The following is a 230,686-nucleotide window of genomic DNA, read 5'->3' on the forward strand; positions in this document are numbered from 1 at the left end:
CCACGCCTGCCACCTGCCGGCTGAAACGCTTCACGCCATGCGGTGCGGCATGTAGCGACGCCAGCCAGGTGAATTGCTCGGCGCCGTCCATGACCGCAACCGCCGTCGCCGCTTGCGCGCTCAGGGCAATACCGTCATCGACACCGCGCAACAGTTCGCGCAACGCCGCCTGCTGCTGCGCCAGCCAGGCCTCCAGCCCATCGGCTTCGGGCAGCGCCAGCACGGCGAAAGCCTCGCGCGGCAGGGCGTTGCGCGCCGAGCCGCCATGCAGCGATACCAACCGGTAAGGCATGACGCCGGCCAGGTCGTGCAACACGCCGACCAGCAGCTTGATCGCGTTGCCGCGTTCCTCGTGGATATCGACGCCGGAATGCCCGCCGCGCAGCCCATTCAACGCGATCCGGCGCACCGTCCAACCGGCCGGCAGCGGTTCGGGCTCGCCGTCGCGGCGCACATCGACATCGAGCCCGCCGGCACAGCCAAGATAGAACTCGCCCCAGGCCTCGGTATCCAGGTTGAGCATCAGCGATGCATCGAGCAAGCCCGGCGCCAGACCACGGGCACCGCCCATGCCGGCTTCCTCGTCGATGGTCAGCAGCGCTTCCAGCGGCCCGTGGCGTAGCGTTTCATCTTCCATCGCGGCCAGGATCAGCGCCACGCCGATGCCGTTGTCGGCGCCCAGCGTCGTCTTCTCCGCAATCAGCCAGCCATCGCGCAGCACCGGCTTGATCGCATCGCGGGAGAAATCGTGATCGCTGTCGGCGTTCTTCTGGCAGACCATGTCCAGGTGTGCCTGCAGGACCACCGTCGGCGCGTTCTCACAGCCGGGCGTCGCCGGCTTTTTCAGGATCAGGTTGCCGGCGCCATCGACCCGCGCGGTCAGCGACCTTTCCCGCGCCCAGGCCAGCAGCTTGTCGCGCAGTGCCGCCTCCTGCTTCGAGGCGCGCGGTGTCGCGCAGAGCAAGGCGAAATGGCGCCACACGGCAGCGGGATCGAGTCCGGCAATCAAATCGGCAGTCATGGTCTATCCGGCAGAAAAGGCGGCAGCTTACCGAAAGCCTGCGCCGGCGTCATTCGCTCGGGCGTCGCCGCCCTTGCCCGCCGCCGGACGGCAGCGCACCGGCGCACCAGGCCATGGCCATGATCACCACCAGGGTCAGCGCATTCGCCGGAATCTGCAGGTTGAAATCGACCCAGCTGTGAATGATCAGCGCCACCATCGCCATCAGTGAACCGAAAGCAATGCCGCGCGGCAGGCTGGATCGGCGCTTGACCAGCACCCGCACCCCGGCGGCCAGCGTCAGCGCAACGAAAGCCCCGAGCAGCCCCAGCCCCGGCAGGCCGAAATCGGCGGCAATCTCGACGTAATCGTTGTGGGCGTGGTCGAAATACCCCTCACGCGGCGTCCGGTAGCGCAGGTAAGTCCCGTAGAAACTCCCCGCCCCGGTGCCCAGCACCGGGAAATCCTGCACCATGTCCATCGCATGCCGGGCCGCACTCAAGCGCAATTCGACCGACTCCTCGCGCCCCTCGCCCTCAATGGTCATCGAGGTTTCCTGAACCCGGCTGACCACCTTCTCCAGACCCACCCAGGTGCCGATCACCACCACGTCGATGATGATCAGGCTGGCGATCAGCGCCACCGCCTTCGGCGCCGTCTTGCGCGACAACACGATATACAAGAGGCCAACCACGATCAGCGCGGCAAAGAAACCGCCGTTGCCCATCCGCGACCGCGTCAGCACCAGGGCAATGACCATGATCACCAGCATCAAGCGCAACAGCATCTTCGGGCTGAGCATGAAATCGATGGCCCCGCGCATGCGGCTGCGCCAGTGGCGGCTGCCGCTGCTGTCATCGCCCAGGCGGGCCAGCATCAGACCGATGCCTACCGACAGGCATAACTCCATGTAACCCGCCATGTGGTTGTGATACACGAAACTTCCCCGAACGCGGTCATGAATCACCTCAGAGAAAAACAGCGTGTAATTGGCGCCAAATGAAAACAGCAGCGCACCGATGATCGCCTGGAACACACCGCTGCCGACAATGACCAGCGCCAGCAGGTCAAGGCGACGATGGCTGCGTATCGTCAGCAGGGCCACCACGAAAACCGCCCAGTAAGCAAAGGACAGCGCCGCGAAGAACTGCGTCTGGTAGGGATCCAGCGTGAACCGCGGCGGCCCGACGCCGTCCCAGACCGCCAACGCCTCCGGCGACAGCGCACCGATCACCCCGGCCGGCCACGGAAAAATCTGTATCCAAGGAATCAGCACGAACAGGCCCAGCAGCACGATCGGCCAGCGCAAGGGCCGCAAACGCTCGGCCATCGCCGCCGCATGATTGCGCCAGGCAAACAAGGCACCGCCCAGCAAGAGCACCGCCCAGACAATCACGATACCGGCAGCAAAAGTCCGGTTACTGCCCAGCGGCAAGGGAATCCAGCACAACAGGCCAAGCAGCCCGTAAAAAACCCATTGATCGCGGACGGAATCGGAGGAACGGTAAGACGCGGCAGGAGATTCAGGCATCGGCGACAGTGCAATGGGAAAGGCAGCTAGTGTAGTAAGCCGATGGAATACAGACAAGGGATTTTCAGCGCCCGTCGGGCCCGCCACCGATATTCGCCAGGGATGAGCAAGCCTTGTCAGAGACATCATTTTCTTCGCAAGCACCACGCGCAAAGACAACAAAAAGAGTGTTGCTTTTTCATTTTATTTGATTATCATGGCACTCGATTCGCGTTCTGCGCGTTTTAGTAAATAAAGCGACAGTGATTGCAGAAATGCGCCAAGAATTACCCCATCCCGGGGCAATACCCGCCATCAACTTGGCATTTTCAATCGTTAAAGGAGTAGCAACATGGCAATTCAAGAGCTTAGCAAGACCGAAATCGAAGCAGTTTCCGGCGGCATCCTGGATCTGGGTGGCCTGCTTGGTGGCGTTCTGAACCCGGTTCTCGGCCTGGTTGGCGGCCTGCTGACCCCGGTTGTCGGCCTGGTTCAGGGTCTGGTTGGCACCGTGACCGGCCTGCTGGGCGGTCTGCTCGGCGGTCTGCTGGGTAATTCCTGCCGCTAAGACGCCAGGAAAACGGGGCGGGCCCCTGAACACGACCTCCTCCCGCCCCGTCAGCCCGCGTTTCTGATCCGCCAGACCTGGGCTGATCAAAACCGGGTTCAGTTTCCCCCACGCGCCCCTCGCGCAGGCCGGCCCTCATCAAACAGGGCAGTCTTTCCCTCAAAGCAGAAGTTGCAGCATGGCCTCGCAGCCCCTATTCAGACAAGCGGCCCTTGAGGCCCAGAAGCCGAAATCCTTCGGCGACATCCTGCTCATCCGCCCTCTCAGTTACCGGATACTGAGCATCGTCGCGGCAATCTGCGCCCTGTCGATCGTGCTGTTATTCACCTTTGGCAGCTATACCAAGCGCAGCAGCGTAAGCGGACACCTGGTCCCGAACGGCGGTCTGCTACGCGTTTATGCAGCGCAAGCCGGCATCATCCAGGAAAAGCGGGTGAGCGAAGGACAGCGCGTCCGTGCCGGCGAAATACTTTTCCTGCTATCGAGCGAGCGGCAAAGCAGCACCCTGGAATCAGTACAGGCCAGCATCAGCGAGCAACTGGGATCGCGCCAGGAATCCCTGGAAAGGGAACTGGAGCGGACGAGCCGCCTGCAACAGGAAGAACAGGATGGGCTGCGGCGCCAGATCCAGGCCCTCCAGGCGGAACTTGAAAAAGTCGACAGCCTGCTCGACGGCCAACGGGCGCGTGTCGGACTGGCCGACGAAACCAGCCGCCGTTACCAGTCCCTGCTTGAACAGGATTACATCTCGCGCGAGCAACAGCAACAAAAGCACGAGGAATGGCTCGATCAGCAAGCACGACTGAAGAGCATCGAGCGCGAGCAGATTGCCCTGCGTCGCGAGTTGGCCATGCGCCAGGAAAATCTTGGTGCACTGCGCCTCAAGCAGCAGAACCAGCTGGCCCAGATCGAACGCTACATCTCCAGCACCAGCCAGGAATTGAGCGAGAACGAGGGACGCCGAATGATCGCCATTACCGCCCCGGTCGACGGAGTAGCCACTGCGGTCGTAGGCGAACTGGGCCAGATGGCCGATGCCCGGCGCCCGCTGTTGAGCGTGGTCCCAGCCGACAGCCGCCTCGAAGCACAGCTCTATGCGCCAAGTCGGGCCGTCGGTTTCGTCAAGCCGGGGGCCTCGGTACGTCTGCGTTACCAGGCCTACCCATATCAGAAATTCGGCCACGCCGAGGGCCAGGTCGTTTCAGTCGCGAGAACAGCACTACCGGCTGGCGAAATTTCCGCCCTGCTCCCTGCCGGCGTTGAAAACCAGACCCACGAACCGCTGTACCTGATTACCGTAGCCCTGACCGCGCAAACCATCCGGGCTTACGGCGAAGAACACCCGCTGCAGGCCGGCATGCTGCTGGAAGCCGATGTGCTGCAGGAAACGCGCCGCCTCTATGAATGGGTGCTGGAACCCCTGTTCAGCCTGACCGGAAAACTCTGACCGGTATTCAACGACCATTAGCCCCAGGCCAGCAATGTCCTTTCTAGAAAACCTATCCTTCGGCCTGCGCCGCAAGCTGCCGCAAATCCTGCAAACGGAGGCCACCGAATGCGGCCTGGCCAGCATCGCCATGGTTGCTGGCTATCACGGCCTGCGCACCGACCTGGCCACGCTCCGCCGCCTGTTCCTGGTCTCGATCAAGGGCAGCACGCTGGGACACCTGATGCAGATGGCGCAGTCGCTGAACCTCGCCACCCGCCCGATCAAGCTCGACCTGGAAGATCTGCCGCAACTGCGCCTGCCCTGCATCCTGCACTGGAACTTCAATCACTTTGTCGTACTCAAGGAGGTCGACCGCAACACGGTGACCATTCACGACCCGGCCTTTGGCGTGCGCAAGCTGAAGCTCGACGAGGTTTCCGGTCAGTTCACCGGCGTCGCGCTGGAGTTGTGGCCGAATACCGAGTTCAAGGCCGTCACCTTGAAGCAACGGGTCAGGCTGCGCCAGTTGATGGGGCACGTCACCGGCCTCTACCGCTCGCTCGGCCAGATCCTGTTGCTTGCCGTCTCGCTCGAAGTCTTTGCCCTGGTCAGCCCGTTTTTCCTCCAGTGGGTCATCGATAACGTCGTCGTCTCCGGCGACCGGAATCTCCTGAGTACGCTGGCCATCGGATTCGGTTTGCTGATGCTGATGCAACAGGGCATTTCGGCACTGCGCTCGTGGGTCATCATGCATATGTCGACGACCCTGAACATCCAGTGGCGGGCGAATGTGTTCACCCATTTGCTGCGTCTGCCGGTCGAGTATTTCGAGAAACGCCACCTGGGCGATGTCGTCTCCCGTTTCAGTTCGATCGATGTCATCCAGAAAACGCTGACCACCGCTTTTGTCGAAGGCATTCTCGATGGTGCGATGACCATCGTGACCTTGATCGTGATGTTCATCTACAGCCCGCCGCTGGCGTGGATCGCGGTCGGCGCCATGGTGCTCTACGGCATAGTCCGCTGGCTCTGGTACCGACCGTTGCGCAACGCCACCGAAGAACAGATCATCCATGCAGCCAAGCAACAGAGCCATTTTCTCGAAACCGTACGCGGTGTTCGCAGCATCAAGCTGTTTCAGCGCCAGGAGGAAAGACGCTCGACCTGGCTGAGCCTGCTCGTCGACCAGATCAATGCCGATCTGCGCAACCAGAAACTGCAGATTTTCTATCGCCTGGCCAACGGCCTGCTGTTCGGTGTGGAACGCATCCTCGTCATCTGGCTCGGCGCCAAGCTCATTCTTGACGGGCACTTTACCGTCGGCGCACTGATGGCGTTCAGCGCCTACAAGGATCAGTTCGACTCACGCGTCAGCGCCCTGATCGACAAGCTGGTCGAAATCAAGATGCTGCAACTGCAGGGCGAACGTCTGGCCGATATCGTCTTCGCGACCCCGGAAAGCCATGCCGAAAAATCGATTTCAACGCCCGGAAGCCACGGCACGCCGGAAGCCTCCATCGAGCTGAAGGCGCTTCGCTACCGCTACGCCGATGGCGAACCGTGGGTACTCGACGGCATCGACCTGACCGTACATCCGGGCGAATCGATCGCCATCATCGGCCCCTCGGGCTGTGGCAAATCCACCCTGATCAGCACCATGCTCGGCATCCGGACTCCGACCGAAGGCGATGTCCTGATCGGTGGCAGCAGCGTCAATCAGGTCGGTATCGGCGCCCTGCGCGAGATGGTCGGTACCGTTCTTCAGGATGACGTCCTGTTTGCCGGGTCGATCGCCGACAACATCAGCTTCTTCGACCATCATCCCGAGCCCGACCGCATCGAGGAATGTGCAAAGCTTGCCGCCATTCACGACGAGATCATGGAAATGCCGATGGGTTACAACACCCTGATCGGCGACATGGGCACCGCGCTTTCCGGTGGTCAGAAGCAGCGCGTCCTGCTGGCGCGGGCCATGTACAAACGGCCGAGCATCCTGTTCCTCGACGAGGCGACCAGCCACCTCGATATTTCCTGCGAAAAACGGGTCAACACCGCAATCAAGGGACTGAACATCACCCGCATCATCGTCGCCCATCGTCCGGAAACCATTGCCAGCGCAGACCGGGTGGTCATTCTCGACCAGGGGCGGATCATCCGCGACATCCCAGCCAGCGAGCTCGATCTCGAGCGTATCGCCCGAGGTGGGCAATGGTAGGAAAAACTGCATGGCGGATCGGCTGCCTGTTTGGCTGCCTGCTGCTTGCGTGCTCCGGGCTTGCCCGCGCCAATCCCCCTGACCTGCTCCTGACCGAAAGCCGCCTGCCACCCTCCGCACTGCCTCTGCTTGATGATGACACGCCCATCATCTGCGCATTCGACGAACCCAAGGGCAGCCTGCAACTGCACGAGGCCATCGAACGCGCCCTGTGCCAGAGTCCGCAGAGCCGGGCTGCCTGGGCACAGGCGAAAATCCAGGCAGCCCAGCTCGGGGTTGCCAGATCCGCCTATCTGCCGAACCTGAGCGCCAACTTCGGCTATCTGGCCCAGACGACCAGCAATACCTACGAAAAACCCTACGATGTGCTGGACGCCAAAACCCAGCCACGCACCCGCACCGCCAGTCTCAAACTCAGCTGGACCATTGCCGACACCGGCTTGCGCCGGGCGAATGTGGAGCAGGCAGCGGCCTTGCTGGATGCGGCCAACGCCAGCCACGATCAGACAATTCAGCGCACCTTGCTGGAAACGGCACAGCGCTATTTCGATGTACAAACCGCACAGGCCGTACTCCGTGCCAGCGAAGAAGCCGAAAACTCCGCCCGGAAAAACCTGGAGGCAACGACTGCCAAACATGCCGCCGGTGCCGGCGCGCTGACCGACAAGCTGCAAGCTGCCGTCGCCCTGTCGGATGCCCGGCTCAAACGGGTCAGCGCTCAGGGCGAACTGGAGAATGCCACCGGCAGCCTGGCCACGGCCATTGGTCTGTCCCCGAAGACCCGCCTGCTCCTGCCGGAAAGGACCCAGAAACTGCCCGAAACCGGCATCGGCACCAGTATCGACGACCTGTTCGAGGAAGCCGGCAGCCATCACCCCGCGCTGCAAGCCGCCCGCGCCGAACTGAACGCCGCCCGGGCCCGGGTTCGGGCCGTTCGTGCCGAAGGCAGGCCGGTGCTCGGATTTTCTGCCGAGGCCAGCGAACGCCGGCAGGACAAGCACATTCCCATTTCCGGCTATCCAGCCACCGGTGCAGTCTTTCGCGACAACGTCGTCGGCATGCAGTTGAGCATTCCGCTATTCGAGGGCTTTGGCCGCGGCTACAAGGTTCGTGCCGCCAACAGTCAGGTTGAACAACTGCAGGCCGAGCTGGAAAAGATGGAGCAACAGGTCATGCTCGACGTCTGGAAAAGCTACCAGGCACTCAATACCCGGAAAGCCCATATCGAAGCCGCCCAGACCCTGCTCGACAGCGCGCGTCGTTCCTATGAAGTCGCCGAAGGACGATTTCGCGCCGGCGTCGGCAACATCCTCGAACTGCTGAGCGCCCAGAGTGCCGTAGCCAATGCCGAGCAGCGCCGCATCGAGGCGCTTTCCGGCTGGCTCAGCGCCCGCCTGCAACTGGCGGCAAGTACCGGCAAACTCGGCATGTGGGCGATACGCTAAGCGTTTGCCGGGGCGAATGCCTGATCGACGCAGATACGATTCCGGCCGGTCCGCTTGGCCTCGTACATCGCTGCATCGGCGCGCCGGAGAATGCCATCAACAGTCTCGCCATGGGCCCCTGAGAACAAGCTCAGGCCAATACTCGGCGTGCTGTCGTACTCATGACGGCCCAGTTGATAGCTCACCCCCAGATTGCGCAGTACCTTGTTGGCCACGGTCATGGCGTCTTTCATGGCCATGGCGGCATCCGCCGACAACTGCGGCAGCATGATGACGAACTCGTCACCGCCGAGACGGGCCGCCGTGTCCATTTTCCGGACAGCGCCCGACAAGCGGCGAGCCACCTCGATCAGCAGCATGTCGCCGTGATCATGGCCCAGGGTGTCGTTGAGCGTCTTGAAACGATCCATATCGATGAACATCAGCGCCCCCAGCGTCGCATTGCGGCGATTCTGCTCGATCGCCTGGACCAGGCGATCAATCAGCAAGCGGCGATTGGGGAGGCCGGTCAAGGTATCGAACAGGGCCAGACGGCGATACTCTTCCTCGATCCGCTTTTTCTCCGAGATATCCTGCAACGCCCCGACCATGCGCAAGGGGGAGCCATCGGCCGCACGCTCGACGACTTTGCCACGTGCCTGGACCCAGACATCCCAGCCATCGACGTGACGGACACGGTACTCGGCAAAAAACTGCTGATCGTTGACCAGGCATTCGTGCAGCAGGCGTTCGACCTCGGGCCGGTCATCCGGATTGATCATGGCCAGCACCTCGGCCACCGGGTGATTGGCCGTTTCCTCGCCCAGACCGAACAAGCGGCACCAGGCAGCGTTATGCCGAACGATCGGCTCCTGGACGGCCCAGTCCCAGATACCTTCGCCGGTCGCATCCATGACATGGCGCAAGCGCTCTTCGCTCTCGCGAAGTTTCAACTCAGCCTGCTTGCGCGCCTCGACATTGCGATAGGTGCCAATGATCATCTCGGCACCGCTGAACTTGCCGTGGATATTGAACCAGGTCCACGTCCCGCCGAGGCGCCGCAGGCGAACATCGATTTCGAACGCCGGCTTGAGACCGGACAAATAGTCGCGACTGGCTTCGCTTACGGCAGGTACATCATCGGGGTGGCAAACCTCCCGCCAATCCTTGAACTCGAGCGCCTTGACCTGCCCATCGACAGTCAAGGGCTGGCTCCAGGCAGAAGCAATTCTTACCCCGCCATCCAGATTCCATGACCACAGCCCCTGGTCGGCCCCGGCCAGGGCCAGCGACAACAAACGCTGCAAACGGACCCGGTGCAGGATGTTGGCGATTCTGAGACGAACCAGATTCGGCTTGAACGGCTTGGTGATGTAATCGTCCGCCCCGAGTTCCAGGGCACTGCATTCGTTGGTCAGATCATCCATGGCCGTCAGGAAGATGACCGGCGTCCCCTCGAAGGATGGCAGTTCCTTGAGCCGTTTCAAGGTCTCGAAGCCATCCATGTCCGGCATCATCAGATCAAGCATGACGAGATCGAACTGACGCTGACGAAAGGCATCAAGCGCCGCCTGCCCCGATTCAACGGGAACGATCTCGTAATCGATCCCCAAGGTCAGTTCGAGCAACTGAAGAATGGCCGGCGTGTCATCCACCGCCAGTATCGACGCCTTCGCTTCATCCAGCAGATGTGACTCAAGTCGCATGACACACCTCAAAACGAACTATTCGTTCAAATATGATACCTCGCTTCATCGATAGTGATACGCAAAATTCCAGGCATGCAAACGCTCAACCGCCACACAAACAAACCGAAAAACAGAAAATAAATCATTTTTACAACAACTTAAACAAACAACGGCCAAATATTTCGCTGCCAAAGCGATCGAGCGCAGCGGTAGAACGAGCCGCCATGAATGCAAAAACAACGCAAAACGCGAAATGAAAATGCTTGGTTAATTTGATTTTATCGTATAATTTGATACAACAGCTTGCATAAGCCCCCCTGCCCATCCAGGGCACATCAAATTCGGTGCGAGGAATCAAGTCATGTCACAAACCAACCCTATCGCCCAGGTGGTCTCGCTGAACGGCAGCGCATTTGCCATCACGAAAAATGGATCCAGCCGGCAACTCAAGGCCGGTGACAGGCTTCTCCCCGGCGAAACAGTCGTCACCGGCGCCAACGCCGATATCGTTCTGGCCGCGAACGACGGCCGCGAGATCCGGCTTGGCAACAGTCAGACCGTCGTCTTCGATAATGAGGTCGCCGGCACCAGTTCGCCGGACGATAGCGCCATACGCACCGGCAGCGACGGCTTCCGCCAGATCACCCAGGCCCTGGCCAGCAATGCACCGCTCGACGAACTGCTGGACGAAGAAGCACCGGCCGCAGGGCAAGCAGGCGCCACCAGCGAAGGCGGTCACAGCTTCATCGAATTCGCACGCATCCTGGAGGAAATCGGCGGCGCGGCAACGGCCTACAATTTCGGAACGGGCGACCGATCCGGCCTCGCGCTCTCGGATGAGGCAGTGCTCTCAGCTGGAAACTTGCTTCCGGACGACAACACACCGCCCAACGGCGGCGCTGCTCCCCGGGTCATCATTGTTGAAGATGCCAACAACGACGGCTTCATCAACCGCGCCGAAGCCAATGGCAATGCCGATGTAAGAGTCGAGTTCAATCGCGACCTGGTCGATGTCGGCGATACCGTACGCGTCTCGGACGGCACGATCGTCCGCGATATCGTGATCAACGCCGGCGACAAGGCCAATGGCTACATCACCACCGATTTTCCCATCCCGCCGCATGGCAGCGTGCTGGTCGTCGACGCTTACCTGATCGACCCGGCCGGCAATGCCTCGGAACGCGGCAGCGCAGCGGCAAAGATCGACACCAGCAACCTGCAGGGACTGGTCGTCACCATCACCGAGGACATCAATGGCGATGGCTACATCAACAAGGCGGAATTGCAGGGCAAGGTCGACGTTGAATTCACCCTGCCGCCGGAAGCGATTGCCGGCGATCTGCTGACCATCTGGGCGACCGGGCATTCGACGATCACCATCGAACTGACCCAGGCCCATATCGACGCAGGCCGCGTGGAAATCGAACTCGATCCGCCCGGCAATGGCAGCAAGCTCGAAGTTCGCGCTCAGGTCAGCGACCCGGCCGGAAATCTGTCCAATGAGGCCAGCGCTGCCGCCATCATCGAAACCAGCGACATCGGTGCGCCACGCGTCACCCTGCTGGACGACCTCAATCGCGACGGCTACATCAATGCGGCCGAGCTTCAAGGCGACATCGATGCCCGCATCGGCCTGCCATCCGGCGCCCGCGCCGGAGAATGGCTGTTCGTCAGCGTCAATGGCAACGCCCGCCTGCCGATCCTGCTGACCCAGCAGGATATCCGCAACGGTCACGTCGATATCGGTGGCATTCCAAATCCAGGCGACGGCCAAACCGTCACGGTCACCGCCTTCATCCGTGACCTGGCCGGCAACACCAGCCCCACCGGCGAAGCTTCGGCCATCATCGACACCACCGTGTTCAGCGGCCTGAGCGTTGCCATCACCGAAGACCGCAATGGCGATGGTTTCATCAACCGGGAAGAACTGCGCGACAACGACATCGATGTCCGGGTAACGCTTCCTGCCGGTGCAGCCGTCGGGGATTCGCTGACGGTGTCCGGCAGCGGCAATGTCGACCAGGTGTTCACGCTGACCGCAGCCGACATCGCCGCCGGTCACCTCGACGTCAAATTCAACCCCACGGCGGACGACACGACCTTTGTCACAACCGCCACGATCCGCGACATTGCGGGCAATTCCGCCGGACCGGCCGAAGCCAGCGCCCGCCTGATGCTGGGCGAACCGGGAGCGCCCCAGGTCTTCATCCTTGAGGACAGGAACAGTGACGGCTGGATCAACGCCGCCGAATTGCAGGGAAAGATCGACGTCAGCATCACCCTCCCCCCGACCATCCGCGCCGGCGATCAACTGCTGATCACCGTCAACAGTCAGGTGCTCGCCCCCATCGTCATGACCCAGAGCGACGTGATTCGTGGCAGCGTGGCATTTGAGTTCGACAACCCGGGTGAAGGTCAGAGAATCGACGTCTCCGCACAGGTCCGCGACCCGGCCGGCAATCTTGGCAAGGTCGGACATGCCGGCGCCACCATCGACACCCTGGCGCCCAACGGAGGCAATGCCCCGCTGGTCGAAATCACCGAGGATGCAAACGGTGACGGCCGGATCAGCGCTGCCGAACTGAACGGCGAAGTGGACGTTCAGGTTCGCTTCGATGGCGACAAGGTGGATATCGGCGACATCGTTGTCGTCACTTCCGGCCAACTGACCCGGGAAATCCAGATCACCGCCGCCGACAAGCAAGCCGGCTTCGTCACCACCCATTTCCCGCCCCAGGCGCACGGCACCACGATTACCGTCGAGGCCGAAATCCGCGATCCGGCCGGTAACACGACGCCACGCGGCGAAGCGCAAGCGCTTTTCTGGACCAACCTGATCATTGTCGATGCCGAAGTCAGTGTCTCGGAAGAAGGCTTGCGCCACGGCATTCCGGACCGCGAGGGCAATCCGCACGACAACACCGATGAACCGACTGCCAGTGGCACCATCGGCATCGTCAACGGCAACGCCGCGCTATCCCTGTGCCTTGCCCCGCCGAGCCAGGCGCTCTATTCCGGTGGCGTCCAGATTGTCTGGTCGGGGGCGGGAACCGAAGACTCCCCGCTCGTCGGTCGTGCCGGCGCACTCGGTCCGGAAGTCATCTGCGCCAGAATCGACAGCCAGGGAAATTATGAAGTCCGCCTGCTGAAACCCATCGATCACCCAAGCGGCAACGGTGAAAACATCGAAAGCCTGCAATTCACGATCCGGGCAAACGACGGCAGCCAGCAAACCGAAGCCAGCCTGACGGTGCACATCGAGGACGACGCGCCATTGGCCAACAACCAGGCGATCCGGATCGGCGATGGCGACGGTGTCGATACCAACCTGATGATCATGCTCGACCTCTCCGCCAGCATGAATCAGCGCACCGGCGTCAAGGACCTGGACGGCCAGGAATTGAGCCGACTGGATCTGGCCAAGATCGCCATCCGCGACCTGCTCGACCGCTACGACGCGCTGGGCGACGTCAAGGTTCGTCTGGTGGTCTTCGGCAACGACGGACATGCACTGGGCGAACGCTGGCTGACCATCGACGAGGCACGCCTGCTGCTCGCCGGCCTGGAAGCCGGGAATGAAGCTTCGAACTACGACGCCGCCCTGGCCACAGCCCAGCTGGCGTTTGCCAGCGACGGCAAAATCGCCGGCGGGCAGAATGTCTCGTATTTCTTCTCCGATGGCGAACCGACCATCGACAGCAGCGGACATCCCTTCAACTATCCGGGACAGTTCGACCCCTTCCTCGGCGACGGCATCGACCGGGACGAGGAATGCGCCTGGCGCCAGTTCCTCAACGACAACGACATGACCTCGCAGGCCATCGGTGTCGGCCCACGTTCCATCATCATCCCCAACCAGCTCAACCCGATTGCCTGGGACGGTCAGGCAGAATCCGACCTGAACGGCTACTGGATTGGCGATTTCAACGAAATGGCCTGCGTCTTCGCGGCGACAGTCAGCGGCCCGACCACGCTCAGCGGCAGCCTGGGAGGCTTCGGTGCGGACGGCGGGCATGTCGCCGCGCTCGCCATCGGCGGTTACCTCTTTGCCTATGACGCGCAGGCCAACACCATCGCCGTCAGCGGCACTTCGGCGACGGTCAGCGGCTATCAATTCGACCCGGTCGCCCGGACACTGACCGTGCAGACCACCGCCGGCGAAACCATCCGCATCGGCCTTTGCGATGGCAGCTATCAATACCACGTCGCCGAAGCGCCGCCTCGCGGCAGCACGACCCAGGTCGAATTCATCCTGGTCGACAACGATGGCGACCAGGCCACCGGCTCGTTGCAGTTCATCGGCACCGGCACACCATCGACCGTCAATGTCGCCCCGGTCACCGGCATCGAAACCAGCAACAACCTGCTCGGCATCATCGGGCTCGATGCCCTCGACCTGATCGATCTGGGAACACGCACGCGGTTCACCGCCGTCGATGCCAACAACAATATCGCCAAGCTGGAAATCTCCTACCGCTCGCTGATCAACCTCGGCCCCTACTACCTGAAGGCCTCGCATGCGCTGGCCGACGAACTGGGGCTGAATCTCACGATCATCAACAATCCGGGTCTGCTCGGTCTGATCCTGCCCAGTTCGACCCTGGTCATCACGGCCAAGGATGGCGGCACCATCGACAACCTGGCATTGAACGAGCTTCTCGGCACCGTGCATTACGAGCAGTCGCTGCTCGACGTCAGCGTTCTCAGCGCCACCAGCATCACCGCAACCGACAGCAATGGACTGAGCAGCACCAGCAGCGTCGGCTCGCTGGCAGAAGTCGGTCTGCTCAGCACCCCGGATCAGAACGGACGGATCATCGAAGGCTCGTCACAGGACGACACGCTGACCGCCACCCAGGAAGGCAGCCGCCTCTACGGCCATGACGGCAACGATGTGCTCATCGGCAGCGATGGCAGCGACCTGTTGCGAGGCGGCGCCGGTGACGACGCACTTCACGCTGGCAACGGCAACGATCTGTTGATCGGCGGCAAGGGCAACGACCTGCTCTGGGGCGGCGATGGCAGCGATGTTTTCCGCTGGGAATTCGGTGATCAGGGCACGGTAGACACACCCGCCATCGACCGGATCATGGATTTCAACCTGCACGCCCCGGTTGGTGCTGGCGGCGACATCATCGATCTGCGGGATCTGCTGCAAGGCGAGTACCACGACGGTTTCGCGCCCGGCAATCTGACGCAATACCTGCATTTCGAAACCACCGCCAGCGGCACGACCATCCATATCAACCCACTCGGCAATGGGGCCGCGGTCACGCAGCAAATCGTCATCGAGGGTGTCGATTTCAGTGAAGGTGGTCAATTCACCGGTAATAGCCAAATCATCCAGAACTTGCTCCAGCAGGGAAAACTGCTGGTCGATTAAGCCATCTTCACAAGGGAGAAACAGCATGGACAAAGTACTGATCTGCACCACCGGCCAGGACATCCGCGACCTTCGCGATCGCATGGGGATGAAACAGTCCGACTTCTGGAAACGCATTCTGGTCACCCAGTCCGGGGGATCACGCTATGAAACGGGGCGAACCATTCCCAAACAGGTCTTGCTGCTGATCCATCTTGCCTACGGCGAGACCAAGGGCGCCGAACGCCTGCTCAAGGAACTGCGTAACGGGAAATCCGTGGAAACCCTGCAGAACATTTCTGGCAAGCCGCGCATCCGTCGCGCCAAACCGTCTGCTTCGCTGCACATGGGAGCCGCCTGAATCATGAAAATGGCCATCCTCCCTTTCCTCATCGGCAGCCTGTTTGCCAGCGTCGCGCAGGCTCAGGAAGCCGGTACGCAACAAGTGCACGACGCCCTGCGCGAGATTGCCCAGCAAGCGGTGCTGAAGAGCCCGGAAGTGACGACCAAGTGGCGTAACTACAAGGCGGCCGACGAGGAAATCGGGGTGGCACGCGGTGGCTATTTTCCGCGGGTAGACCTGACTGCGGGCGCTGGCCGCGAGAGTCTGAAGACGCCGCCGACGAATACCAAGGACAACTACACCCGCCAGGGCTACGCGCTGACCCTGAACCAGATGGTGTTCGACGGGTTTGCCACGCGCAGCGAGGTTCGCAAACTCGACAAGGCGCGTCTGGTCCGTTACTACGAATTGCTCGAAGCCTCCGAGAACGTCGCCCTGGAAGCCAGCCGCGCCTATCTCGATGTGCTGCGCTACCGTTTCCTGGTCGATCTCGCCGAAGACAACTACATCCGCCACAAGGCCACGCACGAGCAACTGAAGGTGCGTACGGCATCGGGCGTCGGGCGTCGCGTCGATCTGGAGCAAGCCGGCAGCCGTCTGGCCCTGGCCGAAGTCAATCTGACCACCGAAACCGCCAACCTGCACGACGTGTCGGCACGCTATCAGCGTCTGGTCGGCAACATGCCGCCCGACGTGATCGTTCCGCCCAGCCTGGTCGGCAGCGCCCTGCCGGCCAGCCCGAAGGCGGCACTGGACATCCTGCACCGGCGTAACCCGACGCTGCACGCGGCGATCGAGAATATCGAAGCCGCCCAGCACGACATCGCCGCCAAGCGTTCGGCTTACTCGCCCCGCGTCGATCTGCGGGCGCGCACCGAGAGCACCAACAACTATCAGGGCGTCAGCGGCGACCGCGATTACAACGTGGCCGAGGTGGTGTTCAGCTGGAATCTGTTCAACGGCGGTTCGGACCGGGCACGTGAGCGTCAGTACATGGAGCGCAAGCACCTGGCGGTGGAAATGCGCGAAAAGGCCTGCCGCGATACGCGTCAGACGCTGCTGATCGCCTATAACGACGTACTGCGCTTGAAAGAACAGGCCAGCTATCTGGCAATTCAGGTGGCCTTGCTGGAAAAGACGCGCGACGCTTATCGCGACCAGTTCAACGTCGGTCAGCGCACGCTGCTCGACTTGCTGGATACCGAGAACGAATTGCTGTCGGCGCGGCGCGCCTCGGTCAACGCCGATACCGACCTGACGCTGGCCTACCTGCGTACCTACGCCGGCATGGGTTCGCTGCTGGAATTCATGGGGCTGCAGAAACTGGACACCCATACGCCGACCGCTGCCGAACTGGCCGAAGTCGATGCAGCCTCGCTGTGTCCGGCCGATGCCGTCACCCAGCAAGCCTCGGCGCGTGAGGCGCTCGATGCCAAGGCGCGGGAGATGATGGTCGTACCGCGAGCGCCCATGGTCATGCAAGCCTCGTCAGGCCCGGTCGGCGACATCGAAAGCCGGGTACGCTCGTGGGCGGAAGCCTGGTCGGCGAAGAACTACTCGGCCTATGCCGCGTTCTATGCACCGACCTTCACGCCGGACGGCGGCCTGTCCCGCGAGGACTGGGACCAATTGCGCCGTGCCCGCATTCTGCCTAGAGAAGCGATCACGATAGGCATCGAAGCCATGAGGGTAAAAATGCAGGGCGAAGATCGCGCAATCGCGGAATTCGAACAGACCTACCGCTCGAACATCTACAACGACCGGGTCTTCAAGACGCTGGAGATGATCAAGGTCGACGACAGATGGCTGATCACCCGTGAAAGCTCTCGCCCCTGCGCCGGCAATACCGTTGGTGGATGCAGTGTCAGCGGGGGGACAGCGCCTCGCGCAGGGCATCGATAAATCTGGGCAAACGATCAGCCAGAGGCAGCAAGGCCAGTTCGGCTGCTGCCCGGTCGCCTTGCTTGAGGGCCTTATCCAGTTCGGTCACCAATTGGTGGATGGGTAAGGCCCCGATACTTCCTGCCGCGCCTTTGAGCTTGTGGGCAACTTTCTCGGCAGCGAGCAGATCATTTTTCTCGATCAATTCCGCGAGTGTCTGCGCATCGGTCGCGTGATCGGCAACACACATTGCGAGAACCTTCCGGTAGCCGGCCAGCTTCCCACGCACCAATCGTAGGCCAGTCTCCAGATCGAGATCGGCGATTCCGGCAAGTCTTGCCCGCAACTCGCCATCGTCATCGACGACGGTTTCGGATGCCTGCTCTTCTGGCGCGGTGGCTCCCGCCTCGACAAATTCCCCCGTCACCGGCAACCATTTGAGCAAAGTGGCATAGAGCATGTCCGGATCAACCGGCTTGGCGACATGATCGTTCATGCCGGCAAGCATCGCGGCCAGGCGATCCTCATCGAAGGCGTTGGCGGTCATGGCCAGAATGGGGATGTCCTGCCAGCCGGCCAGGGCGCGAATTGCCCGGGTCGCTTCGAGACCATCGAGATTCGGCATCTGAATATCCATCAGCACCAGGTCGTAGCGCTGTTTACGCGCAAGCTCCAAGGCCTCGACACCGTCCTCGGCAACATCGACCGCCAGATTGACCGCGTGCAACAGCTCAAGTGCGACTTCGCGGTTCACCGGATGATCCTCGGCCAGCAGCAAGCGGGCGCGCTGGTGCCGGGATCGCAGTTGGAACTCGGCGTCTGCGACCTGCATTGGTGTCGCCGGCAAGACGCCGTGGCCGCGCTGCAAACGGGCGGTGAACCAGAAAGTGCTTCCCTGGCCGGCCACGCTTTCTGCCCCGGCGGATCCGCCCATCATCTCGGCCAGTCGGCGGGTGATCGACAACCCCAGTCCGGTGCCGCCATATTGCCGTGTGGTTGACGCATCGGCCTGGGTGAAGGACTGGAACAATCCGGCCAGCTTTTCCGGGGCAATGCCAATCCCGGTATCGCTGACCGAAAAGCGGACAAACAACGCATCACCATTTTCTTCCAGCAGTTCAGCAGCAAGCGTTACATGACCTTGCGCCGTGAACTTCAGGGCGTTGCTGGCGTAATTGAGCAAGCATTGGCGAAGCCGCATGACATCACCGCGCAGCCAGACCGGCACGGCATCGGGATCGACACGGATTTCCAGCCCCCGCTCCCTGGCTGCATCGGCGATCATCGAGTGCACATGGTCAAGTACCGCGGGCAACGCGAAGTCACTATGTTCCAGCTGCAACTTGCCCGCTTCGATCTTGGAGATGTCCAGGATGTCGTTGATGATCGATAGCAGATGTTTGCCGGCAGCGTCGATTTTTCCCAGTCGTTCAACCTGCTCGGGGCTGGCATCACCGCGCAGCAGATGCGTCAGACCGATAATGGCATTCATCGGCGTCCGGATTTCGTGCGACATGTTGGCGAGAAAACTGCTCTTCGCCTGATTGGCAGCTTCCGCCACACTTTTCGCCGCAGCCAGTTCAGCCGTGCGCGTGGCGACCTGCTCCTCAAGATGCTTGCGATAGGTGTTCAGCTCGGCTTCCGCCAGCAGGTGCTCGTCAATTTCACGCTGCAATGCTGCGTGCTGCTTGCCCAGCGTCGTGCGCATGGCATCGAAATCATGGACGAGTTCGCCCATGACATCCTGGCCGGCCACCGGCAAAGGCGTGTCGTACTTTCCCTGGGCGAGCTCCGATGCAGCCAGTGCCAGCCGTCGCAAGGGGCGATGGATCAGGGCCTCAACCATGAGCGCGATGGTCACGATCGCCAGCACCAGCAAGGCCATCATCGCCAATCCGGAATTGATGACTTCGGCACGCTGTTCGGCCAGATAGGAGGACAGGTCAACATGCGCCTCCATGATTGCCAGCGGGCGGCCACCAAATTTCAATTCCACCTTGAGGGATCGGACATCCGCTTGTTGCGTCGAGATCGCTGGCGCATCCCCGGTTAACAAGGGATAGAGTTGCCGCGCCCGGGTATCGATCAGGGAAATGAATAACCAATCGGGATTCTTGGCCATCAAAGCGTCGAGGTTCTCGTTGATGATGTCGAGTTGCTGCCCCATCACCATCGGCACAAGGGTTTCGGCCATACTCTCCAGATGGCGTTGCATGGACTGGAGGTGATCCCGTTCGATGCGCTCGAGCGAACGCGGCAGCCAATAGGCCTGGATGCTTACCCCGGCAAGGCCAAGCGCAAACAACAGCGGCAGGATCAACTTCCAGCGTAGCGACATCAGACCTCAATGACCCAGATAATTATCCAGCTTCAAAGCCTTCAGGACCTGATAATCCTCGACGTGAGCCGGTACCGCCTCACGCATGGGGATCTCGGCGAGCAGTGCGCGTCCCTGCGGCTCGGCAGACATTTCCAGGAAAGCCCGCTGCACTTTCATGCGTACATCGGCAGGAACCCGTGGGTGCCCGGCAATCGGATGTGAAGGCACCTCGCGCGTCTGATGCAAGACCTTCAAGCTGCCCCGGATACGCTCACTTTCCTCGGCAAACGCTTTTTGCACGGAGCCCCCAGCATCGGCCAGACCGTTGACCACATGCAGGAACACCGAACTGTGAGACTTGGCGATCAGCGGACGGGTCTTGACTCCAAAATCCCGGTCGAGTTCGGCGCGCAACAGCAGACTCGCGCCCAACGCGGACATCGAGGGCACCGCCAGCGTCTTGTCTTGCAGATCCTCGACGCGTTGTACCGGGCTGTCCTTGCGCACCACCAGAATCCCGCGCAGCGGCGCGCCATCGCGAATCAAGGGGTGATAGCCGGGCTGCCGGTCAATCAGCGGCATCATGTACGGATTGACGTAAATGAAGTCGTAGCGCCCATTCTTCGCATCACTATCGTACTCGCTGACAGACAAGGAAGTGACCAGCTCGAAGCGCAGCCCGGTACGTCGCTGTAATTCATCAATGATGGGCTGCCAGATACCGAACAACTTGCGCCGCTCGAACTGTGGGGCCACGGAAAAAGTGTAACTCTGTTCGCCAGCCGGAGTCGCAACAGCAGCAAAAGGTATCAGGCCAAACAGGCTGGTCAGACAGATCAGCAGGAGTTTTTTCATGGAAGGTCGCCAGAGAGCCACGCGCCCATTATCCACGCTTTACCCAGCGAACTGAGCATTGGTTTTTTGTGGCTGGACGGGAAACTGGCTACTCAACTTGGTCAGCGCACCAGATACGGTGCCCCGCACGAGAGATCGAAGGTGCTCACGTCGGCTACGCTGAGCTGTATCCCCAGCAAGGAAAGCACCGGATTCAGGATCGCATCCAGCAGCGAAAAAACCGGCGCCAACACCGAAAGAATCGCCGACAGTACGTCGCCGAGCGGCAACGTCAGACCCAGCAGCACCACATCGAGATCAAGATTCGACAGCAGCTGGGCAAACAGGCCGGTGGTCGACAGCCCGGATACCCGCTGCGTATTCTCGGCATTGAACGGCCCGGTAAACACCAGCGTATCGCCGCCACTGGGCACATCGACCACGGCGCTGGCACGCACCTGCAGCAGCCCCAGCACATTGAGAATCGTGGCCGGGGTGACGCTCGCCGATGCGGCACGATTCGTCATCGCATCCGGATTCACATCGCCGACATACAGCCGGGCGGCGCTCGACGCTGCCCCGACCGTCACTTCGCTATCTTCGCGGGGCCAACGACAATCGATCGCCTCGACCCATGCTTCCCCTGCCCCGACTTCGAGATAGATCGGCAAACGCAGCAGGCCGCCGAGCACCTCGCCCACCAGCAGATCGAGCTTCACCCGCCATTGCGCGTTGTGCGCCGTCGTGCGCCAGGCACCCGAGGCATCCAGCCCGGCCGGCCCGACAGCGATCGACGGCTTTTCCAGCATGGTGAGTGCCAGATTCAGATCGACCAGGCCGGGCAGACTGACCCCCACGATCGGAAGATTGAGGAAGTGATCGCCGTTCGCCACCTGGGCGCTCAGGGTCAGCAATTGCAGCAGGTTGAGATCGACGCCGGCCGCCTGATGGCCCGACACCAACCCCAGATCGATCAGGTCGCCCAATTTCAGCCGCAGCGCCGGATCGACCTGCAGGGCCAGCACATTGAGCGTATCGACCACCGTCGCATCCAGGCCAAGCAGGCTCTTTTGCTGCAAAGCCTGAGCACTCAGGTCGAGCAATTCGCGCACCGAAAGATCGGCATCGAGCAGGCCTTCGACCGTACCGATGCTGGCGTGTGCCTTGACCAGGTCGAGCAGGCTGACTGCTGTTCCGAGCAGGCCTTCGTAGGCAATCGCGCTCAGATTCAGCGAGGTGTTGAGCAAGCCACCAAGAATGGCGTTGAGCAGGACCGACATCTCGGTATTGACCGTCGCCACCGAAGCGGACACGCTGATGCCGGCGATATCCTGCCGCACTGCCGTGGCCGTGGCCGACATTTCCCGGCTGCCGAGGGCAAAGAAATACGGCTGCTGTTCGCTGACCGTGACTTGCACGGCATTCCAGAGTGCCGACGCCCCCCCCGGGAAAAACTCCCTGGCGCTGGTGTCGTAATACCCGGGAATGGCAATCAGCGAGCGACCCTTGCTACCGGGTAGCACATAGTCGTTGCCGGCCGCAGCATCGAGCGCAATCGCCTGGGCGCTCGACGGATCGTTGACCGCAGAAAGTGCAGCAGTGTCGGCCACCGTCTGCAGGTAGCGGCGCTCATGAAAGAGACTGCCCAGATCGACAGCCAGCAAAGCAGCACCGATCGCCAGGGACATGGCGACGGCAGCCATGACCAGAATGGCACCGCGCTGCGCAGCTGAGTTCATCCGGTTCGGCCTGGCTTATTTTGTCGTGACTGCCGGCATGGACGAGCCCGCACCACCCGAATTGCCCGAAGTATCGGGCATCGGCCGGTTGAACGCGTCGAGGTAGCGCTGCTGCGCCCGGGCGGCGACCTCACCCTGCATTGGTCGAGGCTCACCCGCCACGGCACCCGAACGCTGCAAGTCCAGTATCGACTGCGTTGCCTGGCCAATGGCCGGCGGCGGTTCTGCGGGCGAACTGGCCGGCCGGGCGTCATCGGCCCAGGCGGCAAATCCGCACAGCAGCAGGCTAAGCGGCGCGAGACACCTGATATCCATTGCGTTTCTCCTGTAATGCCTTGTTGGCCAGGCAGGCCTTGATGTAGCCCTGCATCAATTCGAACGACAAGGGCTTGTGAAACACCGTGATTTCCGGCGGCAGGCCACCGCGCGCATCGATTTCGTGCGCCTCCATCCCGCTCACAACCACGATGTTGAGCGACGAAAGCGCGTTATCAGCCCGCAGCACCTTGATGATCTCGAACCCGTCCACGCCCGAAATACGCAGGTCGGTCACCAGCAAATCGGGCGGCGCACGGCCAATTTCCACCAGGGCTTCAAATACGCTCTTCACAAAAACGAAGCGCACCGGCAAGCCCCAGGCTTCCATGGTCAGCCGGTACAGGTGCAGCATGTCTTCATCGTCTTCGAGCACCAGCACCGTGAAGCGGTTGTCCTGGGGAACGATCTCGGCGACCGGCTGCACCTCGGGCACCACAGCGTCCTCGCCCAGCCGCTCCTTGACCAGGGCCTGAACCGAACTCAGCGGCACACGCCGGTGCCCACCATCGGTTTTCCAGGCCTTGAGCACGCCCGCTTCAACCCACAATTGCACCGTACGCAGCGAGACATTCAGCATTTCCGCTGCCTCACGCGTTGTGCAATACACCTCACCACTGGGTACCGTCGTCTGTTTTCTCTTCATCTTGCTATCCGTTCCTTTTCCCTTATCAGAAAAGCCCTATTGAACTGCCCGACGGCCGGACAAACCGGCCGATTCCTCACGCAACTGAGCGCGCTGGGCATCCGTCATGCCCAAACGCTCCATCATTTTTTCTGCCAGCCCGGCCTCCCCAAGCAACAGGTAAAGCATGGCCAGATTGGCGCCCGCCTGCGCATTGCCGGCGTCCAGTTCAAAGGCCTTGGCCAGATTCGTTCTCGCAGGACCATAGCGCCCGGCCTGCATCTGCACATAACCCAGATCGTTCAAAATCCGGGTATCGATCGGCGCCAGGCGGTTGGCCTGGATCAGCAGCCGTTCGCCGGCCTCATGCTGGCCCTTGCTGACGGCAATCAGGCCCAGGCCATGCAGTGCCCGGGGCATGGGATTTTTCCCGGTCAGCCGCTCGTAAATGACCGCCGCTTCATCGAGCGAACCGGTCTGGCGCAAGGCATCGGCCCGTAGCAGCTGGGCTTGCCGGTTATCGGGCCATTTCTGGTCGAAAGCATCCAGATGCGCCAGGGCCGCGTAATGCATCCGGCGTTGCTGCAAGCCCTCGATCAACTGCAGGTAGAGCGCCGGATCGTTCATATCCTGCCGCAAGACCTGGCCGTCCTCGGCCACGGCGGCTGGCGCACCGGCACCTTGAGCCGCTGCCGACAACGGCAGGCCAAGCATCAAGGCCAGCCCTGCCGACAAGAATCGTACACGCCATGCCACCATCACGACATTCCTCCAAGCGCCTTGAACACGGCCACGAATCCCGGCCCCGCCGTCACCAGCATGAGGGCCGGCAACAGGAAGACCACCATCACCACGACCATTCTCGTGGCGAGCTTGCCGACGTACTCCTGCGCTTCGAACCGCCTGCGCTCGGTCAGACGCTGGGAAAACTTCCGCAGGGGTTCCTGAACCGCCGCCCCGTAATAATCGGTGTGGGTAATCAGGGCGACCAGTTCGGTCAAATCCTCGACATCCATCTGCCGCGCCATGAGCTGCAGCGCTTCCGTTCGGCTGCGTCCGCTGCGGATCGCGCTGGCGACCACGGCAAGCTCGCTGGAAAGCACCGGCAACCCGAGTTTGGGATTTTCCGCAAACAGATTGATGGCCTGCTCGAAACTCACCCCGACGCTGTGCATCATGCGCAGGAAATCAATGAACACGGGCAATTCGGCTTCCAGCTGACGATGCCGGCGATGGGCAAGAAAGCGCAGGACAAAGCGCGGCAGCAGGTAGGCCACGATCCCCGCCGCAACCATGCGCAAGGCGCCGTTGCCACTGTCGGACAGACTCGTGTAAGTCGCAGCCACCACCAGCACGAGCACCAGAAATACCCAACGAGCCGTCTGGAAGGCCATCGCCGGCTTCGTGCCGCGAATCCCGATCTTGGTCAGCAAGCGGCGTTCTTCGCCTTCGTCGTCGCCGGCCGCTGCCACCGGCAGCCGCCCGGAAATCCGCAACATGAACCGTTCAAGTTCGTTGAAGCGTTCGGGCACACCGGCGTCGGCGACCGCCGCGCCCGGATCGAGCATCCGGTTGATCGCCTCAAAACGCCGCTTCTGCTCCAGCTTGCGCAAGGCGTTCTGCAGGCTGGCAAACAGCAGGCTGCCGGCGCCGATCACGCCCAAGGCAACGCTGGCGGCGACCAGCCAGGGAAGTTGATCGATCATGATCGCAACCTCGCCATCCGGAACAGGAGAAGCATCCCGATGATCTGCAGGGCAAACGCGACCAGAAGCAGCTTGCGCCCCGTCGGATCGGTCCACATGCCCAGCAGGTAGCCCGGATTGCTGATCATGGTCATCGCCGCCACCACCACCGGCAGGGCGCTGAGAATCCAGGCACTCGCCCGCGTCTCGGCGGTCATCGCCTTCAGTTCCTGTTGCGAACGCAGGCGCTCCCGCATCGTCGTGGACAGACGCTCAAGTACGGCGTGAGCGTTCCCGCCGTAACGCATGCCCAGATGGAACACCGAAGCGACGAAACCGAGTTCCTTGATGCCATAGATTTCGGCAATCTGGCTCAATGCATCCTCAATGGACTGCCCGGCCTGGGTACGCAACACCACTTGCCGGCAGATCGACTGCAGCGGATCCTCGCACTCCTCGGTGGCATTGCGAAATGCCAGTTCAAGACCGCAGCCCACGCTCAGGATGCGCGAAATGCTCTCGAGAAAACTGGGCAGCTGATCGACCAGTTGATCCCGGAAGCGCTCAGCCCGAAAACGCAGGAACAGCCAGACCAGCACCGGATAAACGACCAGCAGCACGGTCAGCGCATAGACAAAACCAAGAAACAGTTCGGCAAACAGCACCAGCGGCAACGCCGGCGCCGCCAGGGAAAAATACATCCTGCGTGTACTTTGCAGACCCGCGCGCTGCAGCAGGCGATCCAGGAAATCGGGCGTCCACACCGATGGCGCTTCCTGAGGCGGCGCGACCAGACGATCGCTCTGCCGGCTCAGCACCTCGTTCAGGCGCTGGATACCGGCAAGATTGCGCTTCCTGCGCCCAGCCTCGCGGATGAACAGCATGCCGGCAAGCAGCATCAAGGTGCTCGCCAGGAGGATCGCGAATAGCGCCTCAGTCACCGGCACTCCTTCCGATACCCTGTCCCAGCTTGGCGAGCTTGCGCGACTGCGGCTGGCAGGGTCGGGAAAACACGCCATCGCGGCCGTTCGGCCCCGGATCGAAGCGATAGAGTTCCTGCATCGCCACCACATCGTCCTGCATGCCGGTAATCTCGCTGATCGACATGACGCGCCGGGCGCCGCTGGGGAGTCTGGCCAACTGGACGATCAGATCCACGGCCCCGGCAATCTGCCGCCGGAGATTGAATTCGCTGCCCTGCCAACCGCCGAAATGCAGCAGCATTTCCAGGCGGTGCATGCACTCGCGCGGCGAGTTGGTGTGGATCGTGGACATCGAACCGTCGTGGCCGGTGTTCATCGCCTGCAACATGTCGACCGCCTCCCCGCCCCGGACTTCGCCGACGATGATGCGATCCGGGCGCATGCGCAGACTGTTGCGCAGGAGGTCGCGGGGCGTCACCTCGGCGACGTTCTCCAGACCGCCGGGACGCGACTCAAGACGGACCACATGCTCATGCAGCAACTGCAGCTCGGCGGCATCCTCGATGGTGATCACGCGCTCGCCGTCGGGAATGAACTGGGCCAGCATGTTCAGGAACGAGGTTTTGCCCGAACCGGTACCGCCGCTGATCAGGATGTTGCAACGCATGCGCGTAGCCTGCGCGAGAAAGTCGAGCATCTCCTGATTGAGCGTGCCGTAAGCGAGCATGTCCGAAGCCTGCAAGGGCTTGGCGCGGAACTTGCGGATCGACAGCACCGGGCCGTTGAGCGAAACCGGCGGAATGATCACGTTCAGGCGCCCGCCATTGGGCAGGCGGGCATCGACCATCGGACTGCCTTCGTCAACACGCCGTCCCAGCGGCGCGATCATCCGCTGGATGATGCGCATCAGGTGACGGTTGTCGATGAAACGCACCCGGCTGCGCTGGAGCAGCCCGTTTTTCTCGATGAAAACTTCCTTGTAGCCATTGACCAGGATATCGGCCACGGCATCGTCGTCCATGAGTTCCTGCAACGGCCCCAGGCCGGTCAGTTCGTCGGTCAGTTCCTTGACGATGGCCTGGATGTCGCTCATGTTCAGCGGCGCCCGGTGATTGGCCACGAAATCTTCGACTTCCTGCTGGACAAAACGCTGCGTCACATGCGCCGGCCAACTGGCAAAGTCCACGCTCAGGTCTTCAATGCGCTCGACCAGGCGCTGGTGAATCACCCCCTTGATGTCCTGGAACTCGTCGGACTGGCGGAAATCCCCCTTGGGGTCGGAACCGAGCGTGAAATCGAAATCCATGATGGCTCCTAGTACCCCACCCACGACTGGAGCTTCTGCAGCCAGGCCGGACGATCACCCTCTCTGGCGATTGCACCGCCCTCGCCGCCTGCCTGCTGCCGCGCCAGCTTGCGCAGCACCTGCACATAAGGGTCGCCCGGCGCCAGATCGAGCAGCAAGCGCCCCTGATTGGCGCAGTCGATGAACTTGTCCGGCCGCGCCGGAAGCTCCAGCAAGAGACGCAGGCCCAGGTGTTGCGCCAACTGTTCGGGTTTGAGTTCGATCCGGCTGTCCACCTTGCCGGCGACCAGCCCGATGCGTTCCGTATTCACCCCGCGATCACGGAAATTGGACAGCATCAGCCGGGCCGAAAAAGTCGACGCCACGGTCTGTTCGCTGATCAGCAAGGTCTGGTCGCTGACCCCGAGCGCGTAGAGCAGCAGATCGGTACCGGCAAAGCCGCCCAGATCGACCACCACCACCTTGAAGTAGGACTTCAACAGGCTGAGCAGGGTCATCGCATCGGCCGGCGCGATGTCGCGCAGCTCGGCGAGGTTCTGGGGCAACGTCAGCAGCGCCAGGCCGCTCTTGTGATGGGCAAACGCCGTACTGAGCAAGGCCTGATCGAGACGGCGCAGACTGCGCACCGCATCGCAGAAGTTGAAATTGACCCGGGTATCGAGATAGAGGGCGGCATCCCCCGAGGGATAACCGAAATCGAGCAGCAACACCCGTTCGTCGGGCATGATTTCCTGCTTGAGCAACAGCGCGAGATGCGCTGCCGCCGTCGTGGTGCCGACACCGGGCCGCGCCCCCAGCAGGCTGATCATCTTGCCCGAGGATTGCGACGGCGAACCGGGCGTGCGCTCCATCACCAGTTTGAGCGAACGGATGATGTTTTCGGTCGGCGAAGCCAGTTCCACGAAGTCGCGCGCCCCCGAACGCATGGCTTCGACAATCAGTTCCGAATCCGAACGCGGCGCAAACCCGACGATCCACAGCCTGGGATAAACCGATAGCAGCTTGCCGGCCAGGGCCGAGGCATCCTGCAGACGTTCCCGGCTGTAATCGATGAAGACGACGCTGGCCCCCATGGAACCGACCAGCTGTATCAGGACATCGCTGTTCCAGTGCAACCACACCGATACGCCAACTCCCTTGACCGCCTCGCTCAGTTGATTGAAGCGGCCTTCGTCCTCAGTCACCACGATGAAACGCGTTTCCATGCTCCGACTCCGATTACTGGGACAAGCCGGTGATGCTGCGGTTGAAATCGTCATCCGACATCAACCAGCTTTCCATCAGACCGGTACCTTGTTTGGCAAAGGCGGCGCCAGGCAGCTCGCCGAGTTCGGTACCCGCCGCCAACGGGCGAACCAGGCGGGGCGTGACGATGAACACCAGCTCCTTGTCTTCCCGGGCAAGGCTCACGCTCTTGAAGAAGGCGCCAAGCAGGGGCACATCCCCCAGGCCGGGCACCTTGTTGATGTTGCGCATGAGATTCTGGCTGACCAGCCCGCCAATGACGAAGCTCTCGCCGTTGCCCAACTCGACGCTGGTGGAAGCCCGGCGCGTCGTCAGGCTGGGAACCGAAACTCCATTGATCGTGATCCCGTTCTCGAAATCGAGATCGCTGACTTCCGGCGTCACAGTCAGGGCAATGCGGTTACTGGCCAGTACGGTCGGCGAGACCTGCAGGCGAATGCCATAGGGTTTGTACTGGATCGTCGTCTGCCCCAGCGCCTGCGGAACCGGCACGGGGAACTCGCCGCCGGCCAGGAAATCGGCATCCCGCCCGCTTTGCGCGACCAGCGTCGGTTGCGCCAGGGTGCGGGCAAAACCGTTGCCTTCGAGCAGGCTCACCACCCCCAGGAGATTGTTCTTCGACGAGCCGATCAGCAGATTCAAGGCCTGGGAAACCGGCAGGCTGGCCTCGGCGGTAATCGCACCATTGCTCAATTGCGCCTTGCTCAGGCTACCCGGCGCATAGGCGCCAAAACTGAAGCCCGACTTGTTCGACAGGAAGCTCATGCCGGCCCGGTTCATGACCTTGCGGCTGAACTCCACCACCCGCACATCGATCTGCACTTCACCGCCCAGATCGACGGTACTGCGATCAAGCAGGGGCGCCGCATCCTTGCCGGCGCTCAGGTGACGTGCACCTTCACGGGCAGCGACAAGCGTGGCGACATCCGGAGCGCTGCCGCTCAGTATCCGCAGATCGCCGGCCGCCTTGAGCGCCAGACCACCTTCGCTCCCGTCGCCGACGGTCGGCACGCTGACCAGGATGCGCCGCTCTTCGGCCTTGGCCTGACCGCGCAACCAGATCAACAGGCTGGTGATGCCGGGCTCCTTGCCCTGAACGATGAACTGCCGGGGCGAAATCACCCGGATTGCCGCCACCGCTTCGTTACCGACCGCCACCCGGGCAATCGACTGGCGCATGTCGACGACTTCCTGCCCGCCCGCATCGACGCGCAGCAGATCGGCAGCCGACGTATCCGCCCAGACGGCGCCGCTGGCCGCAAGCAGGCTGGCCAGCATCACATTGCGCACCACCTGGCATCCCTTGATCCAGCGCCGCATCATTGCCTTGCTCCCTGAAAATGCACCGTGGTTTCGTTCAATCCATGCATGACCCGAACGGTCGAGCCGGCCGGCTTCGCACCTGGCGCCTGGCTGCCAGCCTGGGCACCGGGACGAGCGGCAGGGGTCGTCGTCCCCAGATCCTTGAGCCGGAAGGTCGTCATGACCGGCGCTTCGCCAGCCACCTGATCCGCAGGCGCACCGGGTTTCTGACGCGGATGCAGGGCCAGCAGCAGACGCCCGGCCTCGGCGGCCAGCGCCAGTTTTTCCACATCGCCTACCGGAATGGCGAGCACTGCCGTACGCGCCGTCTCGATCTTGCTTGCCCCCTTTTTGCCAGCCTCGGCGGCTTCCTGGCTGCCGAAGGCCACCACGCGCAGGCCGGGGAGCAACAGGCGGGCATGGGAATCGGCGATTTCCTCGTTGTTTCGCCGGAAGGTCGCGAACACATCGACACGATCCCCCGGGTGAATTCGATTGCCGACGGCAACCACCTCATCGACCTTGATCGCCACGGCACGTTCGCCGGGCTGCAGTTCATGGATCGCGGCCACCGGCGTCGGTGGCATGATGCGCTCGCTCAGCAGGGCTTCACCCGCTGCGATATCGACCGGCGTCACCGTGCCGACGAGGCGTGTCACATCGTCGAAGCTGCCGGCCGGTCGTTCCGGAAAATTCATCACGCGCAGATTTTCGGCAGTCAGGCGGGCACCCGCATCGATACGCGAGGCGGCAACCACCACCGCGTAGGTTTTGGCTGCCTCCGGCATCATTTGCTTGCTGATGGTCCAGGCATAGACTGCCAGACCGATGGCCGCCGCCACCAGCATGATCCCGACGAGTCGTTGTGTTTTCCCCACCGTCTTTCTCCCCTGCCGGCCCCTGGCCGGTCAATACACTGCATCCAGTTGAACCTTGGCCCGTCCTTCCAGGCGCTCGGGCAGCACGATCCCCATGGCCGGCAAACCCGGCACCAGCGGATTCGCGGTATAGTCGTAACTGATCAGGACATCGACGCACATGTAAGGCGTCCCGGTGCAAGCTGCAGCCGTCACTTGCGGCGCGGGCGCCCTGGCGCCCAGCCAGGCCAGACTTTCCGCCGCGACGGTTTCCGCCAGCGCCATGCGCTCGGGCAAGCCCCCCACATCCCGCACCGCCGCCCGCGCGCCCTCGTTGGCCGACTGAACCAGCGAGTGCTTGATGGCGAACACCAGGCCATAAGCCACCATGGCGTACATGAGCATGAAGAACAGGACGAAGACGAGCGCGAACTCGATCACCACCGCCCCGCCCTGACGACGCCCCGCCCCCGTCATGCAAATCTCCCCTTGATCGCCGGCAACCATTCCGGATGTCCCAGCCAGACGACAGCCACGAAGGCAAGCGCCAGGCAGGCACCGTAAGGAACACGCATCGCCAGCCGATCGCTGAGCCAGTCGCCGCCGGCCAGTCGCCGCCAGGCCCGGGGAAATCCGCGGATGGCGACAGCCGCGACACCGGCGATCAATGAGCCGATCACGAATACGCTGGCCAGAATTTCGAAGCCCCCCAGCCAACCGATCACCGCCAGAAACTTGACATCACCAGCCCCCATCCAGCCCGCAAGATAGAACGGGACAAAACAGGCCAGCGCCAAGGCCAGCGCCAGCACCCCTTCGAGCAGCGCATGCCCGAACGGCAGGACGCCACGCCCCACCAGGACCACCACCCCGAGCGCCAGACCGGCCAGCAACCAGACATTGGGCAGCTTGCGACGACGCACGTCGCTTGCCGCCAGGGTCGCTGCCCAGAAGGTCAACATCACCTGAACCACCATGCTTGATTCAGCCAGCCGCCGATCCGTCGCGATCAGCGAACCGGCAAGCGATCAGGGCAAGGCGTTCTTGATGGTCTCGAAAACATCCTTGAGCTTGTCGCCCAAGTCCGTGATCGAAAGAATGATCGCAACGGCGATCAGCGCGGCAATCAAGCCATACTCAACCGCCGTTGCCCCTTCTTCATCGCGCAAAAAGCGCAGGAAAGCCTGTTTCATTGCCGCCCTCTCTTTCAAAAATGCTAGATTAATTCGTTTTATTCATTATGCACCAGCACAGACGAAAGTCAATGCCGACAGCAATTCTGGACCGCCTCAAGAAGCGCCAGCGGACTGAATGGCTTGACGATGTACTGGTCCGCTCCGGCACGTTCTCCGGCCTCGATATCAGCCACCTGCCCCTTGGCGGTCAGCAGGAAAACCTTGGTGGCGGCGGTCAGTGGATCAAGCTTGATCGCCTGACAAAGTTGCAGGCCGTCGATACCGCCAGGCAGCATGATGTCGAGGATGACCAGATCAGGCTTGAAACTACGGATTTCGGTCAGCGCATCGAGCGCATGCTCCAATTCGCGGATTTCTGCACCCAAAGGATCGAGCGCAAGCCGGATCAGAAAGCGCAGATCGCTTTCGTCATCGACAATCAGGATGCGCGGCGTACTCGCTGACAAGCTCATTGCACTTCCCTGGCAACCGGAAGCCACAGAATCACGGTCGTACCCTCGCCCGGCTCGCTTTGCACCTCGACCTCACCGGCGAAGAACCGCATGTATTCCTTGACCAGCGCCATCCCCAGACCGGTTCCCTGAATGCCGGGATGACTGTTGGCACGGTAGAAGCGGTCGAAGATCCGGGCGGATTGTTCGGGCGTCATGCCTATCCCCTCATCGGTGACCGCGATCCCCACGAACGCCTGCTCATTGGCCGTCTTTTCCCGATACGAGACGATCACCTGGCCACCCGCCGGAGAGTATTTCACCGCATTGCTCAGGACGTTGATGATGCACTGCTGCAACTTGTCGCTATCGACACTGACCTTCTGCTGCAGCTTCGGCCAATCCATGACCAGACGATGCGTGGCCTCCGGAAAATGCTGGGAGGCAATGGCGTTGAGCAACACGGGAGTCACGTCCTGGACGCTCATCTTGAAGTTCTTGCCGCCCCGCGCCTCAATCCGCGACAGGTCGAGCAGTTCATTGACCAGATTGATGAGGTTCTTGGTCTGGCGGTGAATCCGCGTCAGCAGATCCTTTTGCATGGCCGGCTCGAACTCGCGCGACAAAAGCATTTCCGAGAAACCGAAAATGCTCGACATCGGGGTGCGCAGCTCATGCGCAGCCGTGGACAGGAAATCGCTCTTCATCTGATCGACCTCGCTCTCGCTAGTCACGTCGCGCAAATAGATGACATGGCCCCGCGCCCCCTCGCCGGGCAGGGCGCGGCTCTGCCAGCGGATGACAACCTTGCGCGGCAGCTTCAGTTCGAACATCCCGTCCGACTGCATCCCTTCATCGACAAACACCGGCCGGCGATCCCCGCGCTCTTCCAGTTGCCGTTCGAGCAGGTAAAGCTCGTGCCCGACGCAGGCAGACTCCGGCAAACCGGTCATGGTGACAAAGGCCGGATTGACGAAACTCACGGCCCCCTTGGGATCGACAAAGACAAAACCATCCGGCCCGAGATCGAGAATCGCATCGCGGATGCCGTTGCTGCGGGCCAGTTCGGCTTCGGCCGCCTTCCGGGCTTCGATGTCGGCCAGTACGCCCGCCAGAACCGTCTTGCCTTCAACGCGGGTGGTACGCACGCCAGCGGAAAACCAGCGGAACCAGCCGTCAGCGCCGCGAATGCGTAGCTCGCAGTTCAGACTTGCCTCGGGATTGCTCTTGATCTCCTGGAGGTAGCGGAAGAAGGTCAAGCGGTCCTCTTCCTCAAGGTAATCCTGCAGTCGTTCACCTAGCGACTGGGCCACCGGATGCCCGGTCAATTCCTCCCAGGCCGCATTGATCATGACGAGGCGCCCGTCCGGGTCCGCCCGGAATATCACTTGCGTCACGCCTTCAAGGACGGCGCGGTAAGCCTCCTTGCTGCTCACCAGCGCCTGTTCGGCCTCACGACGGGCAGTGATATCGGTCAGCGCGCCGATCATGCGCACCACCTCACCGCCCGGGTCGCGAATCGCCACCCCGCTCTGCTGCACCCAGCGGTAATTGCCGTCGGCGTGCCGCAGCCGATGCTCGGCGGCAAACAGGTTCGACTGACCGCCCATATGCGCCTCCAGCATCCGCGTGACCATGCCCAGATCATCCGGATGCACGCGCTGCAGCCAGGGCAAGCCATGAATGGCGGTATCGTCCTCGGCAAAACCCAGCAGGCTCTTCCAGCGCGGCGAGTAATAGGTGATGCCGGCGCTCACGCGCCAATCCCAGACGCCGATATCGCAACCCTGCAGCGCCACCTTCAGCCGTTCTTCGCTTTCGGACAACTGGCGCCGGTCTTCGCGCCAGACACTCAACACCCGGTCCAGCGTCATACCCAGGGCGCCAACCGCATCCGGCCCGCGCACCCCGCAACGAGCGCCACCATCGCCCTCCGCGAACCGCTCCAGGGCACGCGCCACGCGGCGTAGCCGAAAACGCGTGAAGGCAAACTGGAAGACCAGCAGGAAGAACAGGATTCCGATCAGGAACACCGACAGCGACCCCCCCCAGAAACTCACCGGCACGGCGTTAGCGGGTGACTCAGCAAATACACCGGTGCTTATCACCGCGCCTAGTACAGCCAACACCCCCTGTTTTGCATTTTTGTGGCTCATTATCATTTCCGTGCATTTATGCTTCGCTAATTTTGCACCCAACGATGTAAATCTGCCAATACTGCACTGCCTGCTTGAGGACTTTTCGCGAAAATTATTCCAGATACGCCACAGTCATACCCGCCCAGGCCGCTAATCCTCAGCCACGCTCAACTGATTGCGCCCCGCTCGCTTGGCGGAATACATGGCGTTATCCGCCCGCCGCAGGATCGCCTCGACATCCTCGCCATCTGCTGAACCGAACAGGCACAGCCCGATACTGGGCGTGCTTTCGTAGCGATGCTCCTTGAGTGCGTAGGGTTCGCCCAAGGCACCGAGTATCTTCTCGCCGACCCGCCGCGCATCCATGCTCGCCGCCTCGCGATCCGACGGCAGATCGGCCAGGATGACGACAAACTCGTCGCCGCCCAGCCGCGCTACGGTATCCATGCCGCGCACCGTTGCCTGGAGCCTGCGCCCGACCTCGACCAGCAGCATGTCGCCGTAGTCATGGCCCAGCGTGTCGTTCAGCGCCTTGAAACGATCCATGTCGATGAACATCAACGCCCCCAGCGAGCCATGGCGCCGGTTGCCCGAAATCGCCTGGTGCATGCGGTCGATCAGCAGCCGTCGGTTTGGCAGTCCGGTCAAGGCATCGAAAAGCGCCAAGCGCCGGAACTCCTCCTCGATCATTTTCTTCTGCGAAATGTCCTGCAAGGCGCCCACCATCCGGCTCGCCCGACCGTCCGCCATGCGCTCGACCACCTGACCATGCAAGGCCACCCACAGCGCATGCCCATCCTGATGCCGGATGCGGAATTCGAGCGCCCAGGGATCATCGCCGGCCATCAGCGCTGCGCGCTTCCCCTCAAGCTCGGCAACATCTTCGGCGAGCACCAGGCCGGCAAGCTGCGCCAGCCCAACCGTGTCCGTCAGCGGCAAACCCAGCATGCGCAAAAAAGAGGAATTGGTGTGCAACACCGGCACACCGGCCGACCACTCCCAGATGCCCTCGCCCGTTGCATTCATCACGTTGCAATAGCGCGTCTCGCTCTGACGCAACTGAAGTTCCGCCAGTTTTCGGTCGTCGATGTTGCGGTAAGCCCCCATCAGCACCCCGTCCCCGGTGCGCTTTCCGCGCACGCTGAACCAGTGCCATTGGCCGTCCACGCAACGCAACCTGACATCGGCATCGAAGGCCGGACTGGTGCCGGCGAGGTAGTCTTCCAGCACCGTGTTCATCAACGGCGCGTCGTCGGGATGAGTAACCGGCGCCCAACCCGCGAATGCATTTCCCTTGGTCTGCCCGTCCTCGCTCAGCGCCAGCGACCAGTTCGACGCGACCCGAAGCTCGCCCTGCTCGTACAACCAGGCCCACAATCCTTGCTCAGCGCCGGAGAGCGCCAGCGTCAACATTCGCTGCAAGCGAACACGGTGCAGCAAGTTGCCAATCCGGAGGCGGACAAGATTGGGCTTGAATGGTTTGGTGATGTAATCGTCGGCGCCCAGTTCCAGCGCGCTGCATTCGCTGGCCAGATCGTCCATGGCCGTGAGAAAGACCACCGGGGTTCCGGCAAAGCCGGGCAAAGCCTGAAGCTGGCGCAAGGTCTCGAAGCCGTCCATGTCCGGCATCATTAAATCCAGCAGAACCAGATCGAATCGACGTGCCGAAAAAGCCGAAATGGCCGCCTGCCCCGATTCGACCGTAACCACGTCGTAGTCGCCTCCGAGCGAGATGGTCAGCAGATCAAGAATCGCCGGCGTATCGTCAACCGCGAGCAAAGAGGCCCGCTGTCCTTCCAGCAACAATCCATCCAACGGCATGATGCATCACTCTTGGTTGATCACCTGCCTATGATAACGGAATCAGTGCCGCGCCAGCGCCATTGCCAAGGCATCGGACACCTGACCGAACAGCCCCGAGACCGCCTCGCCATACACCGCCGGGATGAATTCCATGGCCAGCACCAGGCCAGCGCCCTGCATCAGCAGCGCCGGCACGACGACACGGAGAAAACGACCGCTCGAAGCAGGACGACGCGGCAGCGTGCGACCGGGAACCACATACAAAGGCGCGGGAGAGAGGGTGTGCTTGTTCATGATCTTTCCTTGCAACTGTTGGAAAGACCATCCTTGGAGCGCTCCGCCTGACCTGGCGGATTGTCTCGGCAGATGGCCGAGATCTAGGGCAACCCCGCTATCTGAATGAATTCAGACCGGAGGCTTTGCGTCCCTGTGTCGCCACAGGTTTGCCGTTGATCACGAGCGCACTCTAGCTATCCCGAGTACAACCGTCAACTATTGCTCCAATAGTCAAATCAAATCGACCGAACCACCCGCACACCCGGCAGCTCCGCCTTGATCGCCGCTGCCAGCGCCGTTCTCGCCGGGGCGTCGCCGTGCACCAGGCGGACTTCGGCGGGATGGTGGCGCATGCGTTTGAGGAAGCGGACCAGGTCGCCCTGGTCGGCGTGCGCCGAATAACCGCCCAGCGTATGCACGGCGGCGCGGATGTCGTAGCGCTTGCCGTCGAGTTCCACATAACCGCCACGCGGGCCGTATTTCTGGATGGCGGCGCCCGGCGTGCCTGCCGCCTGGTAACCGACGAACACCACATCGTGGCGTGCGTCGCCGAGCATGGCCTTGAGGTAATTCACCACCCGGCCGCCGGTGCACATGCCGCCGGCGGCGATCACCAGCGCCGGCCGAGCCGTGCGCGTCAGGTAATCGACCGTGGCCAGATGCTCGGCATGCGTGTCGACCGTATACAACTGCTCGAACGCCAGCGGATGCCGGCCATGCGCCACGCGCCGGCGCGCCTCGGCGTCCCACAGGTGGCGCAGCTTGCGGTACGACTCGGTCAAACGCGCCGCCAGCGGCGAATCGACGATCACCTCCAGCGACGACCAGTCAAAGCCATCGGCACTATCGCGTGCGGCAATGATCGCCTCCAGGTCGTACAGCAGCTCCTGCGTCCGGCCGATGCTGAAGGCCGGCACCAGCACCGTGCCGCGATTGCGCAACGCCCGCTCGACCAGCAAACGCAACTGCCGGCGTCGATCCGAGCGCCCGGCATGCAGGCGGTCGCCGTAGGTACTCTCCAGCACCACCACATCGCCCCGCCACGGTGCCCGCGGCGCCGGCAGCAAGGCCGTGTAGGGCGCGCCCAGATCCCCGGAAAACACCACCCGCCACTCGCCATCCGGCGAAGACGGCGCCAGGCCGTCGTGCAACTGCACCTCGACATACGCCGAACCCAGGATATGCCCGGCCGGCTGCAGCTTCACCCGCCAACCCGGCGCCAGCGCATGCCAGGTCTTGTACGGCAAAACCACCATCTGCCGCTCGATCTGCCCCAGCACCCGGGCAATCAACTGGCGATCACTGGTCGCGCCAACGGCCAGCGCATCCTCCAGCATCAACGGCAACAGCATCGCCGACGCCTCGCTGCACAGGATGGGGCCACGAAACCCGGCCGCCAGCAAATAGGGAATGCGCCCCACATGATCGATATGCACATGGGTGACCACCAGCGCCATCACCCCGCCCACCGGAAAATCGATTTCCGGCGAACGCGCCGACGCCCCGTCGGCAGACAACTCCGCGCCCTGGAACAAACCGCAATCGACCAGCAAGGCACGCCCGTCCGCCAGCCGAAGCTCGTGGCAGGAACCGGTCACACCATCGGCGGCACCGTGATGAAGGATGGAAAAGTCGCGCACGCAGCAATGCTATACGCAATCAACATAATTGACAAACGCATGAATCAGGCGCTGAGCGGCGTGAAATAGGGGTCTGACCCCATTTTTCCCGTCTAATCGTGTTAGCGGAAAGCGACGGGGGGCTGTGCTAGACTTCTGTCAAGAAATTGCAGGAGGCAGTTGCCATGACGAAGCAAACCCAATCAATTCTGGACGAAGCGGTGAAGCTCCCTGCGGCGGAGAAACTGGTCTTGGTCGAAGGGATTCTGACTTCGCTTTCCACCCTTGACGAAGACTGGAACAAGGCATGGAGCCTGGAAGCCGCAGCTCGTATGGCTGAGTTCAATGCAGGCAAAGTTGAAGCTATCGATGCCGATGATGTTTTCGCGGAACTAGAAGCCAGCCTTCGGTGAAGTTACGCTTCCTCCCCTTGGATCGAGTCGAATTGCGGGCCGCAACCGCCTACTACAAGGCGATTAACCCTGAACTGGCAGTCACCTTCAAAAACGAAGCCTTGGATGTTCGCAAGCTGATTGAACAGCATCCGGAGGCTTGGCACCCCGTTGAGCTTCCGTATCGGCAGTGCCGCTTCCATCGATTCCCCTACGCCTTTATCTACGAGGTGCTGGAAACCGAAATCATTGTTGTGGCGGTGCCGCACTTGATGCAGAAGCCCGGCTACTGGCATGACCGTCTCGGTCTTTAACCGACACCCGGTATGACGCCCGCAGCGAAATCGAAATGCCAGAAAAATAGGCAAGAAATAGGGATCTGACCCCATTTACCCCGCACCTTGGACTTTAGCGCTTCGCCTCGAACTGCCAGGCATGCGCCACGATGGTTGCCAGGTCGGCGTACTGCGGCTGCCAGCCCAGTTTCTCCCTGGCTTGGCGCGAATCGGCCACCAGCCGGGCCGGGTCGCCCTCGCGGCGCGGCGCATCGACCACCTTGATCTCGCGCCCGGTCACCTGACGCGCCGTATCGATCACCTGCTGCACCGAAAAACCATTGCCGTTGCCCAGGTTGAACGACTGGCTCGCGCCGCCCTTCAGCAAGGACTGCACCGCCAGCCAGTGCGCCTCGCACAGGTCGGCGATATGGATGTAATCGCGGATGCATGTACCGTCCGGCGTGTCGTAATCGCGCCCGAACACCGAAATATGCGGCCGACGGCCTGAAGCCGCCTGCAACACCAGCGGAATCAGGTGCGTTTCCGGATCGTGCCGCTCCCCCAGCAGCCCCGAAGGGTCCGCCCCGGCAGCGTTGAAATAGCGCAGACAGACCGATTTCAAGCCATAGGCCATGTCGTAATCCGCCAGCGCCTGCTCGATCATCAGCTTGGTCCGGCCATAAGGATTGATCGGCTGTTGCGGATGCGCCTCGTCGATCGGCGAATACGCCGGCTCGCCAAAAGTCGCCGCCGTCGACGAAAAGATGAACTTATCCACCCCGAAGGTACGCATTGCATCCAGCAGGTTCAAGGTATTGACCACGTTGTTCTGGTAATACCGGGCCGGCTGCTGCATCGACTCGCCCACCTGGATGAAGGACGCAAAATGCATCACCGCATCGAAATGCCGGCGCCGGAACAAGGCATCGAGCAATTGCCGGTCGGCAATGTCACCATGCACGAACTCGCCGGCCAGCACCGCATCGCGATGACCGCTGGAAAGATTGTCCAGGGTCGTCACCCCGCAACCGAGCTCGCCCAGGCGCTTGACCATGTGCGAACCGATATAGCCCGCGCCACCAACAACCAGAATATTCGGCAATGCCATCAAATGCTCCGTCAAATGAGGTCTTGAAATAGAGGTCTGACCCCTTTTCTCTTCCAACCTCATCAATTTACCTCACCCCCGCGCATCACCCCAGCGGTACGGGCTGGCGTCTTCGCCCAGGTAGTGGGCGACGCCGTCGCGGCCGACGCAGTATTGGGGGGAGACGATCATTTCCTTCATCGTCTGGGCGTCGCCGATACGCGTGTATTCGAACACGATGCAGCGCTCGATGCGCGTGCCCGAGCGGATGTGGCTGCCGTGGCCGATCCAGGCCGGGCCGATGATCGACACTCCGGGATCGATGCGCACGTTGGAACCGATGTAGATCGGCCCGACCAGCTTCGAGCTCTCCCAGGCAATCGACGTATTCAGGCCGACCCAGACGCCCGGCTGTACTTCCTTGCCCGGCATCTCCATCTGCGCCACCTCGCCGCGCAACACGCGCTGCGAGACTTCCCAGTAATCGTTCAGGCGGCCGATGTCGATCCAGTTGAAGAAACGCTTCTGCGCATAGAACGGCAAGCCCTTCTCCACCAGCATCGGGAACAGCTCGCTGCCGATGTCGAACGGCACGCCCTGCGGAATCAGGTCCAGCACTTCCGGCTCGAAAATATAGATGCCGGTACTCGCCAGGCGCGATTTCGCCTCTTCCGGCTTCGGCTTTTCCTGGAAGGACAGCACCCTGCCCTCGTCATCCGTCACCACCACGCCGTAGTTCTGCACCTGATCGAGCGGCACCTCCAGCGTCACCACGCTGACCAGCGCCCCCTTGCTCTTGTGCTCGGCCAGCGCCGCGCCGAGATCGATATCGACAATCGCATCGCCGCAGACCACCACCGTCGTCTCGTCGAAGAAACCGCCGAAATCCTGGATCTTGCGCATGCCGCCCGCCGACCCCATGGCCTTGGGCACGATCTCGCCATGCTCACGCGCGCCCTCGAAGGAATAACCGAGATTCACATCCCAGCGCCGGCCGTCGCCGAAGTAGTTTTCGATCTTGTAATGGTTGAACGCCACATTGATCATGATGTCGCGCACCCCGTAGCGGGCCAGGTGCTCGATCAGGTACTCCAGTACCGGCTTGCCCAGGATGGGCACCATCGGCTTCGGCACGAACTTGGTCAGCGGACGCACGCGCGTGCCCTGGCCGGCGGCCAGAATCATTCCCTTTGCCATCGAATTTCCCCTTGGAGATAAGGATCGCCTGCCGGACGGCCCCGGCGGCAACCGTCAATATGCGTTCTTGTTGATGAAACCCTTGAAAACCGTCAGGAAGATGATCTTGATATCCAGCCACAAAGACCAGTTCTGCACGTAATCAAGATCATACTTCACGCGCATTTCCATCTTGTCCAGCGTCTCGGTCTCGCCGCGCCAGCCGCTGATCTGCGCCCAGCCCGTGATCCCCGGCTTGACCTTGTGGCGCAGCATGTAACCCCGGATCAGCCGGCGATACTGCTCGTTGTGCGCCACCGCATGCGGTCGCGGCCCGACCACCGACATCTGCCCCTGCAGCACGTTGAAGAACTGCGGTAACTCATCGAGGGAAGTCCGCCGCAGGAAAGCCCCGAACGGCGTGATCCGCATGTCGCCCTTCTGCGCCTGGATGACCTTGTCGCCATCCTCGCACACCGTCATGCTGCGGAACTTCCACACCTCGACCACAGCGCCGTTCAAACCGTAACGACGCTGCTTGAACAACACCGGCCCCGGCGAAGTCAGCTTCACGCCCGCCGCGATTACCGCCATCGGCAGCGCGATGATCAGCAGGATCAAGCTCGCCACCACGATATCCTCCAGCCGCTTCAACCAGCCATCCACCCCGTAGAACGGGCTTTCATGCAGGCTCAGCACCGGAATGCCGTCCAGGCTGCTCATCTTGCCGTGCAGCAGGTCGAAAACGAAGAAATTGGGCACCAGATACACCGACGCCGTCGTATCGCTCAGCGCATTCACCAACTCGACGATGCGGTTTTCCGCCTTCATCGGCAGGGTGATGTAGATGTAATCCACCTTGCCCTCGCGCGCCAGCGCCACCAGCTCCTCGAAACGGCCCACGCCTTCCGTATCCTCGGCGGCATGCTTGCAATCGCGCTTGGCCAGGCGGTCGTCGTAATAACCGATGAAGCGCATCCCCAGCCAGGGCGTCTGCTCGACCTTGTCGACCACCTGCTTGCCCAGCTTGGTCTTGCCGGCAATCGCCAGCGTCCGGGTATTGCGCCCGTTGGTGCGCAGGCCGTTCAAGACCATGCGCAGAATCACCCGAACCGCCGCCAGCAACAAGGGCGCCAGCGCGAACCAGGTCAGCACCGCCATCCGCGAATAATCCGCCGAAGTCTTGCCCAGGAAAGCGATGAACACCAATGCCACGGCGGTCCAGCACCAGGTCACCAGCGTTGCCGTCACGGCCTCATGAACCGGCACCAGGCGCCAGGAAGAATACAGATGCTTGGCCCCGCCAATCATCAGGAACAGCATCACGCCCCAGACACCGGCCTGCGCATACTTTGCCGAAAACTCCAGGCCACGCGTCAGCTCAAGCGCCAGCACCAGAGAGAACAGGATCACCGAAGCATCAAGCACCCGGTGGAAGAAACCGATTTTCGAACTATGGGGCCGAACCAACCCGCCAGACATCGCAGCCATGATAGAAACCAATCAACGCAACAGTGACAATGTGATCACATTACGATGATGCCATGATGACAAAAATAGTCATATATGACGTAGATCATAGCCAATCAAGCCATGCGCATAAGACCCAGGCGAGTCACCAACACCCCCAGCATCGCCCCGCCCGCATCCAGGCCGACATCGAGCCAGCCGCCCTCGCGGCCCGGCACCAGAAACTGCATCGCCTCGGTCGCCGCGCCAAGCAAAATCAGGCCACCGATCAGCCGCCACGCCGCCAGATCGCGCCGCGCCACCGCCAAGGCAGCGCCCAGCAAGGCAAACATCAGGAAATGCACGTAATCCGAAAGCCCGCGCCCCTCGGCCTCGGGAAGCACCCAGCCCAGCCAGTCCAGCCAGCCATGCACCCAGGCCGTTACCTGCAACTGCAGCACATTGCGCCACTCGCCCGGCATCGCCACCGCCGCCAGCACCAGAGCAAACGCCAGCACCAGCCCGGCCCGGTAACGCGCCGCGTGCAGCCAGTGCGCCAGCAAGGCGCCGAAGGCCACCAGCCACAGCACCCACAAGGCCAGCAAAGCCGGCGATACCCAGGCACGCTCCACCAGCCAGGACAGCCGTAACTCACTCACGGAAAACGTACCGGGCACCCGCAGCAAACGCGCCATCAACTGCAGCTCGCTGGTTTCCGGCACCAGCAGGATCACCGAATCCACCGCCCCGGCCTGCGTCCCGGCACCGATGAACGCCGCCCGCTCATGCCCCTTGCCCAGCGCATCGACCATACGCACCGACAACATCGCCCGATGCCAGGCTTTCTCGCCCTCACCCACAGCGTCCAGCGCCACCTCAGCCTGCACCCGCACCGCCAGCGCCCCATCCGCCATCGGCAAAGCCCAGGCCAGACCGCGCGTTTTATCGATATCCGCCGCAGAGAGGGCAAAGCCATCAGGCAAAGGCGTCAACACCGGCTCACCGAGCCGGCGCAAGCCCTCATCCGCCAGCGTCGGCATCACCGATGCCAGGGTGGAATAACGCACCTCGGGCAAATTCAGCAGCAAGGTCGCGGCCATTGCCGCCACCAGTAAAACCCAGGAAAAAAAGTCCCTCACCCAACCCCGCCCATCTTGTCCAACGCCACCACAAAAAAACCGCAGCATGCCCGACGACACGATGCGGTTATGTGAGGTTACAGATCCCCGGCCTCCTGGCCAGGCAAACTCAAGCCTTTATCAGCAAGTGCTCCAGATGGTGTTTCTTCAGACGTTCGTGTAATTCCTTTTGAACGTAGGCGGCAATCGATTTCTTGCTCTGCTGCAGCGAGTCGATTTCGGATTTGGTCAATTGATTGGAAGCCAACAAGGTACTGCGCTTCGTTGGCGGTGAGTGCTTCGGGCTCGATGCCGAATGTTGCTGTGAATTCTTCATCAAACCGCTCCTTGATCAACCTGACAAACTTCTTTTCTGGCACCAGCGCCGGGTTGCGCCCCGCGTTCACCAGAACCACCACATCCCTGACCACACCACCTTGGACCTGAATATAGTTCGATAATTCTGCCAGAGTTCCACCCAGATTGGTCACATCATCGACCAACACATATTCGGCGCCCGGCGTTACCTTGCCGAAGAACTGTGCTCTCGCTGCCATCCGCTCCATGGGATCAGCCCCCGTGTGATAGACACGATCGGATTGCACGATCCCTGTATCGACATCACCTTCCAGAAGCGTCGCACACACAGCCGCCAGCGTTTGCGGAATCGCGTTATCGCCAGTAGCTTCCTGCGCATGGGGAGAAACGTAAACCAACGCGGGCTTCAATCTCTCACGCAGCCCGCTGACCCAGGTAACCGCCAAATCCACCACCAGCTCCAGCGCGGCATCCTTGTCGCCGGCCTTGGCCTTTTGATACGCATAGTGAGACTTCAGCGGTGCATCATCCCGCCATAAATGCGCAGCGGACAGAGAAAGCGGAAAGCCCTTGGAACGGATCATCGATTTACCGCCCGTACCGATCCTCAAACCTTACGATGTCATCCTCGCCCAGGTAAGACCCGCTCTGCACCTCGATCATCTCCAGCGGCAGCTTGCCGGGGTTTTCCAGGCGGTGCGTGGTGCCCAGCGGGATGTAGGTCGATTCGTTCTCCGACACCAGGAAAGTCTCGTCGCCCTTGGTCACCCGCGCCGTGCCGGAAACCACGATCCAGTGCTCGGCGCGGTGGTGGTGCATCTGCAGCGACAGCACGCCACCCGGATTGACCACGATGCGCTTGACCTGGAAGCGCGAACCGAAATCGATGCTGTCGTACCAGCCCCAGGGCCGATGAACCTTGCGGTGGGCATTGGTTTCCGAACGCCCCGCCGCCTTCAACTGGCCGACCACATCCTTCACCTTCTGGATCTGATTGCGGTCCGCCACCAGGATGGCGTCGTCGGTTTCCACCACGACCACATCCTGCAGCCCCACCGTTGCCACCAGCCGGCTGCTCGACATCACCAGCGAATTCGCGGTATCGACCGCCAGCACATCGCCCTTGAAGACGTTGCCGGCTTCGTCCTTGTCACCGATCTCCCACAGCGCGCTCCAGGCGCCGACATCCGACCAGCGCGCAGCCAGCGGCACCACCGCCACCTCGCCGGTATTCTTGCCGGCGGCCGTCAGCGGCTCCATCACCGCATAGTCGATGGACTCCGACGGGCAAGCCGCAAACGCTGCCTTGTCCGGCCGCACAAAATCCATGTCCTGCTGCCGACCAGCAAACGCCGCTTCGCACGCCGCCAGAATGTCCGGCCGGCACTGCGCCATCTTGGCCAGCCACACCGACGCCTTGATCACGAAAATGCCGCCATTCCACAGATACTGGCCGCTATCCAGATAGCGCTGCGCCGTCGCCTGATCCGGCTTTTCGACAAACTGCTCGACCAGGCTCGCGCCCTCGCCCAGCGAATCGCCCACGCGGATATAGCCATAACCCGTTTCCGGCGCCGTCGGGCAAATGCCGAAAGTCACCAGCTTGCCCGCATCCGCCAGCGGCAAGGCCAGCGCCACCGCCGCCCGGAAAGCCGCTTCATCCTGGATCACGTGATCGGCCGGCATGATCACCAGCACCGGATCGTCACCGCCCGCCCGCGCCAGCAAAGCGCCCAGCGTCAAAGCCGGCGCTGTATTGCGCCCGCAGGGTTCCAGCAACATCCCGCCATGCCGCACGCCAATCTGGCGCAACTGCTCGGCCATCAGAAAACGGTATTCCTCGTTGCCGATCAAAATCGGCGCCGCCAACCCGGCCCCCGCCAGCGGCAAACCCTTCAGCCGCTGCACCGTGGCCTGCAGCATCGAACTCTCACCCGCCAGACTCAGCAACTGCTTGGGAAACTGCTCACGAGAAAGCGGCCACATCCGGGTACCCGAACCGCCGCACAGGATCAAAGGTTGAACGTTCATTTTTTTGTAACTCTCAATCAATAAAAACACTTGTGAAACGAGGGCTTGCGCAAGCTCAATACCAGGGGCGACACATTAGCTTTACGTCGCAACACCTGTTCATAGCTACCAATCCTTCCCCCCGTTTGCCGGTAGATCAGCAACGCTTGCTGGTCCAACAAAGACATGAAAGACCACCAATGGTCAGATCGCCTCATGTAGACGGGAATAGATGGATCGATCCAGCCAGCAAACCAAGCCAACCTCTCGGCAAACAACTTCAAACTGGTAACGGTATGCCTTGGCCGACGCGGAATGAAGCCCCGCTTACCAAACAAATCGAACTCAGGTACGGCCCATATCGAATCATGATGACCAATCCGGTTGCGCACATCACGCAGTTGCCCCATTAGTGCAACAGTTCGCTCACGAAAATCCTTGGTGCCGTAATCATCAGGGGCAACACAGGGTGCATTGGGAAAAACCGAAGACAGTACCGCACCTTGCAAATCTGCCGGATGCGACTTGTGCCCGAGACTGTTGATCAACTGCTCCCAAAACCCGAAAGGCAATGCCGCGACAACATCGTCAGGCAGCACATTGCCCTTGCGCCGTCTGATTTTATCTGCGGCGCGCTGCACATCCTGCTGCATGTAAGTCGGCATCTTGTGAGCAGCCGGAAGTGGTTTTGCAACCGGACTTCGATGCGCTGCCGGATTCGGCCGGGTCAACATCCATGTATCGCAGCCGAAATAGACTGAGAAGGCACGATGCAGTGCATTACGAAGCGCCACCTCGAAATCCCCGAGTATTGGCAACAACCCCGCAGAAACACACTGACACCATGCATAACAACCCAACAGCTCGCGATCAGACTCCGCCCTGAAAAAGCGCCTTACTGCATCAACACGAGGTTCCGCCAAGTGGTCAAGCATGATTCAGTCGCTTGTAATTCCGTCATTGATCATTACAATAGAGGGCCTTGAGACAAGGGTTTTCCAGGCAACTGGTCGTGCCCTCGTGATACGAGTCAAAGCCCCGCCCCGTGCGGGGCTTTGGCTTTCTGGAGGGCCCCGCCTCAACGTACGCTCCTCTGAATCAACTCCGCCACCCAGCGCAAATACGGCTGAACATACGCATGCGCAGGCTGCTCATGCGCCGCATCTTCAGCCGGGCTGAGCCAGCGCCAGGCGCCGTGCTGGGCCAGATAAGCCGCCTGCGGCCCATCCACCGCCTGCAGCTTGCCCGGCAAGGCCAGTTTCAAGACCACCGACTCGGCAGCATCCAGCACCAGACAATGCGGCAAATTCACGTAATGCGTCGGCGTGTTCGCGCAAAACGCGCTATCCGGGTAGAAATGGTCCCACACGCCCATCAACCGCGCCCGGCCCGCCCAGGCCTGCGCAGTAGCATCATCCACGCCCAGTTCAACCGCCGCCACCCGCGCCAGCGCAGCCTGCAAAGGCTCGCCCTTGCGAATCCGCCCGCCCGGCGTAAACCAGCAATGCCGCGCCGGCGCATTCTCGCGCCAGCCGGTCAACACCCGGCCATCGACATCCACCACCACCCAGTCCACCGACACCAGCGGCAGAGCCTGCATGGCGTTGTGGAATTCTGTTTGCGTCGGGACAATCATGCCGGCCTCACACTCACGAAGCAGCCTTGCCGGCCAGCTTCAACAGTTCCGCCTCGAACCGGCGCAACACTGCGTCCTTGTCCAGGTTTTCTTCTGCATAACGCCGCGCGGCAACACCAAAATTAGCACGCTGTTCGGCATCGTCCGCCAAGGCAGCAATCGCATTGGCGAACACCTCCGCCTGTTCCGGCGGCACAACCCGACCACAGCCTTCCACCACCCGCGCCACCTCGGTACCCGGATGCGCCGTAACCACCACCGGGCGGCCACTCGCCAGCATGCCGGTCAATTTGGACGGCATCACCAGATCAGCCGCATCCGCCCGCTGGGGAAGCAAATGAATGTCGGCACATGTGAGCAGATCACCCAGGCGCTCCAGCGGCTGCAAATCCAGGAAGGTCACATTCGGCAAACCCGCACAACGCGCCTCCAGATCAGCCCGCCCCGCACCATTGCCGCAAAAAACAAAGCGTAGCTTGGGGCTACTCACCAGCAAACGCGCCGCATCGGCCAAAATCTCCAGCCCCTGCTTGTTCCCCATATTGCCGGAATACAGCGCCACCACATCGTCGGCCGCAAAACCCAACTCAGCCCGGTAGCCACCACCCGCCAAGCGGGGATGAATGGAAGAAATATCCACCCAATTGGGAAACATCACCGCCCGATCCGCCCGAACCCCCTTGCTCAAGGCACGGTCCAGCATACGACCGGAGATGGTCGACACCACATCAAAACGCTTGAAGATGAAACGCTCAACGGCCAAGACAAAACGCTTGATCCGCTCCCCCTTGAGCAAGCCGAGATCAAAGGCCGCATCCACCTCGTAATCCTGCACATGCAACCAGACCGGCGCCCCGCTCAAACGAGCAGTCAACCACGCACCGGGCGCACAAAAGAAAGCCGGGGCCACCACCCACACCACATCCGGGCGCCAGAAGACCTGACGCAACATCACCGGCAATGAAGAAAGCGCAAAAGACCCCAGATGGATCAATCGCTTCAAGCCAGAAGGACGAACCGGCACCCAGAGCGGACAACGGCATACATCTACACCAGCAACCAACTCACGCCGAAATGCACTGGATGAGTAACTAGAAATTACTTTCCACTCTGGATAATAGGGCGGAGCTGTAACCACGCTAACCCTATGGCCGGCACGCGCAAGCCATATAGCCATTTCGCCACTGTATTTTCCGATCCCAGTAAGCTCTGGATAAAAATTAAGTGTATAAATTGTGATATTCAAGTCAGCCCTTCTAAACTAATGAAAAGACCCAACATAGCTAAAATCAAATCCCACCTCAGGAATTTCGCCAATAAAACGATCTCGCAAATAAACCGAATTACCATCTAAATATAAACCAACGCCGTGATGAATCTGAAAATCAAAACCATAATTGCGGCCATTATTAGAATATTGAACATCTTCGGCTAACAAACAATCATTTTTTGAAAAAAAATTACCAGAAAAACTACCACCCAAACGTCCCGAATACAGCGGCCCACAATCCCAAACAACGATGTTATTTAAAAACAAAAACGATTCATGATCTTCAAACCTAGTTTGCTTAAGCTGCCCAGAATAACCACAGAAATAGAAAAAATTATTAACTAACAAATTATTTCTTCCATAATGCAAATGGAAACATCCATTTGCAGCTTCCGAAATAAAGTTATTATCGATAATAATATCTGAGGCACCTTGATCTGCATATATACCCCAAGCACCAGGACCGTAACCATCTGAAGCTGAGACTCTATATATATAGTTACCCACAACCTGGGTCCCGGGTGAAGGCCCCAGAAGGTAGATTGCTGCCAAATCGCTTAAAAGACCGCCACCAACACCCTCAAGCGAATTACGTATAATAATATTACCCTTTGCCAAACTCGATCCATAACCCCAACGCCAACCAACTGAAATACCTGTGTATGAAGTATCATTAATCCTGTTGTTAAAAACAACATTATAACCAGACTGACCAATCCAAATAGCAACGGCACCGTGGTAACGAAGTCCAATATTAAAAATATTGTTATCGTAAATTAAATTACTTTGTGTGTAATCTGCATCACTAGCAACATCATGATACCAACCAATCTTAATTGCCCCCCCATCTCCGCTGGAAAAAACATTACCCTCAACCTTAGAGCCAACAACACCTTTTTTGAACCATACGCCATAAGCACCGTAATTCTCAAATACGCAGTTGCTAATAGCTAAGCTCTCTACATGCGAAGCCTCAATTACAGCAGGAAGACCAACTGCAGCTTGTGGCTCATCATAAAGCCCTCTGCTCACCCCCCTAGTGTAGCCAAAAAATATACCATCAATACCAACATTATTAAGCTTATTTCCTGCACTACCTTCAAACACAATTAATCTGTCAACCAGCGGAACAATAACTTCTAAATCACGCTCAACCTCACCAATTCTTGGTACATAGAACAAATCTTTGCTGAATTCATCAAAATAAAATTCACCAGGAGCATCCAAAAAAGCGAAAGAATTCTCCAAATAAACTAACTGTCTCTTCCCAAAATGCAAAAATGGCCAGCGGGCCGCATTACCTAAAATAACCCTGCCATCACTGGGTAGAAACTGCCTCACTCTATTTATAGATATTTCCCAAGAGTGCCGAGCAAATAAATCAATTTTTTCTTCAAAAAAATTTAACTTAGCCAGGAATTGTGCAGCATCAGAATCCAAATACAACTCACTTCTTCTCAATGCGCTATTTTTATCAATGTTTTTTGGATAAGCCTGTACCAATAATTCATTTCCGTAATTAGGGTATCTTGCTCGTACAGCCGGAGCTCCATTGACATAGATTCGCTCAACTTCATCAATGCCGCTCAAACCACTTATTTTAAATAACCCCTCTCGAACCAATTCAAACCCACTTTTTCGAAGCCCCCCAATAAAACGAGGAGCCGCACCTGCCTGTGCTCGAATCTTGAATCCAGCCCACCCTCCAATCAACTGCTCATTTACCACAAATTCCTTATCAAAATAAAAATCCCCTTGACCGACATTGACGACAACCTCCTCATTGGAGGCTACCAACTCGTTTGCTCTATATTTTTCAATAGCAGACCGAATCCCAAAAACCGATGCTAAAGGGCCACTATTTGTACCTAAAATATGAGTACTATGGAGCCCATCATAACAATCACACCCATCTTCTTGTATATAAAAATCCACTGCAACTGAAATATTTGAATAAAAAACCCCAACGACCAACAACAATCTCAATAAATACGGTCTAACGTAGCTCAGAATAAACATTCAATGTTTCCTTTGCGCACTTAGCCCAAGAAAATCTTTCGCTATTTCCCAAGCCAGCATTTACGTAAAATGAACGAAATTTATCTTTATAGAGCTCCATAACCATATCGTGAAAATAATCAACATCAAGACTCTCTCCGAGAAGAGCTGCCCCACCGGCAATTTCTGGGATAGATGACTTATTAAGTGCTACCACAGGGCAACCAGCCTTCATTGCCTCAACAACCGGAATACCAAATCCCTCGTATGATGAAGGGTATATCAGGCACAACGCTTTGTTATATAACAAGTTTAAATCATGAACATTAACATACCCCAGAGCCCTAAATCGACCACCAATTTTACTATTCAAGTAATCAAGCTCAGAACTATTTAATTTTCCACCACCGACTATACAAAGAGCCAACCCAGGGATAGTCGAAACAAGGTCTACAGCGAATTTAAAATTTTTGTATCCACCACGTGCACCAACAAATAATGCGTAGTTATCGTACTCCGTATCACCTAGCTTATAGTAATCATCACTCACTCCGTTATAAACCACTGAGATTCGATCTTCGGAAACATCAGGCAAGAAATGTAATAAATCATGCTTCGTATTCTCAGATATACAAATTATTCGATCTGAAGCGCGAATTGCCCTATTTTTTTGAAATGAATGAACAAGAGCTTTTATTCCTCCGACTTGAATTTCATAAATAAAATCATGAACAGTAGTTACAACAGAAACATTCGAAATTGATGGAAGACGATAATAAGTCGAATGAAATACAGAAACACCAAGCAAATTATCGACAGGACATAAACGATATCTTTCGCCAACTCTTGGATAACACTCAATTGAGTTAGGAAAAGAAAATTCTGAACTATAATTTAAGAACTTATAGTCCAATCCGCTTGACTGGTAGTTTTTCATCAACTCGGAGAAATAGACTCCAATCCCTCCTCTCCCAAACCAAGAGTATATTATTCCATCAATAACTAGCATCAATTAGACCCTTTTACATCTTTTAAACAAGAAAGCACCACCACCATAAATACCAACGCCCAAAATATATAAAAATTAACATCGGGTATTGAAATCAACATCGATCCAAAAATAGAACCAAAGAAAGCAAATATTGGAGCATGCACCAAATTTGTTGAAGAAACGCGGCACTTTAACAACGGCTTTACAATCAAATCAAAAATGAACGCCATGTAAAAAAACAAACCATAAAAACCAATCGTCGCCAATATAGTCAACAACGCACTAGAGGACCTATGATTACCAAAGCCAACTCCGAATCCGTATGTATCGAACAGCAATTCCCAAGAGCGATTATTGACACCTACTCGTATTGCTGTTGAAGTCGAGTCCAATTTATTGAAAATATACTTATCAAACAGGTATCCAAAATCCCCAGAAACCAAAACTCCATACACAGGAATTATTAATATAATCAATAGCAAAGAATAGACAACTGCATGATGCTTTTTACTTAAGTACAACCAAATCAAAGCACCCGTAATAAACGAGACAACAGCTGAGCCAGAAAGGGAATAAATAATTAGAGGAGCCACACATATAACAGACAATAACTTACCTAGATTCTTTTTTGAAAACAAATACCAAAAAACTCCAGATATCACAGCACCAAAATACGAAGGCTCTGGAAATGCGCCGCTCAATCGTACAAATCCAAAATCTAACTCTTGACCAGCAAGCAGTGCAAAACCTGAATTATTAACAAAAAAATCTCTCGGGTACCAAACCCCTGCAAGAGCACCGGATAACTCCCACCAACCTATTAGAACAATAAAAAACACAAGCAAATTTATCGAAGTATTGGATACACTAATCAACTCTTTTCTTGCAACAAAGCAAATATAAACAGTTACAAAATTCAACATCAAATAAATAGCTTGATAAATACCAAACCACCCACCATCCAAAGGCATGCCAGTACTAATCAGCCAGATATCCATTCCTTGATCTGGCGGAAAAACATATAAATCCGAGAAAAATAACGGAGCAATTACAATAGACAAAAAACAATAGACTAATAAAAATTTTGCATAATTCATCCAAGCAGGTATTAAACCAATCCCCACCATAATCACATTAAAAAAACGTGCTATAAAAACAATCTGCGAAACAACAAATACAGAAACTCCCTTTTCTCCAAAGTTAACAAACGCGGAGGCATAAAAGCCAGCCGCGACCAGCATCGCAATAAAATAAAATCTTCGATCAAATAAAACACCAGTTAGCAAAATAACCAACCAGACAGCACCTATATAAGTAAGTTCCATTACATCTCTTCACAAAGTACTTTATTGTAAATGTTATTATATTTTCCTAACCAAGCATCAACGTCGAAATACCCATCAGAGCTCTTCAAACAGTTAGTTCGAACGGACTCCAATAAGGCAGGCTGGCTAACCGCATCACAAACTACACGAACGAGATCGTTATCAATTCTAGGGTCAAATAGAAACCCATTAACGCCGCTATTTATCATTTCAGGTATTCCTCCCATTACAGAGCCAATAACGGGTACGCCGCATCGAAATGCTTCAGGAACAACCATGCCTAGTGGCTCATTCCACAAGGAAGGAACCACTAGGAGATCAATTCTTTTATAAAATTCACTTGGTCTTAACTGACCAAGAAAAAAAACCGAGGGACCTGCTTTCAACTTCAGATATTTTTCGTATTCACTATCGCCGATCCCTGCAATATGCAATTCGACGTTGCCGATGTTTGACTTGATAGAAGAAAAGCTATCTATAAGAAACTCTATCCCTTTCTCTCTTGACAAAGCACCAATAAAACCAATTCTCAGAGCACCATTTCTGTCTTCCTTGCCGCCAGCATTAATCAAATAATTTTGGCTACGAACATTATGAATAGCAGTAGCAATTTTTACGTTTTTGAAATAACCATATTTCAAATGCTCATCTAGTACAAAACGACTAACACCAATTACCGCATCAACCGACTCAGAATATTTTTTACTTCTTATTCTTAAAACTTTGCACGCTAAGCATTGCTTTTTGCAAGGTGAATTCTTGTTGTACATGGTATTTTTTGGGCACAAATTATAATAATCATGTAGCACCTGCACTATTGGAACACCCTCTTTTGATTTTATTTTTTCCAAAACGAGGGACGACCACCCAGCAAGATTATGAGAGCTTAATAAGTCAGGTTTCTCAGAGGCAACGATCTTCTGTAAATTGTCTGCCATTCTCGTGTTGAATGCATCTTTGCAATGCCATAAAAACCGTTTAATTTTTGGTTTTTTTTCCTTAGAGTAGCCCCAATAATAATTATCAATACCAACTCTTAATACTCTAATACCATTGACACTCTCTTCCAAAATACCGGGATTATCTCCTGTAGCAACAACCACCACATCATGACCAAATTTACTCATTCCCTCAACCAAGGCCTGCAAAGTCACTTCTGCGCCACCTAATATATTTGGTGCATAAAAGCTATTTACATACATTATTTTCATAACTTTTTATTAACCTTCAAAAACCAATAAGTTAAGTCAATAATTAATCGACCAAGCAACCATTGCAAATGCATAACTAAACATCGGCAACATTCTTATAAAAAAACGCCTAACTTGAGAAAAAAATACTTTTTTGTACATATAGTAATATGCCTGCACGAAACTCAAGTGAAACGCCGCGACCAAACCCCAACAGAGAATCTCAATATTTTTTAAAAAAATCCCAATCAACACAGAAATCGTCACCACAATTGAACTAAATATTCCACAGTGAAATAAAAGATCAGCTTTATTCATTGCTTGATAGAAGCTTCCACTTGTGGACAAAACAACCTGAACCGGTATAGAAATTGCTAAAATTTTTATAATTGGAATAACTTCACTCCAATTACTACCAAGTAAAATTGAAACCATTAAATCAGCTAAAATATAAACAAGGAATCCGGCAATTACACCAAGCAACGAAAGTTTAAAGGTAAAATCCTGATGAATCTCCTCTACTTTATGATAGTCACCAGCGTACTTTCTAAGCACCGGCTGAATAGCTGGTGTCATAGCAAAAGTAAGTAACAACAAGGGATATCTCATTAATTGATAAGCCTTATCGTAGACCCCTAAGGCAGATGCCCCCATGTATTTGCCGACCAGAATGTTGTCGAGGTTTCGTGAGAAATAATTTATGAAGTTGAAGCCGTGCTGATAGCTAGAGAAACCTAACAGCGGCTTGATTGCAGAAAACTTCCTTCCGGGCAGCGGTCTGCCGATTTCTGTTTTTCCCGAGAAGTACCAGATGACCAAAAATTGTGTCGCGGCACTGAAGGCTCCTTTAGCAGCTAAAGCGTGTAAAGGGTCGATGAGTTGGGCGAGGATGATAGTGGCTGCTGTGCTCAATGTTTCGGCAAGCAGACCTCCATTGGCGATGCTGAAAAAAGCTTGCTCTCTCAGTAGTAAAGCATTTGGGACAATACAGGTGGAAAAAAATAGCAGACTGATTGCGATATAGGGTACGACTTCATCTACGCGCGGAAGTTGATAAAACATCAAGAATAGCGGTCCAAGCGCAGCGAACAAAATGGCCAGTAGCAGGCCAATTATTATTGTCAAACCAAAGAGCCCGTCGCGGTCTTCTGCATCCATTTGCTGCAAATTGATGATGGCTGGGCCCAAGCCAGCTTCTGCCATTAGCTGGAAAAAAACGAAAAAAACCATGATAGCAGCGACCGTGCCGAATATTTCGGGGGTGAATATTCGAGCAAGTATCATCATCGAAAGCAAGTTAACCACGTAGACAGCATAGCGGCCAAGCATGCTTTTGTAGATTGCTTTGTATAAATGTGATTTTTTTATCAACTTAGTAAATTCTTACTTTGTGGTTACTAACCAAAATTCAGTTAATAATTTTAGACCATTTTTTTTCTATTACTTCATCACCAAATAAGCTCTCTATCAATTCCTTCACGGCGATATCAAGGGGCGGGTGCGGTTTCAATCTGCGCTCCAATAATTCGGAAAGACCCTGAATGTCCTTTTCGACATACAACTGTGGCAAGTCAAGATTACGACAAGCCCATTCAAAAAAAGGAGTTGAAACAGTGTAAAGAGGTACTCCAATACTAAGAGCGTAAAAAAAGGTGCCACTTACAATTACATTTTTATCATTATGCGTTATTACAATTCCAAGTGATTTTTTAGCAATATCAAGCACTTCCTCGTCACTAATATACCTTGGGATAATTTCAATATCCTTCATAGCAGACAATCGGCAAAGATAATCGACATACGCTTTGTCTGGCGCGCTTCCTGCAATGACAACTCTGACGTTGGGCGAAATCACATTGACAAGCGTCTCGATCTTCTTATAGGGCAGTATCCGACCAAAGATTAGAAAGTAATTTCTTGGATGTTCTGATTTTTTGTTATTTCTAACTGTTACTGGAAACTTATAAAGGGGGTGTGGTATGTATGTTCTATTTGTTGTTTCATTGTGCCCGGAGTGAGTAATTACATGATCAAAAGCTTTCTCAGCAATGTCGATGATGCGGCCTGCCCAAAGACCAGTCTGGGTTGATGAATTATGTGGGTAATTGTTATGTCTAACAAAAATTGATTTTCGTGACATTACTTTTATCAAAATAATTTTAAATATAAATCTTGCTATACCAAGAGCCGAAATTCGACCTTTTTCATTAACAATACAGTTCTCAATCCAATTTGCCACTATGAAATCGTAGCAACGCGGCTTATATGACAAAGGACTAGTCAACCACTCTCGAATGCTTGGCACTTTAGAAACGACCCCAAGCCGTGAAAGAATCTCTACAGTTCTTTCAGTGTATGCGTTATCAGGGTTCTCGAACGGAATGTACCCAATTTTGGATTCTCGTATCATTAATCTTATTCAGTATATTAATAATAATTTTCAGCAGATAGTAAGCAATGCAACCGGGTTTCTCATAAGCAATAGCGCGTTCATAAATCACGCCACCGCATGTACTGTCCTACTGGATTCAGCTTAAGCCAACAACGCCAGCGACATTATTTTTTATTAGCTTATTACCTTTCCGAACTTACCGAAATATCGTAGCCATGCTTCTTCAACAACGCATGCCGCCTGGCCGCTTCCAGATCATGCGCGACCATTTCCTCGCACATTTCCTGCACGGTGATTTCCGGTACCCAGCCGAGTTTCGCCTTGGCTTTGCTCGGGTCGCCAAGTAGCGTTTCCACTTCGGCCGGGCGGAAGTAGCGCGGGTCGATCTTGACGATGATGTCGCCGACCTTGAGCGCGGGGGCCAGAATTTCGCCATTTCGCGCTTCGATGGCGGCGACGATGCCGACTTCGTCCACGCCCTGCCCTTCAAAACGCAGGGTCACGCCCAGGTGTTCGGCGCTCCAGCTGATGAACTGGCGTACGCTGTATTGCACGCCGGTGGCGATGACGAAATCTTCCGGCTTGTCCTGTTGCAGCATCATCCATTGCATGCGCACGTAGTCCTTGGCGTGGCCCCAGTCGCGCAGCGAATCGATGTTGCCCATGTACAGGCAGCTTTCCAGCCCCTGGGCGATGTTGGCGAGGCCGCGGGTGATCTTGCGGGTGACGAAGGTTTCGCCACGGCGCGGGCTTTCATGGTTGAACAGGATGCCGTTGCAGGCGTAGAGGCCGTAGGCTTCGCGGTAGTTGACGGTGATCCAGTAGGCGTACATCTTGGCGACGGCATACGGGCTGCGCGGGTAGAAGGGCGTGGTTTCCTTTTGCGGGATTTCCTGGACCAGGCCGTAGAGTTCGGAGGTGGAAGCCTGGTAGAAGCGGGTTTTCTTTTCCAGGCCAAGGAAGCGGATGGCTTCGAGCAGGCGCAGGGTGCCAATGGCGTCGACATCGGCGGTGTATTCCGGGGCTTCGAAGCTGACGGCCACGTGCGATTGGGCGCCGAGGTTGTAGACCTCGTCCGGTTGCACTTCCTGCAGGATGCGGGTGAGGTTGGAGGTGTCGGAGAGATCGCCGTAGTGGAGCTTGAAGCGGGCGTTGTCGATGTGCGGGTCTTCGTAGATGTGATCGACGCGCTGGGTGTTGAACAAGGAGGCGCGGCGCTTGATGCCGTGCACTTCGTAACCCTTTTCGAGCAGGAATTCGGCAAGGTAGGAGCCGTCCTGGCCGGTAACGCCGGTGATGAGGGCGGTTTTTTTGGTTTGGGTGGTCATTGTTGTTTTTCCTTGGGACTGGGTTATTTCAATTTTTGGGTTTCAGTGGTGAGTTGCTTTATGCCCGCGTGGGCGAGCAAGGATTTCATTTGCAGGATCGCCATCGCATTCAGTTGGCTGAGCCGCTCCTGAACGTCGACGCCTTGATGTATCAACATGGCATTGATGCTCTCAAGGTTGGAGAGCACAACCAGTTGCTCAATGCTTGCAGCATCTCTCATGTTTCCGGCTTGTTCCGGGTTCGCTGCTCGCCATTGGGCTGCCGTCATACCAAACAAGGCCATGTTGAGCCTATCGGCTTCTGAGGCATAGACCGTGGTGATCTGTGATTTCGTGAGCTGTGCGGGAATCAGGTGAGCCTTGATGGCATCTGTATGGATTCTGTAGTTGACCTTGGAAAGCGTGCGCTGGAAATTCCACTCCAACGATGCGGCACGCGCTTCCTGGTCTTTGAGACGCTGGAATTCCCTGATCAGATAGAGCTTGAATTCGGGGCTGATCCACATTCCGAATTCAAAGGCGATATCTTTGTGGGCATACGTTCCGCCGTAGCGCCCCGGTGCCGCATAAATACCGATGGCGCCAGTCTGCTCTACCCATTCACGGGCGCTGATCTTGTAACTGTTCAGGCCAGCCTGGCTTTTAATTATGGCGAATTCGCCATAATTAAACCCGGGGTTGTAGATGCCTTCCCAAATCCCGAGGAACTCGATGGTGTTGCGGTTGCGCAGCCAGTCCGAAACAAAAAAGTCACCATCCTTGGCTTTGATCATGTCGGTCAGACAGATGTAGTCCTGATCCTCGCGGGTCGCAATGGTGACATCAGTACCCTGTACCGAAATCGTGCGACGCTTGACAGGTTTAGCCACCCCGACTCTCCCTCTGGTAATCCACATAGGCCTGCTGCAGGCCTTGCTTGAGGTCTATGGTGGCTTTCCAGCCGAGCTTTTCCAGGCGGCTGCTGTCCATGAGCTTGCGGAAGGTGCCGTCGGGCTTGCTGGTGTCGAATTCGATTTCGCCCTGATAGCCGACAACTTCGGCCACGGTGTAGGCGGCTTCCTTGATCGTCAGGTCGCTGCCGTAGCCAACGTTGATGTGGCTGAGCATGGGCTGGGTGTTGGCGTCGTAGGTGGGCTTGTCCAGGTTCATGACGAAGATGCTGGCGGCGGCCATGTCGTCGACGTGGAGGAATTCGCGGTACGGGGTGCCGGTGCCCCACAGGGTGACTTTGCCGCTTTGCATCATGGCGCGGATGTCGGCGGGGATTTCGCCGTATTTGGCTTCGTCGGCGGCAATACCGGCGCTGTCGCCGGCCTGGGCGAGCTTGCACAGGTGGAGCTTGCGGATCATCGCCGGCAGCACATGGCTGTTGGCGAGGTGGTAGTTGTCGCCGGGGCCGTAGAGGTTGGTCGGCATGACGCTGCGGTAGTCGCGGCCGTACTGGCGGTTGTAGCTTTCGCAGAGTTTGATGCCGGCGATCTTGGCGATGGCGTAGGGTTCGTTGGTGGCTTCGAGCACGCCGGTGAGCAAGGCGTCTTCGCGCATGGGCTGCGGTACGGCCTTGGGGTAGATGCAGCTGGAGCCGAGGAAGAGCAGTTGTTGCACGTCGTTGGCGTGCGCGGCCTGGATGATGTTGGCTTCGATCATCAGGTTTTCGTAGATGAACTGCGCCGGGTAGGTGTTGTTGGCGTAGATGCCGCCGACCTTGGCAGCGGCGAGGTAGACCTGTTCGGGCTTTTCGGCGGCGAAGAAGGCGTTGACGGCAGCCTGGTTGGTCAGGTCAAGCTCGGCGTGGGTGCGGGTGACGATGTTCTCGCACCCGGCGGCCTTGAGCTGGCGGACGATGGCAGAGCCAACCATGCCACGGTGGCCGGCGACGTAGATTTTTGCTTGTTTGTTCATGTTGTTTCAGTCTCCCCCGAACAGGTCGCGGGTGTAGACCTTGGCCGCCACATCGGCCAGGTCATCGGTGTTGCGGTTGGCAATGATGATGTCGGCTTCCTGCTTGAAGCTGGCGAGGTCCTTGACCACCCGAGAACGGAAGAACTCGCTCTCGACAAGGTTCGGTTCGTAGATGATGACTTCGATGCCCTTGGCCTTGAGCCGCTTCATGATCCCCTGGATGCTCGACGCCCGGAAGTTGTCCGAGCCGGCTTTCATCACCAGTCGATAGACGCCGACCACCTTGGGGTTCTTGCGGATGATGTCGCTGGCGATGAAGTCCTTGCGCGTCGTGTTCGATTCGACAATCGCGTGGATCAGGTTCTGAGGCACTTCGCGGTAATTGGCCAGCAGTTGCTTGGTGTCCTTGGGCAGGCAGTAGCCCCCGTAGCCGAAGCTCGGGTTGTTGTAGTGGCTGCCGATGCGCGGATCGAGGCAGACGCCTTCGATGATCTGCCGGGTGTCCAGCCCGTGCGTGGCGGCGTAGGTGTCGAGCTCGTTGAAGTAGGCCACGCGCATCGCCAGGTAGGTATTGGAGAACAGCTTCACCGCTTCGGCTTCGGTGCTGTCGGTGTAAAGCACCGGGATGTCCTGCTTGATCGCGCCTTGCTGGAGCAAGCCGGCAAAGGTCCGGGCGCGTTCGCTCTTGTCGCCAACGATGATGCGCGACGGGTGCAGGTTGTCGTACAGCGCCCTGCCCTCGCGCAGGAATTCCGGCGAGAAGATCAGATTCACCGGCTTGCCGGTGGCAATCCCGAAGGCTTCGCGCACCTTGGCGGTGTAACCCACCGGAACCGTCGATTTGATGACCATCGTCGCTTCCGGATTGATCGCCAGCACATCGCGGATGACGGCTTCAACCGAGCCGGTGTTGAAGTAGTTGGTTTCCGGGTCGTAGTCCGTCGGCGTGGCGATGATGACGAAATCGGCGCCGGCAAAGGCTTCGCGCTTGTCCAGCGTGGCTTTCAGATTCAGCGGCTTGTTCGCCAGGTAGTCCTCGATTTCCGCATCAACAATCGGCGATTGCCGGCGATTGAGCATCTCGACCTTCTCGGGAAGGATGTCGAGCGCAATGACTTCGTTATGCTGCGCCAGGAGGATGGCGTTGGAGAGTCCGACGTAGCCGGTTCCGGCAATGGCGATTTTCATGTTCTTCAGGTAGTTCCTTGTTGCTTTGGATGGTATCCCCCTGTTTTTGGGGCTCCACGAAATTCGATTGCTTGCTGGCCTTTGAGTTGTTTCAGCCACCGTTCGATATTTTTTACCGACGTGTTCATCTTCGCCGCCAGCATGGGAGCCCGCAATCCAGGCTCTTTCTGAATATGGGTGAGCAAGAGGCTTACACCCCCATTTACTCCCTCAGTTATTCCCTCAGTTACTCCCTCAAGCTCAAACACCGCCCACACCCCGCCCTGGGCTTCTTCGATGCTGAAGCGCACTTCCGGGTATTCGGCCATTGCCCGGCGAATGCGGACGAAGCCGCTGCCGTATTTTTCGATGACGTTAATGAGGTAGAAGCCTTCAGCCACGAGTTTGTTGCGCAGGCTGGAGCGGTAGCTGTCTTGCTGGATTTCGGCGACGGTAAGGCCGCCGTAGAAGGTGCCGGGGCTGAAGATGCTGATCTTGTTGTCGAAAATCTTGATCTGGATGTCGTTGGGGTCGGTGTAGCTGCGATGTACGACGGCATTGATCAGTGCTTCGCGGATGGCGGGCAACGGGTAGGCAAAGCGTTCCTTGCGTTGCACGCTGCCGTCGAATTCAAAGGCAACGGCAATGTGGGAGACGATGAACTTCATCGACTGTTCGACGACTTCAAACAGGGTGTCGGTGAACTGGCGGTCGTCGATGATGGTGCTGGGGGTTTTGAAGCGGCCGATGTGGATGTTGTGGCGCAGCGGTTCCTGGGCAAAGAGCAGTACCGCCGCCCAGGTGGGCTGGCCGTTCTTGAGGTAGTTGAGTTTTTGCAGGGCGCACATTGCGTCGCCCTCTTCCAGCGTAAAGCGTCCGTGCTGATTGACGAGGCGGATGAAGCGCTCGATTTTCGCGGTGGAGAGTTGGACGAAGGTATAACCCGGGGCTTCGTAGGCGTCCCAGGAGAGTTGCAGGGATTGCAGGTAGAGGTCGGCTATTTCGCCAGCACTGAGCGGGTGGTTTGAGCTGGCGACGCGCTTGTAGTAACGACCTTTTGTAGAAACAGGCTTGACCGGGAATTCCTGGATGTCGATTTCGACAACTTGCTTGCCATCGACCTGGTGCAGCGCGATGTCCGGAATCAGTGACGGACTGGTGGCTGACTTGATCTGCACCAGCCATTCGTTGAGCGTTTCTTTGCCAACGGTGGTGCCGATGATTTTTCCTGCATCCGATACGCCAACCAGCACCTTTCCACCCCGCGCATTGGCGAACGCGACCAGCGACTCGATGGTCGCTTTGTCGAACGAGGCCTTGAACTCAAGGCGCTGCGTTTCGCCAACAGGAAGCTGGGACAGGAAATTGGTCATCGCATGTTTCATGTAAATCACCAACATCGGTTCCGACGATAGCGATTTTCATGTTCTTGGCAAACCTGAAACATATATGCCAATACCTACAACACTCCCCCCTGGAATGACGGTTTTACAAGGCTGGCGGCCTGATTTTGCCAGCTTTGCCCACGATGATGAAGAAATATTTTGCAGTGCAACACGTGTGCATACCGGGGTATGCGATTTGGCATAGAAACAGTGTTTCGGGAGCGGGTTGCGCTTATATCCGTTCGGCGCTCACGGCAACATAGCAGTCAGCACCTGATTGGTGGCTTGAATCAGATCGTTCACGAACTCTTGCTCATCCCAAGGCTCTGCCATGAGATATGACTGCTATACGAGGCTAGGAGCCTGATTTTGCCAGCATTGCTCGCGATGACGCTACAAATCCGGCGCCTGTGATAAATTACCCAACGAATTTGTTTTTTATTGGGTAACCATGCTGATAACGCCGCTTTATCGCCCGCAAGAACTGGCTTTTCTCACCCAGTACGCCGAGTTGAAGGAGCGTAGCCTGCAGGCCGGCCCCCTGTTGCCGGGAACGCCGGGCACACTTTATCTGCGCCGGGGCTCCGGTAGCGGTTACTGGTATCGCGTTTACTATTCTGTCCCTGGCAAACAATCGGAAACTTTGGTTTGCCGGGAGGATGACACGGCTGGCCGAGATGCGATGCAGGACAGGATCGATTTCGCCAGCTGGTCTGCCAAGCAGGTATCGGCTTTGCGCAAGCTGGGGTTTCAGGTTGCCGACAAGGCTGTCGCGCGCGTATTGGTTGAACTGCACAAGCTTGGCGCCTTCGAGGCTGGCTTGGTGCTTGTCGGAACACTGGCTTATATGGCCTGGCTCAACGAGTTTGGTGCGATTGCGGTCAGTGCACGCACGCAGGATATCGATCTTGCCCGTCGGCAGACACTCAAGCTGGCTGCACCGCTTGAGTTTCTGAAAACCCTCCAGGCGACCGGGCTGCCATTTGCCGAGGTTCCCGGTTTTCCTTCTACGCAGTCTTCGACATCGGTCAAGTTGCCGGGGGTGCAAGGTTTGCGGGTGGACATTCTGGCGCCGGGCGCGCCTTTGGGCCACATCATCCAGATTCCCGAGTTGTCCTGGGCGGCTCAAGCCATTCCGCATTACGACTACCTGCTCGCCGACCCGGTACCGGCGACGCTGCTGGCCGGCGGGCATTGCATTCCCCTTCACCTGCCGGAAGCCTCCCGACTGGTCTGGCACAAACTGTACGCCGCCGCCAATCGCCGAGGATTCCCCGAGAAGGCTGCCAAAGACAGGTTGCAGGCGGCAACGCTGGCGGCCGTTTTGGCTGAAACCGAGCCAGAAAACCTGACTAGCGCCTTCGATGCCGCGCCAGAAGAAGTCAAACGGGCCGCAGCCTTGCAGTCGGGCGCACTGGAAAAGCTGCTGGCCCGACACGAAGCTTGTCATGCGCTGATCCGCGAATGCGTTAAGCGTTAATGGGTATCTGTGCTGGCCGCAACGGCCATCCATCACCGTCTGTTAATATTCTGATTTTCAAGTTACCGAGTCCGCCATGCTGATCGCCAACCCCGCCGAAAGCCCCCTGGTCAATGAAGTGAAGCTGATGCTGGAGACTCTGCCCTTCGATGGCGCGCGAGTTCTGGAGCTGGGTTGCGGCCGGGCGGAAAAGACGCGCTTGCTGGCGGAAACGGGCCGGGTGCGCGAGATCGTGGCGACGGAAGTTGATGTGATCCAGCACACGAAGAATCTGCAGACGGCCGATCTGCCGATGGTGCGTTTCGCGCATGGCGGCGCGGAGGCGATTCCGGCGGCGGATGCGAGCGTGGATATCGTGCTGATGTTCAAGTCGCTGCACCACGTGCCGGTGCCGCTGATGGATCAGGCGCTGACGGAAATCGCCCGCGTGTTGCGCCCCGGCGGCGTGGCGTGGATTTCGGAGCCGGTGTACGCGGGCGACCTGAACGAGGTGTTCCGCCTCTTCCACGACGAGAAGACGGTGCGCGAGGAAGCTTTCGCGGCCGTCTGCCGCGCCGTCGAACGCGGCCCGCTGCGCCTGCAGCAGCAGTTGTTCTTCAACACGCGCAGTTTCTTCACGGACTTTGCCGAGTTCGATGCCCGGATGATCCGCGTCACCCACAACGACCACAAACTCTCGCCGGCGCTTTACGCAGCGGTGCGCGAACGCTTCGATTCGTTCATGACACCGACCGGGGCAACTTTCATCAATCCGCAGCGGGTGGACTTGCTGATCAAGGGCTGATTTGACGAAGAAGCGGATTAACCGAACTTGGTCGCTTTTGGTGAACCGTAGCTTTTAAGCTACAATTTTTCTCCATGATCGAACTTCTCCGCTATCAACGCGACGACGGCCGTGAGCCGTTCTCGGAATGGCTGACCGGGTTACGTGACAAGATCGCACAGGCCCGCATTCGTGTTCGCCTGCGCCAAGTAGAGGCGGGAAACTTTGGCGACTGCGAACCAGTCGGAGAAGGTGTGATTGAGTTGCGCATTCACCTTGGTGCCGGGTATCGGGTGTATTGCGGGCGACATGGAAAAAACCGTCGTATTGCTACTTTGTGGCGGCGACAAAGGTAACCAGGTGGCAGATATAAAACGCGCAAAGGAAATGTGGTCCGAATGGAAACGGAGGCAGGTATGAGCAAACTCAATGGTGCTGTATCTCATCACGAGGCGGAAGTTGCTGAATTGCAAGCTGACCGCGAGTTGGCCATTGCATACCTGAAAGTAGCAATGGAATCGCTGGACAATCCTGATGATAGAGCTGCCGGCCTGCTTGCGCTGCGTACCGTAGCAGAAGCATACGGCGGTCTAGGTGCTGTAGCTGCTGAAGCCGGGATCAGTCGCGAATCCCTTTATCGTGCCCTGTCGCCCAAAGGCAATCCCACGCTGAAAACATTGCTCGCAGTTTTAAAGACGGTAGGACTTCGTCTTTCAGTCGAGTCTGAAGATCACGTGCATGCTTAATCTCTATGCGCTGACCAGGCAAGCTGGATTTCACAGCTGATGGAAAAAAGCAAAAAAAGGCTGTAGACAGGCTTCCCAGAACGACATACAATGCGCGCCTTCTTGCAGCGGCGGCTGTAGCTCAGTTGGTAGAGTCCCGGATTGTGATTCCGGTTGTCGTGGGTTCGAGCCCCATCAGTCGCCCCAGAATATTTTGCTAAAACCCCCGTGCCGCAAGGCTTTCGGGGGTTTTTGCTTTTATGCCTTCGGAATTCGCCGGAGGCAAAAACAGGCGTTTTTTCGGACTGAGTGTCCCCGTTTTGTCCCCGTTTTTCCCGATAATTCCCGCCGCGTCCCGTTGGTGCTGTCCCCGTTTTGTCCCCGCCCAGCGCCGACCCTGCCGTTATATACAAACGTTGCACGTATATATAACACCTTGAAAACAAATATTAATTCCTGAATTTTCCTTGCTTTTCTCTGCTGGTTTGAGATAATGATCGCGTACGGAATGACCTGGGTAGTCCCAGGCCTCCGCCACCCTGGAAGCAGCCGGCACATCGACACAACGCCGGCAGGGGCTACCGAAACGCATGCAGTTTGCCGAGCGCAGACTGACCGCCAAGCGGGGTAAGACGTGACGGGGTTAAACGGCAGCTGGAAACAGCGGATGGAGGAAGGTAAGCCAGGGCTAGCGCCTGGTGCTGAGCGTGTCTCTCTCAGGAGAGGCCCATGCTATCGTTCACGCTATCTGCAGACGACATCGCTGCGCAGTATCTGCACCAGGCGACAAAGACGTTTTATAACGCACGCCCAAAGCTCTACGCCGCGGGGTTTCCTCGCCCGCTTGACCTGGGCTGCCCATCCGAGCCCCTCTGGCTGCGGCAGGACGTTGAGAATTGGCTAGCTAACCGGCCGCGCCGCAACGACCACCTCGCTGCACCACCTCCGCCGCCGACTCAAGACCAGCCCACCAAACGCGGCCGCGGCCGCCCGCGCAAGAACGGCGGTGCAGCATGAGCGCCCGCGACTACTCGCCGCTCGCGCGCCAGCTGCTGCCGCGCGCGCTGAAGCTCGCACGCGACTTTCACATCGAGATTGAGAACGAGGACGCGCTGGGCGAACTGGAATGCTTAATTCTTGAACGCGCGCATGAGTACAACGCGGGGCGCGGCGCGCAACTCAGCACGTTTCTACTCAGCGTTTTCAAATGGCGGCTCCAGGAGGCATACGGCAGCCCAGGCAAGCACCCGTGCCTGTCGTTTGACCAAGCGATCAAGCTCAACGACAACGGTATCGCAAACGACGGCTTGATGTGCGAAGCCGTCGCCTTTGCCGAGCGCCTTGCAGATCCGTCCGCCGCTCGCATTCGCCGGCCGGTACCAGCAGACAAAAATGCCCAGCTGAACGCGCTGCCGCTTGAGTTGCGAAAAATCGCGACCGCTCTTGTCGAGCACGACTTTGACCGCGATGCAGCTGCTAAAGCGCTGGGCGTCGGCGAGCGCCAAATTCGCCGCGCCTGCGCTCAGATTGTTGAACTGATGAAAACCGGCAGCTTGCCCAGCCAGCACGCACTCGCCTTGCCCGCTGGCGAGCTCGGCAAAGTCAATCCGTTCAAGACACGCCCGCCGCGCCGCCAAGCATCCGCCGCGCCGGCCGCCGAGCAACCGGCACTGTTCTGAGGAGAGGGTGATGAAAGAACTGCTTCAGCAGCTACTTGCCCGGCCGATCGCATTCCATCCGGCGCTCGCCCGCGCCGCCGGTGGCGCCGCTGCCGGTCTTTTTCTCAGTCAGCTTTTCTACTGGTGCGACAAAGGAGGCCACCCGGACGGCTGGATCTACAAAGACGCGGACGAGTGGGAGCGCGAGACGTGTTTGACTCGCGCCGAACAGCGCACCGCGCGCAACATACTGCGCGGGAAGGGGTTGATCGAAGAGAGTGACGTGCGCAAGCTGAAAATCAACCAATTCGGCAGCACGCTCGCATACAGAATTAATTGGGCCAACCTCGAAGCCGCGCTGATCGCGGCGCAGCCAGGTAAAAAGGACGCGGCATGACAAGTCCTCACTCCCTGTCCTGCAGGATGCTGCGCGCGGCAGGCAAACTCGATATGAAGCACCTCCCGCCGCCGCGACACTCAGAGAGCCTCGTCGACTATCTAGTGCGCGCCGGTGTCGCGCTGACGCCAGAAACAGCCTCCGAGGGGTTACTAGTAGCCGCTGGGCTTCAGGCGCTGCGCGATGAGGTTTTAAAAGAGATTTAACGATCATCGCCCCATCAAACCGCCGGCCACGGCGGTTTTTTTTACGCCCGCCACACCATGCACCACACCATGCACCACACCATGCACCACACCATGCACCACACCGTGTCCCACACCGTGTGCCACACCGTGTGGTGTAACGTAAGTCATTGATTTTCTACAGTGTGCAAAAACAGCAATCCGGGTGTTTTTGCTAAGTCATTGATTTTCTACAATGTACAAAATCGACAATCCGGAGTTGAGGAATCAACCACCCGGCGATGCAAAAACAACCACTCTCTCTACATAGATTACAAACAGAGAGTACACAGAGACTACTCTGCATGCAGACTACTCTGCATGCGCTCGCCGGGCTTCGCCCGCCTCCGCCGGCGCCCAGTGTGTGTCGCCTTGCTCAATTCACCGCCGCCAGGCGGCAGCGCGGGTTATCCCCAGATTCTGTGGACAACCGGGTGACCCACCCAGGCAAACCCCTTGCTTTTCCAGCGCCGGCGGTTGTTTGCACAAAAAACAGGCAACTCTCCACACCCCGACCGGCCTTTGCTCTGTGCGGAGCCCGGCCTAACTCGCCTGGCGGCTCGCCGTCCCCGGCGGGGCGTGGATAGCTGCGCATGACCGCGACCTCCGATAACTCATGTCAGTCGAAAACCGGAGGTTAAAAATGTCATTCACTACAGCCCAGGCGCTGCAAGACGCCCGCGCAAACGCAAAAATCACGCTAGCGCTCGCCCTGGCCGGCGCAGTCGCCGGCGCAGGGGTAGCCCCTGCCATTCACTTCAAAACGCTGCCAGAGCCCGCGCAAGCGGTCCTGACGGCAAATTACATCGCACAGCACAACCTCTCCCGCCTACCCCCCGCAATCGTGCCGAACGCCTGGCTGCTAACCAGGGCGCATGCGCAGCGCAACGCGCCCGGGCTCGCCGCTCGGCTCGACGAGCTCCCCGCCGCAATGGCCACCGGCGCCGGCGTCGGCGCCCTGGGCCTGCCGCTGATGCTGGCCGGCCTGCTGGCGCTCATCCGACGGCGCCGCAAGCCAGATCCGTACGCGCAAAAGCGCAGCCCGCTGGCGGATGCCCAGCGCCGCCGATAACCCGTACACCTCAATCAAAAGGAGATTCAAAAATGTCAGCATTCAAGATTGGCGGCCTGGTCGGTGCCGGCCTCGGCAAATTGATCGCCCTGCCCGCCCTTGCGCTCGAGGCCCTTGGCTTCAACGCCCTCGCTCTACCCATTCGCCTGGCGGTCTACGTCGTCATCGCTGCGCTTCTCGCCGCCGGCTCGCGCGATTTTCTGGGTACAACGCTTTACCTCTCTGTCATGATCGTCGCGCTCAGCGAGTATTTCCGCTGGCGCATCCACCAAGCCGCTGAAAACACCGGGCACGTGCGCGGCAATCAGCTTGTCAGCGCCGACACAGTCAAGCAGATGGTAGCCCGCGAAAAATCGCGTTTTTCAATCGGCGGCGTGCCATTCCCGGAGCGCTTCGAGACCAGGCACATGCTCCTTGCAGGCAGTACCGGCGTCGGGAAAACGAAGGTCTTGCTTGGTATTCTCAAGCCCTTGCGCGAAACGTCCGCCCGCGCGCTCTGTGTCGACATCGGCGGGAACCTCGTCTCGAAATTTTATCGCGAAGGCGACATCGTACTAAACCCTCTCGACGCTCGCAGCGTGCCTTGGAGCCCCCTGGCTGAAGTGCGCGGGCCGGAAGATTACCCGCTGATCGCGAAGGCGATCATCCCAGACGGCGAAGGCAGCGCGGCAGAGTGGCAGCTGTACGCGCAACGAATCCTTGCTGCTGTGCTGCAGCGCGTGCATGAAGCCGGCGGGACGAATTCGGACATCGTTCACATGCTTACAGGCATGCCGTTGAGTGAGCTGCGCGAAGCGCTCGCCGGCCTACCGGTGACCGGCATGCTCGCCGACGAAAACTCGAAAATGATGGGCTCAGTCATGGCGATCTGCGCGACGTACGCGACGCCCCTGGCGATGCTTGATAAAAACGCCGGGGCTGACGCGTTCAGCGTGACAGAGTGGGTTGAGCGCGAGGGCTCGACAAGCTGGCTATTCTGCAATTTTACCGACCGCAGCATTTCTCAACTCAAGCCCATCATCACCGCAGTTTTTTCGCTGGCAATCTCCGCTTTGCTGTCGCTGAAAGAAGATCCGGACCGCCGTATTGCGTTCGTGATGGACGAATTTGACAGCTTGGGGCGCATCCAAGGCATCGACTCACTCCTCACCCGCGGCCGGCGCTTCGGCGGCTTCGCGATCGTCGTGATTCAGTCCATTTCGCAGATGTTCACTCACTACGGCCGCGACGTGACGAACACGCTCTGTAGCTGTCTCGGCAGTCAGGTTGTGCTCCGACTCCCGGACCCCGCGACAGCGGAGTGGGCCAGCCAGCTTTTTGGCGACGAACAACGAATCGAAGCGCAGCATTCGGAAAATTCGCGCGAGTTTGGCACTGAGCGCGGCGACGCTACGAGCTACCAACTTCGCACAGACAAAGTAGTTCTGCCGTCAGAGCTGCAACAGCTTCCAGATTTGACTGCCCTCTTGAATATCGTGGGCGATATCCCTCCCTGCGCTGTCCGGATCGAGCCGATCAACCCGCAGGCAGTAGCACCGGAATTCATCCGCAAAACCGCGTAACCCAACCACCCAGCCCGGCACCCGCCGGGCTACTTCAGGAGCGAACAAATGGACAACGCATACGCTGAACAAATTAAAAAACTGACGCCGCGCGAGGTTGCAGCTCTAGAAAAAGCCGCGCGCATAATCAATAAGACGGCCGGCACGCCATGGACAGAAACAGAATTAAACGAAGCTTTTGACAACTGCCAAGGCAGTCTCAGCATTGATCGAGTAGTCATAAAATTAGGCGGGGTGGGCGGCGACACTTACAAGCTGGCAACGACAACCGCTTTTGAGCATCTCGTAACCAACCACGCCGCGACGCTCGATGCTGATTATTTGCGCAAGCTCGTCCGTAAACAGGGTAGTGCTATAGCTTGCACAATGCCACTACTCGACGCGCTGCGTCACGACGTAGAGCTTGGAGATTGGATCAGCGAGAACATTGTAGAGAGCCCATTGCAGGCAAACGAGTGGCTTGATTTTTGCGGCGCAGGCGCAGAAACGATCGGAGAAATCGACGGCTCGCCTGTTTGGTTCAACCGCCGCGCCGGGATCTATTGCTACGCGCTCGCTGCTGGCCTTGGCACTGTTGAAGTGTGGCTGACCGCGCCGCATTACCCCCCGGGCTGGTAGCCCCGAAACAACCCACCCAGCCCGGCACCCGCCGGGCTACTTCAGGAGCGAACAACAAAATGGATAACTCAAAAATCAGACAAGAAGTCGAGCGCGATTACCCGCAGGCTTCTCGTACAACTTTCGCCGAACTCGTTTCAGCGCACGCCGCCGGCCTCGAAATGAGTTACTTGCACCACTTGTTTGAGCGCAGGGGCGCGGCAGAAGGAGGCTCCGGTCCGACGCTGAGAAGTGCAATCAAGGCCGGCGAGACAATCGCGAGCTGGGTTGCTAGCCACGTCGTCTTTACGACTCTACCGCTCAGGGAATGGATGGAGTTTTGCGAGGCTGATCCAGAGGCCATCGGCAAAATCAACGGCCAGCCGGTGTTGTTCAACCGCGCCGCGGGCATTTATTGCTACTCAGCTGGACCGGCCGCAACAACGCTACTCGAGCTTCGCCTCACATACCCGCACTCGCCGCCGGGCTGGTAATGCCACGGCCCCAGCCCGGCACCCGCCGGGCTTTTTTTCGCCACGTCCAGCCGCTCTCATAACAGTCACGACCAACCCTCAAGGAGCTACATCATGAAAAAGATTTTCGCAGCAATCACCCTGTCCGCCGCCGCCATCGCAACCGCCCAGGCGTCGCCGCTCGACACCCCGGAAGCCGCCGTGCTCGCCGCTGTGCTGACGTTTCACAACCACGGCGCTGACCTCTCACACATCTGCACCAACGCGACCCGCGGCGCGACTGAACTCGCGGTAATCGGCACGCATCGCGACGGCCAGCCGGCGACGATCCTCATCACTCGCGTCGGCGAAAATTTCGACATCTCGCCGATCCTCGGCGCAGTCGATTTCCCCGCCGCTGAGTGCCGCGACCCGCAAAACAAAATCATCGAGCCGGCGCAGTGATGAGCCAGCGCAAAACACGCGCCCGGCGTACGCCAGTCGACGAGCCGTACGCCGAATATTTCGCGTCGTGCTACGCCGCCCGGCTGGCGCTCGTCGCGGCGCTGGCGGCGCGATACAAAACGGACGAGCAGGGCGCGGTCAACATCATCAAGTCTGCTGCCGAGCTTGCATATTTCCCCGGCCGTCACGACGTGGAACACGTCGCCGCAGCAATCGGGGCAACGCGCGATCAACTCGACGCCGCCCTCGTTGATCTGGGCATCCTGCCGCCCATCCCGCCACCGGCAACAGCAGTGCATTAAGCACTCAAGCCCTCAACCACAACCCGGCGAAACCAGCCGGGTTTTTTACGTCAGCAATCATCACAAATCGCACGCACAAGCGCAAAGCTTGGGCGGCAAAACCCGCTGCAATCTACAAGCAACTGCCAAACCGATTCAGGGACACACCTGCCTTATCTGCCGGCTGCCGCCGACAGATGTAAAAACCCGCGCGCGCTCAATAACCACGGGCTTTTCAGCCCTTCGCGCCACGGCTGCCGCGTGGCAGCCACCCCGGCGGCAGGCCTAGCAAATACGGGCTTTTTCTGGCTGCCGGGTATCCATGTCCAGCGCAGCCCATAACTGCATACCAGCTACCCGAAAAACAGGAGCGAAGCATGCAGCAAAAACGAATCACGATCCGGCTCTCCGAAGCCGAATACAAAACCGTGCAGACCCGCGCAGCAGCAGCCGGCGCGAGCATCGCAGAAACCGTCCGAGCGCTTGCCGTCGGCGGCGGAACTGGCGGACAAAACGAGGCGTTTATCGAGGCATTTACCGCGCTCGCTGCGCGTCTCGAATCACTCGAAACCGCACCGCCGACAACGGCGGGCAGCGAGCAATTCGGCGAAATCATTGCCGGCCTGCGACAGCAAGAAAAAGCAATTCTTGCGCTCGCTACTGCCGTCGAAAAACTCCAAAACGCGCAGGGCTACGGCACCGCCAGCCGCTCAGTTAACGACCCGCGCAGCGACGAAGCCTGGGCGCGCACTGGCGCAGTAAAAACGCCGCCGCCGACGCCATCAGCACCGATCAAACCCGTCCCTGGGCGCCCGGACTGGTCCGCCTGGCTGCAGTCGCAACCGTTCGCATTCGAGGGTGAAACCGCCACCGCCCGGATGCTCAGAGTGAGAAAAATTTACGAGCAACAGTACGGCCCGGTTTGAAGACCAAGCCTGCTCATAACCCACACGTTCAACCCTCGCAGGAGCAATGACATGGCACGCAAATCAATCGAAGCAATGCAGCAAAAACGCGCCGCGTTGGCGCAGCAAATCAAGCAGCTCGACGCCGCAATCGCCGCAGAAAGGGAAAAACAAAATGCCGCAAAAACGAAAGCACTCGTCGCCGCGCTCGAAGCGCGCGGCTTGCTCGAAACGCCCCTCGACGAATTGCTCAAGCGGCTGGGTGAAACGCAAGAACACGCAGCGCGAGAACAACCGGAAGCCCGGCAGATTCCGGAATTGGTAAGCGGCGAAACCGGCGGCATCGACACCGCCGCGCTGTGACAAAAACCGCCCGGCCAGCCGCCGGGCGAATCCCGGAACCCGGAGAAAAACAGATGCTTTCAAGCAAGGGCATTAAAGCCGGCAGCGACGCCGCAAGCTACTACGACAACCTCGCCAAAGAGGATTACTACACCGCCGGCGGCGAACCGCCCGGCCGCTGGATCGGCAGCGGCGCAGAACGCCTCGAACTCGCCGGCCACGTCCAAAAAGGCGAACTCGGTGCCGCAATGCAAGGCTTCCACCCGCGCACCGGCGAAGCGCTGACCGCCCGCGTCGGCGATGCACACAAACCCGGCGAAGACCTGACCTTTTCCGCCCCAAAATCCGTTTCAATCGCCTGGGCGGCTGGCGACGAGGCGACGAGAAAAGCAATCAGCGAAGCGCAGCAGCGCGCAGTCGAATCAGCGATAAAACACGCCGAGCAGTCCGGCGCTTTCCGCACGCAGCACGGCCACAACGGCATCGACAAACAGGAATACACCGGCGGCCTCGTTGTTGCGACGTTTGAGCACTCAACCAGCCGCAACGGCGACCCCCAGTTGCACACGCACGCCATCGCTTTAAACATCAGCGACAGCGGCCGGAATATCGATTTTGATGGCAAACAAAAAATGGCCCTGGGCGCCGCTTACCGCGCCGAGCTCGCAACAGAATTGCAAAAGCTGGGTTTCCAGATCGAGCGCGATAAATCAAGTTTCCGAATCGCCGACATCCCGAAAGACCTCGAAAGAGATTTTTCAACCCGCCGCCAGGAAATCGAAAAAGAACTCAGGCAGCACGGCATGTCCGGCGGCAAAGCAAGCGCGGCCGCCACGCTCGCAACCCGCGAAAACAAAGGCGAAGTCGACCGCGAAAAACTCTTCGCCCAAGCGCAGCTGACAGCAGAAAAATACGGCATCACGCCCGACAAAATCAACGACCTGCGCCAGTCGTCACAGCAACACGAGCCGCGCGAAATGCCGACGCACGCCGACCTCGCAAGCGAGATCACGCGGCAGGCATCCACACTTACGCCCCAGCAGCTCGAAGCGCAGGTCTACCAAGCCGCCCAGGGCGTCACTGACATCGCCGGCGCACGCGAATACCTCGATCAACTCAAGCAATCCGGCGAGCTGATCGAGCTCAGAGACAACGACGGCAACACCCGCTACACCTCGCGCGAAATGTACGAAATCGAGCAGCGAATCGCCGAGCGCGCTGGCGCAATGTCGCGCGAACACACGCACGACGTGCGCGCAGAAACCGTGCAATCAGTCCTCGACGAATTCTCAGCAAAAGCCCAAGCCGCCGGCCGGGGCAACGGCTTGAGCGAAGAGCAGACCGCCGCATTGAAGCACGTCACCGGCAGCGAGCGCCTGGCGATCATTGAAGGCACCGCCGGCGCAGGTAAGTCGTACATACTCGACGCAGCGCGCGAAGCGTGGCAGCGCGAGGGCTATCAGATCCACGGCTGCGCACTCGCCGGCAAGGCGGCGGAAGGCCTCGAAGAGTCGTCAAACATCAAGAGCGCGACAATCCACTCGACGCTCGCCCAGCTCGACGGCGGCTCGCTGCAGCTCAACAGTAAAAGCATCGTCGTTGTCGACGAGGCCGGCATGTGCGACAGCCGCTTGATGTCGCGCTTGCAAGATCATGTCGACCAGGGCGGAGCGAAGCTAGTCCTCGTCGGGGACACCAAACAGCTCCAGCCGATCGACGCCGGCGGCGCAATGCGCGCTCAGCGCGACGCCGCCGGGCGCTGGGCAGAAATGAACGAGATCCGGCGCCAGGGCGACGACGCGGAGAAAGCGATGGTGCACGACGCGAAAGCGGGCCGCACAGACAAAGTCGTTGAATACCTCGACAGCAAAGGCCGCTTGCACGAGCACGAAACCCGCGCCGACGTTGCCAAGGCCATGGCCGCAGCAACCATCGACGATCTCAAAAACGGCAAAACCTCGCTGGCGCTGGCTGAATCGCGCGCCGAAGTGCACAACATCAATCAGATTGCCCGCGAAAACGCCAAAGCCGCCGGCATCGTGACCGGCGAAGACAAATCGTTCCAGGCGGAACGCGGCGCGCGCGAATTCGCGCCGGGCGACCGGGTTATTTTCCTGAAGAACGACAAAGAGCTGGGCGTCAAAAATGGCACGACCGGCAGCGTTGAAAAAGCCGACGATGGCCGCATTGTCGTCAAGCTCGACGGCAAAGAGACCCGCGTCGACGTGCAACAAGATAAGTACAACTACCTCGACCATGGTTATGCGATGACCGTGCACAAGTCGCAGGGCGTGACAGTTGATCGAGCGCATTACGCGCCTGGCGGCATGACGCACCGCGAAATGAGCTACGTCGCGCTCAGCCGCCAGCGCGAAACCGTGCAGATGCACATCACCAGCGATCAACGCGCCGAGCTCGCTAAAAACCTGGGCAAATCCCAAGCAAAAGACACGTCAGCAGCTTACGACAAAGTCCAACCGCACCAGGGCGAAATCGACCGCGCAGCCGCCCGAATCGAGAAAGCGCAGGCGCGCATCACAGAGCTCGAAGCCAAGGCCTCGGCGATGTCCGCGCCTACACATAACCCCCACGACCAATCCAATATCAAGGAGCAACAACATGACAGATACGCAAACGCAGCAAGTCAACGCGATGTCTCAATTCCCGGACGCGGGGCCGACAGCGCTAATGCGCTACCTGCCCGATCCGTACCGCCCGTCTCCGTCCACGAGCTGCGAAACTTGTCCAGCAGCGACGTTTTTTCAGGCACTCGACGGCTCGATGAAGTGCCATTGCTCAGTAATGAGTGTAATCAGCTGGCAATCCGGCGAACTGAACCCGATCGTGGAATGCGATGGTCGAGAGATGGCCTTGATGCAAGCCCAGCTCAGAGCAGAGCGAGCGGTGCAGCGGCAAGAACGACAGGCGCAGTACCAAGCGGAGAAAGAAGCCAGGGCGGCACAGCGAGCAGCGAACAAGGCGGCTCGCGAAGAGGAGAAGGCAGCGAAAGCCGCGCAGCGAGCAGCGGACAAAGCCGCCCGCGAAGCGGAGAAAGAAGCCAAGGCGGCGCAGCGAGCAGCAGAGAAGGCGGCTCGCGAAGCAGCGAAAAGCAGCTAGCAAAGATCGAGCGGCAGCTGGCTGATGCGCGCTCAGACATGAGCGCCGCCAAAGCCAGCCTCGCCGCCGCCCAGGCGAAGCAGGCAGCAGCAATCGAAAAAGCCAAAGAGCCCCGCCCGCCGGCCGAACCGGTCCGCATGACCCCAGCGACGAAAGAGGCTAACGTAATCCGCGACGGCGAGCTCGCCCGCCGCGCACTGGAAGCCCACCGCGCCGGCGACAAACTGCCGCGCGGCAAGGAGCTCGAAACAGCGATCAAGCGCGGCGATATCAAACCAACGAAAGACAGCGAGGGCCGACAGTATTTTGAGAACAAGAAAACCGGCGCGGTCTATGCAAAATCGCTCAACCGGTCCGCCACATCAACGACAAGCCGCAACTTGAATCACCTGGGCCTCACGTCAACAAAATACGTCGACACAGGCAACGGCATCATCAAGTCCGGCGGCACACTGACCAGCGAGCTTGCCGGAAAACTGCGCGACATGAACCGCAAAAACCTTGAAAAAGGCAACGCTATCGAGAAATTCGGCGCAAAAACGACGGATAACGCGCTCAAGAAGATGGAAAACTGGCAAAAAGCAGGGGCTATCGAATCGCTGACCGCCAAAATCCAAATGAAACTGGAACAAAGGGCAGCGATCAAGGCCGCAACGAAAGACCTTGAAGCCAAGGCCAAGGCCGGCGAAGCCCCTAAACAGGCGAAATCGCCGGAAAAAACGGAGCAGCGCAGCAACACGCGCGACGAAAAATCCCGCGACTCAGAAAACACCAACGATCGCCCGTCGGATGAAATCGGCCGCCAGGCGCTCGAAAAAGCCGAGCAACTGGCCCAGCGCGCAGCCCCCGAACCCGAAAAATCCGCCGGCCAGGAAGCAAGCAAAACAGCCGAGCGCGATACCGGCTACAGCCGCTGACCCGCACCAATCCGAATCCGATTCGGATTCCGAATCGGAAACCTCCAACCCCAACCCGCCGCCCCGTAAGCCTTGCCCCGCAAGGCTTCCCGGACCTCGGCGGGTTTTTTCATGCCCGCGAATCCGATTCGGATTCCGATTCGGAAATCACTTTCCGAAATCGACAAGCGAAAAGCCGCCGACCAGGCACAGCGCCGGCGCGATGACCGGGCGTGCATATAACTCCATAGCAGTACGGATTTTTCAACTATCACCAGGAGCACAAAATGAACAAGCACGAACGCGCCGCCGCATTCGCCAAAAAGGCTTTCCCCCTGCTCGTCGCCATGGCAATCGGCGTCCTTGCCGGCGCAACGATTGTGAACGAGCGCTATCAACTCTGGCAATTGAGCGACGATTACACCGTCCGGCTGCCGCCAGGCGAGACGCCGGACAACATCTGCAAGCAACTCGCAGCCGCGAACGCACGGGCCGGACAAGCGCTCAACAAATACCGCGAAGCGCTCGAACAGCTACAAGCGACGCGCGATAAAGAACCCGAGGCGCTCGATCACTTCTCCGTGCTCCTGCGGCTCAACGCTATGCGTGATGCACTGATGGACGGCGGCGAATCCCGCCCGGCGGCGAAATGATCCTGCGCCTCCTTCTGCACGGCATCGCTGTCGTGCTTTTGCTCATGCTCGCCGGCCATTTTCTCGGGGCCAACGTCATCGACACCGTCGTCGGACACATCACCGACGGCTTCCACGAGCTCGCCGAACTCGCCAAAAACCTCGCGGCGAACGGCACGGCCGGCGGGCTCATCGACCGCATCCGCGACTTTTTTGGAGGACTCTCAAATGCAAACGGCTGAACTCTTCGAGCTTCGCTCGCCCTCGCTAGCGGTGCTGCTGCAAGCTGAAACAACCATCGGCCAGGCCCGCACGCCTCGCCAGATCGCGGCGGCTGCGCAGGAACTGCACGGCCGCGCGCCTGACGCTGACGTGATCCTCGCAGCCTGGCGGCAGTCCCTGCGCTTGCCGCTCGAAGAGCAGCGCGAGGTCATCGAACGCCTCGACGACATGCTCGCCTGACGCTGGCGCGCCGGAGGCGCAAGACCCCCGGCCACTGGCCGGGCCGGCGTGCCCGACGCTGCATATAACAAGCAGATCAACCACCAGGAGCAACCCATGAAAACAGCAATCCTCGTCCTCCTCGCCGCGCTCGCCAGCGCGGCATGCACAACGACTCAGCCGCGCAACGAGTTTGACCAAGCACGCTACGCCGGCAAACAAGCGCAGAGCGCCGGCAAAGCCGTCGAAATGCACGTCGTCAGCGTGCGGCCGGTTGAAATCAAGCCCGACGCCACGAACGCCCGCCAAGCCACCGGCGCGGCGGTCGGCGGCGCCCTGGGCGGGCTTGTAGGCAACCAAGTCGCCCGCGGCAAGCACGCGGGCACGGCCATCGGGGGCCTGCTCGGCGCCGCCGGCGGCGCGCTTCTCAGCGAGCGCGGCGCAGTGCCTGGCCAAGAAATCGTGCTGCGCGACCCGCGCAATAACAGCCTACTCGTCGTCGTGCAAGCCGGTACCGAAGTCCGCCCCGGCGAAACGGCTTACGTCATCAACCACGGCGGCACGCATCGCGTGACGCGCAAGTAAGGAGACTTACATGCTCAAAAAATCCATCGCCGCCCTGGCGCTCGCCGCCGGCATCGCTACCTCGCCCGCTCACGCCGGCGGCGCCACTGGCGGCGCGACTGAAGTCACGCAGATCCTGAACAACCTCGAACTGCTCTTCGCAAACCTCACGCTCGCCGAAGACCTCATCGTCCAAGCAGACCACTACGTGACGCTGCTGCAACAGTACGAAACGATGAGACAAAACCTCGAAAACATGGACGCCGGCACGATCGCTAGCACCATCGGCATCGCAATCGACACCGCTGGTATCGAGGGCGGCGGCAGTGTCGGCGAGACAATCGCAAAGGTCCGCCGCCTCGTCGACGCGGCGAAAGCGCTCAAGCGCTCGACAGAGCGCATGACTGACGTGTATCAGCAGCTCGACGGCGCGAGCACGCGCATGCAGATGACGCCCGATGAATTCATCAATGCGGCACTCAAGGGCGCGCACGACAACCGCGAGTATTTTCAAGCCCAGGCGGATGAGGCAAACCGCGTCGCGGACCAGCTGCAGCACGACGCGCAGGCCTTCCAGGCGATCGCCGCGCAGATCCCCAGCGCCCGCGGCAACCTGCAGGCGCTTGGCCAGCTGACGCAGTCCTCAGTGATGGCCGGCAAAGTTGCCGCCGAAACAAAGGCGACACTCGCGCAGATGCTCGCGCTTCAGGCGCATCAAGCAGTGCGCACTGAGGATGACACCGCAGCAGTCAAGCGACAGCAAGAGATTGACCGGCGGCGCATCGAGCGCGCGTTCACGATCAAGTAACCCCCCCCAGCCCGGTCCGCCGGGCTTTTTCATGACGACCAGCGCCGCAGATAACCCCTACATCAACAAACAGGAGCACCCCGTGAACCGAGCGACAAAGATCTACATCGCCACCGCCGCGCGGACATACCCCGAGCGCCGCCGGCTTGCTCGCGCAATCCGCGAATACCTCGCCGCTGGCACTGTCGCCGGCGGCCCTGGGCGCCGCTACATCGGCCCGCGCTCGCTGCCGCTTCGCGTCCGCTTCGCACGCGCCGCCCGCCTGGCCGTGTTTTCGTTGCTTCGCGAGCGAGGGGCTTATCTGATCACCATCGCCGCGGTGATGGCTATTTACGCAACGAGGGGCTGACATGTGGGACGTAATCATCGAAACAATCGCAGTGATGAGCGCTGCGATTTACGCGCAGTCTGACCAGGCGATTCAAAACGTCTGCATGCTCGCTTGGGGCCAGATTTTTGGCTATATCGCCGGCCTGGTCATTGGTTTCGGGCTGATCAAGAGCTTGTTTGACGAAGATCTTTATCAGTCGATCACACGGCTCGCCGGCATCATCTTGCAACTTGTGGTGCTCGCTTATTTCATCCAGCCCGTCGCCGGCGGTTGCCGCGTCGTCGCAGTCAAAAACGACGCCCTGGCGCTCGGCGCAGCTGTAACTAGCATCGTCGCGCCCACTTTTGCCGGGGATGCCGGCGCACTCACTCGCACAGCCACCGCGCGCACTCAGCAAATATTAGGCGAGTTTCTCGACAGAACCGCTGCGGCTTCTGAGCGCAAGGACAGCACCGCAGCCCGCCGCGCCGTTCAATCATCTACCGCCGCCTCGCCGGCGCCATGAAAGGGGTAATCGTGATCAAGAAAAATGCAAAATACATTTTCCCGCTGCTGCTCTTGCCCGCCAGTGCAAACGCCCATGCATTTGTGCAGCCGATCGTTGATGCGTTGACCGCGCTGGGGAACTGGCTAGTCATTTACATGGGCGTCGGCCTCGTGCTAACCGTCGGCGCGCTGATGACTGTCGCTGTCACAGTCGTGCCGATCCTCGCTGACGTGACGCTCGTCGTGTGCGCGCTCCTGATGCCAATCTGCCTGGCTTTTTGGCCGATCAATAAATCGTGGACGATGAATGCAATCGGCACCGGGCTTAGCGCCGTCCTCATCAAAGCTGTTGTCGGATTTTTCCTCGAAATCGTGCTGGGCTCAGGCGGGGCGCTGGCCGGCGCAGTTAGCGCGACGCAGACAAAAATGCTGGCCGCTTGGGCAGCAGATCGCGAGCCGGAATTTACTCTTGTTCTCGGCGCGATGCTCGGGATTACTGTTGTAATGACCGTCATGCTGCTTGTGATCATGCAGCTACCGGGCATCGTTCGAGGGATTTTTGGCGGGTTTTCACCTTCCGTCGACCTCGGCCGTGCCGCTGCTGCAGCCAAAAAAGTCATTCCCGGCAAGTGACCCCGGGGCTGCCGGCAAGCCGGCACCGCGTGCTGCCGGGGTAGCCCTCCGGGCTATCCCTGCGGGACAGGCCCCTTTGCCCGCTGCCCCTTGCGCGGTCCCCGCGCTCATAGGGGCAAGCCCCTTCCCGGCCTGCGGCCGGTCAATCAGTCGCCCGGCGAGCCGGGCTTTTGTTTGCCGGAAGCCGCTTCGATTGCGCGCCACTGCTTTTGAGACCGTCTTAAGCGCATGCAGGGCCCCATTTCCGCCGACCTGTACCACGGGGGCCGCGTCAGGCAAGGGCCGGCGCTTTGCGCCTGAAATCCTCACCCGTTCGTTTTTTTGCTGGTAACCCGCCGCAAAAAAGCCGCTGCGGCTTCCGGTTTCACCCTTGCCAGCCGCTTAAACCCCCGTAGTCCTGGACGGCATGGGGCACTGCAAGCAAGACGGATCACAAAAGGAGTAATCACATGCGCAATTTTCAGCAACCGGCAAACAACATCAAAAGCAACGTAGGGGATGCAGCAATCCAGATCACTTGTAACAGCAAGGAGATCACTGCCGAAACGATTGATGGCGTGACGTACTACACCACCGAGCGCCGAGGCGTGATCTACACCGCCAACGCGACCACCGGCGGCAGCTGGTGGGTGTCGAGCCACCGCAAGGCCCTGGGCCGCTTCCATGTCGGCGGCGGGCGCTATTACGACAACCTCGACGCCCTGGCGATCGGCTGCAAGGCATTTGCCGGCCTGCCGATCCTGCTCAGTCTCAACGCGCTGAGCAATGACCGAGCCGCAGCATAACTGCGTAGTTCCGAATTCTTAAACCAACCGAAGGAGTTTCAAAATGACTACTACCTATGCCGTCGAAATCGCCGCCGACACCACGGAAGCTGAGCAGTTCTCGGCTTGGCTCAACGCTCAAGGACATACCGCCACGGTTGGGCGCAGTACCGGCAACTACATTAATGGCGAATGGACCAGCAGCAGCGCCGAAGCATCTGAAATTATGAGGCGCCTTTGGGATGCCTACTGCAATCAGTAAAACAATATTGCCCCGCTCAAGGCTTCCTACCTAGGGGGTTGCCATGAAATACCTCGCCGTCCTCGTCTACACCGCCGTCCTGGCTGTCGAAATGTGGGGCGGCGACATCCAACCGCCACCGGAACCGCCGGTAGCACGTAAAGAAATTTGGGAGATTTGAAATGCAAAAGGCAATGTTCTCTAGCCGCGCAAACGCCACGCTCAACGCTCTTCGCGCTGGCGAGACTGTCACCGACCGTGAAGCATCGTCGCTCCGCGATGAGCTGACCAGCATCCTCGCAGACATTCACAAAAAGCTGTTCACAACAGAGCACGCCGAGGCTGTCTCTCAGCAGCAATTGACCAGCGAAGTCGTCGAATTACTCGAGAAGTGGCACTTTGCAGACCGCGCGACTGCTCCTGCAGTCGAGTGGAAAAAAACCGAACGCTTCCCTGGCTGGCCACCTGAAGAAACGGCGCAAGTCGGCGAAGTTCAGTTGCGACTGCAGTACTCAGACACTTCCGGAAATGGCCGCTGCTATTGGTCCGCTGAAGCGAATTTTGGCCGCGGCGACGTAGTCACTGCCGCCTGGGCTTTTGACCGCGACCGAGCTGCAGCAGCTGCCGAAGAGGCTGCGGCGGGCGGGCCAGAAGGGTTCCGCGCGCGGGTAATTGCCAATGTGACAGAGCTCATCGCACAACACCGACGCGAGCTTGCAGAGTTGTACGAAACCTTGCGCAGCGCGGCCGGCGAGGAAAACGACGAGTACCGCCGCGGCGTCGCCGCCGGCCTTGCTGAATAAAGGAGCTTGAAGATGGAAAACCCCGCAAAAATCAATCCGGAAGCAACTGAATACACGCGCGGCAAAGACGGGCTCTATGCCTGCTGCGACACGCTCGCAGAACCGGCCCCACCGAAGGGCTTAGGGCTGCGCTGGCGGCGTACGACGCGGCCTTGCACCAGCCCGACGATGGGAACGCCGGCCTGGGACGCATACTGCGCCGGAGAGGAGGTCTGGGAGCCCTATTTCGTACTCGTCAGAACGGGAGCTTGAACATGTGGCAAAAAATCAAATCCGGCTTTGCCTACGGCGTCGGCGGCGCGATCGGCTGGCGCCTGGGCAACTGGCTTGCAAGCCTGCTCGTGAAGCTGTTTTTGTGGGCGCTGGCGCTGATCGGCCTGGGCGTGACGGCGCATTTGAGCTACTGATCGTTTCCATAAGCAAAAAGCCCCGGATTCCGGGGCTTTAGAGGTGCATTCATTCAGCAATATAAGCAGATGCAGTAGCTTTTAAGCGATCAGCGAAATTGTAGATTTCATCCAGATCAGCGATTGCAACCTTTTCTTCTTCTTTGCCGTTCATTAACCCAAGCACCAGGCGCTGCGGGTTGTTGAAGCGCAGCCGGCAGATAGGTTTGCGATTGTTGTCATCAAAAAGAACGGCGCAATAGCTTTGCGCATCCCGCATGACAACTCGCTTGGAAGGAACAAGTTCGCGCAGTATCGCGCGAACAATATGGAAGCCTTCGATCTCTTCCAGGGTGGTTTCGATGGCGGGCCCCTGCGTTTCGGCTTCTTGCGCCACGGGCGTATCGATCGGGCTTTGCGCTGCCGGGGCAGCGGCTGGCATCTCAGGAGACATAGCCTCCCGCAAGCGATCATTGATGCGGGAACTGATCAATTGCTGAAATGCGCGCTTGGTAATCTGCGTGAACTGTTCTTTGAGCGCAGGGGTGAAGCGCTTTCCAGGCAGCAGATCCGCCGAAACTAGCTTCACAAAGTCTTCAGACGGGTTGGCCATCCACTCTGCCAGTAGATTCCGAATGGCTCGCGTGTACTTCAGATCGTTGGCTGTCGTCAGAATTGAATCGACATCAAACGCCACCTTCGCAAACTTTTTCAGTTCTTCGACTTCCTGATCCTTGAAGTCCAGCATGTTGAACTCAAGGAACGGCTTTTCGTCCATCTTGTTCGGCTGATCCAAATCCGTGAAGAAGCGATAAGTCAGACCGTTGGTCAAGACCCCAAACCTGGCGTCGGTGACATGGAAGTAGCGAAACAGTTGGCCCGCGTGATTGTTGCTCAAGTCACCGCCGCACTTCTTGCATTCAAAAAGAATAATCGGCTTCCCGTCTTTCAGGATCGCGTAATCAACTTTCTCGCCCTTCTTGGTGCCAACGTCAGCTACCAGTTCCGGCGTCACTTCGGTGGGATCAAAGACGTTGTAACCGAGCAGCTGGATAAACGGCATGATCATCGCCGTTTTTGTCGCCTCTTCGGTTTGGATCAGGTCTTTGTTGCTTTCGATTCTGGAGGCAAGCGCCCGCAATTGATCAATGAAGTCCATAGCCATAATTACCCTCCTAGTTATTCATCCATGATACAACAGCCGCATCGTCAATGGCGGCCTCGCCGAGGAATTGGAAGGAAACCAGCGCTACGCGAGCGCCCGCCACGCGCCAAGCGCGAGGGCATCGAAAAAACCAAAATTTGTGGGTAGTCGCGCTCGTTGGGCTAAGCGTGACGGCGCATTTGAGCTATTAGCCAGGGCGAATTGGCGCGCAATCAATATCGAACGCATTCCTGTTTTCGTGTCTGCGAATAAGGCCTTTTGACAATGCAGACAGCGTGTCCCTGCGCGAAAAGTCGAATGAAATTGGGATTTCCTTGACTCCGCGCTCAATCAGCCATCTTGTTCTGTGTCGCCCACCTGAAATAACAAGGGCGGGCGACCCAAAAAACCCACGGCCAAATTCGATGTGGCCGAGCGCCGGCATGAACAGCGGCCGCCCATTATCATCAAAATCAAACCAGGCGCCCCGCTCGATAGCCACCGGGCCGGGCAGATAAAGACTATCCCGGCGCCACATTTTTTCAAGCTTGCCTACGTCCAACCACGCCAAATCGGGCAACGCCGCCTCTAATACAAAAACTCGTTCCATCACTCGCCCCAGCTTTTTCGCCAAATCCTCAGCCCGCCGACGGGAATGCCGCGCGGGTAATGACGTCGACGGAGCCAGACGCAACCGGCCGAAGCTCAGCCAGAATTTGTGGATAGCGAATTTCTTTGAACTTCTCGGAGGTTATTGAGTAACCCGGCACAGCTCCCCTGAAGTCAATTCCGAAATCGCGCGTCACTTTTCGGCCGTGCCCTTTTTTGGCCAATTTAACCACCCGCTCTATTAAGCGCAGCGCATGCTTCTGTCCGTTATCTGGATTTCTTGCGATCTCTTCAATGAAGTGACGGGCAACTAAAACGCCGAGTTTTGCTTGCTCCACACCCTGTGAATTTTGCTTCTCAGCGAGGACCGCGAGATTTTCAATCCGACTTACAAAAACATCGAAGGGGTGCATTACAAGAAAATCGACGTTGTCCACAGTCACGCGAGTCGCCCGCTCGCGAACGTCGCCGGAGTTAAGGCCAACAAGCTTGTGAAGAACATCCACGTTCACGTACTCAAGCTTAGAAACAGGAATTTTTACTTGGCCAACCAAAGAAGAAATGACCTTCAGAGAGGTGTACTCCGGGGTGCTGGCCACGCTCTTTGCAATAGCGGCTAAATCGGCCCGGCCTCCCAGAAAGTCAGCATCATCGCTGATGGCACCAACTTGAAATTCTTCAGGCAGCTGTATGCCATAGTACGATACCCAGAAGGCTAACGATTGGCCTCCTACAAGAACTGCTTCAGGGGTAACGCTTTTAAGAATTTTTGTCAGCAGCTCTTTAGGGATGCTGACCTCTACTTCGGCAGTCAATGCGCTAGAAGCTAAGGACGCGATGCTGAACTATTGCCGACTTGGCAAGTGCAGGAGAGATAAAAAACATGCTCTCTTGAGAGCGCTGACCAGACTCAACCAATGCGCGCGAACGCGCCTGCTGCTCCCGCTTGGCAGCAGCGAGCGCTTTGTCTTCGTGAGCAAGCTTGGAAGCCGAGAGTTTCATGGTCTATTAACTACGCTATGTACGTACTAAATGTACCATCGGATTGATCAAATTTGCAACTCCGCACGATAGATTGATAAGCGCCGGCAGTGCAGGTCTCACCCCAGCTTCTTCGCCAGATCCTCGGCGCGCGGATGGTAATACCGCGCTAACATCCTCGTGTCTTTGTGCCCCGTCACTTTCATGAGCTCATGCATCTGCAGCTTTTCCGCCAGCCTGCTGGTCGCTTCGTGTCGCAGATCATGGAACGTCAGGCCCTCAAGAAACCCTTCCGCCGGCTCTGTGCTGGCCTTCTCGCAGTCAGCCAGATACAGCCGCCGGCCCCGCGCGACAGCGCGCGTAAACGACTGCTTGAGCGCGCTCGCCGTCGTCGGGAAAACCTTGCCGCGCGGCAGCTGCTGGACACCGGCAGCCGGCGCGAGAAGCGCGACAGCGGCACGCGAAAGCGGCACCGTCCGCGACGTGCCGTTTTTTGTGTCCGGCAAATGCGCAATCCGTTTTTTCAGATCCACGTTTTTCCAGTCCAGCGCCAGTATTTCGCCCTGGCGCATGGCCGTCTCGACCGCCCAGCGCACAATTTTCGGCGTCTGTTCGTTGCGGCGGTCTTTGTCTTTTGTCTTAACCGCGTCGCCTGGCTCATCCAGCGCGGCGAGTAGATAATCCCACTCAGCCGGCGACAGCCGGCGCTCGCGGGCATTTTCAACCTTTGGCTTTTTGATCTTCGCGACGGGGTTTTCGACTTCGATCCCCCATTCTTTCCGCGCAGTCTCAAAAAGATGCGACAGCAGCGCGAGCAGCTTTGTCACTGACGACGCCGCCAGCCCCCGCGCCGTTTCCGCGTCACGAAGCGCGGCGATATCTGCGCCCCGAATCGTCGCCAACATACGAGCCGCCAGCGGATTCTCTCGCAGCGCTTTGATCCTGTACTTTTCTTGCGCGGCGCCTTTTTTGCCTGGCGTCACTTCGCGCTCATAGCGAGCCAACGCATCACTCAGCGTCGTGTTTTCCGCCTCGCTGCGCGAGACAAACACCCCGCGATCAATCTGATTCTCAACATCCCGGGCCCAGGCCTCCGCATCGCCCTTTCGTTCGAACGTTTTTGACTGCACCGGCAGACCCCGCCGCCGCACTTTCGCTTGCCACCAGCCGCTTGCGCGTTGTTCAAATGTCGCCATCTCGCCGCCCTCGAAATAAATCTGAGTGTCCCCGTTTTGTCCCCGAAATTGATTTTTCGGAGACACAAAACGCCGCAAAGCGCCATTATATAACGGTTTCAAGCCGCCTAGAATTTTGGATTGTGATTCCGGTTGTCGTGGGTTCGAGCCCCATCAGTCGCCCCAGAATTCAAAGCCCCGTACAACTCGCGTTGTGCGGGGTTTTTCATTTCCGGCGTACTGCCCCCCGTACTGCCTTTTCCTGTCTGACAATGCAGCTTGCCGGCCTGTCGTTGCGGCTGGCTCGCCGTGTTATGATTGCCAGCTTTATTTTTCGGCGCCTTAAGCACAAGGAATTTTCATGGAAGCAACTACCGCACAAGCCAACGAACTCGAACGTCGCATTGATCTCTCCATCGCTATTGCCGATGTCGAGAAGGAAATGGAACCCCGCCTGCGCCGCATGGGCCGCAATATGAAGGTGCCGGGTTTCCGCCCGGGCAAGGTGCCGTTTGCGATGATCAAGCAGCAGTATGGCGACCAGGCGCGTCACGAAGTGCTGTCGGAGCAGCTGGATCGCGCTTTCGGCGAGGCCGTGACCGCCCAGAAGCTGCACGTTGCCGGTTACCCGCGTCTCGAGCCGAAGGCTTCCGAGAGCACCACGCACATGGAATTCACGGCGGTTTTCGAGGTGTATCCGGAATTCGTTCCGGGTGATCTGTCGTCGGCCGAGATCGAGCGTCCGACGCTGGAAATCAGCGCCGCTGAAGTGGACAAGACCCTGGACATCCTGCGCAAGCAGCGCGTCCGTTACGACAGCGCCGACCGTGGCGCGGCCAAGGAAGACCGCGTGGTGATCGACTTCACCGGCAAGAAGGATGGCGTTGCCTTCCAGGGCGGTTCGGCCACCGATTACCCGTTCGTGCTCGGCCAGGGCATGATGCTGCCGGATTTCGAGAACGCCGTTGAAGGCGCCAAGGCTGGCGAGAGCAAGACCTTCGACCTGACCTTCCCGGAGGATTACCACGCCAAGGATCTGGCCGGTCAGACCGTCCAGTTCGAAATCACCGTCAAGCAGGTTCAGGCCCCGCGTCTGCCGGATGTCGATGCCGATTTCGCCAAGATGATGGGTGTGGTCGATGGCGACGTGGAAAAGATGCGCGCCGAAGTCGAAGCCAACCTGAAGCGTGAAGTGAAGCGCCGCATCGAAGCCAAGGTCAAGGACCAGGTCATGGAAGCCCTGATCAAGGCCAACCCGATTGCCATCCCGGCCTCGCTGGTCGATATGGAAATCCAGCGCCTGATGCAATCTGCCCGCCAGGATATGGAACAGCGTGGCATGAAGGTCAAGGACATGCCGCTGCAGCCGGAATGGTTTGCCGAGCAGGCAAAGCGCCGCGTGACGCTTGGCCTGATCCTTGCTGAGGTGGTGAAGACGGAAAACCTTCAGGCATCGCCGGAACAGGTTCGCGGCTTGGTCGAAGACATGGCCGCCAGCTACGAGCAGCCGGAAGAAGTGATCCGCTGGTATTACGCCCAACCGCAGCGCCTGAGCGATGTCGAGGGTGTGGCGATCGAAGCCAACGTGGTTGAGTGGGTGCTGGGCAAGGCCAAGGTGACCGACAAGGCCGCCGTGTTTGATGAACTGATGAACCAGCAGCAGTAAGCCGGTTTTTCGTCAGGAATCCGACAAGCGTATTGAATGCAACAACAAAGGGCCAACATGATTATCGACAACGCAAGCAACTGGGATCCGCAGGCTCTGGGCCTGGTCCCGATGGTGGTGGAACAGAGCGGACGCGGCGAACGCGCGTACGACATCTATTCGCGCCTGTTGAAGGAGCGGGTGATTTTTCTTGTTGGCCCGGTCAACGATGCCAGCGCCAACCTGGTGGTTGCCCAGTTGCTGTTCCTTGAGGCCGAGAATCCGGACAAGGACATCTATTTCTACATCAACTCCCCCGGCGGTTCGGTGACTGCCGGGATGTCGATCTACGACACCATGCAGTTCATCAAGCCGAATGTGTCGACGCTGTGTATCGGCCAGGCGGCTTCGATGGGTGCCTTCCTTTTGTGCGCAGGCACCAAAGGGAAGCGTTTCGCGCTACCGAATTCGCGTGTGATGATCCACCAGCCGCTGGGCGGCTTCCAGGGCCAGGCGTCGGATTTCGCGATCCATGCCAAGGAAATCCTGTCGATCAAGGACAAGCTCAACCGGATCATGGCCGAGCATACCGGCCAGCCGCTGGAGCGCCTGGAGAAGGACACCGACCGCGACAATTTCATGTCCTCGACCGAGGCCATGGAATATGGTTTGATTGACAAGGTGCTGACCCGCCGCGAAGCGGCTTGATCGAGGAGAATCGGATGTCGAAGGACGGCCAGGAAAAGCTGCTGTATTGCTCGTTTTGCGGCAAGAGCCAGCATGAAGTCAAAAAGCTGATCGCCGGCCCGTCGGTGTTCATCTGCGACGAGTGCATCGCCCTGTGCAATGACATCGTCCGCGACGAACTGCCGGAAGAAGCGGCCAAGGCCGGTCGTTCCGACCTGCCGACGCCGCGCGAAATCAGCGCCATCCTCGACCAGTACGTGATCGGCCAGGAGGTTGCCAAGCGCATCCTGGCGGTTGCGGTGTACAACCATTACAAGCGCCTGCGCCACACGTCCAAGAATACCGGCGACGTGGAGCTGGCCAAGAGCAACATCCTGCTGATCGGCCCGACCGGCTCCGGCAAGACCCTGCTCGCCCAGACGCTGGCACGCATGCTCAACGTGCCCTTCGTGATGGCCGATGCCACCACGCTGACCGAAGCCGGCTATGTCGGCGAGGACGTCGAGAACATCATCCAGAAGCTGCTGCAGAAGTGCGACTACGATGTCGAGAAGGCCCAGCAGGGCATCGTCTACATCGACGAAATCGACAAGATTTCGCGCAAGTCAGACAACCCGTCGATCACCCGCGATGTGTCGGGCGAAGGCGTGCAGCAGGCGCTGCTCAAGCTGATCGAAGGCACCACCGCCTCGATTCCGCCGCAGGGCGGGCGCAAGCATCCGAACCAGGACTTCGTCCAGGTCGATACCACCAACATCCTGTTCATCTGCGGCGGCGCCTTTGCCGGCCTGGAAAAGGTCATCCGCAACCGCTCGGAACGCGGCGGCATCGGCTTCGGTGCCGAGGTCAAGAGCAAGGACGACGGCAAGGAAGTCGGCAAGATCCTGCTCGATACCGAGCCCGAGGATCTGATCAAGTTCGGCCTGATTCCGGAACTGATCGGCCGCCTGCCGGTGGTCGCCACGCTGCAGGAGCTGGAAGAGGATGCCCTCGTCCAGATTCTGACCGAACCCAAGAACGCCCTGGTCAAGCAGTACCAGAAGCTGTTCGGCATGGAAGAAGTCGAGCTCGAAATCCGCCCGTCCGCCCTCTCCGCCATCGCCAAGAAGGCGCTGGAGCGCAAGACCGGCGCGCGCGGCCTGCGCTCGATCATGGAACACGCCCTGCTCGACGTGATGTACGAACTCCCGGGCATGGAGAATGTCGAAAAGGTCGTGATCGACGAGAACATGATTACCGGCGATACCCCGCCGTTGCTGATCTACGCCGACCAGCCCAAGGTCTCCGGCTCGAACTGAGCCGGGGGTTCTTGAAATCCGGTTTTTCGCCCCCAGCTAGGGGGCACATACCTATTTCAAAGGCAGACTGATGTCGAACCCCAACACGCTCCCGGAAACCCTCGAATTGCCGCTGCTGCCGCTGCGCGATGTGGTGGTGTTTCCGCACATGGTCATTCCTCTCTTCGTCGGCCGCCCCAAGTCGATCAAGGCCCTCGAAATGGCCATGGAGACCAGCAAGCAGATCATGCTGGTGGCCCAGAAGTCGGCTGCCAAGGACGAGCCGGAAGCCGATGATCTGTACCGCATCGGCTGCATGGCCAACATCCTGCAGATGCTCAAGCTGCCCGACGGCACCGTCAAGGTGCTGGTCGAAGGCACGCAACGCGCCCGCATCGAGGCCATCGACGTGCAGTCGGCGGTGTTCATGGCAACCGCCGCCCCGCTGGCCCAGACCGGTGCCGAGGATCACGAGATCGAGGCGATGCGCCGCGCCGTGGTCGCCCAGTTCGACCAGTTCGTCAAACTGAACAAGAAGATTCCGCCGGAAGTGCTGTCGTCGATCACCGGCATCGAGGACGCCGGCCGCCTGGCCGACACCATCGCCGCCCACCTGCCGCTCAAGATCGAGCAGAAGCAGGAAGTGCTGGAGATGGACAACGTCCGCGAACGCATCGAGCGCCTGCTCTCGCAGCTGGAAGCGGAAATCGACATCCTGCAGGTGGAAAAGCGCATCCGTGGCCGCGTCAAGCGCCAGATGGAGAAGAGCCAGCGCGAGTATTACCTGAACGAACAGGTCAAGGCGATCCAAAAGGAACTTGGCGAAGGTGAAGAAGGCGCCGACCTGGAAGAGCTGGACAAGAAGATTGCCGCTGCCGGCATGAGCAAGGAAGGTCTGGCTAAGGCGCAGGGCGAGCTGAAGAAGCTGCGCCTGATGTCGCCGATGTCGGCCGAGGCCACCGTCGTGCGCAATTTCATCGAAACGCTGATCGGCCTGCCGTGGCGCAAGAAGACGCGCATCAGCAAGGATCTGCGCGCCGCCGAGAAGATTCTCGACAGCGACCATTTCGGCCTGGAGAAGGTCAAGGAACGCATCGTCGAGTATCTTGCCGTGCAACAGCGCGTGGACAAGGTCAAGGCGCCGATCCTGTGCCTGGTCGGCCCCCCGGGTGTCGGCAAGACCTCGCTCGGCCAGTCGATCGCCAAGGCGACCAACCGCAAGTTCGTGCGCATGGCGCTCGGCGGCGTCCGTGACGAAGCCGAAATCCGCGGCCACCGCCGTACCTACATCGGCTCGATGCCGGGCAAAATCCTGACCAGCCTGACCAAGGTCGGCGTGCGCAATCCGCTGTTCCTGCTCGACGAAGTCGACAAGCTCGGCCAGGATTTCCGTGGCGATCCGTCGTCAGCGCTGCTCGAAGTGCTCGATCCGGAACAGAACAACACCTTCCAGGATCATTACGTCGAGGTCGATTTCGATCTTTCCGACGTGATGTTCGTGGCCACCGCGAACACGCTGAACATCCCTGCCCCGCTGCTCGACCGGATGGAAGTCATCCGCCTGTCCGGCTATACCGAGGACGAGAAGGTCAACATCGCGATGCGCTACCTGCTGCCGAAGCAGATGAAGAACAACGGCGTCAAGAAGACCGAACTGGTCGTCGCCGAGAGCGCGATTCGCGACATCGTCCGCTACTACACCCGGGAAGCCGGCGTGCGGGCGCTGGAGCGCGAAATCTCGAAGATCTGCCGCAAGGTCGTCAAGACGCTGGTGCTCAAGGCCCGCGAAAGCAAGATGACGGTCAATTCGCGCAACCTCGACAAGTACCTGGGCGTGCGCCGCTACAGCTTCGGCATGGCGGAAAAGGAAAACCAGGTCGGCCAGGTCACCGGTCTGGCGTGGACCGAGGTCGGCGGCGAGCTGCTGACCATCGAATGCGCCAACATGCCGGGCAAGGGCAACATCGTGCGTACCGGCTCGCTGGGCGACGTGATGAAGGAATCGGTCGAAGCCGCCCGCTCGGTCGTGCGTGCCCGTGCCCGCCGCCTGGGGATCAAGGACGAAGTCTTCGAGAAGACCGACATCCACATCCACGTTCCTGAGGGCGCTACGCCCAAGGACGGCCCGTCGGCAGGTATCGCCATGACCACCGCCCTGGTTTCGTCCTACACGGGCATTCCTGTGCGTTGCGACGTGTGCATGACCGGCGAGATCACCCTGCGCGGTGAGGTGCTGGCCATCGGCGGTCTCAAGGAGAAGCTGCTGGCTGCCGTGCGCGGCGGTCTGAAGACGGCGCTGATCCCGGAAGAGAACGTCAAGGATCTGACCGAAATGCCGGAAAATCTCAAGAATCGCATCGAGATCGTGCCGGTGAAATGGATCGATCAGGTCCTCGAACGGGCCCTGGAAAGCGTCCCGGAGCCCCTGCCGGAGCTTGCCCCGAGCGCGCCTGAACTGGCAACGCAAAACGAGGAATCGGTGAAAAACACGCTGCTTACCCATTGATTTCAAAGGCGCGGATGCTGTTGTCTTGCCAACGGCATCCGCAAGCAGCCTGGAGAGCCGCCGAAATCGGCTCAAAATCCGCTTGACACAAGGATTTCGGGGGCGCTATAAATCGCCCCTCACCAGATTTTTCACCACTCCAAACCTATCTCAGGGGACTTACATGAACAAGACTGAACTGATCGATCAGATCGCCACCTCGGCTGACATTTCCAAGGCTGCTGCCGGCCGCGCGCTGGACGCTGCTGTTGAAGCCATCAAGGGTGCCCTCAAGGCTGGCGACAGCGTTAACCTGATCGGTTTCGGCACCTTCTACGTCGGCGAGCGCGCTGCCCGCACCGGTCGCAACCCGCGCACCGGCAAGACCCTGGAAATCAAGGCTGCCAAGTCTCCGAAATTCCGCGCCGGCAAGGGCCTCAAGGACGCCGTTAACTGATATAATGCCGCTCCTTCTGCGCTGGCCGCAGATGGGTGCTTAGCTCAGTTGGTAGAGCGTCGCCCTTACAAGGCGAATGTCGGCGGTTCGACCCCGTCAGCACCCACCAAATTCCAAAACCCCGCTCCGGCGGGGTTTTTTATTTCCCCTATTTTCCCGAAACCCCTTGCAATCTCTGGCAAGGCCCGTATAATGCGCGGCTCTGACAGCGCGCCCGTAGCTCAGTTGGATAGAGTATCTGGCTACGAACCAGAGGGTCGGGCGTTCGAATCGCTCCGGGCGCGCCATTCAGAAACCGGAACTTCCTTTTGGGATTTTCCTTGCTTGTACAGACAGCGCGCCCGTAGCTCAGTTGGATAGAGTATCTGGCTACGAACCAGAGGGTCGGGCGTTCGAATCGCTCCGGGCGCGCCAGTCGATCTCAGGCAGAAGAAAGCACCTTGCGGTGCTTTTTTTTCGTCCGCAAATTCTGCTCCCCTGCCCTAGCCTTCTTCCGCCGCCCTGAACATGGCCGGTGCCAGATCGTATTTCTGCAGCAGCCGGTAGAACTCGGTACGGTTGCGTTCGGCGATCCGCGCGGCGTCGGCGACGTTGCCCTGGGTCAGCTTGAGCAGGCGGACCAGGTAGTCGCGTTCGAAGCGTTGCTTGGCTTCGTTGTAGCTCAGGGCATCCATGGCCGGGGCGCGCAGCGCGCGCTGGACCAGCGAGGCCGGAATCAGCGGCGTCGAGGTCAGGGCGCAGCATTGTTCGACGACGTTGAAGAGTTGCCGGACGTTGCCCGGCCAGCCGGCGGTGGCCAGGGCTTCCAGCGCATCCGGAGCAAAGCCGCTGATCGGCTTGCCGTACTTGGCGCCGAGCTGACGCAGGAAGTGGGCAGCAAGCAGCGGGATGTCTTCACGACGCGCGTCCAGCCTGGGCAGGGTCAGCGAGACGACGTCGAGCCGGTAATAGAGGTCTTCACGGAACTGCCCCTGGGCCATGGCGGCCTCCAGGTCGCGATGGGTGGCCGACAGCAGGCGGATATCCACGGCTTCCGAACGGGTGGCGCCCAGCGGGCGGACGGCACGTTCCTGCAGCACGCGCAGCAGCTTGACCTGGAGCGACAGCGGCATGTCGCCGATTTCATCGAGAAAGAGTGTGCCGCCGTTGGCGGCCTGGATCAGGCCGTTGCGGGCGGCAGCGGCACCGGTGAAGGCGCCGCGAACGTGGCCGAACAGTTCGGATTCGAGCAGTTGTTCGGGAATGGCCCCGCAATTGATGGCGATGAAGGGGCCGCCGGCACGCTGGCTGGCCCGGTGAATGGCGCGCGCCAGCACTTCCTTGCCGGTGCCGCTTTCACCGCGAATCAGGATGCTGGCGTCGGACAGGGCGAGCATGCGGGCGTCGGCCAGCAGCTCGGCCATGCAGGTGCTGCGATGGATCACGCCTTCGCACCAGCTGGCGTCGGCCTGCTCGCCGCCCGGCCGGTCGTCGCCGGCCGAGATGAGCAGCGCCTGATCGATGCGGGCCATCAGGGTCTGGCTGTCGAAGGGTTTGGTCAGGTAGCCGAAAACGCCGCGCGAGGTGGCGGCAACGGCGTCGGGAATGGTGCCGTGGGCGGTGAGCAGGATCACCGGCAGGCTGGGCCGGGTGTGATGCAGTTCCTCGAACAGCGACATGCCGTCACGTCCAGGCAGGCGGATGTCGCTGATGACCAGACGTGGGGTGTCGACGGCGATACAGGCCAGCCCCTGTTCGGCCGAAACCGCCTGGGTGACGCGAAAGCCCCGGGCCTGCAGGCGCATGGTCAGCAGACGGCGGATGTCTTCGTCGTCATCGATGATCAGGATGTGGGCGACGTTGGCGTTCAGGGCTTTCATGGGCGCACTCCCGGCCGGGCTGCACTGGGCAGGCTGCGTTCGATTTCGGCGAGGCGGTCGATCTTTTCCTGCAGTTCCTGGACCTTGCGCTGACTGTCCTTGAGTTGCGCGCCCTGGCGCTCGATCTGGCTTTCCAGGCGCTGCCGTTCGGCCAGATGCTCGGCGAGCAGCCGGGCCAGCGGATGCAGCGCCTGGGCGGCCTCGTCGTTCGCCTTGAGCAGGTGGTCGAGCACCGCCTGCGCCTTGGCCAGATCGCCGTTGCCGGTTTTGCTCTGGGCCAGCAGCAGGGCCAGCCGGATCTGGGCATCTGCATTGCCCGGCTGGGCGGCAAGCTGGCCCCGGGTGCGGGCCAGTTCGAGGCTATCGAGCCCGGCCAAGGTGCGCTGGAAGGCCAGCGCGCCTTGCGCCCCGCCGGCTGGCGGCGTGACGGCACAGGCGCCGAGCAGCAGGCTGATCAGCGATAGAAAGCACAATTGCCTAACGGGCATGGTTCAACTCCACTCGGAAATGGGCGCCGGTTTCGCCCGGCAGGAGATCGACGCGCCCGCCCATGGCGCCGACCAGCTCGCGCACAATCGACAGACCGACACCGCTGCCCTGACGCGGGACGGGCGCCTGACGTCGGCCCTGGACGAAGGGTTCGAAAATTCGCCGGAGATCTTCGGGGGCAATACCGGGGCCTTGGTCGATACAGTCGATCTGCCAGCCCGTGGGTGTCGATACGGCGCACAGGCGGATCGTTGCCCCGTCCGGGCTGAAGTCGATGGCATTGGCCAGCAGGTTGTCGAGGATTACCGCCAGCTTGCCGGCATCCAGCCTGGCCATGCCCTCCCCGGCCTCAACAACGATGCGCACTTGCCGCGCCTGGGCGGCAAGTGCGTGACGCCCGGCAGCGTCGGCCAGCAATTGACCGGGACTGACCTGGGCGACATCCAGCTGGCGCGCTTCGTAGGCAGCGGCGTTGAGCATCAGCAGGCTTTCGATCTGGCGTTGCAGGCTGCCGACCTTGTGGTCGAGGATATCGACCACTTCACGCTGGGTCGCCGACAAGGGCCCGGGAACCTCTTCGGCGAGCAGCGCGACGCCTTCCTTGAGGGCAGCCAGCGGGGTCTTCAGTTCGTGCGATACGTGGCGCAGCTTGCGTTCGCGGTCGGCCTCCAGTTCAGCCAGACGCTGGCGCAGGTCGTCGAGCTTCTGGCCAAGCCGGCGCAGGTCGGCCGGTCCTTCGACGACGACTTGTTCCCTGAAGTCCTTGCCGCCGAGCCGGCCTATCGCTGTTTCCAGCTGACGGACCGGGCGGATCAGCCACCAGGTCATCAGCAGCGCGGCAATCAGCGCGCCTCCCAGCGCCAACAATAGTCGCTGCTGCAGTTGCCCGCGCTGGCGCTCCAGTTCGTCGAGCAGACGCGCATTGCTGGCTTCGATCCAGCGCTGGCTGCGGCGGCGGATGTCCTCGTTCAAGGCGCCCAGCTCGGCCAGCAAGGGCTGTAACTCCTCGGCGGATTGCCCCTGTGCCAATCCGTCATGCAGTTGCCCGGCAAGCTGGCGCCAGGCCATCGCCGATTCGCTCAGTTCAGGCAGATCGATCTGCCCGAGTAGCGCCAGCGATTGCGCATGATGCTCGTCAAAACGTTCGCGCAAGACCGGATCGCCGAGCACCAGATACTGGCGGGCGCTGCGCTCCATGTCGACGGTACGCTCGGCCAGCGCCTGGACGACGGCGGTCAGCTTGAGCGCGTGCTGGTTGCTCTCCCGACTCTGGCCGACCAAGCCCTCCAGCAGCCACCAGCCATGGGCGGCGACACCGCCGAGCAAGCTAACGATCAACAGGACACCGGCCAGCATGCCGTGGCGAAATGACAGGGACACCGAGACTCCAGAGTCAATGACAATGAAATTAATCAAACGCAATAACAACGACAAATCATCTGCTTAAGCGATCTGTCGCCAACGAACGACATTCTACGCCGGCTTGCCAGGCGGGTCTGCGCGGCCCGGCCAAATAAGTGTCGGGTATTGGCGACAGAAGTCGCTGAAATACGCACCGAGCCATTCTCAGTTCATTGTTTATTAATGTCTTTTCATTTGTGGCACGCATATCGCTATGTCTTGCCGGCGTCAATCTCGACCCTGCCTATAGGAGAATCCATGTTCATGAAAACCAGCCCGCCGATCACTCGTGCGGAGCAGAACCCGCAGCGAACCACCCGCCCCGTTCTCGGCAACGGCACCCCACCCCAGAGCATCAACGCAGTCCAGGCAGCAACCCCCACAGCGCCACCGCAGAGTGGCCAGGAAGTATCTCCGTCGAACGCAGTACAAAACGATAAAACCACCGAGAAGGACAGCGGTGCCCGATTGATCGTCGGCCCGGATGTCAAACTCAAGGGCGCCGAAATCCTGGATTGCGACATGCTGGTTGTCGAGGGCCGGGTCGAGGCAACGATGGACAGCCGCGTCATCCGCATTGCGGACAAGGGCGCGTTTTCCGGCAAGGTGAGCATCGATGTGGCCGAGATTCACGGCAGCTTCGACGGCGAACTGACCGCCCGTTCGCAATTGATCATCCACGCCACCGGGCGGGTCAGCGGCAAGATCCGTTACGGCAAGCTGGTGATCGCCGAAGGTGGCGAACTGTGCGGCGACATCAACGCCCTGGCAGCAGAAAAGAACCACCCTCCCATCCTGAGCGCTTTGTCCGCCTGAGCGCAAAGGCTGGTCATTTTAGGGGAAGCCCCGTAGACTGCGGGCCTTCCCCGTTTTTTTTGTCACAGGCGAGACCATGGCTCAATACGTAATGTCGATGCTGCGCGTCAGCAAGATCGTTCCTCCCAAACGGCAGATCATCAAGGACATTTCCCTTTCCTTCTTCCCCGGCGCCAAGATCGGCCTGCTCGGCCTGAACGGCGCGGGCAAATCGACCGTGCTCAAGATCATGGCCGGTGTGGACAAGGAATACGACGGCGAGGTCCAGCACCTGGCCGGCGTGTCGATTGGCTACCTGCCGCAGGAACCGCAACTCGACGCCGACAAGACCGTGCGCGAGGAAGTCGAATCGGCGCTCGGCGAAGTCATGCAGGCACAGGCCAAGCTCGACGAGGTCTATGCCGCCTACGCCGACCCGGAAGCCGACTTCGACAAGCTGGCCGAAGAACAGGCCCGCCTGGAAGCGATCATCGCCACCGCCGGCTCGGATACCGAACACCAGATGGAAATCGCCGCCGACGCGCTGCGTCTGCCGCCCTGGGACGCCAGGATCGGCGTCCTGTCCGGCGGTGAAAAGCGCCGCGTGGCGCTGGCCAAGCTGCTGCTCTCGAAGCCCGACATGCTGCTGCTCGACGAGCCGACCAACCACCTCGACGCCGAATCGGTCGAATGGCTGGAGCAGTTCCTGGTGCGTTTCCCGGGCACCGTGGTCGCCGTCACCCACGACCGCTACTTCCTCGACAACGCCGCCGAGTGGATTCTCGAACTCGACCGCGGCCACGGCATTCCGTGGAAGGGCAATTACTCGTCCTGGCTGGAGCAGAAGGAAGCCCGCCTGGAAACCGAAAACAAGCAGGTCGACGCCCACATGAAGGCGATGAAGCAGGAACTGGAATGGGTGCGCAGCAATCCGAAGGCGCGCCAGGCCAAGTCCAAGGCCCGTCTGGCCCGCTTCGAGGAAATGTCCAGCCACGAGTACCAGAAGCGCAACGAGACCCAGGAAATTTTCATTCCGGTCGGCGAGCGCCTGGGCGATCAGGTCATCGAATTCAACAACGTCAGCAAGTGCTTCGGCGACAAGTTGCTGATGGACAACGTCAGCTTCACCATCCCGCCCGGCGCCATCGTCGGCATCATCGGCCCGAACGGTGCCGGTAAATCGACGCTGTTCAAGATGATCACCGGTCAGCAACAGCCGGATTCGGGCGAAGTGAAGATCGGTCAGACGGTCAAGCTGGCCTACGTCGACCAGTCGCGCGACTGCCTCGACGGTTCGAAGACGGTGTTCGACGAACTGGCCCAGGGCAGCGACATCCTGCAGATCGGCAAGTTCGAAATGCCCAGCCGCGCCTACATCGGCCGCTTCAACTTCAAGGGCGGCGATCAGGGCAAGCTGGTCGGCAACCTGTCCGGCGGCGAGCGCGGTCGTCTGCACCTAGCCAAGACGCTGATGTCCGGCGGCAACGTCCTGCTGCTCGACGAACCGTCCAACGACCTCGACGTGGAAACCCTGCGCGCGCTGGAAGACGCCCTGCTCGAATTCCCCGGCTGCGCCATGGTCATCTCCCACGACCGCTGGTTCCTCGACCGGATTTGTACCCACATCCTGGCCGCCGAAGGCGATTCGCAATGGACCTTCTTCCCGGGCAACTACCAGGAATACGAAGAGGACAAGCGCCGCCGTCTGGGCGAAGAAGGCGCCAAGCCCAAGCGTATCCGCTACAAGCCGATCACGCGCTAAGCGCAATCTGCAAAACAGAACGGGCGCCATTTCGGCGCCCGTCTTTCATTTTCCTGCCCCGCTTTTCGCGGAACAGCGAAACTCAGTGCTTGAGGCTGGCGGAGAAAACCGCCTTGCTTCTTTCAGATAACTGGAATTCAGCGAAGGCCCGTTCGATCTCGGCGCTGTTGCTGCCGGCGGACTGGTCTTCGAAACAGATGCCGATGCTCTTGCCGTTGGCGGCCAGCGTCTGGAAAGCATAACGCCAGCGCTGCGCTTCGGCCAATCGCTCGCGCAACTGGGCTTCATTGGAAATCGAGATACCTGCCTTTTTCAGGGAATCCAGAAATTGCTCGAAGGATTCGTTGCTCAGACTGCCCATTCGTGTCTCCGTGAGATTACGGTGCATCTACACCATGATTGCAATAACGACGCCATCGCCATTCGGTTGACACGAAAGTGATAGAAGTTTGAATGCGATAATTGCGCCCATGAAAAAACAGAACCCGCCCGCCACGATCCCGGAAATCCGCCCCGGGCAGTCGATCGAACTGCTCAAGGAACTGCATATCCTGACGCGCGACGGCAAGCTCAACCAGGACAGCCGGCGCAAGCTCAAGCAGGTCTACCATCTCGCCCAGTTCATCGAGCCCCTGCTCGATGGCATGGAAACCCTGGTCGATCATGGTGCCGGCAAGTCTTACCTCGGCTTCATCCTCTACGATCTCTATATCAAGACCCGTGCCAGCGGAGAGGTCGTCGGCATCGAAACGCGTGCCGAACTGGTCGACAAATCGCGCGAACTGGCCGCCCGGCTGGACTTCCCGCGCATGCGCTTCCTCGCCTGCACGGTCGAGGAATCGATGACCTCGGACGCGCTGCCGGCCGTCGTCGATGTCGTTACCGCCCTGCATGCCTGCAATACGGCGACCGATGACGCCATTCGTTTCGCTTTGACACGACAGGCCAAACACATCGTGCTGGTGCCCTGCTGCCAGGCCGAAGTCGCGGCAACGATGCGCGCCCGCAAGGCCGAATCGCTGGCGCAGACGCCGCTGGCCGAACTGTGGCGGCACCCGATCCACACCCGCGAACTGGGTAGCCACCTGACCAATGTGCTGCGCTGCCTGTTGCTGGAATCCCACGGCTACGACGTCACCGTCACCGAACTGGTCGGCTGGGAACATTCGATGAAGAACGAGTTGATCATCGCCAGCCAGCGCGGCAAGCCGCGCCGCAACGCCCGCGAGCGTGCCGAGGCGATCCTGCGCGAGTTCAATATCGAGGAACTTGCCCCCCGTTTTACCTACTAAGGCGCCATGACGCGAATCCAGCACCCCCTAGAACTCCTGGCTCCGGCCAAAAACGCCGATTTCGGCATCGAAGCCATCAAGCATGGCGCCGATGCCGTGTACATCGGCGGACCGGCTTTTGGCGCCCGTTACGGCGCCGGTAACGATGTCGCCGAAATCCGACGCCTGTGCGATTTCGCCCACCGTTTCCGGGCCAAGGTCTTCGTTGCGCTGAACACCATCCTGCACGACGACGAGCTCGAAGACAGCCGGCAACTGGCCTGGCAGTTGTACGAGGCCGGCGTCGACGCGCTGATCATCCAGGACATGGGCCTGCTCGAACTGGATCTGCCGCCGATCCAGCTCCACGCCAGCACCCAGACCGACATCCGCAACCCGGCCAAGGCCAGGTTCCTGGAAGATGCCGGCTTCTCGCAGATCGTCCTGGCGCGCGAAATGAGCATCGCCGAAGTCCGCCAGGTGGCCGACGCGACGACGCTGGCGCTCGAGTACTTTGTCCATGGCGCGCTCTGTGTCGCTTATTCCGGACAGTGCTTCATCAGCCACGCCCACACCGGCCGCAGCGCCAATCGCGGCGAGTGTTCGCAGGCCTGCCGGCTGCCGTACACGCTGGTCGACGACAAGGGCAAGACGATCACCGAGAACCAGCACCTGCTGTCGATGAAGGACAACAACCAGTCCGACAACCTGCGCGCGCTGGTCGAGGCCGGCGTCTCCTCGTTCAAGATTGAGGGCCGCTTGAAGGACCTGTCCTACGTCAAGAACATCACCGCCCATTACCGCACGCTGCTCGATGAAATCATCGCCGCCGACCCGCGCTACGTGCGCGCTGCCAGCGGCCATTCGACCTTCACCTTCACGCCGCAGCCGGAAAAGACCTTCAACCGCGGCTATACCGATTATTTTGCCAACGACCGCCAGGACGACATCGGCGCTTTCGATTCGCCGGCCTTCGTCGGCGAGCCGATTGGCGAGGTGGCAGAGATCGGCGACGGCTGGCTCACGGTCAACACCGGCGAAACCTTCCACAACGGCGACGGCGTCTGCTTCCACGACGCCCACGGCGATGTGCAGGGAATGCGCATCAACCGGGTCGACGGCAAGAAGCTCTTCCCGATGGACATCCCGGCCGATTTGAGCGAAGGCACGACCCTGTTCCGCAACCGCGATCAGGAATTCGAGCGCGCGCTGGAAAAGGATTCGGCCGACCGGCGCGTCGCCATCAAGGCGGTTTTCGCCGAGCAGGCCGACGCTTTCGTGCTGACACTGAGCGACGAAGACCAGGTCAGCGTAGCCGTCACCTTGCCCCGCGACGAGCGGATCGGCCGCGAACTGGCGCAGAACCCGGAGGCGACGCTGGCCAAGCTCAAGGAAAATCTCGGCAAGTTCGGCAACACGATGTTCGTCGCCGAAGCCGTCGAGCTGCAACTGAGCCAGGCCTGGTTCCTGCCGGTCGGCGTGATCAACGCGCTGCGCCGCGAAGCGGCCGAAAAACTCGAAGCCGCCCGCATTGCCAGCCATCCGCGCCCACCGCGCGCGGCGCCGGCAGCCAACCCCGTGCCCTATCCGCAGGACGAACTGACCTATCTCGGCAACGTCTTCAACAGCAAGGCCCGCGCCTTCTACGAGAAGCACGGCGTTCGGCTGATCGACGAGGCCTACGAGGCCGGCAACGAAAAGGGCATGGTCTCGCTGATGATCACCCGCCACTGCCTGCGCTATAGTTTCAACCTCTGTCCGAAGGAGGTGAAGCACTTGAAGCCGGACCCGATGACGCTGATCAACGGTAACGAAAAGCTGATCCTCAAGTTCGACTGCAAGGCCTGCGAAATGCACGTGATCGGCAAGATGAAGAAAGGCGTCACCCTCAACCTCGGCAGCATCCGCCCGACCGCCAGCTGCGGATGAAACCGACGCCCTGCCCTTCGTGCCGGCAGCCGATGGAAAAGCGGCGCTTCGAGCGCATGCACCACGGCGAAGTCATCATCGACCTGTGCTTTCACTGCCACGGCATCTGGTTCGACGAATTCGAAAGCGTGCAGATCACCCCGGGCGGCATCATCGAACTGTTCCGCCTGATCCACGAACACCGCGACCAGCAACGCCTGCCCTTGCGTGACGTGCTGCACTGCCCGCGCTGCGACGAACGCCTGCTGCACGGTCTGGACCGCTCCAAGCACGGCGGTCAGTTCAACTACCATCGCTGCCTGCAGAAGCATGGACGGTTCACGCCTTTTGCGCAGTTGATGATCGAAAAGGGTTTCGTCCGCCAGTTGAGCGACAGCGAGATCGACGAACTGGCGCGCAAGGTCGGCACCGTGCGCTGCACCGGCTGCGGCGCCCCGGTGAACATCCGTGAAGACTACGCCTGCCGGCATTGCCGCGCCCCCATCGCCATCCTTGACCCGGATGCGGTGGATAAGGCCCTGTCCCGCTTCGACCATGCCGAAACCCGGCGCACCACCCGCGACGTGGAAATGCTCGGCGACGCGATCATCCTCGCCGAGCGGGAAAAATCGCGCTACGAACGCGAGCAGCGCCTGCAGCGCAACCAGATGGATGTCGGCGATGTGATCATCTCCGGCGTCGAGATGCTCTGGCGGGTACTGCGCCGTTAACGCAAAAGCGGGCCAGATGGCCCGCTTGCTGTCGTGGCATATGAAGTTACTGAACGCGAATCTCGACGCGCCGGCTTTCTTCGGCCGAGCCACCGCCCAGCGTGGATTCCGGTTTGCGCAGTTTGATGCGCTGGATGTCGATATGGCCGGCCAGCAGCACATCGCGCACAGCCAGGGCGCGTTGCTTGGCCAGTTCGGCGTTCATTGCCGGATCGCCGGATTCATCGTGGAAGCCGGACAGCAGCACGATGGCTTGCGGATTGGCAGCCAGTGCCTCAGCCGTGGGGACCACGACCATGAAATCGGCTGCCGCGACCTCGGCCGAGCCGACGGCGAAATAGACTTTGGCCAGGGCTTCGCCGACCGGCGCGATATCGCTTTCTTCGGCAACGGCAACGGCCGCCACCGGGGCGGCAGATTGTCCGGCCTTCCAGATACCGAGGCCGGCGACCAGTGCGATGACGCCGAAGATCACGCCGGCGAGAACACCGAAGACTACACCTTGAGTTTCGTTTTCGTCTTGAGACATGCTGATTGACCTCGTTCAGGAAGGATGGAAAAAAATCTTCACGGCATTTTAACCAGCTTGTGCGCTCAACAGTGTTTCGGGTGACAACTGGATCGATTGCTCACCGCTGGCCAGCCAGATCGTGCCTTCCTGGATGGTGCAGGAGAGTTTCATCGTTCGTTCGGCCAAGCGGCCCAGGGCCTGGGTTTCTTCGGCGTTCAGGCGCAGCACGGTGAGATTGGAAAAGCGCGTCAGCAACGGTGCCGTCTGCTGCCACCAGACATCGACGGCACGCGCCCCGTAAGCCAGCACGATGGCCCGGTCGGCCTTGTTGCAGCCTTTGCGGATGCGGCTTTCGTCGGGTTGGCCGAGTTCGATCCAGGTTCGCAGCACGCCGGACGGATCGACTTCCTGCAGCGCGCAATCGTCGTCGCTGGACAGCCCCTTGCTGAAAGCGAGGTCCGGCCCGGCGAACATGGCGAAGGCAAGAATGCGGGCCATCATCCGGTCATCGGTCTCCGAGGGATGACGGGCGACCGTCAGCGCGTACTCGGCGAAATGTCCGCGATCGAGATCGGATACCTGCAATTCGGCCTTGAAGACCGTCGATTTGAGCGCCATGACCTGCCCCGGAAAAAGGCGCGATTATCCCATGACGACGCCGGCAAAGCAGACTACGATAAGTGCTCCAACCTGACCGGAGACGCCGCCATGAAAACCTCCCGTATCGCCCTCAGTCTGCTCGCCGCTTGCATTGCCTCGACCGCCGCAGCCGCCGACGTGCCCAAGCGCAAGTCGGGGCTTTGGGAAATCCGTACGCAGATGTCCGGAATGCCTGCCGGCATGCCCGGCCAGGGACCGATGCAGATGTGCATCGACCAGAACAGCGACAATGTGATGAACGATGCTTCCGGCCCCGGCGGCAAGCCGGATTGCCCGGTCATGCAGATCAAGCCGGGCGCCGGCAAGATGACCATACACATGGTCTGCCGGGATGGGGGCACAACGGCGACAACCGATGCCGAGATCACCGGCGACTTCAATCGCAGTTACCGCAGCGACATGGTCACCCGCTTCAATCCGCCGCGGGACGGCATGAAAGAAATGAAGATGGTCCAGGAGGCGCGCTGGCTTGGCCCCTGCCAACCGGGCCAGAAAGCCGGCGACATGATCATGCCCGGAATGGGCAAGTACAACATGCAGGAGATGATGAAAAATCCGCAGATGCGCGAACTGATGAAAGGCCAGCAAGCCCCCCGCTGAAACGGCAAAGCATGGTGATCCAGGCCGTCGACCGCAAACGCTGCGCCAGTTGCGAGCGCTGGACCGGTCCGCGTCAGGGCGGCGACAGCCCGGATATTGTGTGCGTCGAGTCGGAAACGGTAACAGGACTTTGCAACGGCGGTGGCTGGCACGGCGCCGAACGCCGTGCCCGCTCGGCCTGCGGTCACTGGCTGCGCTGGCTGGCACTGGCCCGAGGAGCGGAGACAGACCCTGCGCCACCCGGGAAAAACGGGTAGCATTCGGCCTTTCCAGAAAATCGCCGGAAACGCCAAGCCATTGATTCCTATGGTGCCCAGGAAGGGAATCCACCGTCAGTGAATCGACGTAAGCAGCAAGCTACTGATTTTCCGATGTTTTCCCAACCCCGGAAAAAAATAAAAAACTGACTATGCATCAGTTTGTGCCCCACCTGTGGCACGCATTAGATTATACGCCTAAACGTAACTTTGCTACTTGCAAGGTAGCACGACAAAAACAGTAACAGTCACTTCACGTCTACCATCAAATTCCCACCGTCCATAGCCCAACCAGACAGACTATGCTAGTACAATAACGCCCACTGCCTAGCATCACTCTTTTCGCATACTTGCATGCGTCCTAGTATGTTCATTGCCGCAAGCAATTCGCATCAACCGCTTTTTTGGGGGGGGTAACTTATGACCAGAAAAAATGCCATTCACAACCTCATAAACGAAGCCGCGCTGGAGTTGCTTGAGTTTATTAAGGACTGCGAATCAGACCACAAAGAGCATGGTTACTGGGTCCCTGCTGCGAAGATCAAAGACGACCTCGATCTAAATTTCGTTGCTGTTCCTCAAAGTGGCAGACAGCACGGTCCGAAAGGCTGGGTATTTGCCACACTTGCACGGATATTGGAGGACAAATCGCTGATCGAACACAAAAAGATAGGAAACCGTGCTTTTTATCGATCAATTCGCAAATAAAAAGGAGATAGGTGAATGAAGAACATTCAATGTTCAAATTGCAGCCAAGAAATTTCAAGGAAAGCACCGACTTGCCCAAAATGCGGACATCCAAACAAGGTTGCCCACCATGTATCCAGCTGGCAAGTATTATTCACTTTAGGGATGTGCTTCGTTGTTATATGGTGGCTAGCAACTTCTGACTCCCCCCCCGTCAGCGGAGGCGCTAACTCTGCAAATACACCTGACCCCAAGTCTGTAGCATTATCCAATATTGAACTAAAAAACTTACGCTGGAGCAAAGAGGGTTTCGGCAACGTTATGCAGTTGTCAGTCACGCTCATCAACAAAGGGCAACGTGATGTCAAAGATATTGAGCTAAAGTGCGAGCACTTTTCAAACAGTGGGACTCGCATTGACAGCAACAAGCGAATCATTTATGAGATCATTCCCGCAGGTAAGTCAAAAACAATAAAAGAATTCGGCATGGGATTCATTCACAACCAAGCAACAAAAACCGGTTGTCATATTTCAGACTTGGTGCTGATGTAAGTTGTGGTGGTCACGGTAGTTTAGACAGACGACCACGCCGCTTCACGCTGGACCGCCTTCTACCTTTGGCAGATACCGGGGGCGAGTGGTCCCCTTTCCGCTCTCATACTCGGTATGTTTGCTATCCGCATCACACTGCAAGAGCGTGAAATGCAATGGACACGTATCGACCGTAATACCCGACCCCCGGAAAATTCCGGGGGTAGTGGGCTGAGTCGGTGCGTTTCCATCGCGTCAGCGTGAGCACATGAGTGCAGGTGAATGTGCAACGCGCACGCAAGACTGCCAGAAAGCGTAACTGGGCCTCTAAAATCAATTTTTCCGGGTCAAGTAGCATCTTCCCTTCACCCGCACCACAAAATCGATTATAGGGGCATTTCTGGGGCTTATTCCATTTCACTATCGGTCTGCGCTGGTTTGATAGCTTTTTGGTCTTGGTTCTGACTTTCAAAAAAAAGATTGTTCCCCCCAAGGAACATTCTTTTTTCTATGGCTTTGGGTTTCCGGTTCCCTCCATGTTGCCCTTGACCTTGCCCGTGGTCTTGGTCTTGGTCTGGCGACCAGGACGACCGGCCAAATCCTCTATATTTTTGTTTTAATCGTTTTTTGGTACTGGTTGGGGTCTTTGGTTGTCTTTTGGGTTTGGATTGGTATTTGAGGGGGTTTTGTTTGATTTTTGTGGTATTGGTTAGGGATAGTTTGGGTCTTGGTTTTGGGATTTGATTTAGTGATTTTTTATTGAGTAAAAAGCAAAGACAAAGAGAAAAGCCGCGCACGCACGCGCACGCGTAGGTAATACATATACGTAGTATATGTATTACCCAAAGGGCACAAAAAAAGTTCACATAAAGGGAACTCGCATTACTCACAAGTGAACTATTGTTGATGCTCCGGAAAATCCAAAGGTATCACCAAAACCAATTAAAAATGCTTCGCATATTTGAAAATATCATATAGCGCATCTGTCAGCGTCTTAAAAAAAATGGTACAAAAGAAAAAGCCCAGACATTTTCTAGAATGTCCAGGCTATGGAGAGTGCAACACATGATGAAACATATATTAACGCACTCTTCAAAAAAATCAACTCCATTTTTTTGAAAAGGCGATATATGTCTGAACATGAAAAAACACGTGCCAAATTGGGAACCGGCGAAATTGAAGGAAGCGCAATCGTCATTCGTGAAAAGTCGCATACGATAGCGTACAAACAGTATTTCATTACGAATAGTGAAAACACTATGCTGATTGAAAGAACTACACGTTCAAAGCACTATTCTGACGCCTTTATATTTAACGTCATGGCGTGTAGTCTTGATCCAGTCTCTGGACTGTGTTTAATGCGACAAGTTGATATTGTGCAAAAAACTGGAATCATGAAAAGCAAAGTATCAGAATCGATTGCAAGACTTTCGAAACCAATTGAGCCACCCGCTAATCCTCAAAAGAATGCGGACGGCTTGTGGCCAGCAACACTCCCTGAGCTTGTCAGAAAGTTCGAAAAGAATGGACTTCGCGGCTACGTGCTGAATCCCGCCGTCGTCGTTATTGGTAATCATCGACGGGCTGAAAAATTGTGGATCGAAGCAGAACAGCAAGCAATTAATAAAGCAAGCAAAGCAGCGCAAGCTGCCATTCAAGCCGCCAGCGAATCCAGCGCATTGGCCGAAGAATTGGACGGTATAGTTTCTGAAAGAGATATTGATTTTCTCTGAGTCGACTACGGTAATACCCAAAAAGCCCGCAATCGCGGGCTTTTTGCTTTCTTAAATGGCCGCTGCGCGTGTTCCTCGGTACGTGCCTCCCTGCGTCACACGCTGACGCGTCTGCGGCTCATTACCCCCTGCAAGCAGGGCGTAATAACCCGCCGCCGCTCTTCAGCGCTGACAGCATCCAAAGAAAATTGGAACCCTCAAAAATGGAAGGGGGCAGCGTCAGAGCTGCCCCCGCGATGTCTATCTGTGCAAGCTCTTGCGTCCTTTAAAACCTTGAAAAGCAAGGCGCTCGCCGCTGGGCAACCACCGTGGGAATTTACAAACCCATTCCCCCGGCGTTTCGCCGGAGCTTTTCTTATCCATCGCTGTTCAATAGTTCGCTTCGCCCGTCCTCACCCGATCCCCACCGGCTAGCCGGTGGCGCGTGCGGCTTCCGGGCGGCTATTGACAGAATATCCAGTGCGAATATACCCGCCGGAACTTTCCGGCTGATTTGGTTACATTCTGATACAAAATTTTTCCAGAGACAAAAACAGGACATTTTGAAACATTAAAACCCTATTCAAATATAGAAAATCACGGTGTTTTAAGTCCAGAGAAAAAAACCAAAACATGGATTCTGCCGTTCAATTTTCAAGAAAGTAACTTTCGCTGGAAAAAAATACATGTATTCTGAAAGTGTCAGTTTCGACAAACCATGATTTTGGAGTTACAGAAATGAACAAAGATGAATTTAACGAATTGAGCAAAAGCGAACAGATCAGCTTTATTGATAACTATCCTGCGCTGCGAGTACGCAGTGCTGGCGTAGGTTTGGGCGGCGCTGGTGGAGTCTTTCATTACTTCGAAGATTTTGCAGTTGTCGAGTTATACACACGTGACAGCAGGCATCTCAAAGCAATCAAAATCACTGACGCTGACATTTCAATCAGCGAAGCACAAGATGATGAAGAACTTGATTATTCGTATGGTTCTGAAAATCTTGCGCAAGCATATATAGCAGCAGCAGAACAATTCCTTAACTAAGCTCCAACACCACCCCCGGATTTTTCCGGGGGTCACAAAACGGCGACCACCCTACGACATCCGCGATATGAAGGAGAAATGAGATGCTCAGCTTTGAAAAACTTTTGAAAACACAAAAAGCAACAAAGCAAGCAAGCGCATTGTTTCAAAAATTCTCGGATGATGAAAGTGCTGTAGAAATAGCAGAAGAGATCCAACAGCGAATTGAAGCACAAAAAAAATCAGTTAGTTTCGAACATATTTCAAAACGATTCGCTGATTTCAATAGAAACGAACTTGTGTTTTGCGTGCTTGAAATCACGAAATCGCGTCAGTTTTTCTTTTTGCTCGATAAATTTTCAGGAAATGAAATCGTAATTTATTTCGCTGAAGCAAAAAAATTCAAATCAATTTGCGATTTTGCTGACATCCAACCTGGCTTTCGCGTCCGAATTCTTCGGCAAATTGACACATATATTATTCATTACGACTTTGAAAATGACGGAGAATGGTTGCTGAATAACTGTGAAATCTCGAAAGAGATTGCAGAATTTGCAAAGCGTTTCCCAGAAGTTCCAAAGAGAAAGTCAATTAAAAAAGACGATGACGAACGTTCGCACGATCAAAACTACCCGACTTTAAGCCTAAACTCCAAATGAATGGAGAAAAAAATGTCTAATTTTCAACCCAAACTTGCAGAAGAATATGTATTAATCAAGAAAATTCGGGAGCAAATTAGTGCTGTAAATCTGAAAGTTTCCGAAAGAACGGCAACCGAATACCGCAAGACTTTCCAAAAACTTCAAGAAAAAGGCGTCCATTTTTCAGAAGCAAGCAGCAAAAACACGTTCTATAAAAATCGTGCGGCTACGCTTTTTTCGCTTGCGGAAGGAGCAAAATTCCTGATGAATCAGCGCGACAAATGTGAAAAAGGAACAGAATATCACGCAGAAATTGTCCAAAAACTTGCGGAAATTTCCAAATTTTTTGATGATTTCCCGGCAAATTCCGATCCAGAATCTAATGAAAATGGATCAAAAATCACATGGGAAGATGTTAAATCCAGCAAAAAAATGGAATCTCATTCGAAGAAAAACGGACTCGGCAAGCTCGTGAAAATCGAAAACTGGGAGCAAAAACTGTTCGAAAAATGCTCCACGAAACACCAAAATGCACTCGCTGTTTCGCTGCTTTCTGGATGCCGTCCTGCCGAAATCGAGGCGGGCGTTTTGGTCAAAAATGACGAATCCGGCAACCTCGTTTTGCAAATCAAGGGAGCAAAACTCAGTGAAATCCGGGGCCAAGAAATCCGCGAACTGTCCATTTCAAGGGAACATTTCGCCGCCAAGTTTTTGCTTGGGCAGCTAGACAGAGCCTCGGAAATCACGGTTTCCAGCAACGCGAAAGCCTTCAGCGATGCTGTAAGGCAAGCAGGCAAACGTGCATTTCCCCGCCTGCGGGTAGGTGTATCGCCTTACAGCATCCGCCACGCTGTAGCCAGCAGCCTGAAGGCTTCGGGCGTTGATGCTGACGCAGTTGCAATGACGTTGGGACACGCTGCAACCGCTTCGCAGTCAGCGTATGGCCGCGCTCACCACGGCACCGCTGGTGCCTGTGGTTTGGCTATCGTTGGCGTCTCGGCATCACGTGCTGTGCGCAACACGATCAAGCCGCCGCCACCCGCCAAGGCATCGCGCTTTGCAGCGCCAGGAATGCGATAAACGCTAACGCGTCTATCGCGGTGGTTTTTCGCTAACGCGAATCGTGATCAAAAAATCGCTGATCCCGACCAACCCCCATCTTCTTCAAGATGCTGGCGCATCTGGAAGAAGATGGAAGCAGGAATACGCAAGAACCTATCCCAGTTTAGCTTCCTCCAGAAACCCCGCCTAGCTTCTTCCAGAACGGGCTACCGGCTTCTGACAGAACTTATCTTCCTTACGCCTCGGCGTGAAGCGTCAAGCTCACCGCTAAACGACGAATGTTTGATATTCCAGTCTAACAATTCGACATACTTCACAAGCTTATCTGGGGGAATCTGTCCGCCATACATGCTGTATGTACTGTCTTTTTTCTTATCGCCATTGTCGTCACGCTCACCGTGTTCATGCCCGCAAATCGCCGCCGCGTGTGTCTCAGGCACCTCTGCCGTTTTGAAAGCAAGAATCACAGTGTGGCGGAAGCTATGACTATCTAGACCCTTTCCAACCACGCCAACAACATCGAAATAACGATTGATCCAATTCCCAAAATATTTGTTGTGCTTTACGCTTCCGTCATCAAGGCTCGGGAAAAGCTTTTGGTCGCCGCGTTGCCGCCTTGCATCGACATAACTAAGGAACCCCAACTCGATCAGTTTTGAATGGATCGGGACAAAACGCCGAGATGCCTCATTTTTCAGGCGCTGACGCGTTGCTTCGTCATCATTGATCCTAATGCACTTAACACCTTCCTCCTCGATGATGTCATCTACAAGTAGCTGACAAATTTCGTTGAGCCGTGCCCCTGTATATAAAAGGATTGTCGGAACCCAGTATTTCGCTGGGTCGTCATCGGTCCGACTTTGGAAGTTCGGTCCCTCAAAAATAGCTTGAAGTTGCTGTTGAGTGAAGGGCAGTTTCGGAGCAGAGTCTTTTTCAAGTCCTTTTTTCAGGCCCTTGGCATGATTCCTTGTGAGCGTGAATTCATTATTGATAGCGTAATCGAAAAGACCGGACCAAGCAGACTCGTACCATTCCAACGTTTTGTAAGCCAAAAACCGCACAAACTTGGATTGTTCGAGCTTGGCACGCGATCGTGTCCCCGTTCGTGGTGTAAGAGGCAATCAGGAAGTCATGGATTCCGGTGAGGTTGGATTGCCAGTCAGAGGGTCACGGCGGACAAGCTGACGGCGGGATTGTCGCCGACCTCGGCCAAGGTTTCCAGGGTCATGTAACGTCGCTGCATGGCCCACTCGTCGTTCTGTTCAAGCAATAGGGCGCCGACCAGGCGGTAGATGGCCGCTTCGTTGGGAAAGATGCCGACGACGTCGGTACGGCGCTTGATTTCGGCATTGAGCCGCTCAATCGGATTGGTGCTGTGGATCTTGCTCCGGTGCTCGCGAGGAAAGCCCATGTGTGCGAGCACATCGTCCTCGGCATCATCCATCAGCCGGGCGATCTTTGGCAGGCGCTCACGGAGTTGGTCAGCGACGGTTCGCCACTGGTCCCGTGCCGCAGCTTCTGTCTCATGGGCAAAGATGGTGGCGATCAGGGCAGACACCATGCGACGCTGGTTGGTCGGCGCATGAACCAGGACATTGCGCATGAAATGTACCCGGCAACGCTGCCAGGTTGCAGAGATCACCTTGCGTACAGCAGCTTTCAGGCCCTCGTGGGCGTCCGAGATCACCAGCTTGACGCCGCGCAGGCCGCGACGCGACAGGCTGCGCAGGAATTCAGTCCAGAAGGGTTCGGCTTCAGAGGCGCCGACCTGCAGCCCAAGCACTTCGCGTCGGCCATCGCTGTTAGCGCCGATGGCGATTATGGCGGCGACGGAAACGATTCTTCCGGCCTGACGTACCTTGAGGTAGGTGGCGTCAATCCACAGATAGGGCCAGTCGCCTTCGATGGGACGGGCAAGGAAGGTCTGCACCCGCTCGTCGATCTCGGCGCAGAGGCGAGAGACCTGGCTCTTGGAGATGCCGCTCATGCCCATAGCCTGGACCAGATCATCGACCGAACGCGTCGAGATGCCCTGCACGTAGGCCTCCTGGATAACGGCCGCCAGCGCCTTTTCGGCGGTCCGCCGTGGTTCCAGGAAGGGCGGGAAGTAGCTGCCGGAGCGCAGCTTAGGGATGCGCAGCGCCACCGTGCCGGCGCGGGTATCCCACGCGCGATCCCGAAAGCCGTTTCGGGAATTGGTTCGCGCCTCGGAACGCTCGCCATGGCTGGCGCCGCAGCGGTTCTCGACATCCAGCTCCATCAGGCGCTGGGCCACAAAGCCGATCATCTCGCGCACGATATCGTCGGCGCCGGCCTTTTCAAGCAGCTCGGAAAGTTGCATTCTGTCTTGGGTCATCGGTTTACTCCTCAGTAGAGATTGAGATTCGCAAACCCAACCTTACCGGAGTTCTCCGATGACCTCCTGATTGCGCCCGCCGTGGTGGCCCTGCAGGGCCACCACGGCAAACTCAACACCTTCCGCTCTTACACCACTCCGCGGGACACCGCCTGGCACGCTCTTCTGCTGTCTTGAGTTTGTTCCGTGCATCCACGTATATACGTTGTGCATCGGCTTGCATCTTCACAATCTCGCCGATGCTTTTTCCTCGGAATTGCGGGGCTTTCGCCCAATTCGGGGGCAACATCCGTAAGTCAGACCACGCCTTTTCCATGACGTTTCGATTAATTCTGGAAAGTGGCATGTCACCAAGAATGTCGACCAGAATCTCAACCGCAGATGCTCGTTCTTTGCGCTTTTCTTCAAGTTCCCAGCCGCGCATGAATTTTCCGAGGCGGTCAGGGCGACTTCGGGTCTGGATGTAGTCTTTAACAAGGGCGGCAAGCGTCGCCGGGCCATTTGCCGCTGGCGCTGAAGCCAATGAGGCAGGGGCCAGCGTTGGAACCGCTGGTGCTTGTTGCCCGGCCACAATCCGCACAACCTCAAGGGCGGCAGCGCGGTCGTCGGCATTGTTGGGGTCCGATTCAATCTTTTTAATCCGACCGTTGTCACCCCATTCAATCGTCAAGCCCATGCCAGCGCCCAAACCTAGCCGACGAATTCGGTCAATATCTACCATGATTGCTAGTGGGTCAGTTTTGCGAAAGGCTGCATCATACTGAATCGAAAAAATTGCGGCGATACGCGATGCTTCCCGCAAGTTTCCAGTTCTTAATGGATGCCTGATTTCATCCCGACCAACGACAGAAATTAGTGCTTTTGGCACTCTTGCCCGGTAGTAGAAAAGGCTGCCGCGTCGCATCAAATACGCGGGTACGTGACCAAGTTTGTGTCCCATCTGTGCCCCACTTGCTAGAATGAGGGGATGGAAAAACAAAAAGCCCTGAAAAATCAGAGCCTTATGCTATATATGGTGCCCAGGAAGGGACTCGAACCCCCACGTATTGCTACGCCAGAACCTAAATCTGGTGCGTCTACCAATTTCGCCACCTGGGCAGGCGGGGCGCATTCTAACACCGAGCACGAATAACGCCCATGCCAGTCGACCATTACGAAAACTTTCCCGTCGCCTCGATCCTGGTACCAGCGCCGCTGCGCCAGCCGATCGAGGTGATTTACCGCTTCGCGCGCAGCGCCGACGACATTGCCGACGAGGGCGACGCGACGCCCGAGCAGCGCCTGGCCGAGCTTGCCGCCTACCAGGCCGAACTCGACCGCATCGCCGCCGGCAACACCCCGCAGACACCGCTGTTCGTCGACCTGGCCGAAGTCATCGCTGACCACGCCTTGCCGATCCAGTTGTTCCGCGACCTGCTCGACGCCTTCGCCCAGGACGTGGTCAAGACGCGCTATGCTGACTACCCGGAGCTGATCGATTACTGCCGACGCTCGGCCAACCCGGTCGGCCGGCTGGTGCTGGCCTTGTTCAAGCGCACCGGCGACACGCAACTGATGCAGTCCGACTGCATCTGCACCGCGCTGCAGTTGATCAATTTCTGGCAGGACATCGCCATCGACTGGCAGAAGGACCGGATCTACCTGCCGCAGGTCGAGATGCAGCGCTTCGGCGTCGGCGAGGACGATATCGCCGCCGGCCGTTGCGGCGAAGGCTGGGAAAAACTGATCGCTTTCCAGGTCGACCGGGCGCGCACCCTGATGCTGCGCGGCGCGCCGCTGGTCCATGCGCTACCCGGGCGGATCGGCTGGGAAATCCGCCTCACCGTGCAGGGCGGCCTGCGCATCCTGGAGCGCATAGCGCGTGTGCGCGGCGACGTCTTCCGGCATCGGCCCAAGCTGGGCAAGGCCGATTGGTTCGTGCTGCTCGCCCGTTCCATTAGAATGTGAGCCCATGAGCCCCGACCAATACTGCCAGGAGAAGTGCGCCAAGAGCGGCTCCTCCTTCTACTACAGCTTCCTCTTCCTGCCGCCCGAACGCCGCCAGGCGATCATGGCCCTGTACGCCTTCTGCCGCGAGGTCGACGACGTCGTCGACGAATGCTCCGACCTTTCGCTCGCCTCGACCAAGCTGGTCTGGTGGCGGATGGAGGTGCAGCGCGTCGCCGAGAAACAGGCCACCCACCCGGTCGGCCTGGCACTGCAGGCGGTCGCCCCCGGCATCAACCTGCCGAGCGAGCAGTTGCTGGAGATCATCGACGGCATGGAGATGGATCTGCAGCAGTCGCGCTATCTCGACTTCAAGGGACTGTCGCTCTACTGCTACCGCGTCGCCAGCGTCGTCGGCCTGCTCGCCGCCGAAATCTTCGGCTACCAGGACCGGCAGACGCAGAAGTACGCGCACGACCTGGGCATGGCCTTCCAGCTCACCAACATCATCCGCGACGTCGGCGAAGACGCGCGGCGTGGCCGCATCTACCTGCCGATGGACGAACTCAAGCAGTTCAACGTACCCGCCGCCGACATCCTCAACGGCAAATATTCGGACAATTTCATGGCGCTGATGCAGTTCCAGTACGAACGCGCCCAGCGCTACTACGAACAGGCATTCGCGCTGCTGCCGGCGGTCGACCGCAAGAACCAGCGCCCCGGCCTGATCATGGCGGCGATCTACCGCACCCTGCTCGAGGAAATCCGCGGCGAGAACTTCCAGGTGCTGCACCAGCGCATTTCGCTGCCGGCGACGCGCAAGCTGTGGCTGGCAGCGAAGACCTGGATCAAGGGCTGAGCGCGTGAAAGTCGCCATCGTCGGCGCCGGCTGGGCCGGGCTCGCCGCCGCCGTCGACCTGACCCGGCGCGGCGCCGCCGTCACCCTCTACGAAGCCGGCCGCGTCGCCGGCGGGCGCGGGCGATCGGTCAACATCGACGGGCGTACGCTCGACAACGGCCAGCACCTGCTGCTCGGTGCCTACCGCGAAACGCTGGCGCTGATGCGCAGCGTCGGCGCCGACCCGGACGTGCTGTTCGAGCGCCGCCCATTGCAGGTCGTCGACCGCGACGGTTTCCGCCTGGCGCTGCCGTGCTGGCCGGCGCCGCTCAACGTCGCCTGGGGGTTGCTCACGGCGGCCACGGTCGACCTGCCGGAAAAGCTGAAAACCGCGCTCTGGATGCACCGCGTCAAATGGCGTGGATTTCGCCTGACGCGCGACGAAAGCGTCGCCGACTGGCTCGACGCCGCCGGCCAGACCGGCGTCCTGCGCCAGAAACTATGGGAGCCGCTCTGCCTGGCGGCGCTCAACACCCCGGCCGAACGCGCGTCGGCGCAATTGTTTGCCAATGTTCTGCGCGACAGCCTGGGCAGCCCGCGCCGCGCCGACACCGACCTGCTGCTGCCGCGCGTGCCCTTTGGCGAACTGCTGCCGGAACCGGCCTGCCACTGGCTGGTGGCAAACGGCGCGACGCTGCGTTTCGGCCACCGGGTGCGCAGCATCAACGATGCCTGCGTCGATGACGAGGCCTACGATGCGGCCATCGTCGCCGTCGCGCCGCAGCATCTTGGCGCGCTGTTGCCGGAAATCGACGGCCGCTTCGATTACGAGCCGATTGCCACGGTCTACCTGCAATTTGCGGCAAATACCCGACTGCCCTTCCCGCTCCTGCACCTTGGCGGCAACACCGGCGCCTGGGCGGTCGACCGCGGCAACGGCCTGTTCGGCTGTGCGATCAGCGGCCACGGCGACTGGGAAGCCCTGTCCGACGAAGCGCTGGCAGCGGAAATCGAAGCCGCGCTCGGCCTCGGCCCGGCCGACTGGCGCCAGGTGATCCGGGAAAAACGGGCAACCTTCTGCAGTCGACCGCAACTGGCGCGCCCCGCCCACATCACCGCCGACCCACGCCTCGTCCTTGCCGGCGACTACACCTGGGCCGACTACCCGGCAACGCTTGAAGGCGCCGTCAGGAGCGGCCTGCGCGCAGCAAGGGCGATCCGCGCTCGATGAACCATGCAAAAACCGCCGAGGTTCGGCGGTTTTCTGGCACGCTCAATCGGTCGACTTAAGCGGTGGATTTTCTCGACTTTGCGCTCTTGGTCGTACCTTCAACCATGCTGCTCAACTGCGCGCTGCCGGTATCCTGTGCTTCCTGCACGGCTTTCTGGACCGATTCCATCGCCGTGGCTGCCTGTGCCATTGCCGATTTGATCGCATCCTTAACCGATGCAGCGTTCTCCGGCAGCGAGTTCACCGTCACTTCCACCGCCGAGAAGAATTCCTTTTGCGCGTCTTTCATCTGCGACTGGACCAGCTCGCCGAATTCGCTGCCCATGCCGGAAGCAAGCTTGAACAACTCCTGGCTGTAGTTTGCGGTTTTTCCGGCAATTTTCTGGAGCAGTTCTTCATTCAGCTTGGCCAGACTTTTCAGATCCTTGGCACTCATCAGGGTTTTCACATGCTCGTCATGAGCCTGAAGATGATTGCGGGCTGTGTCGAGGTTCAACTGGGCAATCTTCTCGACGACATCCAGGGCCTTTCCGGTCATTTCGTGAAGAGCGGCAAGTTGTGCCTTGTGGGCGCTGACGACTTTTTCTGCGTTCAACATACTTGATCCTGGAAATGAAATTATCGGGAACTTCAGCCTAAACCTCGACCTTTACACCCGTATTTCAGCAATTCACTGCCTCCGAGCGATGCTGCCCTTCAGTGGGGAAGCTGGACTCCCCGATTACAGCGGCCAATGCTTCAACGGCACGGGGATCGAACCGTTGCCCGGCCATCTCGCGTAACCAGGCGATGGCCTTTTCCCGAGGCCAGCCTTCCTTGTAGGGACGCTTCGAGACGAGCGCGTCGTACACGTCGGCAACACTCACGATCCGTGCCGAAACCGGTATCTGATCAAGGGTCTTGCGGCCTGGATAGCCGCTGCCATCGGCACTTTCGTGGTGGTTGGCAGCGATTTCCGCAGCCAAGGCAATGTAGTTCATCCCTGGCACCATGCCTGCTGCCTCAGCCAGAATCTCGGCACCGATCGCCACATGCGCCTGCATCTGGCGCTTCTCACCACCATCGAGCGCCCCGGGTTTGTTGAGGATTGCATCTGGCACCCCCACTTTGCCAACATCGTGGAGAACCGAAGCCAGAACGAGTTGCTCGACAAAGGCTTCATCACGCAGGCAGGCGTAATCGTCATGGACGCGCAACTTGAGTGCCATTGCCCGGACCATCCGCTCAACCCGGCGGACATGCTCACCCGTTCCGGCGTCCCGGAATTCCGCCATGCGCGCCAGCGCATAGACAATGGCTTTCTGCGCATCCTGCAGACGCCCGAGCAGGAGAACCGAATCCCAGCCGGCGCCAACAGCTTCCGCAAGAATGCCGAACAATACTCGATCACCGTCATCCACACTGGAAACACCACCGAGGCAGACGAAAACCGGCGAATCCGTACGCGACGGGATGGGGGCCAGGACCAGGCCATCCACCCAGCGCAAGGTCAGCCCGTCCCAGGCGTCGATGGCATCAATGGCCGATTCCGGCAAATCGCCCTGGCGCGCCAGCGCCGTGCTGCCCTGCCCTTCGCGACGCCGCAGTTCGCCGCCACCGGCGTTCAGCAAGGCAACCATGAACGCCAGCGCCCCCTTGCCGAATTCATCCAGTTCCTGATGACGGGCCAGCCCCTGGTTGGCGTGAACAATCTGTGCCAGACCGGCACGCTGACGCTCAAGATCAAGCAGGTGCTGGTACGCCCGCAACGATGCGACGACAGTCGTGAACAATTTCTGGGTCGTCAGTTCCGTCTTTTCCTTGTAATCGTTGATGTCATAGCGAAGAATCACCTCCTTTTCCGGGGCATAGCCTGGCTGCCCGGTGCGCAGCACGATACGAACCAGCTTGTTGCCGAGGGTGACGCGGACGAACTCGACCAGACGCAGGCCCGCATCCGTTTCTTCCATGACGACATCGAGGAGCAATACGGCCACATCGTCATGCTGCAGCAGATAGGCCTCTGCCTCGCTTCGCGAATATGCCGGAATGATTTCCAGCGCCGCGCCGGCAAACGAGAAATCAGCCAGAACGATCTTTGTTATCGCGAACACATCCGGCTCGTCATCGACCACGAGCAGTTTCCAGGCGGCCCTGGCAGCACATTGCGGAACGGGCCCGTCATCTTCCTCGATCAGGAAATCTTCATCGCTATCCGGGTCATCAATCATTGGGGCACCTCCAGTGGCAAATCGATGACGAAACTTGTGCCCAGACCAGGCTGGCTTTGACAGGCGACCGTTCCCTTGAGTATCCCGGTCACCAGATTGAACACGATGTGCAGGCCGAGGCCGGACCCGCCGGCATGACCGCGTGTGGTGAAAAATGGCTCGAACAGATGCACCTGGTCGCTCTCGGAGATACCCACACCATCATCGGAGAAAAGCATATGCACGTGGCTGTCCGAACGGCTGCAAGCGATCGAGATCGTCCCGGGACGGTTCTCGGGAAAGGCGTGCTCGAGCGCATTCATCGTCAGGTTGGTGACAATCTGGGCCAGTGCCCCGGGATAACTGTCGAGGACGATGTCCGGCGGACAGTCCACCCGGACCTGATGGGTTTGCCGCTTGAGCACGGGACGCAGGCTGTGCAGCACTTCGCCAAGATAATCGGCCAGATTGAAACGACGGCGCACTTCGCTCGTCTGATCCACCGCAACACGCTTGAAGCTCCTGATCAGTTCAGCCGTCCGCTGCACATTGCTGCGGGCCAGCAATACGCTTTCCCCGGCCATCTCCAGAAAGCGTGTCATCTCGGAACGCCGCAGATGGCCTTCAGCCACGCTGGCTTGCAACTGTGCCAGGCCGGCTTCAAGGTGAGTTACTGCCGTCAGCGCAATGCCGACCGGCGTATTGATTTCGTGCGCCATGCCGGCCACCAGACGGGCAAGCGCCGCCAGGCGACGAGCTTCGACCAGGCTGTCCTGCGTCGCACGCAAATCGGCGACGGTTCGTTCCAGCTGCTGGGCATAGGATTCGACATCGTGACGCAGCGCTTCCGAGCGTTCGCGGGCACGGGCAAAAATCTCCGATTGCGCCATCAACAGGACATAGGTATCGAGCAAGCGATGCTGTCCATCGGGAAAGTCCACCATCAACGGCTCGAACAGCAGCTTCCTTGGACGGGCCAGAGCCTGCCTGACCGCATCATGGACGAGCGTTGCCGAGGCCAGACAGAGCCAGGGTGCGGACAAGGAAACAACCGCCCTGGCCACGGGATGATTCAGGTACAACTCGGCACGAAATGGCTGCGACAACTCTTCCAGCCAGCGCTGACGGGACACCACGCCGACGACATCGCTACCGTCGGTGACGATGCACCCTGGCAACTCCGGGTTGTTGCGCAGGCTTTCGTCGATATCGTGTCCGGGCGCAGCCAGGTCGACCGAGCAGGCGTGACACGGCAACTCGCCAATAGCGCTGTCAATATCCAGAACAGGGCCGGCATCAGGCGCTGGCGTACCGGTCTCCTGATACGCCATCGCTCCCCCGGAATGCGCTGCCATCGCGTTGCCCATGATACTGATCACCCCCCGGCGACCCGCATCGGGTCAGTGCTCGTGGACATAGGTTCCAGGCGCTGCCGCCAACGAAGGAAATTCGGCGGTGGCCGCCGGTCGGGCCGGGACAGACTCGCCCAAGCGGGGCTTCAGCCAGTGCATCCAGTCTTCCCACCAACTTCCGGCATGCTGCTTGACACTCGCCTGCCAGGCGCGCGGGGAATCCGCCTTGCGGTGTGCCGGCCCGGCCCAGTAGGCGCGCTTTGCCGGTCTTACCGGTGGATTGACAATACCCAGGATATGGCCCGAGGTCGTCAGGACGAAGCGCTTGTCGCCACTGACATGATGCAGGGTGCGGAAAGCCTGTTGCCAGGGGGCAATATGATCGTCTTCGGCGGCCACCGCGTAGAGCGCCTGGCGAATGATGCCGAGATCGATCGGCTGCCCGGCCACTGTCAGGCTTCCCGGCTGGATGAGCCGGTTATGCAGGTAAAGCTCGCGGAGATACCAGGCATGCATGGCGTAGGGCATGCGGGTTGAATCCATGTTCCAGTAAAGCACGTCGAACGCTGCCGGGGCTTCGCCATACAGCCAGCCCTTGACGATGTAATGCCAGACCAGGCTGTTCGAACGCAACAAGCGGAACGATGCCGCCATCTCCTTGCCATCGAGATAGCCTTTGCGTGCCATCTGCTCGGTGAGGTGGTCAATGCTTCCCGGATCGATGAAAACTTCGATGTCACCAGGCTTGTGAAAGTCCACCAGGGTCGTAAACAGTGTCCAGTCGGCAACCGGCATCTGCTCCGGCGGATACCTGCGGTTGGCCCAGGCCATGTAGCTTGCCAGTGCCGTCCCGCCAATACAGTAGCCCACCGCATGGACGCGTGACTGGCCGGTGAATTCCCGGGCAAGCTGCACGATCCGGTCGATGCCTTCGACGAGATAATCGTCGAAGGCCAGGTCCCGCATCGAAGCGTCCGGATTCTTCCAGCTCGTGATGAAAACATCGACCCCCTGATCGAGCAGGTAACGCACCATGCTTTTCCTGGCGGTCAGATCGAGGATGTAATACTTGTTGATCCACGGCGTCACGATGACCAGAGGCTCGGCACCGACCCGCTCGCTTCTCGGTGCGTAATGGATCACCTCAAGCAGGTGATTGCGAAAGACAACTGCGCCAGGCGTTGTCGCCAGATTCTCGCCGACCTTGAAATCATCAGGATTGGTCATGCGGACATTGCCGGAGAGCACATCCTCCATCATGTTCTCAACACCTCGCCACAGGCTCTCGCCGCGCGTCTCGACAAGCTTCTGCAAGGCAACCGGGTTCGACCACAGGTAGTTCGTCGGCGCCACGGCATTCAGCCACTTCCGCCACCAGAATGCCGCCCGCCGACGCTCACGATCGGATAGTGCGGGGGTTTCGTACAGGATGTCCTGAATATGGTGCGTGAAGGCCAGATACCATTCCTTGACCAGATCCCAACTGGCGGACTCCGTCCATACCGGATCGACAAAACGGGCATCATCGGCCTGCGGCAGTACCGGATCGACGCTCGGTAGCCCCAGGGAACGCTTGACGCTATGCGCCTGCAATTCGAGGAGATCCGTAGACAGGCGGAAGAGGCGCTCAGCCAGTTCCTGTGGGTGGAGCATCCATGCCATCTGCGCATGCGCGATCGGCACCCCGATCCCGAACGGATCAAACTGGGCCAGCAACTTCTCCCTGGCCTGACGCAACTGCCGATGGATCTGAGCCGTATCAGGCAACGGCTTTGGCGCCGGGATTTCCGGCAGCCCTGAAATGCCTTTACGGTGGCGGCGGTCAAGATGACTCATGCTGTGCTCCCTGGCAAGTATCGCAAGCGCCCCCCGGACAATGAAGCGTAAGCGTTTTTTACGCAGCCCTCCGGAAGCTACCCTGCCAGCTTGCTACAAAAGCGTTTCAATCTTGCGACAGCAGTCCCCTGGCGAGCGTGCAGACGGGCATCGCGTGCCCCAAGGTGGCGTCAAAACAGCCAACCCGGATCGCCAATTTCAAGCAACGGATTGAATCCGCAACACACGGCCACAGCGTGCTGCAATTGCTTCGTCGTGGGTTACCAGAATCAAGGTCGTGCCCTGCCGGGTATTGAGGTCGAACATCAGTTCGATGATCTGCTTACCGGTCACCGCGTCGAGGTTGCCGGTCGGTTCGTCGGCCAGCACCAGCCGCGGCGCTGGCGAGAAGGCGCGGGCCAAGGCGACGCGTTGCTGCTCGCCGCCGGAAAGATGCTTCGGGTAATGCTTGAGGCGATGACCTAGACCGACGCGCTCCAGCCAGTCGCGTGCCAGCGCCGCTGCATCCTTGCGGCCGGCCAGTTCAAGCGGCAGCATGACGTTTTCCAGCGCGGTCAGCGCCGGCAACAGCTGGAAGGACTGGAAGACGAAACCGAGCAGCCGGCCCCGGGCGAGCGCGCGCGCATCTTCGTCGAGCGCGGCGAGCGACACGCCATCGAGGCGGATTTCGCCGGCCGTGGGAACATCGAGGCCGGCAAGTAGTCCGAGTAGCGTGGATTTTCCCGAACCGGAAGCACCGACGATGGCCACGGTCTCGCCCGGCATGACCGAAAAGGAAATATCCTGCAGAATCGTCAAGGGCTCGCCGCCGTTATCGACGGTCTTGCCCAGACCCACCACTTCAACTACCGGTTTTTCCGTCATGCGTGCTTTCCTGTTCCTGTTATCGCTGCTGGTCTTCGCGCCGCCAGCCCTGGCCGCCAAAACCATCCTAGTCATGGGCGACTCGCTGTCCGCCGGCTACGGTATCCGTCCGCAGCAGGCCTGGCCGTCGCTGCTGCAGGAGCGCCTGCGCGAATTGCGCCTCGATTATAGCGTCGCCAACCTGTCGATCTCCGGCGAAACCAGCGCCGGCGGCCGCGCCCGCTTTGCTGCCGCGCTTCAGGCGCACCAACCGGCGGTGGTCATCCTGGCGCTGGGCGCCAACGACGGCCTGCGCGGCCTGCCCTTGAAGCAGATGGAAAACAACCTGGAGACGATGATCGTCGCCGCCAGAAAATCCGGTGCCCGCGTGCTGCTCGCCGGCATGCGTCTGCCGCCGAATTACGGGCCGTACGCCGATCAGTTCTTCCAGCGCTTCGGCGACATCGCCAAGGCGGAAAAAACCGCCTACCTGCCCTTCCTGCTCGAACCGGTGGCGACCCGCCCGGAACTGTTCCAGGCCGACCGCCTGCACCCGACTGCCGACGCCCAGCCGCTGCTGCTGGAGCACGTCTGGCCGGCGCTACGGCCGCTGCTCAGGTAGGCCGGCGGGCGACGATGGCCTGGCGCACGCAGGGTTTCGGCTCGCCGGCATAGCCCTCGAACCAGGCGATTTCTGCCAGCCCGGCCGCCGCCGCGACGGTGCGCAGTTCGCCCGGGCGCAGCAGGAAATCGGGGTTCGACGGCTTGCCCCAGGCTTCGTTGCCAAGCATGAAGGTTTCGTAGAGGAGCACGCCGCCGCCCGCCAGTTGACCGAGCAGTTCCGGCAGCCGTGGTCGCCACAGGTAGTTGGTGACGACGATGCCAGCGAATGATTCACCCGCCAGCGGCCAGACGTCGCCTTCGAGATCGAGGCAACGGGTTTCGATGCCGGCGATGTCGTTCAACGCCGCCAGCGCCGACGCATCGCGATCAACCGCCAGGACCTGCCGGCCCTGCCCTGCCAGAAATCGGGCATGACGCCCGCTACCGCAGGCCAGGTCGAGGATTCGACCGGTGTCCGGCAAGCACGAACTGTAACGTTCGATCCAGCCGGATGGGCGTATGATTTGAGTCATTTCATTCACGGAGCGCGTCATGTCGGGAACGGTTGTCGTCAGGGAAAACGGACAGGGAAGATACCAGCAGGAAGTCATCGCCGGCCAGCACCGCCTGATTGCCGACGAACCGGCCAGCATGGGCGGCAGCGACGCCGGACCGGCGCCCTTCGATTTTGTCATGGCCGGCCTCGGCGCCTGCACCTCGATGACCCTGCGCATGTACGCCGAACGCAAGGAACTGGCGCTGCGCAAGGTTCACGTCGAACTGTCGCACCACAAGGTCGAGGTCGACGGCACAATGCGTGACTGCATCGAGCGCCGCATCACGCTGGAAGGCGACCTGACGCCGGAACAACGGCAGCGTCTGCTCGAAATCGCCAACAAATGCCCGATTCACCGGGCCTTGTCGCAGTCTTTCCAGCTCGATTGCGAACTTGTCGATTAGGTGAAACCCGAGGGCAATACCCGCATTTTTTGCATGGTATTGCGCACTCGAGTATGAGAAAATATTGCACTGCACAATCCCCGTAAAAACAATAGCCTGAAAAGAGAGCCAGCATGTTGGAACAGCACTATCTGACCGCACTTTTCGAACCGAAGTCGGTCGCCGTGATCGGCGCCTCGGATCGCGAAAACTCCGTCGGCAACGTCATCTTCAAGAACATTCTCGGCTCGGGCTACAAGGGCCGTCTGTACGCGATCAACCCGAAACACGAGACGATCCAGGGCCAGCCGGCCTACAAGTCGATTGAGGAAATCGGCGCCCGCGTCGAGATGGCGGTCATCGCCACCCGCCCGCAGACGGTACCGCAGATCATCGAACAGTGCGGCCGCAGCGGCGTGCGCAACGTCATCGTCATCGCCTCGGGTTTCTCCGAAGCCGGCCACATCGGCGCCGCGCTCGAACGCAAGGTGATGGAAATCGCCCGTTCCTACAACGTGCGCGTGCTCGGCCCCAACTGCCTGGGCATCATCCGCCCCGAACTCGGCCTCAACGCCACCTTCACCCGCGCTTCCGCCGCGCCCGGCAACCTGGCCCTGGTCTCGCAGTCCGGCGCCATGTGTTCGGCAGTGCTCGACTGGGCGCAGGCCAACCAGGTCGGTTTCTCGTCGGTCATCTCGCTGGGCATGACCGCCGACGTCGATTTCGGTGAAATCCTCGATTACCTGATCTACGACAGCCGCACCCATTACATCCTGATGTACGTCGAAGGCATCCGCCACGCCCGCCGCTTCATGAGCGCGTTGCGTTCGGCGGCGCGGATCAAGCCGATCATCCTGCTCAAGGCCGGCCGTCACGAAGCCGGTTCGCACGCCGCCCGCCTGCATTCGGGCATGGCCGCCGTTTCCGATACCGTCTTCGACGCCGCCGTGCGCCGTGCCGGCGTCGTCCGCGTCAAGAACGTCGGCCAGCTGTTCTACGCGGCCAAGGCACTCGCCTCCAAGTTCCGTCCGCAAGGCGCCCGTCTGGCAATCATCACCAACGGTGGCGGTCCGGGCGCCATGGCGGCCGACCGCGCCGGCGACCTCGGCATTCCGCTGGCCGAACTGGCCGCGGAAACCATCGGCAACCTGAACAAGGTGCTGCCGGCCAGCTGGTCGCACAGCAACCCGATCGACATCGGTGGCGACGCCACCCCCGAACGCTACCGCGACGCCCTGCTGTCGATCTCGCAGGATCCGAACGTCGACAGCACCCTGGTCATGCTCTCGCCGCAGGCGATGACCGACCCGATGGGCGTGGCCCAGGCGATCATCTCGATTTCCGACAAGCTCAACCGCCGCATCATCTGCTGCTGGATGGGTGAATCCCAGGTTTCCGAAGCGCGCAAGCTGCTCGAAGACTCGGGCATCCCGGCCTTCCGCATGCCGGAAACGGCAATCGAGCTGTTCCACCACATTTCCAAGTACTACAGCAACCAGAAGCTGCTGCTGCAGACGCCGGAACCGACCCGCCAGCACGGCCGGCCGGAAGCCGAAGGCGCCAAGATGCTGATCGAGGCCCTGCTCGCCGAACGGCGCAAGGTGCTCTCGGAAATGGAATCGAAGGCCATCCTGCGCGCCTTCAAGGTGCCGGTCGCCCAGACCATGGTCGCCCGTACCGCCACCGAAGCCCTGCTGCTGGCCGAACAGATCGGCTTCCCGGTGGCGATGAAGGTCGATTCGCCCGACCTGCCGCACAAGTCAGACGCCGGCGGCGTCCGCCTCAACATCCAGAATGCGCCGGCGGTACGCAACGCCTATCACGACATCATCGACACGGTGCAGAAGCGCAACCCGACCGCCAAGATCAACGGCGTCTCGATCGAGCCCTTCCTGTCCCGCCCGCACGGCCGCGAAATCATGATCGGCGTGCTGCGTGACCCGATCTTCGGGCCGGTCATTACCTTCGGCGCCGGCGGTTTCGACAATGAAATCTTCTCCGACCGTTCGGTCGCGCTGCCGCCGCTGAACAAGTTCCTGGCCAAGGACCTGATCGACTCGACGCGCACCTCCAAGGTGCTCGACCAGTTCCACAACATGCCGCCGGTCGACCGTGAAGCGCTCAAGGAAGTCCTGCTGTGCATCTCGGAAATGGTCTGCGAACTGCCGTGGATCATCGAAATGGACCTCAATCCGCTGATCGTCGACGAGCACGGCGCCATCGCTGCCGACGCCCGCATCGTCATCGACCACGCGGCCAACAGCAGCGGCGACCGCTACGCGCACATGGCGATCTACCCCTACCCGGTGCACCTGATCCAGGACTGGACGATGAACGACGGCAAGGTCGTCACCATCCGCCCGATCCGCCCGGAAGACGCCGACATGGAGCAGGAATTCGTCAAGGCCATGTCCGACGAATCGCGCTACTACCGCTTCATGGACACCCTGCGCGAACTGACCCAGACCATGCTGGTCCGCTTCACGCAGATCGACTACGACCGTGAAATGGCGCTGGTCGCGACGCTGCCCAATGCCGAAACCGGCAAGGAACACCAGATCGGCGTGGCCCGCTATGTGCTCAATCCGGATGGCGAATCGGTCGAGTTCGCACTGGCTGTCGGCGACGACTGGCAGAAGTGCGGCGTCGGCCGCAAGCTGATGACGGCGCTGATCGACTGTGCCCGCAGCAAGGGCTACCGCGCCGTGGTTGGCGACGTGCTGTCGACCAACAGCAAGATGTTCCGCCTGATGACCAGCCTCGGCTTCACCATCCACCCGCACCCCGACGACACCGCCGTCAAGCGCGTGGTCAAGCCGCTGACCGGCTGACACCGACCGCAAACGAAGCGCGCGCTTTCACCGGCGCGTGTTCATGCGGCAGGGCGAGCGAGACTGCCTCGGCAGTCTCGCAAATATCCTGTTGCACGCCGCAACACGCGGACCAACAGCGCAACAGTCAAAGCAATCAGCCTATCCTGCGCCACCTTGATCTCGGCACGCCGCATTGCCTCGGCGCGCTCGACGGCCTGCTCGTAGCGGCGACCCCGCCGTTCGGCATCGCGCGCGGCAAGGGGCAGCGCCCCCGGGCGGTCGATCTGGCTCATGGCAATCTCCTTCACAAGTAACGGTTCGCACTTTATTGCTACAACCGAATATCGGAAACCGCCGAAAATGCAGATTGCTATTGCAGTTTTTGCAAAACAATAAATTCCCGTTCATACTGCCAGGCATGCAACTGAACCTGACCGACGCCGCCCTCTTCGTCCGCGTTGCCGAACTCGGTACGCTTTCGGCGGCAGCGCGCGAGCGCAACGAGCCGGTCAGCCAGGTATCGCGCGCCATCGCCCGCATGGAGGCCGCACTCGGCGTCCGCCTCCTGCATCGCAGCACGCACGGCCTGTCGCTGACCGATGAAGGCGACACCTTCCTCGCCCACGCCCGGCGCATGCTCGACATCGCCGCCGAAATGGACAGCGAGTTGAGCGGCAAGCTGGCCGGGCCGAGCGGACTGGTCCGCATCTGCATCAGCCCCATCCTCGCCCAGATGGTCATCGTCCCCAGCCTGCCCGGGCTGTACGCGCGCCACCCGGGGCTGCAGATCGACATCCTGGCCGACGACCGGGTTTCCGATCTGGCTCGCGACGGCATCGACATCGCCATCCGCGCCGGCGTCGACAACGCCGAAAGCCTGGTCATCCGGAAAATTGGCGAACATGGCCGCAGCCTCTACGCCGCCCCCAGCTATCTGGACAAGTTCGGCACACCGGCGACCCCGGCCGATCTGGCAAAACACCGGCTGATTGCCAACAGCGCCAGCCAGTCTCTGAATCGCTGGCCATTCAGGAAATCGACGCAGGACAGCAGCGAATGGGACAGCACCGCCGCCGTCTGGCAGTCGGCCAACAAGGACAAACGGCTGGCCCGTAGCAACCGGACCGACATCCTGCTGGTCAAGGGCCACACCCGCGCCGACAGCACTTCCATCGTCCTCGCCCTGGCGCTCGAAGGCATCGGCATCGCCCGCCTCAACGAGTTATTGGTCTCGCCGTTGGTCCGGCGCGGGCAACTGCGCCAGGTACTCGCCGACTACACCGACCGCGAACGCATTCCCGTGTACGCGGTGATGCTGCAGGAACGCCACCGCCTGCCCAAGGTTCGTGCTTGTCTGGATTACTGGCAGGAATGTTTTGCCGCGATGCGCACGCACCGCGACGACGACGCGGTTTAAGTCGCCAGCGCCGCGTCGATCAGGCGCCGCGCAATACTCACCGGATCGGGCAGCAGCGGCAGTTCAGCCGGCAGGTACCAGCCGGCATCCTCGATTTCACCGGGCTGCGGCGTGATCGTCCCGCCGGCGTAATCGGCGAAGAACGCGATCATCAGCGAATTGGGAAACGGCCAGGGCTGGCTGGAGAAATAGCGCAGATTGGCGATCTCGACGCCGACCTCCTCGCGCACTTCGCGCACCGCGCATTGCTCCAGCGTCTCGCCCGGCTCGACGAACCCGGCCAGCGCGCTGTACACGCCCGGCTTGAAATGCGGACTGCGTGCCAGCAGCAGCCTCTCGCCATCGCGCACCAGCACCATCACCGCCGGCGACAGACGTGGATAAGCCAATAGGCCACAGGCCGGACAGCGCATCGCCGGCTCGTCCGCCACGATTTCGGTTGGCGTGCCGCAACGGCCGCAATAACGGTGATTGGCCTGCCAGTCGAGCAGTTGCGTCGCCCGACCGGCGAGCGCGAAAATTTCCGGACCGGCCAGGGTGAAGATGGCGCGCACGGAAACCGGTTCGGCGCCGGGTATTTTCGGGAATTCGGCGACGTCGACCGCAACATGGCGACATTCCGGCGATTCGCTGACGATCAGCGCCCGCTCCGGATTGCCGAAATCGGCAGCATGGCCCACCGGGAACTGTGCGCCATCGGCCAGGAACAGCAAGCGATGCTCGCAACGCAATATCCAGTAAGTCGTCTTGTCCATGATGGCTCCGGAAAGTCAGGCGTTACGGCCGTGCATGACGATGCGTGAGGCGCACCAGATCGCCGCCAGGTTGGCGACCACGGCAACGTAGCCGACCAGCGGATAGCCGACCATGCGACCGCTATCGTCCATATTGACCAGGAAACCGGCCAGCGTCGTCGCCAGCCCCATCGCCAGGGACTGCACGGTACCGTTGAGCGACATGAAGGTGCCACGCAGTTTCGGCTGCGCCGCTGAGGCGATGATCGCCATCGCCGGGATCATCCGCCCTGACAGCAACACGAAGAAGCTGGTCGAACAGATCAGCCAGCCCCACAGCGGCAGCACACCGACATGCGTCAGCACCAGCAGCGGCACCATTGCCAGCAGGCCGACCCGGCGATAGATCTCGACCTTGCCGTGATGGTCGGCCCAGCGCCCGATCAGCCGGGCGCTGATGAAGGTGGCGAAGCCGCCGACCAGGTAGACGATGGGAATGTCCGCCTGGGCGATGCCGACGTTGCCTACCGCGTAAATCGTGATGTACGGAATCACCGTGAAACCGGAAAAGATGATCAGCGCGGAAAACAGCAAGGCGCGCAGGTGGTTGCCATCGGCAAGCACACTGAAGGTATCGGAGAGCAGATGTGCGCGCTTTTCCTCAGCAAGGTGATGCCGCAGTTCCGGCAGGAAACGCAGGCCGACCAGCATGAAGACAACGCCCAGTAATGCGATCAACGCGAACGGCGCGCGCCAGCCCAGATGATTGGCCAGCCACAGCGACAGCGGTACGCCGGCAATGGTCGACAGCGAAAAGGCGCTGGCCACGATGCCGCTGGCCCGCGCCCGGCGTGAGAACGGAATCGCATCGCCGATCATGGTGTGGATCAATGCCCCCATCACCCCGCCGAACACCCCGGCCATCCCCCGCGCCAGCAGCAGCGTCGAATACCCCGGGGCCAGCGCACAGGCCAGCGTCGCCAGCGCGAACAGCGCCACGACCACCAGCAACAGCCGCTTGCGCTCGAAGCGATCGACGAAGGTCGCTGCCAGCACCCCGGAAACCGCCGCACTGAAACTGTAGGACGCGACCAGCAAGCCGAACTCGTGCGTATCAATGCCGAAAGCGGTCATCAGGATCGGGCCGAGCGGCATCATGATCATGAAATCGAGCACATGGCTGAACTGGATGCCAGCCAGGGTCACCAGAAAGAAACGCTCGACGCGTGGGGAAAGCTCGGTAGTCATCAGGGATGCAGATCAACGCACCTTGTCTGACTCCGTCGGCTCGGCCGGCAGCAACAGGTTGAGCAGCACCGCCAGCACGCCGCACAGGCTGATGCCCTGCAGCGAGAAGCTGCCGATGGTCACGCCCAGGCCGCCGATGCCGGTGACCAGGGTTACCGAGACGATGCACAGGTTGCGCGCGCTGGTCAGGTTCACCTTGGCGTCGAGCAGCGTCTTCAGGCCGATGCCGGCAATCGAGCCGAACAGCAGCACCATGATGCCGCCCATCACCGGCATCGGGATGGTCTGCAACAGCGCGCCGAACTTGCCGACGAAGGCCATAAGGATGGCGAAGCCGGCAGCCCAGGTCATCACCACCGGGTTGTAGTTCTTGGTCAGCATGACGGCGCCGGTCACCTCGCCGTAGGTGGTCACCGGCGGGCCGCCGAACAGGCCGACGACGTTGACCGCCAGGCCGTCGCCGAACAGCGTGCGGTGCAGGCCCGGGCTTTCGGTATAGTCCTTGCCGGCCACCGAGCCGATGGCGAGGATGCCGCCGACGTGCTCGACGATGGGCGCAATCGCCACCGGGATCATGAACAGGATCGCCGCCAGGTTGAATTCCGGCGTGCCGAACTCGGGCACGGCAATCCACGCCGCCGCCGTGACCTTGCTGAAATCGACGATACCGACGAACAGCGAGACGGTGTAGCCGACGGCGACACCGACCAAAATCGGCACCAGCTTGAGCAGGCCGCGCGCGCGGATGGCAGTGAGCATGGTCGCCAGCAGCGAGATGGCGGCGATGGCGATGGCCGTTTCGTAGGGCACGACCTGGGCATCGCCGGCCTTGCCAGTGGCCATGCTGACCGCAACCTGGGCCAGACCGAGGCCGATGACCATGACCACCGGGCCGATCACCACCGGCGGCAGCAGCTTGTGGATCAGGCCGACGCCACGCCATTTGACCAGCGCCGCGGCGACGTAATAGAAGAAGCTGGCGGCGGCGAGCGCGCCGAGCGTGGCGTTCATGCCCCAGGTCTGCACCGAATAGATCACCGGCGCGATGAAGGCAAAGCTGGAGCCCAGGTAGATCGGCACCTGGCGCTTGGTGCATAGCTGGAAGATCAGCGTGCCGACGCCGGCGCCGAGCAGCGCCAGGCTCGGGTTGAGGCCGGTGAGCAGCGGCACGAGGACGGTCGCGCCGAAGGCGACGAAAAGGATTTGCGCGCCGGACAGGGCGGTGCGCCAAACGGGGTCGTGGGTGTGACTCATGATTCCTTGGTTCCGAAAATCTTGTCGCCGGCATCGCCGAGGCCCGGGATGATGTAGCCGTGCTCGTTGAGATGGCTGTCGATGGCGGCGGTGTAAATCTGCACGTCGGGATGCGCTTTCTCCATCGCCGCGATGCCTTCCGGCGCGGCGACCAGGACCAGCGCCTTGATCTGCTTGCAGCCCTTGCGCTTCAACATGTCGATGGTGGCGATCAGCGAGCCACCGGTCGCCAGCATCGGGTCGATGATCATCGCCAGGCGCTCGTCGAGCTGGCCGACGAAGCGCTCGAAATACGGCTCCGGCATCAGCGTCTCGTGGTTGCGGGCAATGCCGACGACGCTGACCTTGGCGTTCGGGATCAGGTCGAGAATGCCGTCAAGCATGCCGATGCCGGCACGCAGGATGGGCACCACGGTGACCTTCTTGCCCTTGATCTGCTCGATTTCGACCTCGCCGCACCAGCCTTCGATCTGGCGGGGCTCAAGCTCGAAATCGCGGCAGGCTTCGTAACTCAGCAGGCGCGCCAGCTCGGCGGTCAGCTCGCGGAATTTCTTGGTACTGATGTCGCCTTCCCGCATCAGTCCGATTTTGTGTTTGACCAGGGGATGGCGGACTTCGATCACCGGCATGAACTACCTCGCGTGCGTTTGCAGAAAGGGGGAAGGTTAATCGATTCGGGGCGACCGCGCAGTTGACTAGGCGCAATTTCCATCCGGATTCCCGACGAACGAATTATCACCGGCCACCAGGCAGGCGTACGCAAGGCAAAGGGGATATCCGGTATCGCTGAAAGTGAATATCTACCCCGCCACCTTCCGCCACCCCTTCCCCTCGTTGCTGTCATTCGCTCCACCGAAGGTCAAACAGCTACAAACCAACCGTTCAGCCCCGATGCTGCTCAAACCATTTGAGCAGCATCGCGTAGAGAATTTCTGGCTTAACCGGCTTGGAAAGAAAGTCATTCATGCCTGCGTTAAAGCACCTTTCCTTGTCTTCGGCAAAGGCATTGGCCGTCATCGCCAGAATGGGCGTCGTCTCGCAGCCGGACAATTGCCGTATCTGCCGGGTTGCATCCAGTCCATCCAACACCGGCATCTGCATGTCCATCAGGATAGCGTCGTAATCGCCTGAACAGGCTTTCTCGACGGCTTGCTGGCCGTTCTCCGCCATATCGACGGCGAGGCCCACATCCTCCAGCAGCATTTGGGCAATTTCCCGGTTGATCGGCTCATCTTCCACCAACAGGATGCTCTTGCCAGCATGGTCACGCAGCAGGATTTGCTCGGCGGTTTCGTTGCCGGTATGGGTGGCTTGTGCAGTTGTTGTGGGCGTTTTCTGGAGAACAGCGGTGAACCAGAAGATGCTGCCCTGGCCGGGCGTGCTGGTGACACCCGCACCGCCCCCCATCACTTCGGCGATTTTCTTGGTAATAGCCAGCCCAAGTCCGGTGCCGCCGTATTGGCGAGTAGTCGAATTGTCGGCCTGCTCGAAGGCCGTGAAGAGTCTGGACTGTGCTTCGGGACTAATGCCGATACCCGTATCTTCAACTTCGAAACGCAGCGTGGCGGTGTCGTTGGTTTCGGCTTCTTGCGTTACTCGCAGGGTGACATGACCCCGCTCCGTGAACTTGATGGCATTAGCGGCATAGTTGAGCAGGGCTTGTTGCAGTCGAGTGGGGTCGCCGTGAAACTGAGGCAAGGAACTCGTTTCGATGTTGAAGCGCAGGCCCTTGTCGCGGGCTTTCTGGCCGAGCATCGAGTCAACATTGACGAGCAGGGCCTCAACATGGACCGGGAGGTCTTCCAGGACGAACTTGCCTGCTTCGATCTTGGACAGGTCGAGTACCTCGTTGATGACCTCAAGCAGATGCTTGCCGGCGCTTTCGATCTTGTTGATTTTATCTATCTGCAACGGGGCCAAGCCACTACGGCGAAGGATGTGTGCCATGCCGGTGATGGCATTGAGCGGGGTGCGGATTTCGTGGCTCATGTTGGCCAGGAAGGTACTCTTTGAAATGTTGGCGGCCTCCGCGGCTTCTTTGGCAATCCGAAGATTGTCTTCAGTCTGGCGACGGCGGCTCTTTTCAATGGCCAGCGCTACCAGCGCGGCCGCGCTGGTGATAAAGGCAATATCTTCCGGTTCCCATACCTTAGCCTTGCCAATGTGTTCGAGACACATGACGCCCCAAAGTTTATCGTTGACGTGAATTGGCACATCAAGCATTGAGTTGATGCCGAGCGGTATCAGATAGTCAGCGGAAAACTCGCAGGTGCCAGCATGGGTGTGTGCGTCATTGGCAACAATTGGCTCGTCCCTCTCGATGTGCTTGAAGTAGGCGGGGTAATCGGCTCTCGACAAGGCAAACCCTGATGTATGTTTTTGGCCTGTTGCCCCCCAAAGATCACGGCAGTGAATTGTTTGAAGGTCTTCGCTCAGTTGCCAGATGCTGACTCTGGCAATATCGAGGGTGCCGGCTATCTTTTCCAATACAAAGGCAAAGGCGTCATCCAGACTGGCACTCAGCTCTGGCGAGCGAATGATATGAGACAGGCTCTCCTGACTCGTTTGTAAGCGGGTTCGGCTTGATAACAATTCGTCAATATGTTTTTTGACGTCATCATGCGCAACCCTGAGTTCTATCGTGCGCTCTGTTTCACGCCTCCGCAGACGCCACAGTTGCCATGCCAACGATACGGCAAGCAAGACGAATACAACACGCAGTTGGAAAGCTCTTTTTTCAGCTGCATTGACAGCAGCGAGCGTGCGCTGGTCAGAGAGCACAATGGCTTCTCCGATTGATCTCATGATACCCAGCTTGGCTTCATGGTAGCGGGCGTCGTGCAGCATCTCGACGGTGCGTTGTTGATCGTCTGGTGCCGGCGGCTGCATTTTTTCCAGCAATGCCATGGCGGCGAGCTCGATCTTTGCCAGTTCATCCGAATCACTCTTGGCCTCGGCCAGTTTGGCGAATTCCGGCTCGGCGAACCCGGCCTGCTGCATCAGTGCCATCAAAGGGATTGCCTCGGCAAATGGGCGAGGTCTTTGGTCGCTGGGACCGACCAGATCCCAATAGACGTACTGATAATTGACCGGACGTGGTTTTTTACCGTCGCGGATATCGAGGATTTCTTGGAAATGCCGCTTGTAGATCGGGTTGCCCGTTACAGCGTAGGTTCGCACCATACGTGTCAGGTCGTCGGATGACTGGCGCAATTCTTCCGCCAATAGCAGCGAGGCATGTCGCTGTTCGTTGGCGGCATCGATACGTTTCTCGGCGGCAACATAAAACACGAAGGTCGCCAAGGTCATGCCGAGCAAGACGAGCGTTACCGGGACGCGATTTAAGAGGTTGAGGAGCTGCTTGAGCATGAAGAAACACTACTATGGGGCGCAAGACATCGTCCAGTGGTTTATCAACCACTGATCAACACCCACCGCAAGCGCCCCCCGCCGCAGTGATAAACTCGCGCCTTCCCCCGATGAGTGCTGTACCGTGCGCCTGACCCTGCTTGTTCCCGAATTGATCTGGCCCGAACCGGGCGACCCGTTGACGCTGGACAAGTTGCCGGCGCCGGGTTTCGAGTGGTTGGACGGGCATGCGGTGTTCCGGCGTTCGGCGCCGGTTTCGCTCGAACAATCGTTGGTCGAGCTGTTCGGTGTGCCGGCTGGTGGACCGGCGGCGTTCCGGCGCTTGGGCGAAGCGGGTGCGGTCGCCGAAGATGGGCACTGGCTGTGCGCCGATCCGGTGCATCTGCGTTTTCATCACGAGCGCATCGTGCTTGCCGATGCCGGGGCTTTCGATGTGGACGAGACTGAGGCGCAGGCGCTGGTGGCAGCGCTGAATGCCGAGTTCGCCGACATCGGCGTGTTTCATGCGGCGACGGCGCGGCGCTGGTATCTGCGTCTGCATCAGCCGGCCGAGCATGTCGCTGCGCCGCTTTCCGCCGTCGCCGGGCGGCGCATGGACAGCGACCTGAGCGACAAGACTTCGCCGCTGCACCGCTGGCTGAACGAAGTGCAGATGTTCCTGCATTTACACCCGGTCAACGCGGCGCGGGCCGGCGCCGGCAAGCCGGCGATCAACAGCCTGTGGTTGTGGGGTGCGGGGACTGCCGGGCAGCCGGCGGCAGCCTTCGATGCGCTGTTCGCCGATGATACGCTGGCCGTCGGCCTGGGCCGCGCTGCCTGCTTGGCCGTGCATGGCCGACCGGAAAATCTGGGTGAAGTGCTCGCCGCCAAGGTGCAGGCGCCGCTGGTCGTGCTTGATCAATTGCTGCCGACCATCCTCTACGAAAACCCGGAAGGCTGGCGGCAGGCGTTTACCGATCTGGACAGCCACTGGTTCGCCCCGCTGCGCGCGCAACAGGGCAAGACCGTGCACCAGCTCGACATCGTCGCCCCGACCATCTACGGCCGGCTGCAGTGGACAATCACCGGCGGCGAGCGCTGGAAATTCTGGAAGAAGGGCCGCTCGCCGGCCGCCATTGCCAACGCGCTGGCCGCCACAGCGCCGGAAGGAAGACCGTCTTGACCCGCATCGTCACCCGCAGCGCGCCCCAGCGTACCGTCTGGCAACTCGAACAACAGGGCCTGCATCCCCTGCTCGCCCGGCTCTACGCCGCGCGCGGCGTTACCGACAAGGCCGAACTCGATTACGAGCTGAAATCCCTGCTGCCGCCCACCGCGCTGACCCACGCCGGCGACGCCGCCAGCCTGCTCGCCGACGCCATCGAGGCCGAGGCAAAAATGCTGATCATCGGCGACTACGACTGCGACGGCGCCACCGCCACCGCCGTCGGCATGCGCGCCTTGAAAGCGCTCGGTGCCGACGTCGATTTCCTGCTGCCCGACCGCTTCAAGCTCGGCTATGGGCTGTCGCCGGAGATCGTCGACGTCGCCGCGCAGCAATCGCCCGACCTGATCATCACCGTCGACAACGGCATTGCCAGCCTCGAAGGCGTCGCCCGCGCCCAGCAGCACGGCATCGCCACGCTGATCACCGACCATCACCTGCCCGGCGAATCGCTCCCCGACGCCGACTGCATCGTCAATCCCAACCAGCCCGGCTGCGACTTCCCGTCGAAGTGCATCGCCGGCGTCGGCGTGATGTTCTACGTGATGCTGGCGCTGCGCGCCGAACTACGCGAGCGCGGCTGGTTCGCCGAGCGCCCGGAGCCCAACTTCGCCGACCTGCTCGACCTCGTTGCACTGGGCACCGTCGCCGACGTCGTCAAGCTCGACCGCAACAATCGCATCCTGGTCAGCCAGGGCCTCAAGCGCATGCGCGCCGGCCGGCTGCAGCCGGGCATCGCGGCGCTGTTCAAGGCGGCCGGGCGCGATCCGCGCAAAGCCACCGCCTTCGACCTCGGCTTCCTGATCGGGCCGCGCCTGAACGCCGCCGGCCGCCTCGCCGACATGCGTCTGGGCGTCGAATGCCTGCTCACCGACGACCCGGCGCGGGCGCTCAACATCGCCCAGGAACTCGACAACTTCAACCGCGAACGCCGCGAAATCGAGGCCGGCATGCAGGAACAGGCGCTCGCCCTGCTTGAGTCGATGGACGTCGATGCCGCCGCACCCGGCGTCGCCCTGTTCGACCCGGGCTGGCACGAAGGCGTCGTCGGCATCCTCGCCTCGCGCATCAAGGACAAGCTGCACCGGCCAGTGTTCGCCTTTGCCCAGGGCGAAGGCGATATCGTCAAGGGCTCCGGCCGCTCGATCCCCGGCCTGCACCTGCGCGATGCGCTCGACCTCGTCGCCAAGCGCGCGCCCGGCCTGCTCGTCCGCTTCGGCGGTCACGCCATGGCGGCCGGCGCCACCATCAAAGCCGGCGATTTCGAACGCTTCCAGGCGCTGTTCGCCGAAGTCGCCGGCGAACTCCTCGCCCCGTCCGACCTCACCCGCACGCTGGAAACCGACGGCCCACTCGAAGGCGGCTACATCAGCCTGGAAACCGCCAAGCTCCTGGAAAACGAAATCTGGGGCCAGGGCTTCCCGGCACCGCTGTTCGTCGACGAATTCGAAGTCGAACAACAGCGCGTACTCAAGGAAAAGCACCTGAAACTGCGGCTGCGCAAAGGCAACAGCCGGATCGAGGCGATCCAGTTCAACTTCGCCAATCAACCCGGCCACAGCACCCGCGCCGCCTACCGGCTGTCGGTCAATGAATACATGGGCGTCGAGAATCCGCAGTTGATGATCGAGTACCTGGAGTAAGCGGACTTTCAACGCCCTCCAAGGATGAGGCAAAACGGTAGCAACCGCCTTCATCCTGCCGTAACACGCCATTGGCAAGCTGATCTGGCAACGACACCTTTCCCGCGAGGTTGTAATGACAGAGATGCTGTTTTGCTATTGCTGCCGTGTGCATCACCCCAAGGAAGAGATGCGACTGTTCCGGACCCGCCAAGGCTATCGCTGGCGCTGCTTGCGCAGCATTGAAGCCGCCAGCCGCAATCATGGCGAACGCGACGCCTTCGGCCAGCAACAGACAGCGCTCAACCGCGAAATCTCCCGGCGCGCCGCGGAACATAACTGGCGACTACGCCAGATCGCCGAAACCTGACCCAATTTCCGGCAGCACGCCGTCGCCCGCGACGCCCAAACAAACCGATTGACATATTCCATTCAGCTACTAAGCTTGATGACAATCGCCTGCGGAGGCGCTACGCAAATACCCACGGGAGAAAGCCGATGCTGTTCATCACCAGCCGCATGCCGACGGTTAACACGGAACCCGCGCTGAACAAGGATTTCGTGTTCGACCTGCAGAACAATTCGTCGAGCCGCAGTTTCTTCTGCTGCACCCGGCACAAGAAGGGGAAATACGAGGAAATCGGCAGCATGAACCTGCTGAAGTCATTGAAAGCGGCGAAAGTCCGGCAGGTGCTGGTATACATCCACGGTTTCTCCAATCTGCCGGAAGATGTTTTCGCAGCGACCGAGGAATTGCAGAAGCTGTGCGACAAGAAGAAGTCTGGTGAAGTCCTGGTGCTGCCGCTGGTCTGGCCATGCGACGCCGACCTCGGCATCATCAAGGATTACTGGGACGACCAGAAGGCTGCCGACCAGAGTGCCTTCACCTTCGCCCGGGTGATGCAGCGCTTCATGGAATGGCGCAACTCGGTCGAATACGACCCGGAAGACGATCCCTGCCTGAAGCGGATCAACCTGCTGGCGCATTCGATGGGCAACCGGGTACTGCGCCAGACGCTCTCCAACTGGAAACACTACGACCAGCCGCAGGGTTTACCGCTGCTCTTCCGCAACACCTTCATGGTCGCCGCCGACATTCTCAACGAATCGCTGCACAAGGGTGAGGCAGGCGAACTGATCAGCCATGCCTCGCGCAACGTCATCGTTTATTACGCCTCCGACGACCTGGCGCTGCGCGCCAGCAAGGTCTCCAACCTGAAGAACGGCGAGGCTTCACGCCGACTTGGCCACTCCGGACCGGAAAACATGGAGCTGACGCCGAAGAACGTCTACGCCGTCGATTGCGATGACGTCAATACACTTTACGATCCGCCCAAAGGGCATTCCTACTTCCGTTCCGGCCTCAAGAAGGGCCAACCCGGCATTGTCTTCGAGCACATTTTCGAGACCCTGGTGAGCGGTCGCGTCTTCCCGAACGAGGAATACCGAAAATCGAGCATCCTCAGTCTGAACAAGGCCTGAACCCCCGCCGGCACACCGCGGTGCCGGCCTTTGCCGGATTCCCGACGCTGATCGCGGGGTCCGGCATTTTTTCAACCACCGGCCAGATAGGCGGCGATTTGCTCGACCGGCATCGGCCGGGCAAAGTAATAACCCTGGAATTCCTGACAACCGAGCGCATTGAGCACGGCAAGCTGGGTCTGCTGTTCAACCCCTTCGGCGACTACCCGCAGGTTCAGGCTGTGCGCCAGTGAAACGATGGCGCGGGTAATCGCCAGTCCGCCATTGCCCTGATCGCATTCGAGCACGAAGGAGCGGTCGACCTTGAGAATGTCGATCGGGAAACGCTTGAGGTAGGCGAGCGAGGAATAACCCGTGCCGAAGTCGTCGACCGCGATGTAGACGCCCATCGCTTTCAGTTCATTGAGCACGGCCAGCGTGCGCTGGACGTCGCCCATCAGCACGCCCTCGGTGATCTCGAGTTCGAGGTTTTCCGGCGGCAGGCCGGCTTCGGCGAGAACAGCGCGGACCAGCGCGGCCAGATCCTTTTCGCGAAACAGGCTGGGCGAAATATTGACCGCCACGCGCAGATGCCCGTGGCCGGCAGCCCGCCACCTGGCCGCTTCCCGGCAGGCGGTGCGCAGCACGAAAACCGTCAGTTGTCCGATCAGCCCATTCTCTTCGGCCAGCGGAATGAAGCGCACCGGCGACACGCTGCCGAATTCGGCGCTCTCCCAGCGGACCAGGGCCTCGAAACCGAAGGGACGGCCTCGCGCATCGACCTTGGGTTGATAGACGACGTGCAACTCTTCCTGCTCGACTGCCCGACGCAGCGCCGAGTCGAGCGCCAGGCGATCACGCGCCTCGGCATTCAGCGATTCGGTGTAGAACTGGAACTGCCCTTTGCCCAGTTTCTTGGCATGGTGCATGGCCGCGTCCGCATGGCGGAGCAGGACGCCGAGCTCGGCGCCGTCATCGGGAAAGACGCTGACGCCGATGCTGCAATCGACGCGGACTTCCTGGCCGTCGAGCATGACCGGTTCGCCAATCGCGTTACGAACCCGGCGCAGGATATGCAAGGTATCGCTGAGGCCGCCGTCGTCGCCAAGGATGAGCACGAATTCATCGCCGCCGTAACGGGCGACGGTGTCGGTATCGCGCAGGCAGGACCTGAGCCGGCGGGCCACTTCGACCAGCAGTTTGTCGCCGGCGCCGTGCCCCAGGCTGTCGTTGATCAGTTTGAAGTTGTCGAGATCGACGAAGGCCAGCGAGCCCTTGGTCCCCCGACGCTGGGCCAGGTTGAGCAATTGCTGCAGTCGGTCCTGGAGCAGATTGCGGTTGGGCAGCCCGGTCAGCGGATCGTGCGTCGCCTGGTATTCGAGTTGTTGGCGGTAATTGTGCTGGGCGGTCACATCTTCGACCGTCCCTTCGTAATACAGCGCCTCGCCTTCCGGGCTGTACACCACGTGGGCATGTTCGGAAATCCAGATGCGGCTGCCGTCGCGGCGATAGACCTCGGATTCGAAATCGGTCACCCGCCCGTGCTCGCGGATCAGGGTCTTGAATTCCTCACGACGCCCGGCCTCGACGTAGAGTCGGCCGGCGATGTCGGACAGGCCGGCGATCAGTGCGTCCGGCGTCTCGTAACCGTAGAGTCCGGCCAAGGCCCGGTTGGCGGCGAGGTAATGACCGTCGATCGAGGTCTGGAACATGCCGACCACCGAATCCTCGAAAATGCTGCGGTAGCGCAGCTCGGCATCGGCCAGTTGACGCTGGCTCTCGACCTGTTCGGTGACATCCTCGATGAAGCCTTCGAGTACCCGCTGCCCTTTCTCGTCGAGCACCACGGCACCGCGTTCAAGCACCCATTTGACCGCACCGCGCCGATGCACGATCCGGTACTGGACACGGTAACGGCCGCTGCCGGCCATCGCCGTCGAAATCGCCCGGCGGACCACGGCCCGGTCTTCCGGATAGGTGATCACCTCCAGCGACGTGACCTTGTTGTATTCGAGTTCGTCCGGGCAGTATCCGGTCAGCTCGCGACTGCCATCGCTGACGAAATGCATCGTCCACTGCTCGTCAATGGCACAGCGAAAGACCATCCCATCCAGGTTGTGCACAAGCACCTGCAGCACGCGATCAGTGTCGATGCCATTCCAGGCAGATTCACGACGCTTGCGCAGGACAGGAAGAAAACCGTTGGGTGGTGCAATATCGTTCACGATGCAGATACATTGAGTCAGTACGATGAATCATTAGCAAAAATCTTGCCTGCTCAAATTCAAGCACTTTTCGCAGTATTTCCGGGAAAAACATAATAATTCGCCAGCTTCCGAACAGTGACGCACCAGCACGGTGCAAATGATTCAGGAAAGCGCATAACTGCCCCCCGGGCGCCCGACCGATGCACCAATTCCGGCATCGGACAACACCCGGCCGTTGTCGGCAATCCACGCAAATACCGCATCGACTGCGCGCGTTGCGTCGTCGAAGTATTCCTGGGCGCCAACCGCCACCCCACCGGCCCCGAGCACCCGCTGACGCAGCAAGCGCACCATGTGCTGGACGGCATGCTCGGCCTGGCGGTTCATCGCCCCGCCCTCGCCGGCCTGCTTGAGGATGGATTCGGCCCGGGCAATCAGGAACAGCAGCCGCACCCGGGCAACCGCCGAGCAGTGGCCACGCGTGGTCACGCTGAGGCCGACGGCGCGCGCCTGGCCCAGGCATTCGGTCAGCGCCGGCAGGCGGATCGCGTAATTGCGTACCAGGTTGCGTTCACCGCGTCCGGCAACCAGCGGCTCAAGGCGGGCTTCGCCAAGGGCGGCCAGCCAGCGCAGCAACTGTTCGATCAACTGGCTGTGCTCGACGATGCTCTGCTCGACCGACAACTGCCCCAGGCGTTCGCGCAAACCGCCCCAGCGATGCCGGAACAGGCTGAGCTCGTTGGCCGTCAGACAGGGATGGGGTTTGCCGGACTCGCTGTCGGCCAGCGGCCGCAGTGCCTGGAACAGGCCCTCGATTTCCCGGGACTTGTTCTCCAGCTTGCTGCCGAATCCCTTGTCACCGGCCAACCAGGCCGAGCTCATGCCGCGGTGCTGCTGGAAATGCGCCGTCAGTGCCAGCAAGGTCCGGCAGGCGTCGAGGTTGAGTTCGAGCGACTGGCCGGCGTCGCGCCGGCTGTGCCGGTGATGTTGCACCAGCGTCAGCAGCGCGATCAGCACGGCTGCGCCCAGGAGCGAATAAATGACCCAATCCATGGTTGCCTCACTCGTATTGATATTGGTTCAGGGCGCCGTTCAACTGCCCGGCCAGCTCGCTCAGGTAACGCGACAGCTCGCTGTTCTCGCTGACCAGATGCTCGTTGGCATCGGCCAGTTGCGCCACCTGCTCGATGTCGCGGGCGATGTTCTGCCCGGCCTCGCTCTGTTCGCGGCTGGCGGCCGCGATGTCGCGGATCAGTTCCAGCGTGCGCTGGGCGTTTTCCTCGACCCGGCGCAATTCGCCAACCGCCTCGCCGGCATCGGTCAGGCTGTTCGTCGCCTCGTCGCGGGTCTGCGCCATGGCGGCGATCATCCCGTCAACTTCGTGCCGGACGCCCTCGATACGCTCGCCGATCTCGCGGGTGGCAACGCTGGTCCGTTCAGCCAGCTTGCGCACCTCGTCGGCGACAACCGCAAAACCGCGCCCCTGCTCGCCGGCGCGCGCCGCCTCGATGGCGGCATTGAGCGCCAGCAGATTGGTCTGGGTGGCAATATCGGAAATCAGTCCAACGATGGTATCGATTTCGCGCGAGCGCTCGCCGAGTCGTGCCGCGCCGGCCGCCGTGCGCTCCACCGTCGCGGCCAGGCCGGACAGGCTGTCGGACAGGCTGCCGACCCGACTGGCGCCGGCCAGCGCCATCTGCCGCGATGCTTCGGCCACGCCGGCGGCGCCCTGCGCACTGTCGCTGGTGACGCCGAGACTGACGGTCAATTGCTCCAGCGTGGCCGACGAGGAAAAAGTGATGTCGCGCTGCCGGCGCACACCGGCATCGCCGCCGCTGGCGTTCTGCTTGCTCTCGCTGGCGACGCTGGAAATCTCCTGCGCCATCCGGGCGAAAACCAGAAACAGCCCGGCCAGCGAGCGGGCCATGCCGTTCAGGCGCTCGGCCAGCGGCGCCAGGACACCGCAATCGCGGCCGTCAAGACGGGCCACCAGCTTGCCGCCGGCCAACTCCAGCGCGAAGCGGTCGATCTGCACCAGCCCCTGCTCCAGGCCACGGACCAGACGCAGCGACAACCAGGCCGACAGCAGCAGCACGCCACCACCCAGCCAGCCGAGGTAAGCCGGCCAGCCGCCGGCAAATCCCAGCGCGATGGCGGCGCCGGCGGTGACCGCCAGCAACCAGCAGGCAAGCTGGGGACCACGTAAATTGACCAGCAAAGGTCGTGAAACAGGCACATCGCTCTCTGTCATGGGGCCCTCGTCATTGATTGACTGTTGTGCAGTGCAATATGCAAGAGCCTTGCCAACCGGAACCCAAAAATCATCACTATTGAAATCAACGAGATAAATAAAAACACCATTCGCTGATACAGCAAAAATCCCAAAATCGGGGCATCGCGGATGCGCATCGCCGCAAAGCACGCACCAGCCTGGTGCTGCCCTCTCCAATGCACAATCCGGTCGGCATCGCCGTGCCCGGCAGCTATAATTGCGTCTTTTCAAAGCATTGGAATTTGTCTCATGGAAGCAGAACGGCTGAACAGCATCTCCAACAAGCTCGACGACCTGGCGCAGCGCGCCGACGAGCTACGGAGGTATCTTTGACTACGATCACAAACGTGAGCGTCTGACCCTCCTCAACCAGGAGATGGAAGACCCGAAGATCTGGGACGACCCCAAGCGTGCCCAGGAACTCGGTCGTGAGAAGAAGGCCCTGGAAGACATCGTTCTCGTCCTCGAAGACGTCGATGGCGCGATCAACGACGGCCGCGAACTCTTCGCCATGGGCAAGGAAGAAGGCGACGACGACACGCTGCTGTCGGTCGAAGCCGACAATGCCGGCATCGAGGAAAAAGTCGGCAAGCTCGAATTCCGCCGCATGTTCAACAACCCGTCCGACCCGATGCCCTGCTTCCTGGAAATCCAGGCCGGTGCCGGCGGTACCGAAGCCCAGGACTGGGCGTCGATGCTGCTGCGCATGTACCTGAAGTTCGGTGAAAAGAAGGGCTTTTCCGTCGAGGTCATGGAAGAGTCGGAAGGCGACGTCGCCGGCATCAAGAGCGCCACCGTCAAGTTCACCGGCGACCACGCCTACGGCACGCTGCGCACCGAAACCGGCATCCACCGCCTGGTCCGCAAGTCGCCGTTCGACTCGAACGCCCGCCGCCACACCAGCTTCACCTCGGTGTTCGTGTTCCCGGAAGTCGATGACTCGATCGAAATCGCCATCAACCCGGCCGACGTGCGTACCGACACCTACCGCGCTTCCGGCGCCGGCGGTCAGCACATCAACAAGACCGACTCCGCCGTGCGTCTGACCCACGTCCCGACCGGCATCGTCGTGCAGTGCCAGAACGACCGTTCGCAGCACCGCAACCGCGACGAAGCCTGGCAGATGCTGCGCGCCCGCCTCTACGAGTTCGAACTGCGCAAGCAGCAGGCCGAGCAGCAGAAGCTGGAGGATGCCAAGTCCGACATCGGCTGGGGCCACCAGATCCGTTCCTACGTGCTCGACCAGAGCCGGATCAAGGATCTGCGCACCAACTTCGAGACCGGCAACACCCAGGCCGTGCTCGACGGCGACCTCGACGACTTCATCGAGGCCAGCCTGAAACAGGGCGTGTGACGCCCAACCTGTTCGCCGGATTGCCGTCGGCCGCGCTGGCCGACGAGCAATTCGCGAGCATTCTGCAGCGCCCGGGACTGCGCATCGAGCGCATCGTTTCCACCGGGCAGGCCAGCCCGCCGGATTTCTGGTACGACCAGGACGAAGGCGAATGGGTGGTGCTGCTGCAGGGCGAAGCGAAACTGCGCTTCGCCGACGAAGCCGACGCCCGCCAGCTGCGCGCCGGCGATTTCATCGACATTGCCCCGCACCGCGAGCACCGCGTCGACTGGACGGCGCCCGATCAGGTCACCGTCTGGCTGGCCGTCTTCTACGCTGCCTGATCAGGCAAAGACGATGTGGCCGACGGTGCGCAGCGCGATGCCGATGCAGGCACCGAGCGCCGCCGGTTTCCATACCTTGGCGACACGCGGCCCGGCCGCGATCAGCACGGCAACGCCGGGCAGGTCGAAGGGCGAGATCAGGAAACCGGCGCTGCTGTTGAGCAGTTCGACGCTGACCTGACCGGCGCGGCGCATTTCGTCCATCACCCCCATCATCGCCGTGCCGCCGGCCAGGTACTTGGTCAGCGCCGGCAGCACCAGCGCCCGGTCGATCGCCAGCGCATCAAGCAGCGGCGCCAGCAAGGTCGTCAGCAGGTCGATCGCGCCCAAAGTGCGCAAAGCGGTGACCACCACCAGCGACAGCACCAGCATCGGGATCGCCCCGACCGCCAGCTTGAAGGCCTCGGCGCCGGCGCGGTTGATCACGTCGAGCACGCCCTTGGCGCTCTCGGCCACCGGATGCGAAAGGTGTTCGTCGACCACGCCCTCGGCCGCCGACAGCGCACGACCGAACAGGTAATAGGTCGCCGCCGCCGCAGTCAGGCCGCCGAGCAGCGACCACAGCAGGGTCAAGCCGATGTCGAGGCCCATGGTCATCATCGGCAGCGCCGCATTGGCCTGCGACATCGCGAAGACCATCGCCAGCGTCGCCGCGATGTGGCGATCCGACGCCCCGCGCTGATCCATCATGGTCAGCGTCGCCATCGGCGCGGCAAAGCTGACGAAGTTGATCTGCAGTGCTGCGAATACGCCCAGCCCGGTCAGGCCGAAGGGCTTCAGCACCGGCGCCAGTTTCGCCACCACCCAGTCGAGCGCGCCGCGCGCTTCGAGCAGGCGCATCAGCGACAGCATCACCACCATCACCGGCAGCAGGATGAAAAGGGAAAGCTCGACCGCCGAGCGGCCGGCCTTGAGGAGTATTTCAATCAGGATTTCCATGGGGCGGGATTATGGCATTGGCGGGAAGAATTGCCCCCTTTCCCTTGTTCCGCCCCCCCGAATCGGCGAAAATCTCCCCTTTCCGCGCCAGCCAGCGCCAAACCCCGATTTACCCAAGGATTTCCCGATGTCCAACGCCGAACAGCAACAAGACGAGAACCACATCATCGCCGAGCGCCGCGCCAAGCTGGCCGAGCTGCGCCAGGGTGGGGTCGCCTTCCCGAATGACTTCCAGCGCGAGAACACCGCGCAGAAGCTGCACGACGGCTACGGCGAGAAATCGGCCGAAGAACTCGAAGGCCTGCCGGTCGAAGTCAAGGTCGCCGGCCGCATGATGTTGAAGCGGGTCATGGGCAAGGCCTCGTTCGCCACGCTGCAGGACGTCTCCGGCCGCATTCAGGTCTATGTCGCCCGTGACAAGGTCGGCGAGGACGTCTACGCCGCCTTCAAGGGCTGGGACCTCGGCGACATCCTTGGTGTCGTCGGCACGCTGATGAAGACCAAGACCGGCGAACTGACCATCCAGGCCAGCGAAATCCGCCTGCTGACCAAGTCGCTGCGCCCGCTGCCGGACAAGTTCCACGGCCTGGCCGATCAGGAGATGAAGTACCGCCAGCGCTACGTCGACCTGATCATGAACGAGGAAACGCGCTTCACCTTCCGCGCCCGTTCGGCCATCGTCCAGTCGATCCGCAACTACATGTGCGGCCACGGCTTCATGGAAGTCGAAACGCCGATGATGCACCCGATCCCCGGCGGCGCTGCGGCCAAGCCCTTCATCACCCACCACAACGCGCTCGACATGCAGCAGTTCCTGCGCATCGCGCCGGAGCTCTACCTCAAGCGCCTGGTCGTCGGCGGTTTCGAGAAGGTCTTCGAAGTTAACCGCAACTTCCGCAACGAAGGCCTCTCGCCCCGCCACAACCCCGAATTCACGATGATGGAGTTCTACGAGGCGTACGCGAACTACCACACGCTGATGGACTTCACCGAAGGCCTGATCCGCCACGCCGCACGCGAAGCGCTGGGCAAGGAAGTGTTCCAGTACCAGGGCCGTGAGCTGGACCTGTCCAAGCCCTTCCACCGCCTGACCATCACCCAGGCGATTCAGCGTGAGCAGCCGTCGTTTACCGACGCGCAACTGGCCGACGCCGAGTTCCTCAAGGCCAAGATCGTCGCCTTCGGCGAGAAGGTCAAGCCGGGTGGCCTCGGCAGCCTGCAACTGCAGCTGTTCGAAGCCTGCGCCGAAGCCCAGTGCTGGGAGCCGACCTTCATCATCGACTATCCGGTCGAAGTCAGCCCGCTGGCCCGCGCCTCCGACAGCAACCCGGAGATCACCGAACGCTTCGAGCTGTTCATCGTCGGCCGCGAAATCGCCAACGGTTTCTCCGAGCTGAACGACGCCGAAGACCAGGCCGCCCGCTTCCAGGAACAGATGAAAGCCAAGGACGCTGGCGACGAAGAGGCGATGTATTACGACGCCGACTACATCCGCGCGCTGGAATACGGCCTGCCCCCGACCGGCGGTTGTGGCATCGGGATTGATCGCTTGATCATGCTGTTGACCGACTCCCCGGCCATCCGTGACGTCATACTCTTCCCCTCGATGCGTCCGGAGTAAGGCATGGCTGCGCTTGGCGATACGGCGTTGCATCCGGCCTTGCATAGCGCTGCTATGCGGCGGCCGGCTGCGCCTTGTCTCGCCTGCGCTCGCTCATGCCTTCGCCGATTCATCGTACAGAAAACCTGATGCATATCCGTCAGCTCCAGGTGGCTTGCGACGCGGTTCAGGATCGGCTGACCCTGCGCGTTGCGACGCAGGCCAACGAGGAGTTCCGGGTATGGATTACCCGGCGTTACCTGCGCGAATTATGGCCGCATCTGGTGACCATGCTTGCCGGGCATCTGGCGGCTCGGCCGCAGGCCGTGGCAGAAAAACCGGCGGCTGCAGCCGCGCCGCAGTCGAGCTTTGATCAGCCGTTCAAGGAAGACAACCCCAGCTTTCCGCTCGGATCGACACCGCTGCTGGCCAGCGAAGCGACGCTGACGGCAAGCGGCGACGGGCTGGCCCGACTGATCTTCCGCGAGGGGCGCGAGCGCAGTTTCACGCTGAATCTCAACAGCGAACTGATGCAGGCGTTGTGCGCCATGCTGCGCAAATCGGCCGAGCAGTCCGGCTGGGCGCTGGCACTCGATTACGCGCCGAGCGCCGCGGCCGAATCACCGACTATGCCGGCCGACGACCAGAAACCCGGCCTCCTCCACTAGTGGAAGCGCTGCGCCCCGCCCGACTCGAATTCGCCGACGACGGCACCCCCTGGTCGAGCGCCTACGGCGATGTTTATCACTCGGCCCATGGCGGCCCGGCGCAGGCGCGCCACGTCTTTCTCGGCGGCAACGAACTGCCGCAGCGCTGGCAGGGGCGCGACCGCTGCGTCATCCTCGAAACCGGCTTCGGCCTCGGGCTGAACTTCCTCGCCACCTGGCAGGCCTGGCGCGCCGACCCGCAACGCTGCCGGCGACTGCATTTCGTTTCCTTCGAGAAGCATCCCTTCTCCACCGCCGACCTCGCCATCGCCCAGCGCGCCTGGCCGGAGTTCGCCGAACTGGCGGCGCAACTGCAAGCTCGCTGGCCGCTGCTGACGCCGGGCGTGCATCGCCTTTTCCTCGACGAGCGGCAGGTCGTCCTTACCCTGTTCTTCGGCGACGCGACGACGCAGTTGCGCCAGCTCGACGCCTCGGTCGACGCCTTTTTCCTCGACGGTTTCTCGCCGGCCAGGAACCCCGAACTATGGACGCCGGAACTGTGCCGCGCGCTGTCGCGCCTCGCAGCACCGGGCGCCACGCTGGCCACCTGGTCGGTCGCCGGCCACGTCCGGGCGGCGCTGGAAGCCGCCGAGTTCGACCTGGAAAAACGCCCCGGCTTCGCCGGCAAGCGGCAGATGCTGCACGGCCGCTTCCGTTCGCGCCGGCCCGATCGCCACGCACTGCCAGCCGACCGCCGCGCCGTCGTCATCGGTGCCGGCATCGCCGGCTGCACGGCGGCCAGCGCCCTGGCCGGCGCCGGCTGGCAGGTCGACATCATCGAGCGTGCGCCGACACCGGCCACCGGCGCCTCGTGCAATGTCGCCGGCGTGCTGCGCCCCTTGCCCAGCGCCGACGACAACCGTCTGTCGCGCCTGACCCGCGCCGGCTACCTGGCCACCCGCGCCCTGCTGCAATCGTTGCCCGACGCCCGCTGGTCGCCCTGCGGCGTCCTCCACCTCGGCCGCGAGCCGCTGCACGAGGCGACCCAGCAGCGTGTCGTCGACCGCCTGCAACTGCCCGCCGAACTGCTGCAGTTCGTCGACCGCGAGCACGCCGGCAAAATGCTCGGCCTGCCGGTCGAGGCTGGCGGCTGGTGGTTCCCGCAGGGTGGCTGGGTCAATCCGGCCTCGGTCTGCCGCGCCGCGCTGGCGGCTTTTCCCGGGCGCATCCGCGAACACTACGGCGTCACGGTCGACCGCCTGGAAAGTACCCAAACCGGCTGGCGCCTGCTCGCCGCCGACGGCAGCGAGATCGCCAGCGCGCCGGTGGTGGTCATGGCCGCCGGCGTCGGCGCCCCGGCATTCGCCGAATTCGCCTGGCTGCCGCAGAAAAGCGCCCGCGGCCAGGTCACCCACCTGCCGCCCGACCCCGCGCGCACGCTGGCGCACGTTGTCTGTCGCCACGGCTATGCGATGCCCGAGGTCGACGGCATCCGCCTGACCGGCGCCACGCTGCAGCCGAACGATCCCGATCCTTCCGTACGCGCCGACGATCACGCCGAGAACCTGGCCCGGCTGCGCCTGAGCCTGCCCGGCTACCTCGGCCCGGAAGACCCGGCGCCGCTGGCCGGCCGTACCGGCTTCCGGCCGATGTCGCCGGACCGCCTGCCGATCGTCGGCGCCTTCCCCGACCCGGCCACGATCCAGGGCCAGCCGCGCCTGCCGGCGCTGCCGCGCCACCCCGGTCTGTGGTGCGTGCAGGGCTTCGGCGCGCGCGGCATCGTCTGGTCGGCGTTGATGGCCGACCTGCTGGTGAGCCGCCTGGAAGGCGACCCGCTGCCACTGGAAATCGACCTCGTCGATGCCGTCGATCCCGGCCGCTTCCTGCTCAAATCGCGCGCCCGGCCGCAAGACGACGATGCCTTCGACGACCGCACGTGAATAAGCTTAGCTGCAGAAGTGATTGGCAGAATCCGCCGGTCATGGTTAATCTGCGCAGGCTCCTGTAGACTTTTTCCTTTGACCACAAAAGCAAGAGAGACACACGCATGAAGATCGAAACCCTCGCCGTACACGGCGGCTACAGCCCGGACCCGACGACCAAGGCCGTCGCCGTCCCCATCTACCAGACCACCTCCTACGCCTTCGACAGCACCCAGCACGGCGCCGACCTGTTCGACCTCAAGGTCGCCGGCAACATCTACACGCGGATCATGAACCCGACCCAGGACGTGCTGGAAAAGCGCGTCGCCGCGATGGAAGGCGGCGTTGCCGCGCTGGCCATGGCCTCCGGCATGGCGGCGATCACCGCGTCGATCCAGACGATTGCCGAAGCCGGCGACAACATCGTCACCTCGTCCACGCTGTACGGCGGCACCTACAACCTGTTCGCCCACACCCTGCCGCAGTACGGCATCGAAGTGCGCTTCGCCGACTACCGCGACCCGGACGCCTTCGAGAAGCTGATCGACGCCAGGACCAAGGCCGTCTTCTGCGAATCGGTCGGCAACCCGCTCGGCAATGTCACCGACTTCGAGAAGCTCGCCGAAGTCGCCCACAAGCACGGCGTGCCGGTCATCGTCGACAACACCGTGCCCTCGCCCTACCTGTGCCGCCCGTTCGAGCACGGCGCCGACATCGTCGTCCATGCGCTGACCAAGTACCTCGGCGGCCACGGCAATTCCATCGGCGGCATCATCGTCGATAGCGGCAAGTTCCCGTGGGCCGAGCACAAGACGAAGTTCAAGCGCCTCAACGAGCCGGACGTCTCCTACCACGGCGTCGTCTATACCGAAGCGCTCGGTGCTGCCGCCTACATCGGCCGCGCCCGCGTCGTGCCGCTACGCAACATGGGCGCCGCGATCAGCCCGTTCAACGCCTTCCTGATCCTGCAAGGCATCGAAACCCTGGCCCTGCGCATGGACCGTATCTGCGACAACTCGCTGAAGATCGCCCAGTTCCTGCAGAAGCATCCGAAGGTGAGCTGGGTCAATTACGCCGGCCTGCCCGACCACAAGGACCATGCGCTGGTCCAGAAATACATGGGCGGGCGCGCATCCGGCATCCTCAACTTCGGCGTCAAGGGCGGTCGCGAAGGCGGCGGCAAGTTCCAGGATGCGCTGCAACTGGTCACCCGCCTGGTCAACATCGGCGACTGCAAGACCCTCGCCTGCCACCCGGCGTCGACCACGCACCGCCAGCTGTCGCCGGAAGAACTGGCCAAGGCCGGCGTCTCCGAAGACATGATCCGCCTGTCGGTCGGCATCGAGCACGTCGACGACCTGATCGCCGATCTCGATCAGGCACTCAACGCCGCCTGATCGACGCACTCAGTCAGAAAAAACCCGGCCACAACAGGCCGGGTTTTTTTCATGGCTTCGGACTTTCCGCTAGGCCACGACGGCGCGCACCAGCATCGAAAACAGATCCTGCGAATACTGGTGCTTCTTTTCCTTGGGCGGGAAATTCGCGTCATAGGCTTCCGCATCGGCAGCAGCGAATTCATACACGGTACTGGTCTGCAGTTTCCACTGCGGACTGGCGGCAAAGAAGCCCGGACGCAACTCCAGTACCAGCAAGGCCAGGGGGTAGCTACCGTCGATGGCGCTGACACCGAAATCCTTGCCGGTCTTGAAACCGTGTTTGCAGTAATTGTGCGGGTCACCGAGGATGATGATCGCCGGATAGCCCCGCGCCGCCGCCAATGCCCGGGTATGAGCGATCAGCGCCGTACCGACGCCCCGCCGCTGCCAGGCCGGATGCACGCACAAGGGCCCGAAAGTGGCCGTTTCCACGCGCTCGCCCAGGGCGTTGATCACCCATGAGCGGGCGTACATGATGCTGCCGACGATCTGTCCATCGACCTCGGCGACAAAAGTCAGGTCGGGCAGAAAGTCTTCGTGCGTCCGCAAGCGATGCGCGGTGTAGTGCTCGTCGCAGCCCGGCCGGTAGAGATTCCAGAAAGCCTCGCGATTGAGCAGCGCGACCGCCTGATGGTCGGCTTCCGTTTCAGGACGGATTTCGATCTTGATCGTAGTTTTCATGTTTCAGTCCAGTGGATTACTGATTGTCGAGTTGCGGACGAACGGCGCGCAAACCGCTTGCGTTGATCCGGTAGGGGAGTCCGTCCTTTGAGCTGATCAGGCGCTTGCCTCGCAGCTTTTTAAAGACGGAAAGCGTACAGTCCGCCAGCACAAAGCCTTCGCGGGTGTAACAGTCGATGGAAGTGATGTGGCCCTGTTCATCGCGCCTATGGACGATACGGCCACCTTTGGCGAGGACGTGCAAAGTCCTCTGCTCGGGTCTTGAAAGGTTCATTTTTGAGAGTCTGTAGCAATCAAATGCAGGACAGCGGCCACCCTGATCAGGGTGATCGCGACGGTTCTTGCATGGCGATAACAGACAGTCCGGACTTCGGGACTGTGTTATCGGATTGCTACACTCTCCAACATACTGAGCCTGTCAAAAGGTATGGGGGTCAGCGCCGTGGTTCCACTGCGCTGCCAAGGCCTGCATTATAGCCCTGAAAAAAGCCATGCTGCAGCACCAGGCTCAGTCGACTTCCTCGACCATCAGCCAGATCGAACGCGCATCGCGCATCTGCCCGGTGCCGACGCTGTACGAACCGCCCTGGCGCGTGTTCGCCTGCTGGCCGGTGCCGCCAAGTTCCATCCATTCGCCGAGCCGGCCGCTGACCGTGGTTGCCAGTCGTTGTCCGGCGATCACGCCCCGCCCTTCCAGTTGTTCGGCCTGCTGCGAGATTTCCAGCGTTACCCGATCGCCGCTGACCCGCGGGCTGGCGTGGAAGCCGCTGCCGATGTCGCGATAGACGACGCTGTCGTTGACGATGGCGCCGCCCGGACCGACGGCAACCTGGCGCATCGGCACCGGCAGCGAGCGGCCAACCTGGATGAAGGCACGGCCGCCTTCGACGGTCTGCACCCGCTGGGCGGCATTTTCGCCGCGCTGGCTGCGGGTGTCCCAGACGCGCGCATCGACACTGGCCTGCGGCTTGCCGCCGAAGATGACCTGGCCGACGGCTTCGGCGCCCCGGTTGGCGGATTGTTGCTGGCGGTCGTGGGCCACGTGGATGATCAGGCGCCGGGCCGGCTTGTCGATCGCCGCCAGCGCCCGCTTGATGTCCTCGCGGTTGCGCGGCGAGGTACGCAGGAACAGTTGATTGTTCATGCCGGTCAGCGTGCCGCCCGGCTCGACCAGCGGCAGCAGGGCCGGCAGCACTTCATCGACCGTCCGGCTCTTGAGTTCGATGACCTCCAGCGACTGCGCCTGGACGATGCCGATCCAGCACAGCAGAAACAGGCCGAACAGGGTGTGCAGACGCTGGCGCATGGTCTTCTCCTCAGGGTGCGACGATATGCGGCTGGGCCAGATATTCGCGCGAGTTCATCTCGGTCAGACGGCTTACTGTACGCTTGAATTCGCTGGCCTGGGTACCCTCGGTGTACAGTTCGTCGGCAGCACAGTCGGCGGTGGCGATCAGCTTGACCTTGTTGTCGTAGAAGACATCGACCAGCCAGGTGAAGCGACGCGCCTCCGAGGCCTGGTGCACAGTCATTTTCGGTATCTTCGACAGCAGCACGGTATGGTAACTGCGCGAGATTTCGAGATAGTCGTTCTGCGAGCGCGGACCACCGCACAGGGTGCGGAAGTCGAACCAGATCACGCCATGCCCGCGCCGCACCGTCGGGATATCGCGATCCAGCACCTCGATATGTCCGCCGCGCTTGCCCTCCTCGCCGGCCACCATGTGGAAGTATTCGAGCATCTTGGCTTCGGCGGCATCGTCGGCAGGATGGTGATAGATCTCGACCTGCTCAAGTGCGCGCAAGCGATAATCGATGCCGGCCTCGACTTCATAGACGTCGAGATTCCGGTTCAGCAAGGCGATGGCCGGCAGGAAGCTCTCACGATGCAGGCCGTTCGGGTAGAGCCGGTCCGGCGGGTAGTTCGAGGTCATAACCAGGATCACGCCGTTGGCGAAAAGCCCTTCGAGCAGGCGGCCGAGAATCATTGCATCGGCAATGTCGGAAACGTGGAATTCGTCGAAACAGAGCAGGCGCACCTCCTTGGCGATAGACTCGGCCAGCTTCAGCATGGGATCGGGCTCGCCCTTGAATTTCTCCAGGTCGCGGTGGATCTGCTGCATGAAGGAATGGAAATGCAGGCGTTTCTTGCGCCGGTATGGGACCGAGTCGTAGAAGCAATCCATCAGGAAGCTCTTGCCGCGCCCGACGCCGCCCCAGAAATACACGCCCTTGGGCGGCTTGGGCGGGCTGAGCAGGCGCTTGAGGGTGCTGCCGCGCTGCACCTTGAATTGCAGCAACTGGGTGTAGAGGTTCTGCAGGGCATTCGCCGCCGCCATCTGCGCCGCGTCGGCAACATAGCCGCGTTCGGCAAGCAGCGCATTGTAGGCATCGAGCATCCCGGTCGGGGAGACATTGAGTTTTTTATGAGGCATCGAGGCGTCGTTATTCTGGATTGGGGGAAGAGTCGCTATTTTCGCAAATAAAAAAGGCGGTTGCGTCACCGCAACCGCCTTTTGTGCCGGAAAAACCGGGCTTAGAAGTGCAGCGAGCGCTTGTCGCAGGCCAGGGCAGCTTCGTGCACGATTTCCGACAGCGTCGGGTGGGCGTGGCAGATGCGGCCGAGGTCTTCGGAAGCACCAGCAAACTCCATCGTGACGACAGCTTCGGCGATCAGCTCGGAGGCGCTGTTGCCGATGATGTGCACACCGAGGATGCGGTCGGTCTTGGCGCAGGCCAGGACCTTGACGAAGCCGCTGGCGTCGCCGTTGCCGAGTGCCCGGCCGCTGGCCATGAACGGCACCTTGCCCGGCTTGTAGGCAATGCCTTCGGCCTTGAGCTGCTGTTCGGTCTTGCCGACCCAGGCGATTTCCGGATGGGTGTAGACCACGCCCGGGATCGTCTCGAAGTTGCAGTGACCGGCCTGACCGGCGATCAGTTCGGCAACCATGACGCCCTCTTCCGAGGCCTTGTGCGCCAGCATCGGACCGCGAACGACGTCGCCGACCGCCCAGACGTTGGGCAGGTTGGTCTGGCAGTGACCGTTGACTTCAACCTGGCCGCGCTCGTTCAGCTTCAGGCCAACGGCGTCGCCGTTGAGGCCGTCGGTGTTCGGTATGCGACCGACCGAAACAATCAGCTTGTCGCATTCGAGCTTCTTGGCACCGTCCTTGTCTTCGTACTCGACGGTGACACCCTTCTTGGCGACCGAGACCTTGCCCAGCTTGATGCCGGTGGTGATCTTCAGGCCCTGCTTGGTGAACAGCTTGAGCGCTTCCTTGGCGATGTCCTGGTCGGCGAACGGCAGGAAGTCCGGAGCGGCTTCGAGCACGGTGACGTCGGTACCGAGACGACGCCAGACCGAGCCCATTTCCAGGCCGATGACGCCGGCGCCGATGACGCCCAGACGCTTCGGCGCGGCGTCGAAATCGAGCGCGCCGACGTTGTCGCAGATGACCTTGTTATCGACCGGGATGCCGTCGAGGTGGCGCGGCTTGGAGCCGGTAGCGATGATCACGTGCTTGGCCAGGACTTCTTCCTCGCCAACCTTGACCTTGTACAGTTCGCCTTCCTTGCCGGCGAAGCTGGCGTGACCGTTGAGGCCGGTGACCTTGTTCTTCTTGAACAGGCCACGGATGCCGCCGGTCAGCTGGGTGACGATGGTGTTCTTGCGGCCGATCATGGTGCCGACGTCAATGCTGACGCCCTTGGCCGAGATGCCGTGCATGGCGAAGGAATGATTGGCTTCTTCGTAGAGTTCCGAAGAGCGCAGCAGGGCCTTGGACGGGATGCAGCCCACGTTCAGGCAGGTACCGCCAAGACGCGGTTCGCCCTTGGGATCGGCATAGGCGTTGGATTCGGCACAGGCGGTGTTGAAGCCGAGCTGAGCAGCGCGGATGGCGGCAACATAGCCGCCGGGGCCACCACCGATGACGAGCACGTCGAATTGCTTGGACATGTGTAAACCTTTCAGATTTCAGATGTGCAAAAGCGCCAGCGCCTGGAATCAGGCACTGGCGCCGGCAAACGTCGATCAGACGCCGAGGAGCAGACGGGCCGGATCTTCCAGCGCTTCCTTCATGGCCACCAGACCGAGGACGGCTTCACGGCCGTCGATGATGCGGTGATCGTAGGACATGGCGAGGTAGTTGATCGGACGCACGACGACCTGACCATTTTCCACCACGGCACGGTCCTTGGTGGCATGAATGCCGAGGATCGCGGATTGCGGCGGGTTGATGATCGGGGTGGACATCATCGAACCGAAGATGCCGCCGTTCGAGATCGAGAAGGTACCGCCGGTCAGTTCTTCGATCGACAGCTTGCCATCCTTGGCCTTGTTGCCGAACTCGGCGATCTTCTTCTCGATGTCGGCGATCGACATCTGGTCTGCGTTGCGGATGATCGGCACGACCAGGCCACGCGGCGAACCGACAGCGATACCGATGTCGATGTAGCCGTGGTAGACGATGTCGTTACCGTCGACCGAAGCGTTCAGGATCGGGAACTTCTGCAGGGCGGCACAGGCAGCCTTGACGAAGAAGCCCATGAAGCCGAGGCGAACGCCGTGGGTCTTCTCGAACTTCTCGCCGTACTGCTTGCGCAGGGCCATGACCGGGGCCATGTTCACTTCGTTGAACGTGGTCAGGATGGCGTTGGTCTGTTGCGACTGCAGCAGGCGCTCGGCGATGCGGGCGCGCAGGCGGGTCATCGGCACGCGCTCTTCGGTGCGGTCGCCGAGGGCGACGCCAGTCGGCGGCACCGGCAGCGAGGTGGTCGACTTGGCAGCAACGACCGGGCCGGCAGCCGGCTTGGCCTGGGCGGCCACGGCATCTTCCTTGGTCACGCGACCGCCACGACCCGAACCGGCAACGTCAGCGGCAGCGATGCCCTTCTCGTCGAGGATCTTGCGGGCAGCCGGGCTGGCCGTACCGGCCGGTGCAGCAGCGGCCGGGGCCGGGGCGGCGGCAGGCGCAGCAGCCTTCGGTGCTTCGGCAGCCGGGGCCGGTGCAGCCGCACCAGCGACGGCAGCGGTGTCGATCCGGGCGATCAGTTCGCCGGAAACCACGGTCTCGCCGTCAGCCTTGATGATTTCGACCAGCACGCCAGCGCCGGGCGACGGCACTTCGAGGACGACCTTGTCGGTTTCGATGTCGATCAGGATTTCGTCGCGGGCGACGGCTTCGCCGATCTTCTTCTTCCAGGAAGCCAGCGTACCTTCGGCGACGGACTCGGACAGTTGCGGAACTTGAACTTCGATAATGCTCATGGTGACTCCACTCTGCTTTAGTTATCAGTACTCGATCTTGCCCAGGGCGGACTCGATCAGTGCCTTTTGTTGCTCGTTGTGCTTGGCCAGATAGCCAACCGCCGGGGACGAGGAAGCCGGACGGGACACCAGCAGCATCTTCTGCTTGCTGCCGAGTTGCGAATCCAGGTGGTGACGCGAGGCGATCCAGTACCAGGCGCCCTGATTGCGGGGTTCTTCCTGGGCCCAGACGATTTCGGTCGCCTTCGGATACTTGGCCAGCTCCTGTTCGAGCGATTCCTTCGGGAAAGGATACAACTGCTCGAGACGGACGATGGCAATATCGTTGATCTTCTTCTCACGGCGGGCGTTGACCAGGTCGTAGTAGACCTTGCCGCAGCACAGCACGACGCGCTTGACCTTCTTCGGATCGAGGTCGTCCACTTCACCGATGACGCGCTGGAATTCGCCGTTGGCCAGTTCTTCCAGCGACGAGGCGGCATCCTTGTGGCGCAGCAGCGACTTGGGCGACATGACGATCAGCGGCTTGCGCTGCATGCGGACACCCTGACGGCGCAGCATGTGGAAGACCTGGGCGGCCGTGGTCGGCACGCAGACTTCCATGTTCATTTCGGCGCACAACTGCATGAAGCGTTCCAGGCGGGCGGACGAGTGTTCCGGACCCTGACCTTCGTAGCCGTGCGGCAACAGCATGACCAGACCGCAGGCGCGGCCCCACTTGGCTTCGCCGGAAGCGATGAACTGGTCGATGACGACCTGGGCACCGTTGGCGAAGTCGCCGAACTGACCTTCCCAGATCACCAGCTCGTACGGGTTGGCCGAAGCGTAGCCGTAGTCGAAGGCGAGCACGGCCTCTTCGGACAGGACCGAGTCGTAGCACTGGAAGCCGGCCTGCTTTTCCTGCAGGTTCTTCAGCGGATGGTAGGTGCCGGTGTCCCAGTTGGTACGGTTCTGGTCGTGGAAGGCAGCATGACGGTGGAAGAAGGTACCGCGACCGACGTCTTCACCGGAGATGCGGACGCCGTAGCCGGAAACCAGCAGCGAAGCGTAGGCCAGGTTCTCGGCCATACCCCAGTCGACCGGCAGCTTGCCCTCGCCCATCGCGGCGCGATCCTCGACGATCTTCTTGACGCGCGAATGCAGCGTGAAGCCTTCCGGCAAGGTGGTCAGGCGCTGAGCCAGGCGTTGCAGTTCGGCAACCGGCACACGGGTATCGCAGGTCTCGATGTAGTTCTTCGTCAGGAACGGCGTCCAGTCGATGGTCATCGGATGCTTGTAGCCGGCCAGCACCGGGTTGTACAGCAGCTCGCCCTTGTCCAGGTGCTCGCGGTATTCCTTGATCATCAGGTCAGGACCGTCGGCCGGCAGCGTGCCTTCGGCGATCAGCTTGTCGCCGTACAGCTTGCGGGTACCCGGATGCTTGGCAATGATCTTGTACATCAGCGGCTGCGTGACCATCGGCTCGTCCTGCTCGTTGTGACCGAGCTTGCGGTAGCAGATGATGTCGACGACGACGTTCTTCTGGAAGGTCTGGCGATATTCGACTGCCAGCTGGGTAACCAGCGCCACGGCTTCCGGATCGTCACCATTGACGTGGAAGATCGGGGCATCGGACATCTTGAAGATGTCGGTGCAATAGTGGCCGGAACGGTAATCGCGCGGGTCGGAGGTGGTGAAACCGACCTGGTTGTTGACCACGATGTGCAGCGTGCCGCCGACGCCGTAACCGCGCGTCTGCGAGAAATTGAGCATTTCCTGGTTGACACCCTGACCGGCAACGGCAGCGTCACCGTGGATCAGGATGGGCATGACCTTGTGCTTGCTGCCTTCACCGCGACGAACCTGGCGGGCATAGACCGAGCCTTCAACCACCGGGTTGACGATTTCGAGGTGCGACGGGTTGAAGGCCAGCGTCAGGTGGCAGGCGCCCCCCGGGGTTTGCACGTCAGACGAGAAGCCCATGTGGTACTTGACGTCGCCGGCCGACAGGTCGCTCTTCTTCTTGCCTTCGAATTCGGCGAAGAGCATTGACGGGGCCTTGCCCAGCGTATTGACCAGCACGTTCAGGCGACCGCGGTGGGCCATGCCGACGACGACTTCGTCAACGCCCATGGCGCCGCCGGTACGCACGGCCTCATCCATGGCGACGATCAGCGATTCACCGCCTTCGAGCGAGAAGCGCTTCTGGCCGACATACTTGGTATGCAGGTAGCGCTCAAGGGTCTCGGCTGCCGTCAGGCGCTCAAGGATGCGCTTCTTCTGGTCGACGTTGAAGGTCGGACGCGAGCGGATGCTTTCCAGCTTTTCCTGCAGCCAGCGCTTCTCGGTGTAATCGGTCATGTACATGTACTCGACACCGATGGTGCCGCAGTACGTCTGCTTCAGCGTTTCGAGGATGTCGCTGAACTTGGCGTTTTCCGGCAGACCCTTGAGCGAACCGACGTTGAAGGTCTGGTTCAGGTCGGCGTCGGTGAAGCCGTAGAAGGACGGCTCCAGTTCGTCGAGCTTCGGACGCGGCAGGCGCTTGAGCGGATCGAGATCGGCCCAGCGCGTACCGAGCGAGCGGTAGGCGGTGACCAGCTGGCCGACGGCCGACTGCTTCTTGTGTTCGGTCGTCGACGAAGCCGGGGCGGCCGGCTTGAAGCCACCGCTCTTGGCCAGTTCGGCGAAAGCCGAGACCACCGGGGCGTGCGCCACATCGCGGGCGACAAAGCCGGGCATCTGAGCCAGGTGATCGAAGTAATCGCGCCACTCGGCCGGAACCGAGGTCGGATCGTTGAGGTAGTTTTCGTAAATTTCTTCGACGAAGGGTGCGTTACCGCCAAAGTAAAGCGTGCTGTCGAATTTATCGTTCATCGTAGTCATAGGCGTCCCCACCAGGGTTTGTTCTCTGTCGCTGCGGTTGCAGTCCGACAATTCTCCGCATGTAAAAAAGGGCGGCCCACGGCCGCCCGATTCTTTTTATTAGCCGCGTTGGGCGAGCGGTACCACGTCGCGCTTGGCAGCGCCCATGTACAACTGACGCGGACGGCCGATCTTGTATTCCGGATCGGAGATCATTTCTTCCCACTGCGTCATCCAGCCGACCGTACGGGCCAGCGCGAAGATACAGGTGAACATCTCGGTCGGGATACCGATCGCCTTCTGGACGATACCAGAGTAGAAGTCGACGTTCGGGTAGAGCTTCTTCTCGACAAAGTACGGATCTTCCAGCGCGATCTTTTCCAGTTCCATGGCCAGCTTGAACAGGCGATCGTTTTCCAGGCCCAGTTCGCCGAGAACGTCATTGCACACCTTGCGCATCAGCTTGGCGCGCGGGTCGAAGTTCTTGTAGACGCGGTGACCGAAGCCCATCAGCTTGAACGAATCGTTCTTGTCCTTGGCACGCTTGATGTACTCGCCAACACGCGAAACGTCGCCGATTTCTTCCAGCATCTGCAGGCAGGCTTCGTTCGCGCCGCCGTGTGCCGGACCCCACAGACAGGCGATACCGGCCGAGATACAGGCAAACGGGTTGGCGCCCGACGAACCGGCCAGACGGACGGTCGAGGTCGAGGCATTCTGTTCGTGGTCGGCGTGCAGCGTGAAGATGACGTCAAGGGCGCGGACCAGCACCGGATTCGGCACGTACTTCTCGCACGGGTTGCCGAACATCATGCGCATGAAGTTGGCGGTGTAGTCCAGATCGTTGTCCGGATACAGGAACGGTGCGCCGGTGTTGTACTTGTAAGCCATGGCGACGATGGTCGGCAGCTTGGCCACGATACGGTTGAAGCTGATGTTGCGGTGCTCGGCATCCGAGTAGTCCATGGCTTCGTGGTAGAAGGCGGACAGGGCGCCAACGACACCGACCATGACGGCCATCGGATGCGCGTCACGACGGAAACCGTTGTAGAAACGGGTCAGCTGGTCGTGCACCATCGTGTGCTTCTTGATGGTGGTTTCGAAATTGAGCTTCTCGGTGGCGTTCGGCAGTTCGCCGTTCTTCAGCAGGTAGGCAACTTCCAGGAAGTTGCAGTTCTCGGCCAGTTGCTCGATCGGGTAACCGCGGTACAGCAGTTCGCCCTTGTCGCCGTCGATGAAGGTGATCTTGGACTTGCAGCTGGCGGTGGACAGGAAACCGGAGTCGTAGGTGAACAGGCCGGTCTTGCCGCCCAGGGTACGGATGTCGACACAGTCGTTGCCGTGCGTCGGGGACATGATCGGGAAATCGACAGGTGCTTGTCCGTCGATACTCAAAGTTGCCTTGCGTTCGGTCGTCATGGTTTTATTCCCTTTACAGGTGTTGGTTATCACTGCGCTGCCAAAATACGGTCAACGTTACAAAATTAGCCCGCTAACCTTACTGAACACTTACGTAGTTTTTCGACGACGGGCACGAAGCGTGCCTCATCCTCGTTACATTCTTCCTTGCCGCTGATCAGGTACCAGAGGTCGTGGTCCTCCAGCGCGACCAAATCCACGAACGCCGCCTGCTCTTCCTCGGTCAACTGATCGAATCCGTCGTCGAGAAAACGCGTCAGCGTGATGTCGAGTTCGAGCAGTGCGCGGCGGATGCAACGCCAGCGCAGGCGTTCGTAGTCCTGGCGTTCCATCAGACGGCGCGGGCGACCATCATGTCCTTGATCTTGCCGATGGCCTTGGTCGGGTTCAGACCCTTCGGGCACACGTCAACACAGTTCATGATGGTATGGCAACGGAACAGACGGTACGGGTCCTCGAGGTTGTCGAGGCGCTCGTTGGTCGCCTGGTCGCGCGTATCGGCGATGAAACGGTAAGCAGCCAGCAGGCCAGCCGGGCCGACGAACTTGTCCGGGTTCCACCAGAACGACGGACAAGAGGTCGAGCAACAGGCACACAGGATGCACTCATAGAGGCCGTTCAGCTCTTCACGATCTTCCGGCGACTGGAGACGCTCGCGCTCCGGCGCCGGATCGTTGTTGATCAGGTAGGGCTTGATCGAGTGGTACTGCTTGAAGAACTGGGTCATGTCGACGATCAGGTCGCGGATGACCGGCAGACCGGGCAGCGGACGCAGCACGATCGGCTGCTTCAGTTCGTCGATGTCGGTCAGACAGGCCAGGCCGTTCTTGCCGTTGATGTTCATCGCATCGGAACCGCAGACGCCTTCGCGGCAGGAACGACGGTACGACAGCGTGTCGTCCTTCGCCTTCAGCTTGGTCAGGGCATCAAGCAGCTTGCGATCGGTCGGCTCGAGCTCGACCGAGATGTCCTGCATGTAGGGCGCGTCGTCCTTGTCCGGATCGTAGCGGTAGATGCTGAATTGAACCGTACGTTTGCTCATGTTCTTCTCCGATTAGTACGAACGCGTCTTCAGCGCGATGGGTTCGACGGTCAGCGGCTGCATGTTGACCGGCTTGTACGTGATGCTGTTGTCGACCGGATTGAACAGCGTGTGCTTGAGCCACTCGGCGTCGTTGCGACCGTTCGGGAATTCCGGGGTATCCGGCGCATCGTCGCGGACGTGAGCACCGCGCGATTCCTTGCGGGCCTCGGCGGAGAGCATCGTCGCCTTGGCGACCTCGATCAGGTTTTCCATTTCGAGGGCTTCGGTACGGGCCGTGTTCCAGGCCATCGACTTGTCCTTGATCTCGAGCTCGCGAGCGGCCTTCTCGACTTCGAGGATCTTCTCGACGCCGGACTTGAGCATGTCGCCGAAACGGAACACGCCAGCGTGGTTCTGCATCGTGCGCTGCATGGCCAGACGGGTTTCGTGCACGTTGGCACCGCCCTTGCGGTTGTCGATGGCAGAGATGCGGGCCAGCGACTGCTCGGCAGCGTCCTTCGGCAGTTCGCGATGGGCCTTGCCGGCCTTGAGGTCTTCCACGGCGGAATCACCGGCTGACTTGCCGAAGACCAGCAGGTCGAGCAGCGAGTTGGTGCCAAGGCGGTTGGCGCCATGCACCGAGGCACAGGCACATTCGCCGGCAGCGTAAAAGCCCGGAACGACAGCGTTGTAGTCGCCGTTCTGCGGGGTCACGACACGACCGGAGTAATGCGTCGGGATGCCGCCCATCTGGTAGTGACAGGTCGGCACGACCGGCAGCGGTTCCTTGATGCAATCGACACCGGCGAATTGCAGGCCGATTTCACGGATACCCGGCAGGCGCTTCATGATGGTGTTCGGATCGAGGTGGGTGATGTCGAGCAGGACGTAGTCCTTGTTGACGCCACAACCGCGGCCTTCGTTGATTTCGGTGGTCATGGCGCGGGAAACCACGTCACGCGACGCCAGATCCTTGGCGTTCGGCGCGTAGCGCTCCATGAAGCGTTCCTTGTTGGCATTGCGCAGAATGCCGCCTTCGCCACGGACGCCTTCGGTAATCAGCACGCCGGCACCGGCGACGCCGGTCGGGTGGAATTGCCAGAATTCCATGTCTTCGAGCGGGATACCGGCACGTGCTGCCATGCCCAGGCCGTCACCGGTATTGATGAAGGCATTGGTCGAAGAATAGTAGATACGGCCGGCACCGCCGGTCGCGAAGATGGTGGCGCGGGTGTGGAAGATGACGACCTGACCGGTCTCCATTTCCATCGCCGTGACGCCGACGACATGACCTTCGGCATCGCGGATCAGGTCCAGGGCCATCCATTCGACGAAGAACTGGGTGTTGGCCTTGACGTTGCGCTGGTACATCGCGTGCAGCATGGCGTGACCGGTACGGTCAGCGGCAGCACAGGAACGGCGCACCGGCTTTTCACCGAAGTTCGACATGTGGCCGCCGAACGGACGCTGGTAAATCTTGCCGTCGTCGGTACGGTCGAACGGCATGCCGTAGTGTTCGAGCTCGACCACGCACTCGTTGGCCTTGCGCACCATGAACTCGATCGCGTCCTGGTCGCCGAGCCAGTCGGAGCCCTTGACGGTGTCGTACATGTGCCAGTGCCAGTGATCTTCCTCGGAGTTGCCGAGCGAGGCAGCAACACCACCCTGGGCAGCAACGGTATGCGAACGGGTCGGGAAGACCTTGGACAGAACGGCCGTCTTCAGGCCGGCTTCGGACAACTGGATTGCGGAACGCAGACCGGCGCCACCGGCACCGACGATGACCGCATCAAATTTCAGAACAGGAATACTCACGCTTACAGCCTCCAGAGAATCGCGGCAACCCAGGCGGTGTAACCCACCAGCAGGGTAACGGTCAGCACATGCAGCGACAGGCGCAGGCCGGTCGGCTTGATGTAATCCATCCACAGGTCACGCATGCCGATCCAGGCATGGTAGAAGAGGCTGACGAAGAACAGGAAGGTCAGGAACTTGATCACGCCGATGGCGAAAATCGCCTTCCAGGCCTCGAAGCCCGAAGGCTGGGCGATGAGCAGGACAGCCGCCATCACCACCGTATACACAGCCATGACAACAGCAGTGGCGCGCTGGGCAATCCAGTCCTTGAGACCGTAATGGGCGCCGACAACGATACGATTGATCACAGCAGAACCCCCCACAGGATCAGGGTCAGCGGAATGCTGACAGCGAACACGACCGCCGCCGACTTGCGGGCGGCTTCCTTCTCGATGCCGACATGCAGATCCAGCAGCAGGAAGCGGATACCAGCGCAGAAGTGATGCACGAAGGCCCAGATCAGACCGGCAATGATCACCTTAACCAGCAACATTCCAGTGACCGCCGAAAAGGCCTCGGGCGACTCAAAGCTGGCGCCGAACAGCCAGACGATTACCGGAAGGCACAGGAACAAGCCGGCACCGCTGACACGATGCAGAATTGAAACCTTGCCAGGCAACGGCAACCTGATGGTCGTCAAGTCCAAGTTTTTTGGACGTTTTTTCTTGATGGACATCTCTGCCATGAACACCATCCCTCGCGTAAGAGTGCGGATTATCCGCTTGTACGTGGTTTGAAAAGAGCCGTAATTATACAGCTAAAAAACGCCCGCAAAGCGCGTCATGCTGTGCTTTTGCGACCAACATAACCCCGGATCAACCAAGGTCATTCCGATAATAGTGATGTGCCGTGCAATACAGGCCGCGACGCCACTCGACCGGCTTGTTGCCATAGGTGTAAGCAGTACGCTCGACCAGCAACAAAGGGGCGCCGACATCCACCCCCAGATGACCGGCACTTTCCGCGTCCGCGGCAACCGCGCGCAGGCGCTCCTCGGCGCTGATCATGCGCACGCCGAAATCGCTTTCAAACAGACTGTAGAGCGAGCGTTCGCCGGCGCGCAGCGCCTCCAGCGTCAGTTCATTGAACAGATCGCCCACCAGATAGAGCTGGTCGAAAACGACGGTCTGGCCGGCAAAACTGAGCAGACGCTTGACATGAATGACCGGATCACCGAGTCGCAGACCAAGCTCGCGCGCAACCTCAGGAGAAGCCGGAATCTTTTCGCAGAAAAAAGGTTTGCTGACCGACGGAACAGCCACCCCATCGTCCGGCAAGAGCCGCAGGAAACGGTAGAAGGAGCGCGGGTCGCTGTGCGTGGAAACAAAGGTTCCCTTACCCTGGCGACGGACCAGCATGTTTTCGGCCGCCATTTCGTCGATGGCCTTGCGCACGGTGCCCTGGCTGACGTTGAAACGTTGCGCCAGTTCGCCTTCACTGGGGATCGCGTCGCCCGGCCCCCACTCGCCGCGCTCCAGGCTGGCGATCAGGAAATCCTTGATCTGCCGGTAGAGCGGACTGAACGTAGGCGCCGTCGAGCGCATTGCGGAACGGTTTGCATCACGGGTCATGGCCCGGGATTTCAGCACAATTCCGGTGCAGCGTCCACGAAAAGTTGTCTTATATAAGACACATGATGAATTGACAGCGCCACGCCGAACTTCTAACATCCGCGCTTCCACTGCCGACCCAACGCAAGCTCAGAAAAATTCGGCAACTGGATGCGCAAACACAATTTAACCAAGCTACTCAAGACCAGGAGCGACTCATGTCCAAAGCCCCCATGCGTGTTGCCGTCACCGGCGCCGCCGGCCAGATCGGTTATAGCCTGCTGTTCCGTATTGCCTCGGGCGAAATGCTCGGCAAGGACCAGCCGGTCATCCTGCAATTGCTCGACCTGCCGCAAGCCCAAAAGGCTGTTCAGGGCGTGATGATGGAACTCGACGACTGCGCCTTCCCGCTGCTCGCCGGCATGGTCGCCACCGACGACCCGAACGTCGCTTTCAAGGACGCCGACGTCTGCCTGCTGGTCGGTGCCCGTCCGCGCGGCCCCGGCATGGAACGCGCCGACCTGCTGACCGCCAACGGCGCGATCTTCACGGTTCAGGGCAAGGCCATCGCTGAAAACGCCAAGGAAGACGTCAAGGTTCTGGTCGTCGGCAACCCCTGCAACACCAACGCCTACATCGCCCGCTCTGCCGCGATCAAGGTTGGCCGCACCAACCCGAACAACTACCACGGCATGCTGCGCCTCGACCACAACCGTGCGCTGACCCAGCTGGCCCAGAAGTCCGGCCGTCCGGTCTCCTCGCTCAAGCAACTGGTCGTCTGGGGCAACCACTCGCCGTCGATGTACGCCGACTACCGTTTCGTCACCTCCAACGGCGACAGCGTCAAGAACATCATCAATGACGCCGCCTGGAACAACGACGTCTTCCTGCCGACCGTCGGCAAGCGCGGCGCCGCCATCATCGACGCCCGCGGCCTGTCGTCCGCTGCTTCGGCCGCCAACGCCGCCATCGACCACATCCGCGACTGGCACCTCGGTTCTTCCGAGTGGGTCACGATGGGTATCCCGGCACCGGCCGACAACGGCTACGGCATCCCGGAAGGCCTGGTCTTCGGCTTCCCGTGCGAGTGCAAGAACGGCACCTTCACCCTGATCAAGGGCCTGGAGATCGACGACTACGCCAAGAGCAAGATCGCCATCACCCTGAAGGAACTGGAAGACGAGCGCGCTGCTGTCGCCAGCATGCTGTAATCCTTTTCAGCACCCGGAAAGGCCGCGGTAAAATACCGCGGCCTTTTTCATTTGTCCGACGATATTCCATGCGCCATCCCAAGCACGTCCTGTTCGCGGGTGAAAAGCCCTTCCCCATCCTGCCCGCCGTCGACCACTACGCCGGCTCGGAAAAACTGATGAAGAAGGCCCTGCAACTGCAGCAGGAACTCGGCCCGATCTTCGACATCACCTGCGATTGCGAAGACGGCGCCCATGCTGGCGCCGAGCGCGAACACGCCGAAATGGCCGCGGCGCTGATCCTGTCCGACGACAACCGCTACCACCGGGTCGGCGCCCGCATCCACGATGTAACGCACGCGCACTGGCGCCAGGACCTGGAAATCCTGGTCGGCATCGCCGGCCGTCGCCTGCCCTTCATCACCCTGCCAAAGCCCTGCAGCGCCGCCGATGTGCAGACGCAGATCGCCGCCCTGCGCGAGATCGAGCAGCGCTGCGGCATCGCCCAGCCGATTCCCGTTCACGTCCTGATCGAAACTCACGGCGCCCTGCGCGAAGTCTGGCAGATCGCTGCCCTGCCCGGTGTCGAATCGCTCGACTTCGGCCTGATGGACTTCGTTTCCGGTCACCACGGCGCGATTCCCGGCAGCGCCATGAAGAGCCCCGGCCAGTTCGACCATCCGCTGGTCGCCCGCGCCAAGTGCGAAATCAGCGCTGCCGCCCTGGCCTGCGGCGTGGTGCCGTCGCACAACGTGACCACCGAACTCAAGGACATCGACACCATCCGCAACGACGCGCTGCGTGCCCGCCGCGAATTCGGCTATCTGCGCATGTGGAGCATCCACCCCAATCAGATTCAGCCCATCGTCGAAGCCATGCGTCCGGACTTTTCCGAAGTCCAGGCTGCCAGCGAAATTCTGATCGCCGCCCAGGACAAGGACTGGGGCCCGATCCAGCACGCCGGCAAGCTGCACGACCGCGCCTCCTATCGCTACTACTGGGAATTGCTCGACCGCGCCCACGTCACCGGCATGGAGCTTCCCGACGTAGCGAAGCAGCGTTTCTTTGCCTGAAACCCTGCCCATTCTCTACCGCGACGAACACATCGTCGCCATCGACAAGCCGGCCAAGCTGCTCGTCCACCGCTCAGAGATCGACCGCCACGAAACCCGTTTCGCGATCCAGATCCTGCGCGACCAGATCGGCCAGAAGGTCTGGCCGGCGCACCGGCTTGACCGCGGCACCTCGGGCATCCTGCTGTTCGGCTTGAATCCGGAAATCGCCAGCCTGCTCGGCCGTCAGTTTGCCGAGGGTCAGGTCAGCAAACGCTATCTCGCCGTCGTTCGCGGCCATCCGCCCGAGAACGGCTCTATCGATCACCCGCTGACGCGCCAGCGCGACGATTACGAATTCCAGGGCGAGCGCAGCAGCCAGGAAGCCCAGGCCGCACTAACCCATTTCCGCCGTCTGGCGAGCATCGAATTACCGGTCGAGGTCGACCGCTACCCGGTCAGCCGCTACGCGCTGCTTGAACTGGAACCGGTCACCGGCCGCAAACATCAATTGCGCCGCCACCTCAAGCACATCGCCCACCCGATCATCGGCGACGCCACTTACGGCAAGGGCAGGCACAACCGTTATTTCGCGGAAACCCTGGGCTGCGACCGCTTGCTGCTGGCGTGTACGCAACTGGGCTTCAGCCACCCGGTGGATGGCCGAAGCATCAAGCTGAAATGCCCGCCGGGCGACAGCTTCGCCGCCCTGCTCGAACGTTTCGACTGGCCCCTGGCTCAGTAGCCGATCGACGACTCCAGCGCCTCCATGCGGCGCATGTCGCCTTCAAGCTCGATCATGTCCTGACCCAGCGCATCGCGCGCCGAAACCATGCCGATCGCCCGTCCGCCAGCGTCGACGACCGGCACATGGCGGAAACCTTCCTCGGCCATCATGTGCAGCGCATGCGACAAGGGCTTGTCTTCGCGGATGGTCAGCGGGTCCGCCACCATCACCGCTGACAGGTTTGTGGCATCGGGATCCAGGCCAGCCGCCAGCACCTTGTTCAGTGCATCGCGCTCGGTAAAGATGCCGGCAATGCTACCGCCCGACAGGATCAGCAGCGCACCTATCCTTTTTTCCGCCATCAGCCGACTGGCTGCACGAACGGTCATGTCCGGGGTTGCCGTGATTAGCGGGCGACCCTCGAGCACATCGGAAATCATTCTTCTGGGCATGTCTTGTCTCCTTGTCGTTATGAATCAGGTGTCAGCCTGACAGCCGTATATTGTGGCTTTATGACTGTCGGCACAAGATTGGAGACAAGCCGGTCAACGCTTTAGTTCATAAACCACGCGCACCCGTGCGTCAGCCCGTGACAACTCGACAAAACCGATACCGCCGGGATTGGCCGCCACCCACTTGACGACTTCCTCGGTCGAGGCGAGACGCGGCGGGGCCTGCATGCGCCCGGTGAACACCTGGCGCGACCAATAGGCGTTGATCTCCGAAACATCCTTGCCAACCAGTAGTTTGTAGAACTGCGCACGCTTTGGATGAGCATCGTCAAGATCAACCGGCATCGCCTCAACCCCGTTGAAGAATTGACGATTGCGCCCGAAAAAGACGTTGATGACCTCGTTACGCGTCATCGCGGCAACGCCATTACGCGCGTTGACGACCACGACCAGTTCGGCCAGGGCGATACCCGGCCCCAGGCTGGCCAGCAGAACGAGGAAAATCTTGAAAAGAAGTCGGCGCATGTGCTCAGAACACGAAGTCCAGACTTAACGAGAAGACATCCATGCGCCCATCCCAGCGGCTACGGTCATCCTTGCGATAAGGAAAGAGCGAGGACGAATCGCCACGGATACCGTCCCACTGCGCCTTGAGCGCGACATTGCGGGCAACATCCCAGCGGGCACCGGCAAAAATGGTTTTCTGATCGGAGTGCGAATCTTCGATCACATACGCTGCCACGTCATTCGAGAGAGGATCACCGAGCTCGGGTTTAGCATATTTCCTGGAGAGAACGCGCGAATAGCCAACAAACGGCGTCATCTTGCCAATCCGGTAGCCCAGCAAGAGATAACCGGCATTCGAATCGCTCAACGCGCGGGTCCCCTGGTCGATGTGGTTCAGCATCAACTGCGCCTGGAACGGCCCCTTGTCATAGACCAGGCCGAGCGAATAGTAATGCGTTCGGGTATCGCGGGTTTTCAGATATTCGGCAGCAGCGGCCGGCAAAACAATGTTTTTCTCTCTGGCCAGCACCGGCGCCAGCGGCAGATCGTTGCGGAAACGAATATTGGCGTAACTGCCGCGCAGCTGAAGCCCGCCCAGTTGATATTCGAGATAGCCGCCAAGCATGGGCGAGCGACGGATATCCCACTGCTCGTCGGCCAGCGGAATGTGACCGCGCGACTGTCCGTAGAACACCTTGCCGCGAACGACTCCCTCACCGAGCGAAACAGCCAGCGAGGCATCGGCACCGTGAATGCTGTAGAACGGAAGATGCCAGAAATAGTCGCCAGGCGGACGGACCGTGAGGAAGGAATAGCCGACCCAGCGCGAATCGGCCAGCATGAAGAATTCGGTTCCCAGGCGACCGGCCCGCAAACTCAGGTTGGGCGAGGGCTCGAACTTGACGAAAGCCCAAGCCATTTCGGGATGAAAAGTCCGGTCGAAGCGATAGCGGCTAAGCACCTGCGCCACCGCCTGCCACTGGGGATTAACCTGCCAGTTGGCCTGCAGCCCCAGGGCGCTATCGGTCTTGCCGGTCCATTTGTCGGTTGCCCCGCGCGCCTGTGACAGATCGCGGACAAATTCGACTTGGTCGGTGGTAGTGCGCACCGCGCCCAGCGTACCAAAGCCCTGGATACTGAAGGAATCACCGGGCGCCGCCAGCGCAGCGGCGCAGAACAGACCGGAGGACAACAGGAAGGCCAGACGCTGCCAGCCCCCCCGGCGACAGAAACGATTTCCTAGCCCGGGCATGCCTGGCCTCCGTTTGAATTAGCCTGCCGCAGGCTCCGGCAAGGCCACTTGCTGATCCGTACTGAACTGGTAATCCTTGAAAATATGTTCAGCGCTGAGCATCTGGTAAGAACCGTCGTCCAGTTTGCGGGTCGTGTCCTTCAAACGCCAGGTCAGCTGGCCGCAGGTCCAGATTTCGAAGTTGCGCATGTGCGTGCACAGGCAGGTCTTGTCCCAGACCTTGACCTTGCGTGCCTCGGGGTGCGCGGCGACTTCGCGGTTGTACGCGGTGATGTAGGAACACTTGCCGGTGGCGTCGAGCAGGTAGCCATAGGCTTCGCAATTCGGGCGGATGCCGTCGCCGATACCCGGGCTGGACTTGATCATGCGCATCGGATAGCCGGTCGGCGAGATCTGGTTGACCTCGATGTCGTCTTCGGTTGCCTTGAAGTATTCCTGCTTGGCGGCATCGGGCAGGCCACATTCCTCTGCCACGGTGAAGCGCGTTGCCACCTGAACGGCGGCTGCGCCAGCCTCGAGGAACTGGGTCGCGTCGGTACCGGTGAAGATGCCACCGGCCGGAATCACCGGAATATCGAGATGCTCATCTCTCAGATACTGCATGACCTCGGCGACGATGGTCGCCAGGTCGTATTGCGCCCAGTCCATGCCAAAGCCGAGGTGACCACCGGCCAGCGGTCCTTCGACGACGATGTAGTCGGGCATGCGGTTGGTGCGCGCGCTCTTCTTGAGGAAGAGTTGCAGTGCGCGGACCGACGAGACGATGATGCCGAGCTTGGCATCGCGAAAACGCGGATGATCCTCGATCAGGCCGAAGGAGCCGAGGTGCAGGCCGGCGGCCAGGGTGATGCCGTCGATGCCGGCATCGAGCGCGGCCGACATGCGGACCTTGAGGGTCTCGCGCGGCGCGTTCATGGTCAGCTTCTCCATGCAGTTGATGAAGACCATGCCGCTGCCCTGCTTGCGTGCCATCGTCGCTTCGACGTGCAGGCGGGTCGCTTCCGCGAGGCGGCCGAGGTCGAACTTGACCGGCGACTTGTCCTCGTTGTTGACGTTGTACTTGTAAAGCGCGAGCTTTTCCTTGACGTGCTTGGTTTCGTAGCGCCGATCGGAGACCGTGTTGATCATCGCGTCGGAAATATGGCCGACACCACCGAGGCGCGCCGCCTCCAGGGCCAGATCGGCGGTCGAAATATCGACCCCCATGCCGCCGATCATGATCGGAACCAGCTCATGCTTGCCGAAACGCAAGCGGAAATCATCAACACGCTTCATCTTTGTCCTTAAAAAACCTGCCGGGCTGATGTCTCTCTCCATGCCCGGTCAAGGGCGTGATTTTACGCCAATGTCCCGGCGACTGTGCGCCGCCATCGGATAAATCAAATATTCGGCCACGCCCACTTGGTAAAGTTGCGACGTTTTACGCATTCCTTGGAACGGTTTCGCCATGAAATTCCTGCATCACCCGCTGTGGTTGGTCGGTTTCCGCCCATTTTTCCTGCTAGGCTGCTTCGCCGGAGCGCTGCTACCGCTGGTCTGGGCCATGGTTTATTCCGGCGCCGCGAACCTTGATTCGAGTCCGGTCGACGCCTTGCGCTGGCACGCCCACGAGATGTTTTTCGGCTTCGGCTGGGCGGTGCTCGGCGGATTCCTGCTGACCTCAACCAAGAACTGGGTCAATATCCGGGGTCATCACGGCACCGCCCTCGCCTTTCTCAGCTTCGCCTGGCTGCTCGAACGACAGGGCATGAGCTTCGGTGGCGCCTGGCCGACACCCCTGTTCCTGCTGTCCAACAACCTGTTTCTCGGCAGCATCGTGGCCATGCTGGTGTGGACGCTGATCCGCTACCGGAACCAGGACAGTTACCGCGACAATGCCTTCTTCGTCGTCCTGTTGCCGGCCTTCATCGTCGCCAAGCAACTGATGCTGCACGGCGACTTCAGCGCTGGTAGCGAGATGACACTGGCGCTCTTCCGGCTGGCTTTCCTGGTCATGCTGGAACGCACACTGACCCAGTTCATGAAAGCCGCCTTCCAGGTGCAGATCCTGCGCCAGCCGCGACTGGACATGCCGATCAAGCTGCTCGGCCTGATCCTGGTCGGCAGCTTCCTGCTGCCCGCAAACCTTGGCGCCGCCTTGTCGCTGGCACTGGGGTTACTGCTGCTGGTCCGCTTCGTCTTCTGGAAACCGCTGCTGGCCTTGCGCCGCATCGACATCGGCATCATGTACGTCGGCTATCTGGCGATCGTCGGTCAGTTGCTGCTGTCTGCACTGGCGCAATTCGTCGAACCCGCCTGGGTTGGCTCGGTGACGACTCATCTGTTCACCTTCGGCGCCATGGGTTGCGTCATCCCGGCGATGATCATCCGCATCGCCAACGGGCATACCGGCAGGAAAGTGGTGTTTTCGGGGCTGGACCGGAGCATCCTATACCTCATGCTGGCGGCGCTGACGATCCGCGTCGGCCTTCCGCAATTCGCGCCCAACCTTTACCTGGCCAGCATCCACGCCGCCGCAAGCTGCTGGCTACTGGCGTTCGGCCTGCTCGGCTGGCGCTATATCCCGATGCTGCTGAAACCGCGTATCGACGGCCGGGAGCACTGATCAGGAAAATATCCGGGTCAGGTTGCGTGAGCGCGCCTCGATCCGGCCAAACAGGAAGTTGAAATCGTCGCGCCAGTCGATGCCCAGCACGTCGCAGGCGGTTGCCGAAACATGGCGAACGCTGGCGTGATTGTGGCGCTCGATGTTCAGCGCATTGACCACCGCTTCGCCCAGATGCGTCACCGCGATCAGCTTGTCGGCCGGCGGATGCGCATCGTGGTGATGCTGAATGGCGGAGATGACCGACGCCGGCAGATGCCAGGCAGTCGCTAGCAACCGACCGATGGTGCAGTGATCGAGGCCGAAGTGCCAGATTTCGGCGTCGAGGATGTCGAGGTCCGGCGCCTGCTCCATGCTCATCCGCACCATCTGGAATTCCAGCGGATGGCAACGCGCCATCCACAATTGGCCGATATCGTGCAGCAACCCGCAGACCAGCGCGAAATCGCGGGAACAGTGACCGATCCGCGACAATTCCTGGGCGGCCACGCCCACGGCAATGCTGTGCTCCCAGAAATGGCTGCCCATGCCGCTTTCGCGGGAGAACTTTGCCAGGCTGACGGCGAGCACGATTTCCCGGAGTTTCGACAAGCCGATCAGCGAGACGGCGACCTGCATGTCGCGCAGGTCACGCTGGGTCCGCCCAGCCATGACGGCCGCGTTGGCGATCGACAGGACACGCGCAGTGATCACCGGATCGCGTTCGACCAGATTGATCAGAGCGCCCATCGCTGCATTCTCGTCGTCCAGGGTTTCGAGAATTTCATTGACGACGGTGGGAAAGGCCGGCAACAGGGCCGCCCGTTCGATGATCTCGCTTTCCTTGAGATGCAGTGGCATCAGAGGCTCCGGTAGGCCAGGACGGCTGCGTACAGTCCGGCCACCGCGGGCCGTTCCTTGTCGGCGTTGGCGAAGATGCGCTGCAGCTGCGCCGCGTGCGCCACCTGCTCGGCTGCCCGGTCTTCCTCGCTGCGCTGATCTTCCTCGGCAACGCAGGCAAACTCCCCACCGCGACGGGCGATCTGGCAGAGATTGTCTTCGGTGAGCACATGGCCGGCCGGCAAGGCGAAGTTGGTGACACCATGCTCGGCGATGGTCAGCGAAGCACCGAGCACCATGCCTTCGACAAGCTCGTTCAACGGGAGATAACGCAAACGCTGTTTCATGATTGTCACAAATGTATTCTGTTTGTTATTTACGTCATATTTTGAGTTTTATTAATAGCAAGGTCAAGGAAATTCGCTTATCCCAACGCGCTAGCATCTAGCCAATAGTTTCACCTCCAGCATAGCCTGCTTTTATCCGTTTGCCTCATCACAAAAACCCTACTCATCCCGTTGTTGTTTTTTCCTGAAACTTCGGCGATAGTGCGCTTTAGCTGAACTTTGAACCCACCGATCCGATGAACGCTTCCACCGCCTTCCGCTCCGTTGCTGCCCGCGCAGTCTCGCTGCTGGTCGTCGTACGCGTCATTAGCGTAGGCGTCGTTACGCACGCGCCGTCGCGGATCGGGTAAGCAGAAGCAGCAGACAGTTTCCCCAAACCCCGCCGGCGCAACCGGCGGGGTTTTTGTTTGAGCCTCCCGGAACCGCCAGAACCCCAGGAGCCTCAGATGAGTGATACCCCCAACGAAACCCTGACCGGTGCCCAGATCACCGTACGCCTGCTCGAACGCCAGGGCGTGCGCCTGGTCACCGGTTATCCCGGCGGCGCGATCCTGCCGATCTACGACGCCCTCGGTCAGTCGACCGCGATCCGCCACGTCCTCGCCCGCCACGAACAGGGCGCCGGCTTCATCGCCCAGGGCATGGCCCGCGTTTCCGGCGAAGTCGCCGTCTGCATGGCCTCCTCCGGCCCCGGCGCGACCAACCTGCTGACCGCGATTGCCGACGCCAAGCTCGATTCGATCCCGCTGGTCGCCATCACCGGCCAGGTGCCGAAGGCGATGATCGGCACCGACGCCTTCCAGGAAGTCGATACCTACGGCCTGTCGGTCCCGATCACCAAGCACAACTTCCTGGTTTCCTCGACCGAGGAACTGCTCGAAGTCATCCCGCGCGCCTTCGCCATCGCCGCTTCCGGCCGCCCCGGCCCGGTGCTGATCGACATTCCCAAGGACGTGCAGAGCCGCGCCATCGAGGTCACCAGCTGGCCTGAACCCGGTCGCCGCAAGCTGCCTGCGGCCGCCGACGGCATGGCGCTGGCCGAAGCCGCTTCGCTGATCGCCGCAGCCAAACGCCCCCTGCTCTATCTCGGTGGCGGCGTCATACACGCCGGTGCTTCGGAACTTGCGCTTGAACTCGCCGAAAAGTCGACGCTGCCAACCGTGATGACCTTGATGGCGCTCGGCGCGATGCCGGTCGACCACCCGCTGTCGCTGGGCATGCTCGGCATGCACGGCGCGCCCTACACCAACCTGGCGCTCGACGAATGCGACCTGCTGATCGCCGTCGGCGCCCGCTTCGACGACCGTGCCACCGGCAAGGTCGCCGCCTTCTGCCCGCAGGCGAAGATCATCCACATCGACATCGATGCGGCCGAACTCGACAAGATCAAGACCGCCCACGTCGGCATCGTTGCCGATGTCACCGAGGCGCTGACCCGCCTGCTGCCGCTGGTGCCGGCAAATCCGCGCGCCGAATGGAATGCCCGGATCGACGCGCTGAAGGCCGAACATCCGCAACCGCTGCCTGGCGTCAACGATCCGCGCTCGCACTTCGGCCTGATCCAAGCGGTGGCCGCCTGCCTCGACGACGACGCCATCGTCGCCACCGACGTCGGTCAGCACCAGATGTGGGTCGCCCAGGCCTACCCGCTGCGCCGACCGCGCCAGTGGCTGACCTCTGGTGGTCTCGGCACGATGGGCTTCGGCGTCCCGGCCGCCATCGGCGCCGCCCTCGCCGCGCCGGAACGCACCGTGGTCTGCTTCACCGGCGACGGCTCGATCCTGATGAACATCCAGGAACTGGTCACCGCCGCCGAGCAACGCGCCAACGTCAAGATCGTGCTGATGAACAACGCCGTCCTCGGCCTGGTGCACCAGCAGCAGACGCTGTTCTACGGCCAGCGCTTGTTCGCCTCGGAATTCCAGGCCATGCCCGATTTCGTCGCCGCCGCCCGCGCGCTCGGCATCGCTGCCGTCGATCTCGACCAGGCAGCGAATCCCTGCGCCGCGCTCGCCGATGCCTTCGCCCGCCCCGGCCCGTGCCTGATCCACGCTGGCATCGACGCCGAACAGAAGGTCTATCCCATGGTGCCACCCGGCGCCGCCAACCGTGACATGATCGGAGCCCAGGCATGAACGCTGTCAGCCGTAACGAAAACCAGGCGCTGTCCCGCGCCGTGCTGGAAATCGACGTCGCCAACCACCCCGGCGTGATGTCGCACGTGGTCGGCCTGTTCTCGCGCCGCGCCTACAACGTCGAAGGCATTCTCTGCCTGCCGGTCGGCGACGGCCGGCAGAGCCGGATCTGGCTGCTGGTCAACGAAGACCAGCGGCTGCCGCAGATGATCCGGCAGGTCGAAAAGCTGGAGGACGTCAGCGCGGTGCGCCGGCATCATGCCGACCATGCCGTGTTTACCGACCTGGAAGCTTTCTTCCAGGCCTGACGGACGAAAAAAAGCGCGCCGGTTCGCAGGAACCGGACGCGCTCGAGAGGTGGTTTGAAAAGCCCTAGTCCTTGCTGCCGCTCACCGGCGGGTGGAACACCTGCGGCGGCGCGCCGTCGGCGTTGATCACGGTGATTGCCTGATCGACCTCGGGCAGCTTGTGGGCGATGCCCTTGTGGCAGTCGATACAGGTCTTGCCTTCGTTGAACGCCTGCTGGTGGGTATTGGCACCGCGACGCCCCTGAACACCGTAGTCGAAATACTCGAAGTTATGGCAGTTACGGCATTCCTGCGAGTTGTTCGCCTTCATCCGTTCCCATTCGCGGGTTGCCATGGTCAGCCGATGCGCTTCGAACTTCTCCGGCGTATCGACAACACCGGTGATCTTGCCCCAGACCTCCTTGCTCGCCTGGATCTTGCGGATCATCTTGGGCACCCATTCCTTGGGCACGTGGCAATCGGAGCAAACGGCCCGGACCCCGGAGCGGTTCGAGTAATGGATGGTGTTCTGGTATTCCGCGTACACGTTGTCCTTCATTTCGTGACACGAGATACAGAACTTCTCGGTATTGGTGTATTCCATGGCGGTATTGAAGCCGCCCCAGAAGATGATGCCGGCACCGAACAGACCGAGCACCGTGACCACGCCGATACCGGCAACCCAGCCACGAACCCTGCCAATCAGCCCTGCAGGCTTGTTATTTTCCATGATTCTTCTCCGTCAGCCGGGTTCAGCGAATGCCTTCGGCCGGCTTGAATTTGTTGGCCACCAAGGGCTTGGCATCGACCTGCGGGACGTGACACTGCAGGCAGAAGTAACGACGCGGCGAGATGTTCGACAATTCCTGGCCGTCACGCGTCTTGAAGTGGGTCAGCGAGACCTTGGTCGCGCCGGTTTCCTTGTAGCGGCTCCAGGAGTGGCAATCCATGCACTTGTTGTACTTCATCGTGACGTTGTAGCCATCGACCTTGTGCGGCACCAGCGGCGGTTGCTGAACGTAGTCGCGTTCGATCGGCGGGCTGTCCTTCATCACCTTGAACGGATCGGCAGATTCGGTCTCCGGGGCCTGGATGGAGGCCCCGCGCAGGCTCTTGAGCCCACCCTCAGACGCATGGACCGGCCCCCACGACAGTGTGGAAACCATGAGTGCCGCGGCCAAAGCAGCAGTGAACAGGCGGCTCTTGTTTTTCATGAATCGCTCCTTTGATCGAACCGATGAGTAAAGTGGAAAACGTGTTTGTTGCAGACATCGATGCAGCGACCGCAATTGGTGCAATCGGCATCGAGGATGAGCGGGCTGTCCTGACCGGCCTTCTTGAGCGCCGGACGGATGACCTGGGGTTCCGGACAGACCGCGAAGCAGTCCATGCAGTCGTCGCACTTGCCGCGCTGGTCGGCAGTGATGCGGACCAGCGACTTCTGGCCGAGCAGGCCGTAAAAGGCGCCCATCGGACAGAGGTGACCGCACCAGCCGCGACTGGCGACCAGCAGGTCGTAGGCGAAGATCGCCAGGACCACGGCCAGACTGCCGGAGAGGCCGAAAATCAGGCTGCGCTGCAGGATGCTGACCGGATTGACCACCTCCCACATCAGCGTGCCGGTGAAGGCCGCCAGCAATAGCGAACCGGCCAGCACCCAGTAACGGGTATTGCCGTCGGGCGCCCGCCCCGACTTAAGGCCCAGACGCCGGCGCAGCCAGGCGGCGGCGTCGGTGACGACATTGACCGGGCAGACCCAGGCACAGTACAGACGACCGCCGAACAGCGCGTAGAAAGCGATGACGATGGCCGCCCCGATCAGCGCGGCCGAGGCCGGCATGAAACCGGCGGCCAGGCTTTGCACGAACAGGTAGGGATCGGTCAGCGGCAGGATGTCCAGCGTCAGCGACGAGGCCAGATTGCCCTTGGCGATCCACAGCCCGAACCAGGGTCCGGTCATGAACAGCAGCAGGATGCCGAGTTGCGAAACCCGGCGCAGGATCAGGTAGCGGTGCGCCGCCAGCCAACCCTTGTCGCGGACGGCATCGCGGCCCGGATGCAGGGGATTGCGGGTGGCGCTCATGGCTTCCATCCCGAATTGATGCCGGCGGGCGGCGGCGCATCACGATCGACGCGCACATCGCCGTAGGCTTTGTCTTCAAGACCGCGTACCGGCATCTCGACCTGATCGCCGATCAGCGAACTACCGTGCCTGGCCTTTTCTTCCCAGCCCTTGCGGTAGTGGTCGGGCAAGGCGCCCTTGGCCAGCGCCACCGGCATTACCTTGATCGCCGCTTCCGGCAGCACGCAGGCTGCCTCGCACTTGCCGCAGCCGGTGCAATGGTCGGAATGAACCGTCGGCAGCAGCAAGGCATGGCGGTCGGAACGCGGGTTGTGGATGCTCTCCAGCGTGATCGCCTTGTCGATCACCGGGCAGACGCGGTAGCAGACATCGCAGCGCAGACCCAGGTAATTGAGGCAGGTTTCATGGTCGGAAAGCACCGCCAGCCCCATGCGGGCGTCGTGGATGTCGGTGAGTTTGGGATTGAGTGCACCGGTCGGACAGGCCTTGACGCAGGGAATGTCCTCGCACATCTCGCAGGGGATGCTGCGCGCCTTGAAATATGGCGTCCCGCCGGTCACCTCGCCGCCGACCGGGGCCAGCACCAGGGTGTCGTAGGGACAATCGCGAACGCACAGGCCGCAACGCACGCAGGCAGCCAGGAAATCCGGCTCGTTGAGTGCACCGGGCGGGCGCAAGGCCTGCGCCGGGTTTGCCCCGGCCGGCCGGGCGGCGAGCAGCGGAACCAGGCTGAGCAAAGCCCCACCACCGGCCGCAGCGGCGATGCCGTTGAGGAATTTCCGGCGTGCCAGGGAGGCAGGCGACACGCCGGGTTTTCCTTCAGGCTTGGCGGTGGGATTCGTGCTCACGATTCAGGCTCGCTGCGATCTCAGGCGCGGGTGATCTTGACCGGACACTTCTTGAAATCCGTTTCCTTGGAAATCGGACAAGTCGCATCGAGGATCAATTTGTTGACCAGCTTGCCTTCGTCGAAGAAGGGGATGAACACCAGGCCGACCGGCGGCTTGTTGCGGCCCTTGGTTTCGACGCGCAACTGGATCTCGCCGCGCTTCGACGCCACCTTGACCTTCATGCCGCGCTGGATGCCGCGCTTCTTGGCATCTTCCGGGTGCATGAAGACCACGGCTTCCGGCACCGAACGGTGCAGTTCGGGAACGCGACGGGTCATCGTGCCGGTGTGCCAGTGTTCGAGCACGCGGCCGGTGGACATCCACAGGTCGAATTCCTTGTCCGGCATTTCCGGCGGCTGCTGGTAGGGCAGCGCGAAGATCACGGCCTTCTTGTCCTTGTGACCGTAGAAGCTGAAATCCTCGCCCTTCTGGACGTACGGATCGTAGCCCTCGCGGAAGCGCCACAGCGTTTCCTTGCCATCGACCACCGGCCAACGCAGGCCACGGGCCTTGTGATAGACGTCGAAGTCGGCCAGATCGTGGGCCTTGCCACGACCGAAGGCGGCGTATTCCTCGAACAGGCCTTTCTGCAGGTAGTAGCCGAGTTCCTTCGACTCGTCGTTCATGTAGCCCTTGATCGCGTGACCGTTGGCCTTTTCCAGATCGGCCAGCGGGAACTTGTTGACCGCGCCGTTCTTGTAGAGGATGTCGAACAGGGTCTTGCCACGGTACTCGGGCTTCTTGGCGATCAGGTCGGCCGGCCACACGTCCTCGACCTTGAAGCGCTTGGAGAACTCGATGTACTGCCACAGGTCGGACTTGGCCTCGCCCGGTGCCGACACCTGCTGGCGCCAGAACTGGGTGCGGCGTTCGGCATTGCCGTAGGCGCCTTCCTTCTCCATCCACATGGCCGACGGCAGGATCAGGTCGGCAGCCATCGCCGACACGGTCGGGTAGGCATCGGAAACGACCACGAAAGCGGCCGGATTGCGCCAGCCCGGGTACATCTCGTCATTGATGTTCGGCCCGGCCTGCATGTTGTTGGTGGTCGTCGTCCAGTAGCACTTGAGCTTGCCGTCCTTGAGCATGCGGCTCTGCAGCACGGCGTGGAAGCCGATGCGGGCGTTGAGCGTGCCTTCCGGCAGTTGCCAGATCTTTTCCGAGTACTTGCGGTGATCCGGGTTCATCACGACCATGTCGGCCGGCAGGCGGTGGGCAAAGGTGCCGACTTCGCGCGCCGTGCCGCAGGCGGACGGCTGGCCGGTCAGCGAGAACGGACCGCTGCCCGGCGTCGAGATCTTGCCGGTCAGCAGGTGCACGTTGTAGATCATGTTGTTCACCCAGGTGCCGCGGGTGTGCTGGTTGAAGCCCATGGTCCAGAAGCTGACGACCTTCTTCTTCGGATCGGCATAGAGCTCGGCCATGCGCTTGAGGCGGTCGGCCGGCACGCCGGACAGCTTGGCGGTCTTGTCCAGGGTGTATTCGGAAACGAACTTGGCGAATTCCTCGAAGGTGATCGGCTTGGATGCGCCGGTATCGCCCTTGGGCTTGCCGTCGGCGCCCGGATAACCGTTCGACTTGGCATCCTTTTCCAGCGCGTGCGCCGGACGCAGGCCGTAACCGATGTCGGTCTCGCCCATCTTGAAATTGACGTGCTTCTTGACGAAGTCCTGGTTGACCTTGCCGCTCTGGATGATGTGGTTGCAGATGTAGTTGAGGATGGCCAGATCGGTCTGCGGCGAGAAGATCATCGGGTTGTCGGCCAGCTCGTAGCTGCGATGCTCGAAGGTGGACAACACATGGACTTCGGCGCCGGCATGGGTCAGGCGGCGGTCGGTGATGCGCGACCACAGGATCGGGTGCATCTCGGCCATGTTCGAGCCCCACAGCACGAAGGCGTCGGCGTTCTCGATGTCATCGTAGCAACCCATCGGTTCGTCGATGCCGAAGGTACGCATGAAGCCGGCCACAGCAGAGGCCATGCAGTGGCGGGCATTGGGGTCGAGGTTGTTGGAGCGGAAACCGGCCTTCCACAGCTTGGCGGCGGCATAGCCTTCCCAGATCGTCCATTGGCCGGAGCCGAACATGCCGATCGACGAGGTCATCTCATTGACCGGCTTGCCGGCGTTGGCCTGCATGTCGGCCTTGAGCGCTTCCTTCCACTTCTCTTCCATGATGTCGAAGGCCTGCTTCCACGAGATCGGCTGGAAATCGCCGTTCTTGTCGAACTTGCCGTTCTTCATGCGCAGCAGCGGCTTGGTCAGGCGGTCTTCACCGTACTGGATCTTGGACAGGAAATAGCCCTTGATGCAGTTCAGGCCACGATTGACCGGGGAGTCCGGGTCGCCCTGGGTGGCGACGATGCGACCGTTCTGGACGCCGACCAGCACGGCGCAACCGGTACCGCAGAAGCGGCAGGCGGCCTTGTCCCAGCGGACTTCGGTCGGGCCGCCGGCACGGGCGGTCTGGGCGCTGGCAGCCAGCGGGATCCCGGCGGTCGCCGCAGCAGCGGCAACAGCCTGGGTCTTCAGAAATTCACGGCGATTCATGGTCATGGTCAAGCCTCCTCGGGTTCAAGCGCGTCGTCGCAGTATTCGTAAGCCAGGGTCACCGACATCACGTGCGGCACGTGATGGACCCCGATGATGGAATCGGAAACGGCATAGCCTTCACCGTCTTCGATCAGGACAAGCATCCGGCCGTCGCCGTGATCGTGGGCGACGGAGGCGCCGGGCACGGCCTCGACGCCAAGCTGCACGGCACGCGTGTGCTCGGGCAGGTATTTGAGAACGAGACTGACGATCTTCATGCGACACCTCGGTTGGCAGTTGTATTCATGGAAAGGATGCGGATCGCCCGGGTCGGGCAATCGGCGAGACAGGCGCCGCAGCCGGTACAGGCCAGGGCATCGAGTTGCGGCCCGGCGACACCGCCCAGCCGGGGAGGAAAATGGATGGCGCGGGCCTCGCAGCTTTCACCGCAGGTCCGGCAGACAACCTTCTGTTCGGCCAGGCAATCGTCGGAAAAGACCGCCTTGAGCGACCAGCTTTGATCGGCCTTCAAGGCGCCCGGGGTGCATGCCGTGCGGCAGTCGCCGCAGAAGGTGCAGCCGTCCGGGGCGTGGCCCGGCGTGAAATCGGCTTCCGGGTAACCGCCGTCGCCGCGCAGCAGCAGGCCGGTCGGACAAGCCTCGATGCAGGCGGAGCAGCGGGTGCAGGCATCGACGAAAACGCTCTCGGCCAACGCCCACGGCGGACGCACCGGATTTCCCCGGGAGGGGCGGGCGACACCGAGAAAAGCGCGGCGACTGAGCATGTTGTGCTTGCCTGAAAGTTGATCTGCAACCGATCCTACGCCCGTGAGTTGAGCGCCAACAGCCCCGGAAAATGTCCCGACGAACTGCGATCTACCCCTTAATAGGTAGTACCTTTGCCGCAATCGCCGAGGTTTTTTCCCGTAGAATCAAGCGCATGAATCCGGGCACACAAAACTGCCCGGGCAATCCGAATACCCCCAGGCAAAAAAGAGGTAATCCGCAATACCGGCCATGAAGCGTTTCTTTTCTTCCATTTCGGATGCCTTGCAGGATTCGGTGCTGGTGCGGCTGGGGCTGGCCATGGGCATCCTCGCCCTGCTCTCCTTCGCGTCCATCGTCACCTCGACCGTCATTGCCGAGAACATCAGCGGCCAGGCCAGCGCCATCAACGTTTCCGGCTCGCTGCGCATGATGAGCTTCCGCAGCCTGAGCGAAGTGCTGCAACCGGAAAAACGCGCCCAGGCGCAGCAGACCCTGGAACAGTTCGAACGCCGGCTGCACGGACTGGACCGCTTCATCCAGGACAAGACGGTCGGCAACTCGCCGTCGAAAGAGGCAATCAACGTGGTCAACCGGCGCTGGGTCGAGCACATCCGTCCGCTGGCCCGGCTCGCCGCCGAGGGCAATGTCGATGCGCTGACGATCATGGCCCAGGACATCCCCACCTTCGTCGAGCAGATCGACCGGGTCGTCGTGCTGATCGAAGAAGACCTCGAACAGAAGGTCCGCTGGCTACGCGCCACGCAATTCGGCCTGCTGACGCTGATCATCATGGTCAGCCTGGTGACCAGCTGGATGCTGCGCCAGCAACTGGTCCAGCCGCTGGCGCAGTTGCTCAAGGCGGCCAGGACCGTTTCGCGCGGCTCGTTCTCGACCCGGGTCAGCCATGTCGGCGGCGACGAACTCGGCCAGCTGGGCCGCGCCTTCAACACCATGGTCGAGGAAATCGCCAGCATGTATGCCCACCTCGAGGAAAAGGTCGAGGAAAAAACGCAGGAGCTGACCCGCACCAACCAGTCACTGGAACTGCTCTATCGTGTCAGCCAGAAGCTGTCGGCCAGCGACCTGACGCTCGATCAACTGCAGGGCATCCTGCGCGAAGTCGAGGACGCGCTGGAACTCGGTCACAGCATGATCTGCGTCAGCGACAACGGCCACCTGCCCGCCCACCCGGTGGTCGGCGACCTGACGCCGGAGGAAGTCGAACGCTGGTGCGGCAGACAGGATTGCGCCCAGTGCTTCGACCGCGCCGCCCATCCGCTGGGCGAACAGGCGGCAGCCGGCAGCACCGTCGTCCTGCCGATCGGCGACGCCAGCGGCATGCGCGGTACGCTACCGATCCTGTTGCGCTCGCGCGAACCGCTACCCGCCGACAAGGCGCGGCTGATCGAAACCATCGGCCACCACGTTTCGAACGCCCTGCTCAACATGCGCCGCACCGAGGAAAAACATCGGCTGGCGGTGCTCGAGGAGCGCTCGGTAATCGCCCGCGAGTTGCACGACTCGATTGCCCAGTCGCTGAGCTACCTGCGCATCCAGGTCACGCGCCTGGAGAAATGCATCGCACAGGGGTGCGATGCCCGCACCATTGCCGAAGAACTGAAGGACGGACTGGGTTCGGCCTACCGCGAACTGCGCGAACTGATCACCACCTTCCGCCTGCGCATCGACGAGCGCGGCTTCGGCGTCGCCCTGCAGGAAACGATTGCCGAATTCTCCGACAAACTGGGCTTCCCGGTGCAGCTGCACAACAGCCTGTCCGGCATCGTGCTTTCCGGCAACGAGGAAATGCACGTCATCCGCATCATCCGCGAGGCGCTCTCCAACATCGAGCGCCACGCCCAGGCAAGCCGGGCCTCGGTCGAAATCTTCGTGGCGCCGGACCATACCGTGACCATCTGCATTCGCGACAACGGGCGCGGCTTCAACCCGGCCGACATCCCCGAAAACCATTTCGGCACCAGCATCATGCGCGACCGCGCGCACATCCTCGAAGGCGACATCGATGTCGAGACGGCCTTCGGCGGCGGCACCACGATCAGCCTGCATTTCCTGCCGCAAAAATACCGGCAGACCGAACCCTGAGAGACCCAGCATGCCCACCACCACCCGTGTCCTGATCATCGACGACCATCCGCTGTTCCGCCGTGGCGTCAGCCAGTTGCTCGGCCTGGCCGACGGTTTCGAAATCGTCGGCGAAGCCGCCAGCGGCCAGGAAGGCATCGAACTGGCCAAGCGCCTCGATCCCGACCTGATCCTGCTCGACCTCAACATGAAAGGCATGAACGGCCTGGAAACCCTGCGCACCATGCGCGACCTGGAAATCGATGCGCGCATCATCCTGGTCACCGTTTCCGACGCCCCGGAAGACCTGATCGCCGCCATCCGCAGCGGGGCCGACGGCTACATCCTCAAGGACAACGACCCGGATGACATCCTCAAGCTGATCGACAGCGCCATGCACGGCAAGACGGCCATCAGCCCGGAACTGACCAGCCTGCTGGCAACGGCGCTACGCGAGGAAAGCGTGGTCGAGCAACGCAGTCAGGCCAGCCTGACCGAACGCGAAACGGCCATCCTGAAATGTCTGGCCGGCGGCATGTCGAACAAACTGATTGCCCGCGAACTCGACATCATGGAGAGCACGGTCAAGGTACACATCCGCAACCTGCTCAAGAAACTGAAGTTCCGCTCACGCGTCGAAGCCGCGGTGTGGGCAGTGGCCAACCATATCGGTTAACAAAAAAAAGCGCGGTTTCCCGCGCTTTCATTCCGGCCGATAACGTTCAGGCCTGCTTGAACTTGTAGTAAGCGCCGTAAGCCCAGCAGGCGGCACAGAAGCCGGTCGCCAGATCAATGAAGGCAAAGATCAGAATAGCGTAGGCCGGGATCATGCCAACCGGGGAGCCGATCAGCCAGGTCACGAACATCGCGGTCCCGGCGATGGCGGCGATCTTGTCGGCGAACATCTTGGAACCGGCATTCTGCATCTTGGGGATGCCCAGCTTGTCGGTAATGCCGGCGAACAGCTTGTACGACAGGCACTTGTGCGGATTGACGAAACCGCGGATGAAACCGCCGACGGCCAGCAGGAGGGACACCCACTGGTACGGGGTGAACAGGTAGATGGCGGCGATGGCAAAGCTCATCGTCGCCTGAAAGCGATAGGCGTTGGAACACACCGGGGCAATGTCGAAACGCAGCATGGCTGACTCCATCAAAATATAATTAGACGCTAATATTACATTGGTGCAATGCAGCAAGCAAGTATTTCAAGCCACGGATCAATGCCCGCCCAGCCAGCGCTTCTCGCCGGCCTCGACGGGAAACGGCAACCAGTTCTCCGGCGGCGGCAGCGGGCAGGTGGCGAAGGGCGTGAACGCACAGGGCGGGTTGAAGGCGCGGTTGAAATCGAGGCGAATCCTGCCGTCGGCCGCCGGGCGGGCTTTCAGGAAACGGCCGGCGCCGTAGGTTTCCCGACCGCTCGTCCGGTCGCGGAAGACGAAGAAGACCTCGCGCTCACCGACCGACATCGGCAGGAGTTCGACGCTTTGCCCATCGACTGCGAACACCGCCTTGAAGGCGACCGTCACCGGTTTCAGTTCGCCGGTGACATTGGGGACTTCAATGGTCAGCGGCGGATCGAGCGGTAGCCAGTCGGCGTCGATGCACCAGGCAGCGTTTTCCGGGAAATAGTCGACACCGGCGAACGGCTGGCGCGTCGCCCAGGCGCGGTCGCGCACACGGGCGGCAAAGCGCCCTTCGCGGTCGACGACAAAAAACGACAGGCTGTCATGCTCAATGGTATCGGGCCGGCCGTCACGGTCGGTCTGCAACGCCCTCGCCTCGCCACCGGCCGGTTGCCAGAAGACGCAAGCATCGCGGCGGATCAGATCGCCGAGATGCGCCGGCCCGGACGGCAGGCGGACAACGCAATCTTCACCGCTGCCGACCCTGCTGATTTCGTCGTCGAGCCAGAACAGGCCAACCAGGCCGAGCCAGCTGTTGGCACCGGCAAGTTCCGCATGGCGGGCCTGCCGCCATTCCTCCAGGGTCGCTTTCATTTGCTTACAATCCTTGCGTAATCTTTTTCCGCCGCTCGTCCGTTATTCAGGACAGGGTCCCTTACCGAAAGAGAGAAGAATCATGAAAAAATTCCTGTGCGCCGCGTTGATCGCGGCTACCCCACTGTTGGCCGGTGCCAGCGACATCCGCGTCGATGTCGGCAGCCTCCGCGTCCAGACCGGCGGCGTCACCGTCACCTTCGGCAGCCGCAACGACCGCGGCTACTACTGGGACGGCTACGAGTGGCGCGAACCTGGTTACTGGAAGAAGCACCACGGCCCGCGCGGCGAGAAATACTATACCGGCAGGCCGCAGGGCGTGCCGCACCAGGGCCCCGGTTTCTGCCCACCGGGCCAGGCCAAGAAGGGCAACTGCTGAACGATGGGGCGGGCCGCAAGGGCCCGCCCACTGATTTACCGCCGGCGCATCAGCCCTTGGCGAAGCGCAGGATGCCGCCCTCGCAACTGACACGAATAACGTCCTTGGCGGCGAACTTGCCTTCGAGGATGGCCTTGGCCAGTGGATTCTCGATCTGCTGCTGGATCGCACGCTTCAACGGACGGGCGCCGAAGACCGGATCGAAACCAGCCTGGGCCAGTTCGAGCAGCGCCGATTCGTCGACGACGATGCCCATTTCCAGCTGCGCCAGGCGCTTTTCCAGGTAGCCGAGCTGGATCTTGGCGATGCCGGCGATGTGCTTTTCGTCGAGCGCGTGGAAGACCACCACCTCGTCGATACGGTTGATGAATTCCGGACGGAAATAGGTTTTCACCTCGCCCATCACCGCCAGCTTGATCAACTGGTAGTCGTCGCCCTGCATCTGCTGGATCATCTGGCTGCCAAGGTTGGAGGTCATCACCACGACGGTGTTCTTGAAGTCCACCGTGCGGCCCTGGCCGTCGGTCATGCGGCCGTCGTCGAGCACCTGCAGGAGCACGTTGAAGACGTCCGGGTGCGCCTTCTCGACCTCGTCGAGCAGGATCACGCTGTACGGCTTGCGGCGCACGGCTTCGGTCAGGTAACCGCCTTCCTCGTAGCCAACGTAGCCCGGCGGCGCGCCGATCAGGCGGGCGACCGAGTGCTTCTCCATGAACTCGCTCATGTCGATGCGGATCAGGTGTTCCTCGGAATCGAACATGAACTCGGCCAGCGCCTTGCACAGTTCGGTCTTGCCGACACCGGTCGGCCCGAGGAAGAGGAAGGAGCCGTAGGGCTTGTTCGGATCGGCGAGGCCGGCACGCGAGCGGCGGATGGCGTCGGCGACCAGGCGCACGGCTTCGTCCTGGCCGACGACGCGGTTGTGCAAGCGCTCTTCCATCTTCAGCAGCTTGTCGCGCTCGCCCTGCATCATCTTGCTCACCGGGATGCCGGTGGCGCGGCTGACCACCTCGGCGATTTCCTCGGCGCCGACCTGCGTGCGCAGCAGCTTGTTCTTCTGCTGGCTGCCGTCGCCCTCGGCTTCGGCCTTCTTCAATTGCGCTTCAAGCTGCGGCAGCTTGCCGTACTGCAGCTCGGCGACCTTTTCCAGCTTGCCCTCGCGTTGCAGGCGGGCGATTTCGGCCTTGAGGTGGTCGATTTCCTCCTTGATCTGCGCGGAACCGAGGACGGCCGACTTCTCGGCCTTCCAGATTTCCTCGAGGTCGGAATACTCCTTGGTCAGCCGGGCGATTTCTTCCTCGATCAGGCCGAGGCGCTTCTGCGAGGCTTCGTCCTTTTCCTTCTTGACCGCTTCGCGCTCGATCTTCAACTGGATGATGCGGCGGTCGAGCTTGTCCATGACTTCCGGCTTGGAGTCGATTTCCATCTTGATCCGGGCGGCAGCCTCGTCGATCAGGTCGATGGCCTTGTCCGGCAGGAAGCGGTCGGTGATGTAGCGATGCGAGAGTTCGGCAGCAGCGACGATGGCCGGGTCGGTGATGTCCACGCCGTGGTGCAGTTCGTACTTCTCCTGCAGGCCGCGCAGGATGGCGATGGTCGATTCGACGGATGGCTCGTCCACCAGCACCTTCTGGAAGCGGCGTTCGAGCGCGGCGTCCTTCTCGATGTATTTACGGTATTCGTCCAGCGTGGTCGCGCCGATGCAGTGCAGTTCGCCGCGCGCCAGCGCGGGCTTGAGCATGTTGCCGGCGTCGATGGCGCCTTCGGCCTTGCCGGCGCCGACCATGGTGTGGATTTCGTCGATGAACAGGATGATGCGGCCTTCGTCCTGCGCCACTTCCTTCAACACCGCCTTGAGGCGCTCCTCGAACTCGCCGCGATACTTGGCACCGGCAAGCAGGCCGGCCATATCAAGGACCAGCACCTTCTTACCCTTGAGGGTTTCCGGCACTTCGCCATTGACGATGCGCTGCGCCAGACCTTCGACGATGGCGGTCTTGCCGACGCCCGGCTCGCCGATCAGCACCGGGTTGTTCTTGGTACGGCGTTGCAGGATCTGGATGGCGCGGCGGATTTCGTCGTCGCGGCCGATCACCGGGTCGAGCTTGCCCATGGCGGCGCGCTCGGTCAGGTCGATGCAGAACTTCTTCAGCGATTCGCGCTGGCCCTCGGCTTCCTGCGAATCGACATTCTGGCCGCCGCGCACGGCCATGATCGCGGCTTCCAGCGCCTTCTTCTGCAGACCATGCTGCCTAGCGATGCGGCCGGTTTCGCCCTTGTCGTCACAGAGGGCGAGCAGGAACATCTCGCTGGCGATAAACTGGTCGCCGCGCTTCTGCGCTTCCTTGTCGGTGAGATTCAAGAGGTTGCCCAGGTCGCGGCCGACCTGGACGTCGCCGCCGTGGCCTTCGACCTTGGGCAGGCGGGTCAGCGCCCCTTCGAGATCGCGCTTCAAGGCAGGCACATTGACACCGGCGCGCGCCAGCAACGAGGCGGTACCGCCGTCGTCCTGGCCGAGCAGCGCCAGCAGCAGGTGCTGCGGCTCGATGAATTGCTGATCGTTGGCATTGGCCAGGCTCTGGGCGTCGCCCAGGGCCTGCTGGAACTTGGTGGTGAATTTGTCGATACGCATGTGCTGGCTCCCGGCGGGAATCTTGGAATGTCAACCAGATAAGGCCTTTGACTGTTTTTTCAAGTGACGCCCCTCGGAATCCCCTATTGCCAACGAAGGATTTTGGGGTAACCTACAAGAATGATAAAAGTCCTTAGAAACAGTTTCAGGAGAATGCAAATGGGGGGGTGCCAATGACACTACGCGGCAAACTGACTGCCATGACCTTGGCGACCATCGGTGCCTTGATCATTCTTTTCGCCGTGCTACTCATCGACGGCAAGCAACGGATGATGGAAGACCGGCAGAACAAGGTTCGCAACCTGGTCGAGGTTGCTCAACTCACTGTCGCGCATTTTGAAGCGCAGGCCAGGGCCGGAAAAATCAGCGAGGACGACGCCAAGAGAATGGCAGCTGACACCCTGCGCGACATGCGGTACGACCAAGTCGAATATTTCTGGATCAACGACCTCAACGACCTCATGGTCATGCACCCTATCCGCAAGGATCTTGAAGGCAAGAAACTCGACCAGCTGAAGGACAAGAACGGTAAATTGCTGTTTCTCGAGTTCAACAGCGTCGTCAAGAGCAAGGGTGCCGGTTTCGTCGATTACCTCTGGCCCAAGCCGGGTGCTGAGCAAGGTGTGCCCAAGGTTTCCTATGTCATGGGTTTCCAGCCCTGGGGTTGGGTAATCGGCACTGGCATCTACGTCGATGATGTCGATGCCCAGTTCCGCCGGGACGCCATCAAACTGCTGCTCTGGGGTCTGGCCATCGGCGGCTTCATCGCCGTCTCGCTGCTGCTGGTTTCGCGCAGCATCATCCGCACGCTCGGTGGCGACCCGGCTGCTGCCTCGGTCATCACCCGCCGCATCGCTGCCGGCGACCTGTCCACGCCGGTCGACTGCCCGCCGGGTGAAAACCTGCTGGCCGACATCCGCGCCATGCAGGACACGCTGCGCGCGATGATCACCACCATCGTCAGCAATGCCGAGCAGGTTGCCAGTTCCGCCGATCAGCTGCTGCATGCTTCCGAGGAAGTCGCAGACCGCGCCCGCCAACAGAGCGATGCCGCCTCGTCGATGGCTGCCTCGGTCGAGGAAATGGCGGTCAGTATCGATCAGGTCAAGGAAAACGCCGGCGAAGCGCACGGCATTTCCCAGGAATCCGCCGTCATTTCGGAAGAAGGTGCAGCCGTGATTCACAGCGCAGCAACCGAGATGCGCAAGATTTCCGAAGCCGTTCAGTCCTCGTCGGAAATCGTCGAAGACCTGGGCCGTCAATCCGACCAGATCACCTCCATCGTCAATACCATCCGCGAAATCGCCGACCAGACCAACCTGCTGGCGCTCAATGCCGCCATCGAGGCGGCACGTGCCGGCGAACAGGGTCGCGGCTTTGCCGTGGTTGCCGACGAGGTGCGCAAACTGGCCGAACGGACCAGCCTGTCGACCACCGAAATCGCCGAAATGGTCAGCAAGATCCAGAACGGCACCCGCAGCGCGGTCGGCAGCATGCAGTCCGGCGTGGCCAAGGTGGGCAAGGGCGTAGAACTGGCGAATCAGGCCGGCGATTCGATCGAGCGTATCCGCGACGGTGCCCAGCGCGTCACTTTCGTGGTCAATGGCATTTCCGACTCGATTTCCGAACAGAGTCAGGCCAGCAACGACATCGCCCAGAAGCTCGAAACCATCGCCCAGATGTCCGAGGAAAGCGCGATTGCCGTGCGCCACACCGCCGATGCGGCGCGTCGCCTGCATCAGCTATCCGGCGAACTGCATGAGGCGGTTGCCCGCTTCAAGACCTGAGCGGTTTCCTTACCCGGAAAAACCAGGGGCGCCGCGGCGCCCCTGTTTCATTTCTGCCAGCGCGCTGCCGCGCTGTCGTCGGTCTCCCGGGCGTCGACCCAACGCCCGCCATCCGGCGTCGCTTCCTTCTTCCAGAACGGCGCCTTGGTCTTCAGGTAATCCATGATGAATTCACAGGCGGCGAAAGCCTCGCCGCGATGCGCGCTGGTAACCGCCACCAGCACGATCTGGTCGCAGGGCTTGAGCGGCCCGACGCGATGGATCACCAGCGCGTCGTAGATATCCCAACGAGACCTGGCTTCAACGACGATTTCCTCGAGCGCCTTTTCGGTCATGCCCGGGTAGTGCTCGAGCGTCATTTCCGAAACGCTGGCCCCGTCGTTGATGTCGCGCACCAGACCGAGGAAGGAGGCGAGCGCCCCGACCCGTGGGTCGGCCGCCCGCAAGGCGGCCAGTTCGGCACCGACGTCGAAATCTGCTTGCTGGACGCGTACGTTCATGCTCAGGCGACCTCGCGCGCTTCTTCGAAACGAAGCTTGGGATACTTTTCCTTGACCATGTTCAGGTAGACATTGTTCGGTGCCAGGTAAACCGGGTCGTCGGCGCCGTCGAGCGCGACGTTGGCGCTATAGCGTTCCGACAACTGCTTGAGTTCGCCGGCGTCGCCGTGAATCCAGCGGGCCGTCGAACAATTGTAGCTTTCGAAGATGACCTGCACGCCGTATTCGTTTTCCAGACGGCTGGCGACCACGTCGAACTGCAGCGTGCCGACCGCCCCGAGAATCAGGTCGGTACCGGACAGCGGGCGGAACAACTGGGTCGCGCCCTCTTCCGCCAGTTGCTGCAGGCCCTTCTGCAGTTGCTTGATCTTCAGCGGATTGGCGATGCGGGCGAGGCGGAAGTGTTCCGGCGCGAACGACGGGATGCCGGTGAAGCGCAGCTCCTCGCCTTCGGTGAAGGTCTCGCCGAGGCGGATCGAGCCGTGGTTGGGGATGCCGATGATGTCGCCCGACCAGGCCTCGTCGGCGGTCGACCGGTCGCGCGCCATGAAGGTGATGGCGTTGTTGATCGACAGGGTCTTGCCGGTGGCCACCTGCTTGACCTTCATACCCCGGTCGAAGCGGCCGGAGCAGACGCGCAGGAAGGCGATGCGGTCGCGGTGCTTGGGGTCCATGTTGGCCTGGATCTTGAACACGAAGCCGGAGAACTTCGGCTCGAAGGCGTCCACCGTGCGGCTCACCGCCGGCCGCGCCTTGGGTGCCGGCGACAGGTCGACAACGGCGTCGAGCAGGCTCTGCACGCCGAAATTATTGACCGCCGAGCCGAAGAACACCGGGCACTGCTTGCCCGACAGGTAGGCCTCGGCGTCGAAGGGGTGCGACGCGCCGCGCACCAGTTCGATGTCGCTGCGCAGTTCGTCGGCCTGGCTGCCGATCAGTTCGTCGAGGCGCGGATTGTCCAGCCCCTTGATCATCTCGGCCGTGCCCTTCTCGGCCTGCGGGTCGAAGAAGGCGATGGTGTCGTCGTAAAGGTGATAGACGCCGCGGAAGCGCTTGCCCATGCCGATCGGCCAGGTCATCGGCGCGCACTGGATGCCGAGCACCGACTCGATTTCGTCGAGCAGGTCGATCGGCTCCTTGCCTTCGCGGTCGAGCTTGTTGATGAAGGTCAGGATCGGCGTGTCGCGCATGCGGCAGACGTTCAGGAGCTTGATCGTCTGCGCTTCGACGCCGTTGACCGAGTCGATCACCATGACCGCCGAGTCGACGGCGGTCAGCGTGCGGTAGGTATCTTCCGAAAAGTCCTCGTGGCCCGGCGTGTCGAGCAGGTTGATCATGCATTCCCGATACGGAAACTGCATGACCGACGAGGTCACCGAAATGCCGCGCTGCTTTTCCAGTTCCATCCAGTCCGAGGTCGCGTGGCGCGAGGCCTTGCGCGCCCGCACTTCACCGGCCACCTGGATGGCGCCGCCGAACCACAGCAGCTTTTCGGTCAGCGTGGTTTTACCCGCGTCGGGGTGGGAAATGATCGCAAAAGTGCGGCGTCGGGAGATTTCTTCGTCGAGCTGGCTCACGGGTATCCGGATACGTCAGGTAAAGGGCGGCATTATACCTGCCCGCCATCGTGCCCCGAATCGATGATCCTGAACATGGACGGACTTTGTATTACTAAAGTAATATCCACATCAAACATCAGATAAATGATTCAAGTCGCCCCCAAACTGGATACTCCTTGCTGCTCCGCCTTTTCGCCATCTTCGGACTGACCCTGGCCCTGCTCTCACCGGCACGTGCGCAAACCCCATCATTCCAGGAAATTTTCGAGCAGCAGGCGACGGTCATGCTGCTCATCGATCCAAAAAATGGCGAGATCATCGATGCCAATCCGGCGGCCAGCCGCTTCTACGGTTACGAGCGCGACAAGCTGCGGCAAATGTCGATCCAGCAGATCAATACCTTCACCGACGAGCAGGTAGCCGAAGAACGCCGTCTGGCCGAAACCGAGGGGCGTAACTATTTCATCTTCCGGCACCAGCTGGCCGACGAAACCATCCGTACGGTCGAGGTATTCAGCCGGCCCTACGTTTTCGACGGCCGCCGCCTGCTCTTCTCGGTCGTTCACGACATCACGCCGGGGCGCAACGCCAGCCAGGACCTCTGGTACTACCAGCAACGCCTGGAGGAAATGGTCGACCTGCAGACGGCTCACATCGAACAGCGCAGCCGCCTGATCATCGGTGTACTCGGCCTCGCCTTCCTGCTCGTCTCGGCAATCGCCATCGCCCTGCTGGTCGATATCCGCAAACGCAAGCGCCTCGAAGCCGAGGTTGCCAGACACACCGGGCACTTGGAAGCCTTAGTCGAGGAACGCACCGCTGCGCTCTCGGAAGCCAAAGAAGGCGCGGAACGCGCCAGCCGCGCGAAAAGCACCTTCCTGGCCAACATGAGCCACGAACTACGCACGCCGATGAACGCGATCATGGGCATGACCGGCCTGGCCCTGCGTCAGTCGCCGCCGACCAACTTGCAACAGCAGTTGAAGAAGATCGAGCAGGCCTCGCAGCACCTGCTGGCGGTGATCAACGACATCCTGGACATCTCCAAGATCGAAGCCGGCCACCTGCAACTGGAACGCATCGATTTCCGCCTGGGGGCGGTGACCGAAAACCTGCACAGCCTGCTCGCCCAGCGTGCCGGCGAAAAGGGCCTGAAACTGGAGATCGACCTGCCGCCCAGCCTGTCGTCGCTGTGCCTGTGCGGCGACCCGGTCCGGCTCGGGCAGATCCTGCTGAACCTGATGATCAACGCCATCAAGTTCACCGATCAAGGCAAGGTGGCGCTGCAGATCAGCCAGATCCGCACCGACGAACAGACGATCTGCCTGGGTTTCGAGATCAGCGACAGCGGCATCGGCATCAGCGAAGCCGACCAGCGCCGCCTGTTCAATGCCTTCGAACAGGCCGACAACTCGATGAGCCGCAAGTACGGTGGCACCGGTCTGGGACTGGCGATCAGCAAGCACTTGGTGCAATTGATGGGCGGCGAGATCGGGATGCGCAGCGAACTTGGTCAGGGCAGCACCTTCTGGTTCCGTCTCTGCCTGGAAAAATGCGCCGTGCCGGCCAATCCTGCTACCGACGCCGACAGCGCGCAAATGCTGCAGCAGGACTTTGCCGGCACGCGCATCCTGCTGGCTGAGGACGAACCGATCAATCAGGAAGTCTCGCTCGGCCTGCTGGAAGACGTCGGCCTCAAGGTCGACATCGCCGAGGACGGCGAACAGGCCGTGGCGATGGCCAGCCGCAACGACTACGCGCTGATCCTGATGGACATGCAGATGCCGAAGATGAACGGCATCGACGCCACCCGCGCCATCCGCGCCCTGCCCGCCTACGCAAAGACACCGATCCTGGCGATGACGGCCAACGCCTTCCTCGAGGATCGCCAGCAGTGTCTGGCGGTCGGCATGAACGAGCACCTGACCAAGCCGGTCGATCCCGACCGCCTGTTCGCCACCATCCACAAGTGGCTTAGCGCTGCTCGTAACTGAAGCCCCCTTCAAGCTGATGATTAACTGAGCATAAAGGTTTAACATCAGCGCAGGGAGGATTCGATGGTCTCAAACACTTCAATTCCCGCGTGCCGTATTTGTGTCCGTATCGGTACCAAGCCCGAGGTGCTCTCAGTCACCGGATCCCTGCTGTTAATGGGGCGCGAGGAGTCATCGCTGGTGCCGCGACTGCCTGACGAACTGTTTCATGCAGACGACGCAGACATTGAGCAGTCCCTCTTTGCCAGAGACACTGTCCTACCCTACTTCTGCAACATTCGCTTGCGCCATGCCGATGGACGCATCCGCTGTCTCCGCGCTGAATGCGTGGCAGCTGACGACATTGACCCCGCGATACGCGAAATCCGCTTGCAGGATGCCCGAGCGCTGGCCAGCAATATCGACCCTGGCCTGATGATGACAAATTTCCGGGCAATGATGGAGAACACGGACGACTTCATTTATTTCAAGGATCGTAACCATGTCCTCACCGGTGCCAGCCAGTCCCTGGCCCGGATCACCATCGCTGACCGGCACTGGAGTGAATTAATCGGACAGACCGATTACGACATTTTTCCAGAAGCATATGCCGATCTTTACTACACGCTGGAAAAACAGGTGTTTTCCGGCAAGAACATCGCCCGGGACATCCAGGCATTCCGCCGCCCCGACGGAAGCACTGGCTGGGTAGATAATCGCAAGTATCCAATTCATGACGCAGATGGGCAAATCATCGGGCTGTTCGGGGTCGCCCGCGACATCACGGAAAAGATCGCGTCAGAAAACGCCCTCCGGCAACAGCGGGAAACCCTGCAACTGATCCTCGACTACGCGCCCATCGGCATCTGGCTTCAGGATGGTCGAGGCAAACTCATTTTCGTCAACAAGGCGTTTTGCACTGCCACTGGAATCAGTGAAGCAACTTTCCTTTCCGTACCCCATTACGCCGAGCTGATTCCCGAAGCCTTCCGCCAGCAATGCCTGGACTCCGACGCCAAGGCACTGGCGAGCGAGAACATCAGCGTCACGCATCAGCGGCTGCCTTTCGTTGATGGACAGATCCACGACCTGCATGTGATCAAGGCCGTCAAACGCGACGCCGATGGCAACCCTCAGGTACTGGTTGGTCTCAGCCTGGACATTACCGAGGAATTGAAACAGGCCGCTGAACTGCAGCGCTATTCGCAGCAACTGGAATCACTCGTCGAAGCTAGAACCCAGGAACTCACCGTAGCCAAGGAAGCTGCTGAGTCGGCCAATATTGCCAAGACGGCTTTCCTGGCCAACATGTCACACGAAATACGGACACCGCTCAACGCCATTACCGGCTTGGCTCATCTGATCCGCCAAAGCCGGCTGGACCCGCAACAGACAGAACGCATGGCCAAACTGGAGTCAGCCGGCCAACATCTGCTGGAAATCATCAATGCCGTACTCGATCTATCCAAGATCGAAACAGGAAGCCTCGACCTTGAGCGCATACCGTTGCGGGTTGAAAGCCTGTTCGGCAACGTCATCTCCTTGCTTCAGGATCGCGCCAAAGCAAAAAACCTGACCTTGCACTGCAATATCCAGCCAATCCACCGACATCTGCTCGGCGACCCGACCCGCCTCCAGCAATGCTTGCTCAACTACGCAGCGAACTCCCTGAAATTCACCGACAAGGGAAGCATCACCTTGCGAGCTCGCCAATTGATGGAGGACGAAAACAGTGTGCTACTGCATTTTGAGGTCGAGGATAGCGGCATCGGCATTGATCAGGAAGCCATGCCGCGTCTCTTCAACGCCTTTGAGCAAGCCGATAACTCGATGACCCGGCGCTTCGGGGGTACCGGTCTGGGGCTAGCCATCACCCGTCGCCTGGCCCGACTGATGGGAGGCGACGCCGGCGCCAGCAGTTCCCCCGATATCGGTAGCACCTTCTGGTTCACTGCTCGCCTGGAGAAAAGCAGAAGCAGCCATAAGCACCTGTCGGAGCACGATGAAGCGTTCGCCGAGGAACACCTGAAAACCCGCCACGCCGACATTAGCGTCCTGCTGGTCGAGGATGAACCGATCAATCAGGAAATCACCTTGGCGATGCTGGAAGATGTCGGACTCCAGGCCGACTTGGCCGACGATGGTGAAATCGCTGTCGCACTCGCCGGCCAAAAGGGCTACCGCCTGATTCTGATGGATATGCAGATGCCACGCATGGACGGATTGGAAGCCACCCGCCGCATCCGTAGCCTGTCCAATCATCAACATACGCCGATTCTGGCGATGACTGCCAATGCCTTCACCGAGGACAGACGGCGGTGCGCCGAGGCTGGCATGAATGATTTCATCGCCAAACCGTTCGTACCGGAAACGCTGTTCGCTGCCTTGCTGAAGTGGCTGGACACCGGATCTGCTCAACGATAGGAGAGATAAATCCTGGCCCGGCCATCAGCTTGTACCAGCAGCACATCGTAAGGATCGCGCCGGCCGCCATAGGCCGGGCCGTCCATTCCCGGCGAACCGACCGGCATGCCGGGCACGGCCAGACCGATGGCCTTGGGTTTTTCCGCCAGCAGGCGGCGGATTTCGCGCGCGGGCACATGACCTTCAAGCAGGTAGCCGCCGACCCGCGCGGTGTGGCACGAGGCGTAGCGCGCCGGCATGCCCAGGCGTTTCCGGGCCGCGTCGAGATCGTCGACTTCGTGGGCAATCACCGCGAAACCCTCGTTTTCCAGATGCGTGATCCAGTCCTTGCAGCAACCGCAATACGGGCTTTTCCAAACCTCGACCTGCTGCCGCTGCGGCGGCGCCGCCAGCGCCGCGAACGGCAGCAGCAAGGCGGCCTGCAGCAGCCGGCGGCGCAATTGATGCTCAGTGGTGGCCGGCATGAGCGTTCTCCTTCTTCACCGTGGTCCGCGCGCTCATCGGCTTCTGGCCGGGCCAGCCCACATTGAGCAGCACGCGGTCGCCCGGGTTGATCGTGCCTGCGCCCTGTAACAGGTCAGTTCCGGCCGGTTTGAGTTCGATCTCGCGCTTGCTCGAACCGGTCAGGATCGTCAGCTTGCCGGCGGCGCCGGCAGTTGCCACCGGCTTGCCGTGGTCGCTGACATGAACGGTCACGGTATCGCCTTTGCCGACGATCTCGAATTGCGCATGACCGGCGTCGAGGACGAAACCGCCGTGCATGGACTTGCCGTGGTCTTCGTGGGCGATGGCCGGCGCGGCGGCAAGGAGGACGGCCAGGCCGAGGGTGGAAATCAGGGTTTTCATGGAATATCTCCTGGTTGATGAATCAGAGTGCTTCGCTGAAGGAATCGCGTTGCAGGCGTTCCGCCGCCTTGCGGCCGAAACGCCAGAACAGCGCGGGGGTGATGAAGGTGTCGAGCAGGGTCGCGCCGACCAGCCCGGAAAAGATGACCACGGCGACCGGATGCAGGATTTCGGTGCCCGGCTGGTCGGCCTCGAACAGCAACGGCGCCAGCGCAAAGGCCGCCACCAGCGCGGTCATCAGCACCGGCGTCAGGCGCTCCAGGGCACCGCGGACGATCATCTTCGGGTCGAACTGCTCGCCCTCGAAACGCATCAGGTTCAGCCAGTGGCTGACCTTGAGGATGCCGTTGCGGGTGGCGATGCCGGCCAGCGTGATGAAGCCGATCAGCGCCGCAATCGACAGCGGCTGCCCGGACAGCCACAGGCCGAACACCGCACCGACCAGCGCCAGCGGCACGTTGGCCATGATCAGGCCGGCCAGCAGCGCCGAACGGTAGCGGGCGTAGAGGACCATGAAGATGAGCAGGGCCGAGCCGACGGCGAGTACGGCAATCAGCCGCGCAGCTTCCTCCTGTGCCTGGAACTGGCCGCCGAGGGTGATGAAATAGCCTTCGGGCAGCGGCAGTTCGCCGGTCACCGCGCGGATGTCGGCGACCACCTCGGACAGTGCGCGCCCCTGGGCATTGAGCGAGATGACGATGCGCCGCCGGCCGTCGTCGCGCACCACCTGGTTCGGCCCGTCGCTTTCCTCGATGCTCACCAGGCGTGACAGGGGCACGGCGCCGAGCGGCGTCTCGATCAGCAGGCTGGCCAGTCCATCCGGCGCCCGTTCGCGCTCGGGCAGGCGCAGCAGCAGGTCGAAACGGCGGTTGCCATCGATGATCTGGGTGACTTTCTCACCATCGACCAGCATCTGCAGGCGGCGCAGCAATTCACCCGGCGACAGCCCGTGCTGCGCGACGGCGGCGAAATCGACCTGCACCTTGACCTGCGGCGCCAGCACCTGCTTCTCGATTTCCAGGTCGGCGACACCGGGAATGCCCGCCAGCTGACGCTGCAGCGTGGCGGCACTGGCACGCAGGATATCCAGATCGTCGCCGAAGATCTTGATCGCCACCTGGGCGCGCACGCCCGACAGCATGTGGTCAATGCGGTGCGAAATCGGCTGACCGAGGTTGAGACTGCCGGGCAGATCCTTGAGCCGCTGCCGGATCTCGGCATTGATCGCCTCGCGGTCACGGCCGCCGGGCTTCAGGCGGATTTCCAGCTCGGACACATAAACGCCTTCGGCATGCTCGTCGAGCTCAGCCCGCCCGGAACGACGGCCGATGTGCTCGATTTCCGGCACTCCCAGCAGCAGGCGCTCGGCCTGACTGGCGACGCGAACCGACTCGGCCAGGGTGACACCCGGATTCAGGCGAACCGTCACCGTCATCGAACCCTCGTTGAACGGCGGCAGGAAGGTGGTTGGGAAGAACGGCACGCTGGCCGCCGCCGCGATCACCGCTGCCGCAGTCAGTCCCAGCGGCAGGCCGGGCGCCGCCAGCACCCGGCGCAGCAGGTTGTCGTAATGGCGCTTCAGCCAGGCCACCAGGCGGGTATCGCCATGCTGGCTGGCGGCCAGTTTGGGCAGCAGGTAGTAGGACAGGATCGGCGTCACCGTCACCGAGACCAGCAGCGAGGCCAGGATGGAGACGATGTAGGCGATGCCGAGCGGCACGAATAGCCGCCCCTCGATACCCGGCAGAGCGAACAGCGGGACGAAGACCAGGGCGATGATCAGCGTCGCATAGACGATGGCCGAGCGCACTTCGAGCGAGGCGGCAATGACCAGTTCGCGCAACTGGAAATCCTCACCACGCGCTACTGCCGAACGCAGGCGGCGGAGGATGTTCTCGACATCGACCACGGCGTCGTCGACCAGTTCGCCGATGGCAATCGCCAGCCCGCCCAGCGTCATCGTGTTGATCGACAGTCCCAGCCACTTGAAGACCAGCACGGCGACCAGGATGGACAGCGGGATCGCGGTCAGCGAAATGAGCATGGCGCGCAGGTTGCCGAGGAAGAAGAACAGCACCGCCGCCACCAGACAGGCAGCGAGCAACAGCTTGGCCTGCAGGTTGTCGATCGAGGCCTGGATGAAATCGGCCTGGCGGAAAATCACTTCCGGCGCCAGCACACCGGCCGGCATGCCGCGGGTGATGCCGTCGAGCGCCGCCTCGAGACGCCGGGTCAGGTCGACGGTATCGGCCGTCGGCTGTTTCTGGATGCTGAGGATGACTGCCGGCGCGCCATTGAAACCGGCGTCGCCGCGTTTCACGGCCGGCGCGAAGCCGACCTGCGCCACCTGGCGGAGCAGCACCGGCTGGCCGGCACGCACCGTCACCGCCAGGTTCTGCAGATGGTCGAGGCTAGCCGAGCGGCCGAGATGGCGGATCAAGTATTCGCGGCCGTTGATTTCGAGGAAGCCGCCGGAGGTATTCGCGGCGTGGCCGCGCAAGGCGTTTTCCAGCATTTCCAGGCTGACGCCAAGTTCGGCCATGCGCGCACCGTCAGGCTGCACCTGGAACTGCCTGACCTCGCCGCCGATGGGAATGACCTGGGCGACGCCCGGTTCGGCCATCAGGCGCGGGCGCAACACCCAGTCGGCGTACTCGCGCGCGCGCATGGCATCGCCCTGCGCCGGATCGAGCGGGATCGCCAGCATCATCACCTCGCCCATGATCGACGACACCGGCCCCATGTGCGGCACGACGCCCGGCGGCAGGCTGCCCTGCAAGGCGGTCAGGCGTTCGGCAACCATCTGCCGGGCGCGATACAGCTCGGTATCCCAGTCGAAGGCAATATAGACGATCGACAGGCCAGCCGCCGACACCGAACGCACGCCGGACACGCCGGGCAGCCCGTTGAGCGTCGTCTCCAGCGGGAAGCTGACCAGTTGCTCGACCTCTTCCGGGGCCATGCCGCCGGCCTCGGTCATCAGCGTCACGGTCGGCTTGTTGAGGTCGGGGAAGACATCGACCGGCAGGCGCTGCGCCTCGAAGGCACCGTAAGCCATCAGGATCAGCGCCACCGCCAGCACCGGCAGGCGGGCTGAGAGGCTCTTGTTCAATAACCACTGGAACATGGCGACCTCAGCGAATCTGGTTGATCAGGCTGGCACCCTCGACGACCACGCGGTCGCCATCGGCCAGGCCATCGACGACCAGCACCCGGGCGCCGTCGAGCACCTCGCTGCGGATCGCCTTCGGGGTGAAGCGCTCGGGCGCCGTCTTGACCCAGACCATGGCCTCGTTGGCCGGACTGCGTACCACCGCCTGCCTGGGCACGGCCCAGCCCCGGACCTGGCCGCGCAACTCGACCTGCACGCTGAGCGTCTGACCGAGCGGCAGGCGCAAGCCCAGGCCGTCGCCGCGCCGACCGAACAACAGCGGCAAGGCCTGTTCGCGCAGCCGCTGGCCGGCACCGAGGAAATCGAGCGCTAGGCTGTCGCCGCCGGCCGCGACGCTGGCGCCGACGATGTCGGCCGCCGGCAGCGCCGAATAACTCAGGGCTTCGACGTGCAGGCTGTCCGGAGCAACGATCTCGAACACCGTCTCGCCGGCCGCCACCATCTGCCCCGGCACCGCATGCACGGCAGCGATAACGCCGCTCAGCGGCGCGCGTAGCGCCTCGCGCCCGGACAAGCCGCCGCCGATGGCGGCGATACGCGCGCTGAGACTGCCCAGTTCGCTCTGCGCTGCGTCGATCTCGCGCGCCGGTACCGTGTCGGCCAGTTCCTGCAGACGCGCCAGCCGCCGTTCGGCCAGCGCATGCGCCGCCTTCAGTTCGGCCAGTTGGGCGGCCTGGCCGGCACGCTCGATCTGGCCGCTGGCCGGCGTCAGCCAGGCAAGCACGGCGCCCTTGCGCACCTTGCTGCCCGGTAATGGCAGGCCATCGGCCGGCGCGTCGATGCGCCCGGCCTGCATGCTGTTCACCTGACCGCCATGACGCGGATCGACGATCACCCGCCCGTTCAGTTCCAGCCCGCGTGGATGTTCGCCGGCACTGACCGGCAGCGTACGCACGCCGATCAGGCGTTGTGCCGCCTTGGGCAGGAAAACCACGCCATCCGGCTGGCGCTGCGGCGTGTTGCCGAGATTGGGCAGCGCGGCCTTTTCATCACCGTGATCATGGCCTTCATGGGCCAAAAGTGGGGAACTGGCCAGCACGGCCAGGGCAAGGGCAAAGAGATGCGGCTTCATGCTTGTACTCCCCGGCGACGACGGTAAAACCAGACACTGCCGATCAGGCCGAAGGCCGCCAGCAAGCCGCCCCCCAGCCAGGGTGAAAGCTGCCAGCCGACCGCCGGCATCGGTGTTGCCGCATCGACGATCAGCTCGCCGCTGAGCAGGTCGGCCTCGTCGCCGGCCAGCAGGGTGAAGGACAGGAGGTGCTCGCCGGGCTGGCGCAGCGGCGCCAGCCAGTCGGCATCGGCGACCAGGTAATCGCCCTCGGCGGGGCGGAAAGCCGCCTGGATTTCGCGCCCGGCCAGTTCGAGGCCCAGGCTGGCGTCAAGCACTGGCGCGTTGTCCGGGGCCGTATCGACATGCAGGATCAAGCCGGCGGCATCGAGCCGGCCGACGATTTCAAACAGCTCGCTCTCGGCGACCACGACCGGCAGCGGCGCCGGGGTTTCGGCCGCCATCACCGGCAGGGCGGCACAGGCAAGCAACAGGGCAAATAAATGTCTTTTCATGATCGTCTCGTTCATTCGGGGAGCAGGCCCAGCGCCTGGCGCCGGGCGGACAGGCTGGCCGCCAGTTGCAGGCGGGCCTGGTGCAGCTTGCGTTCGGCGACGAAGGCCTCGTGCTCGATGCGCAAGCGGGTCGGCAGGTCGGTCTCGCCCAGGCGGAAGGATTTGTCGAACAGGCGCAGGTTTTCGCTGGCCAGGCGGAAGCCCTTCTCGGCGGCGGCCAGCCGGGTCTGCGCCAGGGCAACTTGGCGGGCAGCCAGCGCGGCCGCCTGCTGCAGCCGTTCGCGCTCGCGCTGGGCAGCGATCTCGGCCTCGGTCCGGCCGGCACTGGCTTCAGCCACGGCCTGATCGTGGCGGGCGCCGGCCGACAGCGGAATGCGCACGCCCAGCGCCCAGCTCTGATCGCGCTGTGCACCGCGGGCATCGCGCTCCTGGCGGGTGGCAACGGTGATTTCCGGCGGCGGTCGGTTGCGGGTCCGGGCCAACACCTGCTGCTGGCGCGCCTGCTCGGCGACGGCCTGCAGCCAGCGCACTTGCGGGTGGCGGTCGAGCCAGTCGTCGGCGGGCGTCTCGGCCGGCGGCGTTTCGCCGGCTGCTGCGACATCGGCGGGGGCCTTGCCGGTCAGCGCCTGCAAGTCACCGGCAGCCAGCGCCTGCGCCCCGCTGGCCTCGGCCAGTTCGGCTTCGGCCACGGCGACTGCCAGTTCGGCCTGATGCAGGTCGCTGCGCGCCAAATCGCCAGCCTTGACCCGCCGGCCGACATCGTCGCGCAGACGTTCGGCAGCCGCCAGCCGGCCTTCGGCCAGCAACTGCGACTCGCGGGCCTGCTGCCACTCCCACCAAGCCGTGCGCAAGCTGCCGGCAAGTTGCCATTGCTGACTGGCCAGCCGGGCGTCGAGCAAGGCCGCCTCGGCCCCGGCCAGCCCCTGGCTGGCACGGCGCTCGCCGGGCAGCCACAAGGGAATGGCCAGACCGAGTTCGACTTCGGCGGCGCCGGTGTCGCGATTGAAGCGGTCGCTACGCCCGCCCAGCTCGATCGCCGCCGATTCGGGCGTCCACGCGCTGGCCGCAGCGCGGCGCGCGGCCACGGCTTGCTGGTGTTCGGCCTGCGCCGCCGCAGCGGGCTGGCGCGCCCAGGCATCGGCAAAAGCGCGGGCCAGGTTTTCGGCGTGGACCGGCGGGGCCAGGACCACGGAACAAAGTATCCACAAGGGAAAGCGCGGGAAAATGCGCATCAGGTTTCTCCGACTGATGAATAATCAGTCGGCGGCACACCGCGATAGTCCGGTCAGGACCGGATTACGGAAACGGAAGGTTCAGCCGCCGACGCTCAGGCGGAGAAATGTCTGGGTGGTCGTTCGAGCCCGGCGGGGACGCGCGAGGCGAATTCACGGTCGCCGCGTTCGAGCAGCGACGCGGTGCCGGGCGACAGCACCGGCATCGGAGCGATGTGCTGTACGGCAAGATGCCCGAGGATGTGCCCGGGGCAGCAGTGGTGCAGCGTCTCGGCGCAGTCTTCATCAGCCGTTGTATGGGTCGCGCAGTCCTCGCAGGGCATTTCGTGCATTGCGTGCGCATCGTGCCCGTCGGCCGAATGTCCGTGGTGCATGTCGACCGCGGCCACCTCGGCCGGCATGCCACCCGCCGCCTGCCAGCCGAAACCGGGCGCGAGCACGGTCAGCAGCATGATCAGGACGAGGAAGCGGGAAAGCAGCATGGACATGGGCAGCAACTATAGACGAGATTCAGACAGGACGAAACCACAGAAAGTTTCACGCCCGAATGTCATCACCCGCCTATGACCTTTGTGATATTGTTTTCACAAGCATACGGATGAAGTCAGCATGCCGTGAATCCCTCAGCCGAGAAGACCGTTCCACTGCGCAAGAGCCTGCGGGTCAGGGTTGGCCTGCTGGTTGTGGGAGCGGTGTTGCTTGTCGCAGCAGGTTTTCTCGCTCTGGCGCTCGGCCCGCTGGCCGAACGCGTCGCCGCCACCGATTTTGCCAGCGCCAGCACGCGCCTTGAGGCCCGCCTCGACCTAAGCCTGACTCCGGCCGCGAACGCGCTGGAAATGGCCGCCGGCTGGCTGAGCGACGCCCCGCCCAGGATCGACGATCTGGCGACGTTCAACCGTCTGTTCGAACCCATCCTGAAGGCGCAGCCCAAGGCCACCTCCATCGTCGCTGGTGATAGCGACGGCCACGGCTGGATGTTGCTGCAACTCGCCGACGGCGGCTGGCGCAACCGGCTGACCGACCTGCCGCGCTGGGGGCAACGGCATCGCTTCGTCGACCGCGACGCCAGCGGCCAGGTTCGCGAATACTGGGAAACCCTCGACTACGACCCGCGCCGGCGCAGCTGGTACGAAGCGGCGATGCTCGGCAGCGGCACCCGCTGGACTGCGCCCTACACCTTCTACACCACCGGCGACCCGGGCATCACCGCGACCCGCCGGATCAGCCTCGACGACGAGCGGACGCTGGTTATCGGCATCGACCTGATGCTGCGCGACCTGTCGCTGACCACGATGCACGAGAAGGTCGGACAGAACGGTCTGGCCCTGGTCCTGACCGACGATCTGCGCACCCTGGCCCTGCCCGCCGCACCGTCCGGCACGCAAACCGGGGAATGGCTCAAACATGCCCTGCAACCGCATGCGGCGCTCGGCCTGCCGGTACTCGACCGGGCCGTTGCTGAATGGCTGCGCAAGCCGGATGCCCGCGTCCACCGGATTGCCGTCAACGGGACCGACTGGTTCGCGCGCATTACCGACTACCCCCTCGGCGACAGCCGACTGCTGCTGGTCACCCTGGCCCCGTCCAGCGACTTCTCCCCCGACTGGCTGCCGGCCGGCAGCATCGTCGGCGGTGGCCTGCTGTTCATGCTGGTGCTCGCCACCTGGGTGGTCCGCCAGCAGGCGCGGCGCATCGCCCGCCCGCTCGAAGAACTGGCAACGGCAAGCAGCCGCATCGGCCAGCTCGACTTCGCCACACCACCCCTGCTGGCCAGCCCGATCCAGGAAATCCGGCAACTGGCCAACGCCCACGAGGAAATGCGCTGGCTGCTGCAGGAAAAGATCGCCGCCCTGCACGATGCCGAGGAAAAGATCCGCGACAGCGAGGCCTACAACAAGGTGCTCTTCCTCGGTTCGCGCATCCCGCTGGTAGTCCTCGATCCGCAAAACGGCCGCTTCATCGACTGCAACCAGGCGGCGGCCGACATCTACCGGCTGGGCCAGCGGGAAAACGTCATCGGCCTGAGCGTCCGCGACGTCTCGGCGCCCTATCAGCCTGACGGCACGTTCAGCCATCTCGCCTGCGAGGAGAAGATCCGTCAGGTCATCGAGCGCGGCCCGCAGGTCTTCGAATGGCGCCACCGCCGCCCGGACGGCGAACACTGGGACGCCGAAGTCCATCTCATGCCCTTCCACCACGGCGACCATCTGCTGCTGCAATTCAGCCTGCAGGACATCACCGATCGCAAGCAGGCGGCACAGGCCCTTGAACAACTGGCGCTCTACGATCCGCTGACCGAACTGCCCAACCGCGCCCTCTTCCTCGACCGCCTGCAGCAGTCGATCGGCCAGGCGCTGCGCAACGACAGCCGGCTCGCCGTCCTCTTCCTCGATCTCGACCGCTTCAAGGAAGTGAACGACACCCAGGGGCATGAAATCGGCGACGCCGTACTGCGCGAAGTCGCCAACCGTTTCCGCCTGGTCCTGCGCCATAACGAGTTGCTGGCTCGCCTGGGCGGCGACGAATTCGCCGTGGTGTCGACAGCCACCGATCATGCCGGCGCAACCTTCATCGCCGAACGCCTGGGCCAGACCCTGAACGAGCCGCTGACCAGTAGCGGGCATACCTTCTCGCTCGGTGTCAGCATCGGCATCGCCATCTTCCCGAACGACGGCGCGACCCCCGACGAATTGCTGCGCAATGCCGACATCGCCATGTACCGGGCCAAGAGCAGCCCGCAGCGCTACATGTTCTACAACGCCGACATGAGCAGCGGTCTGGCCGAGCGCATCGCCCTCGCCCGCGACCTGAAAGCCGCGCTGCAGAGCGACGACGGACAGTTGTCGCTGGTCTTCCAGCCGCAGTTCGACCTGGCCACCCAGACGCTGATCGGCGCCGAAGCGCTGATGCGCTGGCAACATCCGCAACACGGCCCGATCAGCCCCGGCGTCTTCATCCCGATTGCCGAGGAACGCGGCATGATGCTGATGATCTGCCACTGGGTCATCGATGCCGCCTGCCGGCAACTGCTGGCCTGGCAGTCGGCCGGCGCACGTTTCCCGGGGCGCATGGCGATCAACATCGCCGCCCAGCAAATGGAAGATGCCGCCTTCCCGCAATGGGTCGAAAGACGCGTGCGCAGCTTCGGGCTGTCACCCGAACTGTTCGAACTGGAACTGACCGAAAGCGGCATGATGCGCAACATCGACCTGGCCATCGAACTCGCCGGGCAACTTAGCGACGCCGGCTTCACGCTGGCAATCGACGATTTCGGCACCGGCTATTCGTCGCTGGCCTACCTCAAACAACTGCCGGCGGACAAACTGAAGATCGATCAGTCCTTCGTCCGCAACATGCAGGACCATCCGAACGACCACGCCATCGTTGCCACCATCGTCGCCATGGGCCGCACGCTGGGCATGAGCACCATCGCCGAAGGGATAGAGAGCGATGCTCAGGCGGCAGCGCTACGCCAGCTCGGCTGCCAGGAAGGCCAGGGCTACCAGTTCGGCCGCCCGGAAAGCCCCGAAACTTTTGCCAGCCGCTGGCTGGGCTGACTCAGCAGCACTCTTCCTCGACCTGCAGCAGGAGTTCGAGCGCTTCGCGGTCACCGCATTGCTCGAAGAATTCGCGAATCTGGTTGATGTGCGAATGCACCAGGAAGAGATCGTCCGGTGCCGGACCGCTTTTCGGTGTGCGTTTGGCCATGAAGTAATGCCAGAAACGGTGATCGCCGCCCTGCGCCGCCACGTTGCAGGCGATGTAGCCCATCACCCGCCGGGCGTTGCCGGCGCAGTCGATGCCGTCGAAAGTGAGGTAGCGGTCGGTGCTTATCTGGCTGGGGATTTGCCGAGTCGATTCCATGGATGCCTCCGTGAGTGAAACCGCCCTCACTGTAAATCGGCAGGCGCACGAGGTCCGTCGGCTGGCCGACAGTTTTTCAGATTGGTGTCCCCAGGCGACGCAAGGTATCGAGCTGGTAGATGTAGAAAACGCGCCGCCCCTGGCGTTGCAGGATGCCTTCACGTTCCCACTGGTTGAGCAGCGACGACACCGTTTGCCGGGTCGAGCCGAGCAAGCTGGCGATGTCCTCGGTGCCGAGGTCGAGCGGCAACAGCCAGATGCCCCCGTCGAGCGGTCGCCCACGCCGTTCGGCCATGCCGGTCAGGAAACGCGCCAGGCGTGCCGGTACTTCACGGAACGCCAGGTCTTCGATCAGGTTGACGGCATTGACCAGCAGCCGGCCGAGCACGCGCATCATCACCGGGGTGACCGACGGATCGCTGGCCAGCTTGCGGGCAAAAGCCACCGTTTCCATGAGCCAGACCCGGGTCGTCACGACGGCTTCTACATAGGTCGGCGTGTGCGTCGTGTAGATGTCGCCGGGTTCGAGAAAACTCAAACTCAGTTCGCGGTTTTCACCGGCCAGATAGACCCGCAGGCGCCCGCTTTCGATGATCAGTACCTGGTTGCGCAGATCGCCCGGGGTCGCGAACAGGCACCCGCGCGGCAAATCGTGCGCGACGAAACCGTCGAGCAGATGCGGTGGAATCCGGCGGAAAGCGGGGTCGGCACTGGCCGATGGCAGATCGAGCTCCATGGATCATGGAAAGCAAGACCAGGACCACCGGCAAATCACATGAAATCAATGACCTGCAAAGGCACAAGCGGTCGGCAATACGACAAAGACCTACACCGCGACCAGCGTCTGCCTTCCGTACCACTCGTCACCGGCGGCCAGTTGTTGCACCGTATCGGCGGCCGCCGCCTCAACACAAAGCATGTGGCGCCAGCCGTCGGCCGGCATGTCGGCGAGCGCTGCGCATTTTTCCACCCACGGGTTCCAGACGACGACATCGGGAAAGCCCTGTTGCTGGATGCCCAGGCTGAGGTTACCGGCGCGCAGCAGTTGCGGGCGGCGGACCTGGCGATAGACACGGTCGGTTTCGGCTTCGACCAGCAGTTCGGTGCCGGTCTCGCGGACGACTTTGTCGCCGTTGGCCGCGTCGCGGTAATCGTGGCCGTGCAGGCCTTCAAGGGCGACATCCTCGACCTGGATCGCACGCAGATAGGTATGCAGGGCTGCGGTGAATTCGAACTCGCGCGCGCCGGTATTGACCACGCACAGTTCGAGGTCGATGCGGTCGGCTTCGATCATCAGCGTCAGTTCAAGGCGGAAGGCATGCGGCCACAGCGCACGGGTGGCCTCGTCGTCGCTGGTTTCGAGCGTGACCAGGGCGTAATCGTCGCCGCTGCGGCGGGCACTGACCTGCCATTCGCGGGTACGGACCAAGCCGTGTTTGGGCAGTTCGCCACGGTCGGAAAATTGCGGGAAGCAGACCGGAACACCGCCACGGATGGCAACGCTGCCGTCGAACACGGCTTGCGGCGAAAGGTAGAGGCGCTCGCGGCCGTCGGGCGTGATCCACGACAGGACCTGGGCGCCGAGCCGGCTGATGACGGCGCTGCTGCCTTGCGGACCGATCAGGCGCAGGGCCGGAATGCCATGGAATTCGATTTCTTCAATGCCGGGTTTCATTGGACTTGGGTATCTCGTAGAGGTTGGGACGCAGGTGCAGCAGCTCGACTTCGTGGCCGAGCAGGATGACGCTGCCGCGTCGGCGGTTGTCGCCGTTGTCGCTGTATTCGAACTCGAAACTGCGGCGCAGGCGCAGGTGGCCGTCGTCGTTGCGGGCCAGGCCGCGCAACCGGCCGACCACGGTGTCGTCGAGGAGTTGCAACCCCTCGCCGGCACACGCCGCCTGCGCGGCGCGGGTACCGATCTCGCGGGCCTTCAGCGAATCCAGCCAGAACCAGATCAAGGCCGCGACGACGAGGATGAAAATGCTTTCGTATATGGGCATGGCGGCGAAGTATACTGCCTGCCATGCTCAGTTACCGCCATGCCTATCACGCCGGCAACCACGCCGACGTACTCAAACATCTGATCCTGCTGCAGATCGCCCAGTACATGGGCGAAAAACCTGCGCCCTTCTGGATCATCGACACCCACGCCGGTGCCGGCCGCTACGCGCTCGACTCCGCCCACGCCAGCAAGCTGGCCGAATGGCGCGACGGCGTCGGCCGCCTGTGGGACGCCACCGGCCTGCCGCCGGCCGCCGCCGACTACCTCGACTTCGTGCGCATGCTCAACCCGGACGGCCAGTTGAAGCACTACCCGGGCTCGCCCTGGCTGGCCCGCCAGCTGCTGCGCGAATCCGACCGCCTGCGCCTGTACGAGATGCACAGCAGTGACGGCAAGCTGCTGCAGGAGTGCTTCCGTGGCGCCGGCCGTCAAGTCAGCATCACCGAGGGCGACGGCTTCGCCGGCCTGAAGGCGCTGCTGCCCCCGCCGCCGCGCCGCGCGCTGGTGCTGATCGACCCGTCGTACGAAACGCGCGACGACTACGCCAACGTGATCAAGGGGCTGCAGGAAGCGATGAAACGTTTCCCGACCGGCACCTACGCGCTGTGGTACCCGATGCTGATCAAGCCGGAGTCTCGCCAGCTGCCGGATCGGCTCAAGCGCCTGGGCGCCGCCAACTGGCTGAACGCCACGCTCGAGGTCAAGGCCGCGCCGCGCGACGGTTTCGGCATGTACGGCAGCGGCATGTTCATCATCAACCCGCCGTGGACGCTGGAAAAGACCCTCCACGAGACCCTGCCGCCGCTGGCCGCGCTGCTGGCCCAGGGGCCGGGCGCCCGATACACACTGGAAAGCCAGTCGAGCTGATTGCTCAGTCGCGCTCGGCCAGCCGAGCCTTGAGCTGACGCGCCGCCAGCGCGTAGCCGCCGTCGCTGCCGTCGATGAAATGCATGTGCCGACCTTCGTGCGACTCGATCAGGCAGGTGATCAGCGCCTCGCGCGACTTGTGCACGCCCCAGGCCAGTTGCCCGGCGGCATGTGCCGCCGCCAGCCGCCGTTCGAGTTCGTCCGCCTGCGCTTCGCTGGCGTCGAGCACCATGCGCAGCGCACCGTCGAACTTGCGCACGTCGGTATTGCGCACCATGTCGTCGCGGTAACGGCTCCAGCGCACAGCCCTGGTATCGATGTTGCGCGCGAACAGCCACCAGCCGGCGGCATTCTGCAGCAGCATGCGCAGGGCGTAGCCGAATTTCGTCAGCAGACTCCGGCCATAGGTACGCACCATCGTTTCGCCGGCCAGGCTCATTGGCGAGAAGGCAAGGCGCATACCGTCCAGGCGCAGCGGATGATGCGCGCCGGGATCGCCGAATATCTCGTGTATGGTCGCCAGCACCTGCTGGTAGGTCTGCTGGTTGCTCGCCGCGTCGGCCGAGGTGGCGACCACGATCAGCGACAGCTTGACGTCGCGGAAGCTCGGCACGTTCTGCCAACGGCATTCGAAGCCCTCGAAACTGGCTGCAGCCGGGCCCCCGTCAGGATCGACCATGAGCGCGCCCTGCCCGGCCTTGACCCGCGACTCGGCCGCTTCCCAGCCGCGCCCGGAAAACACCGGCAGCATCACCAGCGGCGACAAGGCGATCCGCGCCACCCGCGTCCACTGCCCGTCGGCGCGCAAGTCGCTGACACGCACCAGCCCGGCACGTAGTTTCAAACCGAAGCTGTCGGCAGCCAGGCGCTGGGCGCCGCGCAGGGCGACGATGGCCGGCTCGCGCAGGCTGTCCGGAATCGCGCAGGTCGCCCCGTCGCCACCGAAAATGAAGGGCAGTTCCAGGCGCCGGTCGATGTTGGCAATCGCCGCAATGCAGGCCACGCCGACGGTATTGACCTTCTTGTAGGCACCCTCGGCAATCGCCTGCGTCGAATTGACGACATCGGCGATCACCACCCACCAGTCGTCCGGAAGATCGACGTGGGCCTGGGTATCCATCGCCGCCTCGAAACTGGGCAACGGCGTCAGGTCACGATAAAAACCGGTGTTGGGCATGGCGGCCTATTTCAGTTCCGTGTACTTGGCCCGCGAACCGCGCGCCTTGTCCACCGGGTATTTTTCGGCGTTCTTGCGCAGTTTGCTGCGCGCCGCAGCGAGCAGGTCGATCCCCGTCTTGTCGGCGATCAGCAACAGGTAGAGCAGCACATCGGCACACTCGTCGCGCAGGGCTTCGGCGGACAGCGGATCGGCCGGCAAGGCGTCGATTTCGGCGTCGCTCTGCCATTGCGTCAGTTCGAGCAGTTCGCTGGCTTCCAGGTTGAGCGAGACGATCAACTGGCGCAGCGTGTGGAACTGGCGCCAGTCGCGGGCATCGCGGAAAGCCAGCAGTTCCGCAGTCAGGGCATCGAGGTCGGCCAAACTTCATCCTCCGGTCGGTTCAACCGGATGATGCCACAAGCTCAGCCGTGCAGCGGCCAGAACAGCGGGATCAGCACGCTGGCCATGGCCCAGCAGATGAGATTCATCGGAATGCCCATGCGCGCGAAATCGGCGAAGCGGTAATTGCCGGCGCTATAGACCAGGGTGTTGGTCTGGTAGCCGATCGGCGTGGCGAAGCTGCAACTGGCGGCGAACATCACGCCGACGACGAAGGGACGCGGGTCGACGCCGAGTTGTTCGGCAACACCGATGACCACCGGCGTGAACAGCACGGCAATCGCATTGTTGCTGATGAATTCGGTGGCAATCGATGTCAGCAGGATGACCAGCGACAGCATCAGCCAGGGCGACAAGCCGTCGCCGAGTACCACCAGTTGCGTGGCCAGCAGATCAGCCAGACCGGAATTGCGCATCGCGATGCTGATCGCCAGCATGCCGAAGATCAGGATCAGGATCGGCCATTCGATCGACTTGTAAGCTTCGTCGGCGCGGATGCAGCCGGTGGCGACGACGATGGCCGCGCCGATGATCGCCAGCCCCTCGATCGGCATCACGTTGAACGCCGCCAGCAGCATGACGCCAGCGATGGTGGCCAGCGCAATCGGCGCCTTGGCGGTGCGGTTGGTCACCTGCCGGCCTTCGGTGATGGCGAACAGGTCGCCGTTGTCGCAGAAACGCTTGATCTGCGCTGGCGTACCTTCGACCAGCAGCACGTCGCCAACCTGCAACTGGAAATCGTCGCCGATCTGCGAAAACGACGCATCGCGCCGATGCACGGCGATCAGGTGGATGCCGTAACGGGCGAGCAGGTCGAGGTCGCGGATCGGGCGCAGCACATAACGCGAGGTCTGGCCGACGATGGCTTCGACCATGACCACGTCGCGCCGGCGCAGCGTCTCCAGGTCGTGCTGCCCGGCCTGCACCTGCAGACCGACCAGGTCGGTGCTGCGCAGCGCCATCATGTCGCTGCTGCGGCTATGCACGACGATGCGGTCGCCGGCCTCGATGCGCGTCGCCGGGTCCGGGTTGGCAATCTCTTCTTCACCCCGGCACAGGTTGAGTACCTGGATGACGCCGTTGGCCAGCTTGGTTTCCTTGAGCGTCTTGCCGATCAGGTGCGAATCGGCCGGCACGAACAGTTCGGTCATGAACAGCCGGTCGCCGCTGCCGGTGAATTGCTGCGTCAGCGTCTCGCGCACCGGCAACAGGCGCTGCGCGAATAGCGCCATGAAGGCACAACCAACGAGCGCCATGACGATCGCCGGCGCGCTGATCTCGAACATGGTGAACGGTGCCAGCCCGTGCGCCCGGGCGACGCCATCGACGAGGATGTTGGTCGAGGTGCCGACCATGGTGATCAGACCGCCGAGGATGGTCGCGTACGAAAGCGGGATCAGCAGCCGCGACGGCGCGATATTGAAGCGCCCGGCCATGGCGATCACCGCCGGAATCATCACCATCACCACCGGCGTATTGTTGATGAACGGCGATACCAGCAAACCTACCACCAGCAAGGCCAGCAACAAGCGAAACTCGCTCTGCCCGGCCAGATGCCCCAGCCAGTCGCCCAGCCGGTCGACGCAGCCGGTTTTCGACAGCGCACCGCTGATGATGAACAGGCAGGCAATGGTGATCGGCGCGCTGTTGCCGAACACACCGGTCACATCCTTGGCCGACAACAGCCCCAGCGCCAGCAGCACGGCCACGGCCAGCATGACGGCCACGTCCGGCTTCAGCCATTCGCGCACGAAGGCGGCGAACAGACCGATCAGGACAAGGCCGACGACAGCGGCGTGCAGGTGTTCGGGCAAAGACATCGGGAGCGATCCAGGCAACAAGGCCGACAGATTAGCGCTCGCCGACTCACACAGAAAGAATGAAAAATGTTTTCGTTATATCGATAAGATATATACAGACCTATCAGGCAGTGCCAATCAGCGCTCCCGCCCTGCCTCATGCCAAGCCTTGCGCACCGGTGACAACAGATACTCCATCACCGTACGATCACCCAGCCAGATTTCGGCATTTGTCTGCATCCCCGCTGACAAATCAAAATGTTGGCCGTCCATCCCCAGCGCCATCCGTTCCAAGCCAATCAAGGCCTTGTAGACCAGCGGTGAACCGTTACCAAGGCGCTCCCCTTGTGCTTCGGCATCGGCAGCATCCGCACTGACGTGGAGAACCTTCCCCGTCACCATCCCATATTTCTGAAACGGAAAAGCGGCGAACTTGAGCTTAACCGGCTGACCCACCCGAACAAAACCGATATCAGCATTGCTGACCCACACCTGGGCGCGCAGAATTTCCCCCTTGGGTACCAGCGATAGCAGTACCGTGCCCGGCTGAACGACAGTACCACTACTGTGTGTGGCTAGGTCCTTGACCACACCATCCTGCGATGCCTTCAACTCGAGCAATTGCCGGCGATGGGTCTGTTTCGCCAATTCCTGGGTCAACTGGTCAAATTCGCTCTGGGTTTCGTTACGTTCAGCATGCAGTTGTCGCCTGTAGTCGGCATCGATCTGCGCCAGCCGCTTCTCTGATTGCGAAATACTTGCCCTTGCCGACTCAATGACGAAGCGCTGGGTTTGCAACTCCTGCTCCTTCTCCTGGCGCTCCCGGCGCTTGTCGCTGCCCATCAGGCTCCCGGCAAAGCCATCCTTGACCAATTTTTCGTAGGCCTTGTCCTGCTCGCGGTAATACGGCAGGCTTTCCTCCAGCCGTTTCCTCACCTGTTCGGCGGCAGCCATTTCCTGACCGGCCTTGATCATCCGCGAACGCTCCTCGGCCAGGGCAGCGGCCAATGCACTGCGGTTGGCCAGAAACTGCGCTGCGATCTCCTCAGCCAAACCCGCCGGATCGCCCTCCTCAACCTTGAATTCAGCCCCCGACAATTCGGCCTCGATGCGCCGCAGATTCAAGCGCTTGCGCTGATGTTCCGCCTCGATCGAACGTACATCCGCATCCGAAAAGAGCGCATCCATCCGCATCAGCACCTGTCCAGCCCGGACACTTTCCCCCTCGCGCACGAGAATTTCCTTGACGATCCCGGCCTCGGCCGGCTGAACGATCTTCAGGTAACTCTCGGGCACCAACTTGCCCTCAGCCACCGCCACGATGTCGAGCCGCCCGATCAGCGCCCAGAGCAGCAAGGCAGCTAAAAACAACAACAAACCCCAGAGAACTTTCCGACCAAGCGGCGACGGTGCTGTTTCCTGCAAGCGGAGCAAGGGCTCCCGAAACTCAACCGGGTCAATCTCGGATTTTGGCAACAAAAAAGACATTTTCCGCCTCAGAAAATTCCGGGAAGCGGCTCAATGCCGCCTCCCGAAGCGCACCGATTAGGACAAGCGGAAAACGCCAGTTTGCAAACTTGCCGGCGCATTCAGCACCTGAGCAGAAGTACCCAGTTTGCTGTCTGCCAACGTCGCCAGCGCAGCATCCACCCCGATGCCGGCAAGCGAACCATTCCGGCCATAGTGGTAAGCCAGATCACCGCCGATCGCGGCCGCATCCGAGCCACCAAGATGGAATTCGCTCAAGGCGTTGCTCAAAGCCCAGGAGGTAACCCCCGGATTGGCGGTTCTCGCGCTATCGAAAGCGTCGGCAAGACCGGAAAAATCGAAGGTTTCAACCTTCTGATCGCGAAGTGGATCGCTACCGCCGGCAGAGAACCCATCCATCGCTTCGGCGATCACCTGCAAACTGGCAACCGGGCGCGACGATGTCGAAGCGTACCAATTGCTGAAAGTGATCTGATCAGACTCGCCGATCTTCAAGACGAGATCATCACTATCCCGAACAAAGGAAAGATCCTCATAAGCCGTACCACCACCAAGCGAAAGCGTTCCGTTCCCGCTACTGCCGGCGGCAAGGATGTCCTGACCATCGCCCTTGTTGAACAGGATGACATCATCGCCAGCACCAATGACCAGCGTATCGTTGCCTTGTCCGCCAAGGTATATCTCAGCCGCCAAGCCGCCGGTCAAGTGATCATTGCCGGCGCCACCGTTATACAAGCCCTTGCCGGAGGTATCACTCAAGATGTCATTACCTTCGCCGCCTTCCAGGATGTCGTAACCGACACCACCCTTCAAGGTGTCGTTGCCCCCCAACCCGCGCAAGACACTTCCCGTCGCGGCAGCACTGATCGTATCGGCGCCTTCACCACCTTCGAACGGCGCCGCCCACAGCACATCCGTATCCCACACCGTCCCGTCAGCAAACTCGACCCGCTCAATCCGTACGCTCAGATTATTCACCCAGTTCTGAACCCGGATGCTGTCCGTCGTCCCGACAATGCTCAAGATCAGATCGTAGCCCCCGTTCACCGTGCTCGACCGATACAACTTCACATCCTCTGGAGCCACCCCAGCTTTCAGCCGGATCACATCCGTCCCGCCGCTGTTGTAGTACTGCGTGATCACATCCTGACCATCACCCCGGCCAAACAGGTACACGTCATCACCCAGGCTCTCCCAATGCGTGTCATTGCCCGCACCACCGTCGTGAATGTCGTTACCGCTGCCACCGTAGAGCAGGTCATCACCATCCCCACCATCGAGAACATCATTGCCGCCGCCACCAGTGAGCCGATCATTTCCGCCGAAACCACGCAGCACATCGCCCGTCGAGTACGCCGCACTCATCGTGTCTGCACCTTCGGTTCCCAAGATTTCCGCCGCCAGCAGCACTTCCGTATCCCACACCGTCCCATCAGCAAACTCGATCCGCTCGATCCGTACACTCGGATTGTTCACCCAGCCCTGAACCCGGATGCTGTCCGTCGTCCCGACAATGCTCAAGATCAGATCGTAGCCCCCGTTCACCGTGCTCGACCGATACAACTTCACATCCTCTGGAGCCACCCCAGCTTTCAGCCGGATCACATCCGTCCCGCCGCTGTTGTAGTACTGCGTGATCACATCCTGACCATCACCCCGGCCAAACAGGTACACGTCATCACCCAGGCTCTCCCAATGCGTGTCATTGCCCGCACCACCGTCGTGAATGTCGTTACCGCTGCCACCGTAGAGCAGGTCATCACCATCCCCACCATCGAGAACATCATTGCCGCCGCCACCAGTGAGCCGATCATTTCCGCCGAAACCACGCAGCACATCGCCCGTCGAGTACGCCGCACTCATCGTGTCTGCACCTTCGGTTCCCAAGATTTCCGCCGCCAGCAGCACTTCCGTATCCCACACCGTCCCATCAGCAAACTCGATCCGCTCGATCCGTACACTCGGATTGTTCACCCAGCCCTGAACCCGGATGCTGTCCGTCGTCCCGACAATGCTCAAGATCAGATCGTAGCCCCCGTTCACCGTGCTCGACCGATACAACTTCACATCCTCTGGAGCCACCCCAGCTTTCAGCCGGATCACATCCGTCCCGCCGCTGTTGTAGTACTGCGTGATCACATCCTGACCATCACCCCGGCCAAACAGGTACACGTCATCACCCAGGCTCTCCCAGTGCGTGTCGTTCCCCGCACCACCGTCGTGAATGTCGTTACCGTCACCACCATAGAGCAGGTCATCACCGTCCCCACCATCGAGAACGTCATTGCCATTGGCTCCGTGCAAGGTGTCATCACCATCGCCACCTTCAATCAAATCATTGCCACCACCACCAGTGAGCCGATCATTTCCACCAAAACCACGCAGCACATCGCCCGTCGAGTACGCCGCACTCATCGTGTCTGCACCTTCGGTTCCCAATATCTCCGCCGCCAGCAGCACATCCGTATCCCACACCGTCCCATCAGCAAACTCGATCCGCTCGATCCGTACACTCGGATTGTTCACCCAGCCCTGAACCCGGATGCTGTCCGTCGTCCCGACAATGCTCAAGATCAGATCGTAGCCCCCGTTCACCGTGCTCGACCGATACAACTTCACATCCTCTGGAGCCACCCCAGCTTTCAGCCGGATCACATCCGTCCCGCCGCTGTTGTAGTACTGCGTGATCACATCCTGACCATCACCCCGGCCAAACAGGTACACGTCATCACCCAGGCTCTCCCAATGCGTGTCATTGCCCGCACCACCGTCGTGAATGTCGTTACCGTCACCACCATAGAGCAGGTCATCACCGTCCCCACCATCGAGAACGTCATTGCCATTGGCTCCGTGCAAGGTGTCATCACCATCGCCACCTTCAATCAAATCATTGCCACCACCACCAGTGAGCCGATCATTTCCACCGAAGCCACGCAGCACATCGCCCGTCGAGTACGCCGCACTCATCGTGTCTGCACCTTCGGTTCCCAAGATTTCCGCCGCCAGCAGCACTTCCGTATCCCACACCGTCCCATCAGCAAACTCGATCCGCTCGATCCGTACACTCGGATTGTTCACCCAGCCCTGAACCCGGATGCTGTCCGTCGTCCCGACAATGCTCAAGATCAGATCGTAGCCCCCGTTCACCGTGCTCGACCGATACAACTTCACATCCTCTGGAGCCACCCCAGCTTTCAGCCGGATCACATCCGTCCCGCCGCTGTTGTAGTACTGCGTGATCACATCCTGACCATCACCCCGGCCAAACAGGTACACGTCATCACCCAGGCTCTCCCAGTGCGTGTCGTTCCCCGCACCACCGTCGTGAATGTCGTTACCGTCACCACCATAGAGCAGGTCATCACCGTCCCCACCATCGAGAACGTCATTGCCATTGGCTCCGTGCAAGGTGTCATCACCATCGCCACCTTCAATCAAATCATTGCCACCACCACCAGTGAGCCGATCATTTCCACCAAAACCACGCAGCACATCGCCCGTCGAGTACGCCGCACTCATCGTGTCTGCACCTTCGGTTCCCAATATCTCCGCCGCCAGCAGCACATCCGTATCCCACACCGTCCCATCAGCAAACTCGATCCGCTCGATCCGTACACTCGGATTGTTCACCCAGCCCTGAACCCGGATGCTGTCCGTCGTCCCGACAATGCTCAAGATCAGATCGTAGCCCCCGTTCACCGTGCTCGACCGATACAACTTCACATCCTCTGGAGCCACCCCAGCTTTCAGCCGGATCACATCCGTCCCGCCGCTGTTGTAGTACTGCGTGATCACATCCTGACCATCACCCCGGCCAAACAGATACACGTCATCACCCAGGCTCTCCCAATGCGTGTCGTTCCCCGCACCGCCGTCGTGAAGGTCGTTACCATCACCGCCATAGAGCGTATCGTTACCCTCTCCGCCATACAAAATGTCATTTCCTGCATCACCACGCAGAACGTCGTCGCCAGCCCCTCCAATCAACGTGTCATTCCCGCCTCCGCCATACAGCGTGTTATTTCCAGAATTACCCACCACGAAGTCATCGCCCTCGCCCGCACTCAAATTGCTATCGGTTGCAGAAGCCACATAGAAATCGCTACCCGCCGACATAGCCATCCCGCTGTATCCCGCAAACACTTTATGCACTGCATCCCTGCCTCCCTGGCTTTCCACCTCGGCCATCCAGGAGTTCAGCCTCGGGCCGGTTTCCCAACCAAATTGGGCTCCACCGCCAAAACGCTTCATCAAGTCGAGCAAATCGACCAGAGCTTCCGTCGCATTCAACTCATACTGCGCATCAAGCAACGCATCCACACCCGAAAAATCAAACGCAATACCGCTGGCATCGATATTCAGCGAAATCACATCCAGATATCCCTTGAGGCGCGTCTGCAAAACCAGCCCCTCATACACCGACTGCCTGAGCGCCTCGTAGCTTTGCAGCAGCAGTGACATCTGGTTGGGCCCCATCGAGACAACTACCGGAGTCGGTCCCATGACGATCACCGTCGACTGGGTCTGGCTCCCCGCCGGTGCCAGATTTACCCCGCCGTTCCCGCTACTCATGCTGTTCGACGCAAACTTATAAAGTGTCAGCCCGTTGAATGCCTCCAGGGTATCGAGCATCGCCCCAAAGCGCTGCACTTCTGACCACACGACCGCATAGCGCTCCTCGCTGACGCCAGCCTGCAGGAGTACCATGGTTTTATCGATGCCCAACGTCTCCACGGCCTTTACCGCCGACATTTCGATATCCGTCACACCTTGCGGCTTGAACAGCAGTTGTGCGCCCCGCGCCAGAGCCTTTTCCCGGGATGTCTGGAAATCCGCCGTATCGGCCCACTGTTTGAGCAGCGCATCCATCTGCCCCATCAATGCTTCCCGCGACACCCAACCACCGTTCTGCATCCCCGCCAGCCGCGCCGCCAACGACGCATCCAGACTCGCCGCCTCGCGCAGATCGCGCACCGCGCCCGCGCCTTTCATCCCCGGCAAAGCCGCCGCTTCTGCGGTCAACGGCACCGCATCCGTGAATTCCCGGAAAAACGCATTCTCGGCAAACCAGGCATCGGTATAAGTGCGCGTCTCGCCGTTCACCGTAAACCCAGCGCTACCATCAAGCCGCGTTCCATCGCCCAGCAGCTGGTTGCCTGCCGTCTTGGCAAGACTGATCTGCGACACGCCAAGTTCGGCCAGACCGAACAATTCCCCGGCATCGCTGACCCCATCCTGATCCAGGTCACGCCACAGCCTCAATTCCCCGAACCGGGCATCCTGCGCATCGATCAGGCCGTCACCATTGCTGTCGAGTTCGCCCAGCGCCGCATACCCATCCGCCGCCTTGCCACCACCGGCCAATACCGTGTTGTTGCCAAACAGTTCCCGGCCGCTGTCTATCGTCCCGTTACCATCCCGGTCCAGCACCAGCAGCGCATCGTCACTCTTCAGCCAGGCCGAGCCCGTCTTTACCCCATTCGCGTCGTGATCGAAAAGAACCGGGGAATTTCCTGAAAGCTGGGCAATTTCAATACCGTCACCGTCGAGGTCGAAGACCAGCGGGGAGGCGGTGGTGCGGGCGCGACTAAAAAGGTCACATATCTCGGGATTAAGTTCGCAGAAAAGGCCTGTCCTGACTGGCAAAAGCCAAGGAATAAACCCATTCAGCGGCATATCAACGCCTATACCTGCTGCTTTCAATGCACCAACCGCGAACGTAGCGCAATTATTATCAAACAATGGATTTACTGGAATTATATTATACCAACCATAGTCAGCGAGCTTGGCATAATCACGAACTGCCTGAGCTTGCTCTTCCGTAATTTCAAATTGCTTTGAATCACCTATTCCAAGGTAATTATCACGATCATCTGTACGGACCTCCCCCGGGGCTGAAGGCGAATGAACTTCTGGGTAATAGCCGTAACTTTCTGCCGTTCCTGTCGCAGAGTTTGCAGACTCACTAATTTCAATCCACGCATGCCCAACCATTGAGGAATCACCACGAACGTTAGCAGCTCCGGGATTTATTGATCTAATAGTCAAGTACGGCATTAGAATGCTCCTTCAAAAAAATCGGTCGTATAAAGGTGTTTCGCTGTATTTATGGACCATCGATTTGGACGATCTACTGGCCCCCGTTCGCCACCAACAGTGACTTCATTGACCCAGATATGAAGCTTGAAAAATTTTCTTCTGCTATTGCAACCGATTATTTTTGCCAAATCAGATTCATGTTCTAGCGCCAAGGTCGAAAGCAATTTGCAAGGTTTACTTAGTTGGCCGATCAACCGGGCGACTTCCCGTTCGACGGTAGACTTGTATTCAGGACGATAATCTCGAACATCCAGGCCTATTTTTACGGTTAAACAATTTCCCCAAATCGCTTCAAAACTCCAGAAATCACAGAAGCGATGGGTCGGCTTCCCATAGGTCACCCTCATTTCTGGAACCCCTTGGTATTGCCGACTCAGCGTTTCATGCGCAAGCACCTCCCATGCATAATCGTCTTGGTATTGCCCTTTGCTATCCATTGCAAACCAAACAAATTGAATAAAATATGCAACAAAAAAAACACCAATCACAAAAATCACCATTTTTGAACTAGTTGAAATTTTCTTCTTTGCATTTTTCCCATCCAACTCTGTTCGTGAAAACTGGTCCCTGTCATCATTTCTCATCTTCAACCACCTCCATTTGCCGCGTCGTATTCCCGCTCAATTCAACCACCTCGTCTACCACCAAGCCCTTGGGAATCTGGTGCGTGATGAACAGCATCGTCACCTGCCCCTTCAATTTGTTGATCGTCCGGGCGAAATGCTCCGCTGTCTGCTGATCGAGGTTCGATACTGCCTCGTCGAAAATCAGTATCTTCGGCCGTTTCAACAAGGCCCGCGCAATGGCGATGCGCTGCCTTTGGCCGCCCGATAGTCCGGTGCCGCGTTCGCCGATTTCGGTCTGGTAGCCGTTCGGCAGTTGCTCGATGACTTCGTGGATTTCGGCCGCCTTGCAGGCCTGGATGACGTCGTCGAAAGCGGCGTGGGGATGAGCCATGATCAGGTTGTCGTAGAGCGTGCCGGCGAACAGCACGGTTTCCTGCGGGACGACGCCGAAGGTGTTGCGTAGCTCGTTGGCGGCGAGGTGGCGGATGTCCTTGCCGTCGAGTTCAATACGCCCTTCGTCGGGCTGGTGGAAGCCGAGCAGCAGCTTGGCCAGCGTGCTCTTGCCGCAACCGCTCGGCCCCATCAGCACCGTCAGGTGCCCCGGCTTCATCGCCATGCCGAGGTTTCGATAGAGCCAGGGGTGGTGCCCGGAATAGCGAAAGGCCAGATGATGTATGTCGATGCGTCCCGGACCGGCGCTTTCCCGGGTCGGGATCAGCGTGTGCGGCTCTTGTGGCATGTCGAGGATGTCGCCCAGACGCTTGATGGCGATACTGGCCTGCTGGAATTCCTGCCACAGGCCGACCAGACGGAGCATCGGCTGACTCAGGCGGCTGGCGAACATCTGGAAGGCGACCAGCATGCCGACCGTAAAGCCTTCGTTCTGCATGACGATGAGGGCGCCGACGATCAGGATCGACAAGGTCATGACCTGTTCCAGCCCGTTGCTGACGACGTTGTAGGTGTTGCCGACTTGCCGGGTGGAAAAACCGGCAGCCAGGTACTGGGCGAGGTAGTCGCCGTACTTGCGGTCGATATCTGCCTCCATCTGCAGCGACTTTACTGTCGCCATGCCGGAAACGTATTCAGTCAGGAAAGCCTGGTTGCGGGCACCGAGCATGAACTGCCGGTTGATCTTCTCACGCAACACCGGGGTGACCAGGAAACTGATGATGGCAATGGCTGCAAGCAGCCCGACAGCAATCAGCGACAATTGCCAGCTATAAGCGAACATCACTGCCAGGAAGATGAACAGGAAGGGCATGTCGAGCACCAGCGTGATTGCAGCGCCGGAAACGAATTCGCGCAGTGTTTCCACGCCCTGCAGGCGAGCAACCAGCGTGCCGGTTGGCCGCTGCTCGAAGAACGGTAGCGGTAGCCGCAACAGGTGCCGGAAAACCTGGCTGCCGAGAACGGCGTCGATCCGGTTGCCGGTGTGTAGGACCAAATACTGACGCAGCCAGGTCATGCCACTGTTGAACAGCATGAACATCACCAGCGCGATACCAAGTACCAGCAGCGTGCTTTCGCTCTGATGGGCGATGACCTTGTCGATGATCACCTGAGTGAATAATGGCGTGACCAGACCGACCAGTTGCATCGCCAGACTGGCCAGCAGCACGTCGCGCCAGATGGTCTTGTGTTTGAGCAATTCCGGGATGAACCAGCGGAAACCGAAGCGCGGCTTGTCGGACTCGAAGCCGGGTACGGCATCTTCCTTGCCGCTGCCCGGGGTCTCCCTGGCAACCAAGATCAGTTCCCCGGCCAGACGCGCTGGCGCTTCCTCGACCGCCAATGTTTCCGGTGTCTGGCTGCCACAGCGGAAGTAAAGCAGCTTGCTGCCGTCGGTTTTCAGGATCAGTAGCGGAATTTCAGCGTCATCATCCTTGAGAAAGGCGATTACCGGTAGCGGCAAATGACGCCAATCGGCGGGATGGGCGGTGCTTCCAGTCCTGAACCCGAGCGAACGGGCGGCGGTATGCAGCGTTTCAATACTGTGAGGCGGTGGGAAGGCCTGTTCGAGCAGCGCCGCATCAAACGGCTGCCGGAACAGTGTACACAGGCTGCCGAGCAGCCAGGGTAATAGCTGGCGATCAAATTCTTGGGTTTCCACGCGCCCCCCTTGCGCCTGAACTCAGGGGGTGATTCTATCCATATCAAGAATCACATGGAATATGACAATAGGCATAGACAGAATTGCTATCATTGCAAGCCACTGTCAGCCGACTGACACCTTCTCAAGGAGACAACATGCCCCTCTATCAACTCGACGACAAGATTCCGCAACTCGGCGACAACGCCTGGGTTGCCCCGAACGCCACCGTGATCGGCGACGTGCGCCTGGGCGCCAATGCCTCGGTGTGGTGGAATGCCACGCTGCGCGGCGACAACGACCCGATCCACATCGGCGCCAACACCAACATCCAGGACGGCTCGGTGCTGCATACCGACGAAGGCGTGCCGATGCACATCGGCGACAACGTCACCGTCGGCCATCTGGTCATGCTGCACGGTTGCACCGTCGGCGACGGCAGCCTGATCGGCATCGGCTCGGTGATCCTCAACCGCGCGGTGATCGGCAAGGGCTGCATCGTCGGCGCCAATACGCTGATCCCGGAAGGCAAGGTCTTCCCCGACCGCTGCCTGATCGTCGGCTCGCCGGGCAAGGTGGTGCGCGAACTGTCCGAGGAAGATGCGGCCAAGCTGCTCAAATCGGCCGAGCACTACGTCGACAACGCCGCCCGCTATCGCGAGCGGATCAAGGAAATCTAGCCGACGAATCCGGCAATCGCCGCCAGCACGGCCGCTTCCTGGTCGCGCTGCGGCGAGTGGCCGCAATTGGCGAGGCACAGCAGTTGCGTGCCCGGCACTTTTTCGGCAATCACCTCGATCTGGCGCAGCGTCGCGTATTCATCGTCCTCGCCCTGGATGGCCAGTACCGGACAGCGGATCGCCGGCAGGTAATCCTCAATGTTCCAGTCCCGGAATTCGGGCCATAGCCAGCAATCATTCCAGTCGTGGAAGACACGCTGCGCATCGCGGTGATAGCGCGCCAGCCGCTGCGGCCAGTCGCTGCTGCTCCAGAACTTGCGCGCGGTACGGATGCCGGCCAGGGTTTCTTCCTCGACGAACTCGTGCGGCGCCATCACCACCAGACCGGCCACCGCCTGCGGGAAACTGCCGGCGTGGATCAAGGCGATGCTGCCGCCGTCGCTGTGGCCGACCAGCACCGGCCGGACGATGCCGAGGGCGGCCAGGAAAGCCGGCAACACCTCGCGCGCCTCGCGGTGCATGTAGTCGGGCTGGCGCGGCTGCGGATGCGGGTCCGAACTGCCGTAGCCCGGCCGCGAATAGACGAGCACGCGGCAGCCGGTCGTCGCCGCCAGCTTGTCGGGAAAGTCGCGCCACATGGCGACGCAGCCCAGGCCTTCGTGCAACATCACCAGCGTCGGCCGGTCGACGGCGCTGGCGGGGATGTCGCGGTATTCCAGATTCAGTCCGGCAACCAGGATATGTTTCATGCACTCAAGAGAAAATCGCGAACGATGGCAATCTGCGCATCGGACTGGAACATCGGCGCGTGGCCGACCCCGGAAATTTCGGCCAGCTGGGCACGCGGCCCGCACTCGCCCATGCGCTGCCAGGTATCGGGCGTGAGCAGGTCGGATTCACCGCCGCGAACGACCAGCGTCGGACAACTGATCGCCTGATAGAGCGGCCACAGCTCGATGTCCTTGTCGGCAAAGGCGGCGCGGAATGGCTCGGCGATGCGCGGGTCGTAGCGGAAGGCCCAGCGCCCGTCGGGCCGCTGCACGACGCTGCTTTCGGTCAGGTGGTACCACTGGGCGTCGGTCAATGGACCGAACGGCGCGCTGACTTGACGGACGTAGGCCACCGCCTCGTCGATGCTCGCCCAGTCCGGATCGTTGCCAACATAAGCGGCGATTCGGCGCAGCGATTCGACAGTGACCAGCGGCCCGACATCGTTGAGCACCAGCTTGCGCACCGGTGTTCCTTCCTGCGCCGCCAGCGCCATGCCGATCAGGCCGCCCATCGAGGTGCCGAGCCAATGCACGGAATCGACGTTGAGCCGGGCAATCAGCGTCACCATGTCGGCCACGTACTGGGGAATGGCGTACGCCGAAGGATCGCGCAGATGCGCGCTCTGGCCGCGCCCGACGACATCCGGGCAGATCACCCGGTAATGGCCGGACAGGGCTTCGGCCAGCGC

General features: G+C 60.6%; 210 protein-coding genes, 5 tRNA genes, 1 pseudogene and 1 riboswitch (2 of these 217 cut by a window edge). Of the genes and pseudogenes, 91 read left to right on the forward strand and 125 right to left on the reverse strand.

Translation table 11 applies throughout. From position 1 onward, the window contains the following. A protein-coding gene (locus tag AADV58_RS11140; protein ID WP_341743197.1) for an aminoacyl-histidine dipeptidase crosses the window boundary here: on the reverse strand, positions 1-1,021 show its 5' portion. It extends 434 nt beyond the left edge of the window; the window shows 1,021 of its 1,455 coding nt (coding positions 1-1,021); the start codon lies at positions 1,019-1,021; its stop codon lies beyond the left edge, outside the window. A gap of 49 nt (positions 1,022-1,070) precedes the next feature. Next, entirely contained in the window at positions 1,071-2,531 is a 1,461-nt protein-coding gene (locus AADV58_RS11145; RefSeq protein ID WP_341743198.1) for an O-antigen ligase family protein, read from the reverse strand. Between the two features lie 331 nt (positions 2,532-2,862). On the opposite strand from AADV58_RS11145, the gene AADV58_RS11150 reads away from it, so the two are divergent. The 4 genes from AADV58_RS11150 (at position 2,863) to AADV58_RS11165 (ending at position 8,167) form a co-directional block, all read left to right on the forward strand. Beyond that, complete coding sequence (locus AADV58_RS11150; protein ID WP_028995439.1) at positions 2,863-3,078, forward strand: hypothetical protein; 216 nt, start codon at positions 2,863-2,865, stop codon at positions 3,076-3,078. A gap of 178 nt (positions 3,079-3,256) precedes the next feature. Further along, entirely contained in the window at positions 3,257-4,525 is a 1,269-nt protein-coding gene (locus AADV58_RS11155) for an HlyD family secretion protein (RefSeq protein ID WP_028995438.1), read from the forward strand. A 34-nt stretch (positions 4,526-4,559) separates the two neighbouring features. Beyond that, on the forward strand, positions 4,560-6,722 hold the full coding sequence (locus AADV58_RS11160; protein WP_341743199.1) for a peptidase domain-containing ABC transporter: 2,163 nt from the start codon (positions 4,560-4,562) through the stop codon (positions 6,720-6,722). Next, positions 6,716-8,167 (forward strand): TolC family protein, encoded by a 1,452-nt coding sequence (locus AADV58_RS11165; protein ID WP_051295452.1) that lies wholly within the window; start codon positions 6,716-6,718, stop codon positions 8,165-8,167. Before AADV58_RS11160 ends, AADV58_RS11165 begins: the two co-directional genes overlap by 7 nt. On the opposite strand, the gene AADV58_RS11170 is transcribed toward AADV58_RS11165, so the two are convergent. Continuing rightward, a complete protein-coding gene (locus tag AADV58_RS11170) occupies positions 8,164-9,852 on the reverse strand; it encodes a two-component system response regulator (RefSeq protein WP_341743200.1) in 1,689 nt (562 codons plus the stop codon). The two genes, AADV58_RS11165 and AADV58_RS11170, sit on opposite strands and share 4 nt — an antisense overlap. 343 nt (positions 9,853-10,195) lie before the next feature. On the opposite strand from AADV58_RS11170, the gene AADV58_RS11175 reads away from it, so the two are divergent. From AADV58_RS11175 to AADV58_RS11185, 3 genes are read left to right on the forward strand one after another with little or no spacing between them, the layout of a single operon-like run. Next, positions 10,196-15,217 (forward strand): retention module-containing protein, encoded by a 5,022-nt coding sequence (locus tag AADV58_RS11175; RefSeq protein WP_341743201.1) that lies wholly within the window; start codon positions 10,196-10,198, stop codon positions 15,215-15,217. A gap of 25 nt (positions 15,218-15,242) precedes the next feature. Further along, positions 15,243-15,557: a helix-turn-helix domain-containing protein gene (locus AADV58_RS11180; RefSeq protein WP_211226423.1), complete on the forward strand. Its 315-nt coding sequence runs from the start codon at positions 15,243-15,245 to the stop codon at positions 15,555-15,557. A 3-nt stretch (positions 15,558-15,560) separates the two neighbouring features. Further along, positions 15,561-17,441, forward strand: coding sequence for a TolC family outer membrane protein (locus AADV58_RS11185; RefSeq protein WP_341743202.1), 1,881 nt, complete (start codon positions 15,561-15,563; stop codon positions 17,439-17,441). Here AADV58_RS11185 and AADV58_RS11190 read toward each other — a convergent pair. From AADV58_RS11190 to AADV58_RS11285, 20 genes are all read right to left on the reverse strand, one after another. Continuing rightward, positions 17,404-19,758 carry a response regulator gene (locus AADV58_RS11190; RefSeq protein ID WP_341743203.1) on the reverse strand — a complete coding sequence of 785 codons (2,355 nt, stop codon included), beginning with the start codon at positions 19,756-19,758 and terminating at the stop codon, positions 17,404-17,406. The two genes, AADV58_RS11185 and AADV58_RS11190, sit on opposite strands and share 38 nt — an antisense overlap. Before the next feature lie 6 nt (positions 19,759-19,764). Continuing rightward, entirely contained in the window at positions 19,765-20,595 is an 831-nt protein-coding gene (locus AADV58_RS11195; protein ID WP_028995090.1) for a phosphate/phosphite/phosphonate ABC transporter substrate-binding protein, read from the reverse strand. Between the two features lie 101 nt (positions 20,596-20,696). Next, a complete protein-coding gene (locus tag AADV58_RS11200; RefSeq protein WP_028995089.1) occupies positions 20,697-22,313 on the reverse strand; it encodes a TadG family pilus assembly protein in 1,617 nt (538 codons plus the stop codon). 15 nt (positions 22,314-22,328) lie between these two features. Next, complete coding sequence (locus tag AADV58_RS11205; RefSeq protein ID WP_028995088.1) at positions 22,329-22,628, reverse strand: DUF3613 domain-containing protein; 300 nt, start codon at positions 22,626-22,628, stop codon at positions 22,329-22,331. Beyond that, on the reverse strand, positions 22,600-23,274 hold the full coding sequence (locus tag AADV58_RS11210) for an excisionase family DNA-binding protein (RefSeq protein ID WP_081700190.1): 675 nt from the start codon (positions 23,272-23,274) through the stop codon (positions 22,600-22,602). The genes AADV58_RS11205 and AADV58_RS11210 overlap by 29 nt, the downstream gene beginning before the upstream one ends. A 36-nt stretch (positions 23,275-23,310) precedes the next feature. After that, positions 23,311-24,012: a tetratricopeptide repeat protein gene (locus tag AADV58_RS11215; protein ID WP_051295400.1), complete on the reverse strand. Its 702-nt coding sequence runs from the start codon at positions 24,010-24,012 to the stop codon at positions 23,311-23,313. After that, complete coding sequence (locus AADV58_RS11220) at positions 24,012-24,959, reverse strand: type II secretion system F family protein (RefSeq protein ID WP_281985803.1); 948 nt, start codon at positions 24,957-24,959, stop codon at positions 24,012-24,014. Before AADV58_RS11220 ends, AADV58_RS11215 begins: the two co-directional genes overlap by 1 nt. Further along, on the reverse strand, positions 24,956-25,879 hold the full coding sequence (locus AADV58_RS11225) for a type II secretion system F family protein (protein ID WP_341743204.1): 924 nt from the start codon (positions 25,877-25,879) through the stop codon (positions 24,956-24,958). The genes AADV58_RS11220 and AADV58_RS11225 overlap by 4 nt, the downstream gene beginning before the upstream one ends. Continuing rightward, entirely contained in the window at positions 25,872-27,167 is a 1,296-nt protein-coding gene (locus tag AADV58_RS11230; protein ID WP_341743205.1) for a CpaF family protein, read from the reverse strand. Before AADV58_RS11230 ends, AADV58_RS11225 begins: the two co-directional genes overlap by 8 nt. Positions 27,168-27,175: 8 nt before the next feature. Continuing rightward, entirely contained in the window at positions 27,176-28,372 is a 1,197-nt protein-coding gene (locus tag AADV58_RS11235; protein ID WP_341743206.1) for a hypothetical protein, read from the reverse strand. Between the two features lie 13 nt (positions 28,373-28,385). Beyond that, positions 28,386-29,735 (reverse strand): type II and III secretion system protein family protein, encoded by a 1,350-nt coding sequence (locus AADV58_RS11240; protein WP_341743207.1) that lies wholly within the window; start codon positions 29,733-29,735, stop codon positions 28,386-28,388. Continuing rightward, positions 29,732-30,592 (reverse strand): Flp pilus assembly protein CpaB, encoded by an 861-nt coding sequence (gene cpaB, locus AADV58_RS11245; protein ID WP_157272485.1) that lies wholly within the window; start codon positions 30,590-30,592, stop codon positions 29,732-29,734. The genes AADV58_RS11240 and cpaB overlap by 4 nt, the downstream gene beginning before the upstream one ends. A gap of 30 nt (positions 30,593-30,622) precedes the next feature. Further along, positions 30,623-31,048 (reverse strand): TadE/TadG family type IV pilus assembly protein, encoded by a 426-nt coding sequence (locus AADV58_RS11250; RefSeq protein WP_341743208.1) that lies wholly within the window; start codon positions 31,046-31,048, stop codon positions 30,623-30,625. Beyond that, a complete protein-coding gene (locus AADV58_RS11255) occupies positions 31,045-31,533 on the reverse strand; it encodes an A24 family peptidase (protein WP_341743209.1) in 489 nt (162 codons plus the stop codon). The genes AADV58_RS11250 and AADV58_RS11255 overlap by 4 nt, the downstream gene beginning before the upstream one ends. 66 nt (positions 31,534-31,599) lie before the next feature. Further along, positions 31,600-31,764 (reverse strand): Flp family type IVb pilin, encoded by a 165-nt coding sequence (locus AADV58_RS11260; protein WP_081700187.1) that lies wholly within the window; start codon positions 31,762-31,764, stop codon positions 31,600-31,602. A gap of 68 nt (positions 31,765-31,832) precedes the next feature. After that, positions 31,833-32,219, reverse strand: coding sequence for a response regulator (locus AADV58_RS11265; protein ID WP_341743210.1), 387 nt, complete (start codon positions 32,217-32,219; stop codon positions 31,833-31,835). Then, the gene (locus tag AADV58_RS11270) at positions 32,216-34,231 is read right to left on the reverse strand and encodes a PAS domain-containing sensor histidine kinase (RefSeq protein WP_341743211.1); all 2,016 of its coding nucleotides are present in this window, start codon (positions 34,229-34,231) and stop codon (positions 32,216-32,218) included. The genes AADV58_RS11265 and AADV58_RS11270 overlap by 4 nt, the downstream gene beginning before the upstream one ends. Positions 34,232-34,486: 255 nt before the next feature. Continuing rightward, complete coding sequence (locus AADV58_RS11275; RefSeq protein WP_341743212.1) at positions 34,487-36,157, reverse strand: two-component system response regulator; 1,671 nt, start codon at positions 36,155-36,157, stop codon at positions 34,487-34,489. Positions 36,158-36,199: 42 nt separating this feature from the next. Further along, entirely contained in the window at positions 36,200-36,433 is a 234-nt protein-coding gene (locus AADV58_RS11280) for a hypothetical protein (protein WP_157272483.1), read from the reverse strand. Between the two features lie 84 nt (positions 36,434-36,517). Then, a riboswitch (cyclic di-GMP riboswitch) is annotated at positions 36,518-36,597 on the reverse strand. Positions 36,598-36,651: 54 nt separating this feature from the next. Continuing rightward, on the reverse strand, positions 36,652-38,055 hold the full coding sequence (locus AADV58_RS11285; RefSeq protein WP_341743213.1) for an MBL fold metallo-hydrolase: 1,404 nt from the start codon (positions 38,053-38,055) through the stop codon (positions 36,652-36,654). A gap of 164 nt (positions 38,056-38,219) precedes the next feature. Here AADV58_RS11285 and AADV58_RS11290 point away from each other — a divergent pair, with 164 nt between their 5' ends. Together AADV58_RS11290 and AADV58_RS11295 are read left to right on the forward strand one after the other, a co-directional pair. Beyond that, a complete protein-coding gene (locus AADV58_RS11290) occupies positions 38,220-38,447 on the forward strand; it encodes an addiction module protein (RefSeq protein ID WP_341743214.1) in 228 nt (75 codons plus the stop codon). Beyond that, positions 38,444-38,740, forward strand: coding sequence for a type II toxin-antitoxin system RelE/ParE family toxin (locus AADV58_RS11295; protein WP_341743215.1), 297 nt, complete (start codon positions 38,444-38,446; stop codon positions 38,738-38,740). The genes AADV58_RS11290 and AADV58_RS11295 overlap by 4 nt, the downstream gene beginning before the upstream one ends. A gap of 94 nt (positions 38,741-38,834) precedes the next feature. Here the strand turns inward: AADV58_RS11295 and galE are convergent, their stop codons facing one another. From galE to AADV58_RS11395, 20 genes are all read right to left on the reverse strand, one after another. Beyond that, complete coding sequence (gene galE, locus AADV58_RS11300; protein WP_028995080.1) at positions 38,835-39,812, reverse strand: UDP-glucose 4-epimerase GalE; 978 nt, start codon at positions 39,810-39,812, stop codon at positions 38,835-38,837. Between the two features lie 72 nt (positions 39,813-39,884). Then, the gene (locus AADV58_RS11305; RefSeq protein ID WP_341743216.1) at positions 39,885-40,988 is read right to left on the reverse strand and encodes an NDP-sugar synthase; all 1,104 of its coding nucleotides are present in this window, start codon (positions 40,986-40,988) and stop codon (positions 39,885-39,887) included. 54 nt (positions 40,989-41,042) lie between these two features. Next, positions 41,043-42,458, reverse strand: a complete 1,416-nt coding sequence (locus AADV58_RS11310) for an undecaprenyl-phosphate glucose phosphotransferase (RefSeq protein ID WP_341743217.1) — start codon at positions 42,456-42,458, stop codon at positions 41,043-41,045. 95 nt (positions 42,459-42,553) lie between these two features. Continuing rightward, entirely contained in the window at positions 42,554-43,516 is a 963-nt protein-coding gene (locus AADV58_RS11315) for a VanZ family protein (RefSeq protein WP_341744548.1), read from the reverse strand. 116 nt (positions 43,517-43,632) lie between these two features. After that, the gene (locus tag AADV58_RS11320; RefSeq protein WP_341743218.1) at positions 43,633-44,436 is read right to left on the reverse strand and encodes a hypothetical protein; all 804 of its coding nucleotides are present in this window, start codon (positions 44,434-44,436) and stop codon (positions 43,633-43,635) included. A gap of 4 nt (positions 44,437-44,440) precedes the next feature. Next, positions 44,441-45,883, reverse strand: a complete 1,443-nt coding sequence (locus tag AADV58_RS11325) for a mannose-1-phosphate guanylyltransferase/mannose-6-phosphate isomerase (protein WP_341743219.1) — start codon at positions 45,881-45,883, stop codon at positions 44,441-44,443. A 17-nt stretch (positions 45,884-45,900) separates the two neighbouring features. After that, positions 45,901-46,797 (reverse strand): hypothetical protein, encoded by an 897-nt coding sequence (locus AADV58_RS11330; RefSeq protein WP_341743220.1) that lies wholly within the window; start codon positions 46,795-46,797, stop codon positions 45,901-45,903. 143 nt (positions 46,798-46,940) lie between these two features. Further along, a complete protein-coding gene (locus tag AADV58_RS11335; protein WP_341743221.1) occupies positions 46,941-47,498 on the reverse strand; it encodes an NUDIX domain-containing protein in 558 nt (185 codons plus the stop codon). 13 nt (positions 47,499-47,511) lie between these two features. Then, positions 47,512-48,744 carry a glycosyltransferase WbuB gene (locus tag AADV58_RS11340; RefSeq protein WP_341743222.1) on the reverse strand — a complete coding sequence of 411 codons (1,233 nt, stop codon included), beginning with the start codon at positions 48,742-48,744 and terminating at the stop codon, positions 47,512-47,514. Positions 48,745-48,759: 15 nt separating this feature from the next. Then, positions 48,760-50,787, reverse strand: coding sequence for a right-handed parallel beta-helix repeat-containing protein (locus AADV58_RS11345; RefSeq protein ID WP_341743223.1), 2,028 nt, complete (start codon positions 50,785-50,787; stop codon positions 48,760-48,762). Then, a complete protein-coding gene (locus AADV58_RS11350) occupies positions 50,765-51,703 on the reverse strand; it encodes a glycosyltransferase family 1 protein (RefSeq protein WP_341743224.1) in 939 nt (312 codons plus the stop codon). Before AADV58_RS11350 ends, AADV58_RS11345 begins: the two co-directional genes overlap by 23 nt. A 71-nt stretch (positions 51,704-51,774) precedes the next feature. After that, complete coding sequence (locus AADV58_RS11355) at positions 51,775-53,082, reverse strand: hypothetical protein (protein WP_341743225.1); 1,308 nt, start codon at positions 53,080-53,082, stop codon at positions 51,775-51,777. Beyond that, entirely contained in the window at positions 53,082-54,293 is a 1,212-nt protein-coding gene (locus AADV58_RS11360; RefSeq protein ID WP_341743226.1) for a glycosyltransferase family 4 protein, read from the reverse strand. Before AADV58_RS11360 ends, AADV58_RS11355 begins: the two co-directional genes overlap by 1 nt. Positions 54,294-54,329: 36 nt before the next feature. Further along, positions 54,330-55,601, reverse strand: a complete 1,272-nt coding sequence (locus AADV58_RS11365; protein ID WP_341743227.1) for an oligosaccharide flippase family protein — start codon at positions 55,599-55,601, stop codon at positions 54,330-54,332. A 79-nt stretch (positions 55,602-55,680) separates the two neighbouring features. Then, positions 55,681-56,511, reverse strand: a complete 831-nt coding sequence (locus AADV58_RS11370) for a hypothetical protein (protein WP_341743228.1) — start codon at positions 56,509-56,511, stop codon at positions 55,681-55,683. 335 nt (positions 56,512-56,846) lie between these two features. Continuing rightward, positions 56,847-57,992 carry a GDP-mannose 4,6-dehydratase gene (gmd, locus tag AADV58_RS11375; RefSeq protein WP_341743229.1) on the reverse strand — a complete coding sequence of 382 codons (1,146 nt, stop codon included), beginning with the start codon at positions 57,990-57,992 and terminating at the stop codon, positions 56,847-56,849. 23 nt (positions 57,993-58,015) lie between these two features. Further along, positions 58,016-58,861: a KilA-N domain-containing protein gene (locus AADV58_RS11380; RefSeq protein WP_341743230.1), complete on the reverse strand. Its 846-nt coding sequence runs from the start codon at positions 58,859-58,861 to the stop codon at positions 58,016-58,018. Next, positions 58,854-59,894: a GDP-L-fucose synthase gene (locus AADV58_RS11385; protein ID WP_341743231.1), complete on the reverse strand. Its 1,041-nt coding sequence runs from the start codon at positions 59,892-59,894 to the stop codon at positions 58,854-58,856. The genes AADV58_RS11380 and AADV58_RS11385 overlap by 8 nt, the downstream gene beginning before the upstream one ends. 6 nt (positions 59,895-59,900) lie before the next feature. Further along, positions 59,901-61,082, reverse strand: a complete 1,182-nt coding sequence (locus AADV58_RS11390; protein WP_341743232.1) for a nucleotide sugar dehydrogenase — start codon at positions 61,080-61,082, stop codon at positions 59,901-59,903. Between the two features lie 5 nt (positions 61,083-61,087). After that, positions 61,088-62,434 (reverse strand): RNA-binding domain-containing protein, encoded by a 1,347-nt coding sequence (locus AADV58_RS11395; protein WP_341743233.1) that lies wholly within the window; start codon positions 62,432-62,434, stop codon positions 61,088-61,090. Positions 62,435-62,897: 463 nt separating this feature from the next. Here AADV58_RS11395 and AADV58_RS11400 point away from each other — a divergent pair, with 463 nt between their 5' ends. The 29 genes and pseudogenes from AADV58_RS11400 (at position 62,898) to AADV58_RS11540 (ending at position 83,492) form a co-directional block, all read left to right on the forward strand. After that, positions 62,898-63,926: a GSU2403 family nucleotidyltransferase fold protein gene (locus AADV58_RS11400; protein WP_341743234.1), complete on the forward strand. Its 1,029-nt coding sequence runs from the start codon at positions 62,898-62,900 to the stop codon at positions 63,924-63,926. 76 nt (positions 63,927-64,002) lie between these two features. Next, the gene (locus AADV58_RS11405; protein WP_341743235.1) at positions 64,003-64,710 is read left to right on the forward strand and encodes a class I SAM-dependent methyltransferase; all 708 of its coding nucleotides are present in this window, start codon (positions 64,003-64,005) and stop codon (positions 64,708-64,710) included. A gap of 74 nt (positions 64,711-64,784) precedes the next feature. Then, positions 64,785-65,109, forward strand: a pseudogene (locus AADV58_RS11410) (type II toxin-antitoxin system RelE/ParE family toxin). Next, complete coding sequence (locus AADV58_RS11415; protein ID WP_081700181.1) at positions 65,106-65,435, forward strand: addiction module antidote protein; 330 nt, start codon at positions 65,106-65,108, stop codon at positions 65,433-65,435. The pseudogene AADV58_RS11410 and the gene AADV58_RS11415 overlap by 4 nt, the downstream one beginning before the upstream one ends. 110 nt (positions 65,436-65,545) lie before the next feature. Further along, a tRNA-His gene (locus AADV58_RS11420) sits at positions 65,546-65,621 on the forward strand. Positions 65,622-66,427: 806 nt separating this feature from the next. Then, positions 66,428-67,093 (forward strand): hypothetical protein, encoded by a 666-nt coding sequence (locus AADV58_RS11425; RefSeq protein WP_341743237.1) that lies wholly within the window; start codon positions 66,428-66,430, stop codon positions 67,091-67,093. 10 nt (positions 67,094-67,103) lie between these two features. Further along, positions 67,104-67,469: a hypothetical protein gene (locus tag AADV58_RS11430; RefSeq protein WP_341743238.1), complete on the forward strand. Its 366-nt coding sequence runs from the start codon at positions 67,104-67,106 to the stop codon at positions 67,467-67,469. Positions 67,470-68,309: 840 nt separating this feature from the next. After that, entirely contained in the window at positions 68,310-68,765 is a 456-nt protein-coding gene (locus tag AADV58_RS11435; protein WP_341743239.1) for a hypothetical protein, read from the forward strand. A 32-nt stretch (positions 68,766-68,797) separates the two neighbouring features. Further along, positions 68,798-70,327, forward strand: a complete 1,530-nt coding sequence (locus AADV58_RS11440) for a type IV secretion system DNA-binding domain-containing protein (RefSeq protein ID WP_341743240.1) — start codon at positions 68,798-68,800, stop codon at positions 70,325-70,327. Between the two features lie 48 nt (positions 70,328-70,375). Further along, positions 70,376-70,945 carry a hypothetical protein gene (locus AADV58_RS11445; protein WP_341743241.1) on the forward strand — a complete coding sequence of 190 codons (570 nt, stop codon included), beginning with the start codon at positions 70,376-70,378 and terminating at the stop codon, positions 70,943-70,945. Positions 70,946-71,004: 59 nt separating this feature from the next. Beyond that, positions 71,005-71,418: a hypothetical protein gene (locus AADV58_RS11450; RefSeq protein WP_341743242.1), complete on the forward strand. Its 414-nt coding sequence runs from the start codon at positions 71,005-71,007 to the stop codon at positions 71,416-71,418. A gap of 93 nt (positions 71,419-71,511) precedes the next feature. Continuing rightward, a complete protein-coding gene (locus tag AADV58_RS11455) occupies positions 71,512-71,841 on the forward strand; it encodes a hypothetical protein (RefSeq protein WP_341743243.1) in 330 nt (109 codons plus the stop codon). Continuing rightward, entirely contained in the window at positions 71,841-72,143 is a 303-nt protein-coding gene (locus tag AADV58_RS11460) for a hypothetical protein (protein WP_341743244.1), read from the forward strand. The genes AADV58_RS11455 and AADV58_RS11460 overlap by 1 nt, the downstream gene beginning before the upstream one ends. Before the next feature lie 356 nt (positions 72,144-72,499). Beyond that, on the forward strand, positions 72,500-73,048 hold the full coding sequence (locus AADV58_RS11465) for a plasmid mobilization protein (RefSeq protein WP_341743245.1): 549 nt from the start codon (positions 72,500-72,502) through the stop codon (positions 73,046-73,048). A gap of 51 nt (positions 73,049-73,099) precedes the next feature. Next, a complete protein-coding gene (locus tag AADV58_RS11470) occupies positions 73,100-73,390 on the forward strand; it encodes a hypothetical protein (protein WP_341743246.1) in 291 nt (96 codons plus the stop codon). 53 nt (positions 73,391-73,443) lie between these two features. Continuing rightward, the gene (mobF, locus tag AADV58_RS11475; protein WP_341743247.1) at positions 73,444-77,403 is read left to right on the forward strand and encodes a MobF family relaxase; all 3,960 of its coding nucleotides are present in this window, start codon (positions 73,444-73,446) and stop codon (positions 77,401-77,403) included. 266 nt (positions 77,404-77,669) lie between these two features. Further along, positions 77,670-78,035: a hypothetical protein gene (locus AADV58_RS11480; RefSeq protein ID WP_341743248.1), complete on the forward strand. Its 366-nt coding sequence runs from the start codon at positions 77,670-77,672 to the stop codon at positions 78,033-78,035. Further along, positions 78,032-78,256: a hypothetical protein gene (locus AADV58_RS11485; RefSeq protein ID WP_341743249.1), complete on the forward strand. Its 225-nt coding sequence runs from the start codon at positions 78,032-78,034 to the stop codon at positions 78,254-78,256. The genes AADV58_RS11480 and AADV58_RS11485 overlap by 4 nt, the downstream gene beginning before the upstream one ends. Continuing rightward, entirely contained in the window at positions 78,243-78,476 is a 234-nt protein-coding gene (locus tag AADV58_RS11490) for a hypothetical protein (RefSeq protein ID WP_341743250.1), read from the forward strand. Before AADV58_RS11485 ends, AADV58_RS11490 begins: the two co-directional genes overlap by 14 nt. A 96-nt stretch (positions 78,477-78,572) precedes the next feature. Then, positions 78,573-79,040 (forward strand): hypothetical protein, encoded by a 468-nt coding sequence (locus tag AADV58_RS11495; RefSeq protein ID WP_341743251.1) that lies wholly within the window; start codon positions 78,573-78,575, stop codon positions 79,038-79,040. Positions 79,041-79,050: 10 nt separating this feature from the next. Continuing rightward, entirely contained in the window at positions 79,051-79,827 is a 777-nt protein-coding gene (locus AADV58_RS11500) for a hypothetical protein (protein WP_341743252.1), read from the forward strand. Positions 79,828-79,909: 82 nt separating this feature from the next. Continuing rightward, positions 79,910-80,176, forward strand: a complete 267-nt coding sequence (locus tag AADV58_RS11505; protein WP_341743253.1) for a hypothetical protein — start codon at positions 79,910-79,912, stop codon at positions 80,174-80,176. Between the two features lies 1 nt (position 80,177). Continuing rightward, entirely contained in the window at positions 80,178-80,663 is a 486-nt protein-coding gene (locus tag AADV58_RS11510; RefSeq protein ID WP_341743254.1) for a hypothetical protein, read from the forward strand. Positions 80,664-80,674: 11 nt separating this feature from the next. Next, on the forward strand, positions 80,675-81,277 hold the full coding sequence (locus AADV58_RS11515; RefSeq protein WP_341742873.1) for a hypothetical protein: 603 nt from the start codon (positions 80,675-80,677) through the stop codon (positions 81,275-81,277). Between the two features lie 449 nt (positions 81,278-81,726). Continuing rightward, a complete protein-coding gene (locus AADV58_RS11520) occupies positions 81,727-82,062 on the forward strand; it encodes a hypothetical protein (RefSeq protein ID WP_341743255.1) in 336 nt (111 codons plus the stop codon). A 43-nt stretch (positions 82,063-82,105) separates the two neighbouring features. After that, entirely contained in the window at positions 82,106-82,303 is a 198-nt protein-coding gene (locus tag AADV58_RS11525) for a hypothetical protein (protein ID WP_341743256.1), read from the forward strand. 161 nt (positions 82,304-82,464) lie between these two features. Beyond that, entirely contained in the window at positions 82,465-83,085 is a 621-nt protein-coding gene (locus tag AADV58_RS11530; RefSeq protein ID WP_341743257.1) for a hypothetical protein, read from the forward strand. Between the two features lie 12 nt (positions 83,086-83,097). Next, positions 83,098-83,337, forward strand: a complete 240-nt coding sequence (locus AADV58_RS11535) for a hypothetical protein (RefSeq protein WP_341743258.1) — start codon at positions 83,098-83,100, stop codon at positions 83,335-83,337. A 2-nt stretch (positions 83,338-83,339) separates the two neighbouring features. Then, entirely contained in the window at positions 83,340-83,492 is a 153-nt protein-coding gene (locus AADV58_RS11540) for a hypothetical protein (protein ID WP_341743259.1), read from the forward strand. Between the two features lie 49 nt (positions 83,493-83,541). Here the strand turns inward: AADV58_RS11540 and AADV58_RS11545 are convergent, their stop codons facing one another. From AADV58_RS11545 to AADV58_RS11560, 4 genes are all read right to left on the reverse strand, one after another. Then, on the reverse strand, positions 83,542-84,636 hold the full coding sequence (locus AADV58_RS11545) for a type I restriction endonuclease (protein ID WP_341743260.1): 1,095 nt from the start codon (positions 84,634-84,636) through the stop codon (positions 83,542-83,544). A gap of 187 nt (positions 84,637-84,823) precedes the next feature. Then, a complete protein-coding gene (locus AADV58_RS11550) occupies positions 84,824-85,225 on the reverse strand; it encodes a hypothetical protein (protein WP_341743261.1) in 402 nt (133 codons plus the stop codon). A 28-nt stretch (positions 85,226-85,253) separates the two neighbouring features. After that, the gene (locus AADV58_RS11555) at positions 85,254-86,039 is read right to left on the reverse strand and encodes a hypothetical protein (protein ID WP_341743262.1); all 786 of its coding nucleotides are present in this window, start codon (positions 86,037-86,039) and stop codon (positions 85,254-85,256) included. 285 nt (positions 86,040-86,324) lie between these two features. Further along, entirely contained in the window at positions 86,325-87,401 is a 1,077-nt protein-coding gene (locus AADV58_RS11560; protein WP_341743263.1) for a site-specific integrase, read from the reverse strand. Positions 87,402-87,741: 340 nt separating this feature from the next. On the opposite strand from AADV58_RS11560, the gene tig reads away from it, so the two are divergent. From tig to AADV58_RS11600, 8 genes are all read left to right on the forward strand, one after another. Then, a complete protein-coding gene (tig, locus tag AADV58_RS11565; protein WP_341743264.1) occupies positions 87,742-89,046 on the forward strand; it encodes a trigger factor in 1,305 nt (434 codons plus the stop codon). A 57-nt stretch (positions 89,047-89,103) separates the two neighbouring features. Next, entirely contained in the window at positions 89,104-89,733 is a 630-nt protein-coding gene (gene clpP, locus AADV58_RS11570) for an ATP-dependent Clp endopeptidase proteolytic subunit ClpP (protein ID WP_028995056.1), read from the forward strand. Between the two features lie 14 nt (positions 89,734-89,747). Further along, the gene (clpX, locus tag AADV58_RS11575; RefSeq protein WP_341743265.1) at positions 89,748-91,010 is read left to right on the forward strand and encodes an ATP-dependent Clp protease ATP-binding subunit ClpX; all 1,263 of its coding nucleotides are present in this window, start codon (positions 89,748-89,750) and stop codon (positions 91,008-91,010) included. Between the two features lie 70 nt (positions 91,011-91,080). After that, the gene (gene lon, locus AADV58_RS11580; RefSeq protein ID WP_028995054.1) at positions 91,081-93,495 is read left to right on the forward strand and encodes an endopeptidase La; all 2,415 of its coding nucleotides are present in this window, start codon (positions 91,081-91,083) and stop codon (positions 93,493-93,495) included. Positions 93,496-93,658: 163 nt separating this feature from the next. Next, positions 93,659-93,931, forward strand: a complete 273-nt coding sequence (locus AADV58_RS11585; RefSeq protein ID WP_028995053.1) for an HU family DNA-binding protein — start codon at positions 93,659-93,661, stop codon at positions 93,929-93,931. Positions 93,932-93,964: 33 nt separating this feature from the next. After that, positions 93,965-94,040, forward strand: a tRNA-Val gene (locus tag AADV58_RS11590). Positions 94,041-94,141: 101 nt separating this feature from the next. Next, positions 94,142-94,218: transfer RNA gene (locus tag AADV58_RS11595), tRNA-Arg, on the forward strand. Positions 94,219-94,268: 50 nt separating this feature from the next. Next, positions 94,269-94,345: transfer RNA gene (locus AADV58_RS11600), tRNA-Arg, on the forward strand. Positions 94,346-94,413: 68 nt separating this feature from the next. On the opposite strand, the gene AADV58_RS11605 is transcribed toward AADV58_RS11600, so the two are convergent. The 3 genes from AADV58_RS11605 to AADV58_RS11615 are packed head-to-tail and all read right to left on the reverse strand — an operon-like array spanning position 94,414 to position 97,659. Further along, complete coding sequence (locus AADV58_RS11605) at positions 94,414-95,790, reverse strand: sigma 54-interacting transcriptional regulator (protein ID WP_341743266.1); 1,377 nt, start codon at positions 95,788-95,790, stop codon at positions 94,414-94,416. Beyond that, positions 95,787-96,278: a permease gene (locus tag AADV58_RS11610; protein ID WP_341743267.1), complete on the reverse strand. Its 492-nt coding sequence runs from the start codon at positions 96,276-96,278 to the stop codon at positions 95,787-95,789. The genes AADV58_RS11605 and AADV58_RS11610 overlap by 4 nt, the downstream gene beginning before the upstream one ends. Continuing rightward, positions 96,268-97,659, reverse strand: coding sequence for a HAMP domain-containing sensor histidine kinase (locus AADV58_RS11615; protein ID WP_341743268.1), 1,392 nt, complete (start codon positions 97,657-97,659; stop codon positions 96,268-96,270). The genes AADV58_RS11610 and AADV58_RS11615 overlap by 11 nt, the downstream gene beginning before the upstream one ends. A gap of 279 nt (positions 97,660-97,938) precedes the next feature. Here AADV58_RS11615 and AADV58_RS11620 point away from each other — a divergent pair, with 279 nt between their 5' ends. Further along, on the forward strand, positions 97,939-98,496 hold the full coding sequence (locus AADV58_RS11620) for a bactofilin family protein (protein ID WP_424243809.1): 558 nt from the start codon (positions 97,939-97,941) through the stop codon (positions 98,494-98,496). A 76-nt stretch (positions 98,497-98,572) separates the two neighbouring features. Then, positions 98,573-100,237 carry an energy-dependent translational throttle protein EttA gene (gene ettA / locus AADV58_RS11625; protein WP_341743269.1) on the forward strand — a complete coding sequence of 555 codons (1,665 nt, stop codon included), beginning with the start codon at positions 98,573-98,575 and terminating at the stop codon, positions 100,235-100,237. 82 nt (positions 100,238-100,319) lie between these two features. Here the strand turns inward: ettA and AADV58_RS11630 are convergent, their stop codons facing one another. Next, a complete protein-coding gene (locus AADV58_RS11630) occupies positions 100,320-100,598 on the reverse strand; it encodes a hypothetical protein (RefSeq protein ID WP_028995048.1) in 279 nt (92 codons plus the stop codon). A 109-nt stretch (positions 100,599-100,707) separates the two neighbouring features. On the opposite strand from AADV58_RS11630, the gene AADV58_RS11635 reads away from it, so the two are divergent. From AADV58_RS11635 to AADV58_RS11645, 3 genes are read left to right on the forward strand one after another with little or no spacing between them, the layout of a single operon-like run. Beyond that, the gene (locus AADV58_RS11635) at positions 100,708-101,529 is read left to right on the forward strand and encodes a class I SAM-dependent methyltransferase (RefSeq protein WP_028995047.1); all 822 of its coding nucleotides are present in this window, start codon (positions 100,708-100,710) and stop codon (positions 101,527-101,529) included. 6 nt (positions 101,530-101,535) lie between these two features. After that, positions 101,536-103,437: a U32 family peptidase gene (locus tag AADV58_RS11640; protein ID WP_341743270.1), complete on the forward strand. Its 1,902-nt coding sequence runs from the start codon at positions 101,536-101,538 to the stop codon at positions 103,435-103,437. Between the two features lie 32 nt (positions 103,438-103,469). After that, entirely contained in the window at positions 103,470-104,147 is a 678-nt protein-coding gene (locus AADV58_RS11645; RefSeq protein ID WP_245580536.1) for a zf-TFIIB domain-containing protein, read from the forward strand. 46 nt (positions 104,148-104,193) lie between these two features. Here AADV58_RS11645 and AADV58_RS11650 read toward each other — a convergent pair whose 3' ends face one another. Then, the gene (locus tag AADV58_RS11650; protein WP_341743271.1) at positions 104,194-104,676 is read right to left on the reverse strand and encodes an OmpA family protein; all 483 of its coding nucleotides are present in this window, start codon (positions 104,674-104,676) and stop codon (positions 104,194-104,196) included. Between the two features lie 48 nt (positions 104,677-104,724). Further along, positions 104,725-105,276, reverse strand: a complete 552-nt coding sequence (locus AADV58_RS11655; protein WP_341743272.1) for a YaeQ family protein — start codon at positions 105,274-105,276, stop codon at positions 104,725-104,727. A gap of 90 nt (positions 105,277-105,366) precedes the next feature. On the opposite strand from AADV58_RS11655, the gene AADV58_RS11660 reads away from it, so the two are divergent. The 8 genes from AADV58_RS11660 (at position 105,367) to AADV58_RS11695 (ending at position 111,852) form a co-directional block, all read left to right on the forward strand. Continuing rightward, the gene (locus AADV58_RS11660; protein ID WP_043421269.1) at positions 105,367-105,918 is read left to right on the forward strand and encodes a DUF3617 domain-containing protein; all 552 of its coding nucleotides are present in this window, start codon (positions 105,367-105,369) and stop codon (positions 105,916-105,918) included. Positions 105,919-105,929: 11 nt separating this feature from the next. Continuing rightward, positions 105,930-106,175, forward strand: a complete 246-nt coding sequence (locus tag AADV58_RS11665) for a hypothetical protein (protein WP_081700178.1) — start codon at positions 105,930-105,932, stop codon at positions 106,173-106,175. Between the two features lie 420 nt (positions 106,176-106,595). After that, positions 106,596-106,883, forward strand: a complete 288-nt coding sequence (locus AADV58_RS11670; protein WP_341743273.1) for a hypothetical protein — start codon at positions 106,596-106,598, stop codon at positions 106,881-106,883. Positions 106,884-106,898: 15 nt separating this feature from the next. Continuing rightward, the gene (locus tag AADV58_RS11675; RefSeq protein WP_341743274.1) at positions 106,899-107,414 is read left to right on the forward strand and encodes a hypothetical protein; all 516 of its coding nucleotides are present in this window, start codon (positions 106,899-106,901) and stop codon (positions 107,412-107,414) included. A gap of 1,109 nt (positions 107,415-108,523) precedes the next feature. Beyond that, positions 108,524-109,126: a hypothetical protein gene (locus tag AADV58_RS11680; RefSeq protein ID WP_341743275.1), complete on the forward strand. Its 603-nt coding sequence runs from the start codon at positions 108,524-108,526 to the stop codon at positions 109,124-109,126. A 717-nt stretch (positions 109,127-109,843) separates the two neighbouring features. Next, positions 109,844-110,152 carry a hypothetical protein gene (locus AADV58_RS11685; RefSeq protein WP_341743276.1) on the forward strand — a complete coding sequence of 103 codons (309 nt, stop codon included), beginning with the start codon at positions 109,844-109,846 and terminating at the stop codon, positions 110,150-110,152. Between the two features lie 83 nt (positions 110,153-110,235). Further along, positions 110,236-110,790 carry a hypothetical protein gene (locus AADV58_RS11690; protein ID WP_341743277.1) on the forward strand — a complete coding sequence of 185 codons (555 nt, stop codon included), beginning with the start codon at positions 110,236-110,238 and terminating at the stop codon, positions 110,788-110,790. Between the two features lie 12 nt (positions 110,791-110,802). Beyond that, positions 110,803-111,852: a site-specific integrase gene (locus AADV58_RS11695; RefSeq protein ID WP_341743278.1), complete on the forward strand. Its 1,050-nt coding sequence runs from the start codon at positions 110,803-110,805 to the stop codon at positions 111,850-111,852. 188 nt (positions 111,853-112,040) lie between these two features. Here the strand turns inward: AADV58_RS11695 and AADV58_RS11700 are convergent, their stop codons facing one another. The 4 genes from AADV58_RS11700 to AADV58_RS11715 all read right to left on the reverse strand — a co-directional run bounded on the left by AADV58_RS11700 (position 112,041) and on the right by AADV58_RS11715 (position 115,288). Further along, positions 112,041-112,886: a site-specific integrase gene (locus AADV58_RS11700; RefSeq protein WP_341743279.1), complete on the reverse strand. Its 846-nt coding sequence runs from the start codon at positions 112,884-112,886 to the stop codon at positions 112,041-112,043. A gap of 107 nt (positions 112,887-112,993) precedes the next feature. After that, positions 112,994-114,190: an IS256 family transposase gene (locus AADV58_RS11705; protein ID WP_341743058.1), complete on the reverse strand. Its 1,197-nt coding sequence runs from the start codon at positions 114,188-114,190 to the stop codon at positions 112,994-112,996. 112 nt (positions 114,191-114,302) lie between these two features. Further along, positions 114,303-115,130: a DUF6538 domain-containing protein gene (locus AADV58_RS11710; RefSeq protein ID WP_341743280.1), complete on the reverse strand. Its 828-nt coding sequence runs from the start codon at positions 115,128-115,130 to the stop codon at positions 114,303-114,305. A 73-nt stretch (positions 115,131-115,203) separates the two neighbouring features. Further along, a tRNA-Leu gene (locus AADV58_RS11715) sits at positions 115,204-115,288 on the reverse strand. Positions 115,289-115,327: 39 nt separating this feature from the next. On the opposite strand from AADV58_RS11715, the gene hpnC reads away from it, so the two are divergent. Genes hpnC through hpnE form a run of 3 tightly spaced genes read left to right on the forward strand, consistent with a single transcriptional unit; the run spans position 115,328 to position 118,185 of the window. Next, a complete protein-coding gene (gene hpnC / locus AADV58_RS11720; protein WP_341743281.1) occupies positions 115,328-116,137 on the forward strand; it encodes a squalene synthase HpnC in 810 nt (269 codons plus the stop codon). A gap of 4 nt (positions 116,138-116,141) precedes the next feature. Beyond that, complete coding sequence (gene hpnD / locus AADV58_RS11725; RefSeq protein WP_341743282.1) at positions 116,142-116,975, forward strand: presqualene diphosphate synthase HpnD; 834 nt, start codon at positions 116,142-116,144, stop codon at positions 116,973-116,975. Positions 116,976-116,979: 4 nt separating this feature from the next. After that, positions 116,980-118,185 carry a hydroxysqualene dehydroxylase HpnE gene (gene hpnE, locus AADV58_RS11730; RefSeq protein WP_341743283.1) on the forward strand — a complete coding sequence of 402 codons (1,206 nt, stop codon included), beginning with the start codon at positions 116,980-116,982 and terminating at the stop codon, positions 118,183-118,185. A gap of 55 nt (positions 118,186-118,240) precedes the next feature. Here hpnE and AADV58_RS11735 read toward each other — a convergent pair whose 3' ends face one another. The 5 genes from AADV58_RS11735 to AADV58_RS11755 form a co-directional block, all read right to left on the reverse strand. After that, positions 118,241-118,783, reverse strand: a complete 543-nt coding sequence (locus AADV58_RS11735) for a phasin family protein (RefSeq protein ID WP_028995039.1) — start codon at positions 118,781-118,783, stop codon at positions 118,241-118,243. A gap of 64 nt (positions 118,784-118,847) precedes the next feature. Beyond that, entirely contained in the window at positions 118,848-120,395 is a 1,548-nt protein-coding gene (locus tag AADV58_RS11740) for an HD domain-containing phosphohydrolase (RefSeq protein WP_341743284.1), read from the reverse strand. Further along, positions 120,392-121,741: an ATP-binding protein gene (locus AADV58_RS11745; RefSeq protein ID WP_341743285.1), complete on the reverse strand. Its 1,350-nt coding sequence runs from the start codon at positions 121,739-121,741 to the stop codon at positions 120,392-120,394. The genes AADV58_RS11740 and AADV58_RS11745 overlap by 4 nt, the downstream gene beginning before the upstream one ends. A gap of 33 nt (positions 121,742-121,774) precedes the next feature. Beyond that, positions 121,775-123,388 (reverse strand): PHA/PHB synthase family protein, encoded by a 1,614-nt coding sequence (locus tag AADV58_RS11750; protein ID WP_341744549.1) that lies wholly within the window; start codon positions 123,386-123,388, stop codon positions 121,775-121,777. A gap of 372 nt (positions 123,389-123,760) precedes the next feature. Beyond that, positions 123,761-124,426 (reverse strand): ABC transporter ATP-binding protein, encoded by a 666-nt coding sequence (locus tag AADV58_RS11755; RefSeq protein ID WP_028995037.1) that lies wholly within the window; start codon positions 124,424-124,426, stop codon positions 123,761-123,763. Here AADV58_RS11755 and AADV58_RS11760 point away from each other — a divergent pair. Next, the gene (locus AADV58_RS11760) at positions 124,425-125,027 is read left to right on the forward strand and encodes an arylesterase (RefSeq protein ID WP_281984668.1); all 603 of its coding nucleotides are present in this window, start codon (positions 124,425-124,427) and stop codon (positions 125,025-125,027) included. The two genes, AADV58_RS11755 and AADV58_RS11760, sit on opposite strands and share 2 nt — an antisense overlap. Here the strand turns inward: AADV58_RS11760 and AADV58_RS11765 are convergent. Then, a complete protein-coding gene (locus AADV58_RS11765; RefSeq protein WP_341743286.1) occupies positions 125,020-125,541 on the reverse strand; it encodes a class I SAM-dependent methyltransferase in 522 nt (173 codons plus the stop codon). The genes AADV58_RS11760 and AADV58_RS11765 overlap by 8 nt on opposite strands. A 19-nt stretch (positions 125,542-125,560) precedes the next feature. Here AADV58_RS11765 and AADV58_RS11770 point away from each other — a divergent pair, with 19 nt between their 5' ends. Both AADV58_RS11770 and AADV58_RS11775 read left to right on the forward strand, forming a co-directional pair. Beyond that, a complete protein-coding gene (locus AADV58_RS11770) occupies positions 125,561-125,968 on the forward strand; it encodes an OsmC family protein (RefSeq protein WP_341743287.1) in 408 nt (135 codons plus the stop codon). Positions 125,969-126,081: 113 nt separating this feature from the next. After that, complete coding sequence (locus AADV58_RS11775; RefSeq protein WP_028995033.1) at positions 126,082-128,778, forward strand: bifunctional acetate--CoA ligase family protein/GNAT family N-acetyltransferase; 2,697 nt, start codon at positions 126,082-126,084, stop codon at positions 128,776-128,778. Positions 128,779-128,819: 41 nt separating this feature from the next. Here AADV58_RS11775 and AADV58_RS11780 read toward each other — a convergent pair whose 3' ends face one another. Beyond that, positions 128,820-129,053 carry a hypothetical protein gene (locus AADV58_RS11780; protein ID WP_157272471.1) on the reverse strand — a complete coding sequence of 78 codons (234 nt, stop codon included), beginning with the start codon at positions 129,051-129,053 and terminating at the stop codon, positions 128,820-128,822. 125 nt (positions 129,054-129,178) lie between these two features. On the opposite strand from AADV58_RS11780, the gene AADV58_RS11785 reads away from it, so the two are divergent. Continuing rightward, positions 129,179-130,177: a LysR family transcriptional regulator gene (locus AADV58_RS11785; RefSeq protein WP_341743288.1), complete on the forward strand. Its 999-nt coding sequence runs from the start codon at positions 129,179-129,181 to the stop codon at positions 130,175-130,177. Here the strand turns inward: AADV58_RS11785 and nudC are convergent. From nudC to AADV58_RS11810, 5 genes are all read right to left on the reverse strand, one after another. Then, entirely contained in the window at positions 130,174-130,932 is a 759-nt protein-coding gene (nudC, locus tag AADV58_RS11790) for an NAD(+) diphosphatase (RefSeq protein ID WP_341743289.1), read from the reverse strand. The genes AADV58_RS11785 and nudC overlap by 4 nt on opposite strands. A 15-nt stretch (positions 130,933-130,947) precedes the next feature. Next, entirely contained in the window at positions 130,948-132,159 is a 1,212-nt protein-coding gene (locus tag AADV58_RS11795; RefSeq protein ID WP_043421263.1) for an MFS transporter, read from the reverse strand. Positions 132,160-132,171: 12 nt separating this feature from the next. Further along, positions 132,172-133,413: a uracil-xanthine permease family protein gene (locus AADV58_RS11800; protein ID WP_028995029.1), complete on the reverse strand. Its 1,242-nt coding sequence runs from the start codon at positions 133,411-133,413 to the stop codon at positions 132,172-132,174. Then, positions 133,410-134,042 carry a uracil phosphoribosyltransferase gene (gene upp / locus AADV58_RS11805; protein ID WP_341743290.1) on the reverse strand — a complete coding sequence of 211 codons (633 nt, stop codon included), beginning with the start codon at positions 134,040-134,042 and terminating at the stop codon, positions 133,410-133,412. The genes AADV58_RS11800 and upp overlap by 4 nt, the downstream gene beginning before the upstream one ends. Positions 134,043-134,295: 253 nt before the next feature. Further along, the gene (locus tag AADV58_RS11810) at positions 134,296-136,782 is read right to left on the reverse strand and encodes a hybrid sensor histidine kinase/response regulator (RefSeq protein WP_051295385.1); all 2,487 of its coding nucleotides are present in this window, start codon (positions 136,780-136,782) and stop codon (positions 134,296-134,298) included. Positions 136,783-136,906: 124 nt separating this feature from the next. On the opposite strand from AADV58_RS11810, the gene AADV58_RS11815 reads away from it, so the two are divergent. The 4 genes from AADV58_RS11815 to AADV58_RS11830 all read left to right on the forward strand — a co-directional run bounded on the left by AADV58_RS11815 (position 136,907) and on the right by AADV58_RS11830 (position 141,090). Then, positions 136,907-137,944, forward strand: coding sequence for a hypothetical protein (locus tag AADV58_RS11815; RefSeq protein WP_051295384.1), 1,038 nt, complete (start codon positions 136,907-136,909; stop codon positions 137,942-137,944). Next, a complete protein-coding gene (gene recJ / locus AADV58_RS11820; protein WP_341743291.1) occupies positions 137,941-139,629 on the forward strand; it encodes a single-stranded-DNA-specific exonuclease RecJ in 1,689 nt (562 codons plus the stop codon). The genes AADV58_RS11815 and recJ overlap by 4 nt, the downstream gene beginning before the upstream one ends. 169 nt (positions 139,630-139,798) lie before the next feature. Next, on the forward strand, positions 139,799-139,978 hold the full coding sequence (locus AADV58_RS11825) for a hypothetical protein (RefSeq protein WP_281983343.1): 180 nt from the start codon (positions 139,799-139,801) through the stop codon (positions 139,976-139,978). Positions 139,979-140,106: 128 nt separating this feature from the next. Next, entirely contained in the window at positions 140,107-141,090 is a 984-nt protein-coding gene (locus tag AADV58_RS11830; RefSeq protein ID WP_341743292.1) for an alpha/beta hydrolase, read from the forward strand. Positions 141,091-141,161: 71 nt separating this feature from the next. Here the strand turns inward: AADV58_RS11830 and AADV58_RS11835 are convergent, their stop codons facing one another. The 3 genes from AADV58_RS11835 to AADV58_RS11845 form a co-directional block, all read right to left on the reverse strand. Further along, positions 141,162-143,294 carry a sensor domain-containing protein gene (locus tag AADV58_RS11835; protein ID WP_245580535.1) on the reverse strand — a complete coding sequence of 711 codons (2,133 nt, stop codon included), beginning with the start codon at positions 143,292-143,294 and terminating at the stop codon, positions 141,162-141,164. 144 nt (positions 143,295-143,438) lie between these two features. Then, positions 143,439-144,329 (reverse strand): nitrate- and nitrite sensing domain-containing protein, encoded by an 891-nt coding sequence (locus AADV58_RS11840; RefSeq protein ID WP_281982338.1) that lies wholly within the window; start codon positions 144,327-144,329, stop codon positions 143,439-143,441. 7 nt (positions 144,330-144,336) lie between these two features. Beyond that, the gene (locus tag AADV58_RS11845; protein WP_281982340.1) at positions 144,337-145,527 is read right to left on the reverse strand and encodes a methyl-accepting chemotaxis protein; all 1,191 of its coding nucleotides are present in this window, start codon (positions 145,525-145,527) and stop codon (positions 144,337-144,339) included. Between the two features lie 270 nt (positions 145,528-145,797). Here AADV58_RS11845 and prfB point away from each other — a divergent pair. Both prfB and AADV58_RS11855 read left to right on the forward strand, forming a co-directional pair. Further along, a protein-coding gene (gene prfB / locus AADV58_RS11850) for a peptide chain release factor 2 (RefSeq protein WP_341743293.1) occupies positions 145,798-146,902 on the forward strand; the annotation gives its coding sequence in 2 pieces (ribosomal slippage) (positions 145,798-145,878 and positions 145,880-146,902; 1,104 coding nt in all). After that, entirely contained in the window at positions 146,899-147,225 is a 327-nt protein-coding gene (locus tag AADV58_RS11855; RefSeq protein ID WP_341743294.1) for a cupin domain-containing protein, read from the forward strand. The genes prfB and AADV58_RS11855 overlap by 4 nt, the downstream gene beginning before the upstream one ends. Here AADV58_RS11855 and AADV58_RS11860 read toward each other — a convergent pair whose 3' ends face one another. After that, positions 147,226-148,164 carry a nucleoside recognition domain-containing protein gene (locus AADV58_RS11860; protein ID WP_341743295.1) on the reverse strand — a complete coding sequence of 313 codons (939 nt, stop codon included), beginning with the start codon at positions 148,162-148,164 and terminating at the stop codon, positions 147,226-147,228. A 127-nt stretch (positions 148,165-148,291) separates the two neighbouring features. Between AADV58_RS11860 and lysS the strand changes: the two genes are divergently transcribed. From lysS to AADV58_RS11880, 4 genes are all read left to right on the forward strand, one after another. Next, entirely contained in the window at positions 148,292-149,785 is a 1,494-nt protein-coding gene (gene lysS, locus AADV58_RS11865) for a lysine--tRNA ligase (protein WP_341743296.1), read from the forward strand. A gap of 128 nt (positions 149,786-149,913) precedes the next feature. Beyond that, positions 149,914-150,432, forward strand: a complete 519-nt coding sequence (locus tag AADV58_RS11870) for a hypothetical protein (protein ID WP_341743297.1) — start codon at positions 149,914-149,916, stop codon at positions 150,430-150,432. Further along, positions 150,432-152,351, forward strand: a complete 1,920-nt coding sequence (mnmC, locus tag AADV58_RS11875) for a bifunctional tRNA (5-methylaminomethyl-2-thiouridine)(34)-methyltransferase MnmD/FAD-dependent 5-carboxymethylaminomethyl-2-thiouridine(34) oxidoreductase MnmC (protein WP_341743298.1) — start codon at positions 150,432-150,434, stop codon at positions 152,349-152,351. Before AADV58_RS11870 ends, mnmC begins: the two co-directional genes overlap by 1 nt. 107 nt (positions 152,352-152,458) lie before the next feature. Then, a complete protein-coding gene (locus tag AADV58_RS11880) occupies positions 152,459-153,730 on the forward strand; it encodes a bifunctional O-acetylhomoserine aminocarboxypropyltransferase/cysteine synthase (RefSeq protein WP_341743299.1) in 1,272 nt (423 codons plus the stop codon). Between the two features lie 69 nt (positions 153,731-153,799). On the opposite strand, the gene AADV58_RS11885 is transcribed toward AADV58_RS11880, so the two are convergent. The 14 genes from AADV58_RS11885 to AADV58_RS11950 form a co-directional block, all read right to left on the reverse strand. Next, complete coding sequence (locus AADV58_RS11885; RefSeq protein WP_043421253.1) at positions 153,800-154,453, reverse strand: GNAT family N-acetyltransferase; 654 nt, start codon at positions 154,451-154,453, stop codon at positions 153,800-153,802. Positions 154,454-154,469: 16 nt separating this feature from the next. Next, positions 154,470-154,727 (reverse strand): YjhX family toxin, encoded by a 258-nt coding sequence (locus AADV58_RS11890; protein WP_028995014.1) that lies wholly within the window; start codon positions 154,725-154,727, stop codon positions 154,470-154,472. 234 nt (positions 154,728-154,961) lie between these two features. After that, positions 154,962-155,759 (reverse strand): hypothetical protein, encoded by a 798-nt coding sequence (locus AADV58_RS11895; protein WP_341743300.1) that lies wholly within the window; start codon positions 155,757-155,759, stop codon positions 154,962-154,964. Between the two features lie 10 nt (positions 155,760-155,769). After that, entirely contained in the window at positions 155,770-156,888 is a 1,119-nt protein-coding gene (zapE, locus tag AADV58_RS11900; protein ID WP_341743301.1) for a cell division protein ZapE, read from the reverse strand. A 101-nt stretch (positions 156,889-156,989) separates the two neighbouring features. Beyond that, the gene (gene lpdA / locus AADV58_RS11905) at positions 156,990-158,411 is read right to left on the reverse strand and encodes a dihydrolipoyl dehydrogenase (protein ID WP_028995012.1); all 1,422 of its coding nucleotides are present in this window, start codon (positions 158,409-158,411) and stop codon (positions 156,990-156,992) included. 75 nt (positions 158,412-158,486) lie between these two features. After that, entirely contained in the window at positions 158,487-159,722 is a 1,236-nt protein-coding gene (gene odhB / locus AADV58_RS11910) for a 2-oxoglutarate dehydrogenase complex dihydrolipoyllysine-residue succinyltransferase (RefSeq protein ID WP_028995011.1), read from the reverse strand. A gap of 24 nt (positions 159,723-159,746) precedes the next feature. Continuing rightward, on the reverse strand, positions 159,747-162,587 hold the full coding sequence (locus tag AADV58_RS11915; protein WP_424243810.1) for a 2-oxoglutarate dehydrogenase E1 component: 2,841 nt from the start codon (positions 162,585-162,587) through the stop codon (positions 159,747-159,749). Between the two features lie 99 nt (positions 162,588-162,686). After that, complete coding sequence (gene gltA / locus AADV58_RS11920; RefSeq protein WP_028995009.1) at positions 162,687-163,985, reverse strand: citrate synthase; 1,299 nt, start codon at positions 163,983-163,985, stop codon at positions 162,687-162,689. 65 nt (positions 163,986-164,050) lie between these two features. Continuing rightward, the gene (locus AADV58_RS11925; protein ID WP_028995008.1) at positions 164,051-164,317 is read right to left on the reverse strand and encodes a succinate dehydrogenase assembly factor 2; all 267 of its coding nucleotides are present in this window, start codon (positions 164,315-164,317) and stop codon (positions 164,051-164,053) included. Next, complete coding sequence (locus AADV58_RS11930) at positions 164,317-165,027, reverse strand: succinate dehydrogenase iron-sulfur subunit (RefSeq protein ID WP_028995007.1); 711 nt, start codon at positions 165,025-165,027, stop codon at positions 164,317-164,319. The genes AADV58_RS11925 and AADV58_RS11930 overlap by 1 nt, the downstream gene beginning before the upstream one ends. Positions 165,028-165,039: 12 nt before the next feature. Further along, the gene (gene sdhA / locus AADV58_RS11935) at positions 165,040-166,824 is read right to left on the reverse strand and encodes a succinate dehydrogenase flavoprotein subunit (protein WP_028995006.1); all 1,785 of its coding nucleotides are present in this window, start codon (positions 166,822-166,824) and stop codon (positions 165,040-165,042) included. A gap of 2 nt (positions 166,825-166,826) precedes the next feature. After that, entirely contained in the window at positions 166,827-167,174 is a 348-nt protein-coding gene (sdhD, locus tag AADV58_RS11940) for a succinate dehydrogenase, hydrophobic membrane anchor protein (RefSeq protein ID WP_028995005.1), read from the reverse strand. Continuing rightward, complete coding sequence (gene sdhC, locus AADV58_RS11945; RefSeq protein ID WP_028995004.1) at positions 167,171-167,551, reverse strand: succinate dehydrogenase, cytochrome b556 subunit; 381 nt, start codon at positions 167,549-167,551, stop codon at positions 167,171-167,173. The genes sdhD and sdhC overlap by 4 nt, the downstream gene beginning before the upstream one ends. Positions 167,552-167,681: 130 nt before the next feature. After that, the gene (locus tag AADV58_RS11950; RefSeq protein ID WP_341744551.1) at positions 167,682-168,410 is read right to left on the reverse strand and encodes a GntR family transcriptional regulator; all 729 of its coding nucleotides are present in this window, start codon (positions 168,408-168,410) and stop codon (positions 167,682-167,684) included. Between the two features lie 224 nt (positions 168,411-168,634). Between AADV58_RS11950 and AADV58_RS11955 the strand changes: the two genes are divergently transcribed. From AADV58_RS11955 to AADV58_RS11965, 3 genes are all read left to right on the forward strand, one after another. Then, entirely contained in the window at positions 168,635-169,627 is a 993-nt protein-coding gene (locus AADV58_RS11955; RefSeq protein ID WP_341743302.1) for a malate dehydrogenase, read from the forward strand. A gap of 68 nt (positions 169,628-169,695) precedes the next feature. Beyond that, the gene (locus AADV58_RS11960; protein WP_281985209.1) at positions 169,696-170,679 is read left to right on the forward strand and encodes an HpcH/HpaI aldolase/citrate lyase family protein; all 984 of its coding nucleotides are present in this window, start codon (positions 169,696-169,698) and stop codon (positions 170,677-170,679) included. Then, positions 170,672-171,403 carry a tRNA pseudouridine(65) synthase TruC gene (locus tag AADV58_RS11965; RefSeq protein ID WP_341743303.1) on the forward strand — a complete coding sequence of 244 codons (732 nt, stop codon included), beginning with the start codon at positions 170,672-170,674 and terminating at the stop codon, positions 171,401-171,403. The genes AADV58_RS11960 and AADV58_RS11965 overlap by 8 nt, the downstream gene beginning before the upstream one ends. On the opposite strand, the gene AADV58_RS11970 is transcribed toward AADV58_RS11965, so the two are convergent. From AADV58_RS11970 to AADV58_RS11985, 4 genes are all read right to left on the reverse strand, one after another. Beyond that, positions 171,397-171,837 (reverse strand): CBS domain-containing protein, encoded by a 441-nt coding sequence (locus AADV58_RS11970; protein WP_281985213.1) that lies wholly within the window; start codon positions 171,835-171,837, stop codon positions 171,397-171,399. The two genes, AADV58_RS11965 and AADV58_RS11970, sit on opposite strands and share 7 nt — an antisense overlap. Positions 171,838-171,930: 93 nt before the next feature. After that, complete coding sequence (locus AADV58_RS11975) at positions 171,931-172,362, reverse strand: hypothetical protein (protein ID WP_051295380.1); 432 nt, start codon at positions 172,360-172,362, stop codon at positions 171,931-171,933. A 4-nt stretch (positions 172,363-172,366) separates the two neighbouring features. Further along, a complete protein-coding gene (locus AADV58_RS11980) occupies positions 172,367-173,536 on the reverse strand; it encodes a porin (RefSeq protein ID WP_043421250.1) in 1,170 nt (389 codons plus the stop codon). Between the two features lie 78 nt (positions 173,537-173,614). Beyond that, complete coding sequence (locus AADV58_RS11985) at positions 173,615-174,871, reverse strand: nitronate monooxygenase (protein WP_341743304.1); 1,257 nt, start codon at positions 174,869-174,871, stop codon at positions 173,615-173,617. 172 nt (positions 174,872-175,043) lie between these two features. On the opposite strand from AADV58_RS11985, the gene AADV58_RS11990 reads away from it, so the two are divergent. Further along, positions 175,044-176,201 carry an NnrS family protein gene (locus tag AADV58_RS11990; protein ID WP_341743305.1) on the forward strand — a complete coding sequence of 386 codons (1,158 nt, stop codon included), beginning with the start codon at positions 175,044-175,046 and terminating at the stop codon, positions 176,199-176,201. On the opposite strand, the gene AADV58_RS11995 is transcribed toward AADV58_RS11990, so the two are convergent. Then, positions 176,202-177,041 carry an HDOD domain-containing protein gene (locus tag AADV58_RS11995; RefSeq protein ID WP_028994994.1) on the reverse strand — a complete coding sequence of 280 codons (840 nt, stop codon included), beginning with the start codon at positions 177,039-177,041 and terminating at the stop codon, positions 176,202-176,204. Next, entirely contained in the window at positions 177,041-177,367 is a 327-nt protein-coding gene (locus tag AADV58_RS12000; protein WP_028994993.1) for a hypothetical protein, read from the reverse strand. Before AADV58_RS12000 ends, AADV58_RS11995 begins: the two co-directional genes overlap by 1 nt. Positions 177,368-177,813: 446 nt before the next feature. Between AADV58_RS12000 and ilvB the strand changes: the two genes are divergently transcribed. Further along, positions 177,814-179,502, forward strand: a complete 1,689-nt coding sequence (gene ilvB, locus AADV58_RS12005) for an acetolactate synthase large subunit (protein WP_341743306.1) — start codon at positions 177,814-177,816, stop codon at positions 179,500-179,502. After that, positions 179,499-179,810, forward strand: a complete 312-nt coding sequence (gene ilvN / locus AADV58_RS12010) for an acetolactate synthase small subunit (RefSeq protein ID WP_028994991.1) — start codon at positions 179,499-179,501, stop codon at positions 179,808-179,810. Before ilvB ends, ilvN begins: the two co-directional genes overlap by 4 nt. Before the next feature lie 64 nt (positions 179,811-179,874). On the opposite strand, the gene AADV58_RS12015 is transcribed toward ilvN, so the two are convergent. From AADV58_RS12015 to napF, 7 genes are all read right to left on the reverse strand, one after another. Then, positions 179,875-180,519: a NapC/NirT family cytochrome c gene (locus tag AADV58_RS12015; RefSeq protein WP_043421248.1), complete on the reverse strand. Its 645-nt coding sequence runs from the start codon at positions 180,517-180,519 to the stop codon at positions 179,875-179,877. Positions 180,520-180,541: 22 nt separating this feature from the next. Beyond that, positions 180,542-181,003 carry a nitrate reductase cytochrome c-type subunit gene (locus tag AADV58_RS12020; protein ID WP_028994989.1) on the reverse strand — a complete coding sequence of 154 codons (462 nt, stop codon included), beginning with the start codon at positions 181,001-181,003 and terminating at the stop codon, positions 180,542-180,544. After that, a complete protein-coding gene (napH, locus tag AADV58_RS12025) occupies positions 181,000-181,872 on the reverse strand; it encodes a quinol dehydrogenase ferredoxin subunit NapH (protein ID WP_424243811.1) in 873 nt (290 codons plus the stop codon). Before napH ends, AADV58_RS12020 begins: the two co-directional genes overlap by 4 nt. Continuing rightward, on the reverse strand, positions 181,869-182,678 hold the full coding sequence (napG, locus tag AADV58_RS12030) for a ferredoxin-type protein NapG (RefSeq protein ID WP_043421245.1): 810 nt from the start codon (positions 182,676-182,678) through the stop codon (positions 181,869-181,871). The genes napH and napG overlap by 4 nt, the downstream gene beginning before the upstream one ends. Before the next feature lie 62 nt (positions 182,679-182,740). Further along, positions 182,741-185,317 carry a nitrate reductase catalytic subunit NapA gene (gene napA, locus AADV58_RS12035; RefSeq protein WP_341743307.1) on the reverse strand — a complete coding sequence of 859 codons (2,577 nt, stop codon included), beginning with the start codon at positions 185,315-185,317 and terminating at the stop codon, positions 182,741-182,743. Between the two features lie 2 nt (positions 185,318-185,319). Continuing rightward, positions 185,320-185,571, reverse strand: a complete 252-nt coding sequence (locus tag AADV58_RS12040) for a chaperone NapD (RefSeq protein WP_028994985.1) — start codon at positions 185,569-185,571, stop codon at positions 185,320-185,322. Next, positions 185,568-186,077: a ferredoxin-type protein NapF gene (gene napF / locus AADV58_RS12045; protein ID WP_341743308.1), complete on the reverse strand. Its 510-nt coding sequence runs from the start codon at positions 186,075-186,077 to the stop codon at positions 185,568-185,570. The genes AADV58_RS12040 and napF overlap by 4 nt, the downstream gene beginning before the upstream one ends. A gap of 232 nt (positions 186,078-186,309) precedes the next feature. Here napF and AADV58_RS12050 point away from each other — a divergent pair, with 232 nt between their 5' ends. Both AADV58_RS12050 and narL read left to right on the forward strand, forming a co-directional pair. Beyond that, the gene (locus AADV58_RS12050) at positions 186,310-188,163 is read left to right on the forward strand and encodes a HAMP domain-containing protein (RefSeq protein WP_298397811.1); all 1,854 of its coding nucleotides are present in this window, start codon (positions 186,310-186,312) and stop codon (positions 188,161-188,163) included. A 10-nt stretch (positions 188,164-188,173) separates the two neighbouring features. Further along, positions 188,174-188,818, forward strand: coding sequence for a two-component system response regulator NarL (gene narL / locus AADV58_RS12055; protein WP_341743309.1), 645 nt, complete (start codon positions 188,174-188,176; stop codon positions 188,816-188,818). Between the two features lie 46 nt (positions 188,819-188,864). Here the strand turns inward: narL and AADV58_RS12060 are convergent, their stop codons facing one another. Then, entirely contained in the window at positions 188,865-189,284 is a 420-nt protein-coding gene (locus tag AADV58_RS12060) for a DUF4395 family protein (protein WP_298397807.1), read from the reverse strand. A 78-nt stretch (positions 189,285-189,362) separates the two neighbouring features. After that, on the reverse strand, positions 189,363-190,142 hold the full coding sequence (locus tag AADV58_RS12065) for a DUF1684 domain-containing protein (protein ID WP_341743310.1): 780 nt from the start codon (positions 190,140-190,142) through the stop codon (positions 189,363-189,365). 82 nt (positions 190,143-190,224) lie between these two features. Here AADV58_RS12065 and AADV58_RS12070 point away from each other — a divergent pair, with 82 nt between their 5' ends. Beyond that, the gene (locus AADV58_RS12070) at positions 190,225-190,521 is read left to right on the forward strand and encodes a DUF2502 domain-containing protein (RefSeq protein WP_298397803.1); all 297 of its coding nucleotides are present in this window, start codon (positions 190,225-190,227) and stop codon (positions 190,519-190,521) included. A 49-nt stretch (positions 190,522-190,570) separates the two neighbouring features. On the opposite strand, the gene clpB is transcribed toward AADV58_RS12070, so the two are convergent. Next, on the reverse strand, positions 190,571-193,153 hold the full coding sequence (clpB, locus tag AADV58_RS12075) for an ATP-dependent chaperone ClpB (protein ID WP_341743311.1): 2,583 nt from the start codon (positions 193,151-193,153) through the stop codon (positions 190,571-190,573). Between the two features lie 173 nt (positions 193,154-193,326). On the opposite strand from clpB, the gene AADV58_RS12080 reads away from it, so the two are divergent. Then, the gene (locus AADV58_RS12080) at positions 193,327-194,940 is read left to right on the forward strand and encodes a methyl-accepting chemotaxis protein (RefSeq protein ID WP_028994974.1); all 1,614 of its coding nucleotides are present in this window, start codon (positions 193,327-193,329) and stop codon (positions 194,938-194,940) included. A gap of 47 nt (positions 194,941-194,987) precedes the next feature. Here the strand turns inward: AADV58_RS12080 and moaE are convergent, their stop codons facing one another. Continuing rightward, the gene (gene moaE, locus AADV58_RS12085; protein WP_028994973.1) at positions 194,988-195,440 is read right to left on the reverse strand and encodes a molybdopterin synthase catalytic subunit MoaE; all 453 of its coding nucleotides are present in this window, start codon (positions 195,438-195,440) and stop codon (positions 194,988-194,990) included. A gap of 2 nt (positions 195,441-195,442) precedes the next feature. Beyond that, on the reverse strand, positions 195,443-197,017 hold the full coding sequence (locus AADV58_RS12090; RefSeq protein WP_028994972.1) for a peptide chain release factor 3: 1,575 nt from the start codon (positions 197,015-197,017) through the stop codon (positions 195,443-195,445). Between the two features lie 158 nt (positions 197,018-197,175). Here AADV58_RS12090 and AADV58_RS12095 point away from each other — a divergent pair, with 158 nt between their 5' ends. Continuing rightward, positions 197,176-198,993, forward strand: coding sequence for an ATP-binding protein (locus AADV58_RS12095; protein WP_341743312.1), 1,818 nt, complete (start codon positions 197,176-197,178; stop codon positions 198,991-198,993). Positions 198,994-199,056: 63 nt separating this feature from the next. Beyond that, positions 199,057-201,396 carry a response regulator gene (locus AADV58_RS12100; RefSeq protein ID WP_341743313.1) on the forward strand — a complete coding sequence of 780 codons (2,340 nt, stop codon included), beginning with the start codon at positions 199,057-199,059 and terminating at the stop codon, positions 201,394-201,396. On the opposite strand, the gene AADV58_RS12105 is transcribed toward AADV58_RS12100, so the two are convergent. The 7 genes from AADV58_RS12105 to AADV58_RS12135 all read right to left on the reverse strand — a co-directional run bounded on the left by AADV58_RS12105 (position 201,387) and on the right by AADV58_RS12135 (position 208,700). Then, the gene (locus AADV58_RS12105) at positions 201,387-201,860 is read right to left on the reverse strand and encodes a DUF411 domain-containing protein (RefSeq protein WP_341743314.1); all 474 of its coding nucleotides are present in this window, start codon (positions 201,858-201,860) and stop codon (positions 201,387-201,389) included. The genes AADV58_RS12100 and AADV58_RS12105 overlap by 10 nt on opposite strands. Further along, positions 201,844-202,242 (reverse strand): hypothetical protein, encoded by a 399-nt coding sequence (locus tag AADV58_RS12110; protein ID WP_341743315.1) that lies wholly within the window; start codon positions 202,240-202,242, stop codon positions 201,844-201,846. The genes AADV58_RS12105 and AADV58_RS12110 overlap by 17 nt, the downstream gene beginning before the upstream one ends. A gap of 22 nt (positions 202,243-202,264) precedes the next feature. Further along, positions 202,265-205,369 (reverse strand): efflux RND transporter permease subunit, encoded by a 3,105-nt coding sequence (locus tag AADV58_RS12115; protein WP_341743316.1) that lies wholly within the window; start codon positions 205,367-205,369, stop codon positions 202,265-202,267. A gap of 7 nt (positions 205,370-205,376) precedes the next feature. Then, positions 205,377-206,486 (reverse strand): efflux RND transporter periplasmic adaptor subunit, encoded by a 1,110-nt coding sequence (locus AADV58_RS12120; RefSeq protein WP_341743317.1) that lies wholly within the window; start codon positions 206,484-206,486, stop codon positions 205,377-205,379. Beyond that, on the reverse strand, positions 206,483-206,980 hold the full coding sequence (locus AADV58_RS12125) for a hypothetical protein (protein ID WP_341743318.1): 498 nt from the start codon (positions 206,978-206,980) through the stop codon (positions 206,483-206,485). The genes AADV58_RS12120 and AADV58_RS12125 overlap by 4 nt, the downstream gene beginning before the upstream one ends. Before the next feature lie 11 nt (positions 206,981-206,991). Continuing rightward, positions 206,992-208,212 carry a TolC family protein gene (locus AADV58_RS12130; protein ID WP_081700172.1) on the reverse strand — a complete coding sequence of 407 codons (1,221 nt, stop codon included), beginning with the start codon at positions 208,210-208,212 and terminating at the stop codon, positions 206,992-206,994. Between the two features lie 95 nt (positions 208,213-208,307). Continuing rightward, positions 208,308-208,700, reverse strand: coding sequence for a hypothetical protein (locus AADV58_RS12135; RefSeq protein WP_028994966.1), 393 nt, complete (start codon positions 208,698-208,700; stop codon positions 208,308-208,310). Between the two features lie 126 nt (positions 208,701-208,826). Here AADV58_RS12135 and AADV58_RS12140 point away from each other — a divergent pair, with 126 nt between their 5' ends. Beyond that, a complete protein-coding gene (locus tag AADV58_RS12140; protein ID WP_051295372.1) occupies positions 208,827-211,769 on the forward strand; it encodes a bifunctional diguanylate cyclase/phosphodiesterase in 2,943 nt (980 codons plus the stop codon). Position 211,770: 1 nt separating this feature from the next. On the opposite strand, the gene cowN is transcribed toward AADV58_RS12140, so the two are convergent. The 4 genes from cowN to AADV58_RS12160 form a co-directional block, all read right to left on the reverse strand. Continuing rightward, complete coding sequence (gene cowN, locus AADV58_RS12145; RefSeq protein WP_051295371.1) at positions 211,771-212,076, reverse strand: N(2)-fixation sustaining protein CowN; 306 nt, start codon at positions 212,074-212,076, stop codon at positions 211,771-211,773. Positions 212,077-212,152: 76 nt separating this feature from the next. Then, a complete protein-coding gene (locus AADV58_RS12150) occupies positions 212,153-212,812 on the reverse strand; it encodes a Crp/Fnr family transcriptional regulator (protein ID WP_051295370.1) in 660 nt (219 codons plus the stop codon). Between the two features lie 90 nt (positions 212,813-212,902). Then, a complete protein-coding gene (locus AADV58_RS12155; protein ID WP_028994964.1) occupies positions 212,903-213,751 on the reverse strand; it encodes a D-hexose-6-phosphate mutarotase in 849 nt (282 codons plus the stop codon). Next, complete coding sequence (locus tag AADV58_RS12160) at positions 213,735-214,076, reverse strand: DUF3301 domain-containing protein (protein ID WP_028994963.1); 342 nt, start codon at positions 214,074-214,076, stop codon at positions 213,735-213,737. The genes AADV58_RS12155 and AADV58_RS12160 overlap by 17 nt, the downstream gene beginning before the upstream one ends. A 23-nt stretch (positions 214,077-214,099) precedes the next feature. Here AADV58_RS12160 and AADV58_RS12165 point away from each other — a divergent pair, with 23 nt between their 5' ends. Further along, entirely contained in the window at positions 214,100-214,945 is an 846-nt protein-coding gene (locus AADV58_RS12165; protein WP_028994962.1) for a 23S rRNA (adenine(2030)-N(6))-methyltransferase RlmJ, read from the forward strand. A gap of 4 nt (positions 214,946-214,949) precedes the next feature. On the opposite strand, the gene AADV58_RS12170 is transcribed toward AADV58_RS12165, so the two are convergent. The 7 genes from AADV58_RS12170 to AADV58_RS12200 form a co-directional block, all read right to left on the reverse strand. Continuing rightward, on the reverse strand, positions 214,950-216,122 hold the full coding sequence (locus AADV58_RS12170; protein WP_028994961.1) for a DUF3095 domain-containing protein: 1,173 nt from the start codon (positions 216,120-216,122) through the stop codon (positions 214,950-214,952). 6 nt (positions 216,123-216,128) lie between these two features. Then, positions 216,129-216,485, reverse strand: coding sequence for a nucleotide pyrophosphohydrolase (locus AADV58_RS12175; RefSeq protein WP_028994960.1), 357 nt, complete (start codon positions 216,483-216,485; stop codon positions 216,129-216,131). A gap of 41 nt (positions 216,486-216,526) precedes the next feature. Beyond that, positions 216,527-218,323, reverse strand: a complete 1,797-nt coding sequence (locus tag AADV58_RS12180) for an SLC13 family permease (RefSeq protein WP_028994959.1) — start codon at positions 218,321-218,323, stop codon at positions 216,527-216,529. A gap of 117 nt (positions 218,324-218,440) precedes the next feature. After that, entirely contained in the window at positions 218,441-219,790 is a 1,350-nt protein-coding gene (locus tag AADV58_RS12185; RefSeq protein ID WP_028994958.1) for an HlyD family type I secretion periplasmic adaptor subunit, read from the reverse strand. A gap of 57 nt (positions 219,791-219,847) precedes the next feature. Beyond that, positions 219,848-225,784 carry a calcium-binding protein gene (locus AADV58_RS12190; protein WP_341743319.1) on the reverse strand — a complete coding sequence of 1,979 codons (5,937 nt, stop codon included), beginning with the start codon at positions 225,782-225,784 and terminating at the stop codon, positions 219,848-219,850. A gap of 62 nt (positions 225,785-225,846) precedes the next feature. Then, positions 225,847-226,473 (reverse strand): hypothetical protein, encoded by a 627-nt coding sequence (locus tag AADV58_RS12195; protein WP_157272512.1) that lies wholly within the window; start codon positions 226,471-226,473, stop codon positions 225,847-225,849. Further along, positions 226,463-228,568 carry a peptidase domain-containing ABC transporter gene (locus AADV58_RS12200; RefSeq protein WP_341743320.1) on the reverse strand — a complete coding sequence of 702 codons (2,106 nt, stop codon included), beginning with the start codon at positions 228,566-228,568 and terminating at the stop codon, positions 226,463-226,465. Before AADV58_RS12200 ends, AADV58_RS12195 begins: the two co-directional genes overlap by 11 nt. Positions 228,569-228,705: 137 nt before the next feature. Here AADV58_RS12200 and AADV58_RS12205 point away from each other — a divergent pair, with 137 nt between their 5' ends. After that, positions 228,706-229,227 (forward strand): gamma carbonic anhydrase family protein, encoded by a 522-nt coding sequence (locus AADV58_RS12205; RefSeq protein ID WP_028995433.1) that lies wholly within the window; start codon positions 228,706-228,708, stop codon positions 229,225-229,227. Here the strand turns inward: AADV58_RS12205 and AADV58_RS12210 are convergent. Together AADV58_RS12210 and AADV58_RS12215 are read right to left on the reverse strand one after the other, a co-directional pair. Further along, positions 229,224-229,976, reverse strand: a complete 753-nt coding sequence (locus AADV58_RS12210; protein WP_028995432.1) for an alpha/beta fold hydrolase — start codon at positions 229,974-229,976, stop codon at positions 229,224-229,226. The two genes, AADV58_RS12205 and AADV58_RS12210, sit on opposite strands and share 4 nt — an antisense overlap. Then, a protein-coding gene (locus AADV58_RS12215; RefSeq protein WP_028995431.1) for an alpha/beta fold hydrolase crosses the window boundary here: on the reverse strand, positions 229,973-230,686 show its 3' portion. The gene runs 141 nt beyond the window's last position; the window shows 714 of its 855 coding nt (coding positions 142-855); its start codon lies off the right edge, out of view; the stop codon is at positions 229,973-229,975. The genes AADV58_RS12210 and AADV58_RS12215 overlap by 4 nt, the downstream gene beginning before the upstream one ends.

It is taken from the genome of Azonexus hydrophilus (assembly GCF_038368255.1).
Classification (GTDB): domain Bacteria; phylum Pseudomonadota; class Gammaproteobacteria; order Burkholderiales; family Rhodocyclaceae; genus Azonexus; species Azonexus hydrophilus.

Coding starts and splice junctions, on each gene's coding strand:
- upp (WP_341743290.1), bottom strand. CDS start 134,042: ATGCCGGTGATCGAAGTCCGCCATCCCCTGGTCAAACACAAAATCGGA.
- AADV58_RS11915 (WP_424243810.1), bottom strand. CDS start 162,587: ATGACTACGATGAACGATAAATTCGACAGCACGCTTTACTTTGGCGGT.
- AADV58_RS11840 (WP_281982338.1), bottom strand. CDS start 144,329: ATGGATTGGGTCATTTATTCGCTCCTGGGCGCAGCCGTGCTGATCGCG.
- AADV58_RS11440 (WP_341743240.1), top strand. CDS start 68,798: ATGTCAGCATTCAAGATTGGCGGCCTGGTCGGTGCCGGCCTCGGCAAA.
- AADV58_RS11830 (WP_341743292.1), top strand. CDS start 140,107: ATGCTGTTCATCACCAGCCGCATGCCGACGGTTAACACGGAACCCGCG.
- AADV58_RS11330 (WP_341743220.1), bottom strand. CDS start 46,797: ATGCTTGACCACTTGGCGGAACCTCGTGTTGATGCAGTAAGGCGCTTT.
- galE (WP_028995080.1), bottom strand. CDS start 39,812: ATGGCATTGCCGAATATTCTGGTTGTTGGTGGCGCGGGCTATATCGGT.
- AADV58_RS11235 (WP_341743206.1), bottom strand. CDS start 28,372: ATGGAAACGCGTTTCATCGTGGTGACTGAGGACGAAGGCCGCTTCAAT.
- AADV58_RS11525 (WP_341743256.1), top strand. CDS start 82,106: ATGACTACTACCTATGCCGTCGAAATCGCCGCCGACACCACGGAAGCT.
- AADV58_RS11305 (WP_341743216.1), bottom strand. CDS start 40,988: ATGGCAAAGGGAATGATTCTGGCCGCCGGCCAGGGCACGCGCGTGCGT.
- AADV58_RS11470 (WP_341743246.1), top strand. CDS start 73,100: ATGGCACGCAAATCAATCGAAGCAATGCAGCAAAAACGCGCCGCGTTG.
- AADV58_RS11690 (WP_341743277.1), top strand. CDS start 110,236: ATGCTCAGCTTTGAAAAACTTTTGAAAACACAAAAAGCAACAAAGCAA.
- AADV58_RS11460 (WP_341743244.1), top strand. CDS start 71,841: ATGAGCCAGCGCAAAACACGCGCCCGGCGTACGCCAGTCGACGAGCCG.
- AADV58_RS11895 (WP_341743300.1), bottom strand. CDS start 155,759: ATGCGCCAGCGTCTGCACACCCTGTTCGGCCTGTTTCTGCTGTGCTGG.
- AADV58_RS11350 (WP_341743224.1), bottom strand. CDS start 51,703: ATGAAAAACTACCAGTCAAGCGGATTGGACTATAAGTTCTTAAATTAT.
- AADV58_RS11540 (WP_341743259.1), top strand. CDS start 83,340: ATGTGGCAAAAAATCAAATCCGGCTTTGCCTACGGCGTCGGCGGCGCG.
- napH (WP_424243811.1), bottom strand. CDS start 181,872: ATGAGCGCCACCCGCAATCCCCTGCATCCGGGCCGCGATGCCGTCCGC.
- AADV58_RS11785 (WP_341743288.1), top strand. CDS start 129,179: ATGCAACTGAACCTGACCGACGCCGCCCTCTTCGTCCGCGTTGCCGAA.
- AADV58_RS11950 (WP_341744551.1), bottom strand. CDS start 168,410: ATGCGCTCGACGGCGCCTACGTTCAGTCCGCTCTACCGGCAGATCAAG.
- sdhC (WP_028995004.1), bottom strand. CDS start 167,551: ATGGCAGAGATGTCCATCAAGAAAAAACGTCCAAAAAACTTGGACTTG.
- AADV58_RS12050 (WP_298397811.1), top strand. CDS start 186,310: ATGAAGCGTTTCTTTTCTTCCATTTCGGATGCCTTGCAGGATTCGGTG.
- AADV58_RS11345 (WP_341743223.1), bottom strand. CDS start 50,787: ATGTTTATTCTGAGCTACGTTAGACCGTATTTATTGAGATTGTTGTTG.
- clpP (WP_028995056.1), top strand. CDS start 89,104: ATGATTATCGACAACGCAAGCAACTGGGATCCGCAGGCTCTGGGCCTG.
- AADV58_RS11770 (WP_341743287.1), top strand. CDS start 125,561: ATGTCGGGAACGGTTGTCGTCAGGGAAAACGGACAGGGAAGATACCAG.
- AADV58_RS11355 (WP_341743225.1), bottom strand. CDS start 53,082: ATGGAACTTACTTATATAGGTGCTGTCTGGTTGGTTATTTTGCTAACT.
- AADV58_RS12070 (WP_298397803.1), top strand. CDS start 190,225: ATGAAAAAATTCCTGTGCGCCGCGTTGATCGCGGCTACCCCACTGTTG.
- nudC (WP_341743289.1), bottom strand. CDS start 130,932: ATGGACAAGACGACTTACTGGATATTGCGTTGCGAGCATCGCTTGCTG.
- AADV58_RS11500 (WP_341743252.1), top strand. CDS start 79,051: ATGCTCAAAAAATCCATCGCCGCCCTGGCGCTCGCCGCCGGCATCGCT.
- AADV58_RS11395 (WP_341743233.1), bottom strand. CDS start 62,434: ATGACCAATTTCCTGTCCCAGCTTCCTGTTGGCGAAACGCAGCGCCTT.
- AADV58_RS12135 (WP_028994966.1), bottom strand. CDS start 208,700: ATGTCCATGCTGCTTTCCCGCTTCCTCGTCCTGATCATGCTGCTGACC.
- AADV58_RS11385 (WP_341743231.1), bottom strand. CDS start 59,894: ATGAACAAACAAGCAAAAATCTACGTCGCCGGCCACCGTGGCATGGTT.
- AADV58_RS11205 (WP_028995088.1), bottom strand. CDS start 22,628: ATGGATATCAGGTGTCTCGCGCCGCTTAGCCTGCTGCTGTGCGGATTT.
- AADV58_RS11190 (WP_341743203.1), bottom strand. CDS start 19,758: ATGTCGCTACGCTGGAAGTTGATCCTGCCGCTGTTGTTTGCGCTTGGC.
- AADV58_RS12170 (WP_028994961.1), bottom strand. CDS start 216,122: ATGCCCAACACCGGTTTTTATCGTGACCTGACGCCGTTGCCCAGTTTC.
- AADV58_RS11985 (WP_341743304.1), bottom strand. CDS start 174,871: ATGAAGCGTGTTGATGATTTCCGCTTGCGTTTCGGCAAGCATGAGCTG.
- AADV58_RS11550 (WP_341743261.1), bottom strand. CDS start 85,225: ATGGAACGAGTTTTTGTATTAGAGGCGGCGTTGCCCGATTTGGCGTGG.
- AADV58_RS11290 (WP_341743214.1), top strand. CDS start 38,220: ATGACGAAGCAAACCCAATCAATTCTGGACGAAGCGGTGAAGCTCCCT.
- AADV58_RS11275 (WP_341743212.1), bottom strand. CDS start 36,157: ATGCCGTTGGATGGATTGTTGCTGGAAGGACAGCGGGCCTCTTTGCTC.
- AADV58_RS11750 (WP_341744549.1), bottom strand. CDS start 123,388: ATGGCATGGATGCTCCACCCACAGGAACTGGCTGAGCGCCTCTTCCGC.
- AADV58_RS11585 (WP_028995053.1), top strand. CDS start 93,659: ATGAACAAGACTGAACTGATCGATCAGATCGCCACCTCGGCTGACATT.
- AADV58_RS11200 (WP_028995089.1), bottom strand. CDS start 22,313: ATGAACTCAGCTGCGCAGCGCGGTGCCATTCTGGTCATGGCTGCCGTC.
- AADV58_RS11775 (WP_028995033.1), top strand. CDS start 126,082: ATGTTGGAACAGCACTATCTGACCGCACTTTTCGAACCGAAGTCGGTC.
- AADV58_RS12115 (WP_341743316.1), bottom strand. CDS start 205,369: ATGTTCCAGTGGTTATTGAACAAGAGCCTCTCAGCCCGCCTGCCGGTG.
- AADV58_RS11780 (WP_157272471.1), bottom strand. CDS start 129,053: ATGAGCCAGATCGACCGCCCGGGGGCGCTGCCCCTTGCCGCGCGCGAT.
- AADV58_RS11925 (WP_028995008.1), bottom strand. CDS start 164,317: ATGGAACGCCAGGACTACGAACGCCTGCGCTGGCGTTGCATCCGCCGC.
- AADV58_RS12065 (WP_341743310.1), bottom strand. CDS start 190,142: ATGAAAGCGACCCTGGAGGAATGGCGGCAGGCCCGCCATGCGGAACTT.
- AADV58_RS11655 (WP_341743272.1), bottom strand. CDS start 105,276: ATGGCGCTCAAATCGACGGTCTTCAAGGCCGAATTGCAGGTATCCGAT.
- AADV58_RS12165 (WP_028994962.1), top strand. CDS start 214,100: ATGCTCAGTTACCGCCATGCCTATCACGCCGGCAACCACGCCGACGTA.
- ilvB (WP_341743306.1), top strand. CDS start 177,814: ATGAGTGATACCCCCAACGAAACCCTGACCGGTGCCCAGATCACCGTA.
- AADV58_RS11520 (WP_341743255.1), top strand. CDS start 81,727: ATGCGCAATTTTCAGCAACCGGCAAACAACATCAAAAGCAACGTAGGG.
- AADV58_RS11220 (WP_281985803.1), bottom strand. CDS start 24,959: ATGATCGATCAACTTCCCTGGCTGGTCGCCGCCAGCGTTGCCTTGGGC.
- AADV58_RS11610 (WP_341743267.1), bottom strand. CDS start 96,278: ATGCCCGTTAGGCAATTGTGCTTTCTATCGCTGATCAGCCTGCTGCTC.
- AADV58_RS11435 (WP_341743239.1), top strand. CDS start 68,310: ATGTCAGTCGAAAACCGGAGGTTAAAAATGTCATTCACTACAGCCCAG.
- AADV58_RS11315 (WP_341744548.1), bottom strand. CDS start 43,516: ATGGCCGCGACCTTGCTGCTGAATTTGCCCGAGGTGCGTTATTCCACC.
- lon (WP_028995054.1), top strand. CDS start 91,081: ATGTCGAACCCCAACACGCTCCCGGAAACCCTCGAATTGCCGCTGCTG.
- AADV58_RS11765 (WP_341743286.1), bottom strand. CDS start 125,541: ATGACTCAAATCATACGCCCATCCGGCTGGATCGAACGTTACAGTTCG.
- AADV58_RS11210 (WP_081700190.1), bottom strand. CDS start 23,274: ATGAAGAGAAAACAGACGACGGTACCCAGTGGTGAGGTGTATTGCACA.
- AADV58_RS11415 (WP_081700181.1), top strand. CDS start 65,106: ATGAGCAAACTCAATGGTGCTGTATCTCATCACGAGGCGGAAGTTGCT.
- cowN (WP_051295371.1), bottom strand. CDS start 212,076: ATGGAATCGACTCGGCAAATCCCCAGCCAGATAAGCACCGACCGCTAC.
- AADV58_RS12040 (WP_028994985.1), bottom strand. CDS start 185,571: ATGAAGATCGTCAGTCTCGTTCTCAAATACCTGCCCGAGCACACGCGT.
- lysS (WP_341743296.1), top strand. CDS start 148,292: ATGTCCAACGCCGAACAGCAACAAGACGAGAACCACATCATCGCCGAG.
- AADV58_RS11490 (WP_341743250.1), top strand. CDS start 78,243: ATGCAAACGGCTGAACTCTTCGAGCTTCGCTCGCCCTCGCTAGCGGTG.
- AADV58_RS11740 (WP_341743284.1), bottom strand. CDS start 120,395: ATGATTGATGACCCGGATAGCGATGAAGATTTCCTGATCGAGGAAGAT.
- AADV58_RS11660 (WP_043421269.1), top strand. CDS start 105,367: ATGAAAACCTCCCGTATCGCCCTCAGTCTGCTCGCCGCTTGCATTGCC.
- AADV58_RS11635 (WP_028995047.1), top strand. CDS start 100,708: ATGAAAAAACAGAACCCGCCCGCCACGATCCCGGAAATCCGCCCCGGG.
- AADV58_RS11455 (WP_341743243.1), top strand. CDS start 71,512: ATGAAAAAGATTTTCGCAGCAATCACCCTGTCCGCCGCCGCCATCGCA.
- AADV58_RS11400 (WP_341743234.1), top strand. CDS start 62,898: ATGCTGATAACGCCGCTTTATCGCCCGCAAGAACTGGCTTTTCTCACC.
- mobF (WP_341743247.1), top strand. CDS start 73,444: ATGCTTTCAAGCAAGGGCATTAAAGCCGGCAGCGACGCCGCAAGCTAC.
- clpX (WP_341743265.1), top strand. CDS start 89,748: ATGTCGAAGGACGGCCAGGAAAAGCTGCTGTATTGCTCGTTTTGCGGC.
- AADV58_RS12105 (WP_341743314.1), bottom strand. CDS start 201,860: ATGCCGGCCACCACTGAGCATCAATTGCGCCGCCGGCTGCTGCAGGCC.
- AADV58_RS12210 (WP_028995432.1), bottom strand. CDS start 229,976: ATGAAACATATCCTGGTTGCCGGACTGAATCTGGAATACCGCGACATC.
- AADV58_RS11665 (WP_081700178.1), top strand. CDS start 105,930: ATGGTGATCCAGGCCGTCGACCGCAAACGCTGCGCCAGTTGCGAGCGC.
- AADV58_RS11705 (WP_341743058.1), bottom strand. CDS start 114,190: ATGACCCAAGACAGAATGCAACTTTCCGAGCTGCTTGAAAAGGCCGGC.
- AADV58_RS12110 (WP_341743315.1), bottom strand. CDS start 202,242: ATGAAAACCCTGATTTCCACCCTCGGCCTGGCCGTCCTCCTTGCCGCC.
- AADV58_RS11650 (WP_341743271.1), bottom strand. CDS start 104,676: ATGTCTCAAGACGAAAACGAAACTCAAGGTGTAGTCTTCGGTGTTCTC.
- AADV58_RS11465 (WP_341743245.1), top strand. CDS start 72,500: ATGCAGCAAAAACGAATCACGATCCGGCTCTCCGAAGCCGAATACAAA.
- AADV58_RS11150 (WP_028995439.1), top strand. CDS start 2,863: ATGGCAATTCAAGAGCTTAGCAAGACCGAAATCGAAGCAGTTTCCGGC.
- AADV58_RS11930 (WP_028995007.1), bottom strand. CDS start 165,027: ATGAGCAAACGTACGGTTCAATTCAGCATCTACCGCTACGATCCGGAC.
- AADV58_RS11955 (WP_341743302.1), top strand. CDS start 168,635: ATGTCCAAAGCCCCCATGCGTGTTGCCGTCACCGGCGCCGCCGGCCAG.
- ilvN (WP_028994991.1), top strand. CDS start 179,499: ATGAACGCTGTCAGCCGTAACGAAAACCAGGCGCTGTCCCGCGCCGTG.
- AADV58_RS12180 (WP_028994959.1), bottom strand. CDS start 218,323: ATGTCTTTGCCCGAACACCTGCACGCCGCTGTCGTCGGCCTTGTCCTG.
- AADV58_RS11880 (WP_341743299.1), top strand. CDS start 152,459: ATGAAGATCGAAACCCTCGCCGTACACGGCGGCTACAGCCCGGACCCG.
- AADV58_RS11545 (WP_341743260.1), bottom strand. CDS start 84,636: ATGGCTATGGACTTCATTGATCAATTGCGGGCGCTTGCCTCCAGAATC.
- AADV58_RS11230 (WP_341743205.1), bottom strand. CDS start 27,167: ATGGATTTCGATTTCACGCTCGGTTCCGACCCCAAGGGGGATTTCCGC.
- AADV58_RS11630 (WP_028995048.1), bottom strand. CDS start 100,598: ATGGGCAGTCTGAGCAACGAATCCTTCGAGCAATTTCTGGATTCCCTG.
- clpB (WP_341743311.1), bottom strand. CDS start 193,153: ATGCGTATCGACAAATTCACCACCAAGTTCCAGCAGGCCCTGGGCGAC.
- AADV58_RS11640 (WP_341743270.1), top strand. CDS start 101,536: ATGACGCGAATCCAGCACCCCCTAGAACTCCTGGCTCCGGCCAAAAAC.
- AADV58_RS11405 (WP_341743235.1), top strand. CDS start 64,003: ATGCTGATCGCCAACCCCGCCGAAAGCCCCCTGGTCAATGAAGTGAAG.
- AADV58_RS11215 (WP_051295400.1), bottom strand. CDS start 24,012: ATGGTGGCATGGCGTGTACGATTCTTGTCGGCAGGGCTGGCCTTGATG.
- AADV58_RS11445 (WP_341743241.1), top strand. CDS start 70,376: ATGGACAACGCATACGCTGAACAAATTAAAAAACTGACGCCGCGCGAG.
- AADV58_RS11250 (WP_341743208.1), bottom strand. CDS start 31,048: ATGACGGGGGCGGGGCGTCGTCAGGGCGGGGCGGTGGTGATCGAGTTC.
- AADV58_RS11735 (WP_028995039.1), bottom strand. CDS start 118,783: ATGTTGAACGCAGAAAAAGTCGTCAGCGCCCACAAGGCACAACTTGCC.
- AADV58_RS12000 (WP_028994993.1), bottom strand. CDS start 177,367: ATGAAACAGCGTTTGCGTTATCTCCCGTTGAACGAGCTTGTCGAAGGC.
- AADV58_RS12150 (WP_051295370.1), bottom strand. CDS start 212,812: ATGGAGCTCGATCTGCCATCGGCCAGTGCCGACCCCGCTTTCCGCCGG.
- AADV58_RS11685 (WP_341743276.1), top strand. CDS start 109,844: ATGAACAAAGATGAATTTAACGAATTGAGCAAAAGCGAACAGATCAGC.
- hpnC (WP_341743281.1), top strand. CDS start 115,328: ATGCCAGTCGACCATTACGAAAACTTTCCCGTCGCCTCGATCCTGGTA.
- AADV58_RS11180 (WP_211226423.1), top strand. CDS start 15,243: ATGGACAAAGTACTGATCTGCACCACCGGCCAGGACATCCGCGACCTT.
- AADV58_RS11175 (WP_341743201.1), top strand. CDS start 10,196: ATGTCACAAACCAACCCTATCGCCCAGGTGGTCTCGCTGAACGGCAGC.
- AADV58_RS11160 (WP_341743199.1), top strand. CDS start 4,560: ATGTCCTTTCTAGAAAACCTATCCTTCGGCCTGCGCCGCAAGCTGCCG.
- AADV58_RS11845 (WP_281982340.1), bottom strand. CDS start 145,527: ATGACAGAGAGCGATGTGCCTGTTTCACGACCTTTGCTGGTCAATTTA.
- moaE (WP_028994973.1), bottom strand. CDS start 195,440: ATGAACGTACGCGTCCAGCAAGCAGATTTCGACGTCGGTGCCGAACTG.
- AADV58_RS11710 (WP_341743280.1), bottom strand. CDS start 115,130: ATGGGACACAAACTTGGTCACGTACCCGCGTATTTGATGCGACGCGGC.
- AADV58_RS11265 (WP_341743210.1), bottom strand. CDS start 32,219: ATGAGCTTGTCAGCGAGTACGCCGCGCATCCTGATTGTCGATGACGAA.
- narL (WP_341743309.1), top strand. CDS start 188,174: ATGCCCACCACCACCCGTGTCCTGATCATCGACGACCATCCGCTGTTC.
- AADV58_RS12100 (WP_341743313.1), top strand. CDS start 199,057: ATGGTCTCAAACACTTCAATTCCCGCGTGCCGTATTTGTGTCCGTATC.
- AADV58_RS11255 (WP_341743209.1), bottom strand. CDS start 31,533: ATGTTGACCTTCTGGGCAGCGACCCTGGCGGCAAGCGACGTGCGTCGT.
- AADV58_RS11425 (WP_341743237.1), top strand. CDS start 66,428: ATGAGCGCCCGCGACTACTCGCCGCTCGCGCGCCAGCTGCTGCCGCGC.
- AADV58_RS11170 (WP_341743200.1), bottom strand. CDS start 9,852: ATGCGACTTGAGTCACATCTGCTGGATGAAGCGAAGGCGTCGATACTG.
- AADV58_RS11620 (WP_424243809.1), top strand. CDS start 97,939: ATGTTCATGAAAACCAGCCCGCCGATCACTCGTGCGGAGCAGAACCCG.
- AADV58_RS11870 (WP_341743297.1), top strand. CDS start 149,914: ATGCATATCCGTCAGCTCCAGGTGGCTTGCGACGCGGTTCAGGATCGG.
- AADV58_RS12155 (WP_028994964.1), bottom strand. CDS start 213,751: ATGAAACCCGGCATTGAAGAAATCGAATTCCATGGCATTCCGGCCCTG.
- AADV58_RS11480 (WP_341743248.1), top strand. CDS start 77,670: ATGAACAAGCACGAACGCGCCGCCGCATTCGCCAAAAAGGCTTTCCCC.
- gltA (WP_028995009.1), bottom strand. CDS start 163,985: ATGACGACCGAACGCAAGGCAACTTTGAGTATCGACGGACAAGCACCT.
- AADV58_RS12130 (WP_081700172.1), bottom strand. CDS start 208,212: ATGCGCATTTTCCCGCGCTTTCCCTTGTGGATACTTTGTTCCGTGGTC.
- AADV58_RS11975 (WP_051295380.1), bottom strand. CDS start 172,362: ATGCGCCGACTTCTTTTCAAGATTTTCCTCGTTCTGCTGGCCAGCCTG.
- AADV58_RS11860 (WP_341743295.1), bottom strand. CDS start 148,164: ATGGAAATCCTGATTGAAATACTCCTCAAGGCCGGCCGCTCGGCGGTC.
- napA (WP_341743307.1), bottom strand. CDS start 185,317: ATGACCATGAATCGCCGTGAATTTCTGAAGACCCAGGCTGTTGCCGCT.
- AADV58_RS11310 (WP_341743217.1), bottom strand. CDS start 42,458: ATGGCTGCGATGTCTGGCGGGTTGGTTCGGCCCCATAGTTCGAAAATC.
- AADV58_RS11995 (WP_028994994.1), bottom strand. CDS start 177,041: ATGCCACTGCATCTCAAGGAAAGCGAGATCATCGAACGGGCGGCCCTG.
- lpdA (WP_028995012.1), bottom strand. CDS start 158,411: ATGTCCAAGCAATTCGACGTGCTCGTCATCGGTGGTGGCCCCGGCGGC.
- AADV58_RS11645 (WP_245580536.1), top strand. CDS start 103,470: ATGGAAAAGCGGCGCTTCGAGCGCATGCACCACGGCGAAGTCATCATC.
- AADV58_RS11145 (WP_341743198.1), bottom strand. CDS start 2,531: ATGCCTGAATCTCCTGCCGCGTCTTACCGTTCCTCCGATTCCGTCCGC.
- AADV58_RS11695 (WP_341743278.1), top strand. CDS start 110,803: ATGTCTAATTTTCAACCCAAACTTGCAGAAGAATATGTATTAATCAAG.
- AADV58_RS12205 (WP_028995433.1), top strand. CDS start 228,706: ATGCCCCTCTATCAACTCGACGACAAGATTCCGCAACTCGGCGACAAC.
- AADV58_RS11155 (WP_028995438.1), top strand. CDS start 3,257: ATGGCCTCGCAGCCCCTATTCAGACAAGCGGCCCTTGAGGCCCAGAAG.
- AADV58_RS11240 (WP_341743207.1), bottom strand. CDS start 29,735: ATGATGCGGCGCTGGATCAAGGGATGCCAGGTGGTGCGCAATGTGATG.
- AADV58_RS11195 (WP_028995090.1), bottom strand. CDS start 20,595: ATGAAAAAACTCCTGCTGATCTGTCTGACCAGCCTGTTTGGCCTGATA.
- AADV58_RS11325 (WP_341743219.1), bottom strand. CDS start 45,883: ATGAACGTTCAACCTTTGATCCTGTGCGGCGGTTCGGGTACCCGGATG.
- AADV58_RS11560 (WP_341743263.1), bottom strand. CDS start 87,401: ATGGCGACATTTGAACAACGCGCAAGCGGCTGGTGGCAAGCGAAAGTG.
- tig (WP_341743264.1), top strand. CDS start 87,742: ATGGAAGCAACTACCGCACAAGCCAACGAACTCGAACGTCGCATTGAT.
- odhB (WP_028995011.1), bottom strand. CDS start 159,722: ATGAGCATTATCGAAGTTCAAGTTCCGCAACTGTCCGAGTCCGTCGCC.
- napF (WP_341743308.1), bottom strand. CDS start 186,077: ATGCTCAGTCGCCGCGCTTTTCTCGGTGTCGCCCGCCCCTCCCGGGGA.
- AADV58_RS11885 (WP_043421253.1), bottom strand. CDS start 154,453: ATGAAAACTACGATCAAGATCGAAATCCGTCCTGAAACGGAAGCCGAC.
- AADV58_RS11450 (WP_341743242.1), top strand. CDS start 71,005: ATGGATAACTCAAAAATCAGACAAGAAGTCGAGCGCGATTACCCGCAG.
- AADV58_RS11960 (WP_281985209.1), top strand. CDS start 169,696: ATGCGCCATCCCAAGCACGTCCTGTTCGCGGGTGAAAAGCCCTTCCCC.
- AADV58_RS11795 (WP_043421263.1), bottom strand. CDS start 132,159: ATGACTACCGAGCTTTCCCCACGCGTCGAGCGTTTCTTTCTGGTGACC.
- AADV58_RS11810 (WP_051295385.1), bottom strand. CDS start 136,782: ATGCTCAAGCAGCTCCTCAACCTCTTAAATCGCGTCCCGGTAACGCTC.
- AADV58_RS11165 (WP_051295452.1), top strand. CDS start 6,716: ATGGTAGGAAAAACTGCATGGCGGATCGGCTGCCTGTTTGGCTGCCTG.
- AADV58_RS11605 (WP_341743266.1), bottom strand. CDS start 95,790: ATGAAAGCCCTGAACGCCAACGTCGCCCACATCCTGATCATCGATGAC.
- AADV58_RS11675 (WP_341743274.1), top strand. CDS start 106,899: ATGAAGAACATTCAATGTTCAAATTGCAGCCAAGAAATTTCAAGGAAA.
- AADV58_RS12080 (WP_028994974.1), top strand. CDS start 193,327: ATGACACTACGCGGCAAACTGACTGCCATGACCTTGGCGACCATCGGT.
- AADV58_RS11280 (WP_157272483.1), bottom strand. CDS start 36,433: ATGAACAAGCACACCCTCTCTCCCGCGCCTTTGTATGTGGTTCCCGGT.
- AADV58_RS12015 (WP_043421248.1), bottom strand. CDS start 180,519: ATGGAAAATAACAAGCCTGCAGGGCTGATTGGCAGGGTTCGTGGCTGG.
- AADV58_RS11755 (WP_028995037.1), bottom strand. CDS start 124,426: ATGACGGAAAAACCGGTAGTTGAAGTGGTGGGTCTGGGCAAGACCGTC.
- AADV58_RS11390 (WP_341743232.1), bottom strand. CDS start 61,082: ATGAAAATCGCCATTGCCGGAACCGGCTACGTCGGACTCTCCAACGCC.
- AADV58_RS11970 (WP_281985213.1), bottom strand. CDS start 171,837: ATGCCCAGAAGAATGATTTCCGATGTGCTCGAGGGTCGCCCGCTAATC.
- AADV58_RS12195 (WP_157272512.1), bottom strand. CDS start 226,473: ATGAGAAATGATGACAGGGACCAGTTTTCACGAACAGAGTTGGATGGG.
- ettA (WP_341743269.1), top strand. CDS start 98,573: ATGGCTCAATACGTAATGTCGATGCTGCGCGTCAGCAAGATCGTTCCT.
- AADV58_RS11745 (WP_341743285.1), bottom strand. CDS start 121,741: ATGGGCAACGCGATGGCAGCGCATTCCGGGGGAGCGATGGCGTATCAG.
- AADV58_RS11430 (WP_341743238.1), top strand. CDS start 67,104: ATGAAAGAACTGCTTCAGCAGCTACTTGCCCGGCCGATCGCATTCCAT.
- AADV58_RS11535 (WP_341743258.1), top strand. CDS start 83,098: ATGGAAAACCCCGCAAAAATCAATCCGGAAGCAACTGAATACACGCGC.
- AADV58_RS12160 (WP_028994963.1), bottom strand. CDS start 214,076: ATGCCCATATACGAAAGCATTTTCATCCTCGTCGTCGCGGCCTTGATC.
- AADV58_RS11760 (WP_281984668.1), top strand. CDS start 124,425: ATGCGTGCTTTCCTGTTCCTGTTATCGCTGCTGGTCTTCGCGCCGCCA.
- AADV58_RS12125 (WP_341743318.1), bottom strand. CDS start 206,980: ATGAAAAGACATTTATTTGCCCTGTTGCTTGCCTGTGCCGCCCTGCCG.
- AADV58_RS12060 (WP_298397807.1), bottom strand. CDS start 189,284: ATGCTGCGTTTCGACATTGCCCCGGTGTGTTCCAACGCCTATCGCTTT.
- AADV58_RS11990 (WP_341743305.1), top strand. CDS start 175,044: ATGAAATTCCTGCATCACCCGCTGTGGTTGGTCGGTTTCCGCCCATTT.
- AADV58_RS11530 (WP_341743257.1), top strand. CDS start 82,465: ATGCAAAAGGCAATGTTCTCTAGCCGCGCAAACGCCACGCTCAACGCT.
- AADV58_RS11495 (WP_341743251.1), top strand. CDS start 78,573: ATGAAAACAGCAATCCTCGTCCTCCTCGCCGCGCTCGCCAGCGCGGCA.
- AADV58_RS11185 (WP_341743202.1), top strand. CDS start 15,561: ATGAAAATGGCCATCCTCCCTTTCCTCATCGGCAGCCTGTTTGCCAGC.
- AADV58_RS12020 (WP_028994989.1), bottom strand. CDS start 181,003: ATGAAAAACAAGAGCCGCCTGTTCACTGCTGCTTTGGCCGCGGCACTC.
- AADV58_RS11260 (WP_081700187.1), bottom strand. CDS start 31,764: ATGAAACAGGCTTTCCTGCGCTTTTTGCGCGATGAAGAAGGGGCAACG.
- AADV58_RS11680 (WP_341743275.1), top strand. CDS start 108,524: ATGTCTGAACATGAAAAAACACGTGCCAAATTGGGAACCGGCGAAATT.
- AADV58_RS11800 (WP_028995029.1), bottom strand. CDS start 133,413: ATGAGTCACACCCACGACCCCGTTTGGCGCACCGCCCTGTCCGGCGCG.
- AADV58_RS11485 (WP_341743249.1), top strand. CDS start 78,032: ATGATCCTGCGCCTCCTTCTGCACGGCATCGCTGTCGTGCTTTTGCTC.
- AADV58_RS12185 (WP_028994958.1), bottom strand. CDS start 219,790: ATGTCTTTTTTGTTGCCAAAATCCGAGATTGACCCGGTTGAGTTTCGG.
- AADV58_RS11365 (WP_341743227.1), bottom strand. CDS start 55,601: ATGCTTGGCCGCTATGCTGTCTACGTGGTTAACTTGCTTTCGATGATG.
- AADV58_RS11510 (WP_341743254.1), top strand. CDS start 80,178: ATGTGGGACGTAATCATCGAAACAATCGCAGTGATGAGCGCTGCGATT.
- gmd (WP_341743229.1), bottom strand. CDS start 57,992: ATGACCACCCAAACCAAAAAAACCGCCCTCATCACCGGCGTTACCGGC.
- AADV58_RS11360 (WP_341743226.1), bottom strand. CDS start 54,293: ATGAAAATAATGTATGTAAATAGCTTTTATGCACCAAATATATTAGGT.
- AADV58_RS12190 (WP_341743319.1), bottom strand. CDS start 225,784: ATGGTTGGGCATGCGTGGATTGAAATTAGTGAGTCTGCAAACTCTGCG.
- AADV58_RS11335 (WP_341743221.1), bottom strand. CDS start 47,498: ATGATTGTCCCGACGCAAACAGAATTCCACAACGCCATGCAGGCTCTG.
- AADV58_RS11890 (WP_028995014.1), bottom strand. CDS start 154,727: ATGAACCTTTCAAGACCCGAGCAGAGGACTTTGCACGTCCTCGCCAAA.
- AADV58_RS12120 (WP_341743317.1), bottom strand. CDS start 206,486: ATGAAGCCGCATCTCTTTGCCCTTGCCCTGGCCGTGCTGGCCAGTTCC.
- AADV58_RS11670 (WP_341743273.1), top strand. CDS start 106,596: ATGACCAGAAAAAATGCCATTCACAACCTCATAAACGAAGCCGCGCTG.
- hpnD (WP_341743282.1), top strand. CDS start 116,142: ATGAGCCCCGACCAATACTGCCAGGAGAAGTGCGCCAAGAGCGGCTCC.
- AADV58_RS11825 (WP_281983343.1), top strand. CDS start 139,799: ATGCGACTGTTCCGGACCCGCCAAGGCTATCGCTGGCGCTGCTTGCGC.
- zapE (WP_341743301.1), bottom strand. CDS start 156,888: ATGCCTCATAAAAAACTCAATGTCTCCCCGACCGGGATGCTCGATGCC.
- AADV58_RS11320 (WP_341743218.1), bottom strand. CDS start 44,436: ATGATCCGTTCCAAGGGCTTTCCGCTTTCTCTGTCCGCTGCGCATTTA.